We start from the raw sequence: 225,983 nt of genomic DNA on the forward strand, positions 1-225,983 counted from the left end.
GAGGAAGAACATCGGCACGAACACGATGCAGATGCACAGCAGCGACACGAAGGCCGGTACCACGATCTGGTTGGCGCCGTCCATGATGGCCGGCTCGACGTCCTTGCCGTGCTCCAGATGGTAGTTGATGTTCTCGATGGTCACCGTGGCATCGTCGACCAGGATGCCGACCGCCAGAGCGAGGCCGCCCAGCGTCATGATGTTGAGCGTCTCGCCGATCATCGACAGCATGATGATGGCGCCGAGGATCGACAGCGGGATCGACACCGCGATGATCACCGTCGAGCGCCAGGCTGCCGAGAAACAGCAGGATCATCACGGATGTCAGCAGCGCTGCGATGACGCCTTCGACGGCGACGCCCTCGATGGCGCCGCGCACGAACGCCGACTGGTCGCCGATATAGCTGATCTTGACCCCGTCCGGCAGCGCCGGGCCGTAATCGATCACCTTCTGCTTGATGCCGGCGATGATATCCAGCGTCGACACCGAGCCGGCCTTCAGCACCTGCATGATGACCGAACGGCTGCCGTCGACATGGACGATATTGGTCTGCGGCGAATTACCGTCGCGCACAGTGGCGATGTCGCGCACATAGAGCATGGCGCCGTTGACGCTGCGGATCGGCAGGTTGCCGAGTTCGTCGATCTTCACCGCGGCATTGTTGAGATTGATGGTGTATTCGAACGCACCGATCTTCTGGGTACCGACCGGCGTGATCAGGTTCTGCGCGGCCAGTGCGTTGGCAACGTCCTGGCCGGACAGGCCGCGCGCCTGCAGCGCGCCGGGGTTGAGATCGATGGTGACCTGCCGCTGCTTGCCGCCGAACGGAAACGGAATCGCCGCGCCGGGCACGGTGACGAGCTGCGTGCGCAACTGGTTGAAGGCGATGTCCTGCGGCTGCTGTTCGTTGAAGCCTTCGCCGGACAGCGCGATGTTGATGATCGGCACCGTCGACGCCGAGTAGTTCAGGATCAGCGGCGGAGTCGCGCCCGGCGGCGGCTGCCGGATCAACGTCTGGGAAATCGCCGTGACCTGGGCGTTGGCGGTGCGGATATCGACATTGGGCTGGAAGAAGATCTTGACGATGCCGAAGCCGGCATAGGAATTCGCCGAGATGTGTTCGATGTCATTGACCGTGGTGGTCAGCGCACGCTGGAACGGCGTGGTGATGCGCCCGGCCATCTGGTCCGGCGGCAGGCCGGTATAGCCCCAGATAACGCCGATGACGGGGATGCGGATCTCGGGGAAAATATCCGTCGGCGTGCGCAAAGCCGCCAGCGGGCCGACGATCAGAAGCAGCAGCGCGAGCACGACGAAAGTATAGGGTCGGCTCAACGCAATGCGCACCAAAGCAATCATCGAACAGGTATTCCTCAAATGCCGTGGGGACGATGCGCAGGACCTTCCATTCGCCGGCAAAGATTTACCTGAACCCCGCAGAATAGCCAACGTCCGCGGCATCAGACCGCTTCACTTCGAGGACATCAGTGCGATTTGGCACCCGGCCGTGGCGGCGGGGCAACCGTTTTGAGCCCGAGAGCGACGGCGTGCCGACTTCACGATGCGCAATGCCTGTTTTCTGCGCGCCGCGCCTGCCTATTGAGACACCTTCGCGCAAGACGATTGTGCGGCGGTGCCTGACGCTGACGGAACCCAGTGCGACGCGCAGCGCGTGATCGCCCCCGCGCCCGCCCGCTATTCGCCGGTCAGGCGGCGCGGACCGTGTCGAGGAACCTGCCGACCTCGTGCTTGAGCCGGTTGCTGTCGCGCGACAGCGACCGCGCCGCCGACAGCACCTGCGTCGAGGCCGCACCGGTTTCGGTAGCTCCGCGCTGCACGTCGGTGATGTTGGCCGAGACCTGCTGGGTGCCCTGCGCCGCCTGCTGGACGTTGCGGGAAATCTCCTGCGTCGCGGCGCCCTGCTCTTCCACCGCCGAGGCGATGGTCGAGGCGATTTCCGACATCTGGGCGATGGTGACGCCGATCTCCTTGATCGCGCTCACCGACTCGCCGGTCGCCGCCTGCATGCTGTCGATCTGCGCACTGATCTCTCCGGTCGCCTTGGCGGTCTGCTCGGCCAGCGCCTTCACCTCCGACGCCACCACCGCGAAGCCGCGGCCAGCCTCGCCAGCGCGCGCCGCTTCGATGGTCGCGTTCAACGCCAGCAGATTGGTCTGGCCAGCAATGTTGTTGATCAACTCGACGACGTCGCCGATGCGACTGGCCGCGGCCGCCAGCACGCCGATCCGCTCGTTGGTCTTTTCCGCCTGCATCACCGCTTCGCTGGCGATGCGCGCGGAATCCTGCACCTGGCGGCTGATCTCGTTGACCGACGACGCCATTTCCTCGGTGGCCGAGGCCACCGACTGCACATTGGTGGACGCTTCTTCCGATGCCGAAGCCACCGTGGTGGCGAGATTTTCGGAGCGCTCCGCCGTGGCGGTCAGGGTGGCGGCAGACGCCTCCAGCTCGGTGGAGGCCGACGACACGGTCTCGACGATCTCGCCGATCATGGCTTCGAAATCGCTGGTGATGCGGTCGAGCCGCTGACCGCGCTCGATCTTGGCCTGCGCATCGAGGCCGGCGGCTTCGTCAGCAGCGCGCTTGTCGATCAAGGCCTGTTTGAAGACCTGAAGGCTGTCAGCCATCATCCCCATCTCCGTCTTCATGCCCTGATGCGGCACCACGGCGGTGAGGTCGCCGGTGCCCAGCGCCGTCATCGGCGTGACGATCGAGGCAATGCCGCGTGATACGTCGCGCACGAGATAAATACCGACACCGACGCCGAATACAACGCTCACCCCGAGAATGACCGCAAGAACTCCGAACGCCGTTGCATAGTCGCTATCGGCAGCCTTGCCTGCGGCATCTGCGCCCCTGTTATTCAGATCGATATCCTTTTCCAGGGTGATATCGGCCGCTTTTCCGAGATCGTTGACCTTGCTTTCATTGAGGTCGTTCGCCTCATGGGGAATTTTGCCGACGCTGGCATGCGAAAGAGCGAGCACCTCCTGGGCGCCTGCTCCATAAGCGGTCCATTGCTCGCTCCATTTGTCATAGAGCGCCTTTTCCTCCGCAGAGGTGATCAACTTCACATAGCCGTCGCGGATCCTGGCGATCACCTGGACCACTTCGCTCAATCGTTTCTCGGAAGCAGCCTTGGCCGGCGCGGTCTCCGCCAGAATGTGCTTGCGAATAATATTCCGGTAATTGATGGTCTCGGCCCGCAATTCCGCGACGGCACGCACGCTCGGCAACCAGTTGGTCCGGATATCGGCGGCCTTGGCGTGGATCGACTGCATACTTCGGACGGCAAGCAATCCGAGCCCCGACATCGACAGCAGCAGAATGGAGATGACGATCGTCATCTTCATTCGAATTGAAAATTGAGAAAACATGTCGTTTCGAATCCTGGTGTTCCGTGGTCAGCACCATCGAAGGCGAACCGAGGCGGCTCATCGTGCGAGACAAAATCCTCGCGAGAACCCTGCCGTTCGGGCAAAGCAGGCCCCGGGCGAACACGCTAATCCGATATTCATCACGAATTGCTAAATCGCAGACCCGTAGAATTACGAGTTTCCCACCAGAAACTACCGTCGGCACAACAGTTCGCACCGCGCCGTGAAGGCGCCGGCAAGCTGATGCGTCATTTGTCGGCTCTCGCGGTATTTAGATGCATATCTGGCGGCGAAACATCAGTAGCTTCGATGGAGTGCTGCCGTGTCAGAGGAGTGGACGCAGGCGCGCGCTGGGCCGACCGTCACGCGTCAGACAGGTCGTCGCCTGTCGGGGCAAGCGACGCGAGTTCATCGCAATGTCTTCAGGCGGCGCGAACCGACGCGAGGAACTTGCCGACCTCGAGCCTGAGGCGGCTGCTTTCTGACGACAGCGACTGCGCGGCTGAATGCACCTGCGACGAGGCCGAACCGGTCTCGCTGGCGCCATGCTGCACATCGGTAATGTTGGCGGAGACCTGCTGGGTGCCCTGCGCCGCCTGCTGTACATTGCGGGCAATTTCCTGCGTCGCTGCGCCCTGCTCTTCCACCGCCGAGGCGATGGTCGAGGCGATCTCGGACATCCGCCCGATGGTGGTGCCGATCTCCTTGATCGCGTCCACGGACTCCTGCGTCGCGGCCTGGATGCCGTTGATCTGGGCGCTGATCTCACCGGTCGCCTTGGCGGTCTGCTCCGCCAGGGCCTTCACTTCCGAGGCGACGACGGCGAAGCCGCGGCCCGCATCGCCGGCGCGAGCCGCCTCGATGGTCGCGTTCAGCGCCAGCAGGTTGGTCTGGCCGGCGATTGTGTTGATTAGTTCGACGACATCGCCGATGCGGGCCGCTGCCTTGGCCAGCTCGCCGACGCGGTCGTTGGTCTTCTCCGCCTGCGCCACTGCCTCGCTGGCGATGCGCGCGGAGTCCTGGACCTGACGGCTGATCTCGTTGACGGAGGACGCCATCTCTTCGGTGGCGGAGGCAACCGACTGCACGTTGGTGGAGGCCTCTTCCGACGCCGCCGCCACCATGGTGGTCGGCTGTTGCGACCGTTCGGCCGTGGCCGTCAGCGTGCCCGCCGACGCCTCCAGTTCGGTCGAGGCATGCGAGACGGTTTCGACGATCTGGCCGATCATGGCCTCGAAATCGCGGGTGATGCTGTCGACCCGCGCGCCGCGTTCGATCTTGGCGTCGGCCTCGATGGCCGACGCTGCATCGCTGGCCCGCTTGGCGATCAGTGCCTGCTTGAACAGCTCCAGCGCATCCGCCATCCCGCCGATCTCGGTCTTTTCGCCCCGGTGCGGCACCGTTGCAGACAGATCGCCTTCGCCGAGCGCCTGCATCGGCGAGGCGATCGAGGCAATACCCGCGGAGACGTCCTTGACCAGATAGACGCCGACACCAATGCCGACCGCCGCCGAGACGCCGAGAATGATGGCCAACAACGTGAACGCCGAATTGTAGCTCTCGGTCGCCCGCTTGCCCGATGCTTCGGCGCCGTTGTTGTTCATCTCGATGATCTTCAGCAGGACGAAGTCCGCCTTGGCACCGAGCGGATTGACAGTCTTGAGATTCAACTCATGCGCTTCGAGTAACCCCTTGCCGAGGTTCTTGCGGTCCAACGCCAGCAGGCTCTGGCTGCGGGAGAGGTAGTTTTCCCACTCCGTGGACCACTCGCTGTAGACGGCGCGCTCTTCCGCACTCGAAATCAGCTTTTCAAATTCGGAACGCTGATCGAGGATCCGCTTGGCAATCTTGTCGATGCCCTTGTCGACCGCTTCCAGCTGTTCGGCATTCTGCGCCAGGATGTGCGCCCGCATCAGGTTGCGATAGTCGATCGTCGTGGCGCGCAGCGCGCCGAGCACGCGAACGCTGGGCAGCCAGTTGTCCTTCAGCTCCGCCGCATTGGCATTGATCGTCTGCATCTTGCCAACTGCCAGCAGGCCCATGCCGGTCATCGCCACCAGCAGGAATGAAATGACGATGGTGATCTTGGCGCGAATGGAGATGCGGGCAAGCATGGTCGTGTCCTTTTGGCCGTGGGTCGATGGGCACGACACCAGCATTGGATTGGGACACTCTGCGGGTATTTTGTTAAGGATAAGTAGTAAGCGCGGTAAAGAAGTTCTATCGCTCCCTGCTTTCGACCAACCGCCAGCCGACGGCCTGCCCGACGACCGGCGCGCCGACCTTGCAGCGAATCGCGGGTCTCAGGCCGCGCGTACCGAGCTCAGGAACCTGCCGACCTCAAGCTTGAGTCGGCTGCTCTCGGTGGATAGCGACTGCGCCGCCGACAGCACCTGCGACGAGGCCGAACCGGTCTCGCTGGCGCCATGCTGCACGTCGGTGATGTTGGCGGATACCTGCTGGGTGCCTTGCGCGGCCTGCTGCACGTTGCGGGAAATTTCCTGCGTTGCTGCGCCCTGCTCTTCCACGGCCGAGGCGATGGTCGAGGCGATCTCGGACATCCGGCCGATGGTGGTACCGATTTCCTGGATGGCGTTCACCGACTCCTGCGTCGCGGCCTGGATGCCGTTGATCTGGGCGCTGATCTCACCGGTCGCCTTGGCGGTCTGCTCGGCCAGCGCCTTGACCTCGGATGCCACCACCGCGAAGCCGCGGCCGGCATCGCCGGCGCGTGCCGCCTCGATGGTCGCATTCAGGGCCAGCAGGTTGGTCTGGCCGGCGATAGTGTTGATCAGTTCGACGACGTCGCCGATGCGGGCCGCGGCCTTGGCCAGCTCACCGACGCGATCGTTGGTCTTTTCCGCCTGCGCCACCGCCTCGCCGGCGATACGCGCGGAGTCCTGCACCTGGCGGCTGATCTCGTTGACCGAGGACGCCATCTCTTCGGTGGCGGAAGCGACCGACTGCACATTGGTGGAGGCTTCTTCCGATGCCGCGGCCACCATGGTGGTCAGTTGCTGCGACCGCTCGGCCGTGGCCGTCAGCGTTCCCGCCGACGCCTCCAGTTCGGTCGAGGCATGCGAGACGGTTTCGACGATCTGACCGATCATGGCCTCGAAATCGCGGGTAATGGTATTGACGCGCTCGCCGCGGCGGATCTTTTCCTCGGCATCGACCATGGCTGCGTCATCCGCGGCCTTCTTGTCGATCAGCGCCTGCTTGAACACCTGCAGCGCGTCGGCCATCGAGCCGATCTCGGTGGTCTCGCCGCGATGCGGAACCACCGCGCTGAGGTCGCCATTGCCGAGCGCCTGCATCGGCGTGACGATCGAGGCAATGCCGGAAGATACGTCGCGGACCAGGTAGATGCCGATGCCGATGCCGAGCACTGCAGCAATCGTCAGCGCGATCGCCTGCGCCATGAAAGCGAAATCGAATGTTCCGGCAGCGTATTTCCCGGCTTCCGCCGCACCCTTGTTATTGAGGTTCACCGCCGCGACCAGAAGCTCCTCGGCCTTCTGGCTGATCGGATTGACCGTCTTGGAATGCAAGGTCTGCGCCTCGGCGGCAACCTTTCCGGCGCTGGCGCGGGATAGCGCAATCACCTCCTCGGTGCCCTTCTTGTAGACGTCCCACTGACGCTTCCAGTCGTTGAACAGCGCGCGCTCTTCCGGCGTGTTGATGATCGACTCGTATTTGTCGCGGGTTTTCACGTTCAACTGGTCCCGCTCGGCCATCATGCCGGCCATCCGGTCCTTTTCGCCGGCCGCTTCATTGAGCATGTGCTCCCGGATCATGTTGCGATAAATGCCGATGCCGACTCGCAATTCGCCAAGAGTCCGCACCTTCGGCAGCCAGACATTCTCGATTTCGGCAGCGCTGGAGTTGATTGACCTCATGCTGCTGACCGCCAGCATGCCCGACACCAACATGATCATCAGCAGGAATGCGATGACCGAGGTGATCTTGGCGCGGATCGAAAGTCTGGCGAGCATGGTTACCGTGTCCTCATTGCGCTGGGGTCGTTGGGCACGACACCAGCATCAGATTTGGACACTCTGGCGGTATTTCATTAAGGAGAAGTAGCAAGCGCGGTAACCAATTTCGATGGCTCCCTGCTTCTGTCCCCGCCATGGGCGGGGACTCTCGTCGGCCGTCCGGCCCGCCGCTGCGCGCCGGCCTTGCAGCGAATCGCCGGGTCTCAGGCCGCGCGTACCGAGCTCAGGAACTTGCCGACCTCCAGCTTCAGGCGATTGCTGTCCGACGACAGCGATTGCGCCGCCGACAGCACCTGTGACGACGCCGAACCGGTCTCGCTGGCCCCGCGCTGCACGTCGGTGATGTTCGAGGACACCTGCATGGTGCCTTGCGCGGCCTGCTGCACATTGCGGGAAATCTCCTGCGTTGCCGCGCCCTGCTCCTCCACCGCCGAGGCGATGGTGGACGCGATCTCCGACATCCGCCCGATGGTATCCCCGATTTCCCTGATCGCCCCCACCGACTCCTGCGTCGCGGACTGGATGCTGGAGATCTGCGCCGAGATCTCGCCGGTGGCTTTCGCGGTCTGTTCGGCCAGCGCCTTGACTTCGGAGGCCACCACCGCGAAGCCGCGGCCGGCTTCACCAGCACGCGCTGCCTCGATGGTCGCATTCAGCGCCAGCAGGTTGGTCTGGCCGGCGATGGTATTGATGAGCTCGACCACATCGCCGATCCGCGAGGCAGCCTGTGCCAGTTCGGCAACGCGGTCATTGGTCACGCGCGCCTGATCGACGGCCTGGCTGGCGATGCTCGCCGAGTCCTGCACCTGGCGGCTGATCTCGTTGACCGAGGACGCCATCTCTTCGGTCGCCGACGCGACCGATTGCACGTTGGTCGAGGCTTCCTCCGAAGCCGCGGCAACGGCAGTTGCCAGGTCCTGCGCACGTTCCGCGGTCGCCGTGAGCGTACCTGCTGAAGCCTCAAGCTCCGTCGATGCCGACGACACGGTATCGACAATCTCGCCGATCAGGGCTTCGAAGTCGCGGGTGATCTTGTCGACGCGCTCGCCGCGCTGAATCTTCTCTTCTGCCTCGACAGCGGCCGCTTCGTCGGCGGCCCGCTTGTCGATCAGCGCCAGCTTGAACACCTGAAGCGTCTCAGCCATCTTGCCGATCTCGGTGGTCTCGCCCTGATGCGGCACGACTGCGGTCAGGTCGCCCTGGCCGAGCGCCTGCATCGGCGCGATGATCGAGGCGATGCCTCTGGAGACGTCGCGCACCAGATAGATCGCGATGCCGGCGCCGATCGCGATGGCGAGGCCGAGGACGACCGCCAGCAGCATGAAGGCGTTGTTGTAGGTTTCGGTGGCCGCCTTGCCGGCCGCGTCGGCCCCGGCGTTGTTCAGCGCCATATCCTTTTCCAGAAAGGCGTCGGCCTTCTGCCCGAACGGATGAACTTCGCCTTCATTCAGCTGGATCGCCTCGTCGGCGCTGCGGCCAGCGTCGCGCCGCGACAACGCCATGACTTTCTGGGCGGCGGGTTCATACAGATCCCACTGCCGGCTCCATGAATCGTACAATGCGCGTTCGTCCGCCGAGCTGATGTATTTCTCGTAGATCCGCCGAGTCTTGTCGTTGTCCGCGAGGATTGAGGCAACCCGCTTCTCCACCGCCGCCTTGCCATCCGCGGTCTTTGCCAACAGGTGTGCCCTGATCGCGCTGCGGTAGGAGTATACCCCGGTCTTCAACGCACTGAGCGCACGCACGCTCGGCAGCCAGTTGGTTTGGATATCAACCGCGTTGGCGTTGATCGCCTGCATCTTGGTGACCGCGAACAATCCCACCGTCGCCAGGACAATCAATAGGAACGAAACAACGACCGTAATTTTGGTGCGGATGGAGTAGCTAGTAAACATGACCAGGTTTCCGTTTTGTCTGATGCCAGGCGACATGGCGGCAGTTCAGATTGCCGGGCTATCCTCGGCGCATAAGGTTAAGGCGGCGTGCAGGGACCCAGTACCTGCGCACATGACTTCCATGCGTGCGATAGCGGCCCTGAGCACCGATGCATCGGATTAATTCAACTGATGCGTACGTCATCGGACCAACGGCGCCTTGTTTACTTCATGAGCCTGAGCGCATCCTCAACGAATCCCGGACCGGCGAAATTCCCAGACTTCAGCGGCAGCAGCTTGGCGATCAGCACCGGACCCTGCCCGATCCGCGCGCGTGCCCAGGCGAGCGCATGCTCCACTTTCGCAATCTGCAGCAACTTCGCCTGCAAACAACTGCCGGCAAGGCACGCCGCGGCGCCGCCGACCGGCTCGCCTTCGTCGGTCCCGCATGTTGCAGCCGCCACCCGGCCCGCCCCTGCGCGCCGGCCTTGCAGCGAATCGCCGGGTCTCAGGCCGCGCGAACCGCACTCAGGAACTTGCCGACCTCCAGCTTCAGGCGATTGCTGTCCGACGACAGCGATTGCGCCGCCGACAGCACCTGTGACGACGCCGAGCCGGTCTCGCTGGCCCCGCGCTGCACGTCGGTGATGTTCGAGGACACCTGCATGGCGCCTTGCGCGGCCTGCTTCACGTTGCGGGAAATCTCCTGCGTTGCCGCGCCCTGCTCCTCCACCGCCGAGGCGATGGTGGACGCGATCTCCGACATCCGCCCGATGGTATCCCCGATTTCCTTGATCGCCCCCACCGACTCGTGCGTCGCGGACTGGATGCTGGAGATCTGAGCCGAGATCTCGCCGGTCGCCTTCGCCGTCTGTTCCGCCAGGGCCTTCACTTCCGACGCCACCACCGCGAAGCCGCGGCCGGCTTCACCGGCACGCGCTGCCTCGATGGTCGCATTCAGCGCCAGCAGGTTGGTCTGGCCGGCAATGGTATTGATGAGCTCGACCACATCGCCGATCCGCGAGGCAGCCTGCGCCAGTTCGGCAACGCGGTCGTTGGTCACGCGCGCCTGATCCACGGCCTGGCTGGCGATGCTCGCCGAGTCCTGCACCTGGCGGCTGATCTCGTTGACCGAGGACGCCATCTCTTCGGTGGCCGACGCCACCGATTGCACGTTGGTCGAGGCTTCCTCCGAAGCCGCGGCAACGGCGGTTGCCAGATCCTGCGCGCGTTCCGCAGTGGCCGTGAGCGTGCCTGCTGACGCCTCGAGCTCCGTCGATGCCGACGACACGGTTTCGACGATCTCGCCGATCAGGGCTTCGAAGTCGCGGGTGATCCTGTCGACGCGCTCGCCGCGCTGAATCTTCTCTTCTGCCTCGACGGCGGCCGCTTCGTCTGCGGCCTTCTTGTCGATCAGAGCCTGCTTGAAGATCTGCAACGCATCGGCCATCGATCCGATCTCCGTCTTCATGCCCTGGTACGGCACCATCGCGGTGAGATCGCCGCTGCCGAGCGCCTGCATCGGCTTGACGATCGAGGCGATGCCCAACGACACGTCGCGCACGAGATAGACGGCAACGCCAATGCCCAGCCCCCCCGAGATCCCCAGCAACGCGGTCAGCATGAGGAACGCAGAATCATATTCCGCAGACGCCGCCGCACCGGTCTCGTCGGCTCCCTTGTTATTGAGGTCGATGTCCTTCTCGAGGGTAGTGTCGGACAGCTGCCCCAGCGGAATAACCTTGGTCTCGTTGAGATCCTGGGCATCTTGCGGGAACTTGCCGACGCTCTGATTGGACAGCGCCAAAACTTCCAGCGACGCCGTCTTGTAGACGTCCCACTGCCGAGCCCATTGGCTATAGAGGGCACGCTCCTCCGGAGACGAGATCAACTTTTCGTATTGAGCACGGAATTTGGCAAGATTCTCAAGAAACTTCGCCAGCCGCTTCTCGGCGTCCACCTTGGCCTCGACCTTCGGCGACAACAGATGCCCGCGAACAACGTTGCGGTACGAAGCGACGCTGCTACGCAGTTGTCCCAGCAAACGCACGCTCGGCAGCCAGCTAGCCTGAATTTCGACCGCGCGGGCATTGATTGCCCGCATGTTCCGGATCGCCAGAAAGCCCATTCCCGCCATGCCGATCAGCAGGAAAGAAACGACCAAACTAATCTTGGCGCGGATTGAAAGGCGAGCAAACATGAATGAGGATTCCTCGGCGCAAACCGTTGGCGTGAAAATGAGCGATACTTTGTTATAATTCTGACGCACATGTCGGCGTCTGTAGAACAGCAGGCTGAAATCACGCCGACGTTCGCAACGGTAAATCTGTCAGACGAAGCTTAAAAAGAAGAGTAGTGTAAAAAATATATGAGCACTCTGGTGGTATCCTAGCGACTATTTCGGGCAGCGACGGTAGTTTGAAACCACCTCAAGCGAGCGATTTATTATCACCTTTCAAAACAGACCACCGCCAGTTGATCAACGCGACGGCATCCGTGAAAAATCCAGGCCCCTCGAAGTTGCCCGACTCAACGCCAGCAGCTTTCTGCCACCAATCGGACATATGGCGCACAGCTCCAGAACGCCGGGCGCAATCGCGGCGCCGGCAAGGAAGCCGGGGATGGCATTCTAAAACAAACTTATGTGAGTAATTTAGTATCTCTCTGCAAACAGGCCACCGTCAGTTCATCAAGGCGACGGCATCTGTGAAAAATCTGGGCCCGCCGAAGTTGCCTGACTTCAACGCCAGAAGTTTGCTGTCGCCAGTTGGACATATAGTGCGCAACACCGGAACGCCGGGCGCGATCTCGGCGCCGACAAGGAAGCCAGGGATCTTGAGCCGGTCGACGACCGCACCCGACGTCTCGCCACCCGCGACAATCAATCGACGCACGCCGGACTGCATGAGCCCTTCAGCCAGATCGGCCATCGCCTGTTCGATCGCATGGCCGGCCGCATCGCGGCCATGCCGCGCCTGCACGGCGGTCACTTGATCCGGCGTCGAGCTCGATGCGATCAGCACCGGCCCCTGCCCGATCCGCGCGCGCGCCCACGCCAGCGCCTCTTGCGTTTCCGTTGGGCCAGCGATGATTTTTTCCGGATCGAGGCGCAGCACAGGCATCACCCGCTCCGCCGCCGCGATCTGCTGTAACGTCGCCTGCGAACAACTGCCGGCGAGACATGCCGCGGCGCCGCCGACCGGCTCGCCCTCATCGGTCCCGCATGTTGCAGCCGCCACCCGGCCCGACGCCAGCAGCGCACGCGCCAGTCCAAGCCCAAGTCCGGACGCGCCGACCGAGACACGATGGCTCAACGCCACCGTGCCGATCGTCTCGAGGTCGAGGCCGAACACCGCGTCGGCGATGGCCGCGCCAAAACCCTTGGCAGCGAGTTCGTGCAGATGTGCCTGCACCGCCTCCGGCCCGCGCGTGACGGTGGCGAGATCAAGCAGGCCGATCCGCGTCGCGCTCTGCCGCGCCAGCACGCGCACAAGGTTGGAGTCATGCATCGGATTGAGCGGATGATCCTTCAGCGGGCTTTCGTTGAGCGGCACGCTGCCGACGAAGAGGTTGCCTTGATAGACGGAGCGGCCGGTCTCCGGAAAGGCCGGTGTCACCAGCACCATGGCGTCGCCACTGTCGGCGCGCAGCGCGTCCATCACCGGACCGATATTGCCCTTGTCGGTGGAATCGAAGGTCGAGCAGATCTTGAACAGCACGTGTTCGGCGCCGCGGCTGCGAAGCCACTTCTCCGCCGCGCGCGACCACGCCACCGCTGTGTCGGCGGCGACGGAGCGGCTCTTCAGCGACACCACGACCGCATCGACCTCGGGCAGCGCCAGATCGTCAGCGGGGATGCCGATGGTCTGCACCGTGCGCAAGCCGCAGCGGGTCAGGGTGTTGGCGAGGTCGGAGGCGCCGGTATAGTCGTCGGCGATACATCCCAGCGCCAGCGTCATGTCCTCGCTCCGGCGTAGGGTTGAAACCAGCCGAGCCCGGCGACCGTGTCGCCGGCCGGGCGATACTCGCAGCCGACGAAATTGTCGTAGCCCAGCCGGTCAAGTTCATCGAACAGGAACGGATAGTTGAGTTCCTCGCCGGGCTCGTTGCGCGACGGCACGCTGGCGATCTGGATATGGCCGATCAGCGGCAGCATCTCGCGGAGCCGCATGGTGACGTCGCCGTGCAGGATCTGGCAGTGATAGATGTCGAACTGCAAACCGACATTGGGAATTCCGAGGTCGCGGATCAGGTCGCAGGCAAAGCCGAAATCGTTGAGGAAATAGCCGGGCACGTCGCGCGGGTTGATCGGCTCGATCACCACGTCGACGCCGTGATCGCCGACAAAATTCGCGGCCCATTCCACCGATTTGCGGAATGCCGCCACCGCCTTGGGGTCGCGGCGATCGGCGATGCCGGCCATCAGATGCACGCGGCGAACGCCAGTGGCCTTGATATAGGGCAGCGCGGTCTGCACGCTGTGCCGCAACGCGTCGAACTTGTCCGGCCGCGCCGCAAAGCCCTTCTCGCCGGCATTCCAGTCGCCCGGCGGCAGGTTGAACAGCACCTGCTTGAGATCGTTGCGCTGCAGCCGCTCGGCGATGGCTTCCGGCGGATGCTCGTAGGGGAACAGGAATTCGACCGCGGTGAAGCCGGCCTTGGCCGCCGCATCGAAGCGATCGAGGAATTCGTGCTCGTTGAACATCATGGTGAGATTGGCAGCGAAGCGGGGCATTGAATGTCCTCTATTGTCGATCAGGCCGGATCGCCGGGCAGCTTGGTCCCGGTCACCTTGGCATACATCCGCGCCACCGAAGCATCGTCGTCGCGGCCCATACCCGATGCCGAGGTCATGAGGAACATCTGCAGCGCCGCGGCCGACACCGGCACCGGAAATTTCGCCGTGCGCGCCATGTCCTGGATGATGCCGAGATCCTTGACGAAAATATCCACCGCGCTGCGCGGCGTGTAGTCGCCGTCCAGCACATGCGGCATGCGGTTCTCGAACATCCAGGAATTGCCGGCCGAGGCGGTGATCACCTCGTAGACCTTGCGGATGTCGAGGCCCTGCTTCGCCGCAAAGGCGATGGCCTCGGACGCTGCGGCGATATGCACGCCGGCCAGCAGCCGGTTGATCATCTTGAAGGCCGCGCCCTGGCCGGCCTCGTCGCCCAGTTCGTAGAGCTTCGCCGCCATGGCATCGAGCGCCGGCCGCGCGCGGGCAAAGGCCGCCTTGCTGCCGGAGGCCAGGATGGTCAGCTCGCCTTCCCCCGCGCGCTGCGCACCGCCGGAGATCGGCGCATCCAGATAGTGCCGGCCGCTGGGTTCGAGCGTGCTGGCCAGGCGGCGCGCCACGTCGGGATCCATGGTGGCGCTGGAGACGAACACCGCCCCCTTCGGCAGAGTTTCGGCGACGCCGTCAGCGCCGAACAGGATGGTTTCGGTCTGCGCCGCATTGACCACGACGCTGACCACGATATCGGCATTCTCCGCGGCTCCCGCCGGCGTGCCCGCGCCATGCCCGCCATCATCGACAAATCGTTGCACGGCGGCAGCCGACACGTCGCAGCCGGTGACGTGGAAGCCGGCGCGCTTCAGCGACAGCGCCATGCCGTAGCCCATGGAGCCGAGCCCGATGACGGCGACGCGTGGTTTCTCGGATGCGATAGGCATGCGGCATTTCCCCGGGTTTTCATGGCCGCCTTGGCGCGCGGCTTGGCCCTTCGGTATCACGGCTTGGCCATCCTGCCAAAGCGTGGGACAAGGCGCCACGGGGGCACGCCATGACCGACACACGACTGCGCGAAGAGATCTGCCGACTCGGCCGCTCGCTGTTCGACCGCGGGCTGACGCCGGGCTCGTCCGGCAACATCAGCGTGCGCTGCGACGACGGCGGCTGGCTGGTGACGCCGACCAACGCCTCGCTGGGCGCGCTCGATCCGGCAAAATTGTCGCGGCTGGGAGCCGAAGGCCGTCTGCTGTCGGGCGACGCGCCGACCAAGGAAGTGCCGCTGCACACCGCGCTCTACGCGACCCGCAAGGCGGCGCAGGCGGTGGTGCATCTGCATTCGACCCATTCGGTGGCGCTGTCGATGCTGCCAGAGATCGATCCGCGCGCCGCGCTGCCGCCGATGACGCCCTATTATCTGATGAAATGCGGCGCCACCGCTTTGGTGCCGTATTATCGGCCGGGCGATCCCGCCGTGGCCGACGCCATCCGGGGGCTGGCCGGGGAATACAGTTCCGTGCTGCTGGCCAATCACGGCCCGGTGGTCTCAGGCGATTCGCTGGAAGCCACGGTATTCGCCATCGAGGAACTGGAAGAGACCGCCAAGCTCTATCTGCTGCTGCGCGGCCTCAACCCGCGTTTTCTCACACCGGCGCAGGTGGCAGATCTCACGAAGACCTTCGGCCTGGCGCTGCCGACGCACGATCATCGGCACGATTAGCGCGATCGCGGGGCATACCGGCATTGCGAACAAACCGGGAATCAGCGAGCGTGATTCGTCGCCCCCTGGAATCGCCCGTGCTCGCGCCAGCCGCCTATCTCGATGCTCTCAATCCGGAACAGCGCCGCGCCGTCGAACATGGCGTGTTGTCGCACGGCGCGGCGCCAGCCGGCCCGCTGCTGGTGATTGCCGGTGCCGGCTCCGGCAAGACCAACACGCTGGCGCACCGGGTCGCGCACCTCATCGTCAATGGAACCGATCCCCGCCGCATCCTGCTGATGACGTTTTCGCGCCGCGCCGCCGCCGAAATGGCCCGCCGCGTCGAGCGCATTTCGCGACAGGTGATGGGCGACAAGGCCGGCGTGCTGACCGATGCGCTTCATTGGGCCGGCACCTTCCACGGCATCGGCGCGCGCATCCTCCGCGACTATGCCGAGCAGATCGGCCTCGATCCCGGCTTCACCATTCACGACCGCGAGGATTCCGCCGACCTGATGAATCTCGCGCGCCACGAGCTTGGCCTGTCCAAGACCGAGAGCCGCTTTCCCACCAAGGGCACGTGTCTCGCGATCTACTCGCGGTGCGTCAACGCGGAGACCGACATCGATCAGGTGCTCGGCGCGCATTTTCCATGGTGCGCCGGCTGGGCCGCCGAACTGCGAAACCTGTTCGAAAACTATGTCGAGGCCAAGCAGAAGCAGAACGTACTCGATTATGACGACCTGCTGCTGTATTGGGCGCAGACCATGGCCGAGCCGCTGCTCGCGGCCGACATCGGCGGCCGTTTCGATCACGTGCTGGTCGACGAATATCAAGACACCAACCGCCTGCAGTCGTCGATCCTGCTGGCGCTGAAGCCCGGCGGCCAAGGCCTCACCGTGGTCGGCGACGACGCCCAGTCGATCTATTCCTTCCGCGCCGCCACCGTGCGCAATATCCTGGATTTCCCGAAGCAGTTTTCGCCGCCCGCGGACATCATCACGCTGGACCGCAACTATCGCTCGACCCAGACCATCCTGGCCGCCGCCAACGGTGTGATCGAGCTGGCCAAGGAGCGCTTCACCAAGAACTTGTGGACCGACCGCGCCTCCGGCGCCAAGCCGCAGCCGGTGGCGGTGCGCGACGAGACTGACCAGGCGCGCTGCATCGTCGAGCGCATTCTCGACAACCGCGAAAGCGGCACCACGCTGAAGCAGCAGGCGGTGCTGTTCCGCACCTCGTCGCATTCCGGCGCGCTGGAATTCGAACTGACCAAGCGCAACATTCCCTTCGTGAAGTTCGGCGGCCTCAAATTTCTCGATGCCGCGCACATCAAGGATCTGCTCGCGCTGCTGCGCTTCGTCGAAAACCCGCGCGACCGCGTTGCCGGCTTTCGCCTGATGCATCTGTTGCCCGGCGTCGGCCCCGCCTCGGCGCAACGCGCGCTCGATGCCATGGCGGCCTCGCCCGATCCGGTCGGCGCGCTGATTGATGCGCCAGCCCCGCCGCGCGCCGGCGCCGACTGGCGCGGCTTCGTCGACACGCTCAGTGAGTTGCGCTCCGGCCGCGCCGGCTGGCCTGCGGAGATGGAGCGCGCGCGGCTGTGGTACGAACCGCATCTCGACCGCATCCATGAGGACGCCGCGACGCGTCGCGCCGATCTGGTGCAGCTCGAGCAGATCGCCTCCGGCTATCCGTCGCGCGAGCGCTTCCTCACCGAGCTGACGCTCGATCCGCCCGACGCCACCAGCGATCAGGCCGGCGTGCCCCTGCTCGATGAGGACTATCTGATCCTCTCCACCATTCATTCGGCCAAGGGCCAGGAGTGGAAATCGGTCTATGTGCTCAATGTGGTCGACGGCTGCATGCCGTCCGATCTGGGCACCGGCACCTCTGCCGAACTGGAGGAAGAGCGGCGTTTGCTCTACGTTGCGATGACCCGCGCCAAGGACGATCTCGCCATCATGGTGCCGCAGCGCTTCTTCACCTACGGCCAGAACCCGCAGGGCGATCGCCACGTCTACGCCGCGCGCACCCGCTTCATTCCCGACCGCCTGCTGCACCTGTTCGAACGTGTGAGCTGGCCGCTGGCCTCCACCGCGGCGGCGGCCCGCGTCGCCAGCCAGGGCGTCCGCGTCGACATCGGCGCCCGCATGCGCGGCATGTGGCGATGAACCTTCTAACCTCTCCCCGCCTGCGGGGAGAGGTTAAGAGGGCGCATCCCATTCCGGCACGCCCGCAAACCTTGCCACCAGGAAATCGATGAACAGCCGCACCTTGACCGCGAGATGCCGCGTCGGCGGATAGATCGCATACAGCGTCAGCGGTGGCGCCTTGTAGTCTGACAGGAAACTGCGCAGCCGTCCGTCGCGTAATGCGCGGCCGGCAATGAAGGTCGGCAGCAGCGCCACGCCGCGGCCCTTCACGGCGGCGTCGCACAGCACCTCGGCATTGTTGGCACACAGATTCCACGCCGGCTGGATCCAGTGATCGCCGTCCTTTCCCGTCAGCTTCCACTGATTGCCGGTGAGCAGGAAGCCGTAGGTCAGGAGCGCATGCTTACGCAGTTCGGCCGGCGTCGTCGGCTCACCATGCCCTGCCAGATAGTCCGGCGACGCACAGATCGCGCGATCGATGCCGACGATCTTTCGCGCGATCAGGCTGGAGGATTCCAGATCGGCAATGCGCAAGGTGACATCGAAGCCGCCTTGCGTTGGGTCGAGCTGGTCGTCGGACAGCACCAGATGGATCTGCAGCTCCGGATAATCAGCCATGAAGTCGGCCACTGCCGGTCCCAGCCGCAGCGTCCCGAACGACATCGGCGCATTCACGCGCAGCAGCCCGCGCGGCGTCGCCTGCGCCTGCGCCACGGCCTGATCGGCAGCGTCGAGATCGGCCAGCACCCCCAACGCACGCTCGAAATAGGCCTGGCCGTTCTCGGTCGGCGCGGCATGGCGCGTGGTGCGGTTCAGCAGCTGCACGCCGAGGCTCTGCTCGAGTTCGCCGACATATTTGGAGATCGCCGAACGCGACAGCCGCAACTGCCGCCCGGCCTCCGAGAAGCTGCCGAGTTCGACCACTTTGACGAAGGCGCGCAGGCTGGTGAGCTTGTCCATGACTGTCCTTGTCCGCTTTGGACCTTGTTCGCCGCACACACCGCTCCCCTCATGGTGAGGAGCGCGTCTTCGCGCGTCTCGAACCATGAGGGTGAGGAGCCCTCGCCCTTCGAGGCGGCGCAAGAGCGCCTCCTCAGGGTGAGGGCTTCAGCTTAATTGTCTTCGAATCATAGACAGTCATACCACGAAACACCAGATTGTCTTTGTTCCACGTCGGCCCAATTATCCCTGCAATGGGAGGCGCACCGCCTCCGCAGTCAGGAGACAGACCATGTCAGGCATCCACCACGTCACCGCGATCGCTGGCAACGCCTTGCGGAACTTCGACTTTTACACCCGGGCGCTGGGCCTGCGCTTCGTCAAGAAGACCGTCAATTTCGACGATCCCGGCACCTATCACTTCTATTACGGCGACGAGGCCGGCAACCCGGGCACCATCCTCACCTTCTTCCCGTGGGAGAATGCTGCGCCCGGCCGCGGCGGCGTCGGCCAGACCCAGCAGACCGCGTTCCGGGTACCCGCCCGCTCGCTGGGCTACTGGACCCACCGCTTCATCGAGAAGGGCATCGCCCATGAGGCGCTGGAAAAGCGCTTCGGCGAGTCCGTGCTGCCGTTCACCGATCCCGACTGCATGAGCCTGGCGCTGGTCGGCATCCCCGGCGCCGAAAACGAGGCCGGCTGGAGCAATGGCGACGTGCCGGCGGAACATGCGATCCGCGGCTTCCATGGCGTGACGCTGTTGCTGGAGAAGGCGGAGAAGACCAGTGCGATCCTCACCGACGTGTTCGGCTTTGCCGAGACCGGGCGCGAGGGCTCTATCATCCGGCTGAAGGCCGACGCAGCGCATGGCGGCATCGTCGACATCTACGAGGCCGGCGGCTTCCTGCCGGGGCGGCAGGGCGCGGGTTCGGTGCATCACATCGCCTTCCGCGCTGTGGACGACGCCGATCAGGCCGCCATGGCGAAGAAGCTCGTGCAAAAGCACGGGATGCATCCGACCGAGCAGAAGGACCGCAACTACTTCCGCTCGGTCTACTTCCGTGAGCCGGGCGGCATCCTGTTCGAGATCGCCACCGACATCCCCGGCTTTGCCGTGGATGAGCCCGTCGAATCGCTCGGCGAGCATCTGAAGCTGCCGGCGTTTCTGGAGAAGCATCGCGCCGAGATCAAAAAGGTGCTGCCGTCACTGGAAAGGGAAAGCGCATGACCGATCTTTCGCACATTCATCGCTTCGCGCCGGGCAACCGGCGCGAGGCTGCACCGCTCCTGCTGCTGCACGGCACCGGCGGCGACGAGAACGATCTGCTGCCGCTCGGCCAGGCCATCGCACCGGGCGCGGCGTTGCTCTCGGTGCGCGGCAAGGTGCTGGAGAACGGCATGCCGCGCTTCTTCCGCCGGCTCGCGGAAGGCGTGTTCGACGAGGACGATGTGCGCAAGCGCGCCAATGAACTCGCCGACTTCGTGGCCGCGGCGCGCGAGCGCTACGATCTCGCGGCACCGATCGCGCTCGGCTATTCCAACGGCGCCAACATCGCCGCGGCGATGATGCTGCTGCGTCCGGAAACGCTGGCCGGCGGCATCCTGCTGCGGGCCATGGTGCCGTTGCGCGACGTGCCGAAGGCTGAGCTGTCCGGCAAGCCGGTGCTGATCGTGTCGGGGACGTCGGACCCGATCATTCCGCCGAGCAATGCCGCGGCGCTGGCGGACATGCTGAGCAACGCCGGCGCCGATGTGCAGCAAAAGGTGTTGCCGGTAGGACATCAGTTGTCGCAGGCGGATCTGACGGTTGCGAAGGCGTGGCTGCAGGGCGTGGAACAAAGCACAACGGTTAGTGCAAACTGAGACTGTCGTCCCCGCGCATGCGGGGACCCAGTAACACCAGCGCCGGCGGCCTATCACAGCCGCCGGCGTCTACTGGACCACCCGCTTTCGCGGGTGGTGACAATTGAGAGCGCAGTGACCATCGAGGTCTTGAACTCAGGCCCGTGCCACCTTCTTGCGTTCGATCGGATCGATTGCAATCACCCGCGCGCGGCCCATGCGCAGCACTTCCATCTCCAAAGTACGGCCGATGCGGTCGCGGTCGAGGATGCGGATCAGGTCGTCGACGCCGTGGACATCGACGCCGTCGAGCCTGGTCACCACGTCGCCGGGCAACAGGCCGGCCTTCTCGGCCGGACTGCCCGGCTCGATCTGCTGCAGCAACGCGCCCATCGCGTTGTCGATGCCGGCGATGACCGCATGGCGGCGCGGGATCGGCACGGTCTGGCCGGACACGCCGATATGGGCGCGGCGGACATAGCCGTGGCGGATGATCTCCGACAGCACGAACTGCGCGGTGTTGCTGGCCACGGCAAAGCAGATGCCCTGCGCGCCCTGGATGATCGCGGTGTTGACGCCGATCACCTCGCCCTTCGAGGACACCAGCGCGCCGCCGGAATTGCCGGGATTGAGCGCGGCATCGGTCTGGATGACGTCCTCGATATTCCGCCCGCTCACCGAGCGGATCGAACGGCCGAGCGCCGACACCACGCCGGCGGTCACCGTGGATTCGAAGCCGAGCGGATTGCCGATCGCCACCACGAGCTGGCCGCGCCGCAAGGTCCTGGAATTGCCCAGCGACGCATAGTGCAGGTCGCGCGCGCCATCGGCGCGCAGCAGTGCGAGGTCAGTGTCGGGGTCGACGCCGAGGACGCGGGCCTCGGTGACGATACCCTCGGTGTCGCGCAGCCTGATCTGTTTGGCGGCGCCGACCACATGGCTGTTGGTCAGCACCAGGCCATCAGGCGAGATCACGATGCCCGAACCAAGCCCGCCGCGCTGGCGGCGGCCGGGCTCCTTGGACCCGGTTTCGACCCGCACGACGGCAGGGCCGACGCGTTCGGTGACGTCGATCACCGCATTGGAATAGGCATCGAGCAGTGCGATGTCGTTCGGCGGAACGGGATCTATCTTTTGCGACGAGGGATTCTCGTCGAACTGTTCATGAGTGAAATCCAGCATGGCGGTTGTCCTTTGCCATGTCAGATGGTGGCGGGATTTGGCGGCGCAAGTGCAGCCCGCACCTTACGCAATGCTGTCATCCTCGCGAAAGCGGGGATCCAGTACACACCGGCGCTGCGGCTCTATCACTGCCGTCGGAGCTTACTGGGTCGCCCGGTCCTTGCGCGCAACTGCGCGCGGCCGGGCGATGACAGCCGTGGTGCGCGGCGGAAACCGCGGACTACAAATTCGTGCCGCTGAACAGGTCGCGATACCAGTCGGCCACCAAGGCCGGATTGATGCGGCCGTCGACCACGAACACGCCCTGCGCGCCGGCATCGACCCAGCGCCTCACCGGTTCGAGGTCGGCCACGCTGCGCACCACAACGCCGTCGGCGCCGTAGCCGCGGGCGATGGCGGCGAAATCGGTCACGGGGAATTGCGCCATGCCGGGCGCGTAGCCTTCCGGGCCGAAGTGGTGCACCTCGGCGCTATAGGCGCTGTCGTTGTAGATAAAGATGCAGATGCGCTTTTTCAAACGCACCGCGGTCTCCAGTTCCGCAATGGACATCAGGAAGCCGCCGTCGCCGGCCGCCAGCACCGTCAGCCGCTCGGGCTGTGTCACGGCCGCGCCGATGGCGCCGGCCAGGCCGAGGCCGATCGACTGGAACGCGATCGGGATGCACCAGCCGCGATAATCGGGTACCGAGAGATAACGCGCGACCCAGCCGACGAAATGGCCACCGTCCACCACGACGGTGCGATCCCTGGGCAGGATATCGTCCAGCGCCTTGCTGAGGGTGCGCGGATCAATGAACTCGTCAGTACCGCTGTCCTCGTAAGGCATCCGGCGGTTGCTTTTTGTTTCCATGATCGCCGCGGTCTCCGGCGTGCGCCAGCCGGCGAACGGCGCGTCATTCTTCAGCGCGCCGAGCACCGCACCGGCGACCGCTGCGGCGTCGCCCTCCAGTTCGAGATCGACGGGGCGATGCACGCCGATGCGGCCCTTCTCGACATCGATCTGGACGAGCTGGGCATATTCCGAGATCAGCTTGCCCTTCTTGGTGGTCCACATGTTCAGCGACATGCCGAAGGCCAGGATCATGTCGCTCTGCGCGATCAGTTCCGCCGCGGCCGGCGACGAGAAGCCGCCGGCAATGCCCAGCGTCCATAGATGGCCGGCGAACATGCCGTGGGCCTGGATCGAGGTCGCCAGCAACGCCCCGATCCGGTCGGCCAGCTCAATCAGCAGCGGCTCGGCGTCGGCGACCACCGCGCCGTGACCGGCCAGAATCAGTGGCCGTTTGGCGTCGCGGATCGCTGCCACGAGTTCCTCGAGCCTGGCGCCGTCGAGCGGCGGCTTTGCGATCACCACGGGATGTCGCTTGCCGAGATGCGCCCCGACCTCCATCTCCTGCACATCGACCGGCAGGCTGAGCACGACGGCCGTGCGATGCTTCAGCGCTAGCGTGGCGGCGCGCCGGGCATCTTCGTAGGCGGTCAGCGGATCGGCGATCTGCAGCCAGATCGCGCCGACGGAATGCACCAGCTCGGCCTGGTTGAAGGCAAAGGCGGAGTGCTTGTCGCCAAGCACCACGTCGCCGGCCAGCACCAGCAAGGGCGTATCGCTCTTCACGGCCTCGCCGATCCCGGTGATGGCGTTGGTGAGCCCCGGCCCGGCAGTGACGCTGACCACCGTGAGGTCGCGGGTCAGGCGCGCCGCCACGTCGGCCATCGACACCGCGCCGCCTTCATGGCGCGCGGCCGTATAGGCGACGCCGCGCTCGGTCAGCGCCAGCGTGACCTTGAAATTGGCGCCGCCGACCAGGCCGAAGCAGCGCTTCGCCCCCATATCGGCGATGGCGGCAGCCACCTCGCGCCAGACGGTCGAGGCGGTGGACGACTGCGGAGAACGAAGAAGAGGAGAAGTCATGAGGTCACTGGTCCCGATCGCGATGGCTTCGCCATTCAAGGATCGGGCCAAGGTAGTTTAGGTTTAAAGGAATTGCCACCCGGAAGGCATCACGATGTCGTCGCGGGTCGAACGGGCTCTCCCAGCGTCGGCCGACCGGCCATCAAGGCGCTATTCTGTGCGCATTGCCGATTGATTCATCGCCAGCGACGCGCTCAGGCGCGGCCGGCAATGACCATGGTGTTCAGATCGTCGGGTTGCTTGGGCCCCGCCGCATCCGCCAGCGATGCGTGCAACGCCTCGATGTCCTTCGCCGGCAGCGGGCGCCAGCCGCACGGGCACCGGCCGTCCAGATGGGCACCGACGACCTCGCGATAGGTGGCGCCGAGCGCCGACGCCAGCATCCGCATCACCTCCACCGGCGGCAGCCGCGACTGCGCCAGCACGCGGCAGAACGTCGCCAGCACGGTCTGGTCGATATAGGCCCGCGCCGATTCCGCGTCGGTGACATCGACAACTTCAACCCGCTGCATCGCCATTCGCATGTCCTTTGCCGGAGTGACCGGGCCGGTCAGGCCCTGCGAATGTGTAGGACCGCCGTCGGCGGCTCTCAATACATATCGGCATGCACGCTTTAGAAATGCTCAAGCCTCATGGATTTTGAACGGCTCCAAACACCCGGCTGGCCAGCACGTCGGATGTTTCGATCGACATGATGTCGTCGACGTTCAGTGTCCGATCGAGATCGGCGACGAGGCGGCTGGCCTGGCGCAGCCGGATGCGATCCAGTGCGTTGCGGATCGAGCGCGCATTGGAAAAAAGAGGCTGCGTCTTGCGCAGTTCGATGTAGCGCTCGAATGCCGCGCGGGATTCGGGCGTGAAGGTGTAGTTCATGTCACTGAGCATCAGCTCGGAAATGGTCAGCAGTTCGGCGTCGGAATAGTCCGGAAAGTCGATATGATGGGCAATGCGCGAACGAAAGCCGGGATTGCTGGCAAAGAACTTGTCCATGCGGTCGCCATAGCCGGCGAGGATCACCACCAGGTCTTCGCGCTGCGATTCCATCACCTGCAGCAGGATCTCGATCGCTTCCTGGCCATAGTCGCGCTCGTTGTCCGGCCGGTGCAGATAATAGGCCTCGTCGATGAACAGCACGCCGCCCATCGCCTTCTTCAGGATCTCCTTGGTCTTCGGCGCGGTGTGGCCGATATATTGTCCCACCAGCTCGTCGCGCGTCACCGAGACCACCTGGCCGCGCCGGACGAAGCCGAGGCGGTGCAGGATGCTGGCGATGCGCAGCGCCACCGTGGTCTTGCCGGTGCCGGGATTGCCGGTGAACGACATGTGCAGCGTCGGCACCTCCGAGGTGAGGTTCATGCGTTTGCGGATGCGCTCGATCAGCAGCAGCGACGAAATCTCCCGGATCCGGGTCTTGACCGGCTTCAGCCCGACCAGCTCGCGATCGAGCTGGTCCAGGATTTCGCCGATCCCGACCGCGCTGAACTCGGCGCGCAGATCGATCCGCTCGGGAGCGGACTGGTCTGCCGCCTCCGCCATCGCCGGCGTGCTCATGAACCACCGTAGCGGCTGCCCTCGGGACGATCGACGGCATAGGATCTGGTGGTGTAGCGGACGTTGCGGCCGCCCACTTCCTGGCGTTCGAGGTGGAAGCCGGGCTCGATCTTCGGCCGGTTGACGATGAAGGACAGCCTCACCGATTCCCAGCCGTGGCTGCTATCCGTGGCCGACAGCCGGATGTAGCGGTCGCCATAGACTTTGCGACATTCGGTGAGTTCCATCATCACGCCGGCGGCATCGCGCAGGTCGAACATCGGCAGGCCCCACATATCCCAATAGGTGTTGCGGGGATGTGGGTCGTCGGTGAATTCAAGGTTCACCGCCCAGCCGTTATCCAGACAGTACTGCACCTGGCTGGTGATCTGCTCGTCGGTAAGGTCGGGCAGGAACGAGAAGCATCCTTGGGTGACGCGCATGATGGCCTCCTTATGCGGAAACGCTGGCGGTGGCGACGAAGTCGGGCGTGTCGGTGGATTCGTAGTTGAAGGTGACGTTCTTCCACACCTCCAGAGCCTGCTTCAGCGGCGTGCAGGTCTGCGCCGCCTTGGCGAGAATTTCGGGCCCCTCGTGCAGATAGTCGCGGCCCTCGTTGCGGGCGAGAATCATCGCTTCCAGCGCAACGCGATTGGCGGTTGCACCGGCCTGGATGCCCTGCGGATGGCCGATGGTGCCGCCGCCGAACTGCAACACCACGTCCTCGCCGAGATGATCGAGCAGCTGATGCATCTGCCCGGCATGGATGCCGCCGGACGCCACCGGCATCAGCTTGTTGAGGCTCGCCCAGTCCTGATCGAAGAACACGCCGTGCTCGAGCTGCATGCGGTTATGGTCTTCGCGGCAGATGTCGTAATAGCCACGCGTCGTCGCCGGATCTCCCTCCAGCTTGCCGACCACAGTGCCGGCATGGATGTGATCGACGCCGGCCAGCCGCATCCATTTGGCGATGACGCGGAACGAGACGCCATGACTGCGCTGCCGCGTATAGGTCGAGTGGCCTGCCCTGTGCAAATGCAGGATCATGTCGTTGCGGCGCGCCCATTTGGCCATGGACTGGATGGCGGTGTAGCCGATCACCAGATCGATCATGACGATCACCGAGCCCAGTTCCTTGGCGAGTTCGGCGCGCTCGTACATGTCCTCCATGGTTGCGGCGGTGACGTTGAGGTAGGTACCCTTGACCTCGCCGGTCGCCGCCTGCGCGCGGTTGACCGCCTCCATGCAATACAGGAAGCGGTCGCGCCAGTGCATGAACGGCTGCGAATTGATGTTCTCGTCGTCCTTGCAGAAGTCGAGGCCGCCCTTCAGCGCTTCATAGACCACGCGGCCGTAATTGCGACCGGACAGGCCGAGCTTCGGCTTCACCGTGGCGCCAAGCAGGGGGCGCCCGAACTTGTCGAGCCGCTCGCGCTCAACCACGATGCCGGTGGCCGGCCCCTGAAAGGTTTTCACATAGGCGATCGGCAGGCGCATATCCTCAAGGCGCAAGGCCTTGAGCGGCTTGAAGCCGAACACGTTGCCGATGATCGACGCCGTCAGATTAGCGATCGAGCCGGACTCGAACAGGTCGAGGTCGTAGGCGATGTAGGCAAAGTATTGTCCCGGTGAGTTCGGCACCGGATCGACGCGGTAGCATTTCGCGCGGTATTTTTCAGCGGCCGTGAGACGGTCGGTCCACACCACCGTCCAGGTCGCCGTGGAGGATTCGCCGGCCACTGCGGCACAGGCCTCGATTGGATCGACGCCGTCCTGCGGCGTGACGCGAAACAGCGCGATGATGTCGGTGTCCTTGGGCGTGTAGTCGGGCTCCCAGTAGCCCATCTTCTTGTATTCCATGACACCGGATACGTAGCGATCCTTGCCGCGGATGGTGATCGAAGCGTGCTCGTTCATGGTGGCCTCCTTGTTGTGGGACCGGGCGTCACCGGATGGAAGAATTTCTGTTCACGCGGCGGCTTGCGCGATGGCGCCGGTCTTGGGGTCGAGCGCGCCGCTGCGATAGCGCTTGGCCATTTCGGCCAGCGGGATCACCCTGATCTTCGCGGCGTGGCCGGCGGTGCCGAACTGTTCGAAACGCTCGCGGCACAGGTCGCGCATCGCGTCCATCGCCGGTTTCAGGAATTTGCGCGGATCGAACTCGCTCCTGTTCGAGGTGGCGACCTTGCGGAAGACCGCGGTCATCGCCAGGCGGCAATCGGTATCGATATTGACCTTGCGCACGCCATGCCTGATACCGCGGATGATCTCATCAACCGGAACGCCCCAGGTCTGAGGCATCTCGCCGCCGAATGCGTTGAACATGTCCTGCAGCGGCTGCGGCACCGAGGACGAGCCGTGCATCACCAGATGGGTATCGGGCAGCCGGCGGTGGATTTCCTCGACCACATTCATCGCCAGAATATCGCCGTCGGGTTTTCGCGAGAACTTGTAGGCGCCGTGCGAGGTGCCCATGGCGATCGCCAGCGCATCGACCTTGGTGGCGCGGACGAAGTCGACGGCCTGGTCGGGATCGGTCAGCAGTTGATCGTGACTGACCTTGCCCTCGACGCCATGGCCATCCTCCTGCTCACCGCCACCGTGCTCCAGCGAGCCGAGCACGCCGAGTTCGCCCTCGACCGAAGCACCGATCCAATGCGCCATCTCCACCACGCGGCGGGTGATGTCGACGTTATAGTTGAAATCCGCCGCCGTCTTGGCGTCGGCCTTCAGCGAACCGTCCATCATCACCGAGGTGAAGCCATGTTTGATGGCGGTAGCGCAGGTGGATTCCTCGTTGCCGTGGTCCTGATGCAGGCACAGCGGGATCTGCGGGTAGATCTCCTCCAGCGCATCGATCATCCGGGCCAGCATGATGTCGTTGGCGTAGGAGCGCGCACCGCGCGAGGCCTGGATGATGACCGGCGCGTCGACCGCCGCGGCGGCCTCCATGATCGCCAGCCCCTGCTCCATGTTGTTGATGTTGAAGGCTGGCACGCCATATCCGTGTTCGGCGGCGTGATCGAGCAATTGCCTCAATGTAATGCGTGCCATGGGTCCTCCGTTGCGTTCTGCGATTTCCGAAATTCACTCGGCGGCGACGAGGCGCGCGCGGGCGATACCCCGCATCGCCGCCGTTGCCACCGCCTCGGCGGTGATGCCGAAGGCGCGATAGAGTTCGTCGGCTGGCGCCGATGCGCCGAAGCCGGTCATCCCGACGAATTCGCCGGAGTCACCGAGCCAACGCGCCCAGTCGCCCTCGATCGCGGCTTCGACGCCGACGCGCGGCGCGCGGCCCAGCACCTCCGCGCGATAGTCGGCGGGCTGCAGCCGGAACAGATCGAAACAGGGCGCCGACACAACCGCGGCGCGGATGTCGTCTTCCGCCAGCAGTCTTGCCGCGGCCAGTGCGATCGACACCTCGGAGCCGGTTGCGATCAAAGTGACGTCGCGACCGCCGTCCGGCTCGACGACCACATAGGCGCCACGCGCCACCATGTTGGTGGCGTCAACGGCATCGCGGAACACCGGCAGCGCCTGCCGCGACAGGCACAGTACTGACGGCGCATGCGGCGTCCGCAACGCGCAGTCCCAAGCCTCGGCGGTCTCGACGGCATCGCCTGGGCGGAAGACCAGCAGGTTCGGAATTGCGCGCAGGCTCGCCAGATGCTCGACCGGCTGGTGGGTCGGTCCATCCTCGCCGAGGCCGATCGAATCATGGGTCATCACGTGAATGACGCGGATGCCCATCAGTGCCGCCAGCCGGATCGCGGGGCGGCTGTAGTCGGCAAAGCACAGGAAGGTGCCGCCGTAGGGAATGAAGCCGCCATGCAGCGCGACGCCGTTCATGGCCGTCGCCATGGCATGCTCGCGCACGCCGTAATGCACATAGCTGCCATCGAGGGCATCGTGCTGGACTGGCGTCTGTGCCTTGGCGCGGGTCAGGTTGGAGTGGGTGAGGTCGGCCGAGCCGCCGAGCAGGTTCGGCAACGCCGCGGCAACAACGTCGATCACCATCTGCGACGCCTGCCGTGTTGCGATCTTCGGCTGCTGCTGCGCGAATTGCGTGCGCAGGGTCATCATCGCGGCGTCATAGTCGGCGGACAGCGCGCCATTCAACGCGGCCTGCAGCCGGTTCCGCACGGCGCCATCGACACGTGCGACGCGGCCGGTCCATTCGGCATGAGCCGCCTGCCCGCGCGTGCCGATCGCGCGCCATTGCCGCGCCAACGCATCGGGAACCTGAAACGGCGCATGGGGCCAGTTCAGCGCCGCGCGCGTCGCCGCGATTTCCTCGGCACCCAGCGGCGCGCCATGCGCCTTCTCGCTGCCCTGCCGGTTCGGCGAACCGAAGCCGATCACGGTTCGGCAGGCGATCAGAGATGGCCGGTCGCTGTCGCGCGCCCCTGCGATCGCCGCGGCGACTGCCTCGGGATCATGGCCGTCGACGCGACAGGCCGACCAACCCGAGGCCGCGAAACGCGCCAGCTGGTCGTCCGAGCACGTCAGCGAGGTCGCTCCGTCGATCGAGATCTGGTTGTCGTCGAACAGCACGATCAGGCGGGCGAGGCGCAGATGCCCGGCCAGCGAAATCGCCTCTTGGCTGAGGCCTTCCATCAGGCAGCCGTCGCCGGCGATCACATAAGTGTAGTGGTCGACGAGATCGTCGCCGAAGCGGGCATTCATCAGGCGTTCGGCCAGCGCCATGCCGACCGCGGTGGCGATGCCCTGACCGAGCGGACCTGTGGTGGTCTCGACGCCGGCGGTGTGGCCGTATTCGGGATGGCCGGGCGTCTTCGAGCCGGCCTGCCGGAACGACTTGAGCTCGTCGCGCGTCATCTCCGCCGAGCCGGTCAGGTGCAACAGCGCATAGAGCAGCATCGAGCCGTGTCCGGCCGACAGCACGAAGCGATCGCGGTCGGGCCACGAGGGATCGGCGGCATCGAATTTGAGGAAGTGCGAGAACAGAACGGTGGCGACATCAGCCATGCCCATCGGCATGCCGGGGTGGCCCGACCTGGCCTTCTCCACCGCATCGATGGCGAGAAAACGGATCGCATTGGCCATGTCCGCATGCGGGACGCTCGCCTGATCGATCTGGGGAGCCGGAGTCTGGATATTCATACCGTGCGCCTCTTGCGTTCCATCAATTGGAGGATCAGCGGGGTTAGGATGAGCTGCATCGCCAGATCGAGCTTGGCGCCGTGGATCACGATCGAATTGGCGCGCGACATGAAGCTGTTGGGGATCATCGACAGCAGATAGGGAAAATCGATGCCGCGCGGATTCTTCAGCCGGATCACCACCATCGATTCGTCGGGCGTCGGGATCCAGCGCGCGATGAAGGGGTTCGAGGTGTCGACGGTCGGCACGCGCTGGAAGTTGATGTCGGTCTCGGCGAATTGCGGACAGATGTAGTTCACGTAGTCCGGCATCCGGCGCAGGATGGTGTCGGTCACCGCCTCCTGGGTGTAGCCGCGATCGCCGCGGTCGCGGTGCAGCTTCTGGATCCATTCCAGATTGATCACCGGCACGACGCCGATCTTGAGGTCGGCATGCTGGGCGATGTTGACCTTGTCGGTCACCACGGCGCCATGCAGCCCCTCGTAGAACAGCAGATCCGAGCCTTCCGGCAGCGGTCCCCAGTCGGTGAAGGTGCCGGGGGCCGCGCCATAGAGCTTCGCTTCGTCATCATCATGGACGTAATGCCGCGTGGTGCCGGTGCCGGACTCGCCATAGTCGCGGAACACCTTCTCCAGTTCCTCGAACAGGTTGGTCTCGGGGCTGAAGTGGCTGAAATGCTTGTTGCCCCGCTCGCCTTCCTCGAAAATCTTGCTGCGCATCTCGGCGCGGTTGTAGCGATGGAAGGCGTCGCCCTCGATATACGCCGCGCTGACGCGTTCGCGACGAAAGATGTTCTCGAACGTCTTCTTCACCGAGGTTGTGCCGGCGCCGGACGAGCCGGTGATCGAAATGATCGGATAGCTGCGTGACATGTGATCGTTCCCGCTCAGCGAAACAGGCCACGCCGCGCGAACAGCGGTGCGTCGCTATTGTCGAACATCGGCTCGATGCCCTCGTGGATGGCAACGACGTCGCGCACGCCGCGCGTCGAGCCCATGATCAACGGCACCCGCTGATGCGGCGACTTTGCTGCGAGTTCGAGAATCCGCCGGCGTCCTGTGGTCGCGGCACCTCCGGCCCATTCCATCACCAGTGCCATCGGATGGGCTTCGTAGAGCAGCCGCAGCCGGCCCTCGCGATAGCCCGGGCGCGCATCGGCCGGATAGAGGAACACTCCGCCGCGCGTCAGGATGCGGAGGGACTCCGCGACCAGCGAACCGATCCAGCGCATGTTGAAATCCGTGCCGCGATCGCCGGTGGTACCCGCGAGACATTCGTCGATATAGGCGCGCACCGGACCGTGCCAGTGCCGACGGTTGGAGGCATTGATGGCGAATTCCGGCGTGTCGGGCGCGATCCGCGCATCGCGCTGGATCAGGACGAATTGCTGGGTGCGGCGGTCGATAATGAAGATGTCGACGCGGCCATCGAGCGCCAGGACCAGCGTCGTCTGCGGCCCATAGACCACGAAACCGGCGGCACATTGCGCTGTGCCGGGCTCGAAGAAGGTCGAGAGCACATCGTTGCCGCGGCGGCGGATCGAGAAGATGGTGCCGACCGAAATGTTGTTGGCGAGATTGGCGGAGCCGTCGAGCGGATCGATCGCGACGCACAGCGGCGCGTCGGCATCGAGCAGTTCCGGCATCGCCAGCTCCTCGGACAATACGGCGGCGACCGGACAGGCCCGCAGCGCGCGGCGCATCATTTGGTCGGCGGCAAGATCGATGTCCTTCTGCCGATCGCCGTCCGAATTGACATCGCCATCTGCGCCGGTGATGCCGGCAAGCGGCCCGTCGGCAATCAGCGCGGCTAGGTCGACGGCGGAGCCAGCAATCGCTGCGATCACCGTCGCCACCGCGGCACCGTCCGGCATGCGCAAGACCGCATCCGCGAGATAGCAACGCAAGGTCATGCGCGAGTCCATGATCGTTCCCTGTCTGCCCTCTGCGGGGCGTCATCCCTGCGCGATCAATCGACCGTCGAGACGCACAACAGCGCAATCCGTTAAATTAGGGAAATTTCGTTATCTTTGATCTGGTCAAAGTATTTCTTATGGACTGCGAGGGTGCGCAACCGACCTGGAATGGGGCAAACACAGGGAAGCCGAAATCGCCACCGTTGCGGCTTCACCGACGTCGGCATCCACCTGCAGCGTGCCGCGAAGCGGTCACGACGGCGCGCAACGCCCTCAATGCAGGGCTCAACTCTACTACTACAGGATTGCGACTAGTGTTGCGCGCAGGCGGGTGTCACCTGGAAGGTGTCTGCGCGCCAGCTCGGCAACGGACCTGAGCGGGCAATTCTGCGTCACTCGGTCGCCCGGACTCTCTCAGACACCGGACTGGCTGCAGCGCGGCGCGGGATCGAGATGCAGTTGCTGGATGCGCTGCACCTTGTCGATCGAGCCCATGATCAGCGGCACACGCTGGTGGATTGCCGAGGGCGCGAGGTCGAGAATGCGCTCGCGGCCTGTGGTGGCGCCACCACCGGCCTGTTCCATGATGAAGGCCATGGGATGCGCCTCGTACAGCAGCCGCAACCGGCCGTCGGCGTAACCGTCGCGCGCGTCGGACGGATACAGGAACACACCGCCGCGGATCAGGATGCGATAGGCCTCCGCCACCAGCGACGCGATCCAGCGCATGTTGAAGTTCTTGCTGCGCGGCCCGTCGGTGCCGGCCAGGCATTCCTCGACGAAATCGCGCACCGGCTGTTCCCAGTGACGGTGGTTCGAGGCATTGATGGCGAATTCGGCGCGCTCGACCGGAATCTGCACGCGCCGCCGGATCAGCCTGTAGGAGCGCTTGGCGCGATCGAGCGTAAAGATATCGACGCCGTCGCCAAGCGTCAGCACCATGGATGTCTGCGGGCCATAGACCACGAAGCCGGCGGCGAGTTGGGCGCTGCCTTTTGCAGCGAACGGTGCATCGCCCGATGATGCCGGCATGATCGAAAAGATCGTGCCGACGGTCATGTTGGTCTCAATGTTCGACGAACCATCGAGCGGGTCATAGGCGATCGAAATCGGCGCCGACACGTCGCCCGGTTCCGGCGCTTCGGCCTCTTCCGAGGCCAACGCCGCGCAGGGCACCGCGGCGAGCGCACGGCGAATGATCTGGTCGGCGCGGACGTCGAGGTCCTTCTGAACGTCGCCGTCGGCGTTGATGGCGCCATGCGCCTGCCCGGTGATCCCGGCCAGCGGACCGCGGCCGATCAGTTCGGAGATCTCGATCGAGGCAGCCGCAAACGCGTCCACCGCAGCGGCCACTGCGAGACGCAGCGAATCCTGCCCGGCATAGGCGCTGGTGTGCCGAAGCAGCGTCGTCTCATCGATCATCTTGGTCTCCCGAATGCATCGTGCCTCTTTTGGCACGCAGCGGCTGCTGCATAGGCGCGGCCTGGGGCTGTCGCGCCGGTTGCCCACAGATATTGACCGCCGCGTCGAAATAAGTGAATTTGCGACTTCCGCTCATGTACAGAAGAAAACGTTATAATGACGGAGCGCTTTCGCGACATCTCGATCCGGCAGCTGCGCGCGCTGGCCGCCGTCGCCGCCAGCGGCAGCATCACCGCTGCAGCGGGCAGACTGCACCTGACGCAGCCGGCGGTGACGCTGCAGCTGCGCAACCTGCAGGCGCTGGCCGGGCTGCCGCTGATCCAGCGCAGCAGCGACGGCATGCTTCTGACCGATGCCGGCCGTGAGGTGCTGGCGCTGGCCGAGCGTATCGAGGCGGCGATGGCTGCCTGTGCCACATCGCTGGAGATGATGGCCGGCGTCACCGCCGGACGGATTTCCGTCGGCGCGGTCTCGACCGCAAAATACTTCGTTCCGTTCGCGATCTCCGGGTTCCAGAAGCTGCATCCGAAGGTCGAGATCACCCTGACCATCGGCAATCGCAAGGAGATCGGCGCGGCCTTGCGCGGCTACGATCTCGACATCGCGATCATGGGCCGCCCGCCGGTGGACATCGAGATGGACGTGCACCTGATCGGCGATCATCCCCATGTCATCATCGCGCCGACCAAGCACCGGCTGGCGCGCAAGGCGCAGCTCGCGCCGAGCGATCTCGCCAGCGAGACGTTCCTGACCCGCGAACCCGGCTCCGGCACCCGCGGCCTGATGGAACAGCTGTTCGAATCCGCCCGCATCCGTCCGCCGCTCGGCATGGAGATGAGCAGCAACGAGACCATCAAGCAGGCCGTCATCGCCGGACTCGGCATCGCCTTCATCTCGGCGCATACGGTAGCCACCGAACTCGACGAACGCCGGCTGGTGGCGCTGGACGTGACCGGCCTGCCGGTGATCCGGCAATGGTTTGTGGTCAACCGCAAGGACAAGGTGCTGCTGCCGCCGGCGCTGGCGATGCGCGACTTCCTCGGCGCCAGCGGTGCGCAATTCCTGCCGCGCACCCACAACCGGCTACGGCTGACCCGGGCGACGGTCGGCGGCGACCCACGACCCTAGAGGTCGAGGCGCCGCGAGCGGCAACCGCCGTGGCGTCCTGCGACGATATCTATATGGTGACGCGACAACCAAGTGACGGCGTGGACAATGCGACGCCCCGGGAGACGCCATGACGGGAACGACGACCGCAAGCGATATATCAAGCGTGGTGAACGCGCTCTATTTCAGCACCAAAACCCTGCATGCCGAGGCCGAACGATCTGGCATCATTCGCGAACTGTTGCGCGGACAGGCCAGCCGCTCGGACTACATCCTGCTGCAGCGCAATCTGCTGCCGGCCTACCGGGCTCTGGAAAGCGGCCTTGAACGGCACCGCGACAAGGCGGCTCTCGGCGAACTCGCGGCCTATGGACTGGACCGCGCGACCGCGCTCGAAGCCGATCTCAACGCGCTTTGCCATGGCGACTTCTCCACTGTCCCGCTGCTACCGGAAGGCAAGGCCTATGCGGAGCGCATCGCCGCCTGCGCCGAAGGCGACGGGGCTAGGCTGATCGCGCACGCCTATACGCGCTACCTCGGCGATCTCAGCGGCGGCCAGATTCTCAAGCGACTCCTTGCCGCATCGCCGGGTCTGCAGCCGCCCGAACTGTCGTTCTACGACTTCCCGGCCTATCCGGACCTCGACGGGCTGAAGAGCGACTACCGCAACGCCATCGACCGCGCTGGCAGCCTGGCTGACAGCCCGCAACGGATCGTCGACGAAGGCGCGGCTGCATTCACGCTCAACATCGAACTGTCCTGCGCGGTCAAGCTGGCGCGCCCGCCGTCAGCCCCGACGGCTTGATAGCTGCCGGGTCCGTATCAGCCAAACGGCGCGTTGAGACGAACCACGGTGAAGTTCAGGAACGCAGCGAAGGAAACCCACAGGAGATACGGCAGCAGGCAGAGGCCTGCCACCCGCGACAGGCGCCATGTCACGATCATCGGCAGCACAATGGACAGCCACAGGAATCCGACCTCCCACAAGGCCCAGTCCGGCCGCCGCAGGGCAAAGAACAGCGCGCTCCACAGCACGTTCAGACATGCGTTGAGCACGAACAGGACGATCACCTGGCGCTGCGTCGCGGCATCGGTCGCGTTGCGCCAGGCCAATGTCGCCGAGATGACCGCCAGCACGAATATCGTCGTCCACGTTGGACCGAACAGCCAGTTCGGCGGCTGCCACGATGGCTTGCGGAGATTTTGATACCAAGGGCCGACATCGGTCAGCAGGCCACCAATCGTTATAACCATGACGGCAACAACCGTGGCGACCAGCGCCGGTTTCCAGACACTGCGTCGTTCCGGGGCGGGACCGCGATCGCTCATGACCAGCTCACCAGAGGCGGCATCGAACTCAGGATGGTCTCGATATTGCCGCCGGTTTGCAGGCCGAACATGGTGCCCTTGTCATACAGCAGGTTGAATTCGACATAGAGGCCGCGGCAGGCAAGCTGCTGTTCGCGCTCGGCGTCGGTCCATGGTTCCAGCATGCGGGCGCGCACGATCCTTGGATAGACATCCAGAAAGGCGTCGCCGACATCGCGCGTGAAGGCAAAATCCTTGTCGAAATCGCCGGTGTTGAGATGATCGTAAAAGATTCCGCCGACACCCCGTGCCTGACCGCGATGCGGCAGGAAGAAGTACGTATCCGCCCACGCCTTGAACTTCTCGTAGTAAGCGGGGTCGTGGGCATCGCAGGCCCGCCGCATCGCAGCGTGGAAGGTCTGCGCGTCGAGCGCATCGTCGCGCCGCTGCTCCGGCAGCATGGGCGTGAGATCCGCGCCGCCGCCAAACCAGCTCTGTGCGGTGGAGAGGAAACGCGTGTTCATGTGCACGGTCGGCACCCGCGGGCTGCGCGGATGCATGATCAGGCTGATGCTGGTGGAGACATAGTCCAGCTGCGTACCTTCACCGGGGAGCTTCTGGGCCATCTCCGGCGACAGCCTGCCATTGGCCGACGAGGTGTGGATGCCGATCTTCTCGAACAGCCGCCCGCCGCTGAGGAAACCGCCCGTCCCGCCGCCGGTCCCGGTCGCCCGCGTCCAGGGCTTGTAGGTGAAGGTGGCAGGCGCGCCCGAAAACAGTTCCGGCGGCGCCTCGCGCTCCAGCGCTTCGACCTCGGCGCAGATCCGGTCGCGCAGGGATTCAAACCAGACTTTTGCTCGGGCGCGTCGTTGTTCGGCGACGCCGGAGTTTTCTGAATCAAGGGTCATGTCGGTCATCGCCAGTTGGTTCGGTACAGGCCGGCCGGGCTCGCCGCCACGCCATAACGCAAGGCTTTATCGGATTTTTGAGATAAAACAAAGGTTTGCCATGCCGATAGCCTTCGGATTGCCGCGCTTGCGGATCTCGCCAACGGTCCGGCAGCAGTGTATCAGAGCAACACGCGCACTTCGCGATCAACCACGGAAGCCCCGCTTGAACCAGTCCCTCACCAACAAGCCGTTTCTCGACGTCCTCGCCGGCCAGCGTCAGGCCGTGCCGCCGCTGTGGATGATGCGACAAGCCGGTCGCTATCTGCCGGAATATCGCGAGGTCCGCGCTAAGGCGGGCGGCTTCCTCGACCTGTGCTTCAATCCGGATTTCGCCGCCGAGGTCACGCTGCAGCCGATCCGGCGCTTCGGCTTCGACGCCGCGATCATCTTCTCCGACATTCTGGTCATCCCCCATGCGCTCGGTCGCGCCGTGCGCTTCGAGGTTGGCGAAGGCCCGCGGCTCGATCCACTCGACACGCCGGACAAGGTCACCACGCTGGCGCGCGAGGCCGACTTCAGCAAGTTGGAGCCGGTATTCGAGGCGCTGCGCCGGGTGCGCGTTGAACTCGATTCCAGGATTGCGCTGATCGGCTTTTGCGGCGCGCCGTGGACGGTGGCGACCTACATGGTGGCCGGTCAGGGCACGCCCGACCAGGCACCGGCGCGGATGATGGCCTATCGCCATCCCGACGCCTTTGCCGCCATCATCGACACCATCGTCGAGAACTCGATCGAATATCTGCTGCGCCAGTTGCAGGCCGGCGCCGACGTGCTGCAGATCTTCGACACTTGGGCCGGCGTGTTGCCGCCGCGCGAATTCCAGCGCTGGTCGGTGGAGCCGACCAAACGCATCGTCGATGGCGTGCGCGCCAAAGTGCCGGGCGCGAAGATCATCGGTTTTCCGCGCGGCGCCGGCGCGCAGTTGCCGAACTATGTGGCGACCACCGGCATCGACGGCGTCAGCATCGACTGGGCCGCCGAGCCGGCCTTCATCCGCGAGCGGGTGCAAAGCAAGGTTGCGGTACAGGGCAATCTCGACCCGCTGGTGCTGATCGCTGGCGGCGGCGCACTCGACCGCGCCGTTGACGACGTGCTGGCGAATTACGCGGCGGGCCGCCTGATTTTCAACCTCGGCCACGGCATCCAGCCGGAAACGCCGATCGCCCATGTCGAGCAGATGGTCAAGCGCGTGCGGGATTATCGCGGCTGAGCCAAACGGGCACGTTAGTTGCCTTCCCAATTCTCGGCAGGGACTGGATAGATGTCGAGGCCCCCCTGTTGCCGGTCGATCACGGCCGGACATGCGTACCGAGTCTTGGAGAATAGCGGCGATGTCGGACAACGTTACAAACAGCCACGCGGATGTCATCGTGTTGGGCGCCGGCATCGTCGGCGTATCTGCGGCCTATGCAGCGTTGCAGCGCGGACTGTCGGTCATGCTGATTGACCGGCGCGAGCCGGGCTCCGAGACGTCCTACGGCAATTCCGGGGTTCTCAGCAGCGGGTCGATCCTGCCCATCAACAAGCCGGCGCTCTGGAAAGCGCTGCCGAAATACCTGTTGAATCGCGACCCGGCGCTGCGCTGGGACCCGGCGTGGTCTGCGCGCAATGCGCCATGGCTCGCCCGTTTTCTCGCCAATGCAACTCCTTCGCGCACCAAACCGCGGGCGGATGCCCTGCACGGCCTGATCACGGCATCACTCAAGCTGCACAGGGAGTGGATCGTCACTGCGAATGCGGCACACCGCATCCGCGAGACCGGCTGGCTGAAGGCATGGCGAAGCGACGCCGTGGAGGCAGCAAAGGCCGAGCAGGCGTTCCTCGCCGAATACGGGATCGGCAGCGAAATTCTCGATCGCCAGGGCATTTCGGCGCTCGAGCCGAATATCCTGCCGGTCTACAAGACTGCACTTCTGCACACCGATACGGCATCCGTCGATTCACCCGCAGAACTGGTGAGGTCTTACGCGCGGATGTTTGCGGGATCGGGCGGCCAGATGCGTCAATCCGACATTCAGGCCGTCGTGCCGGACGGCGACGGCTGGCGCGTGATGCTGCCAAACGGCGCGCTCACCGCGCGTCACATCGTGGTGGCGCTGGGGCCGTGGTCCGCCGACCTGTTGCGGCCGCTCGGCTATCGGGTACCCATGGCGTTCGAGCGCGGCTACCATCAACATTTCAGGCCGAATGCCGCGCGTCCCCTGTTTCGCCCCATCCACGACCTCGAACACAGTTTCATCATGACGCCGATGGAGCAAGGCGTCCGCGTCACCACCGGCGTCGAGCTGACCGAGCGGGATGCGCCATCGTCGTTCGCTCAGCTCGATACCGTGGTGCCGCTGGCGCGCGGCGTCGCCGAATTCGGCGAGGCGGTCGACGAACCCTGGCGCGGGGCACGCCCGACTTTGCCCGACAGCCTGCCGATGATCGGAGCCGCACCACGGCATTCCGGCCTCTGGCTGTCGATCGGTCACCAGCATATCGGTCTCTCGACAGGGCCCGGCACAGGCGTCGCCATCGCGGCGATGATCGCCGGCGCGCCGCCGCCCTTCGACGTCAGCGCGTTCTCGCCCGGCCGCTACCTGTGATGCCCCAGCGACAGGCCGATGGCGGAGCTATTTTGCCGCCTGCTTGCCGTCGACGAAGCTCACCTCGACGCCCTTCTTCACCATGGCACCGAGGCGTTCGACGTCCCAGTTGGTAAGACGGACGCAGCCGTGGGAGTCGCTCTTGCTGACGCGTGAGGGATCGCCGGTGCCGTGGATGCCATAGCTCTGCTGTGACAGACCTATCCACATGCTGCCGACCGGATTGTTGGGGCCCGACCGGATGGTGAACGGCTTGGTGGACTCCACGCCTTTGAATTTGTACTTCGGATCGTAGCGATAGGTCGGATTGGCATCCACTGACACCACTTTCAACATTCCTGTCGGCGTGGGTTTTTCCTCGCTCCCGACGCTGGCCGGGTAGAATGCAAGCAACGCACCATCCTTGCCGAAAGCCTTCACCGTCTGCCTGACCTTGTCGACCTCGATGCGCGTCACTTTTTCCTTCGCTTTATCAGGCGGCAGGTTGACGATGACGATCCTGTCGCCGGCGCGGTCGAACTTCTGCTTCGGATTGAGTTCGGCCAGCAGTTCCTGGCTCATGTGGAAGCGCTCGCCGAGCGCTTCCTTCGCGCTGGTATAGCCCAGCCGCTTCAGCTCCTTCATGTCCTCCATCTTGACCGGCAACTTTTCGAGATATGGTCCGTTCACATCCCGGTCGGTGAGGACGTAGTCCGCCATAACGGGATCGGTCGCGACCTGCTGCAGGCGGGTCCAGATCTCCGGCGTCAGCACCTTGCCGGCAGTCATACCGTTGGCCTCGGTGAAGGCCTGCAGCGCCTTTTCCACATTGTCGCCGAAGCGGCCGTCGATCTCGCCCGGCGAGAAATGTGCGCGGTCGAGCAAGACCTGCACCTTGATCGCGAGCGGGCTGATCTTTTCTTCCACCGGAAACTTGCCGGCAAAGTTCGCGGCGTTGATGGTATCGGCATTCAATTCGGCCGCCACAGCCGGCAACGGTGTGAAGGCTGCCAGTCCGAGAATGATGATCCATTGTCGCATGGTGCCCTGCCGTTGCCGCGCGGCTCAAGCCGCGCAACTGACAAGCATCCCGGGGGCCCCGGGTTCCATGCGTCGTCTATCGACGTCCGCCTCTGCCGCTGCTGGCGGATCTCCGGTTGTCACCCAAGAATGTCCCGGATTAATCTCTCCCGCATTGCTGCTGTCAGGATTGGGGGCTGGGGTGATTGTTCGGCGCGCGGGCCAGCAGGCATTTCGACGGCATCGTCACGCCGGAGCGCGATCCGCGGCTGTGCTGCTCCTGTTCGGATCGTTGTCGCTGGCCGGTCCGGCACTGGGCAAGGACAGCAGCGACGACGAGGACGGCGCCGCAAAGCCACCCCGGGCAGTGCCCAATATCTATCTCGACCTCCAGACCTACTATACCACCCTGCCCTCCGGAGCGCTCGGCATCGGCTTCAGGAATTTCACGGCATTGCCGGCGCTGTCGTCACCAGCGAGCCAGACGGTCTCGGTGAACGCGCCGATCACGCTGGATCTCAACGACCGCGTCTCGGTCTATGGCGGCGTCAGCTCCAGCACCACGCGCACCGACGCGACGTCATGGACGTGGCTGACCGCGGACAGCCGGAACATCGGCTTTCAGGCCGACGTCATCCAGCAGAACGGCGGATCGATTCCGACCGTCACGCTGCAATCGACGCTGTCGCGGTCGATCGCATCCAGCGTGCTGGCGACCACCACCCTCACCAGCATCGTCGATTTCGACTATGCGCTCGACCCCGACGAGACCCGGGGACTGCTGGCCGGCGTGCGCTATGTCAGCGTCGCCGTCGACAGCGATCTTGCCCGGATCAAGCCGTCGATCATCGGCTATCTCGGCGGCTACTATCAGTGGCCGAGCAACTGGAAACTGTCCGGCCGGTTCGGCGTGCAATCCTTCGGCGGGGCGCAGATCCTGGCGCTGACGCCGTTCCAGCCGTTCACCCAGCCGATCGCCCGCTTCGATCTCGAGCGGCTGGATGACGATGACAACCGATTGTTCGGCCTCACGGCTGAAATATCCTGGGTGCCGAAGCCGGCCTACCAGCTGACGCTGCGGACGCCGCTCTATGCGGTCAAGAACTGAGCGGCGCCCGATGCGTCCTAGCTATCGATGATCGCCACCGCCCGGGTCCAGCCCGCCGATGCCTTCTCGATCTTCACCGGGAAGCACGACACGGTGAAGCCCGTGGACGGCAGCTCCTCGAGATTGTGCAGCTTCTCGATGTGGCAATAGCCGATGTGACGGCCGGCCTTGTGACCTTCCCAGATCAGGCTGGCATCGTGGGTCTCAGCGTATTTCTTGGCAGTGTGGACGAAAGGTGCGTCCCAGCTCCAGCCGTCGATACCGGTCAGGCGCACGCCGCGCTCCAGCAGATACATGGTGGCTTCGTAGCCCATGCCGCAGCCGGAGGTGACGTAGTCCTGCTGTCCGTATTTGGCGCCGGCCGAGGTATTGACCACCACGATTTCCAGCGGCTTCAGCGTGTGGCCGATGCGCTTCAGCTCGGCCTCGACATCGGCCGCATTGGCGACGTAGCCGTCGGGGAAATGCCGGAAGTCGAGCTTGACGCCAGGCTGCAGGCACCATTCCAGCGGCACTTCGTCGATAGTCCAGGAGCGTTCGCCGCGATTCATCGTCGGATGAAAATGCCAGGGCGCATCGAGATGGGTGCCGTTATGGGTCGAGAGCTTGACCATTTCCACGGCCCAGCCCTCGCCGTCCGGCAGGTCTTCCTTCTTCAGCCCGTCGAAGAACTGCAGCATGCGCGGCAGGCCCTGCTGGTGATCGATGTATTCGATCGCGGGACCATTGCCCGGCGGATCGGCGGGCACGTCGTTCTGCAAGGGCACGGAGATATCGATGAGGCGTCGGGCCATGGAGGTTCTTCCCTTTTGCTTTTCAAATTTTTGGCTTCGTGTCCCGGGCGCGGTGCAGCGCCATCGCCCAGCGATGGTGGTGCGCCGCAGACCCGGGACCCATACTTGTGTTAGCGGCTTGTGGGTCCGGATTTGCGGAGCGGCACGTCGCGCCGCACCGCGTCCGGAACACAAGACTTCGCGTTAGCTCTGCCGCACCACCTTGTTCTTCAGCACGCCGATCTTCTCGACCTCGAGTTCGATCTCGTCATTATCCTCGAGATACCAGCCGAGTTCGAGACCGCAGCCGTTGCCGACGGTGCCGGAGCCGATGAACTCGCCGGGCATCAGGGTCTCGTCCTGGCTGATATGCGCGATCAGTTCCTCGAAGGAGAACAGCATGCCATCGGTGACGCCGGTCGAGCGCACCTTGCCGTTGACGCGGCATTCCATCTTGAGCTTGTAGGGATCGCCGATCTCGTCGGGAGTGACGATCCACGGCCCCATCACGTTGCCGCCGTCGAAGCTCTTGCCCTTGGAGGGGCCGAGTCTGCCTTCCATTTCCAGGCGCTGGGCGTCGCGCGCCGAGAAATCGTTGAAGATGGTATAGCCGAAGATGTGATCCTTCGCCTTGGCCGCGCTGATGTTGGCACCCTTGTTCTTGGTGATGATGCCGAACTCCAGTTCGTAATCCATCACTTTGCTATAGCGGGGCCATTTCACGGTGGTGTTGGTGCCGCGCACCGAAAAACGGTTGGTGATGTAGTAGATCGGAATTTTCTTGTAGACGTCCGGCAATTCACCGGGCGGTTCGGCATCAATGCGCGCCAGTTCTTCCATGTCGTTGGCGGCACGGGCCGCCAGGCGACGCTGGCCCTTCGGGGCGCCCAGAATATGAATCGGGAAAGACATGCCGTCACGGCACTGCCGCGGCTCCGGTACCGGCGCGAGGATCTCGGCGCCGGCCACATCGACCGACAGCGATGCGTCGCCGGCATGTTTGTCGAATAGGTTGCGCGCCGAATCCAGTGCAGACTCACCGGCGTCGATCAGCGCCAGCATCGAGGCGAAGGCCGGATTGGCGCCGCCGTTGCGGCTGGCGGCGGCAGCCACATCGAATAGTTTCTGATCGTGCTGATGGACCACGCCGACCTTTTCCTGGCCGCCGGAACGATATGTCGCGAGTTTCAAGGACATCTCCCACTTGCTTTTGTTCTTCGATAAAATATATGATCAAAAAAAATATCGATAAACAAGGGGCGATCCAAAATATCGCCATCAGGGGAGGAAAGAGTGAAAAAGCTCACAACAGTGTTCGTCTGCGCCGCAATGTCCTTTGCCGCGCCTGCTTTTGCGCAGACCAAGCTTCAGATCGGTTGCACTGCAACAACGGACTGCGCTTCGGCGATGGTCGCGGTCGATGAGGGCATCTTCAAGAAGCACGGCCTCGACGCCGAGATGATCCTGATCGGGATCAATTCCAACATTCCCGCCGCGATCCTGTCCGGATCGATCCAGATCGGCGGCCCGACCTCCACAGTGTTCCTGCAGGCCGCCGACGGCGGGCTGGACCTCGTCGCGGTGGCCGGCGCGTCGGTGATGAACCCGATCTCCAACGCCAACATCACCGCCTTCGTGCGCAACGGCATCACCATCAAGGATCCCAAGGATTTCGTCGGCAAGAAGGTCGGCGCGCCCGGGCTTGGCGCCTTCCTGCACGTGCTGTTCGTCAAGTGGCTGGTGGAAAAGGGCGTCGATCCCAAGAGCGTCAACTTCGTCGAGGTCACGTTCCCGACCATGCCGGATATCATCAAGTCCGGCGGCGTGGATGCGGTGCTAACCGCCGAACCGTTCGTCACCCGCATGCTGAATGCCAACCTCGGCAGCGTTGGCGCGCGCTACGCGCAAGAACTCAACCGCACCGAGCCGATCATTTTCTACGCCGCATCGCGCGAATGGGCGGAGAAGAATCCCGCAACCGTCAAGAAATTCCGCGACGCGATCGCCGAAGCCGCGGTGATCGTCAATAACGACCGCGACAAGGCCTCCGCCTCGATCTCGAAGTTCACCAAGCAGGCGATCGAGCTGGTGAAGGCGTCGCCGCCCAACAAGTCGGATCCGGCGCTGAAGGCCGAGCAGCTGGCGTGGTGGATCGACATCATGGCATCGCAGAAGATGCTGCAGAGCAAGCTCGACCTCAACAAACTGATCCTGAAGTAGATATCCCCATGACCAACCAGGCGCGCGGCAACCCGGCAGAGGTGTCCACCCAGGACACGCTGAGCGAGCGTGCCGCGAGCCTGGTGGAGCACGACATCATCGCCGGGCATCTGGCGCCCGGCGCGCGGCTCGGCATCACCGATCTGGCCCAACGCTATGAGATCGGCGCAACGCCAATGCGCGAAGGCCTGTCGCGGCTGGTATCGCGCGGCCTGATCGTCGGCATCGGCCAGCGCGGTTTTCGCGTCGCCGACATCAGCCGCGACGACCTCGCCGACATCACCCGGATGCGCACCGTGGTGGAAATGGAGGCGCTGCGGCTGGCGATCCAGCTTGGCGACGACGCCTGGGAGGCAGGCATTGTCGGAGCGTTATACCAGATGCGCAAACATATCGAACGGATCGGCGATGCGTTTCGCGAGGGCGCCGCGGATTTCGACAAACTGCACAAGGGCTTTCACACCGCCCTGCTGGCTGCCTGCGGTTCGAAACGGCTGCTGACGGCGCATTCCGAACTCTACGATCAGGCCTATCGCTATCGCCGGGTGATGATGCGTGGTTTCGACAGCGGTGAGCGATTCGTCGCCGCGCACCAGTTGCTGGCCGACCGTATTCTCGCCCGCGACGTCGGCGCATCCCAGGCGACACTCGCGTCGCATCTGCATTCGACACTGGATTATGTCTATCCGCCCGGCCAGGGAGATTGATTGGTGAACATGTCCGCCCTCCGCCGCGACGTCACATCGGTGCTGCCCGAAAAGCCGCTGATCGCCTTCGAACGGGTCACGCTCGATCTCGGCGGCAAGACCATCATCGAGAATCTCTCGCTCGATGTGAAACCCGGCGAATTCCTCTGCATCATCGGCGCCTCGGGCTGCGGCAAGACTACCGCGCTGCGGCTTGCCTCCGGGCTGTATCAGCCGACGTCCGGCGACGTGAGCTTCGACGGCAAGCCGATGCGCGCGCCGCGGCGCGACGTTGCCATCGTGTTTCAGGACTATGGCAAGGCGCTGCTGCCGTGGCGCACCGCCGCCGGCAATGTCTCGCTGGCACTGGAAACCATCGGTGTGCCCGCGGCACAACGTGCGGCCCGTATCGACGAATTGCTGAACAAGGTCGGCCTGCCCAACCATGCCGCAAAATATCCGGCGGAAATGTCCGGCGGCATGCAGCAGAGGCTGCAGATCGCGCGCTGTCTGGCGCAAGAGCCCAAGGCGCTGATGATGGACGAGCCTTTTGGCGCGCTCGACGCCATGACGCGACAGGGCCTGCAGGACGAGGTCCTGGCGCTGGTCAAAGCCAGCAATGCCACTGTCATCTTCGTCACCCACGATCTGGAAGAAGCCATCTATCTCGGCGACCGCGTCATCGGCCTGCTGCCGCATCCCGGCCGCATCGGAATCGAACTGAAGATCGATCTGCCACGCCCGCGCGACCAGTTGACCACCCGGGAAGATCCTGAGTTCCTGCGGCTGCGCCGAGAATTGTTCGACTTCATCAAGGCTTCCGAAGCATGAGTCGCGAGCGCTTGAAAGCGGCGTTGCTCCCGGTGGCGCTTCTGGTCGCGCTGGAAATTGGCGCACGCATGTCACAGATCCAGAGCGACGCCCTGGCGCCGCCCAGCGCCGTGGCGATTGCACTCGTTGAAGCGTTCGGCGACGGTTCGCTGCTGGTCGCCACCCGCGACACGCTGGCCTCGGCCGTGGCCGGCCTGCTGATCGGCAGCGGCGTTGGCCTCGCCTTCGGCATCGCCCTTGGCCTGTTTCAGCCCTTCGACCGGCTGATGGAAGTGACCATCGAATCGCTGCGGCCGATCCCGTCCATCGCGCTGCTCCCTATCGCGCTGATCGCGCTCGGCTTCGGCTATCGCATGGAGATCGTGGTGGTCGCCTTCGCCTGCGTCTGGCCAATGCTGATCCTCAGCCGCGCCGCGGTGGGCAGCATCGAGCCGCGGCTGATCGAAGTGTCGCGGGTGCTACGGCTGTCGCCCGGCGACCGTATCAGCAAGATCATCATTCCCGCGGCGCTGCCGCGGATCTTCCTCGCGTTCCGACTCGCGGCGGGCATCGCGCTGATCGTGGCGGTGACGGTCGAGATCGCCATCAACCCTATCGGCCTCGGCGCTGGCATCATGATCGCCCAGCAGGCGCTGCGGCCCGACCTGATGCTGGCCTATCTGCTGTGGATCGGCCTGATCGGCTATGCGCTCAACACCGCTTTGGTGGTGGCGCAGCGCCATCTGTTCGGCCCGGCCGCGCTGGCAGGAGAGACGGCATGAACGTCGCTCTGCTGGGTTGGCGCATCGCGAGCTTCATGGTCGCTGCCGGCTTCGTCGCGCTGTGGCAGCCGGTCGCCAATCTCAAGCTGGTGTCGCCGGTGTTCCTGCCGGGGCCGGACCGCGCCTGGGCTTCGCTGGTGCGAGGCTTCACGTCAGGCGACCTGCTGGCGAAGACGCTCGGGACACTGGAGCACATGGCCTATGGCTGGCTCGCCGCCTCCATCGTCGGCGTGGCGCTCGGCGCCATGATCGGCTCATCGAAGACAATGCGCAGTTATGTGGCGCCGTCGCTGGAATTCCTGCGGCCACTGCCGGTGTCGGCGATCATCCCGGTGGCCATCGCGCTGTTCGGGCTGACCCAGGGCATGGCACTGTTCGTGATCGCGTTCGGCGCGATCTGGCCGATGCTGCTGGCCACCGTACACGGCTTTGCTGCGGTGGAGCCACGGCTCTACGAGGTGGCGCGGTCCCTGCACATGTCGCGGCTGGCGGTGATCTTCAAGATCGCTTTGCCCTCGGCAAGTCCCGACATCCTGTCCGGCATGCGGCTGAGCCTCACGGTGGCATTGATCCTTTCGGTGGTCTGCGAAATCCTCGCCGGCCTCGACGGCCTCGGCCACTGGGTGCTGCTGTCGGCACGGTCGTTTCGTTCGGCGGACCTATTCGCCGGCGTGATCCTGCTCGGCATCATCGGCTACGTCACGGCGCTCGCGATGTCGGTCGCCGAGCGACGGCTGCTGCGCTGGCGCACCAGCGGGCATTGAAGTCAGCACGCAAGCAAGTGAGCCGTCATCCTGAGGTGGGCGCCTCTTCGGTGCCCCTCGAAGGACGACGGCGGAGTGCGCGGCCATCCTTCGAGGGCTTCCTCACGGCGCAATGCGCCGCGAAGAAGCCGCCTCAGGATGACGGTGCGATTGCTTCACGCGCCTATTTTCCGGCGTTTGCCCCCGCAAACACCTTCGCAATCGCCGTCTGCGCGTCGTCCTGGATCTGGCGCAGATGTGCGGGGCTGACAAAGCTCTCGGCGTAGATCTTGTAGACGTCCTCGGTGCCCGACGGACGGGCCGCGAACCAACCGTTGGCGGTGGAGACCTTGATGCCGCCAAAGGCGACGTTGTTGCCGGGCGCGGCGGTCAGCGTCGATGTCACGGGATCGCCGGCGAGTTGGGTCATGGCGATCTGCTCGGGCGACAGTTTCTTCAGCAGGTTCTTTTGCGCAACCGTGGCCGGCGCGTCGATCCGTTCGTAATAGGGCACGCCGAATTCCTGCGTGAGCTTCTCAAAACGCTGGCTTGGATCCTGCTTTGTTACCGCTGTGATTTCCGCGGCCAGCAGGCCGAGGATCAGGCCGTCCTTGTCGGTGGTCCAGACCGAGCCGTCGCGGCGCAGGAACGAGGCACCGGCGCTCTCCTCGCCGCCGAAGCCGAACGAGCCGGAGCTTAAGCCGTCGACAAACCATTTGAAGCCGACCGGCGTCTCCACCAGCCTGCGGCCCATCTTGTTGACGACGCGGTCGATGATGGCGCTGGAGACAATGGTCTTGCCGACGGCGGCATCCTTGCTCCAGTTCGGCCGGTGCTCGAACAGATAGGAAATCGCCGCAGCCAGATAGTGGTTCGGATTCATCAGCCCACCGGTACCGGTGACAATGCCGTGGCGGTCGGCATCGGTATCGTTCGCGAAGGCGACGTCGAACTTGTCGCGCATGCCGATCAGCCGCGCCATGGCATAGGGCGACGAGCAGTCCATGCGGATCTTGCCGTCCCAATCCACCGTCATGAAACGGAATGTGGGGTCGATCACGTCGCTGACGATGGTGGCGTGGAGCTTGTAGCGCTCGATGATCGGCTGCCAGTAATGCACCCCGGCGCCGCCGAGCGGGTCGATGCCGATCCTGACGCCGGCAGCGCGGATCGCCTCCATGTCGACGACGTTGGCGAGGTCCGCGACATAAGGCGTGACGTAGTCGTAGCGCTGCACGAAGGCGGATTTCAGCGCGCGCTCATAGGGCATGCGCTTGATGCCTGCGAGGTTGTTTTCCAGGAAGCCGTTGGCCGTCTTCTCCATCGCCCCGGTGACATCGGTGTCGGCCGGGCCGCCATTCGGCGGATTGTATTTGAAGCCGCCATCTTCCGGCGGATTGTGCGACGGCGTCACCACCACGCCGTCGGCAAAGCCGCCGCTGCGGCCCTTGTTGTAGGTGAGAATGGCGTGGGAAATCACCGGCGTCGGCGTGTAGCCGTGATGTGCGTCGATCATCACGGTGACGCCGTTCGCAGCAAACACTTCCAGCGCGCTGACCAGCGCCGGTTCGGCCAGCGCATGGGTGTCGATGCCGATGAACAGCGGGCCGTCGATGCCGGCGCCGCGGCGGTAATTGCAGATCGCCTGACTGATGGCGAGGATGTGGTTTTCGTTGAACGATGTACTGAAGGCCGAACCGCGATGGCCGGAGGTGCCGAAGGCGACGCGCTGTGCGGCAACGGCCGGGTCCGGCTTACCGGAAAAGTACGCCGTCACCAGCCGCGGCACGTTAACGAGCATGGCCGGCGCGATTGTCTTGCCGGCGAGCGGACTGATCTCAGCGACCACGCGATTCTCCTTCACAGCCATGAACCCGGCCGGCGAGTAAACTCGCGCCGGCCGCAACCCTCATGGCATGTTTCGGAGCAAGAATCAGCCACTTTGCGTGGCTGCTGCAGGCCGTGGATCACAGGTTCCGGGTCTGCCTTTCGGCCCAGAACATGACGACGCCAAAGACAACGAACATCAGCGTGACGGCCGCAGCCACCAGCATGCTATCTACGGGCATAGGTTCCCTCCTTTTTTACGGAGAGATGTCTAGCTGGCAGCTTTCGCAAATCGTTTGAGATGGATCAAAACCGACCGGCGCCGGCCTACGCCGCGGCAAGCTGATCAAGCCGTTCGACGCTGAGCAACCGAACACCGTCGGGGACCACCACCAGCACCTTTTCCTTGGCCAGCTTGGTCAGGGTGCGGCTCACGGTCTCGATGGTCAGGCCGAGATAATCGGCGATATCCTGCCGGCTCATGGGCAGCGGCACGGTGACCGAGGTGGCGCCGATCCGGCCGTAGCGGGTCTGCAGGTTGAGCAGGAAGGCGGCGACCTTCTCCTCCGCGGTTCGGCGGCCGAGCAGCAGCATCTGGTCCTGTGCCAGGCTGAGCTCGTGGCCGGCGAATTCATGCAACCGCCGTAGCAGGTGCGGCTTGCCGTCCACGTAGGTGACGAAGGCCGGGCGGGCGAAACGGCAGACCTTGACCTGGGTCACGGCCTCGGCGGCCATGCCGTAGCGGTCCATCAGAGCCAGACCTAGAAAATCTCCGGGCAAAGCGAAGCCGACGATCTGGCGGCGCCCGTCGGGCAGCGACTTGTAGAGCCGGACGATACCTTCGGTGACATTGAACACGCTACCGGCCAGCGCGTCCTGGTCGAACAGCATGGTCTTGGGCGCGAAGATCTTGACGTGGCTGAGCTGGTCCAGATCGTCCAGCTCCGCCGGTTCCAGCACGCCGCAGACGCTGAAAAGGCGTACCTTGCAGTCGTCGCAACCGTTCAGGCCGCGACCGTGCCTGCAATCCGTTTTATCCATTCCGGCGCAAGGCCCGACAGTGGTCATCACGTGGGTTCGCCCTGGTTCACTCACCGCGGTAATCCGGCATACTTTGACCTAGATCAAACGCCCCCGGCGTTGACGTAGATCAATGCCGGCATAGCGGCCCCCAAGCAATTTCACGGGTTACCGGGAGCCGACAATGAACCAGCAATTCCATGCATATCCCGTCGATCGGGAGACCGCCAGGGCTGCCTATCCCCTGGTCTATCTGCATGATGCCAGTGTCTCGCTGCCGCTGTGGCTGCGTTTCGCGGGCCGAATCAGCCGGACCCCACCTGCCAAGGCAGGCCTGATCGTCATCCAGGATTGCCGCGACATCATCCACGCTCTGTTCAGCTACCGGGTCGGCGTCGACCTGCACATGCGCAAACGGCTGTCCGTCGACCATCTGATCGTGGCCCACACGCCCGGATCGCAGATCGAGGATGCCGTCGTCGCCAGCACCAGCACGCTCGCGGCAACCCTTGGCTGCGACAGCACCACCATCGAGCAGCCGTTCCACCCGCGGCGCACCGGGGTGGCGACATGTCCGACGGCCGAACGGCTCCGCTCCGGCTCCGGCGGCGCCATCATCCCACTGCGCCGCTGACCGCAGCCACCGGCGTGTCGCCGGTCAGGCGCCTTCGTCCAGCGCGACCAGTTCGCGCTTTTTGCGGAATGCCGGCAGCAGCGGGCCGACCAGCAACAGCAATGCCAGCGCCAGGCAGGCGGCGGAGATCGGACGCTCGACGAAGGTCATCAGATCGCCCTGCGACAGGATCAGCGACTTGCGCAAGTTGTTCTCCAGCAGCGGACCGAGCACGAAGGCCAGGACCAGCGGCGCCGGCTCGTAGCCGAACTTGCGCATGAAATAGCCGATCACGCCGAAGCCGACCATGACGTAGACATCGAACACGTTGTTGCTGCTGCAATACACGCCGATGATGGTGAACAGGATGATCAGCGGGAACAGCACGTTGTAGGGCAGCTTCAACAGCTGCACCCACATCCCGATCAGCGGCAGGTTGAGCACCAGCAGCATCACGTTGCCGATATACATGCTGGCAACGATGCCCCAGAATAGGCCGGGATTTTGCGAGATCAGCAGCGGGCCCGGTTGCAGGCCGTGAATGACGAACGCGCCGAGCAGCAGCGCCATCACCACATTGGGCGGGATGCCCAGCGTCATCAGCGGAATGAAGGCGCCGCCGGCCGCCGCATTGTTGGCGGCCTCGGGTCCGGCGACGCCCTCGATGGCGCCGCGGCCGAAGCGTTCCGGCGTCTTCGACAGGCGCTTCTCCAGCGCATAGGACGCGAACGATGCCACCACCGCGCCGCCGCCGGGGAGGATGCCCAGAAAGAAGCCGAGCAGCGTGCCGCGGCCGATCGGGCCGGCACTCGCCTTCCAGTCTTCCTTGTTCGGCAATAGCTGCGTGATCCTGGCGTTGATGATGTCGCGCTTGATCACCTGCTCGGTATTGAGCAGCACCTCGGCGAGGCCGAACAGGCCCATCACGACAGGCACCAGGCCAATGCCGTCGATCAGTTCGATGCGGCCGAAGGTTAGCCGCGGCTGCGCGGTGATGCCGTCGAGGCCGATCAGCCCGAGCACGATGCCGATGCAGGCCATCAACAGCGCCTTGGCCATGGAGCCCTGGGTCAGGAAGGTCAGCACGACCAGGCCGAGCACCATCAGGCTGGCATATTCGGCGGGGCCGAAGGCGATGGCGACGGAGGCGAGCTTCGGCGCCACCAGCATCAGGGCGACCAGCGAGAACGTGCCCGCGATGAACGAGCCCAGCGCGGAGATGCCAAGCGCGGGGCCGGCCCTGCCCTGCTTTGCCATCTGGTGGCCGTCGATGCAGGTCACGACGGAGGCCGCCTCGCCGGGTATGTTGACCAGGATCGAGGTGGTGGAGCCGCCATACATCGAGCCGTAATAGATGCCGGCCATCATGATGATGCCGGATTCCGGCGTGCCCGACAAAGTGATCGGCAGCAGCAGCGACATCGCCGAGATCGGGCCGATCCCCGGCAGCACGCCGACCAGCGTGCCGATGAACACGCCGATGAAGCAGTACAGGATGTTGATCGGCTGCAGCGCGACGCCGAACCCCTGCATGACATTGGTGATAACGTCCATGAACGGGTCCCGTCAGCCGATTTCAAAAATGCCCGAGGGCAGTTGGATCAGCAGCCCGCGCTTCAGCACCCACCAGACGCCGAGCGGCGCCAGCACCGCCAGCGGCACGGCAAGCGTCCAGCGCACCGGATCGATGGCCCGCAGCAACAGCAGCATCAGCGGAATGGTGGAGATCAGGAAGCCGAGTTGGTCGAGCGCGATGGAATAGGCGATCAGCGCGGCGATGATCACAACCGGCTTGCTCCAGCGGGCGTCCTCCCAGCGCGAGCCGAAGGTTGGCCCGCCCTCGGTGATCGCCGCCACGATGATCGAGGCCGCAAACAGGCACATCAGGATGCCGGTATAGAACAGCACATAGCCGGAGCCGGGATCGTTGATGGTGCCGAGCTTGAGCTTGAGGCCGGAGCGGATCACGAACACGCCGAGCGCAAGACCGATCGCACCGGTCCACAATTCGGAATTGTTGAGGCGGAAGCGCGGTCGGGTCTGGTCTGTCATGAATTTCTTTCAATTGAAGCAAGTGCCCCGGACACGCTGCAGCGCGTCGCTCTTGCGACGTGGTGCTGCGCAGATCCGGGGCCTCGGTGATGCAAGCAGGAAACCGGGATCCCGGATCTGCGGAGCGGCATTTCGGACGATGCTGCGCATCGTCGCTCGCGCCGCACCGCGTCCGGGACACGCTGCGCTAGTTCGCCTTCTTGCCCAACCCGATCCCCTCGATGACCTTGCGCTCGGACGCAGTCACCTCGACCACGAACTTCTTGTAGTCCTCGGTGTTCTTGTAGTTCGGAACCATGTCGTATTTGGCCAGCGTGGCGATCACCGCCGGGTCCTCGATCGCTTTCTTGAAGGCATCATGCAGCTTCGCGACGATCTTCGGGTCCATGCCCTTGGGACCGGCGATGCCGAACGGCGAATCATAGACCATGGGATAGCCGAGCTCCTTCAGCGTCGGCACGTCGGGAAAGTTCGGCGAGCGCTTGTCGGTCCACACCATCAGCAGACGCAGCTTGCCAGCATCGACCAGCGGCCGCCAGCCGGTGGAATCGGCCTGCAGCATGGTATGATTGCCGAGCACGGCGGCGTTGGTTTCGGCGCCGCCCTTGAACGGCACCTGGGTCAGCTTGATGCCGGCCAGCGCCGAGATCTGCTCCATGCCCACATGCAGCGAGGTGCCGGTGCCCGGCGTTGCATAGGTCACCTTGCCGGGATTGACCTTGGCGAAATCGACCACGTCCTTCCAGGTCTTGAACTGCGATTCCGAATTGGTGGTGACGCCGAACGTGTAGCCGGTGAGATGGATGATGTAGCTGAAATCCTTTTCCGGATTCCACGACACTTCCTGCATCAGGGGCAGCCGGAACACGGTGATCGGAATCTGCGAGATGGTGTAACCGTCCGGCTTCGACGCCGCCGCCATGGTCGCCGGACCGACCGTGCCGCCGCCGCCGCCCTTGTTGTCGACCGCGATCGGCTGCCCGAGATGTTTCGACGCGGCATCGGCAATCGCACGCATCGAGATGTCGGTCGAGCCGCCGGCCGGCCATGGCACGATCAAGGTGATCGGCTTGGTCGGATAGTCCTGCGCCATGGCGCTGGCGCCCATGAGCGCGGTGACAACGGCGAGTGCGCCCGCAAGGCGATTGCGCTGCAACATCATATCTCTCCCCTGCGAGCCCGGACCTGCGTTGTTAACTTGCGAGTCGCTTCCGCGACAATCAACGACTATTTTGCGGGGCATCACAATGCGCTGCAATGCACGTGCGACATTACGTCCGTTGGCGCAGCCAATGAACGGCCGAATATTCCGCCGACAAAAATATTCCGAGCGATGTCGGATCGGCGCCGGCCCGTCCGTCCTGTGATCATCGCCACCCAAGAGGACATCGCAATGCCCCAGATGATTTTCGTCAACCTTCCCGTCACCGACCTGCCCCGTGCCACCGCCTTTTACGAGTCGATCGGCGCCAGGAAGAACGACATGTTCTGCGACGACACCGCGTCCTGCATGGTGTTCTCCGACACCATTTTCGCGATGTTGCTGACGCACGAGAAATTCAAGCAGTTCACGACGAAGACAATCGTCGACGCGAAGACCTCCAGCGAGGTCCTGATCTGCCTTTCCGCAGACAGCCGCGACGCCGTTGATGCGCTGGTCGGCAAGGCGAAGAATGCCGGCGGCACGATCGATCCGAGCCCGCAGCAGGACTACGGGTTCATGTATGGCCGCAGCTTCGAGGATCCGGACGGCCACATCTGGGAGGTGGTGTGGATGGACATGGCTGCGGCAAGCGCGGCGCAACCCGCCGCTGCCAACGCCTGACAGAGAGATCGGAGAATAACGATGTCAAAGATCGCGCCCTGCCTGTGGTTCGCCCGCGAGGCCGAAGAGGCCGCAAACTTCTATGTCTCGCTGTTGCCGGATTCGCGGGTCGACCGGGTCCAGCGCAGCCCCATCGACAACCCCTCCGGCAAGGCGGGAGACGTGCTGGTGGTCGCCTTCACCCTCGCGGGGCAGAGCTTCATCGGGCTCAACGGCGGCAAGGCGGTGCCCTACACCAACGCCGTGTCGTTCACCATCAATTGCGACGATCAGACCGAGGTCGACCGTCTCTGGGACGCGCTGATCGCCGACGGTGGCAGGCCGGTGCAATGCGGCTGGCTGAACGACCGCTGGGGCGTTCCGTGGCAGATCGTGCCGAAAGGCTTCACCGAAATGCTCGCCGACAGCAACGGCGAGGGCGCCAAGCGCGCCATGGCAGCAATGATGGGCATGGTCAAGCTCGACCTGGCGGCGCTGAAAAAGGCCTATGACGGCGGCTAGACGCCCGGCTTAAGTGCCTGATCGGGCGGCAATACCGACCCGGCCGCGAAATCGGCGGCCGGGCGGCCGGAACGTCGATTTCCGGTCCGGCTTTGCTTGACATCGAGTCGTCCGACTTCTTATATGCCGCGCGTTCGCAAGGGTGGTTTGAACCCCTGCAGACACCGTGGCGAGGTAGCTCAGCTGGTTAGAGCACGGGAATCATAATCCTGGGGTCGGGGGTTCGAGTCCCTCTCTCGCTACCAAATATCTCAGCATATTCAATGATTTGCTAAAATACCTTTCAGGCTGGCACGCGTGTCGGTCGCCGCTATGCTCTAGCTTCACCTGTGGTTGCCGCGACGATTCCGCTCTGTCATTTTCGGCTGCTCAGATCCTCTATGAGCATAACAACACTGAAAAAGACCAACGAGCGCCGAGATCTAGGGCCTGTCGTCATGTAGAGGATTAGCAAACAGCAAAAAAGCATGGTTCGTGGGTAGACGCGCATTTTCTCCGTCACAACCTTGCTCAGGGACGGACGGCACTCTGTTGCGTTACTTGCAGCGCAGCGTGGACCACATAGCGCAGCGGACCCGGTGTGATCGCATCGAGAGGCCAGCAGGTCGACAGCGCCAGGTGATATCCGTCGGCTTGAGCATCGATACCGGAGCCGTCGAACGGCACCACCGACGTTCCAGTGACGCGATAGCGAAACGTGCGGCCGTCACGGCGGGTGACGTCGATGTCGTCGCCGACGATGAGGTCACCGAGAAAACGAAAATGCGTATCGCGATGCGCGGCATACACCGCGACACCGGACTCGCCGGCGTCGGGCGTGTTCTCGACATGGCCGGGGCCGAAGGCGAGCGCCTGTCCGCTGCTGCCGGCGAGCACGATGACGCTGGCGCGCAGCCGCTTCACGTCGATACGCGCCACTGGCCAAGTGTCCGCCCAGGACCACGGCTTGACGTCCTGGCCACGCGCGAGCGTCTCCGTGAACGCCCGCTCCAGCAGGGCCTGCGCGACTAGTGCCTTGGCATGGATGTAAGCCCCCTGGCCAAACAGGATGAGCCCGAGTGCGAAGGCAATCATGACGCGCGACATGGCGTGATCCTTGAGAAAGGTGCGCGCGGTCCGGAGACCGCGCGCACCGCGGAGGGAGGCGCGCGACATCAGGTGGGGGATACCTGACGTCGGTTCAGGGCCAGCAGCATCAGGCAGAAGGCGATTAACGCCGCGCCGATGATCATTTTCAGTTCGGCATCGGTCGCGGTCCTGGGCAGCGTCACAGTGCTGGGAGAAGGCGTCACGACGGGCTGCGGACGCTTGGCTTCCGCGAACTGCGTCTTGCCGCCGTCCGTTTCGACGCGGCGTTCGCTTGGGGCCCGGAGCGGCTGCGGTTTCTCGCCGAACAGTTTGGCGTAATCCCAGCCCGCCGGCAGGTTGAGCGGCAGTTGCGCCAGTTTCAGCGGCTCGCCGTCGGGACGGCTCGGCGTCTGGTCGACGGCGATCAGACTGGTCAGCCGGGTCACCAGTTGATGCTCCAGTGCGAGCTTCAGGATGACGGCGTCGGCGTCGGCGGGCTTGATCTTCTGCAGCGTGCGGGCGACTTCGGCGTCGTCGATCATGCGGCGGGCCCAGAGCTTCGACAGGCCGTTGCCTTCGGCAGCCCCGGCCAGCGGCAGCGTGACGGTCCAGGGACGGTCGCCGACGCGGCCCTTGATCTGCACCGAGCCGGCGAGCTTGTTCAGCCTGGCGGCGAGAACCAGCGGCTCGCCGCGATAGAGATCCGGAATGATGGCCGGCGTGATGTCCGCCGTGGCTTCCGAAAACGTCGCGCTGAGCCCGGTGACAACGGGATTTTCGAGCTTGCCGAACAGGTCGCGCATGCGCTCCTCGACCTCCGCCACCGACCCGATATGGGTGAAGGTGCCGCGGCCGAGCTCGGCGGCGCGCGTCATCAGATAGGTGTTGGGTGCCGAGCCGATGCCGACCATGAACACCCGGGAGCGGCCGCGCATCGCGGTGATCGTGTCAAATAGCTGCTGTTCGTTGCCAATCGCGCCGTCGGTCAGGAACACCACCTGACGCAGCATGTTCGGCGCGTCGCCGGCTTCATCGGTCAGCGCGGCGCGCATCGCCGGAACCATTTCCGTGCCGCCGGCCGCCTGCAAGCGACCGACGAAGGCGGTGGCGTCGCCGACATGCGCGCTGTCGGCCGGGACCGGGGCGGGAAACAGCACGTCCATGGTGTGGTCGAAGCGGATCACGTTGAAACGGTCGGTCGGCTGCAGGCGGCCGAGCGCGTAGATCAGGCTGGCCTTGGCCTGCGTGATCGAGGTGCCACCCATCGATCCGGAATTGTCGATCACGAAGATCACTTCGCGCGGCATCGGCTTCTGCTCGGCCTGTTCGACCGGCGGCGTGACGAACGCCAGCAGATAGTCGGCATCCGCGACATGCTCGCGAAACAGTCCAACCGATGGCGTCTTTCCGGCTGCGGGCGTCCACGTCAGTTCGAAATCGCGGTCGGCGGGCACCAGACCATCGGCCAGCGTGATCAGACGGGTGGCACCGTCAGGGCTTTCGATATTGACGCGATGATACCGGCTCTTCACCTCGCCGAGCGGGAAGCCGGCCTGCAGATGCACCGTGATGGTGGTCGGATTGACCGGCGCATTTTGCGCGGGATCCAGCACCGGCGCCGTGATGCTGTTGCGATCGGGCACCGGATCGTTGCTGCTGCTGCCCCAGCCGCCGCCGTCGGCGCGCAGGTCGACGCTTTGCACGATCGGTGCAGGGTTGTAGCGCGGACCGACGACCAGCGGGATGCGCAGTGAGAATTCGGAACCGGACTGATGCACCGGCTCCTGGTATTCGATCTGCACCAGCACGGTTTCACCGGGGCCGATATTGGCGACGGCATTGGTGAACATGTTGGGACGCTGCTGCTCGGTGAGCGCTGCTTTCCGTCCGGCCTGTTTGGCCTGTTCGTAGACGATGCGGGCCTGCTGGCGTTCCTTGATGTCGCCGATGATGACGCGGTCGCCAATCACCATATTGAGCGTATCGACGGCGCCGCCTTGCGGCAGCGGATAGAGGTAGGTCGCTTCCACCCAATCCCTGGTCGGATTGCGAAATGTCTGGGTGATGCGGGACCGGATGGTCGGACCCGAGACTGTGACGTCGACATCGAGACCGAGCCGGGCCGCCTCGATGGTGCCGTCGTCCGTCTTGATCAGCAGCGAACCGGAACGGGCGTCGTCGGGCTGCGCCATCGGCGTGGCAGGCGTCTCGGCCGACCATGCCGGTACGTGATCGAACAGCAGCAGGCCGATACCGAGTAGCACGGCGCTCGCGGTCGCCAGCACGGTCAGCAGAATGCGCTCGACAAAATCCGGGAGGCCGGTGACGCCCGGCTCCGTGGGTTCGGCATCGTGGTGGAGATCGAGGGTGGTCATGGCGTGCGCTCCCGAAGGCATTTCCGATGCCCAATCTGTGCGGGAGTCATCGTTGTCGGACGAGCGTGATGATCGGCCTAGTTCTGCCATCGGCCGCCCGAACGTGCCGCTGCCGCGGCGGATTTGTCCGGTTTTGTGCTGGATTGTGCGTCTGCTAGAGTCGGCGTCCGAGATAGGGGTGACGATGCAGATGCCGGACAAACAGCTCTCAGACGAGCAGAGCAGGGAGATTGCCGCGACCGTTCGCGAAGAACTGGCGCGGCGTCGTATCTCGCGGCAGGCACTCGCCGAACAGGCCAAGCTCAGCATCTCCACCCTCGAGAAAGCGCTCGGCGGCAGTCGCCCGTTCACCCTTGCCACCACCGTGCGGCTTGAACAGGCGCTCGGCGTCTCGCTGCGCAAGGGCGCCGATGCGCCGGTGGCCGTGCCGGGCAACGGCCATGGCGATATCGCGCCGGATCACCTCGGCGCCTATTCGCGGCGCTCGATGCTGTGGATGGAGGGCGCTTACGTCACCCTGCGTCCGTCGTTCGGCGACAAGGACGCGATCTTCGCTTATCGTACGGAGATTGCCTGGGATGCCATCAATTCTCATTTTGAATTTCGCGAAGCCGATCGCGAGGATGCTGCCTACACCCAGTATGGCGAGGTCTCGGTGCCGAACCAGTCCGGTCATATCTATCTGATCACCAACCGGCACGGTCAGGTGCGCCTGATCACCATCTCACGGCCAACCATCGCCGGCGAGATGTACGGCATCATCACCACATTGCTGGCGGGCAGAGGCTCACTGCTGACGCCGATTGCGGCGCCGATTGCCTATGTGCCGATGGCCCGGATCGCATCTCCGACCTTTGGGCGCGTGCTGGCTGGGGATGCCAATTACCAACTCTATAAATCGCATCTGCAGAAGATTACCGACGAGCCGTTCGCGGTGTTCTTGCCGGGCTGAATGCGGACGAGCTCCGCAGTCGAAAGGTGGCGTTAGTCAGCCAGACTATAATCATCGCCATTTCGCCTGCCTTGTCGGCCAGCGCGCCCCACAGCGCGCAAAATATCTCACGGCGCGCCCTATACCCCGGAACACAGGCATCATAATCTTGGTGTCGGGGCTCGAGTCCCTCTCCTCGCTACCAATCATTTCAAAGACTTGTGGTGCACTTCCGGGCCCGAGACGATCGCGCCGCCGGAGAGCCACTACTGCCTTCCCTGCTTTGCAAGACTGCATCCAAGGCTTCTTGCAGCCTATGCTGGAATTGTCGCCGATCGACGGTTTGCGCATCGCGCGACCGCTCTGATGCAGTCCAGCTTGTCCTCGGAGCGTGCACAACCGCCGCTCCGCGGAACAGGATTGGGATGCCCCGATGACGATCAGGCGGTGGCGTAGCGGCTGATCGCCAGCGCCTTGACGTCAATCTCGGGCTCCTTGCCGGCGATCTGGTCGGCGAGGACGCGCGCGGTCCCGCAGGCCATGGTCCAGCCCAGCGTGCCGTGGCCGGTATTGAGGTGGAGATTGGCCAGATGCGTTGGCCCCACGATGGGCGGGCCGTCGGGCGTCATCGGCCGCAGTCCGCTCCAGAACGTGGACTGTGAGAGATCGCCGGCCTGGGGAAACAGGTCGGTGAATGACTTGTCGAGCGGCCGCCGTCGCGCCAGCGGTTGCGTCGGATTGTAATCGCCGACCTCGGCAGTGCCACCCACACGAATGCGATCGCCCAGGCGCGTGATGGCCACCTTGTAGCTTTCGTCCATGATCGTCGATTGCGGCGCGACGGATGCATCGCCGATGGGAACGGTGATGGAGTAGCCCTTCACCGGATACACCGGCGCCTTGATGCCGAGCGGCCTGAGCAACATCGGTGAGAAGCTGCCCATGGCCATCACATAGCGATCGGCAGAGAACACGCCCTTGTCGGTGGCGACGTGCACGATGCGGTCGCCTTCGACGTTCAGCGCCGAAATGGTCGTGCCGTAGACGAAGCGAACACCGAGTCCGGCCGCGATCTTCTCCAGCCGTTGCGTGAACAGATGGCAGTCGCCGGTTTCGTCGTCGGGCAGACGCAGCCCGCCCACGAACCTGTGCTGGACCGCAGCAAGGCCGGGCTCGACGCGCACGCAGCCGGCGCGATCGAGCACCTCGTAGGGCACGTTGTACTGCTTGAGAACATCGATATCGCCGCCGGTGGCATCGAGCTGCGACTGCTTGCGGAACAGCTGAAGCGTGCCCTGGCTGCGCTCGTCATAGGCGATGCCGGTTTCGGCGCGCAGCTCCCGCAGCAGATCGCGGCTGTATTCGGCGACACCGACCATGCGCGACTTGTTGAGCGCGTAGCGTGCCGATGTGCAATTGCGGAGCATCTGCAGCATCCAGCGCCACATGGCGGGATCGGCCTGCGGCCGGACCACAAGCGGGCCGTAGCGATCGAACATCCAGCCGATAGCCTTGGCCGGCACGCTTGGACCCGCCCATGGCGACGCGTAGCCTGGCGAAACTTCTCCGGCGTTGCCGAAGCTGGTTTCCAGGCCGGGGCCGGGCTGGCGATCCAGCACTGTGACCTCGAAGCCGGCCTTTGCCAGATAATACGACGTGGTGACGCCGATCACGCCGGCGCCGAGAACCAGAACCTTCATTGCAATACGTCTCCAGATGGACCAGCCGGCCGCTTGTCTTTGTCGTCGATGTAAATTCGTTGATAACGCTGGCCGAGACCGGTCAGGATTTCGTAGCCGATCGTGCCGGCCGCCAAGGCGAGATCGTCGATCGATTGATGATGACCGATCACTTCGATCTCGGAGCCTCGCGTCAGCGCATCAGGTGGCAGGTCGCCGAGATCGACCGTCAGCGAATCCATCGACACGCGCCCGGCGACGGGAAGTCGCCGCCCCCGGAAGTACAGCGCGCCGCCACGGCCCAGCGCACGGTGCAATCCGTCGGCATAGCCGATCGCCAGCGTCGCCAGCCGCGTCGGCTGAGCAGCGCGAAAGTCCCAGCCGTAGCCCACATGGGCGTCAATGCCGACGTCACGGATCTGCACGACCCGCGCGGTCAATCCCACCACCGCTGCCATGGGATTGGACCGCATCGGCAACGGATTGATGCCGTAGAGTGCCGCACCTGGCCGGACCAGATGCTGGCGAAACGCAGGACCAAGAAAAATGCCGGACGAGTTCGCAAGCGACCGCTGCGCCTGCGGGAAATGCCGGACGATCGCTTCGAACTGCGCCAGCCGATGGGCATTCGCCGGATGCGCCGGCGTGTCCGCGCAGGCCAGATGGCTCATGACGAGCTGAACATCGATGCCCGCCGCTGCCGCGCCGCCGGCGGCGGTCCACTGTGCGACGTCGCCTGCCGACATGCCAAGCCGCGACATCCCGCTATCGACCTGGACTACGGAGCCCAATGCCCGGCCCAGCTTGCGCGCACAGGCGGACCATGCATCGACCTGCTCGCGGGAATTGAGCACCGGGACGAGGCCGACTGCGGCGCAGTCGCCCTCCCCGCCGACCGGCAGGCCGTTGAGGACATAGATCGCGGTGCGGGGCGGAAGGTACTGTCTCAGATCGAGGCCTTCATCGAGATGCGCGACGAAGAATGCTCTGCAGCCGGCCCGGTGCAGCGCCGGCGCGACGCGTCGGGCTCCAAGGCCATAGGCGTCGGCCTTGACGACGCCGGCGCAAACCACGTCGGGTCCAACCGTGTCGGCAAGCCGCCGATAATTGCTCCCGAGCGCCACCAGATCGACCGTCAGCGTGGCACTGGCGTGTTGCCCGAATTCTCTCACCGCTGCGTCAGCCAACAATCTGCCCCCTAGTCCGGAAACCGGGATCATTGTCGCATTTTGCCAGTGAGGCTTTACGCCGATTTTGGGGTTCGATAAGGTCAAATACGGCGAAATTCGGCGGAAACTGGTTCTTCATTAGTGAATTTACGAGGTATTGGCAGTGGCTGAGCAATTGGATTCGTTCGACCGCAAGATCCTGCGCGAGCTGGTCCAGGACGCCCGGATCAGCCAGCTCGTGCTGGCCGAACGTGTCGGGCTGTCGCCGACGGCCTGCACCCGGCGCGTCCATCAGATGGAGAAGCGGAACATCATCAAGGGCTATGCCGCAGACATCGACGCCGACGAACTCGGCTTCACCATGACCGTGCACGTTCACATCACGCTGGACCGGCAAAGCGAAGACGCCCTGTCCGCCTTCGAACGCGAGATCGCGAAATGTCCGGATGTCGTGTCGTGCTACCTGATGTCAGGCAATGACGACTATCTGGTCCACGTCCAGGCCCGCGACATGCAGGACTACGAGCGGATCCACAAACAGCATCTGTCGCGGATGCCCGGCGTCGCGCGGCTGCAATCCAGCTTTGCGATGCGCAGTATCGTCCGGCGCAGTATCTCACCTGCCGCGCTGAATGGCTGATCCGACGCCTTCGATCAGGCCGACACGCACTTACCAAAGTGTCTGCCGTGCCCGTTCCGGCCACGCCTTGTCGTAGTCCACGCCGCCGACGCGGTTGTCGCTCATCCCGGCAAGGATCTCGCCCGGCGTCGGCAGCGACGCCGGATCGACCCGACTGTCGGGATTCCACAGCGCGGAGCGCACGATCGCCCGCGCGCACTGGAAGTAGATCTCCTCCACCCGCATCACCACCACCGTGCGCGGCGCCTTACGGTCCACCTCGAACGACGCCAGCAGATCCGGATCCGCCGAGACGTGGGCATGGCCGTTGACGCGCAGCGTGGTGCCGGCGCCGGGAATCAGGAACAGCAGCGCCACCCGGGAATCCCTGACGATGTTGCGCAGCGAATCGACGCGATTGTTGCCGCGACGATCGGGCAGCATCAGGGTCCTGTCGTCATGCACCCGCACGAAGCCCGGCAGGTCGCCGCGCGGCGAGCAATCCAGCCCTTCCGGCCCCATGGTCGCCAGCGCGGCGAAGGGCGAGGCTTCGATCAGGCGGCGATAGGATGGCGTGACCCAGTCGGCGACCTTGGCGGTGGTGGCTTCGCCGATTTTGTCGAATGAACCGTAGATCTGCTCGAGCTGTTCGATCGTCGCGATCACCGTCATGTTGGATCTCCTGCCTCCAGACACCTGTCGCGCATCCGCGCCGAGGTCGTCATTCGCCCCTGATGATGCGGACCAGTTCGCCCGCATGGTCTTCCGCGCGGCCGACATTGTTGATGGTGAGATCGGGCACGAAGTTCCGCGTCACCTCGCGGCCAAGCCGCGCGGCCGGCGCGCCGTCGCTGCCACGGTTGCGCGCCGCCAGACGCGCCGCCAGAACATCCGCGGGCGCGGTGATCAGCACCACGACGACCTCGGCATAGGCAGCGCGCAAGGCATCGATCACCGTGCGCGAGACGTTGGCGACCACCGTGCGACCAGCCATGATGTCGTCATCGATGGCGCTGGACAGCGCGTAATGGTGACCGTGCGCCTCCCAGTGGATGGCGAACAATCCATCGGCGACTGCGCGCCGAAACGCGTCCGGCGTCGCCTGCGCATTGTCCTCGAACGCCGAGGCTTCGCGGGTCACCACACGTCGCGCGAACACGACCGTGTTGTCGGTGCGGCAGGCGGCGCGCGCGAGATCGATCAGCGTGTCCTTGCCGGCGCCGGAGGGCCCGACCACCAGTACCAGCCGGCCCGGCCCGATCTTCGCCGCGTCCGCTTCGGATATCGTGGCCGTGTCGGTCATGCGACCCGATGCCCTTCGCGCCAGACGCTGCGCACCACCGGAATGTCGCGCGCGACATGGACGCGGATCAGGTCGGCGCGCTTGCCCACGGCGATCTCGCCACGATCCGGCAGATCGACCGCCTCGGCAGGCCGCTTGGTGACGGTGCGAACCGCGGCGGCGAGATCAATGCCGGGCACGCGCACCGGCAACTGCAACGCGGCCATCAGCAGGCTGGATGGGATGTAGTCCGACGACAGGATGTCGAGCAGTCCCTCGCGTGCCAGATCCACCGCGGCGATGTTGCCGGAATGCGAGCCGTTGCGCACCACGTTCGGCGCGCCCATCAGGATGCCGATGCCGGCCTCGTGCAGGCCGCGCGCGGCCTCCAGCGTGGTCGGGAATTCTGCCACCGAGACACGGTCGCGGATCGCGTCGGCCACGTTCTCCTCGGTAGTGTCGTCATGGCTGGCCAGCGGGATGCTGTGGCTCTGCGCCAGTGCCACGATGTCGCGCAGATTGTCGGCGGCGTAGAGCCGCTGATATTCGAAGCGCTGGGCGAATAACTCGTCGAGCTCGGCGTCGGTCTTGCCTGCGCCTTTGCCGCGATAATAGGTGCGCAGCTTGGCTTCGTCGCGGAACTGGCGCTGGCCCGGCGTATGGTCCATCAGCGACATCAATCGCACGTCGGGGCGGCCGACCATCTCCTTGGCCTCATCGACCACGCTTGGCATCGGAATTTCGCAGCGCAGATGCAGGAAGTGATCTGCGCGCAGGATGCCGGCATCGCGCGCCGCAGAAATCGCATCCGCCAGCAGGCCGGCATGGCCATCGGCTTCCTCGGCTCCCTTCTCGCGCCACACCCGCAGCGAATCCAGCACGGTGGTGATGCCCGACGTCGCCAGTTGCGCATCATAGGAGACGACGGCGGCGACGGGATCCCAGAACACTTTCGGTCGCGGCACGAAATGCATTTCGAGATGGTCGGTGTGCAGTTCGATCAGGCCGGGCATGATCAGGTCGCCGCGCGCATCGTCGGCGCCAGCGGGCGCGTCGCCCTCGCCGAATTCGGCGATCTTGCCATCGGCGAAGGCAATCCAGCCCTGCTCGATGACGCGATCGGCGAGCACGATGCGGGCGTTGCCGATGACGGTCTCTGTCTGTGTCGTCTTCATGGTCTTCTTTCTCAGGCAGCGGCGAACGATGTCACATCGACCAGCCGGTCGGCAATCAATTGGCGGACGTCGTCGTCATGGACGATGGCGACCATGGCGACGCCGGCGCGTTTCTTCTCGGCGACCAGTTCGACCACGACGGCCCGGTTGGCGGCGTCCAGCGACGCCGTCGGCTCGTCGAGCAGCAGGATCGGCAGGTCGGAGATGAAGCCGCGCGCGATGTTGACGCGCTGCTGCTCGCCGCCGGAGAAGGTCGAGGGCGGCAGCTTCCACAGCCGCTCGGGAATGTTGAGCCGCCGCAGCAGCGCGCCGGCTTTGGCCTGCGCCTCGTCGCGCGCCACGCCATTGGCGAGCAGCGGCTCGGCGACCACGTCGAGCGCAGCGACGCGCGGCACCGCGCGCAGGAACTGGCTGACATAACCGATGGTGTGGCGGCGCACGCCCAGGATCTGGCGCGGCTCGGCCGTGGCGATGTCGATGGATGCGCCCTGATGCTGCACGCCGATCACGCCGCCGTCGCAGCGATAGTTGCCGAAGATCATCTTCAGGATCGACGACTTTCCGGCGCCGGACGGGCCAGACAGCACCACGCATTCGCCGGCCGAGACATGAAACGACACGCCACGCACCACCGGCAGGCGAATGCCGTCCTGCAGGTGCATCACAAAGGTCTTTTCGGCGTTGCGGATATCGATCATCGGAATCATCTGGACCTCACGCCGGCAGGATCGAGGAAACGAGCAGTTGTGTATAGGGCTGATGCGGATCGTCGAGCACTTGGTCGGTCAGACCGGTCTCGATGACCCGTCCGCCCTGCATCACCATCACCCGGTGCGACAGCAGCCGCGCTACCGCGAGATCGTGGGTCACGACGATGGCGGCGAGGCCGAGTTCGCTGACCAGGGTGCGCATCATGTCCAGCAGGCGCGCCTGCACGGAGACGTCGAGTCCCCCGGTCGGCTCGTCCATGAACACCAGCCGCGGCTCGGTCACGAGGTTGCGGGCGATCTGCAGCCGCTGCCGCATGCCGCCGGAATAGGTTTTCGGCGCGTCGTCGATGCGGTCGGTGGAAATCTCCACGCGCTCCAGCCAGGATGCGGCCGTCTGCCGGATCTTGCCGTAATGGTTGTGACCGACCGCCATCAGCCGTTCGCCGACATTGGCGCCGGCGGAGACGCCCATGCGCAGGCCCATGGCCGCATCCTGATGCACGAAACCCCAGTCGGTGCGGAACAGGAAGCGACGTTCGGCCTCGCCGAGCGCCGCGAGATCGCGCAGCACGCCGTCGCGCATGCGGTACGACACGCTGCCGGCATTGGGCGCCATCTGCGCCGACAGGAGTTGCAGCAGCGTCGACTTGCCCGAGCCGGACTCGCCGACGATCGCCAGCACTTCGCCCGGATACAGCGAAAACGACACGTCGCGGCAGGCCTGCAGCCGGCCGAAGGATTTGGACAGGCCGTCGGCGACCAGCAGCGTCTGGTCGTCGTCGCGCGGCGGCTTGGCGATCTCAAACATGGGCTTTCTCCCCGGGCAGATCCGCATTCTCGCTGCCGCGATGGCCTTCGGCTTGGCGGGTCTCGCAGAAGTCGGTGTCGGAACAGACGAACATGCGGCCGCCCTTGTCGTCGGTGACGATCTCGTCGAGATAGGAATCGTCGGCGCCGCACAATGCGCAAGGCGCGTCGTGACGATAGCGCGTGAACGGATGGTCCTCGAAATCGAGCGACACCACCGAGGTATGCGGCGGGACGGCGTAGATGCGCTTCTCGCGGCCGGCGCCAAACAATTGCAGCGCCGGGCAGTTGTCCATCTTCGGGTTGTCGAATTTCGGCGTCGGCGACGGGTCCATCACATAACGCGCATTGACCTTGACCGGATAGGCATAGGCGGTGGCGATGTGACCGAAGCGCGCGATGTCCTCGTACAGCTTGACGTGCATCAGGCCGTATTCTTCCAGCGCGTGCATGCGCCGCGTCTCGGTCTCGCGCGGCTCGAGATAGCGCAGCGGCTCCGGAATCGGCACCTGATAGACCAGCACCTGTTTCTCATGCAGCGGCGCTTCCGGAATACGGTGCCGGGTCTGGATCACCGTCGCATCGATGGTGCTGGTGGTGGTCGCGACGCCCGCGGTCTTCTCGAAGAATTTTCGGATCGAGATCGCATTGGTGGTGTCGTCGGAGCCCTGGTCGATCACCTTGAGCCGGTCGTCCGGCCCGAGGATTGCCGCGGTCACCTGCACGCCGCCGGTGCCCCAGCCATAGGGCATCGGCATTTCGCGAGACGCGAACGGCACCTGATAGCCGGGGATGGCGATCGCCTTGAGGATGGCGCGGCGGATCATCCGCTTGGTCTGCTCGTCCAGATAGGCAAAATTGTATGTCGGCGCGTTCATTCCGCGGCCTCCTTCATGGCGTCTGGCGCGGCATTGGCCTGTTCGAATTCCTTGCGCAGCTTGCGCAGCAGGCCGAGTTCGGACTGGAAGTCGACGTAGTGCGGCAGCTTGAGATGTTCGACGAAGCCGGTGGCCTGCACATTGTCGGAATGCGACATCACGAATTCCTCGTCCTGCGCCGGCGCGCCGACGTCCTCGCCGAGTTCGCGGGCGCGCAGCGCACGGTCCACCAGCGCCATCGACATGGTCTTGCGTTCGGACTGACCGAAGGCGAGGCCATAGCCGCGGGTGAAGCAAGGCGCCTGGGTATCGGAGCCCTTGAACTGGGTGACCATCTGGCATTCGGTCACGGTGATGGCACCGAGCGGCACCACGAAGCCGGCATCCTCCGCCATGAACTCGACCTCGACCTCGCCGAGCCGGATCTCGCCGACGAAGGGATGGTTGCGGCCATAGCCGCGCTGGGTGGAATAGCCCATGGCCAGCAGAAAACCCTCGTCGGCCCGCGCCAGATTCTGCAGCCGCAAATCGCGCTCGGCGGGAAACTTCAGGGCGTCTCGGGTGAGATCACCGACCGGCGCGTCCAGCTCGGCCTGCTGCGAGGCTTCGATCAATCCGTCGCGACCGAGGATGTCGGTCACCCGCGGCATGGCCACCGGCGCCTCGTCCGCGGCTGCCGGCGCTTCCGGCGCTTCCGGCGCGGCAGATGTGCCGAGCAGCGACGGATCGAGCAGGCGATGGGTGTAGTCGAAGGTCGGGCCGAGGATCTGGCCGCCGGGAATGTCCTTGAAGGTCGCCGAGACCCGCCGCCGCACCTGCATCTGCCCGGTGTCCACCGGCTCGCTGGCGCCGAAGCGCGGCAGCGTGGCGCGGAAGGCGCGCAGCAGGAAGATCGCCTCGATCATGTCGCCGCGCGCCTGCTTGATGGCCAGCGCCGCCAGCTCGCGATCATACAGCGAACCTTCGGTCATGACGCGATCGACGCCAAGGCTGAGCTGTTCGGAGATCTGGTCCAGCGACACTTCCGGCACATCACGATCGCCGCGGCGCTCATGGGCCAGCAGACGGTGTGCGTTCTCGATGGCGCGTTCGCCACCCTTGACGGCTACATACATGGTCAGCCCTCCTTCGCGACAAGGCGCGTGGTGCGCGGGATCGCGACGATGGCGTCGTCAGCCACCAGAATGAGGTCGACGCCGCGCGGAAACAGCGTGTGATTGACGGCCAGTTGCTCGAGCAAATCGGGAACGCCGATCGTCGCGCGGAGCAGCGTCGTGCCGTCGATGCCGGGACCGGACAGCTCGATGGCCGACCCATGCGTCAGGCTCTCCACCTGCACGATCAGCGTGGTCGAGCGATCGGGATATTCGCCACTGCCAAGCGCGAAGCAATCGAGCCCCTGCAACAGGGCGGGATTTCCAATCACGGCAAAATCCGCGATGCCGGAATCGGCGACCATCGGCGCGCTGCAATGAAACCTGATCCATTTGCCGGCGTCGGGGGCCGTCGCCATCGCGGCGTCGAGCCAGACCGGGGTATCCTGATCGAACAGCGTCAGCGCAATCGCCGCGGTCCCGCGCATCATCGGGCTGGGCACGCCGGAGGGTGCCGCGATGCGCTGCACGCTGCCGGGCCGCGCCATGGCGTCCATCACCGAGCGGAAGGTCGATTGCGCCGACAGAACCTTGTTGGCGAATCCCGCCGGCATTTCTGCAACCGTTGTCATGATCAGCTCTCCCCGCGTACCAGCGTGTAGAAATCGACCCGCGTCGCCGCGGTCTCGGCCGTCTTGCGACGACGCTCGGCATCGATCCGCGCGCGCAACGGCGCGAGAACCTGTGCCTCGATGGCCGCGGCATGGTCGGCCGTCTGGATCAGCGCGTCACACAGGGCAATCAGCCCTGCCTTGTCGCGATCCCGACCGAGCGTGTAGCCGATCCCGACCTCGCCGCTGGCGAGCCGCACCGCTGCGCGCGATACCGTGGCCTCGCCGAGATTGAAGGGGGCGCCGTCGCCGCCGGCACGGCCGCGCAACATCACCAGCCCGTTTTCCGGCTCGCGCAGGTTTTCATGGGCAGGGACGGCAATGCCGACCAGATGCCCGGCGATATCGTCGGCCGCGACGTGAGCGAGCACGGCCATGGCGGCCTGCCGCCGCGTCGTGAGATCGTCTGTGTCGGCGCTGGTCATGGGGTCCGATTGCCTGCGTGAAGTTGTCTATGTTAATAGACAACTTCATACGGAGATGCCATGACCTTTTCATGACATCTGCACTTTTTTCTGGCGTCGGACGCAGCGCTGCGTGTAGATCGCCAACATGAGCATGCAGGACACAGGCGTGGCGCTGTGGCGGCAGGTCGCCGACGGTATCGAGCGCGGCATCGCCGACGGCACCTACGCATCCGGCGACAAGCTGCCGGGCGAAACCGAAATCGCGGAGATTTACCGCGTCAACCGCCACACCGTGCGCCGCGCGCTGGCGACGCTGGCGGAACGCGGATTTGTGCGCGCCGAGCGCGGCAGCGGCACCTATGTGGAAGCGCCGAAGCTGACCTATCCGCTGCGTTCGCGCACGCGGTTTTCGGAGATCGTCGGCGCCGGCGGTCGCGAGCCGGACGGCCGGCTGATCGAATCCGGCACCGAACCGGCAACGCGGGACATCGCCAAACAGCTTCGCCTGAAGACCGGCGCGCCGCTGGTGCGGATCGAGGCGCTGCGGTTTGCCGACAAGACGCCGATCTGCATCGGCACCACCTGGTTTCCCGCCGACCGCTTTGCCGACGCCGCAGCGGTCTACGAGCGCCTGAACTCCACCACAAAATTACTGGCGCATTACGGCATCACGGACTACCGCCGGCTGTCGACCCGTATCACCGCGGCCATCGCCAATGCCACCGATGCGGCACGTCTCGACATCGCGCTGGGCCGCCCGGTGCTGATCGTCGACAGCACCGACGTTGGCATCGACGGCACACCGCTGAAGTTCTCACGCTCGCGCTTCGTCGCCGAGCGCGTCGAGTTCGTTGTGGAAAACGGGTAGTTCTATCTCGTGCCCCGGATGCTGCGCAACGCGTCGCACTTGCGACGTGGTGCGCTGCTGATCCGGGGCCTTGGTACACCTGAAGAAACCTGGATCCCGGATCTGCGCAGCGGCATGAAGAATGCCGCAGCGCGTCCGGGACACGCGACTGCCGTCACGCCACAGCCCGTCGCCCGATGATGGCGAAGCGCAGCCGGCTCGATATGAAGTCGATGGCAGCCACCGCCACCAGGATCATCAGGATCAGGAACGACACGTTCTGCCATTCCAGCGTGCGGATCTGCTCCGCCAGTTGCAAGCCGATGCCGCCGGCGCCGACGATGCCGATGATGGTCGCCGAGCGGGTATTGGATTCGATGAAGTACAGCACCTGGCCCGCGATCACCGGCAGCACCTGCGGCAGCAGACCGAAGCGGATCTCGTGCAGGGCATTGCCGCCGGAGGCACGGACGCCCTCGACCTGCTTTTTGTCGGCGCCCTCGATCGCCTCGGAGAACAGTTTGCCGAATGCGCCGAAGTCCGACACCGCAATCGCCAGCACCCCGGCGAACGGGCCGAGGCCCACGACATTGATCCAGACCAGCGCCCAGATCAGCGTATCGACGCCGCGGATCGTATCGAGGAAGCGACGGATCGGCGACCGGAAGATCGCCGACGGCACGATGTTGCGCGCCGCCAGCAGGCTGACCGGCAGAGCGAAGAGCGCCGCGAGGACCGTGCCGAGCAAGGCAATGGACAAGGTCTCACCCATCGCCGCCAGATAGGTCGGCAGCGACGATCCGGGATTGGGCGGGAACATCATCAGGGTGATCCAGACCAGCTGATGCAACCCCGCCAGCATTCGTGCCGGCGAGAATTCCAGCAGGTAGAGACCGACCACAAGCAGCGCCGCCGCCCCCAGCAGAAGCAGCGGCGCCGCGAGACGCGACGACAGCGGCCGGAAGAAGATCGCCGGATAGCGGGCGCGCAGGCCTGCCAGATCGGGATGGTCGTTGGGCTCGGATGACATGGTCATTTGCGCCCGTCCTGGCCGAACAATCGCTGGCGCGCCCAGCCGGTGCCGATATCGATGACGAAGACGGTGAGAATGATCAGCACCAGAATCGCGCTGACATCCGAATAGTAGAACTTGCGGATCGCGACGATGAGTTCCTGGCCGATGCCGCCGGCGCCGACAAACCCCATCACCGAGGCGCCGCGCACATTGATCTCGAAGCGCAGCAGCGAATAGCTGGCAAAGCCCGCGGTGACCTGCGGCAGCACGGCGAAGCGCATGCAGGCGACCCAGCCCCCGCCGGTCGCGCGCACGCCTTCCACCGGCTTCATGTCGATGTTCTCGACCATCTCGGAATATTGCTTGCCGAGCGCGCCGACGCAGTGGATCGCGATGGCCAGCACGCCGGCCATCGGACCGAGACCGAAGGCGATGACGAAGATCAGCGCGAACACGATATCCGGCACGGTGCGGCAGAATTCCATGAAGCGCCGCACCACGAAACGCAGCCAGACCGACGGCGAGGTATTCTCCGCCGCCACGAAGCTCAGCCCGAAACCGAGGATCGCACCGCTCAACGTCCCGACATAGCTGATCAGGATGGTTTCGCCGAGCAGCCACAGCCATTTGTTCCAGCCCCAGAACCATTCGGGGACGTCGGTCCACACCCGCGCGCCGCTTTCCAGCGTCAGAATGCGATCGAAATAGCTGACGAAGTTGCCGATATAGGTGAACAGCGTACGCAGATTGACTTCTGCACCGACGCTGGCCGCGAACAGCGCTGCTGCGAAGACGGCCGCGGCGACCGCCATACGCATCCGCTTGCGCGCCACCGCCTTGCGGTAGGCATCGTTCAAGGCAGCGAGCTGCGGGCCCGGCAGGATGGAAACGGCGGCGGACATGTCTGGCGGATCTCAGCGAATCTCAAAAAATATGGAGCCGGGTCAAAAGGACCCGGCTCCGTTCATATGCCTGACGATCAGGACGCCTTCTTCTTGCGCAGGTTGTCGACGAACTTGATCAGCTCGACCGTTGCATCCCAATCCTTGGTGGTGGCGGGATGGAAGCCCTTCTTCTGGCCATCCGAGAGCTTGTCGAAGGCGGCCTTGTCCTTGGTCGGCGCGTCCATGAAAGCCTTGGCGATCGCCGCCTTCAGGTCGTCCGGCAGGTCCGAGCTGTAGGCATAGGGACCGTTGATGATCGGCGCCGACTTGTGGATGATGCGGAAGTCTTCCTTCTTCATCGCCGAACCGTCGCTGTTCTTCAGCATGCCCTTGGTGAGCATCTGCTGCAGCGTCGAGTCGTTGTCGTTGGTCCACTGGTTGGCGGCGACATCGACGGTGCCCTGCGACAGCGCCAGCAGCGCGTTCTCGTGGCTGCCGGTGAACACCACCTTGCTGAAATAGGTGTCGGCATCGGAGATGCCCATCTTGTCGAGCTCGAAGCGCGGCACGTTGTTGCCCGAAGTCGAGTTGGGATCGACCAGGCCGAGGTTCTTGCCCTTCAGATTGTCGACGGTCTTGTAGGGGCTGCTCGCCTTGACGAAGAACACCGAGTAGTAGCCGGTCGAGCCGTCGATGTTGATGTCATTGGCGAAGGCGTCGGTCTTGACGCCGGTGAGGCGCGCACGCGCGAACGAGGCCGAACCGTAGCTCGCGAGCTGGATGTTGCCGGAGCGCTGGCCCTCGATCACCGCAGCATAATCGTTGGCGATGCGCAGATTGACCTTCACGCCCAGTTCCTTGGACAGGTAAGCGGCGAACGGCGACCAGCGCTCGGTCACGCCGGAAGCATTCTCGGCGGGAACCACTGCAAAGGTGAGTTCCGGATATTTGGTCTTCCAGTCCTGCGCCGAAGCGGCGGAGACAGTGAGGGCCAGCGCCGCGGCGCTGAGCAAAATCGTGCGACGATTGATCATCGGATCACCTGTTTTTGTCATGGTGGGAAGAGCGGCTGCGCGACTGCAGGCCGCCCACGTACGAAACGTCTTGCTCAAGCCACGGCGGCCGTGCCGAAGGCCGGAATTCTTGTGTCGGCGGGAACGTGCCCCGACGCCGTGCCCATCACCTCGTCGGCCTCGAGATCGTACAGCTCGCGCGCGACGTGCTCGGTCAGCGCCGCGGGCGCGCCGTCGAACACCACGCGGCCGGCCGACATGCCGATCAGCCGGTCGCAATAGCTGCGCGCCAGATCCAGCGAGTGCAGGTTGACGATCACGGTGATGCCGAAATGCTTGTTGATGCGCAGCAGCGCATCCATCACGATGCGGGTGTTGCGCGGATCCAATGAGGCGATCGGCTCGTCGGCGAGGATGATGTCGGGGTCCTGCACCAACGCGCGGGCGATCGCCACGCGCTGCTGCTGGCCGCCGGACAATTGATCGGCGCGCTGCGATGCCGGCTGCGCCATGTCGAACTGCTCCAGCGCCGACATCGCCAGTGCGCGATCCTTCTCGGACCAGATCTGGGTCAGCGAGCGCCATGACGGCGTCGCCGCAAGGCGGCCCATCAGCACGTTGGTCAGCACGTCGAGCCGACCGACCAGGTTGAACTGCTGGAAGATCATCGCCGAACGCGCGCGCCACTGCCGCAATTCCTTGCCGCGAAGCGCCGTGACGTTCTCGCCCTCATAGAGGATGCGGCCTTCGGTGGAATCCGCGAGCCGGTTGATCATCCGCAGCAGCGTCGACTTGCCGGCGCCGGAGCGGCCGATCACGCCGACGAAGCTCCCGGGCGGAATGGAGAACGACGCGTTGTCCACGGCTGCCTTGGTGCCGAACCGGCACGTCAACCCTTCCACCACCAGCATGCGAAACTCCAGTCATCATCGATGACACACCGCTAACGCCTGCCCTTTACAGTGATGTGACACGCGCCCGGAACTGCACAGGTCGACGCGTCGCAAACGCCGGGATATCTGTGCGGCCGTCACGCACGCGTCATGACGCCGTCACGGAAGCGATTGAAGAGGAGCGCAGGCGGAGGCGCAACGCAGCCGTGATCCACGGGACTTCTCATGGCCGGCAAGATGCTTTCAACCGAACCCTTCGTCGATCCCAGCGCCACGTTGCGCGATGTCAGCATCGGCGCCTATTGCGAGGTCGGAGCCCGCACCATCCTGCAGGAAGTCGCGCTCGGCGATTACTCCTACGTCGTGAACGATTCCCAGATCACCTACACCACGATCGGAAAGTTCTGCTCGATCGCGGCGATGACCCGGATCAATCCCGGCAATCATCCGATGCACCGCGCGACCCAGTCGCACTTCACCTATCGCTCCAGCGCCTACTTTGCCGGCGAGAGCGACGACGCCGATTTCTTCAACTGGCGACGTTCGCATCACGTGACCATCGGCCACGACGTCTGGATCGGCCACGGTGCAGTCATCCTGCCCGGCCGCAACATCGGCACCGGCGCGGTGATCGCCGCCGGCGCCATCGTCACCAAGGACGTGCCCCCCTACAGCATCGTCGGCGGCAATCCTGCCCGCACCATCCGCCCGCGCTTCGCCGACGGCATTGCCGAGCGGCTCGTCGCACTGGCGTGGTGGGACTGGGACCACGAAACGCTGCGCCAGGCCTTGCCGGACTTCCGCCACCTTGCCGTGGAGGATTTTGTCGGCAAATATGAAGCTCAATCCTCGCCCACCCTATCGCTTCCTGCAGAGCAACTGATATCCACATGATCGACATCCTCATTGAAGGCGGCCGCACGCTCGTCGACGGCGAGATCGCCGAGACCTCGCTGCAGGTCGCAGGCAGCGACATTGCGTCCGTCGACTCCCATTCCGGCCGCGCCGCGCTCACCATCGATGCCGCCGACCTGCTGGTGCTGCCGGGGATCGTCGACATTCACGGCGATGCCTTCGAGCGCCAGATGATGCCGCGCCCGGGCGTCGACTTCCCCATCGACGTGGCGCTGATCGACAGCGACCGCCAGGTGATCGCCAATGGCATCACCACCGTATTCCATGGCACGACCTGCTCGTGGGAACCGGGCCTGCGCAGCATCGACAATGCGCGCGGCCTGCTCGAGGCCATCGAGGCGCTGAGGCCGCAGCTTGCCGCCGACACGCGCTTTCACCTGCGGCAGGAGACCTACAACCTCGACGCCGAGGACGAGATCAAGGCGTGGCTCGCCGACGGCCGCATCGACCTGCTGGCGTTCAACGACCACATCACCACCGCCGTGCACAATCCGAAGAAGCCGGAAAAGCGCATCCGCATGGCGGAGCGCACCGGGCTGAGTTTCGAGGCGTTCGATCAGTTGGTGGAGCGCACCATCTCCCGTGCCGATCAGGTGCCGGGCTCGATCGCACGGCTGGCACAGGCGGCAGGCACAGCAGGCGTAGCGACCTTGTCCCACGACGATGCGACCCCGGCGATGCGCAACGAATTCCGCGACCTCGGCGTCACGATCGCCGAATTCCCGATCAACGTCGAGACCGCCAAGGCCGCCGCTGCGGCCGGCGACTTCATCGTGTCCGGCGCGCCCAACGTGGTGCGCGGCGGCAGCCATACCGGCTGGACCAAGGCATCCGACATGATCGCCCAGGGCCTGTGCTCCGTGCTGGCGTCCGACTATTATTATCCGGCGCAGTTGCTGGCGGCGTTCCGCCTGGTGGCCGACGGCATCTTGCCGCTGCCGCAGGCCTGGGCGCTTGTGTCGTCAGCGCCGGCGCAAGCGGCCGGTCTCACCGACCGCGGCACGCTCCAGGCCGGCCAGCGCGCCGACATCATCCTGGTCGACGATACCGTGGCGTTGCGGCCGCGCGTCGTCGCGGTGATCGCTGCCGGGCGGCTGGTGCATCTCACCGAGACGGATCGCGTGACGCGGTCGGCGCCCGCGCTCAGCAAGGTTGCGGCGGCGTGACGTTGCTTTAGACTGCAGCGATGACTTCATATCCCCGTTACGCGATCTATTACGCCCCGCCCACCCGCAAACCGCTTGCCCGCTTCGGCGCCGCCCTGCTCGGCTATGACGCCCTGTCGGGCAACGACGTGGCCTTTCCGAAGGATGCCGTCGCGACCGCGCCGGACTGGCACGAACTGACCCAGGATCCGCGCAAATACGGCTTCCATGCCACGCTGAAGGCCCCGTTCGCGCTGGCGCCCGGCACAACCGAAGCGGAGCTCCTGGCGGCCTGCGCCGACTTCGCGCGGCAGCCGCGCGAAATTCCCGTGATCAAGCCGGCCGTCCACGCCATCAGCGGCTTCATCGCCGTGGTCCCGGCCGAGCGTTCACCGACGCTGCAGGCGCTGGCGCAGGATTGCGTCGAGGCCTTCGACGCCTTCCGCGCGCCGCTCTCGGCCGAGGATCGTGCACGCCGGAAGCCGGAAACGCTGACGCCGCGGCAGGTCGAACAGCTCGACCGCTGGGGCTATCCCTATGTCGGCGAGGACTTCCGCTTCCACATGACGCTGACCGGCCGCATGAACGATTCGCGGCAGCGACCGATCCTGGCCATGCTGCGCGCACGCTTCGACGCCCTGGCATTGACGTCAGTGGCGATTGATCGCATCGCGCTATTCAGGCAGGAAGATGCAGCGGCGCGGTTCAGGATCATCAAGCAGGACGCGCTGACCGCGCGGTAAACGCGCGGCGCCCAAACAAACTCCACTGTCATCGCCCGGCTTGACCGGGCGACCCAGTAAACACAGCCGTTCAAGCTTGAATTACTGTCGCCTGCGTTTACTGAGTCCCCGCTTTCGCGGGGACGACAGCCTGAGCTTCGGCGCTACAGCAACTTGCCATCCGCGCCGAAGAACGGATGCGGCCCGTCGAACTCGCCGATCGGCACCTGATGCGTCACCACATGGCCGAAGCCGTCGCCGGGAAACCAGACGTGGAGATGGAACGCCGGCGGCTCCACGTTGAACGACGGCGCGCGCCGCGCGTCGATATCGAGATCCACCGCGTGATTGGGCGCCGGGCAAATGGTCGCCGGCACGCCGGCAAAAAAGTCAGCGTCGCGCGATGGACATGGCCGGCGGCGACCAGTTGCACGCGCGGATGCCTGCGGACGATCGCGGCCAGATCGGCGGCATTGAACAGGTTCTGCACGTCCATGTGTTCAATGCCGGTGCGGAACGGCGGATGATGCAGGAACAGTAGCGCCGGCTTGTCCGACGATGCGGCGAGCGTGTCGTCGAGCCATTGCAGCGTAGCGGCGTCGAGTTCGCCGTGCGGTTTGCCGTGCACGCTGGAGTCCAGCAGCACGAGGTCGAGGCCCCCGACGCTGTGCAGCTGATTGAGCGCGCCGTCGGGCGCCGCAAAATCCTGTTCGGGAAATGCCGCGCGCATCATCGCGCGGGCATCGTGATTGCCGGGAATGCCGATGAAAGGGATTTCGAGCGTCGCCAGCAATCGCCTGAGGTGGTCGTATTCCTGCGGCGTCGGCGTATCCGCGAGATCGCCAGAGATCACCACCAGATCGGGCCGCGGCTGCAAGGCGTTCAGCGCGGCCACGCATGTCTGCAGAGCTGCCGCGGTATCGACCTTGCCATAGGCCAGCTGACCGGGCGCCTTGATGTGCAGGTCGGAGATCTGCGCGATCAGGATCGGTTTCGACATCACGCGTCTCCGGGCAGCAGCCGCACCGCAGCGGGCGCGACGGACAGGCCGACGCGGTCGCCGGTCTTCACGCAAACCGTGTTTGGCGCGTCGATGGTCAGCGGCTTGTCGGCCGCACCGGTCACGACCATGCGTTGTTTGTCGCCGATGAAGCTGATGCTGTCGATGATGCCGTGTAACGATGCATTGGCGGCATCGACGATGGCGATGGTCTCCGGCCTGATCATGGCAGTTGCGACCGCAGCGGTGGTAACCGCAGCAGTTGCGACCGCGGCATCGGCCGCGGTCGCAACCTCGAGGCGTCCGCCCGGCAGCACGAGATGCCCCTCGGCCACCGGCGCCTCGATGATATTGGCGGCGCCGACGAACTCCGCCACGAACCGGCTCGTGGGCGCGAAGTAGATTTCGCGCGGCGTGCCGATCTGCGCGATCGCGCCCTTGCGCATCACCACGATGCGGTCGCCCAACTCCATGGCTTCCGCCTGATCGTGCGTCACATAGATCGCGGTGATGCCCAGCGAGCGCAGCAGGCGGTTGAGTTCGCCGCGCAGCCGGTCGCGCAGGGATGCATCGAGCGCGGTCAGGGGCTCGTCGAGCAGCAGCACGCGCGGCCGGATCGCCACCGCGCGCGCCAGCGCCACGCGCTGGCGCTGGCCGCCCGACAGCTGATCGATGCGCCGGTCCTGCAGCCCGGTGAGATTGGTCAGCGCCACCATTTCGGCGATGCGCTGGTCGCGCGCGGCCTTCGCGACACCGCGGATCTTGAGGCCGTAGCCGATATTGTCGGCGACGCTCATGTTGGGAAACAGCGCGTAGGACTGGAACACCATGCCGACATGGCGCTGCTCGATCGGCACCACGGTCATGTCCTGTGCGTCGAACAGCACGCGGCCGCCCTGGTCGGGGGTCTCCAGTCCGGCAATGATGCGCAGCATCGTGGTTTTGCCGCAGCCGGAAGGGCCGAGCAGCACCAGCGTCTCGCCGCTGACGATGTCGAGCGAAGCCGGCGCCAATGCCTGGGTGCCATCGGCAAAGGTCTTGCCGCAATTTTCGATATGCACGGCGGCGCCGTGTGCGGCTGTGGTCATCATGTTTTTTGTCCCTTGTCAGCCAGCATCTGCATCGCCACCAGCAACGGGACAATCATGACGAAGAAGATCAGCGTATAGGCGGAGGCCACTTCCAGCCGCATCGAGGCATAGGCGTCGGCGAGGCCGACCGGCAATGTCTTGGTCAGCGGCGTGTGCAGCATCCAGGTGAGGTTGAATTCGCCGAGCGACAGCGTCACCACCATCAGCGATCCCGCGATTATGCCGGGCATCGCATTGGGCACGATGACATTACAAAAGCGCCGCCACGGCGAGGCGCCCAATGAGGCCGCGCCCTCGTCCAGCGTCCTGATGTCGATGGTCGAGAACACCGCCATCACCGAGCGCACCATGAACGGCATGCAGAACACCACATGGCCGGCGAGGATGAACGCCCAGGAGCGGCGAAAGCCGCTGAAGCCACCATAGGTGAGCAGCAGCGCCAGTGCGATGGCGAGGCCGGGAATCGCCAGCGGCAGCGTGATCACTTCCTCGATGATGCGCGACAGCCGGCCGCCGCGCACATGCAGCGCATAGGCTGACGGCACGCCGACGACCAGCGTCACGATCAGCGTGGCAAAGGCAATCAGGAACGACAGGCCGATCTCGCCGGCATAGAGGTCCCAGACCTGCGCCACCCATTGCAGGGTGACGCCGGACGAAATGCCGCGAAAGTAGTTGACGGTGATGCCGGCCGAGATCGACAGCACCACGGGCACCACGAGGAACGCGGCGACGAGAAGGGTAAAGCCGAGCTGGCCGGCAAAGATCAGGCGGTCGCGCATGATGCTATCCCGCCGCCGCGACGGTGCCGCCGCTGAACGAACGCGCCAGCGCCAGGATCGCCCAGGCGATGACGCCGAGGCCGATCGACAGCGCCGCCGAGATCGAGAAGTTCGCCGCCAGCGTAAACTCGGTATAGATCAGCATCGGCAGCACATCGATGTTGGTAGCCAGCGTAAACGCCGTGCCGAAGGCGCCCATTGCTGTGGCGAAGGCAATCGCGCCGGAAGCGACGAAGGCAGGCCCGAGCGCCGGCAGCACCACGTCGCGCTGCACCGCCCACGGGCTGGCGCCGAGCGAGCGCGCCGCTTCCTCCAGCCCACGATCGAGTTTTTGCACCGCCGCCATGACAGTGAGGATGACGCGCGGGATCGAGAAGTAGAGATAGCCGAGGAACAGTCCCCAGATCGAATAGGCGAACACCCATTTCTCGCCGGTGACCGCGCTCGACACCGCGCCGATCAGTCCCTGGCGGCCGGCGAGCAGAATGATCAGGAAGCCGATCACCACGCCGGGAAACGCCAGCGGAAAGGTCAGCATGGCGATCAGCACGGCGCGGCCGGGAAAGCGATGACGCTGCAGGAACAGGCCCGCAATGGTGGCAATGGCCAGCGTCACGAAGGTGGTCGCGGCCGACAGCACCACGGTGTTGATCAGGGTGGCGCGGTAGCGCGGCTCGGTGAGGATCGCGACATAGGCCGACAGCCCGCGCGGGCCTGACGCGCCGACCACCAGCAGCTGCGCCATCGGCAGCAGGAAGAAGGCAGCCGTCACCACCACAAGCGGCAGCAGGCAGAGCCAGACGAATGATTTATGCGACATGAAACGATCGTACTCGAAAATTGCTCACCGGGATTGAAATACAATTCCGGCGCTGCGGCCATAGCGGCGCCCGCGCATCGTCCTCATCCTGAGGAGCGGTCGTCTTCGACCGCGTCTCGAAGGATGGTAACAACCCTCTCATGGTTCGAGACGCGCGCCCAGGGGCGCGCTCCTCACCATGAGGGCCCTGAGTCAGCCCCCTCACCCGACCGGCTTCGCTACGCTCCGCCGGTCGACCTCTCCCCGCCTAGCGAAGCGTAGCTTCGCACGGCGGGGAGAGGTAAAGAATGAGCGAGAGTTAGCGGACTTCGGCGAGATAGCGGTCGGTAAAACCCTTCTGCACCAGCTCCATCTTGCCCCAGTCCACGCTCTTGGCGCGGGCGTAGTCGCTGTCGGGCAGGAATTTGGCCTTCACGGCCGCAGGCAGCTCGATCTTGCGAGCCGGGCGGAGATAGGCGTTGGTCCAGATCGCCTGGCCCTTGTCGGACAACAGATAGTCCATGACCTTCTTGGCCTTGTCCTTGTCCGGCGCGTTCTTCACGAGGCCTACGACGTAGGGAAACACCACCGAGCCTTCGCAGGGAATCACGAATTCGAAATTACCCTTCTCGGAATATTTGGCGCGGTAGGCGTTGAAGTCATAGTCGAGCAGGATCGGCATTTCGCCCGAGACGACGCGAGCATAGGAGGTCTGCTTCGGCACGATCGGATCGTTCTTCTTGAGGTCCTTGAAGAACTTCAGGCCGGGCTCGAAATTGTCGGCGGTGCCGCCGAGCGCGAGGTTGATGGCGACGGCGCCGACATAGCCGACCGCGGCCGAGGACGGATCGAGATAGCCGACCATGCCCTTGTAGTCGGGCTTCAACAGATCGGCCCAGCACTTCGGCACGGGCTTGCCGCCCAGCGCATCCTTGTTGACGAACAGGCCGAGGGTGCCGGAATGGATCGTGGTCCAGTAGCCGTCGGGATCCTTCAGGCCGGCATCGACCTGGTCCCAATGGGCCGGCTTGTAGGGCTCGAGCGCGTCCTGTGCCTTGGCCTTCATGCCGAAGGTGACGCCGAAATAGCCGATGTCGCCGACCGGATTGGCCTTCTCGGCGATGATCTGCGCCAGCGCCTGGCCGGAGTTCTTGTTGTCGGTGGGAATGTCGTAGCCGAGGTCGGTCTTGACCGCCTTGAGCATGGTGCCCCAATCGGCCCATTCCGGCGGACAATTGTAGCAGATCACGTCGGCAGCGCGGGCGCCCTGCACCGGTGCAAGCACCACAAAGGCCAGCACGGCCAGGATCAAGGAACGAAGCTTCATCACGCATTCTCCGAAAGCAATGCAGCCCGGATCTCGCCCTTCAGGGCGCCGGGGCATCTGAAGGCCCCCGACTATAGGTCGCGTATGAACCATTTACGACAAATGGAACCCACGATACCGCACCGCACAGTAAATTTGCTGCGCTGCGTCGTGGAGCGCGGCAATGGATACCGATTCGAATGTCAAACAGCCAAGCTTCTGCTGTCTCGCGGCGCATGATGCGTCCGAGGTGTGAGCAGATCTCCCCTCGGGACATGAGGGGAGCGGCGCGCCGGCAGGCGCGGGGTGGTGGTTTTGGCGCGGCCCATCTTGCGATGGATCGCGGCGCCTGCGGGCGCGCCACCGCGGGGTTTATGGCGAGGGGACCGTGCTTCCGGGCTGGCACGTGAACTCCCTTTGGGAGCCACCCCGGCGGGATTTCGCCCGCCTTTCGCCATCCGCGTCCAGCCACTCAAGGCAGAGCCCCCGTAGTAGGGCCCGGACGGTGACCCCAGCCTCCCGGGATGCGCTTGCGAGGCGCATGCGCGGGACACCGCATCCTCCTCCACTCTCAAGACGCCTCATGACAGCGCCCCTCGTTGAGCAGGACGAGGAGATTATAAGTCTGCTATAGGATTTTTGTCAATATTCGCGATGAAGAAATTTGCATCGTGTTCGCGTGCCACTGCTGCCGTTTCCCGGACGCGCTGCGGCCTAGCGAAGCAAAGCTTCGCACGGATGCGCTGCATCGCATGCCGCTGCGCAGATCCGGGATCCAGGTACACCTTATTCAAGCGTGGGCCCCGGGTCTGCGACGCACCACGCCGCCCGCGATGCTGCGCATCGCCGGCGGCGCGCTGCATCGCGCCCGGGGAACGACAGCGCGCGCGTCAACGCGCGACGCGCTCAATCCTGGATTTTCGAGAAATCCGCCACCGCGCGCGTGGCGGCGCGGATCTCGTTGAGCAGCTTCAGGCGATTTTCACGCACGGCTGCGTCGTCGTCGTTGACCTTGACCTTGTCGAAGAACGCATCCACCGCCGGACGCAGCTTGGCCATCGCTGTCATCGCGCCGGCGAAATCTTCCTTGGCCACGGCGGCACTGGCTTCCGGCCCGACCTCGGCAATCGCCTTGGCCAATGCCTTCTCCTCGTCGAGCAGGTACAGCGCAGCTTCCGGCGCGCCATCATAAGCGCGCTTGTCCTTCTTCTCCTCGATGCCGAGGATGTTGGAGGCACGCTTCACACCCGCGCGCAGCGTCTTGCCATCATCGGTGTCGAGGAATTTTGCGAGAGCCTCGACGCGGCGAACGATCATCAGGAGATCGTCCTGACCGCCAAGCGCAAACACCGCATCGACTAGATCGTGACGCGCGCCCTGTTCGCGCAACTGGCCTTTGAGGCGGTCGGCGAAGAAGGAGAGAATATCGGCAGTTGCTGCTCTCGTGGATTCGTCGATTTGCTCCTTAGAAAAGGCATGCACGCGAGGTACCAACACCTCAAACCATCGCTCTAATTCCTTAACTAGCAAGGCGCGTACGGAGAGGCGCACTTCGTTATCGATAATTAATCTGATGCTTCCAAGCGCCGCGCGGCGAAGCGCGAATGGATCCTTCGATCCAGTTGGTGGTTCGAAAATGGCCCAAAATCCTGTGAGCGTCACGATCTTGTCGGCCAGCGCCACCGCAATCGACACCGGATCGCTCGGCACGCGGTCGGCCGGCCCCTGCGGCTTGTAATGATCCTCGCTCGCGGCTGCGACGGCGTCATCTTCGCCCTGGGCCTTTGCGTAGTAGCGGCCCATCAGACCCTGCAGCTCGGGGAATTCGCCGACCGCCTCGGTGAGCAGATCGGCCTTCGCCAGCTCTGCCGCACGTTTGGTCTGCACAACATCGGCGCCGACCAACGGCGCGATCTCGGCGGCCAGCCGCACGATACGCTTGATGCGCTCGGCCTGGCTGCCGAGCTTTTCGTGGAACACGATGTTCTCGAATTTCGGCAGCCGGTCTTCCAGCTTCGTTTTCAGATCGGTGTCGTAGAAGAACTTTGCGTCCGACAGCCGCGCGCGGATCACCCGCTCGTTGCCGGCGCGGATTTCGGCGCCGTCGTCGGAGGCCTCGATATTGGCGGTGAGGATGAAGCGGTTGACGAGACGGCCGGTGGCGGGATCGCGCACCACAAAGCACTTCTGGTTGGTGCGGATGGTGGCGCGGATCATCTCGTCGGGAATGGCCAGGAACGCTTCATCGAACGAACCCATCAGCACCACCGGCCATTCGACCAGGCCGGCGACTTCCTCGAGCAGGCCGGGATCTTCCACCAGCTCGAAATTCTGCGCGCCGCACAGCGTGCGCGCATCCGCCAGAATGATCTCGCGGCGGCGCTCGGGATCGAGCACCACTTTCGCGGCGTGCAGTTTGGTCACGTAGTCATCGAAGCGGCGCACCGGGAATTCGTCGGGCGCCATGAAGCGATGGCCGCGCGTGGTCTGCCCGGTGGTGACGCCGTCCAGCGTGAACGGCACCACTTCGGGCTCCTCGGTGTCGATGCCGAAGGTGGCGACGATGGAATGCAGCGGCCGCACCCATTGCAGCGCGCTCGGCCGCGCCGAACGCTCACCCCAGCGCATCGATTTCGGCCACGGAAAGGTGCGGATGATCAGCGGCAGAATTTCCGCCAGCACGTCGAGGGTCGGCTTGCCCGGCTTCTCGGTCAGAGCGATGTAGAAATCGCCCTTGGGGTCGCGCTGGATTTTTGCCTCGTCGAGCGAATTGAGCCCGGTGGCCTTCAGGAAGCCGGCGATGGCGGCCTCGGCGCCGCCGACCCGCGGCCCCTTGCGCTCCTGTTTCAGATCCGACTGACGCGCCGGAATCCCATGCACCGTCAGCGCCAGCCGCCGCGGCGTCGCAAAGGCTTTGGCGCCTTCATAGACCAGGCCTTCGGCGACCAGCCGATCGGTCACCATGCGGCGCAGATCCTCCGCCGCCTTGGCCTGCATGCGGGCGGGAATTTCTTCGGAAAACAGTTCGAGAAGGAGATCGGGCATTTTAATTGTGCTCTTTGCGAGGAAGCGTCAAAGCACGCTTCGCATGCTGGCGCGTCTCCCCTCCCCCTTGCGGGGAGGGGTCGGGGGTGGGGGTCAACGCGCTCTGTATCTCGCTTAACACACCGTCGAGATTGCCCAGCACGTCGTGATTCCAGAACCACAGCACGCGGTAGCCGCGGGATTCGATGAACCGCGTGCGCCGGGCATCGGCGTCGTGTTGCGCGCCATGCTGACCGCCGTCGAGTTCGATCACAAGCTTCGCCTTGCGACTGGCGAAGTCAACGATGAACGGGCCGATCAAGGCCTGCCTGCGAAAATGCGATCCCGTCAGGGCAATGTCATGCTTGAGCCGCGGCCACAGCGCGCGCTCGGCATCGGTCGGCTCCTTGCGCATGTTGCGCGCGAATCGTTGCTGGCGATCCTGCATCGCGAGCCATCCAACCATATCGGCCGTCGCCTGTGGACCCCCACCCCCGCCCCACTCCCGCAAGGGGGAGGGGAGCAGAAACGTCTGCGCTTCACATGTAGCAAGCGGCACTTGTATCACTGCGCCCCGCCCGCCTCTGTCGCCATCCAGGCTTCGCCGCAGGCTTTTGCCAAATCGCGGACGCGGCCGATGTAGCTTTGGCGTTCGGTGACCGAGATGACGCCGCGGGCGTCGAGCAGGTTGAAGACGTGGCTGGCCTTGATGCACTGGTCGTAGGCCGGCTGCGCCATCAGGTGCTCCTCGCGCTTGCCGTCCTTCCAGCCGGCGGCGAGATATTTCTGGCAGGCGCCTTCGGCCATCCGAAACTGCTCGAACAGCATGTCGGCGTCGGAGTGCTCGAAATTGTGCCGCGAATATTCCTTCTCGGCCTGCAGGAAGACGTCGCCATAGGTCACCTTGTCGGCGCCGTCGCGGCCATTGAAGTTGAGGTCATAGACGTTGTCGACGCCCTGCACATACATCGCCAGGCGTTCGAGGCCGTAGGTCAGTTCGCCGGCCACCGGCGAACATTCGACGCCGGCGACCTGCTGGAAATAGGTGAACTGGCTGACTTCCATGCCGTCGCACCAGCACTCCCAGCCGAGTCCCCAGGCGCCGAGCGTCGGGCTTTCCCAGTCGTCCTCGACGAAGCGCACGTCATGCATCGCGGTGTCGACGCCGATCGCCTTCAGCGACTTCAGATAGAGATCCTGCAGGTCCGGCGGCGACGGTTTGATGATCACCTGGAACTGGTAATAGTGTTGCAGCCGGTTGGGGTTCTCGCCGTAGCGGCCATCCTTGGGCCGGCGCGACGGCTGCACATAGGCGGCCTTCCACGGCTTCGGACCGAGCGCCCGCAGCGTGGTGGCGGGATGGAACGTGCCGGCGCCGACCTCCATGTCGTAGGGCTGCAGGATCACGCAGCCGTAATCCGCCCAATAGCGCTGCAGGGTCAGGATCAGGCCCTGGAACGAGCGTTCCGGGCGCATATGCGGGGGGATGGAGTCCATGGGGGCGATCTGGGATTCGTTGAGGATTTTCGGGAACGGGAGCGCGCGGGACCGTATCGGCGGGTCCCCAAGGAATCAAGGCGATGCGGCGAGGCCGTTGCCGGATGCACGCAGGACGATTGCAGCAAATCCGCTAACCCGGCGGTAACCGGTGTGGATGGAACACGGCCAGAGGTTGTGGCTTGTGCGTACCACCCCGGCTATCAAGGGGCGCTGTCGTACCTAGCGCGAACGAGACCGGGGCGCCGTCGAACGTTGTTCTCAGCAACGCGGCGGCGGGGGAACGATCCGGGCGCAGCGGGCTTATCCATGTGAAGGCGGCGCGACGACGAAAGCGCGCCGGACCAGACAACCTCCAAGTTGTTCACGACCCCCCATGTTTGCTCGCCGGTTTCGAGGATGGTGCCCCATCCTCAGACCGGCGCAAACATTTTGGGGGTGTTTTGCGTCAGCCCGGGCGGTAGGCGCCGGTGGCGGGGTCGCGGCGCAGCGTCGGAATTTCAGTGGCGGACGGCTCCGTCATCCGCGACAGCCGGGCCTGCTCCAGCTCGTGGTTGATCCGGACGGCGGTCCGATAGGCCCATCTCACAACGGCGGCCCCACCCAGGGCGCCTGCAATTGCAACCAGCGGCGGCATCGCGCGATCCTTGTCGTTCATGGTCCAGCCCCCAGGGCCGCAGTTTCGCGCAACTCGGCCGTTCCCGCAATCGGCTTCTGCGGGGCCAAATGGCGCGGGCCGGCGACCCGCTAAAAGCCGTATTTGGCCCAGATCGCCCGGGTTTCCAGCGCCGAAATCAGCTGCTCCGGCAGCCCGCCAAGGCCATCCAGCGCCAGTTCAACCCCGGCACCGGACTTGCGGCCCAGGAGCCCGGCCAGCAGTCCGGTCGGCGGCGCGATCACCGGCATGTCCACCTTGTCGCCAAAGCGCGCCCGCAATGTCGACCGGAGGTCGCCGACGGCGTCAGCCAGCCCCAGCGCGATGCCGGATTCGCCGGCCCAGTATTCGCCGGAAAACAGCACGTCGTCGGCGCCCGTCAGGCGGGCGCCGCGGCTGCCCTTCACCAGCGCGATGAAGATGGTGTGGATCTCACGCTGCAGCGCCTTGATGCGCGCGACGTCGTCGGGATTTTCCGGCAGGAACGGATCGAGCGTCGCCTTGCGCTCGCCGGCCGTGTAGAGCCGTCGTTCGATGCCGATCTTCCTGATCAACTCCTGGAAACCGAAGGTGCCGCCGACCACGCCGATGGAACCGACGATCGACGACGGATCGACAAAAATCTCGTCGGCCGCGCAGGCGATCATGTAACCGCCCGATGCCGCGACGTCTTCGACGAACGCCAGCACCGGCAGCTTCTTCTCGGCGGCCAATTGCCGGATGCGCAAAAAGATCTGCCGCGACTGCACCGGCGAGCCGCCGGGCGAATTGATCAGCAGCGCCACCGCCTTCGCGTTCTTGGTCGCGAAGGCCTTGTCCAGCAGCTTCGCGACACCCGACAGCGACAGGCCCGGCCGCAGCGGCGTCGCCGCGCCGATCACGCCGGACAGCCGCACGACCGGAACCACGGCGGTGCTGCGGCGGAACCGCGCGGGGATCATGTCCATAAGGCTTTTCATCATTGTTCCTGCTCGTTGTCGCAAAGTTTACCCATCTCGTTACGCTGGCCTTAACCGTATTTTATCACGCGGGTGTCATTGAACTGAGCAACGCTCGGTGCGTTGAAATCCCACAAGGCGAAGACGCCTCAGCGGAGGAAGACATGAAGATCTATCTGCTGATGATGCTGATGTGCTGTCTGTTCGCAGCGATCCACTTCACCTCCGCGCCGCAGAAACAATCCGAGACCTTGCCGCAATAGGTTTCCTCGCGCGTTCACAACCGCAGCGCCGCCGTTCCGTCCAGCACATTCCGAATATGGGGATCCGGCGCGCCGGATGCATCCCTGAGCGCGACCGCCGGCACGATGCTCAGCGGCGCCCGCCTGCCCTTCACGGCCGCCACGATGATGCGGATCGCGGGTTCCGCGGGAGCGCTGTGCACCGCCAGAACCTTGATGCTGCCGAAGCCGCGCTGCAGCTCCGCCAGCACCTCGGCCAGGCCGTCGGCGCGCCAGATCAATGTCAGCGCGCCGCCGGATTTCAGCACGCGCCGCGCCGCATGCACCCACGCCTGCAGCGTGGTCGCCGTCGCGACATGGGCGATCTGGCGCGCCCCATCCGGGGAGCCGCGGTGCCGGGCGGCATCGTGGAATGGCGGATTCATCAGCACCACGTCGGCGCTGTCCGGCCCAAGTCCGGCGGCGGCAAAAGCCGCGGCACCCGCGCCGATATCCAGCGTGACCACCTCGGCGCCGAGGCCATTGGCCGCGGCATTATCGCGCGCCAGCCGCACCAGCACCGGGTCGATTTCCACCAGCCGCAACGAAATACCGTCCACGCGCCGCGCCACCGCCAGCCCGGCCGCGCCGACGCCGGCGCCGAAATCCACCACCGCCTGGCCAGGCTGCGCCGCGGTGGCAGCGGCCAGCAGCATGGCGTCATGGCCGGCGCGGTGGCCGGACCGCAGCTGCCGCAGCCGCAACCTGCCGCCGAGAAAGGCGTCGTCGGTGGTCTCCGCCGGCAGATCAGTCATCAGCCCGCAACTCGTGGGCGAGCCCGGCATCGGTCAGCACCTGGCGCGCTTCGCCGAGGTCGTCCTGGTGGACCAGAATCCGCCGCGGGATCACGCCCACCGAGCCTTCGAGGATGCTCATGTTCTGGTCCAGCACCAGATGGTGGATATTGGCACCATCGAGCAGCGACCCGACCGCCGAAACCAGCACCACATCGTTGGTTCGCACCAGTTCGCGCACGGTCCTGTTCCTTTGCCGCCGTCTGAGGGGTCCGCAGGCGCCGCATGCCCTTGCCGCGCCAGCCCGCAGTTTCTATTGTGCCGTGTCGAAATCGGCCGCTGACGACACCTGTTGCCAACCCGGATTCGACCTAAATGGCATACAGCGTATCCTGCAATCTCGCATGCAGGGAATTGCTGTCGCAATCCGGAGACTTACAGCGTGGCGGTCATAGTTCCCTTCGAGAGCCATTCCACCGCATCGATCGATCAACTGGTGGCGCTGGTTGCGGCCGACATGGAGCGCGTCAACAGCACCATCCTGTCGCGCACCGGCTCTGAGGTCACCATGATCCCGGAGGTCGCCAACCACCTGATCTCGTCGGGCGGCAAGCGGTTACGGCCGATGCTGACGCTGGCGATGGCCAATCTCACGGGCTATGCCGGCGACGGCCATATCAAGCTCGCCGCCGCCGTCGAATTCATGCACACCGCCACTTTGCTGCACGACGACGTGGTCGACCAGAGCGAGCTGCGCCGCGGGAAATTGTCCGCCCGCATGCTGTGGGGCAACGAGGCCAGCGTGCTGGTCGGCGACTTCCTGCTCGGCCAGGCCTTCCGGATGATGGTCGAGGTCGGGAGCCTGCGCGCGCTCGACATCCTGTCCTCTGCCGCGGCGACCATCGCCGAGGGCGAGGTGATGCAGCTCGCCGCCGCCAAGAACACCGCGACCACCGAGGACGAATATCTCGCGGTGATCCGCGGCAAGACCGCCGAATTGTTCGCCGCGGCCTGCGAGGTCGGTCCGGTCATCGCCGGCCGCCCGAAGGCCGAGCAGACCGCCTGCCGCTCGGTCGGCATGAATCTCGGCATCGCGTTCCAGCTGGTCGACGACGTGCTGGACTACGGCGGCAAGGCCGCCAAACTCGGCAAGAATGTCGGCGACGATTTCCGCGAGGGCAAGATCACCTTGCCGGTGGTGCTGGCGTTCCGCCGCGGCAACGACGCCGAGCGCGCCTTCTGGGTCAAGGCTCTGGAGCGCGGCGAAATCGAGGACGGCGACCTCGACCACGCCATCGGCCTGATGACCAAACACCGCGCCCTCGAAGACACCATCAACCGCGCCCAGCATTACGGCGCCATGGCCGTCGACGCGCTGGCGCTGTTCCCGCCGTCGCCGATGAAGACCGCGCTGGAGCAGGTGGTGGCGTTCTGTCTGGCACGGTCGCACTGAGGCAAACAATGACGCCGTCATCCTGAGGTGCTCGCCTTTTCGGCGAGCCTCGAAGGATGCGGAAGCGGGCGCAAGAGCACGTGGCCCATCCTTCGAGGCCGTCGCAAGAGCGACGGCGCCTCAGGATGACGGCAGAAATTGCGGTGAACTCAGTTCAACGCCCCGGCATGCACCCACCACTGCGGATGCGCCTGCCCGATCGCCTGCGCGGCCTGCTGCGCGGTGGCGTCGTCGTCGAACAGGGCAAAGCAGGTGGCGCCGGAGCCGGACATGCGGGCCAGCCGGACACCGTCGAGCGCCCCGAGTGCCGACAGCACCTCGCCGATCACCGGCTCGACCTTGATCGCCGGGGCTTCGAGATCGTTGACGCCGGCGGCCAGCGCCTTGATCCAGACGTCGATGGCGGCGTCTTCGCCGGGCCATTTCGGCGCCTTCAGCACGTCGGTGATGCCGACGCGGAGCTGGCCGTTGCGCAGGCCGAGTTCCTTGAACACATCCTTGGTCGCCACGGGCACGCGCGGATTGACCATCACGCAGGGCAATCGCGGCAGGCCGAGCGGCAGCAGCGTATCGCCCACACCGGTCATCACGCAGGCGCGGGATTCCAGGCACACCGGAACGTCGGCGCCGGTCAGCCGCGCGACTTCCAGCAATCGCGCCTCGTCGGCAGCAAGGCCATTGGCCTGCGCCAGCAGCCGCAACGCCGCGGCAGCATCGGCCGAACCGCCGCCGATGCCGGCGGCCACCGGCAAATGCTTGTCGAGCGCAAACGCGCCGACCTTCAGGCCCTCGACCCGTTCGCCGAGCAGGCGTGCCGCCTTGATCACCAGATTGTCGGAGGCCTCGCCGCATTCCTGCGCGCGCGGACCGCTGGTCGAGAGCGCGAGTTCGCCGCCCACGTCCAGCACCAGGGCGTCCGCGCAATCGGCGAACGCCACGACGCTTTCCAGATCGTGATAGCCATCGACGCGGCGGCCAACCACCCGAAGGGTCAGGTTGACCTTGGCACGCGCAGTATCCCTCAGCGCCGACATCGGCGAACCAGCCTTTCGATCAACCGCCCTTGCCGTCTTCTTTTTTCTTGTCGGCAGAGGCTGCGGACGATGACGGATCGTCCGGCAGGCCGTTTTCGATCTTGGCTTCGATCTTCGGCAGTTCTTCCGCTTCCGGCTTCAGGTCCTTGGCATGCTGCCACTGGAATTTGGCTTCCAGGGTGCGGCCAACCCGCCAGTAGGCGTCGCCGAGATGGTCGTTGATGGTCGGATCTTCCGGCTTCAGGTCGATGGCCCGCTCCAGCGTCTTGGCGGCTTCCTCGAAATTGCCGATCCGGTAATAGGCCCAGCCAAGCAGAATCGACGATGTAGCCATCGTCCGGCCGCTGGTCGACGGCGCGCTTGATCATCTTCATGGCGTCGTCGAGGTTGATGCCCTGGTCGATCCAGGAATAGCCGAGATAGTTCAGCACATGCGGCTGCTCGGGCTGCAGCTCAAGCGCCTTGCGCATGTCGGTCTCGGCCTTGGCCCACTGCTTGGACCGCTCCAGGCAGATGCCGCGGAAGTAGAAATACACCCAGTTCGGCTTGTCCTGGTTGGCGGCGATCACGTCGATGCCCTGGCTGTAGGTCTCGGCGCAATCGGCGAACTTCTTCTTGCCGCGCTCGATATTGCCGAGCGCCATGATGGCTTCGAGATCCTTGGGATCCTCGGCGGTGACGCCCTTGAGGATCTTGATCGCTTCTTCCGAGCGGTCGGCGGCGTCGAGATCGGTGGCCTGCTGGATCTGCGCGTTGCGCTTCAGCGCCGAATTGGCCGGTACGCGCTCATAGACCTTGATGGCCATCGCCGGCTTCTTCACCGATTCATAGAGATCGGCAAGCGACAGCAGCGCCAGCGAATGATCGGGCTTCAGGTAAAGCGCGAGCTGCAGATAGACCAGCGCCAGATCCTCGCCACCGCGGCGGGTCAGCGACGCGCCGATGCCGTACAGCGCCTCGGCGGCGCCGGCCTGCGGGCTGTCGACCAGCGGCGGCAGCTTCTTGCCGGCCTTGGTCTCCTTGATGCCTTCCAGCACCAGCGGATGGCGGGCCAGCTTCTTGTTGAAATTCTCGTAGATCGCCTGCGCGGACGCATCGTCCTTGTTGCGCGAGGTCCAGCGCGCATAGGCGTCGACTACGCGCAGCGCGGAATCGTCGAGCTTGTAGGCGCGCTCGAAGCGGGCGCCGGCATCCTTCTGCTTGCCGGCGAGGTCGAGCAGCATGCCGGCATGCAGATCCTTGAAGATCGGATACCATTCCGGACCGGCCAGCTTGTCGATATTGGAAATTGCGGTCTTGCTGTCGCCGGCGCCATAGCTGGCCCAGCCCGACAGCAGCGTCGCCACGAGATCGGTGATCGGGCCGCGGATCGACTGGTTGATGTTGGTCTGCGCCGCGGCATATTTCTTCAGCTTAAGGTCGCGCACGCCGACCACCAGCCGCGCCACGCGGTTTTGCTTGTCGATCACCAGGATGCGGTCGGCGAGCTTGACGGCCTCGTCGATGTCGCCGTCGGCCAGCGAGGAGATGAAGGCGCGGTCGAGCAGTTCGTTGTTCTTCGGGTCGGTGCGCAGCGCCGAGCGGTAAAACGCCGCAGCCGAGCTGGCATCGCGTTCGACGCTGGCGTGGCGCGCAGCGAGGTAGCTGCCCGCCGTGGTGAGGAATTTCAGGTCGCGGCTGTTGGGAAACTGCGCCGAACTGTCGGCCGTATGGTCGGGGGTCTGGGCCAGCAACGTGCCGGGCAACGCCAGCGTTGCAACAGCCACAGCGGCGAGGGTCAGGCGACGAAATAGGTTGGACAACATCACGATGGGCCTGGCTCCAAAAGAAAACGGAGATTTACGGATAAGGCTCCGATGCGCAACCGACCCGGCAGCATCAAGCCCTCTGACAATGCCGCGTTTGGCGCTCAATCGCAAGGATCGGGCCCGAACCGCCCATGCCGATAGATGCCGCCGATGGCACTATATCCCTGAAGGCGCCCGCACTGTGGCGGTTCCGTGACGAACGCTGCGTTCCCCGGGCGCGGCGCAGCACGAAGTGCTGCTCCGCAGACCCGGGGTCCAGGATCCTTGTTTGCGAACCGGGATCCCGGATCTGCGAAGCGGCATGTCGGCGATGCAAGAGCATCGCCTGAGAATGCCGCATCGCGTCCGGGAAATGCGACGGCGCTCGTGAACGTCGCCCCTACATCGCCTCGTAATTCGGTCCGCCGCCACCTTCGGGCGGCACCCAGGTGATGTTGCCGTTGGGGTCCTTCACGTCGCAGGTTTTGCAGTGAACGCAGTTCTGCGCGTTGATCTGGAAGCGCGGACCGGTGGATTCCTCGACCCACTCATAGACCCCCGCCGGGCAATAGCGGTTCGACGGGCCGGCGAATACGTCATGCTCCGACGACTTCTGCAGCGCCATGTCGGCGACCTTGAGATGGACAGGCTGGTCCTCCTCGTGATTGGTGTTGGACAGGAACACCGAGGACAACCGGTCGAAGGTCAGCTTGCCGTCCGGCTTCGGATAGGCGATCGGCTGGTAGTTCTTCGCGGGCTTCAGCGTCTTGCGATCCGGCTTGTCGTGCTTGAGCGTGCCGAACAGCGAGAAACCGAAGGTGTTGCACCACATGTCGAAGCCGCCCAGCGCGTTGCCGACGAGGGTACCGAACTTCGACCACAGCGGCTTGGCGTTGCGCACCGGGAACAGGTCCTTGCCGATCGACGACGCCCGCCAGCCGTTCTCGTAATCCACCAACTCGTCATTGGCACGGCCGGCCTTCAGCGCAGCGTCGACGTGCTCGGCGGCCTGCATGCCGGACGCCATGGCGTTGTGCACGCCCTTGATGCGCGGCACGTTGACGAACCCCGCCGCGCAACCGATCAGCGCGCCGCCCGGGAAGGTCAAACGCGGCACCGACTGGTAGCCGCCTTCGGTGATGGCGCGCGAGCCATAGGCCAGCCGTTTCGCACCGACAAAGGTGTCGCGGATCAAGGGGTGGGTCTTGAAGCGCTGGAATTCCTCGAACGGATAGAGGTAGGGGTTTTCGTAGTTCAGATGCACCACGAAGCCGACGGCCACCAGGTTGTCGTCGTAGTGATACAGGAACGAGCCGCCGCCCACGTCGTTGTCGAGCGGCCAGCCGAACGAATGCTTGACCGTGCCCTTCTGGTGTTTCGCCGGATCGATCTGCCAGATTTCCTTGAGGCCGATGCCGAACTTGCCGGGCTCGCAGTCCTTGTCGAGGGCGAATTTGGCGATCAGCTGCTTGGTCAGGCTGCCGCGCGCGCCCTCGGCGAACAAGGTGTACTTGCCGAGCAGCTCCATGCCGCGGGTGAAGCTGTCCTTCGGCTTGCCGTCGCGGCCGATACCCATGTCGCCGGTGGCGATGCCGCGCACCGCGCCGCTCTCGTCATACAGCGTCTCCGCAGCAGCAAAGCCCGGATAGATCTCGACGCCGAGCGCTTCCGCCTTGGCGGCCAGCCAGCGCGTCACCATGCCCAACGAGGTGATGAAGCAGTGATGGTTGTTCATCAGCGGCGGCATCAGGAAGTTCGGCAGCCTGAAGCCGCCGGTCTTGGTCATGAAATAGAACTGGTCGTCCTTGACCTGGGTCTTCAGCGGACAGTCGGCATCCTGGCGCCAGTCCGGGATCAGCTTGTCCAGCGACACCGGATCGATCACCGCGCCGGAGAGGATGTGGGCGCCGACCTCGGAGCCCTTTTCCACGACCACCACGGTGAGTTCCGCGTTGAGCTGTTTCAGCCGGATCGCGGCGGCCAGGCCCGACGGGCCGGCGCCGACGATGACGACGTCGAATTCCATGGACTCCCGGGGCGGCAGTTCGTCGGTGCTCATATTGTGATCTCGATTTGGTCTTATGCCCGTTTCAGAACGCTTCTAGGGTGGTTGTTTCCGATTTTTGGCGGAAGAACAAGCACAACGACAGAAATGCGACGCCGGGCGTTCCGTTGCGGGGCGATCCGTTCTAGATTGGCGGCATGTTGTTGACGCCGCGCCATGACGCCTGACCCCGCCCCCACTGTGCACCAGTTGCTGGCCTTCTACCTCGAGGCCGGGGTGGACTGCGCGCTGATGGACGAGCCGGTGGACCGGATGTCCGACGTCGATGTGGCCGCGACCGTGCGGGCGGCGGCCCAACCGGCCCCGCAGCGCCGGACGCTGGCCTCGATGGACGCCGAGGCCAAGCCGAAGCCGCCGGCCAAGGTCGAGATCGCGCCGGAAGTCGCCATCGCCGCCGCGCGGGATGCCGCGCGTACCGCCCCGTCGCTGGAGGCGCTGCGCGGCCTCATGGACAAGTTCGAAGGCTGCGCGCTGAAATCCACCGCGACCCAGTTGGTGTTCGCCGACGGCAACCCGCAGGCCCGCATCATGTTCGTCGGCGAAGCGCCGGGCCGCGAGGAGGATATAGAGGGACTGCCGTTCGTCGGCCGCTCCGGCAAGCTGCTCGATCTGATGCTCAAGGCCATCGGCCTCGACCGCACCACCGTCTACATCGCCAACGTGATTCCGTGGCGACCGCCAGGCAACCGCACGCCGACGCCGCAGGAAACCCAGACCTGCCTGCCCTTCATCCAGCGCCACATCGAACTGGTCAATCCGGACATCCTGGTGACGCTGGGCAATCCTTCGACGCAGACCCTGCTGCAGACCAGGGACGGCATCATGAAATCGCGCGGCCGCTGGGTCGACTACGACACCGGTACGCGCACGATTCGGGCGATCGCCAGCTTCCACCCCGCCTATCTGCTGCGCTCGCCGTCCTACAAGCGCATGGCGTGGCTGGACCTGCGCGCGATCGCCAAGGCGCTGGAAGCATTGCCGGCAAGATAATACGGGCGAGACGGCGCTGGTCGCCGCGGCGCCGACCAGGAATAAAAAGAAGCCCCCTCCTTGCGGAGAGGGCTTCCGGATCATCGCCTGATGGACGACGCTTAGTCCTCGTTGCCGCCTTCCTGACGGCTGGCCTCGAACAGGAACCAGGTCCTGCGCTCGGTCTCATCGATGAAGTTTTCCAGCAGCCCGGCGGTGGCGGCGTCCTCGACGTCGTCGACGACCTTGTGCGCCTTGCGCATCGCGGCGGCCATCGCCTTGTTGTCGTTCATCAGTTCGCGCAGCATTTCACGCGGCGGAACATAGTCCTCGTTGTTGTCCTTGATGGTCTGCAGCTTGGCGATCTCGCCGATCGAGCGCACGGTCCGGCCGCCGACCTTGCGGACCCGCTCCGCCAGCGCATCGGTGGTGGCGAAAATCTGATCCGACTGCTCGTCGAGCATCAGGTGATAATCCCGGAAATGCCGGCCGCTGATGTGCCAATGGAAGTTCTTGGTCTTGAGGTAGAGCGCGAAGGCGTCGGCGAGCAGCACGTTCAACGTCTTGGAGATCTTCTCCACGGCCGCGGACGGCAGATCGGTCGGCGTATCGAGATCGGGAGCAACTTTGCTTGCAGTGGGTGTTTTACTCACGGTGGACCTTCCTTTGACATTTGGGAACGCTGATTCGACGCTCAAGCGGCGGAGCGATGCGGCAACAGAATCCGGTCATTCTCCCCAAGCCTGCCCGACTGTCTTGAACAAAGATCACGTCTTCACGATGAAACCCGACAGGTTTTACAGGAGTGAAGAGGTTTCCCCTTGACGCCAAAACGCTCTAGAGAATGCCTAACGCAGCACGATTATCCAGGTTCCATCGGCGGAACAAACAATAACCAGGCCCTAGCCCCATGGACGAATGGATCGATTATTACGATTCCACGCACACGATTTATGCCAGCAGGCTGCATCGTGACGTGCACTTCGAGGTCATTGCCCGGGAAATTATCGGCTACATCGGGGCGCCCGACGCCGTGGTGCTGGACTTTGCCTGCGGCGAGGCGCTGTCCGCCGGCCGTGTGGCCGAGGCCTGCGGCAGGCTGATTCTGTCCGAGCCCGCGCCGGGGGTTCGCGGCCGGCTGGCGGCCCGCTTTGCCAGCAATGCCAAAATCGAGGTGCGGTCGCTCGACGAATTGCCGGGCCTGGCCGAAAACTCCGTCGATCTGGCGATCATGAACTCGGTCAGCCAGTACATGAGCCCGGCCGAGCTGGACTCGGCTTTCGCGGTGATCCGCCGCCTGCTGAAGCCCGCCGGGCGGCTGGTGGTGGGCGATGTGCTGGCGCCGGAGACCGGAATGGGCCGCGACGTGATCGCCCTGCTCCGCCTCGCCTGGACCCACGGCTTCATGAAGGATGCGCTCTGGGGACTGGTGCGCACCGCGCTGTCGGACTACCGGCAGTTGCGGGCCAAGGTCGGGCTGCAGCGTTACAGCGATGCCGAGATGATCGCCCGGCTCCAGACGGCGGGCTTCGCCGCCACGCGGGTCCCCGCCAACATCGGCCATAACCCATGGCGCATGACGTTCGTCGCCCAGCACGCCCTCTGATACCTTCCCGGCGCATAGACATTCTTAAGCCTACCGGTAATTAAAAGTGGCCTGCCGGCCTATGATCGGTATGATCGTCGGCGGCCCGGTGGCGGAAGTTACGCGGGGGCAGTGCATCGCTCTTCATCCTGGTTCAAGTCCAGGCCGGGCCTCCAGCCTCCGCCGCTTCGGCTCGGCAAGCCCTATTGCCACGAAGGCCGCCCCACCTTGCTTCGACGAGCGATCCGCGCCGGTATATTCCCGGTTGACGGCGGCTTCAAAAGCCTTCCCCGCCCCGGCAATGTGGTCTAAAGACAGCCGCGCGCGCGGGTCGACTTTGACTTCGAGGTTGGCTCGGCGCCCAGGCCCAAGGGACGCGCGACACGCGCGCCCTTTTTTTGTGCCGATTTGACACCACTCGCGAGATGCAATGCCCAAACGCACAGACATATCCACCATCCTGATCATCGGCGCCGGTCCCATTGTGATCGGCCAGGCGTGCGAATTCGACTATTCGGGCACCCAGGCGGTCAAGACGCTGAAGGAAGAGGGCTACCGGATCGTCCTGGTCAATTCCAATCCGGCGACCATCATGACCGACCCGGAATTGGCCGATGCCACCTATATCGAGCCGATCACCCCGGAGATCGTCGCCAAAATCATCGAGAAGGAGCGCGGCGACCGTTCCAAGGGCTTTGCGCTGCTGCCGACCATGGGCGGCCAGACTGCGCTGAACTGCGCGCTGTCCCTGCGCAAGCAGGGCACGCTGGAAAAATTCGACGTCGAGATGATCGGCGCCACCGCCGACGCCATCGACAAGGCGGAGGATCGCCAGCGCTTTCGCGAGGCGATGACCAAGATCGGGCTGGAGACGCCGCGTTCGGTGCAGGTCAAGAACCTGCCCGACGCCTTGCGCGCCCTCGACGTGATCGACTTCCCGGCCTTGATCCGCCCCTCTTTCACCATGGGCGGCACCGGCGGCGGCATTGCCTACACCAAGGCCGAATTCATAGAGATCGTCGAGCGCGGCATCGACGCCTCGCCGACCTCCGAAGTGCTGATCGAGGAATCGGTGCTCGGCTGGAAAGAGTTCGAGATGGAGGTGGTCCGCGACAAGAAGGACAACTGCATCATCGTCTGCTCGATCGAGAACATCGATCCGATGGGCGTGCACACCGGCGACTCCATCACGGTCGCGCCGGCGCTGACGCTGACCGACAAGGAATACCAGATCATGCGCGACGCCTCATTGGCGGTGCTGCGCGAGATCGGCGTCGAGACCGGCGGCTCCAACGTGCAGTTCGGCGTCAATCCCGCCGACGGCCGCATGGTGGTGATCGAAATGAATCCCCGCGTGTCGCGCTCCTCGGCGCTGGCGTCGAAGGCCACTGGCTTCCCGATCGCCAAGGTCGCCGCCAAGCTGGCGGTCGGCTACACGCTCGACGAAATCGCCAACGACATCACCGGCGGCGCGACCCCTGCGTCGTTCGAGCCCACCATCGACTACGTCGTCACCAAGATTCCGCGCTTCGCCTTCGAGAAATTCCCCGGCGCCTCCACCACGCTCACCACCTCGATGAAATCGGTGGGCGAAGTCATGGCGATCGGTCGCACCTTCCAGGAATCGCTGCAGAAGGCGCTGCGCGGGCTCGAGACCGGCCTCACCGGCCTCGACGAGATCGAGATCGACGACCTCGGCCGCGGCGATGACAAGAACGCCGTCCGTGCCGCTTTGGGCACGCCGACGCCGGACCGCCTGCTGCAGGTCGCGCAGGCGATGCGGCTCGGCTGGAGCGACGACGACATCTTCACGTCCTGCAAGATCGATCCCTGGTTCCTGTCGGAGATGCGCGGCATCGTCGACATGGAGGCCAAAGTGAAGGCCAACGGCCTGCCGGGCAATGCGTTCGGCATGCGCTCACTGAAGGCCATGGGCTTCTCGGATGCGCGTCTCGCCGGGCTCACCGGCAAGACCGAAGTCGAGGTCAGGACTCTCAGGCGCTCGCTCGACGTCCGCCCCGTGTTCAAGCGCATCGACACTTGCGCCGCCGAATTCGCCTCGCCCACCGCATATATGTACTCGACCTACGAGTCGCCGTTTGCCGGCACCACGGCCGACGAAAGCCGGCCCTCGGGCAAGGACAAGGTGATCATCCTCGGCGGCGGTCCGAACCGCATCGGCCAGGGCATCGAGTTCGACTATTGCTGCTGCCATGCCTGCTTCGCGCTGCATGACGTCGGCTATGAGACCATCATGATCAACTGCAACCCGGAGACGGTGTCGACCGACTACGACACCGCCGACCGGCTGTACTTCGAGCCGCTCACCGGCGAGGACGTGCTGGAGATCATCGAGACCGAGCAGCAGAACGGCAGGCTGCACGGCGTCATCGTGCAGTTCGGCGGCCAGACCCCGCTGAAGCTGGCGCATACGCTGGAAGACGCCGGCGTCCCCATTCTCGGCACCTCGCCCGACGCCATCGATCTCGCCGAGGACCGCGACCGCTTCAAGCGCGTGCTCGACAAATTGAAATTGAAGCAGCCGAAGAACGGCATCGCCTACTCCGTCGAGCAGGCGCGCTTGGTGGCGTCCGACCTCGGCCTGCCGCTGGTGGTGCGCCCGTCCTACGTGCTCGGCGGCCGCGCCATGCAGATCATCCGCGAGGAGAGCCAGCTCGGCGACTACCTGCTCGGCACGCTGCCGGAGCTGGTGCCGGGCGACGTCAAGGCGCGCTATCCCAACGACAAGACCGGCCAGATCAACACCGTGCTCGGCACCAATCCGCTGCTGTTCGACCGCTATCTGTCGGACGCCATCGAGATCGACGTCGACTGCCTGTGCGACGGCAAGGACACGTTTGTCGTCGGCATCATGGAGCACATCGAGGAAGCCGGCATCCACTCCGGCGACTCCGCCTGTTCGCTGCCGCCGCATTCGCTGGATGCCGCAATGATTGCGCGCCTGGAGGCGCAGACCCGCGACATGGCGCTCGGCCTCGACGTGGTCGGCCTGATGAACGTGCAGTTCGCCATCAAGGACGGCGAGATCTACGTGCTGGAGGTCAATCCGCGGGCGTCGCGCACCGTGCCCTTCGTCGCCAAGGTGATGGGTATCCAGGTCGCCAAGATCGCCGCGCGCATCATGGCCGGCGAGAAGCTCGCCTCCTTCAATCTGCAGAAGCGCAAGCTCGACCATGTCGGCGTCAAGGAATCGGTGTTTCCCTTCGCCCGCTTCCCCGGCGTCGATACCGTGCTCGGGCCGGAGATGCGCTCCACCGGCGAGGTGATGGGCATCGACCGTTCCTTCGAGGTTGCGTTTGCCAAGAGCCAGCTCGGCGGCGGCACGCGCGTGCCGCGCAAGGGCACCGTCTTCGTCTCGGTCCGCGAGGACGACAAGACCCGCATCCTCGAGGCGGTCAGGCTGCTGTCGTCGCAGGGCTTCAAGGTGCTGGCGACGTCCGGGACCCAGCGCTTCCTGGTCGACAGCGGGGTCCCCGCCGTCAAGATCAACAAGGTGCTGGAAGGCCGGCCGCATATCGTCGATGCCATCACCAATGGCGAGATCCAGCCTGGTGTTCAATACCACCGACGGTCCGCAGGCACTGGCCGACAGCCGATCGCTGCGGCGCGCTGCCCTCTTGCATAAAGTTCCGTATTACACCACTCTTTCGGGCGCCGTTGCGGCCGCGCAGGGAATCCGGGCCTATCGGGACGGGGACCTTGAGGTCCGCACACTGCAGAGTTACTTTTCCGAAACCTGATCCCGGCCGGGCCTGACCGGACCCGATCAGCAATAAACAGGGCATGACTGGAACTCGCCAGTCATGTCATTGTTCTGTTTCGGCGCTTGTTCGCACGTGAGAGCACGGTCGGCCGCATGATCCGGACCCGCTGTCCTGATTTGTGATAAGATCCTGCTTCGATCGATGATCCGGACGACATGAGGCTGCGCGCATCGCTGCGCCGCCACCTGCCAAATTGCACTGTAATGCGTGCGCCGCATCGGCGTATGCATGACGTTAGAGGACGAAGAAAGATGGTTGAGAAGGTCCCGATGACCGCCGGCGGCTATGCCGCCCTCGAGGTTGAATTGAAGGAGCGTCAGACGGTGAACCGCCCGCGGATCATCGAGCAGATTGCCGAAGCCCGCTCCCATGGCGACCTGTCGGAAAACGCCGAATATCACGCCGCGAAGGAAGAGCAGTCGCACAACGAGGGTCGCATCAACGAACTCGAGGACAAGCTGGCGCGTGCCGAGATCATCGACATCAGCAAGCTCTCCGGCGACACCATCATGTTCGGCGCCACCGTGACTCTGATCGACGAGGACACCGAGAAGAAGGCGGTCTGGCAGATCGTCGGCGAGCCGGAAGCCGACGCCAAGAAGGGCCGCATCTCGATCACCTCGCCATTGGCGCGCGCGCTGATCGGCAAGGCCAAGGGGACCTCCGTCGAGGTCGTTGCTCCCGGCGGCGCCAAGGCCTACGAGATCACCAAGGTTGAGTGGCGCTGAGCCTTTCGCATAGCCACCAGCAACAAAGGCCGCGCCCACCGCGGCCTTTTTGCTGCGCCATGCAACCGTCCGTCCCGCCGATCAATCAAAAGCGAGGAAGACCGGAATAATTGTCACGCGGCTGTGTTTAACAGGCCTGTGCTTTTGAACGCGGTTGGCTTGAAAACTGCTTTCAATCGTGTTCGGACAACGCACTACTCGCATCACAATCGTCTACATCTCGACTGGGGGACTATTCATGAATTTCGATTCCATCGCCGCCAAGTATCAGCCGGCGGCGCTCAGCCTGTTTCGCTTCATCACCGGCCTGCTGCTGTTTCAGTACGGCGTCGCGAAGATCTTCAAGTTTCCGGCCGTGCCGTATTTCGCCAAGGTCGAACTATTTTCGCTGATCGGTGCGGCAGGCACTATAGAACTCGTTCTCGGCGCGTTGCTGATGGTCGGTCTTTTCAGCCGTCTGGTGGCCTTCATCCTCGCGGGCGAAATGGCGTTCGCGTACTTCATCGGCCACATGTTCAAGGGCGCCGAGCCGGTGTTCCTGCCGCTGCTCAACGGCGGCACCGCCGCGATTCTGTTCTGCTTCGCCTGCCTGTATCTGGCGACGTCCGGCGGCGGCCCGATCAGCCTCGACGCGATGCTGCGCAAGAAGAGCTGAGATTTCCTTCGACTTCGGGAAGCCCGCGTTGTTCTCAACGCGGGCTTTTTCGTGCATCGCAATTACTTGCCCCGGACGCGGCGCATCACGAAGTGCTGCTCCGCGTCCGGGGCAAGTGAATCAGCCCGCGACCTTGAGCTCCAGCGGCACCGCGGCGGCATATTTCGAGTTGTGCAGCACCAGCGACGTGCGCACGTTCCGCACGTGCGGCGCGGCGGTGAGCTGGCCGACGAACTCCTGGAACGTCGCCATGTCCGGCGCCACGCATTTCAGGATGAAGTCGATCTCGCCGGACAGCATCCAGCATTCCCGCACCAGCGGCTCCTTGCGGACGAAATCCTCGAACGCCTTGAGGTCGGCGTCGGCTTGGCTCGACAGGTGGACCGAGGCGAACACCGTGACGTCGAAGCCGAGCAGCCGCGGATCGAGCAGGCCACGATAGCCCTGGATGTAGCCGGCCTCTTCCAGCGTACGCACCCGGCGCAGGCAGGGCGGCGGCGAAATGCCGACCCGGCGCGCCAGTTCCACATTGGTGATGCGGCCGTCGGCCTGGATTTCACTGAGAATCTTGAGGTCGATCTCGTCGAGACTTTTCGGCACGCGGGGCAGGTCCTGGCTGGTGGCAGAGGTCGGTTCGTTCTCTTCCCCCAAGTTCATAGCCTAAGCGCCCGGTTTGGCGCAATTTTATTGCGCGTGCGGTGCAGAAATTAAGCGTCATCCGTGGAAAATCTGCGTGGACGGATTGCAATTCTTGCATAGCTCGCCAGATAACCTAGACTTAAGTCAGACTCGGATTTGCCACTTTCCGGTCGCCGCGACGCTGTCGCGTGAGCATTTCGCATCACAACTGACCAATTTCCCTTCAGAAAGGGATTCTGACCATGGCCGCCCCCATCCACGCCAAAGTTGTCATTATCGGTTCCGGTCCCGCCGGCTACACCGCAGCGATCTATGCCGCGCGGGCGATGCTGGAGCCCGTGCTGATCCAGGGCATCCAGCCGGGTGGGCAGCTCACCATCACCACCGACGTGGAAAACTATCCCGGCTTCGCCGATGTGATCCAGGGCCCGTGGCTGATGGAGCAGATGGAAAAGCAGGCGGCCCATGTGGGCACGAAAATCGTCACCGACCTCGTCACCGAGCTCGATCTGGCGCAGCGCCCGTTCCGGCTGGTCTGCGACAGCGGCGACATCTATCTGGCCGAGACCGTGATCCTGGCCACCGGCGCGCAGGCGCGCTGGCTCGGCATCCCCTCGGAGGAGCAGTTTCAGGGCGGCGGCGTCTCCGCCTGCGCCACCTGCGATGGCTTCTTCTATCGCGGCAAGGACGTCGTGGTGGTCGGCGGCGGCAACACCGCGGTCGAGGAAGCGCTGTTCCTGACCAACTTCGCCGCCTCGGTCACCATCGTCCACCGCCGCGATCATTTCCGCGCCGAACGCATCCTGCAGGAGCGACTGTTCAAGCATCCCAAGATCAAGGTGATCTGGGATTCGGCGATCGACGAGATCTGCGGCACCGCGGGTCCCGCCAAGGTCACCCATGTGCGGCTGAAGAACGTCAAGACCGGTGCGACGACGGACGTTCCCGCCGACGGCGTGTTCATCGCCATCGGCCACGCCCCGGCCACCGACCTGGTCAAGGGCCAGATCAAATTGCGGCCGTCGGGCTATGTCGAGGTTGCGCCGAATTCGACCGCGACGTCGGTGCCCGGCGTATTCGCCGCCGGCGACGTGGCCGATGAAACCTGGCGCCAGGCGGTCACCGCTGCTGGCATGGGCTGCATGGCCGCGCTCGAAGTCGAACGTTATCTGGCTGCACACGCCCACGACCGCGCAGCGGCGGAGTAATCATGGCACGAACTCGCGACGGATTCACGGATATGGACTGGGATAAGCTGAAGGTGTTTCACGCGGCGGCGGAGGCGGGAAGCTTCACCCATGCCGGCGAACAACTCGGGCTGTCGCAGTCGGCGGTGTCGCGCCAGGTCAGCGCGCTAGAGCAGGAACTGTCGGTCTCACTGTTTCATCGCCATGCCCGCGGCCTGATCCTCACCGAACAGGGCGACCTGTTGTTCCGCACCGCCCATGACGTGTTCATGCAGTTGCAGGCGGCACGCGCCAAGCTCACCGACAGCCGCGAACGGCCGAGCGGCGATCTCAAGGTCACCACCACCCCCGGCGTCGGCATCAACTGGCTGATTCCGCGACTCGGCGAATTCACCGCGCTGTATCCTGAAATCAGGATCTCACTGATCGTCACCGACGAGGAACTCGACCTGTCGATGCGCGAGGCCGACGTGGCCATCCGCACCCGCAAGCCGACCCAGCCCGACCTGATCCAGCGCAAGCTGTTCGCGATGGGCTTCCACGCCTATTGCTCGCCCGAATACGTCAAGCATTTCGGCACGCCGCGCACGCTGGAAGAACTCGATGGCCATCGGATCATCATGCTGAGCGACAGCCAGGTCGCCGTGCACCTGCAGAACCGCGCCTGGCTGATCGAGGCCGGGCGCAATGGATCCGGTCCGCGTGAGCCCTATTTCAAGGTCAACAACGTCCTTGGCCTGGTGCGCGCCTGCCAGCAGGGCCTCGGCATCGCCGCCCTGCCCGACTATCTGGTCGAGGAGAACAACCGACTGGTGCAGCTGTTCAGCGAGTCCGACTCGATTCAGCTCGATACCTACTTCGTCTATCCCGAAGAATTGAAGACCGTGGCACGTGTCCAGGTGTTTCGCGACTTCATCGTCAGCAAGGCGCAGCGCTGGCCTTCGTGAGTTCCAGTCCATCCCCGGACTCGCATGACTGACATGCGAGGTGAGGCGTTGCTCACCAGCGCCGGCAGGGGACATAATCCTTGCACGCTGAGAGCCCGTTCTGCGCTTTGTCCCCCTCCTCCAGCGGAGCGGGTTCTCAGTTATCCCTCTTGGAAGGTGATTGTGTCGGCCTCACGTGGCCAATACCTCAAGCCGGGCTCATTTGAGTCCGGCTTTTTTTTGCGTGGATGGCATGGTTGCCGCACGTGGCCGTCGAGGCTCACCGCGAGAGGCTCGGCATCAGCGATGCCGGCGCCGGACAACGCCACGCGCAAACACCGCCCGATCGCCCACAGCAAAAAACGCGCGAACCTCGCGCGCCTCAGTCGTCGGAGTCAGACGGAGATTATGCCGCCTGCTTGTGCATGGTGCCGGTGGCCGATGCGCTGCCGCGGATCGCCTTGATCGAGCGTTCGATGGCAGCCCATAGCTTGCTGATTTCGCCGGCCGCGCGACCCTCGGCGGCGTATTCGCGTGCACCTTCACCGTTGCCCAGCGCCATCAGCAGATCGGCGCGGTTGGTGATCTGGCCCGCCCAGACCGGCGCCTTGAACTTGGCGAGGGCTTCGCGCGCGATGGTCACGATGCGGCTCTCCACGTCGTCCCGGCGCGCCGGTGCACCGTTGATCACGACGGCATAGGGCTTGCGGGCGGAGCGGCAGCTTTGAATGGTGTCCTGCACGGCATTGACGTCGAACACGCCGGGACGCGCCGGAATGATCACCATGGTGGCGTTCTTGATGGCATCGTCCACGACCGCCGAGGTGTTGGGCGGGGTATCGATGAACACCCACTCGACTCCATCGCGCTTGGCGGCGGCGACGATCTCGCTGACGGTGCGATTGGCAACCTTCAGCGGCGGCTCGTTGGTGCCCCGCAGCTTGTGCCAAAGCGTGAGTGATCCCTGCGGATCGGCATCGATCAGCAGGCACGGCTTGGAAGACTTGTGAACCTGTGCAGCAAGATGAGCGGCAAGGGTGCTTTTTCCCGAGCCACCTTTACGCGATGCAAAAACAATAACGTTCATATGTCCGGCCTCCTGATTGACCCCAGAAGGCGAAAATGAATCAGCGCGCTGATTCGTTAAAGGAAAATTTATCGCCTGCTTCACTTTAGCGGTCGGGTTTATCCGCCATGCTGTCTTTTGAGGCACACAATGCGGTGCAGCAGGCTAAAAATGAGTCAGTCGTGCGACTGAACCGTGACTGCGACAACTATCAAACTGCTATTTGTGTTGTTTCGCGCGCTGACGCTCGACCCACTTGCGCTCCAGCCATCCCAGCGACTTCGCCGTCGGCTTCTCGAGGATGGGAACGTCCTGGGCGATCAACGCCACACCAAGCGGCAGCATCCACAGGCCGAGCACGGGAAGAAAGCTGAGGGTCCCGCCCACCACCAATAGTCCGGCGAGCGGAATTCTCAGCAGGCGGGACGAGGGCCTGCGCAGCCAGTTGATGAACTGCGCCGGTTTCGGCGGCAACCGGTCGGCAAACCGCGTGAAATGTCGGTCGATCTCGGCTTTGTAGTCAGCGCTCAAGATGATTCTCCTCACCGCCGGACATGTGGCCTGACGGCATCGTTACCAACGCGTCAGCTTGTCGCGGCGCGACTTTCCGGCCGGTTGACTGACAGCGCGGCAGTTCGGCCAAGCTGCCGACCGGCACAGCGAACGGCCGATGCGCCGTCCTGCAACGATCGCTTCAATTCTTGCGGCGCGGAGCCTTCGCCTTGCGCGGCTTGATGCTGAGCGGCTTGCGGGCGGTGACCGGCGTCAGCGCGGGCGACGGTTCGGACTCGCGAAAGAAGGCCCGGCAGCCGGGGCTGAGCTGCGCCCGCTGACGGATCATGCAGGCGGTGATCCGATCGACGTCGGGAATATCCGAACTGCACAGCCGCATCGCGTCACCGGTGCACAGCTGCTCCTGCTCCGGCGAGTAGGCCTGGGCGGCGCCCGCCAGCAGCAACAGCATGATCGCCGCGCCCAGCGTTGTGTCGCGGCGCAGTCTCCCGCAGCGTCCCATCAAATCCTCCCTCGACGTGATTGACGACGGCAAAATGTCCGTGAAGCGCGCCGCCTTTGCAAGCCCTGCGCGGGGCTGAGAAAGCGGACGGGGTGACACGGTGTGTCAGGCGGGTGATGTTGCCCTGCAGGCCGCATACATCCAGCCATCACGGCGACATGCACCATGAGGCGACGCTCGGTCCGGATCTGAAAGCTGGACGGGGAGCATGGTACAGTTGGCTGGCCTCGAACCAGCGACCTCCTGCTCCACAAACAGGCGCTCTAACCAACTGAGCTACAACTGCATCCCTGATCGGCCCCTGCGAGGGGGTCGCGAACAGGCGGGAAACTAGATGCAACGCATCTCTTTGGCAAGGCCGCGAGGAGGCTGAAATCGCCTTGTTGCGGCGAATTCAGCCGATGTGCGCGGCGAAATCGGCAGTTCTTGCGCGGGCTCGCCCGATCCCGGCAAAACAAAGCCCGGGCCGCCGGCCCGGGCTTCGCAATCGTCGCTCGCCTGCTCGCTTAGGCGGCGGGCTTGAACAGCTTTGCCGCGCCGGTCTTGATCGGCTCGGCGGTCTCGGAGGCGATCTTCTGGCCTATCTCGGCCAGTTCCTTGGTCTGGCCGGTCAGGGTCTCGACCTGGCTCTTGGCGAAGGCGCTGAACAGCTCCATCGCCGCCGCCGGTGACTTCACGCCGATCAGCGACTGCATGAAGTCAAAGCCGGCATTGGTGTTGGTCTTGGCGATGTCCAGCAGCTTGGCGGAATAGTCGGTCGCGCCCTTGGTCGCGGTCGAGAACACTGCCTCGATGGTGCCGTTGTGGGTTTCGGCGGCGTCCTTGAACTTGGCGTAGCTCTCGCGGGCCTGCGACACGCCCTTTTCGGCGAAGGCGCGAACCTGCTCGGGCATCTGGAACGGAATGACGGAGGAGGAGAACGGATCGTTGGATTCAGCCATGACGTGCATCCTTCGTGTTGAGGGGACCGTGCCACGCTCCCGGACGGCGTGTCCCCGCCGACCGGGTGGCAAATTACGCAATCGGTAGAGAGATTGAGCAATATCCTGTCGGACTTGTGCAGCGCAACAGAATATTGCAACGCAAAAACGTATAGCAGCCCTTACCCAGATGCACGTTCCCGGCAATGGAACCGGATTCGTGCAACCCAGGGTAAGGTATCCCGTTCTTGACGGTTCTGGTTCTCGTCAGTTTTTCGGCTTGGCCGCTTCCATGGCGGTCTGGGTCATGATCTGGCCCATCTCGCTGGCCTGCTCTGCCAGTGCCTTCATTTGCGCCTGCACGTATTCGCTGTGAAGCCGCATGACGTCGCCGAGATCCTTGGCGTGCAGCGGCTGCTGGGCGTAATCCAGCGACGCCTGCACGTTCTTTTCAGCGAAGCCGATGGCCCGGGCGCTGATGTCCTTGGCGCCGGCGCGCACTGTGGCGCCCTTGTCCTCAATGCTGCTGGCAGTCTGCTGGGCGCTGGCCAGAAAGTGTTCGAAGGTCTTGCGCGCCTGCTCGAAGCTCGCTTCCGCCATCGACTTCATGTCCTTGGGAATTTCAAAACGTTCGTCGCTCATGTCCCACTCCTGTGTTGCAGGGCCATCCACAGCCCTGGCTCCCCGTTCGCCCACTGAAGTTAACCACCGCAGACGTCGCCGCTGTGACGCGGTCATCCGTCGCCGGCCGGCTTGCATCGTGAACCTTTGTTCCGGTTTTGCAACTGGTGCAACGCAGGGCTGTGTCGGGAGTTTCGGCCATGCGGCAATTAAGCCTGTTGGCGTTTTGGCCTGTACGGGGCGGCCAGCAGCGTGGACCTGACGGTCGCGGCAGGCGATAGTAACGAAGCGTTAAGCCTGACATCCTTTGGCCGTGCATATCTGGTCCCTGATTATCGGACGCCGACAAGAATCAGTCATGAAATACCTATGAGCAATGCGGAATTCCAGTTGCGGGGCGTCGGCGATGCCAGGCTGGCGGTGCATGCGACCAGCCATCAGCCGGTCTGGCTGTGGTCGGTCGACGGCACCCGCATCCTGTGGGCCAATCCGGTCGGCGCACGGCTGTTCGGCGCGCGCAACGGCGCGGCGCTGGCGGCCCGGGCCTTCGGCCCCGCCGATCCGCATCGCCGCCAACTGGCGCAGCTCGCACCGCGGCTGTCCGCGACCGGCGCGGTGCGGCTGGAACGGCTGCGCGGCTTCGGTGCGGCGCCCGGCGGGCTGATGACCTGCGCCTGTTCACGGCTCGAATTTGCCGACGGCAGCGCCGGCATCCTGGTGGTCGCCGCCGCCTTCACCGGCCGCGGCATGCCGCTGGTGGAGCGACTGCAGAACCTCGTTGAAGGCATCGACACGCCGATCGCCAGCTTTGCCCGCGACGGCCTGTTCATCGGCGCCAACGATGCCGCCCGCGCTTTGCTCGGCTTTCGCAACCTGTCCGAAGCCGGCCTCGAGACCGCGCGCAGCGACGCGCTGAAGGATGGCCGCGTCGAAACGCCGATCGGCTTCGGCCACGTGGTGCTGCAGCGCGTCGGCAGCGGCGCCGATGTCGGCCTGGTCGCGCTGATCGCACCCGCGCCGGCGTCTCCGGCGGAGCCAATGCCCGCGCCAGCCGTCGCCGAAATCGAACCTGCAGGGCTCGCCAGCGAACCAACCGACATGCCCACGCCCCACGAAACTCCGGCTGCGACCGAAGTGTCCGAACCAGCGGGCGCCGTCGCTGCAGCGGCGGAGGAAGAGTCCGATCGCGTTGCCGAAGAACTGCTGGAAGCCAGCATCGCCGACACCATCGCCCATGCCGCCATCGACACCTCGTCGGCACCACCCGATGAAGTGCCGGCGCATGCGCCTTCGCCTGTTATCGAAGCTGTGGCCGACCAGCCCGCGCCGGCACAAGCCGCGCCGCTGGAGGCCGCACCAATTGAAACGCCGGTCGCGGAAGAAGCCCCGGCGCAGCCGACACCTGCCATGGAAACTGCACTGGAAACGCCGCCGGAGCCGCCGGTGCGTCGCCAGCCGCTGCGCTTCACCTGGCAGATGGATGCCGACGGCCGCTTCGCGCTCGGCTCCGATGAATTCACGCGACTGCTCGGCTCCCGCACTAGCGCGAGCTTCGGCCGCCACTGGCGCGAGATCGCCGAGGATTACGGCCTCGATCCCGATGGCCGCGTGCTCAGTGCGGTGGCCACGCACAATACCTGGAGCGGTATCACGCTGCTGTTTCCGGCCGACGGCGGCGCGCGGTTGCCGGTCGAGCTGTCGGGCCTGCCGGTCTACGATCGCGCGCGCAATTTTGCCGGCTACCGCGGCTTCGGCGTGTGCCGCGATCTCGACGCACTGGCCCGGCTTGCAGAGTTGCGGCGCCACGAATTCGTCGGCGAGCCACCGCCGCAATCGCTGTCGGCGGACATCGTCCAGGCCGGCCCGGCCGCGGACCACCCCGACCAGCCGAACGACTCCGGCGCCCCGCCATCAGATATCGAAGCGGCCGCCCGCGAACCCCAGAATCAAACCGAACCGGACACCACCGTGGAACCTCCCAAGAATGTCGTGCCTTTCCGGGCGAGCGACCTGAAATCGCCGGCACTCACGCCCGTCGAAAACAGCGCCTTCAACGAGTTGGCGCGGCAGTTGTCGGCGCGGCTCGAAGCCGAGACCGGGCTGACCGGCGAACCGCAGCCGAGCCCGCTTGAGGCCGAGGAAATGCTCGCGCAGATCGAGGCGTCGGACGCGCCGGCCTCGGCCAGCGACGCGCCGGACTGGCTGGCGGAGCCGGCGCCGCCGGCGCGCGGCGAGGTGATGCGCGACAAGATCCTGCTCGATCTGATGCCGGTTGGCGTGCTGATCTACCGGCTCGACCGGCTGCTTTATGCCAACCCGGCATTCCTGGCCCGCACCGGCTATCCGACGCTGCACGCGCTGGAAGACGCCGGCGGCCTCGACGTCCTCTATGTGGAGCCGAGTGTCTCCGGCGGCAGCACCGCCGATGGCGGCAAGGCCGTCACGATCTCCGGTACCGATGCCGGCCAGGCGTCCCCGCTGCAGCCGACCGACGCCAAGCTGTTCCCCATCACCTGGGACGCCGACCCGGCGCTGGCGCTGATCTTCGAACAGGCCGGCAGCGAACCGCGACCCGAGCCCGCGACACCGGCCGTGCCTGAAGGCGATGGCGCCGCCGACGCCGAAGAGCTCGGCGCCATCCTCGACACCACAGCCGAAGGCATCGTGATGTTCGATGCCGAGGGCAACATCAATTCGTGCAACCGCAGCGCCGAGGCGCTGTTCGGCTATGACGGCGCCGCGCTGACGCAACGCAATCTGGTCGACCTGTTCGCGCCGGAGAGCCAGCGCGTGGTCGGCGACTATCTCGACAGCATCAAGAGCGCGAGCGTCGCCGCCATGCTCGACCACGGCCGCGAGGCGCTGGGCCAGGTGCGCGAAGGCGGTCTCGTTCCGCTGTCGGTGATGATGGGCCGGACCCGCGAAGACGGCCCCAACTTCTTTGCCGTATTCCGCGACCTCACCCAGATCAAGAAGACCGAGACCGAGTTGCTCAATGCGCGCCGCCAGGCCGACCGTGCCGCCACCGCCAAGGCCGACGTGCTGGCACGTATCAGCCATGAGGTTCGCACCCCGCTCAACGCCATCATCGGCTTCGCCGAGGTGATGACCGAGCAGCGCTTCGGCCCGCTCGGCAACGAGCGCTACGTCGAATACATGAAGGACATCCGTGTCTCCGGCGAGCGCGTGATTGCCATCATCAACGACCTGCTCGACCTCAGCCGCATCGAGACCGGCAATCTCGATCTCGCCTTTACCAACCAGAACCTCAACGAGATGGTCGAGCAATGCGTCGCCGTGATGCAGCCGCAGGCCAACCGCGGCCGCATCATCATCCGCACCTCGCTGGCCCATACGCTGCCGCGCGTGGTGGCCGATGCCCGTGCGCTGCGCCAGATCGCGCTCAACCTGATCGGCAATTCGATCCATCTGGCCAATGCCGGCGGCCAGGTCATCGTCTCCACCGCGCTGAGCGATTTCGGCGATGTGGTGCTGCGGGTCCGCGACACCGGCCAGGGTCTCAATGACAATGAACTGGCCGCTGCCATGGAACCGTTCAACAGCCACGCCCCGGCCGATCACACTTCGGAAAGCGCCGGCGTCAGCCTGTCGCTGACCAAGGCGCTGGTCGAAGCCAACCGCGCCCGCTTCCAGATCAAGACCGCGCCGAGCTCCGGCACGCTGATCGAGGTGGTGTTCTCGCACGCTCCGGCGAAGGCCTAGACCAACAACAGTCGAGGCCGGTCGGGAAAGCGCCGGCAGGAGATGACCTCGGCTTGATGATGACCCGCTAGCGGTCGGAATGCGGCAACATTCGTAACAGCGTGCGGTCGTGAAAGACCCGATGATGGATCAGGGCCGCGGTGGCGTGAAGGGCCGCCAGAAGCATAAGCCCGTGGGCCATGATTTCATGTACTTCCTTAACATTGTGAGCGAAGGCCCGGTCACGGATCCATGGCGACGGGATTTCCGCCAGCCCGAATAGCGGTAGTGCATCACCGCGCGCGAATTGCAGGACAATCCCCGCGACCGGGACCGCAAGCAGCAACGCATACAATGCAAGATGGACGAGCCCGGTTGCGCGATCCTGCCACACGCCGAGCGAAACAGCCTCGGCAGGCGGCGGTGGATCAATCAAACGCCACGCGACACGCACCAGCAGCAGGATGATGACCGCGAGCCCTGCGGTGTCATGAAAAAATGCCCCCGCAGAGCGCAGCGCGCCTTTGGGCAATTCATCGCCGAGAATCCCGAGAAGCCACGCGACGACGACCAGGACCACCGTCAACCAGTGCACGGCCTGCGGGATTGCGCCGTAATTCTCTGCGGAGTTGCTGAGCTGCATCGCATATCCCTCCCGCGACAAATGACAAACCTACGGTGCGAGCGATGACACGCATTGATGTGGGTCAAGCGCCCCCCCAGCAGAAGCCCTAGGCTCGCCAGAAATGACGCGCCTCGCGCGCTACCGTCGGCCACGATGCTGGAATCGAGCTGCCTTGCATTTCCCTCCCGGAGTTAGGTGTTCATGAAGGCCACTGATTCCTCTCGCCCGCAGTTGATGATCCGCCGCGTCAATCTTGATACGGGCCGGGAAAACGTGGTTGTCATTTCGCGCCGCTCAAAGGCGCTGCGTCCGGAAATCTTTCGCGGCTTCAGCCGCGTCGAACTGCGCTGCAATTCAAAAGTCCTGCTGGCGACGCTTCTGATCACCGACGACGATGGGCTGGTGGACCCCGACGACATCGGCCTGTCCGAACCCGCCTTCCGGCGCTTCGCCGAACCGGCCGGCACGCTGGTGATGGTCACGCCTGCGGCGGCGCCTGACAGTCTCGATGCCGTCCGTGGCAAGATTCAGGGGCGGACGCTGAACGCGGCTCAAATCGACGCCATCATCGACGACCTCACACATTATCGCTATTCGGACATGGAAATCGCCGCGTTCCTGATCAGCTCGGCCAGCTTCATGACCAGCGATGAATTGCTCGCGCTCGTCCGGGCGATGGCGGGAGCCGGAACGCAGCTCAAATGGAGCAGCCCGATTGTCGTCGACAAGCATTGCATTGGCGGCATTCCAGGCAATCGCACCTCGATGATCGTGGTGCCGATCGTCGCCGCGCACGGCCTCACCATTCCCAAGACATCATCGCGCGCCATTACCTCGCCGGCTGGCACGGCCGACACGATGGAAGTGCTGGCGCGGGTCGATCTGGGCGTCGGGGAGATGAAAGAAGTCGTTGCGGCATGCAACGGCTGTCTGGTGTGGGGCGGCCATGTCAACCTGTCGCCGGCCGATGACATCCTGATTTCAGTCGAACGTCCGCTCAGCCTCGACACCCGCGAGCAGATGGTCGCCTCGATCATGTCGAAAAAGCTCGCGGCCGGGTCGACCCATCTGCTGATCGACCTGCCGGTCGGCCCGACGGCCAAGGTTACAAATGCACTGGAAGCGATGCGGCTGCGCAAGCTGTTCGAATTCGTCGGCGATCATTTCGGCATCTCGGTCGAGGTGATCACCACCGACGGCCGCCAACCGATCGGCAGCGGCATCGGCCCGGTGCTCGAGGCCCAGGATGTCATGGCGGTTCTCGCCAACGATCCCATGGCCCCCGCCGACCTGCGCGAAAAATCGCTGCGGCTGGCTGCGCATTTGCTCGAATACGATCCGCAACTGCGCGGCGGCAGCGGCTATGCGCGCGCCCGCGAACTGCTCGACAGCGGCGCGGCGCTCAAGAAAATGCAAAAGGTGATCGACGCGCAGGGGCCGTCATCCTGCCGCACGACTCTCGGGACGTCGACGTTCGACGTGACCGCCTCGGCGGACGGAACGGTCGTGGGCATCGACTGCCTGCAATTGAACCGCCTGGCCCGCACGGCGGGCGCGCCGATCGACAAGGGGGCCGGCATCAAGTTGTTCAAGAAGATCGGCGACCGCGTCGATCAGGGAGAACCGCTCTACCGGGTCTACACGTTCGACCGCTCGGAGCACGATCTGGCGGCGGCAGCAGCGAAGGCCAATACCGGCTACGCGATCGATGGCCAGTATTCACCCATCGAGCGGACAGCATCGTGAACGAGATCTCCATCCAGGCGCTGCCGGCTTCAGCCAGCGATGCCGCGCGGCTCGCGCTGCGGCTTGACGTACCAGTGCATGGTATCGCCCTGCACACGTTCCCTGACGGGGAAATGCGGGTGACGGTTGGTCCGGCAACGCCAACGACTGTCATTTATGCTTCGCTCGACCAGCCCAACGACAAGCTCATCGCGCTGCTGTTCGCCGCGGAAGCGCTGCGGCGCGACGGTTGCAAGCGCCTCATCCTGCTGGCGCCATATCTCTGCTACATGCGCCAGGATACGGCCTTTCACGACGGCGAGGCGATCAGCCAGAAGGCGATCGGCCGACTGCTTGCCGGAATCGTCGATCGCGTGATCACGGTCGACGCGCATCTGCATCGCACCCCGGACATCAGAACCGTGTTTCCCGGCATCGCCGCGGAAAACCTCTCGGCCATGCCTGCAATCGCCGATGCGCTGCGCAAGACCCACCTCGATCCCGCAACGGTCTTGATCGGACCCGATGCCGAATCCCGGCAATGGGTGAGCGATCTGGCGGGCCGGCTTGGCCTCACATACACCGTTGCGCAAAAAATCCGCCATGGCGATCGATCCGTGGAGATCGGATTTTCCGATCCGCGACTGATCGCAGGTCGCCCGGCCCTGCTGGTCGATGACATCGTCTCCTCGGGCGGCACGCTGATCGCCTGCGCGAGGGCGCTGACAGCGGCGGGCGCCACACAGATCGATGCCGTCGTCACGCACGCGCTGTTCCCGGCCGACACGATCGCCCAATTCACTGACGCGGGCATCCGTTCGATCCGCTCGACCCACAGCGTGCCGCATCCAACCAATGCGATCGTGCTCGACGAATTGTTCGTCGCGGCCTTGCGTGACGAAACCAAAGGCCAGATCCGTCCGGAGATTCAGACATGAGCGTGACCATCCAATTCTGCGGGGCTGCCCGCACCGTGACTGGCTCCTGCTATCTGTTCCGGACGCAAACCGGACGCTTCCTGGTCGATTGCGGATTGTTCCAGGGGCAGAAAACCCTCAAGGAACTGAACTACGGCGCCTTTCCATTTGCTCCCGCCGACATCGACACCGTGCTGCTGACGCACGCACATATCGATCACAGCGGACTACTGCCGAAACTGGTCAGCGAAGGATTTGGCGGACCGATTCTGGCGACGCGCGGCACGATCGATCTCTGCTCGTACATGCTGCCCGATGCCGGAAGCATTCAGGAATCGGAGGTCGCGGCGCTCAACAGGCGCAATATTGCGCGCGGGCGGCCCGAGGTCAGTCCGATCTACACCCAGGCCGATGCCATCGCATCGCTGGACGCGTTCAGGCCCGTCGAATACGAGACCTGGGCCGACGTCATCCCGGGCGTTCGCGCGCGTTACTGGAACGCCGGTCACTTGCTTGGTTCGGCCTCGATCGAAATTGAATTCGCCGGCGAAGGCGCAGGCGGCAAACCCTTGCGGCTGCTGGCCTCGGGCGATATCGGCCCCGATGCGAAGCTGCTGCAACCAGATCCACAAGCGCCGGCCGGATTCGACTACGTGATGTCGGAATCCACCTATGGCAACCGTGCACGTGCGCCAATCACGCCGCAGCAGCGTCGCCAGCGCCTTGCCGCCGAAGTCCGCGACGCCGCTGCGGCCAGGGGCGCGCTGGTGATTCCCGCCTTCGCGGTCGAACGCACCCAGGAACTGATCGTCGATCTGGTCGATCTGATGGACCATGGCGAGGTACCGACGGCACCGATCTTTCTCGATTCGCCGCTGGCGATCCGTGCCACGGAAGTGTTCCGCAACCACGCTGCCAGCCTGGATCAAGGTGTCGACGTCAATCGACTGCTCAGTTCTCCCCATCTCCGCTTCACCGAGACCGTCGACGAAAGCAAGTCGATCGCCAGGCTCAACGGCTTTCACGTGATCATTGCAGCCAGTGGCATGTGCGACGCCGGCCGCATCCGTCATCATCTCAAACGCTGGCTGTGCAAGAGCAACGGCACGGTGCTGCTGGTCGGTTTCCAGGCCCAGGGCACGCTCGGACGTTTCATTGCCGACGGCGCCAAGGCGGTCCGTATTCAGGGCGAAGAGATCCGTGTCGCTGCCCGCATCCGCCAGATCGATGATTATTCCGGCCACGCCGACAATGCCGAATTGTCGCGCTGGATCGCCGCCCGGCGCCCGATCCAGCGCGGGATATTTTTGGTTCACGGCGAAGAGCCTGCGATCGCCGGCCTGTCCGAGTTGATCTCCGGCCGGATCGTTCCGGGGGCAAAAATCTTCCAGCCGGTTCTCGATGACATCTACGAGCTTTCGACGTCGGCTCCGACGCTGCTCGACGGCACACACCGCCGCCGGCTCGCCCCCGAAGCGGTGGTCGCACTCGACTGGCACAACGACATGTCGAAGCTCATTCTCGACATCAACGATCAGATGCGCGCCGCGGCCGACGACCGCGCCCGCGGCGTCATCATCCGCCGGCTCAGGCGCGCGCTGGAGGCGGACCACTAAGCGACATGGAATACGGCACGTTCCGGCTATCGACTGCCGATCGAGGCGGACGAGCTTGCTGCCTGGAATCGCTCTAAATGGCGACTCCTGCGACATTGTGTCGGGGACAGCGCTGCGCCTGCTGCGCTACTGACACGGCATTGCTGCTCATCCACCGGGGCCTTGTTCATGATCAAACGTCGCATGCTCGCCATCACGTCCGCTGCTGTCGCGTTCGCCGCGCTCGGCGCCTCCGCACTGCAGGCCGCCGAAGAGGTCAACGTCTACACCTATCGCGAGACCAAGCTGGTGCAGCCGCTGTTCGACGCCTTCAGCAAGGACACCGGCGTCAAGGTCAACGTGATTTCGGCCAGCTCCGGACTCGAGCAGCGCATCAAGGCCGAGGGCGCCAGCAGCCCGGCCGACGTCCTGCTGACGGTGGATATCGGCCGCATCGACGACGCCGTGCAGGCCGGCATCACCCAGCCGATCAAGTCCGACGTCATCGACAAGATCGTGCCGGCGCAGTACCGCGATCCGGCCGGGCACTGGGCCGGCATCTCGATGCGCGCCCGCGTGGTCTATGCGTCGAAGGACCGCGTCAAGCAGGACGCCATCACCTATGAGGAGCTTGCCGATCCCAAGTGGAAGGGCAAGATCTGCATCCGCTCCGGCCAGCACATCTACAACAACGGCCTGTTCGCCGCCTATGTCGCCAAGCACGGCGAGGCGAAGGCCGAGGAATGGCTGCGCGGCCTCAAGGCCAACCTCGCGCAGAAGCCGTCGGGCGGCGACCGCGAGGCGGCGCGCGACGTGGCCGCCGGCAAGTGCGACATCGGCATCGGCAACACCTACTACTGGGCACTGATGATGAATGCCGATCCCGAGAAGAAGCCCTGGGCCCAAGCCACACGCGTGATCCTGCCGACCTTCGCCGGCGGCGGCACCCATGTGAACCTGTCCGCGGTGCTGCTGGCCAAGAACGCGCCGAACAGGGCCAATGCGATCAAGCTGATCGAATGGCTGGTTGGCGAAACGGCACAGCAGATGTATGCCGACGCCAACTACGAATATCCGGTGCGCGCCGGCGTCAAGGTCAACCCGACCATCGCCGGCTACGGCAAGCTCACGCCGGATACCATGCCGATCGCCAGCATCGCCACCAACCGCAAGGCCGCGGCAATGCTGGTGGACAAAGTCGGGTTCGATAATTGAGGACTACAGGTAGCGCGCTCTTCCTCATCCCTCCCCCCGGCGAAGCGCAGCTTCGCGGGAGGGAGGGATTTCATTTTCGCCGTCGTGAATCACTCCCCCATCTCTCGCCTCGCCACCATTATCGCCGCGCTCACCGCGCTGGCCGTCGCCGCGCCTGTACTATCCATCGCGCTGCTTGCGCTGACGCCCGATCCGGATCTGTGGTCGCATCTGATCGCCTATGTGCTGCCGCAGGCGCTGCGCGACACCGCGCTGCTGCTGTTCGGCGTCGGCAGTCTGACGCTCGTCATCGGCGCCGGCGCGGCGTGGCTGATTTCCACTTATGACTTTCGCGGCCGCACGCTGCTGATCTGGCTGATGCCGCTGCCGCTGGCGATTCCCACCTACATCGCGGCCTACGTCTATGTCGATCTGTTCGAGCCGCTCGGCCTGATGCATCGTGCGCTGGCGACCGTGATGCCCCTGCGCGACGCCGTCGCTTTGCTGCCGAACCTGCGCTCGCTGCCCGGCGCCGTCTTCGTCATCGGCCTCGTGCTGTATCCCTATGTGTATCTCTCGGCGCGGGCGATGTTCCAGGCGCAGAGCGCGGATTTCGCCGAAGCCGCCAAAGTCCTCGGCGCCGGACGGTGGACGATCTTCTGGCGGGTCGTGCTGCCGATCGCGCGGCCGGCACTGGCGGTCGGCGTCGCGCTGGTATCGCTGGAGACGCTGAACGATATCGGCGCCAGCGAATATCTCGGCGTTCGCACGCTGACCGTTTCGATCTTCACCACTTGGCTGAACCGCGGCAGCCTGAGCGGCGCCGCACAATTGTCCTTGGTCATGCTGGCCGCGGTGGCGGTGCTGATCGCGGTGGAGCGTCGCGGGCGCCGCGACGTCAACATCGAATTCTCCGCCGAGAGCCCGCGCCTGTCGCCGCGCCGGCGGCTCTCCGGCGCGCCGGCCGCGCTTGCCTTCGCTGCCTGCGTCACGCCGGCGCTGCTCGGCTTCGTGGTGCCGATGCTGTACCTGATCCGCGAGGCGATCCAGCGCGGGTTGTTCGCGCGCTTCGATCCGACGCTGTGGCGCGATGCCTGGCATTCGGTGGCGCTGGCCTCGAGCGCGACGGTGATTGCCGTGCTGCTCGGGCTGACGGTCGTGCTCGCGCAACGCTGGCGCCCGACATGGCCGAGCAATCTCAGCCTCGCCGCGGCACAGGCCGGCTACGCATTGCCCGGCCTGGTGCTGGCGCTGGGCCTGCTGACGCCGGTGCTGGCCATCGATGGCGCACTCAACGCGATGGCGGCGTCGGTCGGCATGACGCCGCCGGGGCTGGTGATGGTCGGCTCCGGCGCCGCCGTGGTGATCGCCTATGTGATCCGCTTCCTCGCGGTGCCCACGGGCTTCGTCAAGGCCGGTGCCGCGCGCATTCCCCTCGACTATGACGACAGCGCGCAGGCCGCCGGCGCACCGCTGCTCACCGCGCTCAGGCGCATCCAGTTGCCGCTGCTGCGGCCGGCGCTGGTCGGGTCGGTGATCGTGGTGTTCGTCGACGGCCTCAAGGAATTGCCGGCGACGTTGCTGCTGCGTCCGCTCAACGTCGACACGCTGGCGACCTCGATCTATCAGCATGCCAGCCGCGGCAGTTTCGAGGACGGTGCGCTGGCCGCATTGCTGATCGTGGCGGCGAGCGTCGGCCCGGTGCTGTGGCTGACGCGCTTCGCCGACCTGCCGGAGGGGCCCGCGTAGGTCACCTGTCCCGGACGCGCTGCGGCATTCTCATGCCGCTGCGCAGAGCCGGGACCGTCGCGAACGCCGGCGCCCGGCAAGGCCCCGGATCTGCGAAGCAATACTTCGTATTGCATCGCGTCCGGGGCAAGTGACCTACCCCGCCACGCTGTCCTGCTTGCGCTGGGTCGAAAAAATATCCCACGCCGCGATGAACATCGCGGCGATCACCGGGCCGATGACAAAACCGTTGAGCCCGAACACCTCGATGCCGCCCAGCGTCGAGATCAGCACCACATAGTCCGGCAGCTTGGTGTCCTTGCCGACCAGCATCGGGCGCATGATGTTGTCGACCAGGCCGATGACGAAGAAGCCGTAGGCGATCAGGATCGCGCCCTGGATGTATGAACCGGTGGCGAGCAGATACAGCGCCACCGGCATCCAGACCAGCCCGGCGCCGACCGCGGGCAGCAGCGACAGGAACGCCATCAGCACGGCCCACAGCAGCGCCGCATTGATGCCGAGGATCCAGAAGATCAGGCCGCCGAGCGCGCCCTGCGCCAGCGCCACCAGCAGGCTGCCCTTGACCGTGGCGCGGATCACCACGGTGAATTTTTCCAGGAGTTCGTCGCGCAGGCCGGCGCGCAGCGGGATCGCATCCTTGACGCGGAGCGCCAGCGCGTCGCCGTCGCGGAACAGGAAGAACAGCAGATAGAGCATGATCACCAGGCTGACCATGAACGCAAACGTGCTCTGGCCGATGTCCAGCGCCTGCGCCGCGATGGTCTGGCCGCCCTTGACCAGACCCGCCGTGAGTTTTTCCTGCATGTCGCCGAGGCTGGCGACGCCGAAGCGGTCGAGCAGCCCGGTGGCCCAGCCTGGCAGCGCATCGAGCATCTGCTGCAGCAGCTTTCCGAAGTTGAGTTCGCCGGACTGCATCCTGCCGACCACCGTGGCGGCCTGCTGGGTCAACGACGCCGCGATCAGCGTCAGCGGCAGGATCACGATCATGACGATCAGCAGGATCATCACCAATGCTGCGAGGTTCGAACGCTGCGGCATCTTGCGCAGCAACTGGCGATGCAGCGGCGCGAACATCAGGGCGATGACGACGCCCCACAGGATGGCGCCGTAGAACGAGGTGAGAATCAAGGCAAACGCGACCGAGACCACCACGATCAGGATCAGGAAGGCCTTGTCTTCGAGATGATCGCGCATGGGGGCTCGTTCTGTGAGAGCGCGTGCCCCGGATGCTGCGCAACGCGTCACACTTGCGACGTGGTGCGCTGCTGATCCGGAGGCCCGGTATTGTGCGGAAAAACCGGGATCCCCGATCTGCGGAGCGGCATAAGAATGCCGCACCGCGTCCGGGAAACGGGACTTGCCGCTTACGTATTGGTCAGCGCGACGCGGAATTCGGCTTCGGTCTTGGCCTTCACCTCATCGAGCGTGACGCCGTCGGCGAGCTCGATCAGCGCCATGCCTTCCTTGCCGTGCTTGTCGATGGTGAACACCGCAAGATCGGTGACCACCATGTCGACCACCCGCTCGCCGGTCAGCGGCAGGTTGCAGCTCTTCAGCAGCTTGGCACCGTCCTTGGCGGAATGCTCCATCACCACCACGACGCGTTTGACGCCGGCGACCAGGTCCATGGCGCCGCCCATGCCCTTGACCATCTTTCCGGGGATCATCCAGTTGGCGAGGTCGCCGTTCTGCGCCACCTGCATGGCGCCGAGGATCGACAGGTCGATATGGCCGCCGCGCACCATGGCGAATGAATCCGACGACGAGAAATAGCTGGTCTCGGGCAGTTCGGTGACGGTCTGCTTGCCGGCATTGATCAGGTCGGGATCCTCTTCCCCTTCATAGGGGAACGGGCCCATGCCGAGCATGCCGTTCTCGCTCTGCAGGAGCACGTCGACACCTTCCGGAATGTAGTTCGACACCAGGGTCGGGATACCGATACCGAGGTTGACGTAGAAGCCGTCCTTCAGTTCCTTGGCTGCGCGGGCAGCCATTTGGTCGCGGGTCCAGGCCATCAGACTTCCTCTCCGGTTGCGGCGGGTGCGGGGCGCTTGCGCGTGGTGCGCTGTTCGATCCGCTTCTGCGCGGTGCCGACCTCGACGATGCGCTTCACGAAAATACCCGGCGTGTGGATGTGATCGGGATTGATCTGACCGGCGGGAACGAGATGCTCGACCTCGGCGACGGTGATCCTGGCCGCAGTGGCCATCATCGGGTTAAAGTTGCGCGCGGTCTTGCGGTAGACGAGGTTGCCGGCGGTATCGCCCATCCAGGCATGCACAATGGCCAGGTCGGCAAACAGGCCGCGCTCCAGCATGTACTTTTCGCCGTTGAATTCCATGGTCTCCTTGCCTTCCGAGATCAGCGTGCCGACGCCGGTCTTGGTGTAGAAGCCGGGAATACCGGCGCCGCCGGCGCGGATGCGCTCGGCCAGCGTGCCCTGCGGGGAGAATTCGAGTTCCAGTTCGCCGGCCAGGAATTGCGCGGCGAACAGCTTGTTCTCGCCGACATAGGACGAGATCATCTTCTTGATCTGGCGGGTTTCCAGCAGACGGCTGAGGCCGATGCCGTCGACGCCGGCATTGTTGGAGACCACGGTGAGGTCCTTGACGCCGGATTCGCGCAGCGCGTCGGACAGCGCCTCGGCGATGCCGCACAGGCCGAAGCCGCCGGACATGACCATCATGCCGTCCTTGAGAATGCCGTCGAGGGCCGATTTGGCGTCGGGATAGACCTTGTTCATGGGAGATTCGACCTGATGGAGGAAAGCGCTGAATGGCACGCGGCCGGTCTTATTGCGTGGATTATTAGGCGAATTCTTTGCAGGGCGTCAAATGGGAGGGGTGCTTTCTTCCCCTCTCCCCCAAGCAAAGCGAAGCTTTGCGCAGGTGGGAGAGGGTGGACGCGCGCCAGCGCGGCCGGGAGAGGGGCGCCGCGCGGAAGGCCCTCTCCCGCCTTCGCTTCGCCATAGCCGACGCTACGCATCGGCGTCCTTCTTAAGAACGGCGGCCAAAGGCCGCCTAGGCCCCCTCGCCCACTGCGCGCCGATTCGCAGCGCTGGGGGAGAGGGGAAGAAGAAGCCCTCCTGCGACCCCATAGCCCCCTCTGCGGCCTTGAAAGCGTCAAGAAAAACGATCAAATTGCGCGCTTGCGAACAAGGGGCGCGCGATCAGACGCCCGCTGCGCCAAACGTAACCCAACCCGGATAGATCATTGACGATAGCCCAAGGAATGAAACGCCTGGGGATGCCGGTTGCGGCCCTCATTGGCGTCGCGCTGATCGGGCTGTTCGCCATGTCCTGGCTGCTCAACCGCGATGCTCTGCGCCACGCCGTGGAAGCCCAGATCCGCGCGGTCACCGGGCTCGACCTGGTGGTCAACGGCAGCGTCGACGTCTCGGTGTTCCCCGGCAGCTACATCTCGTTCCATGACGTCGGCCTGAAGGGCGGCGGCGAGATCGACCCGGCGTTGTCGGTGGACGTGCTGACCGCCAATCTGCGGCTGCTGCCGCTGCTGACCCAGCGCTTCGAGATCGCCGACATGATCATGCTGCGGCCACGCATCCACGTGGTCCGCGACGGCGCCGGCGGCAGCAACTGGACGCCGTTCATCGAAAACATCGCCCGGACCATGAAGCCCGGCGCCGACAATCCGCTGTCGTTCTCCGAGATCCGCATCCAGGACGGCACGCTGAGCTACCAGGACCCGCACAACACCGAAAAGCTCGACGACATCGACCTGTCGCTGGCCTGGCCGTCGATCTCGCGCTCGTTTGCCGCCACCGGCCAGTTCGACTGGCGCGGCGAGCGCGTCGACGGCAGCTTCAGCGTCAGCGACTTCGTCGCCGCTTTGTCCGGCGACCGCTCCGGCCTGAAGGCGCGGCTGGTCAGCGCGCCGATCAAGCTGGGCTTCGACGGTACCGTCGCCAACCGCGCCAGCCTGATGATGGAAGGCACCCTCACCGCCGACAGCCTGTCGCTGCGTAATGCGCTGCGCTGGGCCGGCCAGGCGCCGCCCGGCGCCGGCGGCTTCGGCCGCTTCGCGCTGAAGGCCCGCGCCAGCCTGGTCGGGCCGTCGCTGGCGCTGACCAACGTCAATGTCGAGCTCGACGGCAATGTCGCCGAGGGCGTGATGACCTACAGCAACAACGGCCGCCAGACCCTGCAGGCGACGCTGGCCGCCGGTGCGCTCGACTTCACCCCCTACATTTCCACCGTAAGGCTGCTGGCCTCCGGCGCGCGCGACTGGAACCGGCAGCTGTTCGATCTCAACGCGCTGTCCACCACCGACCTCGACATGCGGCTGTCGGCGGCCAAGGTCACCGTCGGCTCCTCGGTGCTCGGCCGCACCGCGCTGGGTGCCAACCTGCGCGGCGGCACGCTGGCGCTGTCGGTGGGCGAGGCGCAGATGTATGGCGGCATCGTCCGCGGCTCGTTCGGCGTGGCGCATTCCGACGCCGTGGCGGACGTGAAGGCCCAGTTCCAGTTCACCGACGTCGACCTGCAGGCCACGGCCTCCGACCTGTTCGGCATCAGCAAGCTGACCGGCCGCGGCAATCTCACCATGGCGCTGGAAGCCTCGGGCTCGAGCCCGTTCGGCCTCGTCCAGTCGCTCGACGGCACCGCCACCCTGACCGGCCATGACGGCGCCATCAGCGGCTTCAATGTCGAACAGCTGCTGAAGCGTCTGGAGCGCCGGCCGCTGTCCGGCGGCGGCAATTTCCGCTCCGGCAACACGCCGTTCACGACCCTCAACATGTCCGTCAAGTTCAACGACGGCACCGCCACCGCGCAGGACATCCGCATCGAAGGCCCGACCGCACGGTTGAGCCTGACCGGCACCGCCTCGGTCCCCTCCAGGGAATACGACCTCAAAGGCGTCGCCAGCCTGACCTCAACGAGCGCGACAGGCGGCTTCGACCTGCCCTTCGTGATCCAGGGCCCATGGGACGATCCGCTGATCTTCCCCGATCCGGAAAGCCTGATCCGCCGCTCGCCCGGCGCCGCACCGCTGCTCGACGCAGTAAAGGATCGCAAGACCCGTGATGCGGTGCGCTCGGTGCTGGAGCGGTTTACCGGCGGCGCGAAGCAGGCGCCGGCGGCGGCGACGGATGTGCCGACGGAGACTGCGCCGGCGGCAGCAGTCCCCGCGGATGCGGCACCGAAGTCGAATTGAGTCGATTCGCAATCGCCCGGCTACAAATTGAGGCGCTTGGGCGCGATGAAAGTTGGATATCGCACAGGCCGCTTTGAAGATCCCGCCCGCCCGAACTGGGACGGCAATGGCCCGCGCCCGCTGGCCTGGACTGCGTGGTATCCGGCCTCCGATGATGCCATCACGCATGAACGGCTGCTCGGTCCGCGGTCCGCTCCGACCTATAGCATCGGTCCGATGGCCGCGAATGCGGCGTTGCGCGCCACGCCGCAGCGCCTCCCGCTCGTCCTGCTATCACACGGCACCGGCGGCAGCGCGCTCGGTCTCGGCTGGCTCGGGCGGCGGCTGGCGCAATACGGTTTCATGGCCATCGGCGTCGCTCACCACGGCAATACGCTGAACGAGCCCTACCGTGCCGAGGGATTTCTGTGCTGGTGGGAACGCCCCCGCGATCTCTCAGTGCTGCTCGACCGGATGGTGTCGCACAGCGAGTTCGCCGATCGCATCGATGTGAACCGCGTCTTTGCTGCCGGTTATTCGCTAGGCGGCTGCGCCGTCGCTTCGTTGCTCGGCGCGATCACCGAAACCTCGCGCTTCCAGCGTTCCGCGGCCAATCCCAACCCCGCTCGGGGCGTGCCGGAATTTCCCGACCTCGCCGATCACCTCCCCGGCCTGCTTGAGAGTAGCGCGGTCTTTCGCGAATCCTGGGCGCGCATGTCGAACGACTACCGCGATCCGCGCCTGAAGGCGGCGCTGCTGCTGGCGCCAGGACGCGGATTGCTAGGGTTCAACGCGGCGAGCCTTACAGTCATCGATACCCCCGCACGCATCATCGTCGGCGGTGCCGACCCCGCACTGCCTGCCGCCCGGTGGCTGCATCCGCGGCTGCGCGCCAGCGTACTCGACGTGCTGCCGGCAGATGTCGGGCACTACATCTTCCTGCCCGAGGCCACCGATGCCGGCCGCCGCGATTCTCCGCCGAACTGCGTCGATGCGCCCGGTGTCGACCGCGCGGCGATCCATCAGCACGCAGCGGACGCAGCAGTGGCATTGTTTGAAGCGATGCCGACCGTCGCTCCGGACAAGTGAGGCAGCTGCCGGCCAAAAGCGGAGCGATCGCGGTCTCGACCGGATACTAGAGCGGCGCCGCGCTCTCACCCCTCGCACTCGACAGCTTCGACGCCAGCGAAGCCGCGACGATCAGCACCGCGATGAAGCCGACGATCAGCGTGCAGATCGCATTGATCTCCGGCTTCACGCCGAGCCGCACCTCCGAATAGATCCGGATCGGCAGCGTCGACGAGCCCGGCCCGGTGGTGAAGCTGGCGATGACGAGATCGTCGAGTGACAGCGTGAAGGCCAGCAGCCAGCCCGCGGCGATGGCCGGCGCGATCAGCGGCAACGTCACCGCAATGAACGCCCGCACCGGATCGCGGCCGAGATCCATCGCCGCTTCCTCATAGCTGCGGTCGAGACCGGCGAGCCGGGACTGCACGACGACCACGACGAAGCACATGGTCAGCGTGGTATGCGCAATGGTCACGGTCCAGAAGCCGCGGCCGGCATCGATGGCGACGAACAGCAGCAGCAGCGACAGGCCGGTGATCACTTCCGGCATCACCAATGGTGCGTAGAGCATCCCGGACATCAGCGTGCGGCCGCGAAACCCCGCGCCGCGCGATAGCGCGATGGCCGCCAGCGTGCCGAGCAGCGTCGCCACCGTCGCCGACACCGCGCCGACGCGCAGACTCATCCAGGCCGCATCGAGCATCGCCTGATCGTGGAAGAACTCGGTGTACCAGCGCGTCGACCAGCCGCCCCACACCGTCACCAGCCTGGAAGCGTTGAAGGAATAGATCACCAGGATGACGATGGGCAGATAGAGAAAGGCGAGGCCGAGCGCCAGCGAGACGGCGTTGAAGCGGGACAGGCCGAGGGTGCGCGCGGTCATGAGCGGCCCCACCTTCTCCCCTCCCCCGCGCGCAGCGAAGCTGCGCGTGGCGGGGAGGGGTCGGGGGTGGGGGGCGCAACATGGAAAGCTGTACGTGTGGCGCCCCCCACCCCGGCCCTCCCCACCCTTCGCTGCGCTCGGGGGGAGGGAGCGCACGGCGCGCATGGCAACGGCAAACCTCACCATCACTTTGCCTCCAGCACACCGCGCTGCAACCGGTCGTAGACCAGCAGTGGCAGCAGCAGCAGCGCCAGCAGCACGATGGCCGTCGCCGAAGCCACCGGCCAGTCGCGGTTGGTGAAGAATTCCAGCCACAGCGTCTGGCCGATCATCAGCGACTCCGAGCCGGCCAGCAGGTCCGGGATCACGAATTCGCCGACGATGGGAATGAAGCACAGCAGCACGCCGGCGAACACGCCGCGCAGCGACAGCGGAAATGTCACCAGCCAGAACGCATCGGTGCGCGAGGCCCCGAGGTCGGAGGCAGCCTCCAGCAGCGCGTCGTCGAGCTTCGACAGCGTCGCATAGAGCGGCAGGATCATGAAAGGCAGGTAGGAATAGACCATGCCGAGGATCATCGCGCGGTCGGTGGACAGCCACACCACCGGCGCGGCGACGATGTGCAGCGCCAGCAGCACCTGGTTGAGCAGGCCGTCGTGCTGCAGGATATTGATCCAGGCATAGATGCGGATCAGGAAGGAGGTCCAGAACGGCACGATCACCAGCAGCATCGCCACGCTCTGCCAGCGCTGCGGCAGCCGCGCCATGGCATAGGCGACGGGATAGCCAATGCACAGCAGGATGGCAGTGGAGACCAGCGCAACCATCACGCTGCGCAGATATGACGCGAGATAGAGACTGTCCGACAGCAAGAGGCGAAAGTTGTCCAGCGACAGCATGGCGAACGCCGCCTTCAGCCCGGCGGGATCGGTGAGATCGAACTGCGGCAGATAGGGCGGCTGCGTCACCGCGGTCTGCGACAGGCTGATCTTCAGCACGAAGCCGAACGGCAGCAGGAAGAACAGCACCATCCAGCCATAGGGCGCGATCGAGGCCCAACGCGCCGGACGCGTGAACAGGTCGCGCGCGCTCATGGCTCCAGCACCACGCAATCGTCGGGCGTGAACCACGCCACCACGCGTTCGCCGACCGGATAGGCATCGACGTCGAGCCGTGTGGTGTTGGCCAGAGCCGCGCGCAACGTCGCACCGCGATCGAGCTTGATCTGGTACACCGAGACGCCGCCGAGATAGCTGATATCGCTGACCACTCCGTCGAGCCGGTTCATCGCGACGCTGTGACCGGCATCCGATGCCGGGCCGCGCCGCGACAGCCGGATCTTTTCCGGCCGGATGGCGACGCAGGCCGCCTTGCCCGCCAAAGGCTGGCGCGGCTCTGCTGCGGAAATGCCGCCGGCGTCCGGCGTGGTGACGGTGACGCGATGTTCGTCATGCCAGGTCACCTCGCCCTCGAACAAATTGATGTCGCCGACGAAGCCGGCGACCCAGCGCGACGCCGGCGCCTCGTAAAGCTGTCGCGGCGTCGCCACCTGTTCGAGCCGCCCGTTCTTCATCACGCCGATGCGGTCGGCCATGGTCATGGCCTCCTCCTGATCATGGGTGACGATGACGAAGGTGGTGCCGAGCCGGCGCTGCAGCGCCATGAGCTGGCGCTGGGTGCTTTCGCGCAGTTTCTTGTCGAGCGCTGCCAAGGGCTCGTCGAGCAGCAGCAGTTGCGGCCGCCGCGCCAGCGCCCGGGCCAGCGCCACCCGCTGCTTCTGCCCGCCGGACAATTGATCGGGCTTGCGCTTCTCCAGCCCGCCAAGCTCCACCAGCGCCACCATTTCGGCGACGCGGACGTCGATCTCGGCGCGCGACAGGCCGGCGCGCTTGAGGCCGAAGCCGATATTGTCGCGCACGTTGAGGTGCGGAAATAGCGCGTAGTTCTGGAACATCATGTTGACCGGCCGCTGATGCGGCAAGACCGGCGCCATATCGGCGCCGTCGAGCAGGATGCTGCCGGCATCCGGCGTCTCGAACCCGGCCAGCATGCGCAGCAGCGTGGTCTTGCCACAGCCCGACGGCCCCAGCAGCGCGAAGAACTCGCCGGCTTTGATGTCGAGCGACAGGCCGTCGACGGCGGTGAAGCCGCCGAATGTCTTGGTCACCGCGTCGATGCGCAGCAGCGGGGTCGGAAATGCGATGGCCGGCGCCAGGGTTGCGGCGATGTCGTCGCTGATGAGTTCTGTCGATGTCATGGCCGCACGCTAGCGGCGGAACCGCGCGGGCTCAACCGTGCTCGCAATGGCACTCGGAAGCCTTCCCCGCGTTTTCGCCTGGGACGGAGCGGAGCCTTCGCTCAGCCCGCCTTGCGCTCGACGTCGCGGACCGCCGGCGTGCGGCCGATCAGGCCGGCATACTGGCCGATCGGCGCCGGGCGGCCGATGAAATAGCCCTGCACACCGTCGCAGCCTTCCTTGGCCAGGAAAGACGGCTGTTCCTGGGTCTCGACGCCTTCGGCGACGATGGAGACATCGAGGCCGTGGCCGAGCCCGATCACCGCACGCACGATCGCGGCCGACTGCGGGTTGTGGCCGAGATTGGTGACGAAGGCGCGGTCGATCTTGATCTTGTCGAACGGGAAGGCCTGCAGATAGGTCAGCGAGGAGTAGCCCGAGCCGAAATCGTCCATCGAGATCCGCACGCCCAGCGCCTTGAGGCGGCGCAACAAAGCAAGGCCACGCTCGAAATCCTCGATCAGCACGCCCTCGGTAATTTCCAGCTCGAGCCGCCCGGGCTGCAGCCCGGTGTCGAACAGGATCGAATGGACCAGGCCGACAAGGTCGCCGTGCATGAACTGCGCCGGCGACAGGTTCACGGCGATCTGCAGCGGCACCGGCCACGACGCCGCCTCGACGCAAGCCTGGCGCAGGATCCACTCCCCCATCTCGACGATCAGGCCACTCTCCTCCGCCAGCGGAATGAACTCGCCGGGCGGCACGAAGCCGCGGCTCGGATGGATCCAGCGCGCCAGCGCTTCGAAGCCGGTGATGTCGTCATCGACAACGGTCTGGCCGGCCCGGGCCTGCGGCTGGTAGTGCAGCGACAATTCGCCGTTGTGGATTGCCGCCGAGAGATCCTGGTGCAGCAACCGGCGGTCGCGCAGTTGCTGGTCCATCTCCGGTTCGAAGATGCTGATCGAGCCGCGGGACGTCGCCTTGGCGCGGAACAAAGCGGCGCCGGCATTGGCCAGCAGCGCCGCGGCATCAGTGCCGTCGCGGGGGAACAGCGAGATGCCGATGGTGACGCCGGCGCGCACCGACTTGCCGTCGATGGAAAACTGGTGACCGAGCAGTTCGGCAATGCGCTCGGCGATGGCGCGGCCACCCTGCGGCTGCTTGCCGTCGATGATCAGTCCGAATTCGTCGCCGCCGAGCCGTGCCACAACGCCGCCACCCGCCGCACCCTGGATCCGCTGCCCGACCTCGATCAGCACCTTGTCGCCGATCGCATAGCCGAACACGTCGTTGATCTCCTTGAGGCCGTCGACATCGATCGACAGCACCGCAAATTCCTCGGCGACGTTGCCGCAGGCCTCGATCATCTGCGCCAGCGCCTGCATGAAGGCCGGGCGGTTCGGCAGGTCGGTGAGGCCATCGTGATAGGCCATGTGGGCCATGCGCGCTTCGGTCTGGCGCCGGTCGGTCACGTCCTCATAGGTCTTGATGAGATATTGCGGCGCGCCACCATCGCCGAGCACCGTGACCCGGCGGGTCAGGAACAGCCGCAACCCGGCTTCGGTGCTGATCGGATGCTCTTCGGAAATCATGCCGCGCTTGTGGATCGCGGCCTGATCACGGCTGACGATCAGCTTGGCTTCCCTGGCGTTGAAGATATCCTCGGTGGTCAACCCGGTAATGTCCTCGCGCCGACGATTGATGACCGCCTCGGAGCCGCGGTTGGCGAGCAGGTAGCGGCCGTCCTCTACGTTCTGGACGATCAACGCCACCGGAATGTTGTCGACGACCATCTCGAGGAATTTCTTGGTGCTTTCGAGCTCTTGCGCCAGCTTGCGCTGCTCGGTGCATTCCTCATGGATGCCGATGAAGCCGCCGTTTGGCAGCGGGTTGACCTTGACGACCACCGACCGCGCGTCGGGCAAGGTCGCAACAAAACTCCCCTTCGGCATCGGGTGCGCGAAAAATTCCACGGATTCCGCATCCAGCGTGCCGCGGGCGCTGCGCAACTCGCGCAGCCCTGTGGAGGTGATGCCTTTGAATATCTCCGAGCGTTTCAGGCCGTAGATGTCGAGATAGCGTTCGTTGCAGAACAGCAGGCGCCGGTCGGCATCGAGGATCACCACACCCTGACCGAGATGGTTGAACGCCGAACTGACAAAGGTGTCGCGCCGCAATTGCTGCCGCTGCACGCGGCGAAACGCCGACACCACCCAGACCACCACCGCGGCCAGGAAGGACAGCACGACAAAACCGCCGAGCAGGATCTCCCAGATCAGATTCGGATCGAGCGAGCCGATGTAGTCAGGCGGGGCGAACCGGGTCGCCGCGAAGGCCGCGTTGCCAGTCAGCGCAAGGCCAGTCAGACACGCCACGACGACCGCCGGAGTCAGCGCCTTCCCGCCAGTCAGCCGAGTCTTGAGACAAGTCTTGAGCCAGGTCCTAAGCAAAGTCTTGCCAGCCATTCCACACCCGCGTATGCGCAGCCGCAGTTTCCGGCGAGATGTGTTGGAATCCGGTAAACGGATACGTTTACAACCGTCGAATGTGGCGGTTCCGACGGTATTCGACTGGCATGCCTAACGATTCGCTAAGCTGCGGAAGCTGAATGGGATCAAGCGCATGCGACTACGTTTGATAGTTCGCAAGCGGACACAGGACTGCGATGGACAGGGTTGAGTGTATCGTGATCGGCGCCGGTGTGGTCGGCCTTGCGATCGCCCGAAAGCTGGCGCAAGCGGGCCGCGAGGTCATCGTGCTGGAGGCGGCCGACGCCATCGGCACCGTGACCTCGTCGCGCAACAGCGAGGTCATTCACGCCGGAATCTACTATCCGGCCGGCAGCCGAATGGCCCGGCTGTGTGTCCAGGGCAGGCGCGCTCTGTACGCCTATTGCCGCGACCATGGCATTCCGCACCGCAACTCCGGCAAGCTGATCGTGGCCACCTCCGCCGCCGAGGTCGACCGGCTCGGCGCGATCCGGTCCCATGCCGAGACCAATGGCGTCGATGACCTCACTCTGCTGAGCGGGGCGGACGCGCGCGCCCTGGAGCCGGCGTTGCGCTGCGAGGCGGCGCTGCTGTCGCCATCCACCGGCATCATCGACAGCCATGCCTACATGCTGGCGCTGCGCGGCGACGCCGAGGCCGCCGGTGCGGCCTTTGCGTTCCTCGCGCCACTGGACAGCGGCATGGTCACGGCCGACGGCTTTGTGCTGGAGGTCGGCGGCGACGCACCGATGCAGCTTGGCTGCGACCTGCTGATCAATTCCGCCGGCCTGTCCGCGCCGGCCATCGCACGCCGTCTCACCGGCATGCCGCTCGACAAGGTGCCGACCGCCTATCTGGCGAAGGGCAACTATTTCGGCTGCAGTGCCAAGGCGCCGTTCTCGCGGCTGATCTATCCGGTGCCGGAGCCCGGCGGGCTCGGCGTTCACCTCACGCTCGACCTTGCGGGACAGGCCCGCTTCGGTCCCGACGTGGAGTGGGTCGATCGCATCGACTACGTGGTCGACCCGGCCCGCGCCGAGCGCTTCTATCCGGCGATCCGGCGCTACTGGCCGGCGCTGCCCGATGGTGCATTGATGCCGAGCTATTCGGGGATGCGGCCGAAGATCGTGCCGCCGGCCGTGGCGGTGCAGGATTTCATGATCCAGGGACCGAAGGCCCACGGCGTCAGCGGATTGATCAACCTGTTCGGCATCGAATCGCCGGGGCTCACCGCATCGCTGGCCATCGCCGACGATGTCGCACAGATGGCGAGCGAATGAGGCGCCGCCATGAGTAAAAAAATTGGTCACGAGGAGCGGGCCTTTAAGGCGAGCCTCGATGGAGGACCGAACGCCTGCAGCAATACCCCGAGGCTCGCTCGTCAGCGGACCAGGCTGTGCCGTAGCAGGCGGCACCTCGGATATCGGCAGCGCGCGGTGGAAACGGTGACGACGACTAATGCAGCGTATCGCTGACGCCGCCCTTGAGCCGTTGAATTTCGTCGCGAACCATCAGCTTTCGACGCTTCAATTCCACAATACGCAGATCGTCTGTGGACAGATGCACGAGCGCGTCGTGCAATTCGTTTTCCAGAACCTTGTGCTTCCGTTCCAGTTCAACGAGATGCGCCTGTAAAGCCATTCGAAATCTCCTCGGTAGGATTGAACCTCAGATTCGGTTGGACCGTGTGAAGTTTACATGACCGTGGAGATCTGTCGATGGGTCTTGAAAATTGCAGAATCATATTTGCATATCATGTGCAACGAATCGTGACCGGAGCGGATCGAACAAGCCGGAACCGAATGGCTTGCGCGGTGCGCGCTCACCGGCGATAGTCGCTCAATCGACCCCTGCAGCCTGTCGCGACAGTCCCGCGATCTCAGTTAGCGCCTAATCCTATGAATGACGACAATAACGATCGCGAACTCGCGGCCGAACTGGCCCGGTTGCAGCAGGAACACCGCGATCTCGACGCCGCCATCGATGCCCTGCATCACTCGCCGGCGCCGGATCTGTTGCGGCTGCAGCGCCTTAAGAAACGCAAGCTGCAGTTGCGCGACCGCATCTCCTTCATCGAAGACCAGATCACGCCCGATATCATTGCGTAGCACGAGCGCTAACATCGTCAGCGTTGCCGCGATCGTTAGAGATCGCTGCGATCGTAGGCGATCGCAGCAAATCTGCAGCAAGCGCAGGACGAGTGAACGTCGTTACCATGCCATCCTGCAAGCCGCGATCAACGCAACCACGTCACGCCGCTTGCCCTTCACTCCACGCGTGCGGTGAAGATGAAGTCGCAGCCCACACAGACGCAGGTATGCGTTCGTAGTCCGGCGACGGGCCCGGTGAAACCCGCGCGAGTTTCAGGACGGCCTGGCATTGCGGGCGATGCGCGCACTGCGTCGCAATTCAATGCGGTCGGTCCGGATGATCAGGACAGACCGCGTTGCCCTGCTTGACGAAAGAACAAAATAAGAACACTATCGACCATATCGCTCTCCGGGGTCGCCCATGGCTGATGTCACCTATTACGTTGCGCTGCCGTTTCTGCAGGATGATGCGGGATCGCCGGTCGGCGGCGCCGCTGAGGAATGCCAAAGCCCGTCCGGCGCAATCCGCCGCGCCGAACAGTTGTCACGCGCACCGGGCAGCATCGGCGCAGTGGCATTCAGCCGCACCGGCGATCCGATGATGGGCGAGTTCAGCGACGCCCAACTGCTGAAAAAGTTCGGCGACGTGCCGGACGACCTCAGTTCCCTTTAGCTAACGCGCGTCGGCCGCGCTCATGCTGCGCGAAAGCGCCATGAGCGCGGCCCATGCGCGCTACCAGAAGCCGGGACCGAATCCGAAACCGAAACTAATGCCTGGACGATAGTAGCTGGGACCGTAGTAGCTGGGTTTGTAGAAGCCCGGCCCGTAATAATAAGGTCGCGGCCGATAGTAACCGTAATAGGGCCGGTAGTAGCCGTAGGGTCGATAGTAGCCAACGTAAGGCCGGTAGACACGATAGCGGCGGACGTGGCGATGGCGGCGGCGCGCGCTGATATCGGTGACCTTTACGGCGTGGCTGTTGCCGACGCCATCGGCGATCTCCAACGGTGCGGAAGCCGCCGGCCTGTTACCACAGCCGGCGAACAACAGCGCCGCCGCGACGGCGGCTACGAGACTGAATCTCGCCCGAAATCCTGTCATGGCAACTCCTTTCAAAGAGTACGGTCTGTTGTTACCGCCGCCCGCCGGCGCAAATCATTGCGCTCGATCAACTCGACCGGCCGGACATGAATGCGGCGGGCGCCTTCCAATCATTCATAAAATCGATAGATTATACATTTACAATCTGTTGGATTGATCGATTGAAGACGTAGAAACTGGGTTGGACAATTGATGGAGCCGCCCCGTGACAACGATCCCCGACATCGACGCGCAAACGCCGCTGGCCCTTGCCGCTCCCCGCGCCAGCTTTCCTGCCGCCAGCATCATCCCCGGCCTCGCACTTGCGACGGGATGTGCCGGGTCGGCCTACGCGCTGCGACACTTGCCGGGTCTGGCGAGCTTCAGTCCGATGATCCTGGCCATCGTGGTCGGCATGGCGTTTCACAACCTGGTCGGCACCCCCGCCCGGGCAAAGGCCGGCGTGACGTTCGCCATGCGCCGGCTGCTGCGCGTTGCCATCATCCTGCTCGGCCTGCAGCTCACGGCGTTCCAGGTGATCGAGGTCGGCGGTCGCGGCGTCGGCATCATCGCTGCCACCCTGGTGGCGACCTTCGCCGCCACGGTGTGGATGGGGCGTCTGCTCGGCGTCGAGCGCCGGCTCGCGCAGTTGATCGCCGCGGGCACCTCGATCTGCGGCGCCTCGGCAGTGATTGCGACCAACACCGTGGTGCGGGCGCCGGACGAGGATGTCGCTTATGCAGTGGCCTGCGTCACCGTGTTCGGCTCGGTGGCCATGCTGCTCTATCCGTTGCTGCCCGGCCTGCTGCAGCTCGATCCGCATGCCTTCGGCCTGTGGAGCGGCGCCTCGATCCACGAGATCGCCCAGGTGGTCGCCGCGGCATTCCAGGACGGCCAGAGCGCCGGCGAGATCCGCGACCGTCGCCAAGCTGACGCGCGTGATGCTGCTGGCGCCCATGGTGATTGCGCTCGGCGCCATGGCCGCCCGCGCCGCCCGGCGTTCCGACGCCGGCCCGCACGGATCGACCGCGCGACCGCCGATGCCGTGGTTCGTGCTTGGCTTTGTTGCCATGGTCGGCATCAACAGCGTCATCAGCATTCCCACAGAAGCCAGGCTGTGGATCGTGGCGCTGACCACCTTCCTGCTGTCGGTGGCGCTGGCGGCGATGGGACTGGAGACCGATATCAACAAGCTCGCCGCCCGCGGTTTCCGGCCGGCGCTGCTCGGCGCCCTCGCCTTCCTGTTCATCGCCGGCTTCAGTTTGGCGCTGATCAAGCTGATCGGATAGTGCAATGACGCTGGAACAGCTTCGCATCTTCATCGCGGTCGCCGACAGGCAGCACGTGACCCAGGCCGCCAGCGAGCTGAACCTGACCCAGTCGTCGACCAGCGCCGCCATCGCCGCGCTGGAAGCGCGCTACGGCATCAAGCTGTTCGACCGCATCGGCCGCGGCATCGTCCTGACCCAGACCGGCCGCGACTTTCTGGTAGAGGCCCGCGCCGTGATCGGCCGCGCCAAAGACGCCGTGCAGGTGCTGAACGACCTCGCCGGATTGAAGCGCGGCTCGCTGGCAGTGGCCGCCAGCCAGACGGTGGCGAACTACTGGCTGCCGCCGCGGCTGCAGGCCTTTCGGCAGGCCCATCCCGGCATCGACATTCACGTCAGCATCGCCAACACCGAACAGGTGGCGCAGGCGGTGCACGATGGCGCCGCCGACCTCGGCTTTGTCGAGGGCACGGTGGCCGATCCGCTGCTCGCCGCACGCCGGATCGACGGCGACGAACTGGTGGTGGTTGTCGGCATGGGCCATCCATGGACGACACAGAAACGCGTCACCGCAAAGCAACTCGTCACCACCGGCTGGGTACTACGCGAACCCGGCTCCGGCACGCGCGCGATGTTCGAGGCGGCGTTGAAGCGGCTTGGCGTCAAGCCATCGCGGCTGCGCGTCGTGCTGGAGCTGCCCTCCAACGAAGCGGTGCGTGCCGCGGTCGAATCCGGCGACTGCGCCACCGCGATTTCCGACCTGGTGGTGGCCCGCTCGCTGGAAGCCGGCGCGTTGCATCGCGTAACGTTCGACCTGCCGCGCCGCGCCTTCTACCTGCTGCGCCACAAGCAGCGCCATCCGAGCAAGGCGGAGACGGCGCTGCTGGAAGCGTTCGGATTGTGAGCGAACAATGCGCACCGCGCTCGCGCGCTGCTTCACAGCCGGAAACAATCCGCCCAAGCCACATTATGCCGGCGTGTTCGGCGCCTCGTTGCGGTCGGCATGACCGATATATTTGAGCACGAAGCGGCGCACCGGCGGCACGAAGCCAAACAACCCGCCGAGCGTGGTGAACAGAGCGACGAAGGCGGCGGCAACGCCGTTGACCTCGGCGAGATAAAGCTTGATCCGCTGCACCACGCCCACCTCAATCACGATCGGCTCGCGCAAGGTCGTGACCTGGACGCGATGCTTGTCCGGCCCGGCAAGGATCGTGGCAGCGACTTCGATGACCATGGTTTTCTGACCGCCGCTTTGCGGCGTCAGCGTCCACTCCCATTGCACGGCTTCGGCCATGGTCGCCGTGCGCGCCTGCGGTCCGGACGGCTCAACCTTGACATCATCGCCGCCCAACGTGGCTTCAAGCGACTGGGCAAACCTGCCTTCGCGTTCGGTGACCTCACCGGCCGTCGCAGAAAAAAGCGCGCGGGCGTCCTGACCGGGTGCGGTTTGCAGCGCGAGCAGTACCCGGAAGGATTCGCCGACGTAGGCGGTCTTCGGTTTGTTGAAGAGGTATTTGCCGTGCGCGAGATTTTCGACGATGCCGCTGACATCGATGCAAGGCCCGGCACTGACCACGCCGAGATGCCGCATCTTCTCCCGGCACGCCGCCTCGTCCGCGGCGGCACTTGCCGCTGCCGGAGCGGCGGGTGGCGCCGACGCAGCAGTTGCTGGCGGCGGAGGTGAAGGCGGCGCCGCTGGCGCAATCGGTGCGCCCGGCTTGTCATCGAACGGCAGGAGCTTCCCCAGGGTGCCCGCCACGCTGCCGATCTGACCACCGAAATGCCCGCCCATAATGGTCGCGTAACGCGTATCGGCGCCGTCGATGGTCGCCAGCTTTTTCCGCCAGTGGGTCGCCGCAGCTTTCGATGGCGCCTCGATTCCGGATTGGGCCGAAACCGGTCGAACTTCAAAGGTGGTCGGGGTGGGCGCGGTACCAACAAGCACCTTGCTCTCGCGCTGTCGGTCGGGCGTGAGAACGACAAACCCCAAGGCAATGCCGACGACCGCGGTGAAAATGCCGACCCAGGTCCAGACTTGCCGATGAAATGCGATCCGCATGATCCGCTCGCAGGCGGCATCATCGATTGCCGCCGTCAGGTCATCAAAAAATTCGCCAACATCAACTGGAGCAATGGCTCATTGAACGTCAGGCGCGACGACAACTCAACCCACAATTGAGTGAAATCGCTCGGCATTTTCAGCGCTTTTGTTCACAGGCCTTGCCAACGCTCAGCGCTTACTCCGGCCCGCGCCGTTCCTTCTTCCGCGCATACATCGCGCGATCGGCCTGTGCGAGCGCCACGGTGGCATCGACGCCGGGGCCGAGCAGCGCCACGCCGGCGGAGGCTCCGGCAGAGACCCGGCTTTCGCGAAACACGAAGGTGAGCTGGTCGATGGCCGCTTCCAGTGCCGCCGCCTTGATCTGCGCATCGGCTTCGCCGAGATTCCACAGCAACAGCACGAACTCGTCGCCGCCGAGCCGGCCGATCACGTCGGAGGCGCGGACATGGCGTCTGAGTACGCCGACCACCGCCTTCAGCACCGCGTCGCCGGCGGCATGACCGAAGGCGTCGTTGATCGGCTTCAGCCGGTCGACATCGAGCACGATCAGCGCACCGGAGGCGCGGTAGCGCGCGATGTAGGCGATGGCGCGGTTGAGCTCGCGCTCGAAGCCGCGGCGGTTGAGGATATCGAGCAGGAAATCGGTCTCGGCGGAGGCACGCAGTTCCGCGATCCGCGCCTCGGCCTCGGCCAGGCGGTGCTCCAGCCGGCGAGATCGTCAGCGCCGCGGCAGACAGATGCACGCCGCGCAAAGCGGGCCGGCCTGCGATCGCGGAACCGGCGGGGGCGCGCTCTTTCGGCTGCAGGAACAGAGGCTTGCCGCTCCCCATGGGGCGCTTTCCGGACTTCCGCCCGGGCGGCACGCGCTTCTTTTTCATCGGATTTTCTTCGGGAATGTGTTCGGGATTTGCTAAACGCTTGCCGGTCTTTACCAAGACAGGATAGTCCATTCGACACGCCTTGCCATGCCCAAGGGCGATCTGTATTTCACTCTATCCTTCTGGATTCTCGAAAGAAATATCGGAATGACCGTGCCCGTTGCCATCATCATGGGAAGCCAGTCGGACTGGGAGACCATGCGCCACGCCGCAGCCACCCTGACCGCGCTCGACATCGCCAGCGAGGCTCGCATCGTCTCCGCGCATCGTACCCCGGACCGGCTGTATGCATTTGCCAAGGGCGCCAAGGCCGAAGGATTCCAGATCGTCATTGCCGGCGCCGGCGGCGCCGCGCACCTGCCGGGCATGGCAGCATCCCTGACCGAGCTGCCGGTGTTCGGTGTACCGATCCAATCGAAAGCCCTGTCGGGTGTCGATTCGCTGTACTCGATCGTGCAGATGCCCGCCGGCATTCCGGTCGGCACGCTGGCGATCGGCAAGGCCGGTGCGGTCAATGCCGCGTTGCTGGCGGCCGCCGTGCTGGCGCTGCATGACCCCGCGCTGGCGACCCGGCTGGCCGCCTGGCGCAAGGCGCAGACCGCGGCGATTGCCGAGCGACCGGAGGAGACGGCGTGAATTCGATCCCGCAGCCGATCCTCAAGCCCGGCGACACCATCGGTATTCTCGGCGGCGGCCAGCTCGGCCGCATGCTGGCGATGGCCGCGGCACGGCTCGGGCTGCGCTGCCAGGTCTTTTCGTCGGACCCGGATTCGCCGGCCTTCGACGTGGTGCAGAACGCTACCTGCGCGGAATATGCCGACGTCGAAGCGCTCGAACTGTTCGCCAACGACTGCGACGTCATCACCTACGAATTCGAGAACATCCCGGCCGGCACCGCGATGGTGCTGGCGGCGCGCAAGCCAGTGCTGCCGAATCTCAGCATCCTGCAGACCACCCAGGACCGCCTCGCCGAGAAGGATTTTGTTACCAAACTGGGCATCGGCACCGCGGCCTATGCCGACGTCGGCTCGGCCGCGGAGCTGCGCACCGCCATGACGAAGATCGGCCTGCCCGCGGTGATCAAGACGCGCCGCTTCGGCTATGACGGCAAGGGCCAAGCCATCGTCCGCGAGGGCGACGATCCTCAGCAGGTCTGGGACGATCTCAGCACCCGCTCGGCGATTCTCGAGGCCTTCGTGCCGTTCGAACGCGAGATTTCGGTGATTGCCGCGCGCGGCGCCGACGGTCACGTCGAGTGCTTCGACGTCACCGAGAACCAGCATCGCGACCACATCCTGAAATTCTCGACTGCCCCTGCCGACGTCTCCGAAGCGGTGGCCGCGCAGGCCCGTGCCATTGCCGAAAAGATCGCCAGCGCGCTGGACTATGTCGGCGTGTTTGCGGTGGAGCTGTTCGTGGTGCCCGGCGAGAATGGGCCAACACTGCTGGTCAACGAGACCGCACCAAGGGTGCATAATTCCGGACACTGGACCCTGGACGGCGCCTCGGTATCGCAATTCGAGCAGCACATCCGCGCCATCGCCGGCTGGCCGCTGGGCAAGCCGCTGCGCCATGGCCAGGTCACCATGACCAACCTGATCGGCGACGACGTCCTCGACTACGCAAAGTGGCTGACAGTCCCCGGCGCCACGGTGCATCTGTACGGCAAGGGCGCCCCGCGGCCCGGTCGCAAGATGGGCCACGTCACCGAAGTGACGCCGCCGGCCGCAAAATAGGCCGGCCAGCGTTGCGGCAGCCTGCCTGAAGTTTGCCGCAACGCCGCCGCAACATATTCACCGCTCAGCGGACCATGGTCCCGGCGCGTGTCAGGCCGACACCTTGCCTTCGACGACGCCTTCCGGAGTGTCGCTGAGCCAGCGATAGATCACCCCGCCCAGCACGCCGCCGATCAGCGGCGCCACCCAGAACAGCCACAGTTGCTGGATCGCCCAGCCGCCGACAAACAGTGCCGGCCCGGTGCTGCGCGCGGGATTCACCGAAGTGTTGGTCACAGGAATACTGACCAGATGAATCATCACCAACGCCAGACCGATGGCCAGCGGCGCGAAGCCTGCAGGGGCTTTGCCGTGGGTCGCGCCCATGATGACGAACAGGAACATCATCGTCATCACCACTTCCATCAGGAAGCACGCCATCAGGCTGTATTTGCCGGGCGAATGGACATCATAGCCGTTCGACGCAAAGCCCTTCGCGACATCGAAGCCCGCCGCACCGCTGGCAATCACATACAGTACAGCGGCGCCCGCCACCGCGCCGACGATTTGCGCGACGATATAGGGCAGGATCTGACCAGCAGGAAATCGTCCGCCCGCCGCAAGGCCAACCGTGACAGCAGGATTGAGATGGCATCCGGAGACGTGACCGATCGCGTAGGCCATGGTGACGACGCTGAGTCCAAACGCCAGCGAGACGCCGACGAGGCCGATGCCGACCTGCGGGAACGCCGCGGCGATCACGGCGCTGCCGCACCCCGCGAAAGTCAGCCAAAAGGTGCCGATCGCTTCGGCTGCATATTTTCTTGTATTCATGATGGGATTCCCCCGGAAGATGGCTTTGAAGATCAGAATCGTCCGGGAACTATGCCGCCGCGCCCGAGCCGCTGTCGAGACCGGGGGCGCCGTGCAATTTGCCGAAAAGACCGCAAAAATCCGCACTTTTCGACCATCGGAGGCTCAAAACGACCGCGCTGCGAGGTGGACATTCCGGATTCGATCTGGTACATCCGCGCCCTTGAGGTTGAGGGCTTGGCCTTTCGTCGGCCCTTCGCTTTACCCGAATTCCAATCCGATCAATTGAAGAGGATGCCGCGTGCAGGTTCTCGTTCGCGATAATAACGTCGATCAAGCTCTCAAGGCGCTGAAGAAGAAGATGCAGCGCGAGGGTATTTTCCGCGAGATGAAGCTCCGCGGTCATTACGAAAAGCCGTCTGAAAAGAAGGCTCGCGAGAAGGCGGAAGCCGTGCGCCGTGCACGCAAGCTGGCCCGCAAGAAGCTGCAGCGCGAAGGCCTGCTGCCGATGAAGCCGAAGCCGGTGTTCGGCGCAGGTCCCGGTGGTGATCGTGGCGGCCGCAGCGGTCCGGGTGCCGGTGCCAGCGCGGGTCCGCGCGGTCCGCGCTGATCTTGCGAAGCGACTGATTTGAATAGCGCGGGCCCAGAGCCCGCGTTATTTTTGACCGGTGCTTTTCGCCGCGCGGCGGGTTACCTATAGCTCCCACCAGCCCTGCGAGATTTGCGACCATGGTAGCTCCGGTTCGCGACCAGGCCCTCCGCACCTGCGCACGCGGCCTCGCGTTGGTCGTGCTGCTCGCCACCGGCCTTTGCAGCGCCGGGTGCTCGTTCGACCTGTCGTCGCTGACACCGGGCTCGAGCAAGAACGCGGCGCCCCAGGCCTCTCCCCTGCCCGCTGGATCGACGTCGGAAGCCAACGACACCAATCCCGCCGACGCACTGCTGCATCTCGCCCGCGCACAGGCACTCGCGCAATCGGGCAAATCCGCAGAGGCACGGGCTGAGTTCAGCACTGCGCTCAATCTCGATCCGCACAACGCGCAGGCGTTCTATCAGCGCGGAATCATGTACCAGTCCGAGAAGCAGTACGAATTCGCCATTGCCGATTTCACCTCGGCCAACGGCCTGACGCCGCTACAGGCCGACCCGCTGCTGAGCCGCGCGCAGTGCTATCTCGCCCTCGGCAAGAACCAGGAAGCCGCTGCCGACCTCGATGAGGCCGTTCAGGCGGCGCCGCAAAACGGACAGATCTGGCTCGCCCGCGGCACGGCCTATGAGCGAGATCGGCGACCGCGCGAAGGCGGCAGAGTCCTACAGCCGCGCGGTGACGCTGCGACCAAAGGACGACGCCGCCCGCAACGGTCTCGCTCGCATGGGCGGCCGGGCCGGCTGACGCAGAGCAATCGCCCGCTTGCTAATTAGCGCTCGAATTCCTTGGGGATAACCGACTGGAACACCGACTTGGCGGCCGACAGGACGTCTTCGGCAACGCTGGTTCGGTCGCGCCGGGTCGAGCCGGTGGCATCGGCCTGCAGGTCGAGAGGCGGCGGCGACGGAATTTCGCCGGGAGGCCGCGGACGGCGCGGATCGGCGCTGCGCTCCGGCGCGTAAGGCGGCCGTGACGGCACCGAACCGAAGGTTTCAACGCTCGGCGTCGAGACCATGATGGGCGGCGGCAACTGCGGCATCGCGGGCACAGGCTCGCTGCGCACGGCTTCCTGAACACGCGGCACCTCGGGAGCCCGTGCGGCTTCCTGGGGGGCCGGCTGGGCCTCCTTGGCGCCACGCAGCCGCTCAATGGCGGCGCGGGCCAGATCATTGGCATCGCGGCGTTCATCCGCGGTCGGCGCGCTCTCGGCCGGCGCAGCACTCGACGGCGCAACGCTCACCGTGGCGACCGGTGGCGCGACCACGGCGGCTGCCGGCGCCGCCTTGGCGACGGCCTTGTCACGGGCCGCGGGCTGGTGACGGCGCGACTCGGCCGGCGCGCCGGGGCTATCCGGCTTCTCGGACTTGTCGAGGGCAGCTTTCTCGACGACTGGCTTATCGCCACCTTTTTCGCCACTCTTGGCCCTGGATACGGCGGGAGCCGGCACATTGGCCAGATCGGAAGAGGTCTCGCTGGGCTTGGCGCTGGCAGCCTTGTTCGCTGCGGCGGGATCCGGCGTCGAGGCGACCGCAGCCGCCGGCTTGCCGGCATCCGGCTTCGGGATGATGTAGTGGTTAACGATATATGCGCCGACGATGGTCGCCACCACCGACGGCAGAATATCGAGCACGAATTTGGAAACGTATTTCAGCATGATCAGCCTCTCCCCACGCTGACATGCGGGAACTTTGAGGCTGATTGAGGGATCAATCGCGACAGATCGGTGGCAGTGCCGAAACGAGTAAGAAGATTTATGACGCATCGGCGGGCGCAGGCCACAGCTTCCGGTTCCGCTGGAATCCGGAAGCCCGCTTGCATGACCGCGGTCGGCAGCGCCTAGACCTTCTTCACCTCGACCTCGAGAAACACGATTTCCTTGTCGGTCTCGTTGAGCACGTCGTGCTCGACGCCGGCTTTGCGGAAATAGGATTTGCCGGTGGTGATCGGCGCCTGCGAGCGGGTGCCGTCCGGCGCCACGATGGTCATCACGCTCGTGGTGATCGGCACGATCACATAATCCATCCCGTGGGTGTGGTGACCGGTCGCCGCCCCCGGCGCCAGACGCCATTCGGTGACGCGAACTTCGGGCGTGTCCTGCTGGACGTCGGATTGGGCAGCGAGCATCATTCAGGTCCTTCGATCGGTTAAGGCACAAATACCACGAGCAGGAATACCGCAAACACCAGCAGATGCACCATGCCGAACAGGATATTCGTCACGCCCGTGGCGAAGGTCAGCATGCTGATCGCGAAGGTCATCACCATCAGCACCATTTCGCGCGGCGCGAGGCCCAGCACCAGCGGCTTGTCCAGCAGGTAGGCGACCAGCGCCACCGCCGGAACGGTGAGGCTGATAGTGGCCAGCGCCGAGCCCAGCGACAGGTTGATGCTCTTCTGCAACTTGTTGTGGCGTGCCGCGGAGATCGCAGCGACGCTTTCCGGCAGCAGCACCAGCAGCGCCACGACAATGCCGGAGAATGCCGGCGGCGCGCCGATCGCGGCAGCGCCGGCATCGACGACCACCGAGAATGACTTCGCCAGCAGCACGACGGCGACCAGGGAGATCACCAGGAGGATGGCACTGATCGAGAGCACCCGGTTCGATGCGTCGCTCTCATCCTCGTCGTCGTCGCCGCTGGTGATGAAGTAATCCCGATGCAGTATCGTCTGGGTGTATAGAAACAGGCCATACAGGATCAGCGTGATGACGCTGACGAAGGCGAGCTGCAGGGCCGAATAGAGCGGGCCTGGCGTGGTCAGCGTGTAGTTCGGCAGGATCAGCGAGATGGTCGCGAGGACGATCAGCACGATCAAATAGACTTTGGCGCCGCTGACCTGGAATTCCTGCTCCTGGAAACGCAGACCGCCGGCCAGGATGCAAAGCCCCACCAAGCCGTTGCAGACGATCATCACGACGGCGAACACCGTGTCGCGCGCCAGTGTCGGAACGGCCTTGTCGCCCAGCATGATGGTTGCAATGACGGCGACCTCGATGATGATCACCGACAATGTCAGCAGCAGCGTGCCGTAGGGTTCGCCGATCTTGTGGGCAATCACCTCGGCGTGGTGAACCGCGGCGAATACGGTGCCGAACAGGATCACCAGCAGCGCCGCAGCGAACAGCATCCCCGAGGCCGAAGGCGTGAACGTCAGTCGCATGCCGGCCGATGCCGCCACGAAGACCACAGCCAAGGCAGGAAAGATCCAGGACGACCTGGGAATGGTGTTCAATGACATCTGGCGGGTCCGGGAACGAGAGAAGCGGAAAGCAGGGAGAGAGAGGCAACACGGAACCAACGCGAGACCGCGCCATCGGTTGCCACATGAGATGAACAGATCAGCCGGCTCGCCAAACGGCGTTCGATGTTTATAACTGGCTATCGCCTTAAGGTGAGCCTGCAAAATATCGGGAGAAGAAACGAAATGTTTTCACATATTATGATCGGCACCAATGACCTCGACGCGGGAAAGTCGTTCTACGACAAGCTGCTCGGCACGCTCGGCGTTCCGCAGGGTGCGGTCGACCGCCACAGGGTGTTTTACCGCACCAAGACCGGCACTTTTTCCGTGTCCAAACCGATCGACGGCAAACCTGCCACACCGGCCAATGGCGGCACGGTCGGCTTTGCCGCGGCATCGACTGCCGAAGTTGACGCCTGGCACGCCACCGGCGTCGCCCATGGCGGAACGACCTGCGAAGATCCGCCGGGCGTGCGCGACATGGGCGGCGTGAAGCTCTACCTCGCTTATCTCCGCGACCTCGACGGCAACAAGCTGTGCGCCTTGTACCGCATGCCGAAAGACCCGGCCGCGTAAGCTGGCGCCAACAGCAAAACGCCCGGCCTTGCGGCCGGGCGTTTTCATGCGGTGAGCCAATCGCTCTACATCGCCTTGACGATATTCTCGGTCATCTTCTTGGCGTCGCCGAGCAGCATCATGGTATTGTCGCGGTAGAATAGCGGGTTGTCGATGCCGGCATAGCCGGACGCCAGCGAGCGCTTGATGAACATCACGGTGCCGGCCTTCCAGACCTGCAGCACCGGCATGCCGTAGATCGGCGATGTCTTGTCGTCCTCGGCGGCCGGGTTGGTGACGTCGTTGGCGCCGATCACGAAGGCCACGTCCGCTTGGGCGAATTCCGAGTTGATGTCCTCAAGTTCGAACACCTCGTCATAGGGCACGTTCGCTTCCGCCAGCAGCACGTTCATGTGCCCGGGCATGCGGCCAGCCACCGGATGGATGGCGTACTTCACTTCGACGCCCTCGGCCTTGAGCTTGTCGGCCATCTCGCGCAATGCGTGCTGCGCCTGCGCCACCGCCATGCCGTAGCCGGGCACGATGATGACCTTCTGCGCGTTCTTCATGATGAAGGCCGCATCGTCCGCCGAGCCGAGCTTGACCGGGCGCACTTCGCCGCCGGCGCCGGCGCCTGCCGCGGCGGAATCGCCGCCGAAGCCGCCGAGGATCACCGAGATAAAGGACCGGTTCATGGCGTGGCACATGATGTAGGACAGGATCGCGCCGGAGGAGCCGACCAGCGCGCCGGTGATGATCAGCGCCGAGTTGCCAAGCGTGAAGCCGATACCCGCCGCGGCCCAGCCGGAATACGAGTTCAGCATCGAGATCACGACCGGCATGTCGGCGCCGCCGATCGGGATGATCAGCAGCGCGCCGAGCGCCAGCGCCAGGATCACGATCAGCCAGAAGTCGACCACGCTGCCGGTCTTGACCAGGCCGACGATGAACACCACCAGCAGGATCGCCAGCACGATATTGATGATGTGGCGGAACGGCAGGATGATCGGCGAGCCGCTCATGCGGCCGGACAGTTTCGCAAAGGCGATCACCGAGCCGGTGAAGGTCAGCGCGCCGATGGCGACGCCGAGCGACATTTCGACCAGGCTGGCGCCATGGATGTTACCGGGGGTGCCGATGTCGAACGCTTCGGGCGCGTAGAACGCGCCGGCGGCGACTAGCACCGCGGCCATGCCGACCAGCGAGTGGAAGGCCGCGACCAGTTCGGGCATCGAGGTCATAGGCACGCGCTTGGCGATCACGGCACCGATGCCGCCGCCGATGGCGACGCCGAGGATCACCAGCACCCAGCCGATGCCGTCCGCGGGCGGATGGGCAGCAAGCGTGGTGGCCACCGCGATGGCCATGCCGGCCATGCCGAGGAAATTGCCCTGCCGGCTGGAGGCGGGGCTGGAAAGCCCGCGCAGCGACAGGATGAACAGGACGCCTGCGACGAGATACAGGACTGCAGCGAGATTGGCGTTCATCGGGCTGCCCTTACTTCTTTTTCTTCTGGTACATCGCCAGCATGCGCTGGGTCACCAGAAAGCCGCCGAAAATATTCACGGATGCGAAGATCAATGCGACAAAACCGAAGCCGCGTGCCCAGATGCCGCCGCTGCCGACCATGGTGACGCCGACGGCCAGCAATGCGCCGACCACGATGACCGAGGAAATGGCGTTGGTCACCGACATCAGCGGCGTATGCAGCGCGGGGGTCACCGACCACACCACGAAATAGCCGACAAACACCGCGAGAACGAAGATCGAGAGCCGGAACACGAAGGGGTCGACGGCCTGTGCGATATGATCCATGGCGGGTCTCCCTTACGCGGTTTTCGGCTGGAAATTCGGATGGATGACGGCGCCGTCCTTGGTCAGGGCCGTCGCCTTGACCAGATCGTCGTCCCAGTTCACCGCCAGCGCCTTGGTCGACTTGTCGATCAGGGTCTCGATGAAAGCGAACAGGTTGCGCGCGTAGAGACTGGAGGCAGAAGCGGGAACGCGGCCGGCGAGGTTGGTGTAGCCGACCAGTTTGACGCCGTTGAGGTCGACCACCTCGTTGGGCTTGACGCCTTCGATGTTGCCGCCGCGTTCGACCGCGAGATCGACCAGCACCGAGCCCGGCTTCATCGATGCGACCATGTCGGCAGTGACCAGGCGCGGCGCGGGCCGGCCCGGGATCAGCGCGGTGGTGATGATGATGTCCTGCTTCTTGATGTGCTCGGCGGTGAGCGCGGCCTGCTTGGCCTGGTATTCCTTGGACATTTCTTTGGCGTAGCCGCCGGCGGTCTGGGCGTTCTTGAATTCCTCGTCCTCGACCGCGAGGAATTTGGCGCCGAGCGACTCGACCTGCTCTTTCGTCGCGGGCCGCACGTCGGTGGCGGTGACCACGGCACCGAGCCGGCGTGCGGTGGCGATCGCCTGCAGGCCGGCGACGCCGACGCCCATCACGAACACCTTTGCGGCAGGAATGGTGCCGGCGGCCGTCATCATCATCGGGAAAGCCCGGCCGAAGGCCTCGGCGGCCTCGATCACGGCACGGTAGCCGGCCAGGTTGGCCTGCGACGACAGCACGTCCATCACCTGGGCACGGGTGATGCGCGGCATCAGCTCCATCGCAAAGGCGGAGACGCCCGCTTCAGCCATCGCCTTCAGCGCGGCGTCGTTGCCATAGGGATCCATGATGGCGATGACCAGCGCGCCGCGCTTGTAATTCGCCAGCTCGGACGCCTCGGGCCGCTTCACCTTGATGACGATGTCGGCGTCCTTCACCGCATCGGCGCTGACGGTAGCGCCCATGGCCGTAAAATCCGAATCCGGCATGCCGGATTTGGTGCCGGCGCCCGGCTCGATGGCGATCTCGACGCCCAGCGCCTTGAACTTCTTCACCGTATCGGGCGAGATCGCCACGCGCGGCTCGGAGGGATCGATTTCCTTGGCGACGGCAATCTTCATAGGGCCTCCGGCGGCGCACGGCGCGCGCGTGAGCAAATCGGGGCGACAATGCCGCTTTCGCGGCGCAGCCGCGATGGATCAGGTCAGAAAGATCGCCATCAGGGCGACGATGGCGACGACGCCTGCCGTGCCGTACTTCACCAGCATGATGAACCCTTCATAGGTCTGCTCATGGGCGGGATAATCGTTGCCGTCGGCGGTGGTGTAGGCAACTTCGTTATGGTCTGACATCGGGCGTCTCCAGCCTTGGTGCGCATGTTGCCTTGGAATTAGCGCAATCGGGAGGGGAGAGCAACGGCGGTGGCACCAGCCGGCATGTCGCGTCGTTTCGCAAGCAATGCCGTTTGCCGGAATTCAGACTGGCGCAGCCGGCCAGTTGTCCCGAATCCAGCGCGCGAGGCTTTCCTCGCTGACCTCTCCGGCGGCGAGGGAGAGGATGATGGAAGTTGCGTGAGCAGGATCGGGAGCGAATTGAACTCCGTTCTTGATGAGGAATACCCTCATGCTCAAGAATGCGATGCGTTTGTTGCCATCGACGAAAGCATGATTCTTCGCCAATCCGTAGGCATAGGCAGCGGCTAGCTCGGCCAACTCGGCTTGCTCGTAGCGCCATTTGTTGACCGGGCGCTCAAGCGCGGAGCGCAGCATGCCTTCGTCTCGCAATCCCGTCGCACCGCCAAAACGACGGAGTTGCCGGCTATGGATCGCGACAGCCTGCTCATACGTGATCCATCGGGGCTCGAGCAGCTCGCTCATGCCTCATCCCTGTCATTTTGCAAGTGCCGCTAACGTGTCGCGATACTTGTCCATGGTCTGGTCGGCAATTTCCATCGTTTCTTCAAAGTCCGGGTCGTAAGGCATCAACTGCAACCCGCCGCCCGCCAACTCCGTCACATGCAGTTCCTGTCCCCGTTTGAGGTCAAGCCGCTGCATCAATTCCTTCGGCAACAGAAGGCCGTCCGAATTGCCGATCTTTTTGATTTCGAGCTTCATCTTCAGTTCCTTCTCATGGATCACAGTTGCTCGCGTCTCGTTCGACCTCCTTACAAAACAAGGCCGCGGGATGTTGTACAAACGTACAACACCCTGCGGCCTTGTTCAACATATGTTGTACGGCGAAGTTACCCCATCGCCTCCAGCTCATCGATCATGCCGGAGATCACCGACAGCCCACCGTCCCAGAATTTGGGATCCTTGGCATCCAGCCCGAACGGCATCAGCAGTTCGGAATAATGCTTGGTGCCGCCAGCCGCGAGCATGGCGAGGTAGCGTTCGGCGAAGCCATCCTGGGCATTTTCGTAGACGGCGTAGAGCGAGTTCACCAGGCAGTCGCCGAATGCGTAGGCGTAGACGTAGAACGGCGAATGGATGAAGTGCGGGATGTACATCCAGAAGTTCTCGTAGCCCGGTCTGATGTCGATCGCCGGCCCGAGGCTTTCGCGCTGCACGTTCAGCCAGATCTCGCCGATCCGTTCGGCGGTCAGTTCGCCGTTGCGGCGTTCGGTGTGGATCGCGCGCTCGAAGGAATAGAACGCGATCTGCCGCACCACCGTGTTGATCATGTCCTCGACCTTGCCGGCCAGCAGCGCCTGACGCTGCTTGGCATTCTTGGTCTGCGACAGCAGCCGCTTGAAGGTCAGCATCTCCCCGAACACGGAGGCGGTCTCGGCCAGCGTCAGCGGCGTCGGCGCCATCAGCGCGCCGTTCTTCGCCGCCAGCACCTGGTGCACGCCGTGGCCGAGTTCATGGGCCAAAGTCATGACGTCACGCGGCTTGCCCTGGTAGTTCATCAGCACATAGGGATGCGCCGACGGCGTGGTCGGATGCGAGAACGCGCCGGGCGCCTTGCCGGGCCGCACGGCAGCGTCGATCCAGCGATCGGTGAAGAAGCGCTTGGCAATATCGGACATTTCCGGCGAGAACGCGGTGTAGGCCGTCAGCACCATGCTCCGGGCTTCGTCCCACGGAATGCTGCCGGTGGCTGCAAACGGCAGCGGTGCATTGCGATCCCAGTGTGCCAGCTTCTTCTTGCCGAACCAGCGCGCCTTGAGGGCGTAATAGCGATGCGACAGCCGTGGATAGGCCGCACGCACCGAAGTTACCAGCGCGTCGACAACTTCGCGCTCGACCCGGTTGTTGAGGTGGCGGGAGTCCGCGACATCGGCAAAACCGCGCCAGCGGTCGGAAATTTCCTTGTCCTTGGCCAGCGTGTTGGTGATCAGCGCGAAGGTCCGCTCATTGGCCTTGAAGGTCTTGGCCAGCGCCTGTCCGGCCGCCTTGCGCCTGGCGGGCAGACGATCCTGCAGCATGGTCAGCGTCGGCTCGATCGCCAGCTCCTTGCCACCGACCTTGAATCGCAGGCCGGAGATGGTCTGGTCGAACAGCCGGTTAAAGGCGCCGTAGCCGGTCTGGGATTTTTCATGAAACGGCTGCTCGACGCGGTCCTCGAGTTGGTACGGCTTGTCTTTGCGGCTGTCCTCGATCCACGGCCGGTAGTGGCCCAGCTCCGGGGTCTGCATGGCCTGTTCGATCACCGCATCGTCGATGCGGTTGAGCTCCAGCCCGAAGAACAGCAGATGCACCGACGCGGCGGTGATGCGCTCGGACACGTCGCCGTAGAATTTCGAGATCGCGGGGTCGACGCTGTCGCCGGCGTGGATCAGGCCGGCATATGAACCGAGCCGTCCGGCGAGATCGTCGATGGCCTCGTAGCGTTTCACGGCAGCCGCCAGCGAGGCGCCACCGCCCGGCTTGGCAGTTTCGGTCGCCAGCTTGCCCTTGTAGTCCGCCTCGAAGGCGGCGCAGTCGGCGTCAATCCGGTCGAGGTCGCGGGCCACTTCCGGCGCATCGATTGCCGAGTACAGGTCGGCCAGATTCCATTCCGGCAGTTTGGCCGCCTTGGATTTGGCCGCCGGTGAGCGAGTTGCCTTGGCGGCCGGCGCCGCCTTGCGGGAGAGCGATTTACGGGCAGCCTTGGCGGTGCGGTAGGACGTCGCAGATCTCGTCATGGGCACTTTCATTGGCGCAGCAATTAGGCAAAGGCGACAAGCTGCGGTGTGAGATGGACCAGCAGCTCTTCGCTTTCGGTGAGCAAGGGTTCGATCTTGTCATGAATCACATGGCGAATCGTACACCACAAGACAACCACCCGTGCGACAAGCCACCAATTCGTGCGGCGAAGGGCGCCCCTCGCCTGCTGCGCAACAAGGGCCAGGTTTTCGTGATCGAACAGCAGCCGGCCGGCGCCATCCTCCAGAATGTAACGGCCGTCGATGCGCGAGACGCACAGTTCGCAGGCCTGCTCCGGGCGCGGTCCAAGCAGATACGGCTGCGCATCGCCGCATTCGGTGGTGCCTGTTTCCCAGTCGCCATCGGGAAGATTGAGCGCGGCCACAACGATGTTCAGTTCAGCCTCGCTCCAGGCGCCGGAGGCTGGTCTTTGCGCGAATGCGATCACATTCATGGCTTCACCCCGAACAGCAGCCGGTGCAGTTCCGGCTCGTAGTAGAACAGCAGGTGCCTTGCGAAAACGGAGGGATCGAGGCCCAACTGGGTGGCCCACGCTTCCATGGCCTCGGTGGGCACCCGGCTGAACCCGTTCTCTACCTGGGAGATGAAGGTGTAATATTTGAGACCGAGCCGCCCGGCGAGATCGACCTGGGAAAGCCCGGCTTCGGCGCGCCGCTGCTTCAGCCAATCGCCAGCCTGCTTTCGTGCCAGCCTGGCCTCGGGCACAGGCTTGCCCTGCCGTCCTTCGGCAGGCTTGACTTGATCTCGATCAAGTTTCATGATTACGAAACTATCCAATTTGAATTGATCGACGTGACGACTTTTTCGTAGCATGGCTGGCCGGCTGGGTGAACATCACGGGCCGCGACGAGATGCAGCATGGCATTCACCGACCGAAACCCTATTGATAGCCGCTATGCGCCCGGCCTCGGCCGGACCAGGGAACTGTTCGCGACCGTTCTGCTTGTCATGTTGGTGATAGCGCTCGCATTGCGAGCGATTATCTCCCTCGACGCACTGGCACCGGCGGTGGCGACCTTGGCGTTCGCGATGGCTGCAACAACTGCCGGCATCGCAATGCTGTGTCATCGCGACGGCCTGCGACTGACTTGGTTCGACATTGCCGGCGTGCTGACATTTGTCGGTATCGGCATCACTATCCTCATCGAGCCAGACCAGATGGTCCGGCTCGTTTCGCAACCGGAGCGACCGGACTAGAAACGACACCCGCGGGCGATCCTCGCGGACTTTATTGTAATCACGTCCAGGCCCGGGCCCCTCTGGCAGTTCATGTGAACTGTGATGTCGGACTGGACGTTCAACGGAGCGGCCCATGACCGAACTTTTCACCCCCGAAGCCCTGTCTGCATTTTTCCAGGTCGTGATGATCGACCTGGTGCTGGCCGGCGACAACGCCATCGTCATCGGCCTTGCCGCTGCCGGACTGCCCAAAGAGCAGCGCGGAAGGGCGATCCTGATCGGCATCATCGCCGCCACGCTCCTGCGCATCGGCTTCGCCAGCGTCACCGTGCAACTGCTGCAGATCATCGGCCTGCTGCTCGCCGGCGGCGTGCTGCTGCTGTGGGTCTGCTGGAAGATGTGGCGCGAACTGCGCGCCGGCCATGAGCACGACCTCGACGCGCTGGAAAACCAGCTCAATGCCGACGGCACGCCGGCCGGCCCGCGCAAGACGCTCGGACAGGCAATCTGGCAGATCACGCTGGCGGACGTCTCCATGTCGCTCGACAACGTGCTGGCAGTCGCCGGTGCGGCGCGCGATCATCCCACCATCCTGATCTTCGGCCTTGCGCTGTCGATCGCCTTGATGGGTCTTGCCGCCAGCTTCATCGCCAAGCTGCTGCAGAACCACCGCTGGATCGCCTATGTCGGCCTCGCCATCATCCTGTATGTGGCCGGCGACATGATCTATCGCGGCGCGCTCGAGGTTTGGCCTCACGCCCAGACGCTGACATCCAGATAGCGGTGGAAACACACCACGCCGTTAGGAAAGCATTAACGGTTTCCTCGCCATGGTGGCCCAAATCGGGACAAGTTGCCCCTGTTGGAGTGCCCTATGGCCGAACGCATTCTCGTGGCCGACGACGACGCCATTCAGCGCCGTCTGGTGGAAAACATGGTCCTTCGCTGCGGCTATGAGGCCATCATTGTCGACAGCGGGGATGCCGCGCTCGCCCGGCTGACCGATCCGGACGCGCCGCCGGTCGATGCCGTCGTGCTTGACCTGGTGATGCCCGGCCTCGACGGCATGGGCGTGCTCGGCAAGATCCGCGAGGCCGGCCTCGGCGTTCCCGTGATCGTGCAGACCGCCCATGGCGGCATCGACAATGTGGTGTCGGCGATGCGCGCCGGCGCACACGACTTCGTGGTCAAGCCGGTCGGACTCGAGCGGCTGCAGGTGTCCCTGCGCAACGCACTCAATGCCAGCGCGCTGAAGGGCGAACTGCAGCGCATCAAGCACAGCCGCGAAGGACGGCTGACCTTTGCAGACATCATCACCCGCAGCGCGGCGATGGACAACGTCGTGCGCACCGCGCGCAAGGCGGCGACATCCACCATTCCAGTGCTGATCGAGGGTGAATCCGGCGTCGGCAAGGAGTTGATCGCGCGCGCCATCCATGGCTCCGGCGAGCGCGCCAGCAAGCCGTTCGTCGCCGTCAATTGCGGCGCGATTCCCGACAATCTCGTGGAGTCGATCCTGTTCGGGCACGAGAAGGGCTCCTTCACCGGTGCCACCGAGCGGCATCTAGGCAAGTTCGTCGAAGCCTCTGGCGGCACGCTGTTTCTCGACGAGGTCAGCGAGTTGCCGCTGGCAGCGCAAGTCAAGCTGCTGCGCGCGCTGCAGGAGGGATCCGTCGAAGCCGTCGGTGGTCGCAAGCCGACCAAGGTCGATGTCCGCATCGTTTCGGCCACCAATCGCAAGCTGCTCGAGCGCGTCAAGGCCGGGCAATTCCGTGAAGACCTGTTCTACCGGCTCCATGTCCTGCCGCTGACGCTGCCGCCGCTGCGGGACCGGCGCGAGGATATTCCGCATCTGCTGCGGCATTTCCTGGCGCGGTTCTGCGCCGAGGAGAACCGGCCGATCACCGGGATCTCCGGCGAGGCAATGGCCAGGCTGGCGCAGCTCGACTGGCCGGGCAACATCCGCCAGCTCGAAAACGTCGTCTACCGTGCAGTGGTGATGAGCGAGGGCGACCAGCTCGGGCTGGCAGATTTCCCGCAGGCGGCGGCACTGACGCCGACCATGGCTGAACACGCAGCAGAACCGCTGATGATCGAGCCGGGATTCCACGCGACGGCGCCGGCAATGGTATCGGGCGCCGACATCCCCATCGCGCCATTCGCCGGCGCGGCCAGCCTCGCATTGATGACGCCCGCCGGCGAAGTCCGCGCGCTGGAAGATATGGAAGCGGAGATCATCCGCTTTGCCATTGCGCACTACCGCGGTCAGATGTCGGAGGTGGCGCGCCGGCTGAAAATCGGCCGCTCGACACTTTACCGCAAGCTCGATGAAGCTGCGGACAAGGACAAAGACGCACTGACTACCGGCTCCGAAACGACCAGCTGAACACGCACGCGCAATACCGGCGCGATCGATATCAGAGGGAACTTCGAACCGTGGCGGCGCGGTGACACACCACTCAAAAAGCGCGTCAGAACCGCGCTTTACATTGCAAAAGCGCCACGTTGCGGTCAGTTTGTCGTGAGATACCCCGGGATGCGCTGGCGCTTGTTTCGGGCGTGTGTATCGTCCGCGTAGGAATCGTGGCGTGCCGGCCTACTAATGCAGGCGCTTCAGCAGCTGCCGTGACGTGAAACAGGACCTGTTCCTTGGCGGGACAGCTTCATCCAAGGGGTGCGAGAATGCGTGACTATTCGAATGGCCGCTCGGGATTTGACCGCGTGCTGATGGCCGTGGCCGCTACATTCCTGACGGTCACTACCTCGGCGGCTTTCGCGCAGGCAGAACCTGCCCGCAGCAGCGCTGCCGATCTGGCCATCGATGCGGCCGTGCCACGCCCCGAGCCGGCCAACGTCCCACCGCCCACCGCCGGCGACTTCAAGTCCGACGTCACGGCCTCGACGCCCGACGCGGCGAAGACCACCGTCACGGCCACCGAAGCAAAACCTGCCGCCGCGACTCCTGAATCGGTCACGCCGGCTGCATCGACTGCGACCGCTGCACCGACTGCCGTCGAACCCGCGAAGGAGCAGGCCAAGGAAACGTCGACGGAAGCCGCCAAGCCGGCGAGCACCGTGGCATCCGCGGATCAGCCGGTGGTCGACAAACTGCGCGAGATGCTGGGCGCGAAGACGTCGCGCCTGTTCGATCGCAAGGGCGAGCGCGCGGCCGTTGAGAAGTTCTACACCACCCGCAACTTCGCACCGCTGTGGACGCAGGCCGGTACCGTGACCGCCATCGCCAAGAGCGTCGTCGCGCGACTGAAGGACGCCGGGTCCGACGGCCTCAACGCCGCCGACTATCCGATTCCGGATTTCGCCGCCGCGACTTCGCCCGACGCACTGGCCGAAGCCGAACTGAAACTGACCGCCAGCGTGCTGGACTATGCCCGCCAGGCCCAGAGCGGTCGCATGCACTGGTCTCAGGTCTCCGGCGACATCCAGTATCCCGAGCACCCGATCGATCCGACCGAAGTGCTGGTGAATGTCTCGACAGCGAAGAACCCCTCGGCGGCGCTCGACGGCTACAACCCGCCGCACAAGGCCTATCAGGAATTGAAGAAGAAGCTCGCCGAACTGCGCGGCGAGACCGGCACGCTGCAGCAGCCGATCGGCGAAGGCCCCGCGCTGAAGTTCGTCAAGCCGACGAAGAAGCAGGCAGCGGCCGTGATGGAGGACCCGCGCGTGCCGCTGCTGCGCGCCCGGCTCAACGTCGATAATCCTGACGACACGAAATACGATGCCGCCGTTGCGGACGCCGTGCGCAAATTCCAGGCCAGCAACGAGCTGAAAGCGAGCGGCGTGCTCGACGAGGCCACCGTGCGCGCCATGAACGCGCCCAAGCGCGATCGCCAGATCGACACCGTCATCGTCAACATGGAGCGTTGGCGCTGGCTGCCGCGTCAGCTCGGTGCGGCTGCTATCGGCAACGCCTATGTCATTCTCAACATTCCCGACTATTCGCTGAAGGTCATGCACAACGGCGCACAGGCCTGGACCACGCGCGTCGTGGTCGGCAAGCCCGGCAATCATGCCACGCCGCTGCTGACGGAAACGATGAAGTACATCACCGTCAATCCGACCTGGAACGTGCCGCCATCGATCATCTACAATGAGTATTTGCCAGCCTTGCAGCAGGATCCGACGGTCCTGCAACGCATGGGCCTCAAGCTCACGCGCAACTCCGACGGCAGCATCCACATTGCGCAGCCGCCCGGCGAAGCCAATGCGCTGGGCCGCATCCGCTTCAACTTCCCGAACAAGTTCCTGGTCTATCAGCACGATACGCCGGACAAAAACCTGTTCGCCCGCGACGAACGCGCCTTCAGCCACGGCTGCATGCGCGTGCAGAACCCGGACCAGTACGCGGCGACCCTGCTCAACATCATCATGCCGGGCGAGCGCTACACGCCGGAGAAGATCCGCGGCATGTACGGCAAGAGCGAGATCGACCTGAAATTCCCGACACCGATCCCGGTCAACATCACCTACCAGACCGCCTTCGTCGATGACGCCGGCAAGCTGCAGTTGCGCAAGGACGTCTACGGGCGCGACGCGCAGATGCTGGCGATCCTGCGCAACGCCAAGGGCAAGGATCTGGAGAGCGTCGTCGCTCATGCCCAGCCGAGCTATGCCCGTCCGAAGGCCGACATTCCGCAGGGCGTCGCGTTCAATGACTCCTTCGGCGGTGGCAACAGCAGCAACAGCGGCCCGTCGTTCTTCGAACGGCTGTTCGGCGGACCGACCCCCGCGCCAGTGCCCACCGGAAACCAGCGCCAGCGCCGAATCATCCGCTAGGCAGGCGACATAATAGCCAACAAAATCAAGGGCCTCGCTGATGCGGGGCCCTTTTTATAGGGTGGACCGCCCTGCCCGCATTAACCATCCTCCATCCGCAAAGCGGCAATGGGCTATTTTTCGCCATACTCAGGGGGTTAGGTTGATCTCCGACTTGGGGGATGGGGCCTTGGATCTCGTTTGACCCTCCCGTTTTAAGACTGCGTTCACTCTCTTTCGCCACATGGGGTAGCGGAAGAAGTATCGATCGAACTGGGTGGGCTCATACGTGCTGGTTGGTTTCGCACGCAATCTCAAATCGCTGTCTGCGCGCGCCGGCTTTCACGCCTGCCTGTCGTCGCTGCTGCTGATCGCAGCCGCAGGCACGGTTCACGATGCGACCGCGCTGGGCGACAGCCGCACCCTGTCCTTCCACCACACCCATTCCGGCGAAGACCTGACCGTCACCTTCAAGCGCAACGGTCGCTACGACGAAGATGCGCTGAAACAGATCAACCATTTCCTCCGCGACTGGCGCAGCCAGGACTCCACCACCATGGATCGTCGCCTGTTCGACATCCTCTGGGAAGTCTACCGCGACGTCGACGGCAAGCAGCCCATCCAGATCATCTCCGCCTACCGCTCCCCTGCCACCAACGCCATGCTGCGCCGCCGGTCGTCCGGCGTGGCGCGCGCCAGCCAGCACATGCTGGGCCACGCCATGGACTTCTTCATCCCGGCGGTGCCGCTCGAACAGATCCGTTTCGCCGGACTGCGCCTGCAACGCGGCGGCGTCGGCTTCTACCCGACATCGGGCTCGCCGTTCGTCCATCTCGACACCGGCAGCATCCGCCACTGGCCGCGCATGACCCACGATCAGCTGGCACGGGTATTCCCGGATGGCCGCACCGTACATGTGCCGTCCGATGGCAATCCCCTGCCGGGCTACCAGCTGGCCATGGCCGACATCGAGAAGCGCGGCGACGGCGACAGCGCCGCCCTCGCCAAGAGCAAGCCCGGCCTGTTCACCTCGCTGTTTCGCGGCAAGTCGAATGACGACGACGAAGAAGGCGCGGCCCCCGCCGCTCCCGCCAAGCCCTCGACCATTGGCCTGATGGCCGCCGCGATGCCCGCGAAATCTGCCGAACCGGTTCCGATGCCCCGCGCCAAGCCGGCCCGGGCTGCCAGCTTCCAGGTCGCCTCGGCTGACATCGTACCGCCCGCGCCGCGGATGGCGTCGGATGGCAATCCGGCGCCTCGCCCGCCTGCCGGTCTAGCCGGGGACACCGCGACAAAGCCGCAGACGCCCGCCGACATTATCAATGCCCGCGGCTTCTGGGACCAGATGCCGGCCGCGCCGAAGCAGGCAAGCCCGGCCCAGGTGGCTGCCATCAGCGCCCGCCAGGCCCTGGCCAATGCCGCCGAGCCGCAATCGGCCGCCGCCTCCGCCTTCCAGCAGGCGCTGGCCTATGCGCCGCCGTCGGCACCGCTTGACCGCAGCCAGATCGTGGCCGCCAGCGCGCCGATTCCGCGCAGCGCACGCCCGGCCTCGCCGGCCCGCAATCCGATGGCGGTCACCAGCATCACCACCGTGCTGGCCAAGGGCAGCCATGGCCAGATCAGCGCGATCTCCACCTCCGCACGGCTCTCCGCCGCACCGGGCCGCGACGAGAGTGTCTGGACGCGCATGATGATCCTGGCACCGAGCGCGATCACGTCGATGTCCACGACGGTGATGGGCGACGGCGATCTCACCGTCTTGCGTGCACATTTCGTCAAACCGCAGGCTGCGGTGACCATGAGCTTCGCTGACGATCCGCAGCTCGGCCTCGTCTGCGACCGGTTCACCGGTACGGCCATCACCACGCTGGCAACCACGCCGTTCACCCGGACCGCCGAACTGCGCTGAGGCGCAGCGACAATAACTTCAATAAATCGACTGGCTTTCCCCTCTCTCCCGGGTGCAGCGCAGCCGCGTCTGGGGGTAGATGGTGGATCGAACACGCGTAGCGGGTTCGAGACGGGAGGGGGCGTCTTCTGAAGTGCGCGCGGCTACTCCCCCTCTCCCGCCCTCACTTCGCGTAGCCGATGCTTCGCATCGGCGTCCGTCCAATAACGGCGGCAGAATGCCGCCTATGCACCCTCTCCCACCTTCGCGCAGCTACGCTGCGCGCGGGGGAGAGGGGAAGAAAGACAGCGACGCCATCGCCTCAGAGCATCCCCAAGGCCTGCATGTAGGTATCCAGGATGGTTTCCTGCTCGGCGCGCTCGTTGGCATCCTGCTTGCGCATGCGGATGATGGTGCGCAGCGCCTTGACGTCGTAGCCGTTGCCCTTGGCTTCGCCGTAGACATCCTTGATGTCGTCAGAAATGGTCTTCTTTTCTTCTTCCAGCCGCTCGATGCGCTCGACGATGGCCTTGAGCTGGTCCTTGGCGAAAGAATGCGTCGCCTGATCGTCCAGAACGGACGTGGCCGTGTTTGCCATCGGATACTCCTAGTGGGATTGGTTTGGTGGACAGGGGAGCGACGTTATGCGCGCCCGTAAGTTAAAAAGACACTCAAGAGTGGGACGGCCGGCGTCAAGACAGCATCGCGGTCATCCACAGTGCCCCCACAACTTTCATTTTCCGCACGGAACAGCAGCGCGAAAAGCGCGTCAATGCCCGGAATGGCTCTTCTTGAATGCGGCGGCCTGCTCAGGGGTTGCCGGCGCCTGGTGGAGCGTTTTCCAGGCCTCGTAGGGCATGCCGTAGACCGCCTCGCGGCTGTCGTCCTTGCTCATCGGGACCCCCTTGGCGTCGGCCTCCTCCTTCAGCCAGTTCGACAGACAATTGCGGCAGAAGCCCGCCAGATTCATCAGGTCGATGTTCTGGACATCTGTCCGTTCGCGCAAATGTGCGACCAGGCGCCGGAAGGCCGCGGCTTCCAGCTCGGTCCGGGTTTTTTCGTCAAGCGCCGCGCTGTCGGACGCCGTTTTGTCAACCGTCATGGCTGGTCTCGCTATTCTCGTTGGTGGTTTGCCCGGTTTTACATAAAGTGGTGCTCTGTCACAGATTTTGCCACTTCGCCGGCCAAACAAGCTTCTGCATCGCAGGTTCCGCGACCGTGGACAGATCCGACGGCTCGCGCGAAATCGTCAATGAATTGATATAGCCTCTCTCGATGACCTCTGCAGATTCCTATTGCCGCTCCCGACTTCCTCGCGCCGCCGCGCTCTGGCCGGTGCTGGCGCTTGCCCTGATGTGGCTGTCGACCAGTCCGGCGGCGGCCGATTTCCGCCTGTGCAACAATACGTCGAGCCGGGTCGGCATCGCGCTGGGCTACAAGGACGCCGACGGCTGGACCACCGAAGGCTGGTGGAACGTGTCGTCGCGGGCCTGCGAAACCCTGCTGCGCGGCACCCTTGTGGCCCGCTTCTATTACATCTACGCGCTCGACTACGACCGCGGCGGCGAATGGTCCGGCCAGGCCTTCATGTGCTCGCGCGACAAGGAATTCACCATCAAGGGCACCGAGAATTGTCTGGCGCGCGGCTTCGATCGCACCGGGTTCTTCGAGGTCGACACGGGCGAACAGCGCGCATGGACCGTCCAGCTGACCGAATCCAACGAACAAAATCCGCCAAAGCTGCCCGGCGTTCCGGGGCCAGCGGGCCCGCCCGGACAGGGCGGCCTGCCGGGAATGCCGAACGCACCGGGCAATCCGCTTCCCGGCACGCTGCCGCCCAGCGTCACGCCGGGATCCAAGCCATGAGGCGCATGCGACGCATCAAGATTGTCGCAACGCTGGGTCCGGTGTCATCGGACAGCACGATGATCCGCAAGCTGTTCGAAGCGGGCGCGGACGTGTTTCGCATCAATATGAGCCACACCTCGCACGACAAGATGCGCGAGCTGGTGAAGACCATCCGCAATGTCGAGAGCAGCTATGGCCGCCCGATCGGCATCCTCGTCGATCTGCAAGGGCCGAAGCTGCGGCTCGGCTCGTTCGCCGATGGCGCCATCCAGCTCAGGAACGGCGAGACCTTCACGCTGGATTCCGACAAGACCCCCGGCGACAACACCCGGGTGCGGCTGCCGCATCCGGAGATTCTCGCGGCGCTGCGCCCCGGCCACGCGCTGCTGCTCGACGACGGCAAGGTCCGCCTGATTGCCGAGGAGTGCTCGCCGGACCGCGCCGTGACCCGTGTGGTGATCGGCGGCCGGATGTCGGACCGCAAGGGCGTCAGCCTGCCCGATACCGACCTGCCTATCTCGGTGATGACACCGAAGGATCGCGCCGACCTCGAAGCCGCGCTGGAGACCGGGATCGACTGGGTGGCGCTGTCCTTCGTGCAGCGCGCCGACGACGTCATCGAGGCCAAGAAGCTGATCTCGTGGCCGCGCCGCGGTGATGTCGAAGATCGAGAAGCCTCAGGCCATCGACCGACTGGCTGAAATCCTCGACGTGTCCGACGCGCTGATGGTGGCGCGCGGCGATCTCGGCGTCGAACTGCCGCTGGAACGCGTGCCGAGCCTGCAGAAGCAGATGACGCGCATGGCGCGCCGCGCCGGCAAGCCGGTGGTGGTGGCCACGCAGATGCTGGAATCGATGATCCAGAGCCCGGTGCCGACGCGCGCCGAAGTCTCGGACGTCGCCACGGCCGTCTATGAAGGCGCCGACGCCATCATGCTGTCGGCGGAATCGGCGGCCGGTAGATTTCCGGTCGAGGCTGTCGCCACCATGAACCGCATCGGCGAGGAGGTCGAACGCGACCCGATCTATCGCAGCGTGCTCACCGCGCAGCGGCCGGAGCCGGAAGCCACCGCGGGCGACGCCATCGCCGGCGCCGCGCGGCAGATTGCGGAGACGCTCGACCTGTCCGCGATCATCTGCTGGACCAGTTCAGGATCCACCGCGATCCGCGTTGCACGCGAGCGGCCGAAACCGCCGGTGGTGGCGATCACGCCGAACGCCGCCACCGGCCGCAGGCTGGCGGTGGTGTGGGGCGTGCATTGCGTGGTGGCCGAAGACGCGCACGATCAGGACGACATGGTCGATCGCGCCGGCAGCATCGCGTTTCGCGATGGCTTCGCCAAGGCCGGCCAGCGCGTCATCATCGTCGCCGGCGTGCCGCTCGGCACTCCCGGCGCCACCAACATGGTGCGCATAGCCTATGTCGGCCCGAAGGCTGACGCGGAGATGTAGGTAGCGGCGCGGGACTGACCTTACCCCGTATCAACAAACTCCACTGTCATCGCCCGGCCTGGTGCGCACTTGCGCGCCGGGACCGGGCGATCCAGTATTCCGCGATGCCCGTGATAAAACCGGGACGATGGTGTTTACTGGGTCGCCCGCTTTCGCGGGCGACGACAGCCGAGCAGAGGTTGGGCGGCTTAGCCCAGCAGCGTCGCGTCCAGCGTGATCTCGGCCTTCAGCAGCTTCGAGACCGGGCAGCCGGCCTTGGCCTTTGCCGCCAACTCGTCGAATTTTGCCTTGTCGGCGCCGGGGATCTTCGCCGACAGCGTCAGGTGCACCTTGGTGATGGCAAACCCGTCGCCTTCTTTCTCAAGAGTGACGTCGGCCTTGGTTTCCATCTGCTCGGCGGTGAGCTTGGCCTCGCCGAGAATGAGCGACAGCGCCATGGTGAAACAGGCGGCGTGGGCCGCACCGATCAGTTCTTCGGGGTTGGAGCCGGGCTTGCCCTCGAAGCGGCTGGCGAAGCCGTAGGGATAATCCGTCAGCGCGCCGCTCTTGGTCGAGATGGCGCCCTTGCCGTCCTTGATGCCGCCCTGCCATTTGGCTGAACCGAAAGTCGTGGTCATGCAATACTCCATGGGATGGGTGTGGATGGACGCGACCTCAACGCCTGAGGCGGCGGATAGTGCCAAAGGAATGCTACCGCAGCACTGCCGTCGGTCGTGTGTCAGCGGCGGCAATCATGCCTTCGATCTCGCTGACAACGAGATCGGGCGCAGCATTCTGCACGATGTGACCGACATCAGGTAATATGATCAGCCGGGCATGTGGCACGGTCGCGGCGAAGCGGCGGGAATGGATCTGCGGTGACACCGTGGTGTCGGCATCGCCTGATATCACCACGGTGGGCACCTTGATCTCGCCATAGCGCGGCGCCTGTTCGGTGACCGCGGCTTTCAACGTCACCAGATCCCACGCATTGGCCAGGAAGGTTCGCGGCCGCAGCACCAGCGGCGTCGCAGTCTGCTGCACATATCCCTCGGGCATGACCTGCGGCCGGAATACACTGCGGGCACCGGGCTCCATCAGGAAATAGCCGAGCGGCAAAGTGATGGTGTAGGCCAGCAGCGGGCCGATCAGCGGCGTGGTGACGACGTCGTTGTAAGTGCCGACCCCGCCCGGCCAAGGATAGGTGACGCCGGCCAGCATCACCAGCCCGGCGACGCGCTGCGGATAGTCCAGTGCCATCAACGCCCCGAGCGCGCCGGCCAGCGAATGCACCACAAGGACGGCGGACTCTATACCGAGTTGTCCCAGTGCCTCGTCGATCATGCGCGCCTGAATCGCCGGCGACGAATTTTTCAGATCGTCTCGGCTGCTCCAGCCGAGTCCGGGCCGGTCGATCAGGATCACGCGGTGATTTCTGGCCAGCATGTCGCCGAGCGGAAAGCGCATGGTCTCGAGGCTGGAGGTGGCGCCGTGGATCAGCACGATCGGCGGACCGGCGGCATCGCGCGGGCCGATATCCTCCACGTGAATCCGCCCGCCGGCGACATCGACGAAGCGGCTGTGAGCTGGATATTTCCGCTCCAGCACGGCGACGCCGGCCTGGGTGATCAACGCCAGCGCGGCAAGCGTGGCGATCAGGCAGATCGCTATCATCGATATGATCCGGGGATGGTTGCGCACGCTTCAGCTACGCAGCGACGGCAGATCGGTTTCGCGGCGGTCCGGATCACGCGGCTAGGCCGAGGCGCCCGATTCCAGGCAGCTTGAGCGCCGGACGTCGGATATCGACGCCGAACACCGCGCCGAGAAAATTGACCTCGATGCCTTCGATCCAGCCGACGGTCACGCCGAGATAGCCGCCGAGGGTGGCGCGCAGGCCGGTGCCGGACGGAGTCCGGCCAAAGGCATCGCCGCTCCAGGGATAGTCCTTGCCGATGGCGGTCGGCGGCAATGCGATCTTCAGTTCCGGGACCGACGCCAGCACGGCGGCAACGAAGGTGTTGGAATTCGGCCCCGGCCACGCCCGGTAGTCGCCATAGGCGCGCAGCTTGTAGCTTTCGATGGCCGAGCGGATTTTCGGGATCATGGCTTCGGCGGCTTGGCCATCCGCAGCGGCGAGCGCCTCCGGCATGTCGCCGAACCAGCGGCCATCGGCCGCGAAGCCGTTGACGCGGATCGGCTCGCCCCACGCGGTGTAGTCATAGCGGGTGTAGCGCGGCGCATTGCGCTCCTTGACCACTACCCAGGTGTGAACCGCAAAGATGCCGCGCCAACGCACGGTGCGCGCAGCGAAGACGCGCACCAGGGCTTCAGGATGCGCGGCCGGTTGGGGCAGCAGCCCGGCGCTTGAGCGGTCGGCGCTCTGCCAATCAACCGAACGATCGCCAAACCAGTATTTCAACGCCGAGGCGCCGATGGGGACCACCAGCAGAAGCAACAGGACGATCACGATTTTTCTCACCGCTGGCAGCCCAAATGAAGCAACCCGCCCCATATGGGGATCGCGCCCGATTTCACCACCGCGCCGCGGCCGATGGTCGCCATGCAGCCGGCCGAAGCTATCCACGCTATCCACAGGGTCGCCGGGCGCCTTGCCGTAATATCTTCCCAATAAAATCGGAAAATGATCCTGACAAAAATCGGAGAATGTTCGATGGCCCGCGCGCCCAGTGACGTCGCGATCGATGAAATTATCGCCGCCTGCAACGGCGATATCCACGGTGCGTTGAAAGCGCTTCTGCTGGTCAACGAGCAGCTGGAAGCCGAATTGCAGCAGCTTTATGCGGCTGCGATTCCCTGCAATATCAAACGCGGCAGCGGCAAGGCGCTGCATTAGCGGTTCGCCGACCGATCAGGCGGCTTGTCCGGGTCCTTGTGCTCGACCTTCGGACACGCGCCGGGCGTTGAACATGCCGGTGAAGATCAGCCCTCAGGCGGTTGCCCGGCGCCGCGAGGTGGGAGCTTCGGCGGTGTCGTCGGTCTCGGGCGCGGGAAGCTGCATCAGAATGGTCTGCCCGGCACTGGCAATCTCGATGCCGTTTTCCTGGAAGCGGCGCTTCATGCGGCGGTTGAACTCGCGCTGCACCGGCCAACGTCCGGAATCGGTGCAGCGGATCTGCCCGACGATGGAGGCCATCGATCCGTCCACCTTGTCGACGCCCCACAATTCCAGATCGCTGCGGATGGCCTGACGGAACTCCGGCTCGCCGCGCATCTCGGCGACAATCTCCTTGAGGACCTGCCCGGCGCGGTCGGTGTCTTCCTTGTAGGCGACATTGACGCTGACAGCAGCGTTGCCGGCACCACGACTGGCGTTGGTGATGGTCGTCACCGCGCTGAACGGCACGATGTGCACCGCACCGTCGCCGGCGCGCAGCCGGATGGTACGGATCGAGACGTTCTCGACGACGCCGGACAGGCCCGACACAGTGACATTGTCGCCGACCTGCACGGTGTTCTCGAGCAGCAGGAACAGGCCGGTGATGACGTCCTGGACCAGCTTCTGCGAACCGAAGCCGATGGCGATACCGACGATGCCGGCGCCGGCCAAGAGCGGCGCCACGTTGACGCCGATCTCGCTCAGCGCCGTCAGCCCGACCACGGCGACGATCACACACAGCAACGTCGTGCGCAGCATGGGCTGGAACGTGCGCAGCCGCGCCGCGCGCGCGAAATGCGAATTGCGCGTCAGCAACGCCAGTTGCCGATCCATCAGCGCATTGCTGCCCTCCCACACCGCGACGGCAGCCAGCGCGGCAACACCGATGGTCACCACAGCCGACACCACGCGCCCACCGACCTGACCGCCATAGAACCAGACGATGGCATCGATGCCCCACACCTCGAGCAGTGCGACAAGGCCGATCGTGCCGACGAGGCCGGACACGACCTGGCGCAGCAACGGCAGATAGCGATTGGCGCGCGCCTCCAGGCCGGGGAAACGCTGCAGGATTTCGGGCTGGATACGAAAGCCGCGATCGATCAGGCCCAGCAGAACGACAAGAGTCAGTCTGGCCGCCGCGACGACCATCACCGTCCCGACGAAGTACTGCAGCAGCAGCGCGTAGCCGTTCTTGATATGCAGCGCCCAGACAGCCCACAATGCGAGCACCAAAGCGATCGCCAGCACGTGCCAGATCCCGGCGAAGCGATTGCGCAGCATCGCCATGACGCCAATGCGTCCCTCCGGCGCACGGATCGCTCCCGCCACCTGCCTGTGACACTGCAGGATGACCACGACCACGAGCAGATGCACGGCCAGCATCACCAGCCGCACCAGCGCATCGTAGCCCCCGCGATACAATCCGAGCAGCAATGCGATATTGGCCAGTGCAATTCCGGAGACGCAGACGGTCGCGATGCGCCGGGTCCAGATCTCGATATAGGCCGCGGTCTCTTCGCGCAGCGTAATCAGGCCGAGCGGACCGAACAGCGACCGCACGACGCAAACGATGGCGCGGCAGATCAGATAGGCATTGACGATGGCGAGGATCGCCAGACGCGCGATGCCGGCGTCGCCGATCCCGGTGCCGAGCAGCATGACGACGACGCCCGCAAATACCACGACCGGCAGCAGTTCGAGCGCCAGCCGGCCGAGGACGAACGGCAGCCGCACCAGCGATTGCCACGCACGGGTCAGGCTGCGATGGCGCCGCTGCAGATCCGGCACCTCGCTGATATCCGCCGTCGAGGATGGTGGATCGATCCGCTCCAGAACCTGGACCGGTGCGCGCGCCGCATAGGGAATCCGGGCCTCAAGCAGTTGCTGTGGTCTTCGCAGCAGCCGGCACACCAGGGATTCGGCCGCGAATGCGCTGCTGAAAACCAGCGCCAGCTTCCACGCAATATCGAACAGGAGTTGATAGGTCTCGGGGTCCTGCGCCGTTCTCTGTAGCCAATACCAAAGCGCCGGGAAGCGCACCACCGAACGTGCCGCAGCATCGATCTCACGCCCGAGATCGCTGACCTGTTCGGAAACCGCGAGCAGCAATTGCGCGACCAGGCTGTCCGGCGCCAGCGGCGCGGCAGGCTTCGCCGCCGCCGGTGTCGCCGGGGTCGCCTTGGCAATGGCCCTCAGCGTGTCGATCATCTGGGCGCGCTTGCCGTCGTCCTGCAAGGTCTCCAGCGCACGGCTGGCCTGCTCCGGCGTCAGGGAATCGGCGCTGGGGGCGGGCGCCGGCGCGGCGGTCTGCGCGGCCGCAGGAGCGGCCATCAGCACACATAGCAAAGCGAGAAGCGGCAGGGATTTGGGCGCCACGAGGTTCCCTTCCAAGGGGTATGGGATGGCCCTAGTGGCCGTTTTGATGTGTCGGAAGTTTGGTTCCAAGGCGACGATGTCTTGGCAATTCGCCGCGGACACCCCGGGGATCAATTGCAGGGGTGATATGCCATTGAAATCGTTAAATTTCAGATGTCGCGGCCTTCGACCTTCTCGGTCAGGGTCTTGACCAGTTCCGGCACCTTTTCGAGGTGCGGGTTGATCGCCAGTGCCTTGCGGAATGCGTCGAGGGCGCGCTTCTCGTCGCCCAGTTCCTGCATGATCATGCCAAGACCGGCCAGCGCGCCGAAATGCCGGGGCTCGCGCACCAGCACCTGCTCAATGTCATGCAGCGAGTGAGTGTAATCGTTCTGCAGGTAATAGAGCGTGGCCCGTCGGTTCCAGCCCTCGATGTAATCCGGGCGCAGCTTGACGACCGCGTCGAGCAGTTTCAGCGCCACATCCACCTGCTTGGCATCCATGGCTGCCTTGGCGCGCATCATCAGCAGGGCCGTGGTGTCGCTGCTGGTCTGGGTCCACAGCGCCCAGATCCGTGCCTCGACATGCTTGGCGCTGTCTTCGTCGGGCGCGACCTTGAGCGCCCCGAACAGAAAATCCAGGCCGCGGGTGCGGTCGGCACCGACCTTTGGTAATTTGGCGGGAGGTTCCGGGAGCTTCTTCTGCTCCGTGGGTGGCGTGACCCGCGGATCCCGACCCTGTGCGCAAGCCGGCGCGGCAGCAAATGCCGCGAGCACGACAATTCCAAAACCTGCCGCTGGGAATCTGAACGTCATCCGGAAAGTGTAGACGCGAAAAATTGCGCTGCAAAGCAGCAGTACCGTCACACAGCCGTGATGAAGCAGGTTTTCAAGCCGCCCGGAGGCAGCCGATCATACCGGACGCGGTCGCAATCAGCCCTGACGGGCCTTGAAACGACGCTGAACCTTGTTGATCACGTAGACGCGGCCCTTGCGGCGGACGAGAACGTTGTCGCGATGGCGAGCACGCAGCGACTTCAGCGAGTTACGGACCTTCATGGGACAATCCTGATCTTTTGAAAGGCCGTGTTGGACAGGCCGAAAGTGGCAAAATGGGCTTTGGTCCCGCTGGCAGCTTGGCCGCCCGAGACAGGCGGTTTCTAAGCCATTGCGCGCCGGACTGTCAATCCGCCCGGGACCCGTCGCGCAACATTGTCCGGTCATTCCTGCGGTATGCGGCCACCCCAGGCACCATTTTCCATTTCCCGGGCGAGAAATCCACAAAAAGGCGAGTGCGGCGCCGCTCCGCCTCCCGACTCGACGCTCGACCGTGACCTCACCTGCGCCGACGCACAGGGCTACGCCGTGACCGACAGCGAACCGGATTCGGCGCTTCGCGCAGGACATCCGCACACAAATCTCGCCGGCCGGTCGGGTCCCCCTAACCTTTCAATGCCCGGAGCTTTTTGTTAATGCAGCGCAACCCCGCGCCAGGCGCCATGTGAGGAATATCGGGCATGCGGCTGCTCAATACGGACGATCTCGTCGCCATCGATATCCATACCCACGCCGAGGAGCCCTGCGGCTGCCATGGCGACGATGGCTACGACGATTTCCAGGCGCAGATGGCCGAATATTTCAAATCGCCGCACAAGCACCCGCCGACCATTCCCGAGACGGCAGCCTATTACCGCGCGAAAAACATTGCCGCGGTGATCTTCCCGGTCGACGCCGAGCGCGAGACCGGCTTCCGCCGCTACAACAACGACGAAATGATCGAACTGACGCGCCAGAACGCCGACGTGCTGATCCCGTTCGCCTCGATCGATCCGCACAAGGGCAAGCTCGGCGTCCGCGAGGCGCGCCGCCTGATTGCCGATTACGGTATCAAGGGCTTCAAATTCCACCCGACCATGCAGGGCTTCTATCCCAACGACCGCATGGCCTATCCGCTGTACGAGGCGATCCAGGAAGCCGGCGCCATCGCGCTGTTTCACACCGGCCAGACCGGCGTCGGCTCCGGCATGCCCGGCGGCATGGGGATGCGGCTGAAATATTCGAACCCGATGTATATCGACGACGTCGCGGTGGATTTCCCCGACATGAAGATCATTCTCGCGCATCCCTCCTTCCCCTGGCAGGAAGAGGCGCTGTCGGTGGCGACCCACAAGCCGAACGTCTACATCGACCTGTCCGGCTGGTCGCCGAAATACTTCCCGCCGATCCTAGTGCGCTACATCAACTCGATCCTGCAGGACAAGATGCTGTTCGGTTCGGACTGGCCGGTGATCATGCCGGACCGCTGGATGGCCGACTTCGCCAAGCTCGAGATCCGCGACGAGATCCGGCCCAAGGTGCTGAAGAACAACGCGCGCAAACTGCTCGGCATATGACGAAAGACGACATGGTCACGACGACGCAGGGAATCCAGGAAAAGCTGCTGGTCGCCAGGCATTGCGCCGCGGTGGCCACGGCCTTCATGCTGCCGTTCACGACCAGCGGGCAAGCCATAGCGGTCTCGATTCTCGCGGTGCTCGCTTTGCTGACGCTGGATCGCGATCGTCTGATGGAGACACTGCGGGCGCCGGCGGCGTGGATACCGCTGCTGCTGTTCGCGTTTCTGCTCGTTGGCGTCTCGTGGTCGATGCAGCCGATCGGCCCCGCCCTGAAATGGGTCGGGCCCTACGCCAAGCTGCTGCTGATTCCGCTGATGATGGCGACGTGCATCACGCCGAAACAGGCGATCCAGATCGGCTACGGCTTCCTGACATCCTGCATCGTCATTCTGGCGATCTCCTATGTGACGATGCTGTGGCCGACCGGCCCCGGGTTATGGTTCAAGACGCCCGGCATCCCCTTCAAGGACAATGCAGTCCAGAGCGAGTGCTTTTCCCTGTGCGCCTTTGGCCTTGCATTCGCCGCGGTCAAAGGCTGGCAACGCGGAGAAAGCCGCCGCGCGATCCTGATGATCGCGCTTGCCTTGCTGTTTTTCGCGAACGTGTTTCTGATCTACATCTCGAAGACGGGCATGCTCGTCGCCGGCGTGCTGCTGGCATTGTTTCTCGTCCAGTTGAATGGCTGGCGCCGCGCGTTGCTTGTCGGGGCGAGCGCCGTTGTCATTGCGGCGCTCTCGTTGTGGATGTCCCCGGGCGCGCAACGGCGGATCGCCGAAATCGCGACGGATATCCAGCAGGCGAGCGCCGGCGCCCAGGAAACCGTATCCACGGCGTCCCGGATCGACTTCTGGAACAAGGCCGCGATCTTCGTGAAGGAAGCGCCGTTGCTCGGCCACGGCACCGGCAGCATCAGGCCGCTGTATCAATCGATGGAAGCCTCGCGTCCGTCTCCCTATGGCGAAGCGGTCGCGGATCCTCACAATCAGTTTCTTCACGTAACCCTGCAGATCGGTTTGCTCGGCGGCCTTGTCCTGCTGGCCATGTGGGCCGTCCACGCGAAGATGTTCCTCGGGCGCGACATGGCCAGCGTCCTCGGTCTGGCGGTGGTGGTTCAGAATTTCCTCGGCTCGCTGTTCAACAGCCACATCTCCCAGGTCACGCAGGGCATGCTGTACTGCCTGGCAGTCGGCATTCTGGGATCGGTGGTGCGCAGCGCAGCAACGCAGACAGCGCGCCAGCCAGATGCGACCGAAGCTGCGATGGAACGACTGCCGACGGCCACTGCGGACTCCCGGTGAAGAACAAACGAGCCTGGATCCCCGCATGAGCCTTGAGTCCGTCCGCGCATTTTTCGCGAGCCACGCTCCTGACATCGCCGTCCTCGTCTCCGAGCGGAGTTCGGCCACCGTGGCGCTGGCCGCCGAGGCGTTCGGCGTCGAACCGGCGCGGATCGCCAAGACATTGTCGCTGCGGGTCGGCGACCGCGTGGTGCTGGTGGTCACCAAGGGCACGGCGCGCCTCGACAACAAAAAGGCCAGGGCCGCGCTCGGCGCCAAGCCGCGCATGCTCGAGGCCGACGAGGTGGTGGCCCTGACCGGGCATCCGGTGGGTGGCGTCTGCCCGTTCGGGCTGGCGACGCCGTTGCCGGTCTATTGCGACGTCTCGCTGAAGGCCTTCGACGAGGTGCTGCCGGCGGCGGGCTCGGCCAACAGCGCGGTACGGATCCCGCCGTCGCGGATGGCCGAACTGGTCGGCGCCGCGTGGGTCGACGTCTGCCAGGACCCCGTCACGCGGAATGACGACCTACCGGCGGCGCCGTAGGCGGGGAATGTTTCCACCGCCTGCGGGCGCGAAAAGAAAACAATAGCAGCGCGCTTTGGCGCGAAACGGTGCGCCTGTTGCTATTTTCCCGGCGGTCTCGACAGCGGCTCCCGCACGCATGATTTTGACGGCAATGGACGTGCGTCGTCCCGCAGCCAGAAGTGGATTGCGCAGCCGGAATGATCGTCATGAGACCCCGAAGCCCTGCCCCCCGTTCCCAATTGACCCGTACATGGCGGTTTCTGAGCGCCATCGTCGCGATCGCCGCAGCCAGCCTGCCCGGCGCCGGCGCTTAACGCGCCCCATCCCGGCCTACCCGATATCGACAGCGCCCAACATCTGGTCGCGCTTTTCTCCTGCGCAGCGTTATACTTATATTGACCGGCGCACATTATCGTCTCGCCGGGTGGCGCGCTGCCGTGGATCGGGGGACTTCAACATGCGGCTTCTGCCGATCGATGCCGAGAAGACTTGGGCGTCGCTGAAGTCGCAGTGGAGGCGGGCCGCCGAGGGCCTCGAAGAGGATTTTTCGAGCTTTTCCCAAGGCCCCTTCGCAGCGCTCGATCCGCTGATGGCCCAGGGCGCCCACAAGGCAGGGCTTTACGGTCTCTATGACGGGTCGGTGCCGCACGCATTCTGCCAGGTCAACAAACTGCTGATGCACAAATTCGAAGGTCCGGTGCTGCGGGCGCGCTTCATGACTGTATCGCCGACCTACGATTTCGGCGAAGCCGACCTCGCAGGCTATGGCCAACTGCTGGTCGAACTATTCTCCGGGATCGTCTGGCTGTCCCGGAATACCATGTCGGCCCACCACGTCCTGTTTCACCTGCGCAGCCCCGCCGATGCGCATTTCCTCGCGCCGCTGCAAGCGGCCGTGGCCGCCTCGCCGTTCGAGCGGTTTGCCATCAAGGGCGCCTGGGTCGAATGCGACCTGCGAGGCGCTGCCGCCGCCGCGACCACCTGAACGCCCGGAGCAGGCGCCCCGTTTGGCGGCCATCCGCAACCTTGCACCTCGCCGGGGGCGATGCTAGCAAAGTTGTACGATGACAGTACAAGACCGACCCAGCCCGGCGCGCCGCCGCGACCGCAAGCCGGCCCGCCCCGATCTGCTGCGTCCCTTGACCCCGGTGCGGCGCCGCACTGAGGAAGTGGTCGAGCGCATCGCGGCCCAAATCGCCGAAGGCCAGCTTCCAGCCGGCGCGCGGCTGCCGACCGAACAGGCGATGATGGCGGCCATGGGCGTCAGCCGCACTGTGGTGCGCGAGGCGATTTCGGCGTTGCGCGCCCGCGGCCTGGTGATGACACGGCAGGGTGCAGGCGCCTTCGTCGGCGCCGACCCGACGCAGCAGCCTTATGCGATCGACCCCGACGGCTTGGGCTCGCTGAACAGCGTCATCGAAATTCTAGAACTGCGCACCGCTATCGAGATGGAGGCCGCGGCCATCGCCAGCGAGCGCGCCACCGCTCCACAGCTCAAGGCCATCGCCAAAGCCTCCGCCACCTTCACCCGCGCCATCGAGAATGGCGATCGCGCGGTGAAGGAGGACTTCGACTTCCATTTCGCCATCGCCATCGCCACGCAGAATTCGCGCTTCGTCGGCTTTCTGGAATTTCTCGGCGGCCTGATTATCCCGCGCCAGAGCATCCGCACCTTCGACGGCAAGGCGGAATTGCAAAAGCGCTACCTGGAAAGCGTCCAGAAGGAACACCAGGCGATCTTCGACGCGATCAGCGCCCATTCCCCGCGCAAGGCCCGCGATGCCATGCGACGTCATCTGGTGAACGGCAAGGAACGTTACCGGCAACTGGCGGTCGAAGTTTAGCGCCAGCCGATCAACGGTCGTCCCGGGCAAGTGAGCTACCGGGACGACAGCTTTTCACCTGAACCCGAACGCATGCGGGAGCGCCATCGAGAACCACGGCACGTAGGTCACCAACATCAAGACCGCGAACATCACGTAGTAGAACGGCCAGATTCCGCGCATCACCTCGTCCACCGAGACTTTTCCGATCGCGCACCCCACGAACAGCGTGGTGCCGACCGGCGGGGTGAGGAGGCCGATGCCGAGGTTCAGCAGCATGACGATGCCGAAATGCACGGGGTCGATGCCGAAATTCTTCACGACCGGCAGCAGGATCGGCGTGCAGATCAGCAGCAGCGGCGCCAGATCGAGCGCGGTGCCGAGCACCAGCAGCATGATGTTGAGCCACATCAGCAGCACGTATTTGTTGCCGGAGATCGCCACGAAGAATTCCGTCATATGGGCCGGCATCTGCATCACCGCCGCGACATAGCCGAAACAGGATGCGGTCGCCACCAGCGTCAGCACCATCGCTACCGTCTGCAGGGTGCGATAGGTCAGCATCGGCAATTCCGACCACTTGTAGTCACGGTAGATGAACATGGTCACGAAGAAGGCCCAGACGCAGGCCACCGCGCCCGCCTCGATCGGCGTGAACACGCCGGTGAGAATACCGCCGAGCACGATGACCAGCGTGACGATGCCCCAGGTAGCGTCGCCGAGCATTTTCATCGCCTGCCGGATCGGGACCGGCTCACCCTTGGGATGGCCGTCGCGATAGGCGAAATACAGGCACAGCAGCATGATCGAGAAGCCGAGCAGCAGGCCCGGCACGATGCCGGCCAAAAAAGACTGGTGATCGAGACCACGCCACCGGTCGCCAGCGAATAGATCACCGCGTTGTGGCTCGGTGGCACCAGGATCGCCTGCACCGACGCGCTGATGGTGACGTTGGTGGCGAACACGCGCGGATAACCCTGCGCCGCCATCTGCGGGATCATCACCGAGCCGATCGCCGACGTATCGGCGACCGACGATCCGGAAATGCCTGACATAATCGTGGTGGCGAGAATGTTGACCTGCGACAGGCCGCCGCGAATGCGCGTAAAGCCGACCACGACGGCGGCGAAATCGACCAGCCGCTTCGCCATGCCGCCTTCCGCCATGATGGCGCCGGCCAGCACGAAGAACGGCACCGTCAGCATCGAGACCTTGCCGACACCGCTGGAGAGCTGTTGCATGACGGCCGCGACCGGAAGATCGATCCATAGCGCGCCGACCAGCGCGGCCAGAGCGAGCGCGAACGCGATCGGCATGCCGACGGCGAAGAACAGACACATGCTGAGAAGCAGAACCGCGATGTCCATGTCAGTCTTTTCTATCTGGTAGGAAGATCAATCGAGCGCGATATGGGCGTCACTGCCGTCCTGCGGCGGCGGCCCGATGATCAGTCGCTCGAGCACGAACAGGAACATCATGGCGCCGCTGAGCGGGATCGGCAGATAGGTGATGCCGACCGACAGGAAGGGAAACTCGTCGACCGAATTGCCCCACGTCGCGTTGACCAGCTTCATGCCCCAAATCACCATGAACAGCGCAATGACGCCCATCAGCAATTCGCTGATGAAGGCCGCGTGAACGCGAAAGCGCGGCGACAGCAGGTTGGTGCCGACCGTCATGTTCATATGAATGCGCTGCCGGTAGCAATTCGCGGCACCGATGAAGGTGACGGCGATGGTCAGCAGCACGGCCAGCGGCTCGGGCCAGGAGGCCGCGCTGTTGAGGATGTAGCGGGTGTAGACCGCCCACGGGATGATGGCCGAAATCGCCACCAGCGCCACGCAGGAAAACACCGCCCCGGTCCAGTACACCGCATTCATCGCACGCCGGAAGGCGCGAGCCGCGCCGTGGCTTGCCGATTCATCATGCAGGTGCGAGATGACCGGGGATTTTGACAGAACGTCGGACATGACACCTCAAGCAAGGCACAAAGTCGTGGACCTCCATATGAAAAGCTGCCCCTCATATGGCTCGATACGGGCGACCAAAATCTCCACTGTCATCGCCCGGCTTGACCGGGCGATCCAGTAGACGCAAACGTCTGTGTCTACTGGGTCACCCGGTCAAGCCGGGTGACGACAAATGGGTGTGTGGCACTGCCGGAGCGTTATCCCACCGCGGCGATGCGCTTGGTCATCTCGGCATACTTGGCGCCGTACTTGTCCCAGACCGGCTTGACCGCTTCCTGGAACGGTTTCTTGTCGATCTGCATGACGATCTGGGTGCCGACTTCCTTCATCTTGTCGAGCGCGGTCTTCTCGGCCTCGTACCACAGCACGCGCTGTTCGGCCTGCGCCTCGCGCCCCGCCTTCTTGACCAGTGCCTGGTCATCCTTGGACAGCTTGTCCCAGGACGCTTTCGAGAACACCAGCAGCTCCGGAATGATCAGATGCTCGGTCATCGAGAAGTATTTCGCGACCTGGTAATGGTTTTGCGCCACGAAGGACGGAAGGTTGTTCTCGGCGCCATCGACCACGCCGGTCTGCATCGCGCTATAGACCTGATCGAAGCCCATCGCGATGCCGTTGCCGCCCAGCGCGTTCATGGTGTCGATGAACAGCGGGTTGCCGATCATCCGGATCTTGAGACCCTTGAGGTCGGCAATGCCGTTGATCGGCCGCTTGCTGTTGTAGATGTTGCGGGAGCCGGCATTCATCCAGGCCAGCGCGACCAGACCGGTCTTCTCGTTGGCGGTGATCTTGTTGAGCAGCTCGTTGCCGATATCGCCGTCGAGCACCGCTTCCATATGCTTGGCGTCGCGGAATACGAACGGCATGTTGAAGACGTTGACGTCATCGACGACCGGACCCACCGCGCCGACCGAGATGCGGGCGATCTGCAGCGCGCCGACCTGGGCCTGCTCGATCATTTCCTTCTCGCCGCCGAGTTGCATGGAAGGAAACATCTGCACCGAGAGCCGGCCAGAGGTCGCCGCCTCCAGCTTCTTGCCCATGCGGACCACGGATTCCACCGTGGGATAGCCGAGCGGATGAACGTCGGCGGCCTTGATGACCATCTTGGTCTGGGCGAGTGCGGGCGTAAAGCGACCGAGGCCGGCGGTGGCTCCGACGGCGAGCGTGGCCAGGCCGGCCTTGACGACATCTCTGCGTTTCATTGACGAAATCCTCCCTGTGAATTTCTGCTCCGGCACATTGCGGCCGGTTATGGTTCGCCCCTTTGGGGTCGATCTTGTTGTCAGTGTAGGAGCGCTGAACGGGTCCGTCCATGCGATAGAGCGGGCGGGCGTGGAATGAACTCCTGTCGAGCTTTGCACGTCGACTGCTGATCGGAGATCGCGGCGACGTGAAAGTTGTACGATGACCCGACATCTAGCATCAAGGTCGCAGGCCGGCAAGCGGCTGCGCCGCGATGCGCGCAGAACTAAAGTTCAACACGTCGTAACGAGCGCCGACGGTGCAACGCGGCGGAGATGAGGGCGAGCGGGCGGGCGCTTACTTCAGGGCTTCCGCGAGGCCGCGGCTGCTCTCCGCCGGCGCGGCGGCAGCCGGGGTCGACACCGCGTCCCACCATTGCTCCAGCGCAGCGCGCTCGCAAGGAACCACCACGCTGAGGGTGCCGGCGAACTCGTCCCAGGCGGACGTCCTGTTGCTGGCGACGGCGATGACAACCGGGACATCGGCGCTCAGGGCGCGTTCGATCAGGTAGGACAGACCCTTGCCTTCGCGCTCCTGCCGGCCGAACCGGTTGATGATCACGAGATCGGCGCCGGCATCCATGGCATCGGCCACCTGAACCCCGGCGTCGAGCAGCTGGCCTACGTCGAGCATGCAGCCGCTAGCGGCGGGGCCGAGATCCTGGAACAGGCGCACCTGCTGGCCGCTGTGCACCAGCGTGGCCGAGAGTTGCGGCGCAGCGCCGGACTGATCGCCGGTCTGCACCAGCCCGACGGCGCGAAAGCCGCGCCGGCCGAGGTCGGCGGCGAAATCGCGCAGTAACGCGTCGGGATTTTGGTCCCGCTCGTAGACCAGGGCGGCGAGTTTGGCAGGCGGTTCACGCATCGGGTGCCTTCAACATTCGGATCGCCCGACCCTACACCCGATGGTCGGCACTGGCGACACTCCGGCGACGCAACTCGCACCCGCCGTCCCGGCACAGGCCCCGGCCCATCCAGTGCGGCGCCGTCGCCTGCAGCCGCTTCCGGGCGGTTCCCGCCATCCCGGTCACGACAACGCCGCTTCGGCCGACACGCCGTCGCCGTCCACGCCGAAGCGTAATGATCGTGCCGCCAGCAGATCCAGGAAACTACGGGCCCGCAGGGACATCCACTTGGTTTGCGGATAGACGGCGTGCAGGGGCATGGTCGGCAAGGTATAGTCCGGCAACAGCAGCGCCATGTCGCCGCGCCGGATCGCCCCCGTTGCGCTCCAGGCGGGGAGCACGGCGACGCCGAGATGCCGCAGAACTGCCTGCTTCATGGCGTCGACATCGTCCACGACGATCGCACCGGACACATCAACGACATGACGTCCGAGTTCGGATTCGAAGCTCCACCGGGAGAATGGCCAGAGCCGCGACGAGGCGATGCAATCCATCGCTTTCAGGTCATCGGGAACGACGGGGCGCGGTCGCCGTCCAAGATAGGTCGGTGTCGCCACCAGGAAGTGCTGCACTGTCCCGACCCGGCGCGCCATCAGCGAACTCGATTCGAGCGGGCCGATCCGCAGGGCCAGTTCAAGGCCTTCCTCGATGAGGTCGAGGGGATGCTCGCTGAAGCGGATATCGACGCGGACGTCCGGATGGGTGCGCAGAAATTTGTCGACAATCGGCATGATGAAATGCCGGCCGAACGAAGACGGGACGCCAAGCCGAAGCGTGCCGGACGGCCTTGCAGGGGCTTCCTTGATACTCGCACGCGCCAGTTCGAAGGACGCCAGAACCTGCCGGGCCAGGTCGTAGATCCGATGCGCCTCGCTGGTCGGCGTGAGCTTTCGGGTGTTGCGCAGGAAAAGCTGGGAGCCGAATTCTTTCTCAAGCAGCAAGATCCGTTTGCTCACCGCAGGCTGTCCCAGGCCCAATTCCCTGGCCGCGCCGGAGAAGCTACCGGCTTCCATGGTCTGCACGAACACCCTGAGGCAATCGAGGCGATCCATCAGCTATTCTCGTCTGGGATAAATCATATCCTGTTCATTCCGTGGACGCGCGTCAAGCGCTGACCTAGCCTCACGCCAATCACAAAGCGACAGCGGGGGAGAGCCATGAGACGGGAAATTGGCATCGTCGGTGCCGGCGTGGGCGGGCTGCATCTTGCCCTTTATCTGCAGAAGCATGGCGTCGATGCCACCCTTATCACCGACCGCGAGCCGCAGGCCTATCGCAGCGCACAACTCATCAACACCGTCGCGCATCACCACGTCACGATCGACAGGGAGGACTATCTCGGAATCGGCCACTGGTCGAAGCCGGAGCTGTCCTACACGTATCACAACCACGACTTCAATTTTCCTGAGCCACTGCGTTTCCGCGGCGACTTCAGCAAGCCAAGCCGCGCCGTCGACTACCGGATCTATCTGCCGACACTGATGGACGATTTCATGCGGCGCGGCGGCAAGATCGAATACCGCCGCATCGAGGAAGACGATATCGGCCCGCTTGTGAAACGCTTTGAGCTCTTGGTGGTGGCCACGGGCAAGGGGGCCATCGGCCAGTTGTTCTCCTGGCGCCCTGAACATACGCCCTATTCGCAACCGCAGCGCCGCCTCTGTGTCGGCCTGTACAAGGGCGTGCGGCATCCATCGCCGATGAATGTGACGCTGTCGGTGTCGCCGGGCCATGGCGAGATGATCGTCATTCCCACCGTCACCTTCGACGGTGCCGCCACCGCACTGCTGATGGAAAATGTGCCGAACGCCGGCATGGAGGAGTTGGCCACGCTCAGCTACGCGCAGGACCGCAGGCACTTTCTTGAGGTTCTGTTGGCCAAGCTCGAACAGCATCACCCCAGCACCTATGACCGGATCGACACCGGCCGGTTCGATCTGGCGCAGGAGCAGGACCTGCTACAGGGCGGCGTCGTGCCGACCGTGCGCAACACCACGGTCGAGTTTCCCGACGGCAAGTGCGCCATTGCGCTTGGGGATGTGCATTCGGTGGTCGATCCCATGATGGGCCAGGGGGCCAACATGGCGTCCTATGCCGCCTTCGTCCTCGGCGAGGAAATCGTCAGGAGCGATGCACTGGATGCCCGCTTCTGCGAAAAAGTCGACTTGCGCCGTCAGGACAGGGTTCTGGCGGCATCGCGCTGGACCAACATGATGCTGGCGCCGCCGTCGCCCGCGTTGGGGTTGCTCCTCCGCACCATGGCGCACAACAAGGCGCTCGCTGACGAATTCACCGAGAATTTCAATTATCCGGAGCGCCAGTGGGACCGCATCTCGACCCCGCACCGGATCGAGGCATGGATCGAACGCATGTCGATGCCGGCGGACGCCAGAACGGCGGCCGCGTAGATCACAGGCCGATGCGCGTCATGATGACGTCGGAGCCTCCCTGCAATGCAGCGTCTTTGAAGCTGGAGCATCAGCGCATGCCGCGGGTTGAACCGGCAACCTTCCGATTGGCCGCGTCGCGTTTTGCCACAGGGGTGGCGGTGATCACGGCGTTCAATGAGGCACAGCAGTTGTGCGGCATGACCGCCAACAGCTTTGTGACCGTCAGCCTGTCACCGCCAACCGTTCTGTTTCTCAGCGCTCCCGGCCGCACCCATGCAGCCATCTCGGCAAGCGGTCGCAACGCCGTGAATGTCCTTCCTGACGGCGCCGCAGCTTTGTCGTCGCATTTCGCAGGACACCCCGACCCGCATCTGCGCCCGGCGTTCGACCTGAAGGAAGGCCTGCCGCGCCTGCCGCAATGTCTGGCCTTTTTTGCCTGCCGCGTGGTTCGCGAGATCGGCATCAACGACCACACCATGTTCATTGGCGAGGTTTTTGCCTGCGATCATCGCGACAGTGCGCCGCTGCTGTTCTTCGGCAGCCGCTATCATCATGGCATCGGCATGCCGGGAATCCCATCAGGATGAGAAACGGGGCGGCGGTCGAGAACGCCGCCCCGTTCGCATCAGCCATGCAGTTTCTTGGCGGTCTCGGCGATCACCTTGCCCTGGTAGCGGGCGCCGGCCAGCTCGTTTTCGCTGGGCTGCCGGCTGCCATCGCCGCCAGCAATGGTGGTGGCGCCATAGGGCGAGCCGCCGGTGACTTCGTCGAGCTTCATCTGGCCCTGGAAACCGTAGTTCAGGCCGACCACCGTCATGCCGAAATGCAGCAGGTTGGTGATGATGGAGAACAAGGTGGTTTCCTGGCCGCCGTGCTGCGTCGCGGTAGAGGTGAACGCGCCGCCGACCTTGCCGTGCAGCGCGCCCTTAGCCCACAGCCCGCCGGCCTGATCGAGGAAGTTGGACATCTGCGAAGCCATGCGGCCGAAGCGGGTCCCGGTGCCGACGATGATGGCGTCGTAACTTATGAGGTCGTCGATGGTGGCGATCGGCGCCGCCTGGTCGACCTTGTAATAGGACGCCTTTGCGACATCGGCCGGCACCAGCTCGGGCACGCGCTTGATGTCAACGGTGGCGCCGGCCTCGCGCGCGCCCTCGGCGACGGCGTTCGCCATGGTCTCGATGTGGCCGTAAGCGGAGTAATAGAGAACGAGTACTTTTGCCATTTTGGTCTCCTGTTGGTGTGGGTTGGTTGAGTGTGTCGGTCGTCGCTACGCCGCGTCGACCATCACGAGTTCGGAATCTTCGAGCGCGGTGATCTTCACCACGGCCTCGTCGTGGATCGCGACACCGTCGCGGGCATTGACGCGCAGGCCGTTGATCTCGATGGCCCCCACCGCCGGCACCAGGTAGCCGTTGCGGGTCTTTCCGAGTTGATACTCGGCGCTCTCGCCGGCCTTCAGCGTGGTCGCCAGCACCCGCGCATCGGCGCGGATCGGAAGCGCATCGGTATCGTCCTTGAAGCCGCTGGCGATGGTGACGAAACTGCCCGAGCGATCCGACTTCGGAAACGGCTTGGCACCCCAGCACGGCTGGCCGCCCTCTTCAGTGGGCTCGATCCAGATCTGGAAGATCCGCGTCGTGCCGGGCTCGAGATTGTACTCGGAATGGCGCACGCCGGTGCCGGCACTCATCACCTGAACATCGCCGGCCTCGGTGCGGCCCTTGTTGCCCAGACTGTCCTGATGGGTGATTGCGCCCTCGCGGACGTAAGTGATGATTTCCATGTTGGCGTGCGGATGCGCCGGGAAGCCGGTGTTCGGCGCGATCTCGTCGTCATTCCAGACCCGCAGGGCACCATGCCCCATATTGTCGGGGTCGTAGTGACTGCCGAACGAGAAATGGTGTTTGGCCTTGAGCCAACCGTGGTCGGCGCCGCCGAGCTTGTTGAAAGGTCGAAGTTCGATCATGACGAAATCTCCGTGGGTGACATGTTGGATGTATGGATAAGCCGGCCCCGATGGCGCATAAATAGAAATGATTGAAACTCATTGTTTCAAAAATCGTCATTAAGGGAAGTTCTATGTCCAAGCTCCCCGATTTCGAAGGATTGGCGATATTCGCCAAGGTGGTGGAGCTGCGCTCGTTCGCGGCTGCGGCCGCCGAACTGACGCTGTCCAAGGCCACCGTTTCCAAGGCCGTGACCCGGCTCGAGGAACGGCTCGGCGCCCGGCTTTTCAACCGCACCTCGCGGCGGCTGGCGCTGACCGACGCCGGTCGGTCATTGGCCGACCGGGCAACGCAGCCGCTGGCGGACGGCGAGGCAGCGGAGAACGAGGCGCTGGCGCAATCGGCGGCGCCGCGCGGGCTGGTACGGCTGGCCGTGCCTATGACCTACGGCACCAATGTGGTGGCGCCGCTGCTGCCGGAGTTTCTCGCGGCCTATCCGGACGTCGCCATCGACCTCAACCTCAGCGACGCCACCATCGACCTGATCGGCGAAGGCTATGACGCCGCAATCCGCATCGCCTCTTTGCCGGACTCCTCGCTGATCGCCCGGCGGCTGTGCGCGATGCCGCGCTACCTCGTGGCGTCCAGCGCCTATCTTGAACGCTGGGGACGCCCGACCCATCCGATGCATCTCGCGCGTCATCGCTGCCTGGCTTACGCCTACCAGTTGACGCCCGGACTCTGGCAGTTCAGCAACGCCGCCGGCGAACAGGCCAGCGTGCGGCCGGCCGGGCCGCTGCGCGTCAACAACGGCGAGGCGCTGCTGCCGATGCTGCTCGCCGGACTGGGCATCGCCGACCTGCCGGACTTCATCGTCGGCAAGGCGCTGGCAGCGAACCAGCTCGAAGCGGTGATGACCGACTGGTGGCAGGCACCGAGCGGCGTCTATCTGGTGACGCCGCCCGGCGGCCCGCGCCCTGCCCGCGTCACCGCGCTGATCGAGTTCCTGGCGACTAAACTGTCGAAAAAGCCGTAGCACCTCCCACCCTCGTCTCTCGGGAGAGCAAGAGCACCATTGCGATCGCGCGCTTTCCCGCGACCCTCCTCCCATAAAAATAAAATCATAGGGGAGGCCTTCGTCGATGAATCGTCGCGAGATCCTGCAAGCCGCTGTCGCCACGCCGCTGATTGCCGCATGGGGCGAGGCAGCCCGCGCCCAGGCGGCTTGGCCATCCAGAAACATCACCATCATCGTGCCGTTTCCCGCCGGCGGACAGGCGGACCTCGCCGCACGCCCGGTGGCGCTGGCTCTGGAACGCATCCTCGGCAAGCCGGTGCTGGTGGACAACCGTGCCGGCGGCGGCGGCGGTTCGGTCGGCAACGCCGCGGCCGCGCGCGCCGAGCCGGACGGCTACACGCTGCTGATGACGCTGTCCTCGCTGGCGGTGCTGCCGGAGGCCGACCGGCTGTTCGATCGCCCGGTGTCGTATGAAGTTTCGCAATTCGCACCGGTGGCCCGCGTACTCGCCGATCCCACCCTGCTCGCGGTGCCGGCCTCGGCTCCGTGGAAGACGCTGCAGGATCTCGTCGACGATGCGAAGCGGCGGCCGGGTGAAATTCCCTACGGCTCCTCCGGCCCCTACGGCACGCTGCATGTGGCGATGGAAATGTTCGCCTCCAGCGCCGGCATCAAGCTGCTGCACGTGCCGTTCCGCGGCGCAGGCCCTGCCCTGACGGCGCTGCTGAGCGGCACCGTGCAGGCGGTCGCCTCCGCGCCCGGCACGCTGAAGCAGCAGGTCGATGACGGCAAGATGCGCGTGCTGGCCAACTGGGGCGCCGAGCGCGTCGCCAGTTTTCCCGACCTGCCGACGTTCCGGGAGCTCGGCTACAAGGATGTCGAATTCTACATCTGGGCCGGCCTGTTCGCACAGACGGCGTTGCCGGCGCCGATCATGACGCGGCTGCGCGAGGCGATGGCGCAGGCTGTCAAGTCGCCCGAAGTAACGAAGACCTTCGAGGCCGCCGGCAGTCCTGTTGCCTATCTCGACGCACCGGAGTTCACAAAATTCGTCGCGGCCGACAGCGCGCGCCTGATCGCGGCGGTGAAGAAGATCGGCAAGGTGGAGTAGCTCCCGCCGTCATGCCGGGAGGGGTGCGGCGACGCTGGCGTGGCTTCGCCGAGACACGAGAGCCCCATACAGCGGAAAAATTTCGCGTCGCCGTCGACGACGATGCATTCGTTGTTCGCGTCTGCATAACTTCAGTCAGCCATTTCATTGACTGAACGGTGCGCGCGCGTAGCCTTGATGCACGTCATCGCATCAGAGAAATCATCATGAAGAGCTTCAATTCGTCCGCGCTGCTGGCCGCCACGATCAGCATCGCGATGGCAACCTCCGCGCTGGCCGCCGATCCCGTCACCCTGCGCGTCGGCGACCAGAAGGGCGGCAATCGATCGCTGCTGGAAGTTTCCGGTCTAGCAAAGGACATCCCCTATAAGATCCAGTGGTCGGAGTTTCCCGCTGCGGCGCCGATCCTCGAAGCGCTCAATGCCGGCGTGCTCGATGTCGGCTATACCGGCGATCTCTCCTTCCTCACGGTGTACGCCGCGGGTGCGCCGATCAAGGTCATCGGCGGCACTCGCGCCAATGCCGATACGCAAGCCATTCTGGTGCGCAACGATTCCTCTATCCGGACCGCCGCAGACCTCAAGGGCAAGCGCCTCGCCGGCACGCGTGGGGGCTGGGGCCAGTTCCTGATCGATGCGACGCTGGAGAAGGCTGGCTACAAGACATCGGACGCGACCTTCGCGCCACTCGGTCCGGTCGATGCGAAGATAGCGCTGGTGGCCGGCTCGATCGACGGCTGGGCCGTGTGGGAGCCCTACGTGTCCTATGCGGTGCTCAAGGACAATGCGCGGGTGGTCGCCGACGGCACCGGCCTCACTCCGACGCTCACCTTCGTCGTCGCCTCGGACCAGGCCATTGCCACCAAACGCGAAGCGGTCGCTGACCTGTTGCAACGGCTCGACAAGGCGCGCTTGTGGTCGCGCAGCCATCTGGATGAATATGCGAAAAGCACGGCCGAACTGACCAAGCTGCCGGAAGACGTGCTGGCGCGAGCCTACAAGGCGCAGGACACACGGCCGATCGCCATCGATGACGCGGTCGTCAAGGAATTCCAGGAAGCGGCGGATCGCGCGACTCGCTACGGAATTCTCGCGAAGCAGGTCGACGTCAGCAAGTCCGTAGATCGCAGCTTCACGCAAGCCGCGCCGGCATCGAACTAGTCGAACAGCTTCGCTACGCTGATGCCGTCCTTCGGCAGGATCTCCACCGTGGCGGAACGCCCGGCGACCAGTACGGCGCCGGGCGGAATGGCATCGAGCGCAATGCGCACCGGCACGCGTTGCGCGAGACGGACCCAGCTGAACGTCGGCGTCACATTGGCGAGCAGGTTGCTGCCCTCCGCACGCTCCCGATCCTCGATGCCGGCGGCAATGCTCTCGACCCGGCCGGTAAGCCTGGCGGAGTCGCCCATCAAGTGAACAGTGACGGCATCGCCGACGTGAATGCGCGGCAGTTTTGTTTCCTCGAAGTAGCCATCGACATGCAGGGTGTCGCTATCGACCAGCGCCATCACGCCCTTGCCCGCGGCAACATAGGCACCGGGCCGTAGATCCATATTTGAAATCGTGCCGTTGACGGGAGCATGCACCTCCGTGCGATCCAGATTGAGCTGGGCCACCGCCTGGTCGGCGAGACTCTGGTCGTAGGATGCCTTGGCCTGCAGCTGGGTCGCCAGCACCTGCTCCTGCTTCTGTTGCGACACCGCGGTGGTGGTCAACTCCTGGTAACGCTTCAGGTCGGCGTCGGCCTGGTCGAGCATGGCGTGGCGGCCAGCAACTGCCGCCTGCGCCTGCTGCAATGCCAGTGCGAAGCGCACGCGGTCGATGCGGAAGATGACATCCCCGCGCTTCACCTTCTGATTGTCCTTGACCAGCACTTCGGAGACCGGACCGGACACGTCCGGCGCCACTGTGACCACGTCGGCGCGCACCCGGCCGTCGCGGGTCCATGGCGCGTCCATGTAGTAGACCCACAAATAGCGACCGACCGCGAGCGCTGCGACGACCATCAGAAAGGTCACGGCGAACCGGCGAATGAAGGAAATGGACGTCTTCATGACAGCAATCCGGACGAGAGGTAAACCACGCCGCCGAGCAGGCAGACGTAAAAAGCGAGATCGAACAGCGCGCGATGCCAGACAAATCGATACAGGCCGCTGCGTTCCAGCAGGGGACGCAACAATGCGCCAATGACGTAGGTGACGGCGAGCCAGACCAGCAGAGCCGGCACGAGGAGGCCGCACAGGTCGAATTCATATCTCATGCAGCGGCGCTCCCAGGCAGAACGCCCCGCACTTCCGGCTGATAGGCCGGCGCCTGCGGGAACAGGCCACGGCGAATACCGACCAGTCCGATCAGCGCGTCGCGCACCGCGTCGCCGGTTTCGGTCATCGCCCCGGCCAGCGCATGGTCGATCCGGACCAGCAGCTCATCCGGCATGGCGCCGCCATCGAACCTGCGGAAATCGACGGCGAGTTCGTCCAGCATGGCATCCATCGCAACTAGCGTTCGGGGCGACAGGCCGTGGCGGGCGCGGCGCAGGTCGACGATATTGAGGCCGACGCGCAACTCCCGAAGGTTGTCGACATTGCGCAGAGTGCTGTCCGGGATCGCAGCCAGCCGCGGCGCCAGCAGGCCGATGCGATTGAGCATCAACCCTGCAAAGGCGGCGCGATCGTGGTTGCCGCGACGCTCGGCAGCCTGCGCCAGCGCGATCCAGCCGCTGCGCATCAGTCGCCGCACGCTCCACTGCGCGCCGACGGAGCGCGCCAGCAGGATGGTGATCGTGGAGATTTCCGTGCCGACGAAGAAGGCGATGCTGGAATTCGCGAAGCTGGAAAAATCAGCGCTGTAGGCGGCCTGGATCGCCATCAGGCTGGCGGTGTTGGCAGCGAGGATCATGCCGATAAAGAAGGTGGATGGACGCCCGATCAGATAGCCGTAGACCAGGAATGGCGGCGCCAGCACCACGATCAGCATTTCGATGTTGGAAATGCCCGGCAGGATCGCGAACAGGTAGGCCGCGACGACGACCATGGAAACAAGCGTCCATTTGGCAAAGTTTCGCAAGCCGACCGAGGGATCATCCATCTGCGCGAAAAACGAACACCCGACCGCGGCCATCATCGGCGCCGAGGCGCCGTCGACCCAGCCCGTGGCGATCCAGAACGCGCAGCACAACAGAATGGCCAGGATGGCGCCTGCCGCGGACCACAGCGCCATGCCGTGATCGACATGGCTGACCGGCGCAGCGCCTGCCTCCGGCTGGAATCCGAGCCTGGCGCCCGATGGGCGCGCTCCTGTGGCAATGCATTGGTTAAGAATCCGGCAGTCCGCAGAAATGTCGACCAGTTCGCGCAACCGCATCAGCAGGCTCGCGATCATGATCTGGTCCCACGACGAACTGGAATCGAGTTTCGGCTGCTGCGCGGCGATCATGGTGCGCAGCCGATCGGCGGGCGCGCGATCGGTATCGTCGTCGGCCAGCCAGCGGCCGAGATCGTCGATCAAGCTCATCAGCCGCGGCTGCGACGTGCGTGCGTCGTCGCCAAGCGCGTCGATGCGATCGCCAATCGACGACAACAGCGGCAGCAGCATCAGCATGCGCAAGCGTAGTGCGCGCAGCCAGCGCGGCATGTCGCGGGTGACGTTGCGGTCATAGGCCAGGTGATAGGCCAACGTGTCGATTTCGACGACATCGGCGGCAAGCCGCAACCGATGGTCCCGCGTCGCTCTGTCCGTGCCATGGCCGGACAGCACGCTCTGGCTCAGATGCCGCGCGCCAGCCAACCAGGCATCAACCCGGCTCGCCACCGCGGGCCCGACGCTACGCGGCACCACGATGGTAGATACGATGCTGGCACAGAGAATGCCGAGGATAATCTCCTCGCTGCGCGCCAATGCCACGTCGAAAATGCCCGCAGGATCGGACACAGATGGAAAGCCGATCAGCGCTACAGTATAGCCCGCCAGCATGAACATGTAGCCGCGCGGCGAGCGGTCGAGCAGGGATATGTAAAGGCAGAACCCGACCCACAACGCGAGGACCAAGCTTAGCAGTTCCGGCGCGTTGACGAAGTTCGGCACCAGCGCCACGCTGGCGGCGGCGCCGATCAGAGTACCAGCGACGCGGAAGAACGCCTTAGAGCGGGTGGCGCCGGCCAAGGGTTGCGAGGCGATGTAAACCGTCGCCAGCGCCCAGTAAGGCCGCGGCAGGTCCATCGCGAGTGCGATCAGCAGCGCCATCATCGCTGCGACGAACGTCTTGATGGAGAAGATAATGTCGGCGTGGCGGACCAGAAACCGGGAACGAACCGCACTCATCGCGGCACGTCCGCTTCCTCGGCGGCCTTGAGCGCATCGAGCGCCGACATTTCGATCCTGCGCAGCGTCTCGAAGGTGGTGGCTAGGTCGTCGGCAGAGACATCCTTCAGCAGATCGGCACGGAGGCGGGTCAGCACTCGGATGATTTCCGCGGTCTTGGCTTCGCCGAGCGCCGTGATGTGCAGCATCTTGGCGCGACGGTCGGTGGGATCCTCGCGGCGTTCCACCAGACCTTCAGCAGCCAGCAGATCGATCAGCCGAACCAGCGAGGGTCCCTCGATGCCCATCTCATCGGCCAGCACGCCCTGCCGCACGCATTTACCGCCACGCGACAGGATCAGCAGCGGGTGGGACGTCGCCTCGGACAGGCCGTGGGCCGCCAGGGATTGGTCGACCTTGCGGCGCCAGACCCGCGCCAGACGCGCGACCAGAAGCCCCAATTCGGCCTGAGCGGTGGAAATCGATGTGACCATGCCAATCTAATAGGGCGCTAATCATTAGGATGCTATCTAATTTTCCGGATCCGCATTCACAGCTTGGTGAGTTGCAAAGAGGTCGCCGACCACCTGTGCGACGCCGGTCGGCAAGTTAAGCTCAACGGCTGTGCCTATCGCGCGCGGCGATGGCCTTGTCTGCACCGGGCGGCGCACCGTCGATGCAGTCTCCAGCGACGACGCCCAATCGATGGCCTGAGCGCGCGGTTGCGTTGCATCAGCGGCTGCCGCACAGTCGCCGCCTCTCGACATGCAGGCCCCTTCATGATCATCGACCCCATCGCTTTGTCGCGCGAGCTGATCGCGCTCAACACCATCAATCCGCCCGGCCAGGAGATGGTCTGCATCCAGCATCTGGAAGCGGTGCTGCACGCCGCCGGCTTCGCCACCGAGGTCCACGCGTTCGGCACCGACCGCGCCAACCTGATCGCGCGGATCGGCGGCAGCACTGGCAAGCCGCCGCTGTGCTTCACCGGCCATGTCGACACCGTGCCGCTCGGCAACGCCGCCTGGAGCGTCGACCCCTTCGCCGGTGCCATCCTGGAGGGCAGACTTTACGGACGCGGCTCTTCCGACATGAAGTGCGGCGTCGCCGCCTTTGTCGCGGCCGTCTGCGGCATCGCCGACCAGTTGATCCATTCGGCCACCGGCGTGGTGCTGGTGATCACCGCCGGCGAAGAGATCGGCTGCGAGGGCGCGTTCCTGCTGGCGGAGGCCGGCGTGCTCGGCCGCGCCGGCGCCATCGTGGTGGCGGAGCCTACCTCCAACGTTGCCGTGGTCGGCCACAAGGGCGCGCTGTGGCTGCGCGCCGTGATGACCGGCGTCACCGCGCACGGCTCGATGCCGCATCTCGGCGTCAACGCCGCCTACAAGGCCGCGCGCGCCCTGATCGCGCTGGAGAACTTCCAGTTCAACATCGCCGCGCATCCGCATCTGGGATCGCCGACCCTCAATGTGGGCACCGTGCAGGCCGGGCTGAATGTCAATTCCGTCCCCGACCGCGCCGAAATCGGCATCGACATCCGCAGCATTCCCGGCCTCGACCATGCCCGCATCCGCGAACACCTCGCCGCCGAGCTTGGGGCCGACGTCACGCTGGAGCCGATCGTCGATGTCGGCTCGGTGTGGACCGACCCGTCGGATCCGTGGATCCGGCAGGTCTGCGACGTGGTGCAGGCGATCACCGGGGAAACACCTGACGCCGCGCCACGAACCGCACCCTATTTCACCGACGCCTCGGTGCTGACGCCGGCCTTCGGCAACCCACCAACGATCATTCTCGGCCCCGGCGAGGCCGCCAAGGCGCATCAGACCGACGAATATTGCGAAGTCGACCGTATCCGCGTCGCCACCGCGATCTACGCCGCGCTGGCGGCCAAATGGGCGGGGATCGCAACCTGACTGAATATCGGGGATGCAGGCGGTCCGCATTGCACCCACGCACGGCCCGCGGGCAACGCCTGCGCCTCACCCCACCCCACCGCCGCTATTAAACCGTCGCCGGCGCCTGCTTCAGCGTCAAGCTACCTTTCAAGCCGAGCAGCGGAAGCTCGATATAGCGATACGACAGGTGCGCCACCACGAACGTCAGAACAGCCGCCACAGCCAGCCGCCACAACGACGTGCCGACACCCTCCGTTTGATACGGCGCGATGTTCAGCAGGAACAAGATCAGCAGGTGATAGAGGTAGAGGCCATAGGAGATTTTGCCGATATATCGAATGGGTTTCAGGATCAGCACATCCTTGACGAAGGCGACGGCTTTTCCATCCGAGAAAATCAATGTCGCAACCGTCCCGCACGAGACCATCGCGTAGCCGAACAGCGCGAAGCTCCAGTAAAAGCCGCCCGGTGCGATCAAATGGACGCCGCGAGCAACATTGTCGAGCAACAGGACGACGGTGCCGGCGACGAGGACCGAAACGGAGCGCCATGTTTCCGACGAGCCCCGCGCGGATTCCACCACGGCCAGATACGCGCCAAGTGACAGCGAGATCATGCGCGTCGCGGTCGACATATAGATGATATTCGCCGCAAGACTGCCTTCGAAGCTCGCCGAGATCACCAGGGCAATCGCTATGCTCGCGGCAGGAACCACCACTGCCGTCGTGACGCCTCTCAGCCTGCCAGGCAGCACGGCCAACAATGGCGGCCAGAGAAGATAGAACTGCTCCTCAACCGAAAGCGACCACGTGTGCTCGAGCGCGATGGGCTCCACATGAAACGGCTTGTACCAATTGAAAGTGTAACTCAGGAGACTCAACAAAAGGTCTCTGTTCCAGACGAAGCAGACTGCAAAAACAGCAACGCACAAATAGTAGATCGGAAAAATGCGCAGAACGCGCTTGACGAAGAAATTCCGGTAGCAGATCGCGCCCGTCCGCTCCAGCTCGCTCAGAAGAATTCTGGTAATCAGGAATCCGCTCAACACAAAGAACAGGTCAACGCCGAAATATCCGACGCGAAGCGCCTGCCCGGCCTTCCAGATCGACATGGAGATGGCCGAGTCCGAGACGTAAGGAAAGTGCGACCAGACGACGAGCAGCACCGCAATTGCGCGGACGCCGTCGAGCGCCGGAAGGTAGGGAATTTTCCTTAAGTTCTGGGACACATGAGATTCTCAGATTGCCGTCACAGGGGGCGCTGAAGCCGACGGATGATCCTGGCGAGACGACGCCGGCGGCAGATACGCAGGATCTCGTTCCGGCTGTACCCAAAGCGATCCGCCCATATTCCGACGATCGCGGTATGCGGAAGCCCACGCACCCAGGCGAGCCGGAATATAGGCAACAGCGGCCGCGGCCTCCGCGAGGCGGCGGAATTTGCCGCGCGGGAGACTGCGGATGCGAGCCGGGATGCCATCCGGCTTCAGCTGGGTCCGCCTGATATGGCTATACGATATGTCGTGCTCGAGAAACTCGACCCAGTCGATGGGCTCGATTTCGCTGGCGACGACGCGCATGCCGTGGCGCGCGCTGAGTTCGGAAAATGCCTGGGGCGTCCATCGTCCGACATGATTGGGCGGCATGTCCAGAACCGAGTCGTTGGCCTCCTGGTACTCGATCCGCCGCGGGTTGGGGACCGCGATGAAAACCGATCCGCCGGATTTCAGGAGATAGCGAAGACGATCGAACAGATCGTCCAGACCGCTCATGTGCTCCACGACCTGGAACAGGAAGATGAAATCGAATGCGGATTGATAGGCATCGAACTGCTTGTCGCGAATATCGCTGGCAATGGTGCGATAGCCACGGCTTTCGAGATTGCGGATCGATTTGGTGTTGTACTCGACCGCGGTGATGTTCCTGGCTTCGATCGACTCCGCCCCCAGCATGTCCAGGAAAAATCCGTCGCCGGCGCCGACTTCAAGGACGCTCGCATTGTTGCGGCGCGACCGTCGCAACGCTTCGATGGTGCGGGTGAATTCCCATTTCGCCTGCGGATAGGACACATCGGAATTCGCAAGGTTGTAGAAATCGGCATCGCCGGCCACGAACGGATGGGAGAAGCCGAATCCGCAGTTCCTGCACTTCAGGATCTCGCATCGGTCCGCGCCCCAAAGGAACCGGATATGCGCCTCAAGCCGCTGGTTGCGATCGCGGTCGGCAGTCGGAAGAACGATGGATTGAGCGGCCTGCGAAGCCGATACCGAGAACTGCGATTGAAGGTCGGCTTTGGCGCATGCGGGACAAACGGCATCTGCATTCATGTCGCAACCATCCATCTTCGGAAATCATGATGGCGGCCGCAGCAATCCGACGTCGTGGCGCCACGGCTGTTTCTTAGCGCAACACATGCAAATGGCGGAACTGCAAAATCCACACTTAGTTAACTTTGAGATGGCGCCAACCAGGTTCCAGGCGGTGGGCTGTTAAGAACCTCTTGAAGGTTTTCTTGCCTGCCCGCGCAGAGAATGCTCAATCGGACATGAGGGCAATGCAATCGAGGTTGTTCCCGCGCGGGGAATGTTAACCGGCGAACGATAGCCCCTGCGGTACCACCACCAGCAGCCTTTGACGCCCATTGGAGATCGCGCGCTACAATGCCCCACTCGCCTGATCTGATGCTAAAGGCGTCGCGCTGGGCCGTGCTCAGCGTGGCAGCGCAGCTTGTGAAGGCGGTTCTTCTGTTCGGCTCTCAGGTCGTGCTGGCCCGCTTGTTGAGCCCGGTCGATTTCGGCATCGTGGCGATGTGCGTGCCGGTCTTCAGCTTTCTTTCCATCTTCAACGATCTGGGCCTGTCGCAGGCGACCGTCCAGAGGCCCGGCCTGACCCGGAACGAAAGCAACCTGATCTTCTGGATGAATGCCGGGCTGGGCCTCACGGTGGCGATGGCGATCGCGGCCGTGGCTCCGGCGGCCGCCTCCTTCTATGGAGACAGCCGCGTCGCATCCGTGCTGGTCGCGCTGTCGTTCGTAATCCTGGTCAACAGTCTTTCCTCACAGCAGATCGCGCTGCTGGTGCGGGGCATACGACCGGTGCCGCTGCTGCTCATCGAGATCCTTCCGGTGATCGGCAACGTCATTGCATCCATCGCTACGGCGCTTCACGGGTTCGGCTACTGGTCGATCGTCATCGGGCAGGCCACGCATGCGTTCATGGCCGGCTCGATTGCCTGGATCGCCTCCGATTTCCGTCCTTCCTGGCCGCGCGACCTCCGAAAATCCATACCCATCCTGCGCTTCGGCGCGCACCTGACCGGGCTGTCGATCGGATCGTTCTTCGCGGCCAATCTGAGCCCGGTCCTGGTGGGCCGGCTATTTGGCGTGATTCAGGTCGGGTTGTTCGATCGGGCGTTCAAGCTGGTCTCCATGTCCTACATGCAGATTCTGGCACCGATCTCGCGGATCGCGGAGACCGTGCTCGCCCGGCTGCTCGACGACGATGAGCAGTATCGCAAGGCGTTCATGCAGATCGCGGAAGCCACGCTGCTGGTGACGTTGCCCGGCCTGCTATGCATCGCGATCCAGTCCGATGCGGCGGTCAGCCTGCTTTACGGCCCGAAATGGATCGACTGCTCGCCGATCGTATCGTTCTTCGCATTTGGCAGCCTGATGACTCCGCTGGGCACCGTTGCGACCTGGCTCATGATCACCCAGGGGCGCACGGCTCGGCTGCTGAAATACGGGCTGATCGGCAACGTGATGTCCGTGCTGTCGCTGCTGGTGGGAATTTCCTGGGGCGCCGTCGGCGTTGCGCTGTCCTTCGCCGTGTTCTCCATTCCGATCCATGGCCTGACCATCTGGGCCGCGACGCGGGATGGTCCGGTGTCGCTGGCCAGATTCACGGGCATGTTGCTTCCGATCGTCGGCGCCATCGTCGCCGCCGCGGTCGCCGTGTTTTCGCTCTCCGTCATGGCGAACCGCTACGGCCTGCCAGATGCCGTGGAGTTCTGCGGCGGCATTGCGATCGCCTATCTGACGGTCGGCGTGGCGCTCGGCTGCTCGGCTGCGGGCCGCCGCGTGCTGCGGGATGCGGCGAGGATTCGCGAGATTTTCCCACGGCGCCGGGGGCTGGCAAGCCAATAGCCGCGGACGGCGACTGACGCCGTCGCCTGACCGATGTGGTCAAGTCTCGGCCGGGCAATGGGCGGTGAATGGAAATAAACGACGGAACAGCGACTTAGGATGGTGGGCGCGACAGGGATCGAACCTGTGACCCCCTCGATGTCAACGAGGTGCTCTCCCGCTGAGCTACGCGCCCTTGAACCGGTCGTATCGGGTTCGGATCGTATAGCGACTCGGATGCCGACAGGCAAGCAGGCCTGACGGCAGATCCTCGCCTCTTTTCAAGAAATTGCCGAGGCCTCAGGCCGCCAGCATCTTGTTCACTTCGCTCACCAATTCGCGCAGATGAACCGGCTTGGCCAATACCTTGGCATTTTTCGGCGCTTCCAGAATCCGAATTCAGTGCAACGGCGGCGAAGCCGGTGATGAACATGATCTTGATATCGGGGTCGAGTTCGCTGGCGCGGCGTGCCAGCTCGATTCCGTCCATCTCCGGCATCACAATATCCGTTAGAAGCATTTCAAACGGCTCCTCGCGCAGCCTCTGATAGGCTGAAAGCCCGTTGTCATGGGACGAGACCTGGAAACCGGCGTTTTCCAGCGCCTTTACCAGGAAACGGCGCATGTCGTTGTCATCTTCGGCAAGGAGGATCTTATGCATGGCTGTTAAACGTCGAACCCAGGTAAGAGGATCACTCCGCCCACTAAGCCCCCGTCTGGTAAATTTCGGGTGAAGGCGAGGCGAGCATGCGGACGAAGCTCACTATCATTCGGCCGGAATACGACGCGAATCAACAAAACCGGAGATTTCGGATCGCCTGGCCGCGACGATGCTTTTCAATTGCCAGATCGACCGGGGTTGCCGACAATGATCCCCGTAAAATACCGGGTTTGGCAAAATCCTCGCATCGACAGAGAAGTCCAAGGGACGGCGCCTGCATATGACCCAGTTTGATGGTGAGTTGTCCCCTCCCTTCGAGATCGTGGAGCCCGCCACCTGGCGCGCGCCGATCATCTTCAATTCCCCGCACTCCGGCTCGGTCTACCCGCACGAGTTTCTGACCGCGTCGCGCATCGACGTGGTGGCGCTGCGCCGCTCCGAAGATTCGTTCATGGACGAATTGATTGCCGGACTCAGCGATCGCGGTTTTCCGGTGGTTCGGGTGCATTTCCCGCGCTCCTATGTCGACGTCAACCGCGAGCCCTACGAACTCGATCCGCGGATGTTCACGGGAAGGCTGCCGAGCTTCGCCAATACCCGCTCGATGCGGGTGGCGGGCGGCCTCGGGACCATTCCGCGGGTGGTCGGCGACGGCCAGGAGATTTATCGCGAGCGCATCAACGTCGACGACGCCCTCAGCCGCATCGAGACGCTGTACAAGCCCTACCACCGAGCGTTGCGCCGGCTGATCAACAAGGCGCACCAGACCTTTGGCGCAGCCATCGTGGTGGATTGTCATTCGATGCCGTCGATCGGCATTTCCCGCGACGAGCCGCGACGGCCCGATGTGGTGATCGGCGACCGCTACGGCACCAGTTGCGCCAGCGTTCTCGTCGACGTGGTCGGCGACACCTTCAGCGGCCTCGGCTACGCGCTGGGCCGCAACAAGCCCTATGCCGGAGGCTTCATCACCGAGCATTACGGCAATCCCGCCAGTGGGTTGCACGCGATCCAGATCGAGCTCAACCGGGCCATCTACATGGATGAACGCCGCCGCGAGCGCACCGAACGATTCGCCGAGATCGCCGGACACTTTACGGTTCTCGCCGAGGCGCTTGCCGGTATCCCGCTGAGCGAGCTCGGCCCGTTCCAGGCTGCGGCCGAATAGGCATCGGCGGCGTTTCGCGCCGGTGCCTGGGTGCGGCAATGTGCCGGCATAATTTTACACAACCCGTTTACTCAACCTTAGGTTCCCCCATCCAGATTTGTGCCTGCGGTACATACCCACCGCGCAATGCACAGGAGGTAGCATGAGACGGAAACTGAAGGCTTTTTGGTCCGACGAATCGGGCGCAACGGCAATCGAATACGGACTGATCGCCGCCGGAATTTCATTGGCCATCATCGCGGTCGTGAATGGCCTCGGCACCAATATCAACACCAAGTTCAGCGATATCAACGGGTCGCTGAAGTAAGGCGGCCGGACTCTCGGCCAGTCGATGCAGGTTCTCAGCCAGCACGGCGACCTCCCGAGGCCCTCCCATTCGTCAGTGTCACCCGAGGCTGTCGGGGTGAGAAGACGAAGCTAGACGAGGCCCGGGCGCCGTCCATCGATCACTCGACACGACGGCTCCATGTGCTCAAAGAAAAAAGGGCCGCTTGCGTTGGCAAGCGGCCCAAGTCTAGGGAGGAAACGCCCAAGGAGGGCAGCGATAACGCGAGGCGTTACCGCACCGCAACAATATGCGGCCGCGGCGCACAAAGAGCAAGAGTTTTTGCTGGGTTTTGCATGCGCTTTTTGCATGGGTGGCCCCAAGAAAATGGCTACAATTCACAAAACTCCTAATATATATCAATAGGTTATATAAACGTCAGCCCTTTTGACCAATCGTTGTAATGAATTAATATTCACTTCAATCCCGATTTCGTGATCGGCATCGGCCACCCCACTTATCGAAATCTCAATGCGATTCAGCACTCCGCTGACAGGATAATCCTTCACGAATCGGCGATGGAGAGATGCAGTCAAAGAGATCGCCCTGTATAGGAGGCGACGAGCTCATGCCCGAGCGCCGCAAAGGATGCCCCCGTGACGGTTATCGACTTCACAGCCTTCATCGGCCGCCTCGCGACCGCTTCCGGCGAAACCATCCTGCCGTTCTTCCGCACCTCGCTCAGCATCGATAACAAGGGCAGCAGCCTGGACTTCGACCCGGTGACCGAGGCCGATCGCGCGGCGGAAGCCGTGATGCGCCGGCTGATCAAGCAGAACTTTCCTCAACACGGAATTGTCGGCGAGGAATTTGGCAGTGAGCGCGAAGACGCCGAATATGTCTGGGTGCTCGATCCGATCGACGGCACCAAATCGTTCATCTCCGGATTTCCGATCTGGGGCACGCTGATCGCGCTGCTGCACCGGGGCACGCCGGTATTCGGAATGATGCACCAGCCCTATATCGGCGAGCGCTTCAGCGGCGACAGCGGTTCGGCGCGCTACCAGGGGCCGACCGGCAATCGCAAGCTGGCGGTGCGGCGCTGCGCCTCGCTGCAGGAGGCCGCCTCGTTCACCACCAGCCCACTGCTGATGAACACCGCCGACCGCGAGGCCTTTCACCGCGTGGAGAGCGAGGTCAGGCTGACGCGCTACGGCGGCGACTGCTACTCCTACTGCATGCTGGCCGCCGGCCATCTCGACATCGTCATCGAGACCGAATTGAAGCCCTACGATATCGCCGCGCTGATCCCGATCGTGACCGGCGCTGGCGGCGTCATCACCAACTGGGAGGGCCAGCCGGCCCAGAGCGGCGGTCGCATTGTCGCTGCCGGCGACCCGCGCGTGCACGAAGCGGCGCTGAAGCTGCTCAACCGCTAACCTCGCGCACCGGCGGTTGCGAACGCCTTCCTCCAAGCTCTCGCAGTCGACGTTCTAGGTTTAAAATCTCTGGCGGCAGAACTGCGCAACGCCCCCCCCGTGGGCCGACCGTCTCCCGCCTTCCGATTGAGAGAGAGAGAGAGAGACGGCAAGGGGCGAGCCCGTGCTCTCGCGATCGGGCTGAATGCCATTGCCCGCAGCCCGGCCGTCGCATCACCCTGCAGCAGGCCGGGTAGCCGCCGACGGCCGACAAAATTCGACGCTGCCTTTCGTTCGCGAAAGCGTGCGACAATCAACGCCCCGCATCGACAAACGATGCAAATGCAGCAATTCCCGCAAAAAATGCTGTTTTCGTCCGGTCGCGGACAAAAAATAATTCGCATGGCCGGACGTTTTTCAGTCCGAGTCGCTGCCGCTCAACCATTTGCAGGCTTTCCCCACCGGTCAGCTACGAAACCGCTAAGCCCGGTTCCGGACCGACAAAGCACTCTTGCAATTCCTATATCACTAGGTTCTCGCGGAAGGCCCTCTCGGAGCGCTGTTTTCATCCCCTGCGGCAACGCGGCCCGACCGATCGGGCGGATAGTCGCTTTGCCTAACAACGATCCTATGCAAAACAAACTTCTTGCCGCTTTGCCGCGTGAGCATTTCAACTTACTCGCGCCGCACCTCACGACAGTCTCCTATCCGCAGAACCAGATCCTGCTCGAAGCCGGCGAGGAGGCTGATCAGGTATATTTCCCTCACAGCGGGATGCTCTCGCTTTTGGCCGTGATGCGCGACGGCAAAGCCATCGAGACGGCGACCGTCGGCCGCGAAGGCGTGGTCGGCGCCATGGCCGGGCTCGGCCTGTATCGCTCGATGGTTCGCTGCGTCGTGCAATTAACGGTCACAGCAACCAGAATTTCATCGGCCCAATTCCGCAAGGCGGTGTCCGGCTCGGAGCCGCTACGCAACATGTGCATCCAGTACAATGAGGTGTTGTTGACGCAGGCGCGGGTTACCGCCGCGTGCAATGCGCTGCATCCGGTCGAGGAACGCTTCGCCCGCTGGCTGCTGCAGTCCGCCGATCGTGCGGAGAACGGCACAGTCAGCCTGACCCAGGAACTGATGGCCGAAATGCTCGGCGTGCGCCGCACCTCGGTCACCGAAGTCGCCGGCAAGCTGCAGGCCGCCGGCATGATCACCTACTCCCGCGGCGTGATCAAGATCGTCGACCGGACCGCGCTGGAGCGCGTGTCGTGCGAGTGCTACCAGACGCTGCAGGAACATGCCGCCCGAACGCCATAAGGCACCCGGCAGTGATTGACGCGCGGCGCCGATCGTTCAATGTCACGTCATGCCGGATTCGCTGATCGTTCTCATCGCCGCCGTCTTTGCGCTTGCCGGCTTCGTCAAGGGTGTCATAGGCCTCGGCCTGCCCACCGTGTCGATGGGCCTGCTCGCCGTCGCCATGACGCCGGTGCAAGCGCTGACGATCGTCATCCTGCCGGCCATCGTCACCAATATCTGGCAGACCTTCGTCGGCCCCTATCTGCGCGACATCATCCGCCGGCTATGGCCGCTGATGGTCGGCACGGCATTTGGTATCTGGAGCTGTGGCGGCCTGATGACCGGCCCCTATGCGCGGTATGGCGCGATCGTTCTCGGCTTCCTGCTGGTGATCTATGCGCTGATCAGCCTGGTGAAATTCAGCTTCAGCGTCGAACCGGCCAATGAACGCTGGATTGGCGGCATCGTCGGGCTCCTCACCGGCGTGGTGGCAGCGGCCACCGGCGTCCAGGTGATCCCGTCCATGCCCTTCATGCAGTCGATCGGCATGGAGAAGGACGAACTGGTGCAGGCGCTCGGGGTCTTCTTCACCGTCGCCACCCTGTCGCAGGCGTTCAACCTGACCAGTGCCGGCTTGCTCAACGCCTCCACCGCCCTGCCCGGCATCGTCGCCATGGTCGCAGCCTTCAGCGGCATGTTCATCGGCCAGGCGGTGCGGACCCGGCTGCAGCCCGAGGCCTTCCGCCGCTGGTTCCTGATCGCCATGCTGCTGCTCGGTCTTTATCTCGCTGGCAGCGCGACCTGGTCGGTCCTCGCCGGTTAACGCGCCTCGAGCATCGCCACGCGAACTCCGAGAGCCACGAACACGCCACCGAGCACGCGGTTGATCCACCTGAGCGCGCCGTCGGAGCGACGGAGCCGTCCGGCGGCCCGGGCGGCAAAGGCCGCCATGCCGAGATTCCACAGCGTGCCGTTGAAGATAAAGACCAGGCCGAGCGCGACGAAGGCCAATCCCTTGCCGGGCGACGCCGCATCGACGAATTGCGGCAGGAAAGCCAGGAAGAACAGCGCCACCTTGGGATTGAGCGCATTGGTCAGCGCGCCCTGCCAGAACACCTGGTGCAGCGACAGCGTCGGCAGGTCGGGCGCCTCGGCCGGCGCAGGCGACCGCGTCAGCAGCATGCGGACGCCGATATACAGCAGATAGGCCGCGCCGATCAGCTTGACCGCCGTAAAGGCCGCGGACGACGCCGCCAGCAGCGCCGACAGACCGACCGCCGCGGCGAACACATGCACCAAGCAGCCGGCGCTGATGCCGAGCGCCGCGACGGCGCCGCCGCGCCACCCCATCTGCACGCCGCGACCGACAATGTAGAGCGTGTCAGGGCCCGGCGTAACGTTGAGCAGCAGCCCCGCCACGATGAACAGCCAGAAGTCATGAATGCCGAGCATGGCGTCGGTCTCTCTACTTGAACAACGGCGTGCCCGGCACGAACGCGTCGAATGCCGCCCAGAACTGGCCGCGATAGCGGTCCTGCTCCTGCAGGATCTCGTGGCGGGCGCCGGCGATGACCAGATGCGAGCCGGCGCGCAGATGATAGGCGAATTCCTCGATGGCCGGCGTCGACACGATCTGGTCCTGGCCCGCCGCCAGCATCAGGATCGGCTGGCGGATCTGCGTGGGATAGCTGGCCTCGCGAAACGCCCGCATGGTCCGGAACGCCGCATCGGCCCAGGCCACCGTCGGCGAGCCCAGGCCCAGCATCGGATCCTCTTCGAGGATCGCGGCGTTGCGGGCGTAGCGCACCGGATCGCTGGTCAGCTTGTTGCCTGCGAATGGCGTCGCACCGGTCAGCGCGTCGTTGCCGCCGGGCACATAGTTGCCGCCCTGCCCGGTCCATCGCATCGCGCGGATCAGCGTGCGGGCCGCCAGCGAGGTGCTGTGGCCGGGCAGGTCGATCATCGGCGCCGACAGCACCATGCGGTCGAACCAGCGCTTGCCTGAATGAGCGATGCGCAGCATCACCGCGCCACCCATGGAATGCGCCAGCGCGAAATGCGGCGGCGGACAATCCGGCAGCACGATCTGCTGCACGAAGGTCTCCACATCGATCTCGAAATCGGCGAAATCGCGGACGTAGCCCTTGCGGGAGTCGCGCAGCCGCCGCGACGAATGGCCCTGGCCGCGCCAGTCTATCATCGCCACCGCGAAGCCGCGGTCGCGCAGGTCGCGCACTGTCTCGAAATATTTCTCGATCGACTCGCCGCGACCCGTGAACACGCACACCGTGCCCCTGCGGCCCGCCGGCGGCGCCCAGCGCGCGAACCGTAGTTCAGCGCCGTCGGGGGTCTTGATGGTGCCTGAGACGACATCGTCCGGGACGGGGTTGGCAGGGATCGAGACGAGCGTCATGACCGGGACCGGTTAGGTGAAAATCGCTGGATTTCAAGAGATGAAAGGCCGGAAACAGGAATCTTTGGCGACCTCTTGCAGGCCGCGCCGGTCCTCCCATATCACCTTCGTGCAGGCCTCTCTAGGCTGCACGAAACAATGCCCGGCCCGATGGCGGGCGGGTTACTGCAACAGTCGCTCAATGGAGGACTCATTATGCGTACCTACGATCTGACCCCGTTTTATCGTTCCACCGTCGGCTTCGACCGCTTCTTCTCGTTGCTCGACCAGGCCAATAGCGATGGGTCGCCCGGCTATCCCCCCTACAATATCGAGCGCACCGGCGAGAACGACTACCGCATCAGCGTCGCGGTATCCGGCTTTGCGCCGAACGAGCTCTCCATCGTCGCCAAGGAGAATACGCTGACGATCAAGGGCGAGAAAGCCGCGAACCAGAATGCACCGGCGACGTCCGAAGTGCTGTACCGCGGTATTGCGGCGCGCACCTTCGAGCGCGCGTTCCAGCTGGCCGACTTCGTCCAGGTGAAGAACGCCTCGCTTGAGAATGGCCTGCTCCACGTCGACCTCGTCCGCGAGATTCCGGAGGCCAAGAAGCCGCGCAACATCCCCATCACCACCAGCACGGCAGTCGCCGCGCCGCAGGTGGTCGACGGCAGCGCCGAGAAGGCGGCCGCCTGAACGCGGATAGTTCGACAGAGCCCAATTGAATATGAAGCGCCCCGGGAAACCGGGGCGCTTTTTCATGGGTGGCGCACGCCGCTGACATCACCCACGGCACTTCTCCCGCGAGGGAGAGAAACTGGCGCCATCTGCCGGTCAGATCAATCCAGCCCCTGCACCGGCGGCATTGCCTCGGTCGGCGCGATGGCAGGCGCGGCGGGCTTGGCTTCGGCCGGCGCATCGACAGCGTGTGCGGCATCGAGCGGGATCACCCGCACCTTGTCCGGATCCGGTTTCGGCGCGACCACCGCCTGCTGGACCGTCGGCACGGCAGGCTTGACCTCGGGGGCCACAGCCACGGCGGGCACCTTCGCCACAGGCTTGGCGGGCGTTGCCATGGCGCGCGGTGGCGGCGCCTTGGGCAACGGCACCGAGGGGGTGCGGCTGGCGAGCCGCGGCACCGCCGCGGGGCGCGGGGGCCGGCGATAATCTGGCGCCGGCGGCAGCGCGCCGACCGGCCCGTAGGTGGTGACGGTCTCCTCGCCCATCCGGTCACCCAAGCGATCGGCCGGCATGAAACGGACGAGCCGACCGTTGCGGGCGTCGATCACCAGTCGACCATCCTCACCGTCGCGATTGATCGCTGAGATCGTGTAGACCACCCCGCGCTGCTGCGGTGCGCCAAGCGGCGCAAAACCATTCTCACGGGCGATGGCGTAGATCTCCCGCGGCGGCAGCACCGGCGGGCCGTAGCGTGGCACCGCCATCTCCGGCGGAATCGCCGCATAGGGCCCATCAACGTCGGAGATCACCACAGTTGGCGCGGCGCCGATCCGATAGGGAACCAGGACCTGCGCGTTTGCCGCCGCAGCGGTAACCATCACGCCCGCCGACACAACCCATCCCAGATACAGCTTCATCGCAAATGCTCCTTTGTCGCCCCCGCGCCTGAGTGCGGCCAGTCTTCCGACCCAACGCTCCCCGGCGGTCCGCTCGCCCTGCGAGGCCTGGCTGACCGGCACGCAACCTCTCCGCTGAATCCGGCAACGCTTGGGCCGGATCGCGGCACCGCCGCATCAAATCCGCGGCCTGCGGGTGCATTTTGCGGGCGCCGGTTGCGATGCGACAGAGGACTCGCGCGCGCTTGTGTGATAGAAAAAAATTTGGCAAGGTCCGGGTTAGGACAGCAAAGCTGTCTCAATTTGGGGACGCGAACCCGGCACAGGGTTTGCAGCCAAACAGGCGCCTAGACGCCTGAATTGCGAGGTAGGGGTGGCCGCCGGGGACGATGGGCACCACCGCCTGAATTCTTAAACAGCGGCTCGCGGTGAGCGAGCGGTGGCCCGGTGGGTGCCGCGAACAGCCAAGGTGCGCGACGACGGCAGAACCCCTGACGGGGTTGAGAGGATGAAGATGAGCGGGTCTAACCACGAGCGCGAGACGATTGTAACCGATGCGCTGTCGGCGGACCTGGCGTTGAAACCCGCCGAATTCGCGCGCGAGCTGCATACCTGGCGCCCGCCAGCCGAGGGCATGTACGATCCGGCCGGGGAAAAGGACGCCTGCGGCGTCGGCTTCATCGCCAACATCAAGGGCAAGAAGTCCCATCAGATCGTCGCCGACGCGATCAACATTCTCTGCAACCTCGAGCATCGCGGCGCCACCGGCGCCGATCCGCGGTTCGGCGATGGCGCCGGCATTCTGGTGCAGATCCCGCACGCCTTCTTCGCGCGCAAGACCGCGGAACTCGGCTTCACATTGCCGGCGCCCGGCGAATACGCCGTGGGCGCGCTGTTCATGCCGCGCGAGACCAACTGGCGGGCGGTGATCAAGAGCATCATCGCCGACCAGATCAAGGCCGAAGGCCTGACCCTGCTGGGCTGGCGCCCGGTGCCGACCGACAACTCGTCGCTGGGCGAAAGCGTTAAGCCGACCGAACCCGCCAACATGCAGGTGTTCATCGGCCGCGGCACCGCGCCGATCGCCGACGAGAATGAATTCGAACGCCGCCTCTACATCCTCCGCAAGTCGATCTCGCAGGCGATCTATCAGCGCCGCGAGCGCGGCCTGGCCGGCTATTATCCGTGTTCCCTGTCGTGCCGCACCGTGATCTACAAGGGCATGTTCCTCGCCGACCAGCTCGGCAGCTACTATGCCGACCTCCACGAAGCGGATTTCGAGAGCGCGTTGGCGCTGGTGCATCAGCGTTTCTCCACCAACACCTTCCCGACCTGGTCGCTGGCGCATCCCTATCGCATGGTCGCGCATAACGGCGAGATCAACACGCTGCGCGGCAACGTCAACTGGATGGCGGCGCGGCAGGCCTCGATCCACTCCAAGCTGTACGGCAAGGACATCAGCCGTCTGTGGCCGATATCCTATGAGGGACAGTCCGACACCGCCTGCTTCGACAACGGTCTCGAATTCCTGGTGCAGGGCGGCTACTCGCTGCCGCACGCCGTGATGATGATGATTCCGGAAGCCTGGGCCGGCAATCCCCTGATGGATGAGCAGCGCCGCGCCTTCTACGAATACCACGCCGCGATCATGGAGCCGTGGGACGGCCCTGCCGCGCTGGCCTTCACCGACGGCCGCCAGATCGGCGCCACGCTCGACCGTAACGGCCTGCGCCCGGCGCGCTATCTCGTCACCAAGGACGACCGCATCGTGATGGCGTCCGAAATGGGCGTACTGAAGATTCCGGAAGAGGACATCGTCACCAAGTGGCGGCTGCAGCCCGGCAAGATGTTGCTGGTCGACCTCGAACAGGGCCGCCTGATTCCGGATGACGAGATCAAGGCGTCGCTGGCCTCGATGCATCCCTACGCGTCTTGGCTGAAGGCCACGCAGATCGTGCTCGAGGAACTGCCCGACGCGCCGGCCAAGGGCCAGCGCTCAAACCTGCCGCTGCTCGATCGCCAGCAGGCCTTCGGCTACACCCAGGAAGACGTCAGCATCCTGATGACGCCGATGGCCTCCATCGGCGAGGAAGCCTCCGGCTCCATGGGCAACGACACGCCGATCTCGGCGCTGTCGGACAAGCCGAAGCAGCTGTTCACCTACTTCAAGCAGAACTTCGCCCAGGTCACCAACCCTCCGATCGATCCGATCCGCGAGGAGCTGGTGATGAGCCTGGTCTCGATCATCGGGCCGCGGCCGAACCTGTTCGATCTCAAGGGCGGCACGGCCGGCACCAAGCGCCTCGAAGTGCGCCAGCCGATCCTCACCGACAGTGATCTCGAGAAGATCCGCTCCATCACCGACGTGGCGGATTCACATTTCGTCTCGCGCACCCTCGACACCACCTTCCATGCCGGCCTCGGCGCGTCGGGACTCGAGCAAGTGCTGGATGAACTCTGCGCCCGCGCCGAGGCCACCGTCCGCGAGGGCGTCAACATCATCATCCTCAGCGACCGCATGGCCGGCTCGGACCGTATTCCGATCCCGTCGCTGCTGGCCTGCGCCGCCGTGCATCACCATCTGATCCGCGTCGGGCTGCGCACCTCGGTGGGCCTCGTGGTGGAATCCGGCGAGCCGCGCGAAGTGCATCACTTCGCCTGCCTCGCCGGCTATGGCGCCGAGGCGATCAACCCCTATCTGGCGTTCGAATCCATCATCGCCATGAAGGACAAGCTGCCCACGGCGCTCGACGACTACGAGATCGTCAAGCGCTACATCAAGTCGATCGGCAAGGGCCTGCTCAAGGTGATGTCGAAGATGGGCATCTCCACCTACCAGTCCTATTGCGGCGCGCAGATCTTCGACGCCGTCGGCCTGAAGGCGGAGTTCATCGCCAAGTACTTTGCCGGCACCCACACCCGCATCGAAGGCGTCGGCCTCGCCGAGATCGCCGAGGAGACGGTGCGCCGCCACACCGAAGCGTTCGGCGATATCCAGATCTACAAGACCGCGCTCGATGTCGGCGGCGAATACGCCTATCGCAGCCGCGGCGAGGACCACGCCTGGAATGCGGAGTCGGTGTCGACGCTGCAGCATGCCGTGCGCGGCAATTCGCTGGAGCGCTACAGGGCGTTCGCCAAGATCCTCAACGAGCAGTCGGAGCGGCTGCTGACGTTGCGCGGCCTGTTCAAGATCAAGACCGCCGAGGACGAGAAGCGCAAGCCGGTGCCGCTCGACCAGGTCGAGCCCGCCGCCGAGATCGTCAAGCGTTTCGCCACCGGCGCGATGTCCTACGGCTCGATCTCGCGCGAGGCGCACACCACGCTGGCCATCGCCATGAACCGGATCGGCGGCAAGTCGAACACCGGCGAGGGTGGCGAGGAATCCGACCGCTACAAGCCGATGCCCAACGGCGACTCCATGCGTTCGGCCATCAAGCAGGTCGCCTCCGGCCGGTTCGGCGTCACCACGGAATATCTCGTCAATTCCGACATGATGCAGATCAAGATGGCGCAAGGTGCCAAGCCCGGCGAAGGCGGCCAGTTGCCCGGCCACAAGGTCGACGCGACCATCGCGGCGGTCCGCCACTCCACGCCCGGTGTCGGCCTGATCTCGCCGCCGCCGCATCACGACATCTATTCGATCGAAGACATCGCGCAGCCGATCTATGACCTGAAGAACGTCAATCCGACGGGCCAGGTCTCGGTCAAGCTGGTGTCGGAAATCGGCGTCGGCACGGTGGCTGCGGGCGTTGCCAAGGCGCGCGCCGACCACGTCACCATCGCCGGCTTCGAAGGCGGCACCGGCGCAAGCCCGCTGACCTCGATCAAGCACGCAGGTTCTCCGTGGGAAATCGGCCTCGCCGAGACCCACCAGACGCTGGTGCGCGAGCGGCTGCGCAGCCGCATCGTCGTGCAGGTCGATGGCGGCTTCCGCACCGGGCGTGACGTCGTGATCGGCGCCCTGCTCGGCGCCGACGAATTCGGCTTCGCCACCGCACCCTTGATTGCGGCCGGCTGCATCATGATGCGCAAGTGCCATCTCAACACCTGCCCGGTCGGCGTCGCCACCCAGGACCCGGTGCTGCGCAAGCGCTTCACCGGCCAGCCCGAGCATGTCATCAACTACTTCTTCTTCGTCGCCGAGGAAGTCCGCGAGATCATGGCCCAGCTCGGCTATCGCAACTTCAACGAGATGGTCGGCCAGACCCAGATGATCGACCAGTCGAAGCTGGTGTCGCACTGGAAGGCCAAGGGTCTCGACTTCTCGAAGCTGTTCCATCGCCAGCCGGAACTGCCGGGCCAGAAGATCTATCATTCGGAAATCCAGGATCATCACCTGGAAGGCGTGCTCGATCGTACCCTGATTGCGCAGGCCGGGCCCGCAATCGACCGCGGCGCGCCGGTGAAGATCGAGAGCGAGATCAACAACACCAACCGTTCGGCCGGCGCCATGCTGTCCGGCACGGTGGCCAAGATCTACGGCCATGCCGGCCTGCCCGACGATACCATCCACGTCGCCTTCAAGGGCACCGCGGGCCAGGCGTTCGGCGCCTGGCTGTGCAAGGGCATCACCTTCGATCTCGAAGGCGAAGGCAACGACTATGTCGGCAAGGGTCTGTCCGGCGGTCACATCATCGTGCGCCCGCCAGCGCATTCCGGTATCGTGCCTGAGGAGTCCATCATCGTCGGCAATACCGTGATGTACGGCGCGATCGAGGGCGAATGCTACTTCCGCGGCGTCGCCGGCGAACGCTTCGCCGTGCGCAACTCCGGTGCGGTGGCGGTTGTCGAGGGCGCCGGCGACCATTGCTGCGAATACATGACCGGCGGCATCGTCGTGGTGCTCGGCAAGACCGGACGCAACTTCGCGGCCGGCATGTCCGGCGGCATCGCCTATGTGCTCGACGAGGACGGCGAATTCCCCAAGCTGTGCAACATGGCCATGGTCGAACTGGAGCCGGTGCTGTCGGAAGAGATGATCGCCGAGAACACCTATCACCAGTCCGGCGATCTCGAGGCCCACGGCCGGGTTGACGTGTTCGCCGACCTGCTCGACTCCGACATCGAGCGGCTGCACGTGCTGATCTCGCGCCACGCCAAGCTCGCGGGTTCGGTCAAGGCGGCGACCATCCTCAAGGACTGGAAGACCTGGCTGCCGAAATTCCGCAAGGTGATGCCGGTGGAATACCGCCGCGCGCTGAAGGAACTGAAGGCGAAGAACGCCGACGCCGAACCGAAGCTCGCGATCGGGGCGTAACACAGAGCCCGTCGCCCTTCGAGGCCGTCGCGCAGCGACGGCCTCGAAGGGCGACGGATGGTTGAACACGGATGGTTGAACACGGAAGTTGAACACTCATCCTTCGAGGCTCGCCCAAATGGGCTCGCTCCTCAGGATGACGATGGGACAAGTTGCAGGGGCGTTGGGTTACATGGGCAAGATCACAGGTTTTCTGGAAATCGAACGTCACGACCGCAAGTATGCGCCGGTCGCCGAACGCCTCAAGGGTTACAGCGAGTTCGTCATTCCGCTGAACGAGAAGGACGTCCGCGACCAGGCGGCGCGCTGCATGAATTGCGGCATTCCCTATTGCCACGGCACCGGCTCGGTTCAGCCCGGCACGCCAGGCTGCCCGGTCAACAACCAGATCCCGGACTGGAACGACCTCGTCTACAACGGCAACTGGGAAGAGGCCTCCCGCAACTTGCACTCCACCAACAATTTCCCGGAGATCACCGGGCGCATCTGCCCGGCGCCGTGCGAGGCGTCGTGCACGCTGAACATCGACGACAACCCGGTGACCATCAAGACCATCGAATGCGCTATCGTCGACAAGGCATGGGATAACGGCTGGCTGAAGCCGGAGATTGCCGCCGTGAAGACCGGCAAGTCCGTTGCGGTGGTCGGCGCCGGCCCGGCCGGCATGGCCTGTGCCCAGCAGCCGGCGCGCGCCGGCCATGACGTCCATGTCTACGAGAAGTTCGCCAAGGCCGGCGGCCTGATGCGCTACGGCATTCCCGACTTCAAGATGGAAAAGCACGTCATCGACCGCCGTGTCGAACAGATGCAGGCCGAAGGCGTCACCTTCCATTACGGCCGCGCTGTCGGCGGCACCTCGCCCAACGCGATCGACCCGCAGGAATTGCTGGCGAAGCATGACGCCGTTGCGCTGACCGGCGGCGCCGAGGCCGCGCGCGACCTGCCGATCCCCGGCCGCGACCTCAAGGGCATCCACTTTGCGATGGATTTCCTGCCGCAGCAGAACCGCCGCGTCTCCAGCGAGCCGCTCGGCGCCGTCTCCGACATTCTCGCCGGCGGCAAGCATGTCGTCGTCATCGGCGGCGGCGACACCGGCTCCGACTGTATCGGCACCTCGTTCCGCCAGGGCGCGCTATCGGTGACCCAGCTCGAGATCATGCCGGCGCCGCCGGAACACGAGAACAAGGGCCTGTCGTGGCCCTATTGGCCGCTCAAGATGCGGACCTCGTCGAGCCAGGCCGAAGGCGCGAAGCGCGAATTCGCCGTGCTGACCCAGACCTTCTCGGGCTCCGACGGCAAGGTCGAACAGCTTAACTGCGTACAGGTCGACGACAAGTTCAAGCCGATCCCGGGCACCGAATTCGTGCTCAAGGCCGATCTCGTTCTGCTGGCCATGGGCTTCGTCCATCCGGTGCATGAGGGCCTGCTGAAGACCCTTGGCGTCGACCTCGATCCGCGCGGCAATGTCCGCGCCGCCACCACCGACTTCGCGACTTCGCTGCCGAAGGTGTTCTCCGCCGGCGACATGCGCCGCGGTCAGTCGCTGGTGGTGTGGGCGATCCGCGAAGGCCGCCTGTGCGCACGCGCCATCGACCAGCAGCTGATGGGCAGCACGACACTGCCGAAGTAACGACGGTTTTCACCTCTCTGCTTCGCGAGGCATTGCTTCGCGAAGCGGAGCGGGGAACTCACGACCTGCGCCTGATGTGATAGTTGCAGCGCATGTGGATAAATCGGGACTCACTCCGATGACCACACAAAAGCGGGATTGCTGCGCGACCTCAAGGTCGTGACATCTCCCTCTCTCGATCCCCCGGTTCTCATGCTCCATGTTCCCTCTGCGCCGCGGGCCTGTTCCGCCGGCGAACGTCGTCATGTCCCGACCGCGACCAAAGGCCGATTGATCGTCGCCGCCCGCACGCTACGTTTGCGGGCGATGGCTGGTGGATATCGCGACATGACGAGACGCGGGGCGTGGCTGGTGCTGCTCGGCCTGTGCGGCACGCCCGCGGAGGCGATGCCGTCTCACGTCGCTGTCAGCGCGGGTTCGTTCTTCGCCGCGGCGACACGCTGCGAGATGCAGGACTTCATCAGCCAGGGCCAGACCAAGAGTTTACGCGCGGCACTGAACCGCTATCTTTCGGCTGCCGACCAGAAGAATATCGAGGCCGGCTACGCGCGTGGCCTGCAGGACTCCACGGTCTACGTGGTCGAACTCAAACGCTGGGCGCCGTTCACCCCCGATAGCGCCGGCTGCTACCGCGTCCAGGGCGTGCTGGACGATTACAGGGGCCAGCTCGACGCAGAGTGAGGCGCGCGAGCGCGCTGCCTCGCTAACCGCTGCGGAACGCCGGGAACCTGTGCGGGTCTGGTGACTTGTAAGAGCGAGAATTTCCTCATGGAGCAGCGAACATGGACAAGGATCGGATTTCAGGCATGGCCAAGGATGCGGCCGGCAAGGTTGAAGGCGTCGTGGGCGGCATCACCGGCGATGCACGCACGGAAGCTTCCGGGCGTGCCCGCGAAGCAGCGGGCACCGTGCAGAACCTGTACGGCCAGGCCAAGGATGCCGCGCGCGATGCATCCGATGCAGCCGTGAACTTTGCCAAGGACGCCATCGACAACAGCGGCGACACCTATCGCGAGGGTTCTGAAGCTGTTGCCAAGACGGTGCGCGACAATCCGCTCGGCGCGCTGCTGATCGCGGGCGGCATCGGCTTCGCGCTGGCCATGCTGATGTCGCGGCCGCCGCGCCGTCCGCCGAGCCGCTGGGGCTACTGACCCTCACCATATTGCATGAGCGACGCGCCTCCGGAGCCATCCGGAGGCGCTTTCGTTTGGCCGGCGCCGATCATGCGCTATCGCGCGAAGAAACTGGGTGCTGCGGCCGAAGGCCCGACATTGGCCGGCGGTCGCGGACCGCTTCGCGCCCGCTGCTGGGGTGGCGGCGGCGGCTGCCGCTCAGGCGTATTGAAGCCGAAGAAATTGCCGATTGAAGGCTCAGCTTCCACCACCGGCTTGGGCTTTTTCGGCTTCGGCGGCGCAGCCGGCGCCATCACCGGGGTGATGACGTCGGCACCTGCAGCGGCCGGCGATACTGACGCCACCGGCGTCTCGGTCGAGGCGGGCTGACGCCCGACCTCACGGCGCGGCCACGCGAAATCATCGGCGCGGCCCGCGGGCGCGGCCAGCGCCTCGCCCTTCACCAGGGTTCGCGCCGCCAGCGCATCGACTGCAGCCGGACGTGAGCCTGGGCCGCCGAGCAGTTGATCGGTACCAACCGAGGAGGCCACCAGGGGCACGATCGGCCCGGCCATCGGCCGCGGCGGCGGTGCCCCCGGAACGACGTTGGCGTCGGGGGTCGCCGGTTCCGACGGCAGAGCGATGGGCGCCGAGCGTCCGGCCATCAGCCGGGTGATCTCGCGCTCGACGTAATGCGCCAGCTTGCGCGCACCAGCCTTGGTGAAGAACACGCCGTCGTAGGAACGCAACCGGCGGTTCTGGCCCTCGAAATCGGGGCCCTGCTGCAGAAAGCGGCCGGCCTCGTCGACGAACCCGTCCCAGACGTCCACATAGGTAATGCCGGCCTTGCCGGCCGCGTCGCGGTACAGCGAATTCAGGAACAGCGTGTCGGAGGTCGCCTTGGTGCCGCGCACCGCCGGGAGCCCGACCCACAGCACCGGCACGCCCTTCGTCTTGAGCACGCCGATCATCTCCTCGATCCTCCTAGAATAGAGCTCGATCCAGCGATCGTCGCGGAACTCGGCAACGCCGCCCGGAGATCGCGCGCTCTTTTCCGGCGCGATCAGCGACGGCGGCTCGGCGATGTCCTGATCGTCGTCGGCGTCAGCCGGCTTGGCAGCGTCGGCGCCCCCGTCCGGCTTCGCCTTGTCGTCTTTCTTGACGCCCTTTTTATCCGTCGCCTTGTCCGGCTCGCGGATCGGAATGCGATCGTTGAGACCGAGCATTACGACAATGGCGTCCGGCTTTTCGCTGGCGAGAATGCCCTTGGCCGCCGCTGCCCAGTCGGCCGGATCGCCCTTGGGCTGATAACGCAGCAGCCCGGAGACGGTCTTATGCTTGCGGATCACGCCCATGTCGGGCTGCTCCGAATAGGCGTCCTCAAGGCCATAGGCCAGCCAGTCGGCCATGGCATCGCCGAGCACCAGCACGTTGCGTTCCGCCGTGACGTCGCGCTTTTCCGGCGCCGGCGCCCGCGAATAATCCTCACGCGGTTGCGCGCGCTGCCGCGGGGCCTGCTGCTGGAACGGCGCGAAGAACGGGCTGTCATTGCCGCCGAACCAGCCAAAGCCACCACCGCCACCCCCATTGGGAACAGCGCGCTGCGGACGCGGCGGCGGCTGCGGTGGCCCGCCGAAATTGAAGAATTGCGCCGAAGCAGGTGCGATGACGCCGAACAACATGCCCAAGGCAACGGTCGCAGCGATCAGCGGGCCGCGCTCGGTGAACAGTCCAAGGAAGGATTTCGACTTGTCTGCCATGCGCCTCGATCGCCATCGGTCTTCAGGTTTGCCCGGACTTATACCCGAATTCGGGCCGCAAGCGGGCAGTTTTCCGTCCCTTGACCGGAGGTCCGCGGACCCGGTCAAGGGACGGAGTTAACGGCTGCGATAGCGCGGGATCGACCGGCAGCGCCCATCGATCCGGTCAGGTTCAATCAGATTCATCCGATCCCGACCTTTTCCGGCACCCCCGCCTCCGCCTTCGAACGCAGGATGTACTGGTCGATGGCGGCGGCCAGGCCTTGCTCGATCGCCGTCATCGGCAACCGGACCTCCGGACTGTCGATCAGGCCGCAGCGCCATAGCCAGTACTTCAGGGGTGCCGGGGACGGTTCGGCGAACAGCAGGGCCGCAATTCCCGACAAAGCGCGCCATTGCATGTTGGCTCGCAGCGCGTCGCCGGACCGGATGGTGGGCCGCAGTGCCGCGAACTCCGGGGTGCGGAGGTGCGCCGATGCCAGAATACCACCGTCGCAGCCGCGGATCAGCGCGCCGTAGAACAGTGCATCCTCACCGGTCAGCACGGCGAAGCCACTCGGCCGCCGACGCAGCAGGTCGACCGACTGCAGCGTGTCGGCCGCGCAATCCTTGATCCCCACGATGTTACTGCGTTCGGCCAACCGCAGGATGGTCGCATTGTCGAGGTTGACGCCGGTCCGGTACGGAATGTTGTAGAGCATGATCGGCCGCGCGGTGCTGTCGGCCAGCGCCTCGAAATGCTGCAGCAATCCGCGCTGCGACGGCCGCGAGTAATACGGGCTGGCGATCAGATAGCCGTCGACCGGCCAGCTCGCGGTCCGCGCCAGCCCGGCGGCAAGGCGGCTGGTGTCGCTGCCTGACAGGCCGAGATAGAGCGGGCGCCTCACGCCGCGCTGCTGCAATGCCTGCGCCGTGGTGGTCGCCAGTTGCCGGAGTTCATCCTCGTCGAGAGTCATCCCCTCGCCGGTGGTGGCACCGAGAATGAATCCGTCAACCGGCTGATCGGCATAGTGGTCGAGCAGCCGGCGCAGCGACGTGAGGTCGACGGCGCCGTCACGAAACGGCGTGATGAGGGGCAACCATAAACCGCTGGGCGGTTCGGACGCGGTGGGCATGAGCGTGTCTCCTGTCTGGGCCGGCGACGGAGACGCATAAAAAAGCCCCGACAAACCGGCGGGGCCATGGTGAATATGCTGAGCGTGTCGATCTATCGCGCGCGCAAATCCCCGTCCCCAATGGAGGCACGGCGTTTTGCGTTATGACGGGCGGCGCGAGTGATCATCCGGTCAAAATGCGCCCCGCGTACTACACATGTCAAGGGCGCGCGACGCTCCGCGCCTGCAATTTCGTGTCCGCAACGGCTTGGCGCGATTGACCCAGCGCAAGGCGTATGCCCGGTGCCGACTGCATGGATGGATCTGGCAGCGCGAGAAACAACATGAACCCGGTCATCGAAACACGCCAGGGCAAGCTGCGTGGTTGCTCCAGCAACGGCGTGACATCGTTCAAGGGCGTACGCTACGCGGCGCCGCCGTTCGGTGCGCACCGCCTGCAACCGCCGCAGCCCGTGCAGCCCTGGGACGGAGTGCGTGACGCACAGGCATTCGGACCGAAGCCTCCGCAGGTCGACTATCCGCCTGGTATCTCCGAATTCTTGCTGGAACTGGTCGGGCCTGGCGAGGATTGCCTCACGCTCAACATCTGGACGCCCGATACAGGCACCGCCGGCCTGCCGGTGATGGTGTGGATCCCCGGCGGCATGTTCGAATTCCATGCCACCGGCGCCACGCCTTTCTATGACGGCAGCCGCTTCGCCCGCGACGGTGCGGTCTGTGTGACCATCAACTATCGCGTCGGCGCCGACGGCTTTCTGTACTTCGCCGACGGCGTCGCCAATCCCGGCCTGCTCGACCAGATCGCCGCACTCAGGTGGGTGCAGGATAATATCGCGGCCTTTGGCGGCGATCGCGACCGCGTCGCTGTTTTCGGGGAGTCGGCGGGCGGCATGAGCGTCGCCACCCTGCTCACCATGCCGCGCACCAAGGGCCTGTTCCATCGTGCCATCGTGCAGAGCGGCAACACCCCGATCGTCAATTCGGCGGCAACCGCGCGACGGATCGGCCAGCGACTCGCCGACATTCTCGGCGTTCCGGCGACGCGGGCCGCGATCGCCGCAATGTCCACCACGCAGATCCTGCAGGCGCAGGCGAAGCTGCGCGCGGAGCTCATTGCCGATCCCGACCCGACACTATGGGGCGAGGTGGCGCTCAGCTATCTGCCCTGGGCGCCGGTGGTCGACGGCAAGACCATCCCGCAACCTCCCATCGACGCCATCGCTGCGGGCGCCGCGGCTGACATCGATCTGCTGGTCGGATCGAACGAGGAGGAAACGCGGCTGTTCTTCGTGTCCGACGGCTCCATCGACCGCATCCCCAACGCGGCCGTGGTGGCGCTGGCGGCAGCCTACGAGCTGTCAGGCGAGGGGTTGAGCGGCTACCGCGCGGCCTATCCCGACGCGACGGCTGGCGAGCTGCTGTCGGCGATCCAGACAGATTGGTACTGGCGACTCCCGGCGGTGCGACTCGCCGACGCGCATGCATCGCGCACGAGGGCGTCGACCTACATGTACGAATTTGCCTGGCGCTCGCCACTGTTCGACGGGCGCCTGGGCGCCGCCCATTCGATGGAGATTCCGTTCGTGTTCGACACTCTCGGCCTGGGAACGCAGGGGCTGCTCGGTGATGCCCCGCCACAGGCACTGGCGACGGCCATGCACGCAGCCTGGATTGCCTTTGCCCGCACCGGCGATTGCGGCTGGGCCAAATACGATTCCCTGCGCAGGTCGACCATGCACTTCGACGCGACGCTGGCGGTTATCGACGATCCCATGGCTGCCAGGCGCACGCTGTGGAAGAACGCATGTTAGCGCCCGCGCAATCTGTCCAGCACCTCCGACGACGCAAAGCCGTCGGCCGGCGCGCCGATCGAGGCCTGGAAGCTGCGCAGCGCCTCGCGGGTCTGGCCACCGAACTGGCCGTCCGGAGTGCCCTTGTAGAAGCCGCGCTGCACCAGCAATTGCTGCAGTTCGAGCCGCTCCGCGCGCGACAGTACGCGTTCCTGACGCGGCCAGGGCTGCACGAAAGGCGGGCCGCCGCGCAGCCGGTCGGCGAAATGGCCGATCGCCAGCGCATAGGCCTCGGCCGGATTGTACTTCATGATGACGCGAAAATTCTGCTGCATCAGAAAGCCCGGGCCGCCGGCGCCGGCCGGCGCCAGCAGATAGGCCTTCTCGGCCGCGCGCGGAAACGGCTGGCCGTTGGCGCGCTTCAGCCCGAGATTCTCCCATTGCGAGAGCGTCATCGCCTTGGCCTTGTCGGCCAGCATGAAGTTGAAGCCCTGGGGGAGCGCCACTTCGTAGCCCCAGCTCTGGCCGCTCTGCCAGCCGTCTTTCTTCAGATTATTGGCGGTGGAGAAGATCAGGTCGGTGGGGTTGTCGACCACGTCGCGGCGGCCGTCGCCGTCGCCGTCCACGGCGAAGCGCTTGAACGCGGTAGGCATGAACTGGGTCGGCCCGAACGCGCCGGCCCACGAGCCGCGCATCTGCTCCGGGCGCAGGTCGCCGCGGTGCAGGATCTCCAACGCCACCAGGAATTCATCCTTGAAATAGGCCTGGCGGCGGCCGACGCAGGCCAGCGTCGCGGTGGAGCGCAGCACGTTGCGGTCGCCCATCTGCGTCGAGTAGTTGGATTCGATGCCCCAGATCGAGGCGATGATGTAGCGGTCGACGCCATAGGCCTTCTCGGCGGCATCGAAGATCGACTTGTACTGCGCCAGCACCTCGCGGCCGCGGGCCATGCGGGTGTCGTTGACGAGGATGTCGAGGTAATCCCAGATCGCCTTGGTGAATTCCGGCTGCGAATCCATCAGGTCCATGATCCGCAGGTCCGGGGTCAGGCCCGCGGTGAAGCGCTGGAAGCTGTCCTGCGAAATGCCGCGCCGTGCGGCATCAGGCCACAGCCCGGCGACGCAGTTATCGAAATTGTCGGCGGCCTGGCGAATCGCGACAGCGGTCATCAGCGGATGGCCGGAAGCGCCGTCCTCGCCGCTCCATGGTTGCACGCCGCCGCTTCCGGGCGCTGGCGGCAGCGCTGCCTGCGGCGGCGGCGAACCTCCGAAAATGTTGTCGAACAGGCTGAACGGACTCCCCTGCGATTGCGCCGATGCAGCCGAAGGCTGCACCGCCGACACCAGCAGTGCAGCCAGCGCCACCGCGGCGAACATCCGGATCGGCGGCTTCAGGGTCGACACGCGCAGCATTCTCATCGCAAACATCCAGATCGTCATGGCTCGCCACAAGAGGCCCCGTCGGGGTTTCCATCGGCTTAATATAGGCGCGATTTCACGGCCCGCGCCAAAAGGATGACCCGAAAGACCATGACCACGCCGCACATCCGCCGTTGTTCCCGGTTGCAAAGGGAACCGCATCGGGCAATCTACGTTTGCATGCGCGTCTGGTTTCCCTCCTAGTCCATTGCAAAGTCTCCGAATGAAAATCCGCAAAGCTGTATTCCCCGTCGCAGGCCTCGGAACACGCGTGCTTCCTGCCACCAAGGCGATGCCCAAGGAAATGCTGACCATCGTCGACCGGCCGCTGATTCAGTATGTGGTCGACGAGGCCCGCGAGGCCGGCATCGAACATTTCATCTTCGTTACCGGGCGCAACAAAGGCGTCATCGAGGATCATTTCGACAAGATGTTCGAGCTCGACGAAAGCCTGAAGAGCCGCAACAAGACCAAGGAGATCGCCGAGCTGGCGCGCTTCCAGCCGGAAGCCGGCGAGATGAGCTTCACCCGCCAGCAGGCACCGCTCGGGCTGGGCCATGCGGTATGGTGCGCGCGCGAGATCGTCGGCAACGAACCCTTTGCCGTGGTGCTGCCGGACGAGCTGGTGCTCAACAGCCCGGGCTGCCTCAAGCAGATGATCGACATCGCCAACGGCCTCGGTGAAAAATCAAACCTGGTCGCGGTCGAGGAAGTGCCGGCGGAACTTACGCATCAATACGGCATCTGCGGCGTCGGTGCGCGCCATCCCACCAACGCGTCGGCCTTCACCATCGACGGCATGGTGGAGAAGCCGCCGCAAGGCACCTCGCCGTCCAACCTGTCGATCACCGGGCGCTACATCCTGCAGCCTGAGATCTTCAAGATCCTGGAAACCCAGGAACGCGGCGCCGGCGGCGAAATCCAGCTTACCGACGCCATGATCGGACTGGCGAAGTCGCAAAAATTCTACGGCGTGGAATTCGAGGGCGAGCGGCACGACTGCGGCTCGAAGTCAGGCTTCCTGCGTGCCAACATCGCCTATGCGATGCAGCGCGACGACCTGCGCGACGGCCTGCGCACCGAGATGAAGCGGTATTTGGAGGAGTCCCGGTAACGCGAGCCGGCTTCACCGGGCGAAGTACATCCGGAAAGTGACGATGGATCAGGCCGCCATCATCAGATGCTGCGGCGTGGCGATCATCGACTGGTTGCGGCCCGCGTCCTTCGCGGCGTAGAGCGCCTTGTCGGCGGCTTCCACCAGATCGCTGTGGTCCATTGTGACGATCGGCGTCATGCTGGCGACGCCGATGCTGACGGTGAGCGCCTCGGGGGCCGCCGGTACGGCGGACACACGCAACCGGATGCGCTCGGCGACGACCAACGCCTCCGTGGCTGAAATCCCCGGCAGCAGCACCGCGAATTCCTCGCCGCCATAGCGCGCTGCGCAATCGCCGGCGCGCGTCGCCGACTGCTGGATGCAATCGGCGATCACCTTCAGCGCATGGTCGCCGGCCTGATGCCCGAACGTGTCATTGAACTGCTTGAAATGATCGGCGTCGATCAGCAGCAGCGCCAGCGTGCCCGATTGCCGGATCGCGCGGCGCCATTCGGTCTCGATCTCGGTGTCGAACTTGCGGCGATTACGCAGGCCAGTGAGCGCATCGGTGGTGGCGAGTTCTTCCAGCCTGCCCTCGGCGCGGGCGCGTCGGTTGATTTCACGGGCGAGGAACAGGCTGACGGCGCCGACAAAGCAGATCAGGCCGAGCATGATCGCGCCGATCCGGATCGCCTGCTTTTGCCACGTCCCGTAGATGTTGCTTGTCGCTTTGCCGACCACCACCACCAGATGCCTGCCGCTATTGCGCCAGATGTAGAGTCGAGGGACGCCGTCGTTCGATCCAGCGCTCCAGACCGCGCCGCTCCGCTCAATGAGCAACCGCCGCATGAGCAATCTGTCGCGAAAGCCGTAGCCGACAAGATCGAGATCGAACGGCGTGCGCATCAGCACCATGCCGTCCCTGCGAACCACGGAAATGGTGTCCTCGGGATTAAGTCGCAATCGATCGAACAATTCGTGGAAATAGGTAAAGCGGATGGCACCCACCACCACGCCGGCGAAGCTGCCCTCCGCATCGCTAATGCGACGACTGACCACAATGGAATAGGCGCCGCGATACAGCATCGGCCGGCTGAGGAACAGGCCTACTTCGCCATCGCTGCGGTGGACCTTGAAGAACTGCTCATCGGCCCGGTTTTCCCGGAGCGGATCGAGATTGGCGGCGTCGAGAATGAGATCGCCCTTGGCGTCGAACACCTGGATCGCACCGAAATGGCTGGCGCTGGCGGCCTGATCGAACAACACAAGCTGACGAAGCGGCTTACTCAGCGTGCTGACTTCCGGCATCTGCATACCGGCAATCACCGCGCGCAGCGAGCGATCGTACAGTTCGATGGTGCGGCTGATATCCGCATCGATGGTAGTGGCGAGATTCTCGCTGGTCTGGCGCGCCAATTCTTCCTCGGCACGGCGCATGTCGAGCAGGACCGTGCCGCACACCGCGGAAAATCCGAGAATCGTCACCAGCGACGACAGAATCAGCAACTTTGCCGAAATCGGCCAGCGCCGCGCCATTTCACCGCGTTTTCTCCTGAACATCACCATCGATCTCCGGAGAGCATTGAATGCATGCAAATAATTGCCGACGGCTTAAACTGGTGAGGCGACCCCGCACGGCGTTAACAGTCGGTTGCCGGGGATGATGCAATCGGCAGCTTTATTGGCCGCAAGCCGCAGTCAGGACCGTCGGCCATGCATCAAGGCCATGGATCGGCGCAGCACACCCGGCTATGAGAGACCTTCCGCCCGCGCTTTCGCCCCTGAGGATTCGACGTGCCCGATTACGATCTGCTGCGCGACTATCTGCTGAAACAGACCGTGCCTGAATTTATCCTGAGCCTCGAGCAGATCGAGGAGATCATCAACGACGCGCTGCCGCGCGCGTCGCACCGCGCATCATGGTGGGAAACCGCCCGCGGCCCGCTGGAGAAGATGCCGCAGCGCGAGGCCTGCATCGCGGGCGGCTACAACGCGGTGCGGCTGCCCGACAACAAGGGCGTGCGATTCACCCGGCCCAACGTCCGCATCCGTCGGAAATAGCGCCAAGCTTACTTCCCCGTCCCAACTCTGCAACTGCAGCGCAACACGTCGCAGTTGCGACACGCTGCGTCCGGGATAAGGCTGCTAGCGCTGCAACCGCACGCCTAGCATCACCACGGTCGCATTGGTGCTGGCACCGGCGAGGTTCGACTCCAGCCGGTCGTGGCGCACCTGCGCCTTGATCTGCAGTTCTCGGTTGAGCTTGAACACCAGGTCGCCGGAGATCCCGTAGATCTGGTCGAACCGCGTGCTCTCCTGATAGTCCTGCGTGCCATAGGTGAACCTGCCCACCGCGGTGAGCCATCGGCGGAAATCGTGATCGACTTCGAACGTGTAGGTACGCGTCAGCACGCCCGGCACGCCGGCCAGCGTGGTTTCGTCGATCGAACTGACGGAAATGAACTTTGCCGTGGTCAGCGGCGTTGCCGTCCATACCAGCGAGGCTGTGGTCAGCAACCCCTTCAGGTCCTGCAACCCCGGGTCGGCATAGCGGCGCGCGGCATAGCCGATCGAGACCTCGCCGGTCAGCAGCCGGGTGAATTCAAAGGTGGTGCCGGCCTTAACGTAGCCGCCGTTGGAATCGCGCTGATAGAGGGATCGATCAACCGGGGTGTCGTGGACACGGGTATCGCCCTGGATCTCGCCGAAAGGCCGCAGGCCAGGCAGAACTTCGTAGCTGACGCGTCCGACACCGCCGTACTGATTGTAGTTGCGGTCGTTATTGGTGGTGCTGACGCCGTTGGTGAGCTGCGAGTCCTGATAGGCGATGCGGTCGACCGTGCCGTCGAGCTTGACCTGCAGACGGTTGAAATCCTGTTCGAAACCGACCGTGCTGCCGGTCGCGGTAAACAAAGGAAACTTCGCCAGTCCGGCCTGAATGTTCGGACTACCGGGGTTGTCGGCGCCGACGCGCAGCCGAAACTCGCCGTTGAAGCGATTGTCGCGGGTGACGTCGAGCCGTCCGTTGACCTTGCCTGTGAAATCGATGCGGGCGACGTCGACCGGCGCCGAGGAGATCTGGCCAGCCGGCGCCGGAAAGGTCTTCTCGTAGCCGGTGTAGGAGCCCCTGAGATCGACGATCACCGAATGACGCGACCAGTCGGACGCCGCCAGCAGCTCCGGCGCGATGCGGTAGAAGCTCGAACTGCGCGGCGCCACAAAGCGCGCGGGATTGCTGTCATAGCCGCCACCGAGTTCGACCGCGGACTTGACCAGGAAACTGCCCACATAGACGCCGGTTGCGCCGAACGGATCGTCGTCTGGCCGCAGCCGCCGGCGCGCTGGTTGCCCGACAGCGCTGCCGGCCACCGATGCCGACACCGGCGGCTTGTTCGCCGTCGATGACGGCGGAATCGACAGCGGCGGGTTGGTCAGGGTCGGACGCAGGGCTGGCGGCGGACTGCCGGGACCAGGCGATGGCTTCGGCCTGACCTGTCCGGGATAGAATTTCGGCCGCTTGCGCGTGCGGTTCAGCGAATCGTAGCCGGAGTCCGAGGCACCCGCGGCAGCGCCGCTGCCATAGGTCGGCAGTTGCCCGATTCGCGACGGAGCGCTAATCGCCGACGTGGAGTCGCTATCGCCCGGTCGGGCATCGCCAGTGCGGCGCAGCGGCATGTCCTGCGGCGCGATGAAGCCGCCCGGCGTCGGACGCAACAGGTCGCTGGTCAAGGCCTGTGCGGCAGCCGGTGCCGGCGCCAGCGCCGGAGCGCCGAGGCCGACCAGCCACAGACCAGCCGACAGCGCACGCAGAGCAACTGCGCGCTGGCGGCGGCCCGTGGCTGGACCTGTCCTCACGATCCTGAATACTCCAACATAATCAGATACTTAAAAATTTCCGGTTCCCTACAAGCCGCGACGCGGCGCGGAACCTGTCGTTAACGGAGTTAAAACAACTATGGTTAATGAGGCGTTGAGATCGCAGGGGGGCGTTTCGCTTCACAGCCGCAGCCGTGCTAGGAAGAGCGCCGGACCAATCAATAATTCCGGTCCACGGGATGAATGCATGGCACGCTCAAAATCCGCAGCCACGGATTCGCAAGCTCAGGCGGCGATGACCGATCAGGCGACTGCTGCAATTTCCTCGGCGCTGCGCACCCTGGACGCCGAGGCCAGCGGCGTCACCGCGCTGGCTGCGGCACTGCAGTCAGATCTTGGCCCGGCCTTCGCTGCGGCCTGCGACCGGATCCGCAACGCCCGCGGCCGGCTGATCATCACCGGCCTCGGCAAGTCCGGCCATATCGGCCGCAAGATCGCCGCGACCTTCGCCTCCACCGGCACGCCCGCCTTCTTCGTCCACGCCGCCGAGGCCAGCCATGGCGATCTCGGCATGATCACCGCCGACGACGTCATCCTGGCGCTGTCGTGGTCCGGTGAGCAGGCGGAGATGAAGAACCTAATCACCTATGCCAAGCGCTTCCGCATCCCGTTGATCGCCATGACCGCCAACAGCGAGTCGACGCTGGCGCAGGCAGCCGATGTTTCGCTGGCTCTGCCCAAGGCG

At 64.6% G+C, this 225,983-nt stretch carries 202 protein-coding genes, 3 tRNA genes and 8 pseudogenes (2 of these 213 cut by a window edge); 85 read left to right on the forward strand and 128 right to left on the reverse strand.

Annotated features, from left to right (window positions below; all coding sequences use genetic code 11):
• The 10 genes and pseudogenes from ACUXVA_RS00345 to ltnD form a co-directional block, all read right to left on the reverse strand.
• Positions 1–1,360 (reverse strand): annotated as a pseudogene (locus tag ACUXVA_RS00345) (efflux RND transporter permease subunit); it reaches 1,824 nt to the left of the window's first position.
• 347 nt (positions 1,361–1,707) lie between these two features.
• On the reverse strand, positions 1,708–3,399 hold the full coding sequence (locus ACUXVA_RS00350) for a methyl-accepting chemotaxis protein (RefSeq protein WP_445490280.1): 1,692 nt from the start codon (positions 3,397–3,399) through the stop codon (positions 1,708–1,710).
• Positions 3,400–3,821: 422 nt separating this feature from the next.
• The gene (locus ACUXVA_RS00355; protein WP_445490282.1) at positions 3,822–5,513 is read right to left on the reverse strand and encodes a methyl-accepting chemotaxis protein; all 1,692 of its coding nucleotides are present in this window, start codon (positions 5,511–5,513) and stop codon (positions 3,822–3,824) included.
• Between the two features lie 189 nt (positions 5,514–5,702).
• Positions 5,703–7,394 (reverse strand): methyl-accepting chemotaxis protein, encoded by a 1,692-nt coding sequence (locus ACUXVA_RS00360; RefSeq protein WP_445490284.1) that lies wholly within the window; start codon positions 7,392–7,394, stop codon positions 5,703–5,705.
• Between the two features lie 206 nt (positions 7,395–7,600).
• Positions 7,601–9,292: a methyl-accepting chemotaxis protein gene (locus ACUXVA_RS00365; RefSeq protein WP_265082085.1), complete on the reverse strand. Its 1,692-nt coding sequence runs from the start codon at positions 9,290–9,292 to the stop codon at positions 7,601–7,603.
• A 203-nt stretch (positions 9,293–9,495) separates the two neighbouring features.
• Positions 9,496–9,648 (reverse strand): hypothetical protein, encoded by a 153-nt coding sequence (locus ACUXVA_RS00370; protein WP_445490287.1) that lies wholly within the window; start codon positions 9,646–9,648, stop codon positions 9,496–9,498.
• A 131-nt stretch (positions 9,649–9,779) separates the two neighbouring features.
• Positions 9,780–11,471, reverse strand: a complete 1,692-nt coding sequence (locus ACUXVA_RS00375; protein WP_445490289.1) for a methyl-accepting chemotaxis protein — start codon at positions 11,469–11,471, stop codon at positions 9,780–9,782.
• A 481-nt stretch (positions 11,472–11,952) separates the two neighbouring features.
• Complete coding sequence (otnK, locus tag ACUXVA_RS00380; RefSeq protein WP_445490291.1) at positions 11,953–13,230, reverse strand: 3-oxo-tetronate kinase; 1,278 nt, start codon at positions 13,228–13,230, stop codon at positions 11,953–11,955.
• On the reverse strand, positions 13,227–14,006 hold the full coding sequence (otnI, locus tag ACUXVA_RS00385) for a 2-oxo-tetronate isomerase (RefSeq protein WP_265082083.1): 780 nt from the start codon (positions 14,004–14,006) through the stop codon (positions 13,227–13,229). The genes otnK and otnI overlap by 4 nt, the downstream gene beginning before the upstream one ends.
• 20 nt (positions 14,007–14,026) lie before the next feature.
• Positions 14,027–14,944: an L-threonate dehydrogenase gene (gene ltnD, locus ACUXVA_RS00390; RefSeq protein ID WP_445490293.1), complete on the reverse strand. Its 918-nt coding sequence runs from the start codon at positions 14,942–14,944 to the stop codon at positions 14,027–14,029.
• 110 nt (positions 14,945–15,054) lie between these two features.
• Here ltnD and otnC point away from each other — a divergent pair, with 110 nt between their 5' ends.
• Both otnC and ACUXVA_RS00400 read left to right on the forward strand, forming a co-directional pair.
• On the forward strand, positions 15,055–15,720 hold the full coding sequence (otnC, locus tag ACUXVA_RS00395) for a 3-oxo-tetronate 4-phosphate decarboxylase (RefSeq protein WP_265082082.1): 666 nt from the start codon (positions 15,055–15,057) through the stop codon (positions 15,718–15,720).
• Between the two features lie 77 nt (positions 15,721–15,797).
• Positions 15,798–17,873, forward strand: coding sequence for an ATP-dependent helicase (locus tag ACUXVA_RS00400; RefSeq protein ID WP_445490296.1), 2,076 nt, complete (start codon positions 15,798–15,800; stop codon positions 17,871–17,873).
• A 33-nt stretch (positions 17,874–17,906) separates the two neighbouring features.
• Here ACUXVA_RS00400 and ACUXVA_RS00405 read toward each other — a convergent pair whose 3' ends face one another.
• Complete coding sequence (locus tag ACUXVA_RS00405) at positions 17,907–18,815, reverse strand: LysR substrate-binding domain-containing protein (protein ID WP_445490298.1); 909 nt, start codon at positions 18,813–18,815, stop codon at positions 17,907–17,909.
• Positions 18,816–19,086: 271 nt separating this feature from the next.
• On the opposite strand from ACUXVA_RS00405, the gene ACUXVA_RS00410 reads away from it, so the two are divergent.
• Both ACUXVA_RS00410 and ACUXVA_RS00415 read left to right on the forward strand, forming a co-directional pair.
• Entirely contained in the window at positions 19,087–20,022 is a 936-nt protein-coding gene (locus ACUXVA_RS00410; protein ID WP_445490300.1) for a ring-cleaving dioxygenase, read from the forward strand.
• On the forward strand, positions 20,019–20,657 hold the full coding sequence (locus tag ACUXVA_RS00415) for an alpha/beta hydrolase (protein ID WP_265082078.1): 639 nt from the start codon (positions 20,019–20,021) through the stop codon (positions 20,655–20,657). The genes ACUXVA_RS00410 and ACUXVA_RS00415 overlap by 4 nt, the downstream gene beginning before the upstream one ends.
• 135 nt (positions 20,658–20,792) lie before the next feature.
• On the opposite strand, the gene ACUXVA_RS00420 is transcribed toward ACUXVA_RS00415, so the two are convergent.
• From ACUXVA_RS00420 to ACUXVA_RS00470, 11 genes are all read right to left on the reverse strand, one after another.
• The gene (locus ACUXVA_RS00420) at positions 20,793–21,818 is read right to left on the reverse strand and encodes a S1C family serine protease (protein ID WP_265082077.1); all 1,026 of its coding nucleotides are present in this window, start codon (positions 21,816–21,818) and stop codon (positions 20,793–20,795) included.
• A gap of 220 nt (positions 21,819–22,038) precedes the next feature.
• Positions 22,039–23,730 (reverse strand): thiamine pyrophosphate-binding protein, encoded by a 1,692-nt coding sequence (locus ACUXVA_RS00425; RefSeq protein ID WP_445490302.1) that lies wholly within the window; start codon positions 23,728–23,730, stop codon positions 22,039–22,041.
• A 194-nt stretch (positions 23,731–23,924) separates the two neighbouring features.
• Entirely contained in the window at positions 23,925–24,248 is a 324-nt protein-coding gene (locus tag ACUXVA_RS00430) for a hypothetical protein (protein ID WP_445490304.1), read from the reverse strand.
• A gap of 112 nt (positions 24,249–24,360) precedes the next feature.
• Complete coding sequence (gene cbbX, locus ACUXVA_RS00435) at positions 24,361–25,281, reverse strand: CbbX protein (RefSeq protein WP_445490306.1); 921 nt, start codon at positions 25,279–25,281, stop codon at positions 24,361–24,363.
• Positions 25,278–25,703: a ribulose bisphosphate carboxylase small subunit gene (locus ACUXVA_RS00440; protein WP_265082074.1), complete on the reverse strand. Its 426-nt coding sequence runs from the start codon at positions 25,701–25,703 to the stop codon at positions 25,278–25,280. Before ACUXVA_RS00440 ends, cbbX begins: the two co-directional genes overlap by 4 nt.
• Positions 25,704–25,713: 10 nt before the next feature.
• Positions 25,714–27,177, reverse strand: coding sequence for a form I ribulose bisphosphate carboxylase large subunit (locus ACUXVA_RS00445; protein ID WP_445490308.1), 1,464 nt, complete (start codon positions 27,175–27,177; stop codon positions 25,714–25,716).
• 51 nt (positions 27,178–27,228) lie between these two features.
• Positions 27,229–28,314, reverse strand: a complete 1,086-nt coding sequence (gene fba, locus ACUXVA_RS00450) for a class II fructose-bisphosphate aldolase (RefSeq protein WP_445490310.1) — start codon at positions 28,312–28,314, stop codon at positions 27,229–27,231.
• A 33-nt stretch (positions 28,315–28,347) separates the two neighbouring features.
• Positions 28,348–30,384: a transketolase gene (gene tkt, locus ACUXVA_RS00455; protein ID WP_265082072.1), complete on the reverse strand. Its 2,037-nt coding sequence runs from the start codon at positions 30,382–30,384 to the stop codon at positions 28,348–28,350.
• The gene (locus tag ACUXVA_RS00460) at positions 30,381–31,256 is read right to left on the reverse strand and encodes a phosphoribulokinase (protein ID WP_265082071.1); all 876 of its coding nucleotides are present in this window, start codon (positions 31,254–31,256) and stop codon (positions 30,381–30,383) included. Before ACUXVA_RS00460 ends, tkt begins: the two co-directional genes overlap by 4 nt.
• A 14-nt stretch (positions 31,257–31,270) precedes the next feature.
• Positions 31,271–32,308 carry a class 1 fructose-bisphosphatase gene (locus tag ACUXVA_RS00465; RefSeq protein ID WP_413776448.1) on the reverse strand — a complete coding sequence of 346 codons (1,038 nt, stop codon included), beginning with the start codon at positions 32,306–32,308 and terminating at the stop codon, positions 31,271–31,273.
• A gap of 405 nt (positions 32,309–32,713) precedes the next feature.
• Positions 32,714–33,721, reverse strand: coding sequence for a class 1 fructose-bisphosphatase (locus tag ACUXVA_RS00470; RefSeq protein ID WP_445490313.1), 1,008 nt, complete (start codon positions 33,719–33,721; stop codon positions 32,714–32,716).
• A gap of 156 nt (positions 33,722–33,877) precedes the next feature.
• On the opposite strand from ACUXVA_RS00470, the gene ACUXVA_RS00475 reads away from it, so the two are divergent.
• Complete coding sequence (locus tag ACUXVA_RS00475; RefSeq protein ID WP_265082069.1) at positions 33,878–34,849, forward strand: LysR family transcriptional regulator; 972 nt, start codon at positions 33,878–33,880, stop codon at positions 34,847–34,849.
• A gap of 109 nt (positions 34,850–34,958) precedes the next feature.
• Complete coding sequence (locus ACUXVA_RS00480) at positions 34,959–35,633, forward strand: biliverdin-producing heme oxygenase (protein WP_265082068.1); 675 nt, start codon at positions 34,959–34,961, stop codon at positions 35,631–35,633.
• A 17-nt stretch (positions 35,634–35,650) separates the two neighbouring features.
• Here the strand turns inward: ACUXVA_RS00480 and ACUXVA_RS00485 are convergent, their stop codons facing one another.
• Positions 35,651–36,157, reverse strand: coding sequence for a TspO/MBR family protein (locus ACUXVA_RS00485; RefSeq protein ID WP_265082067.1), 507 nt, complete (start codon positions 36,155–36,157; stop codon positions 35,651–35,653).
• The gene (gene hemF, locus ACUXVA_RS00490; protein ID WP_265082066.1) at positions 36,154–37,044 is read right to left on the reverse strand and encodes an oxygen-dependent coproporphyrinogen oxidase; all 891 of its coding nucleotides are present in this window, start codon (positions 37,042–37,044) and stop codon (positions 36,154–36,156) included. The genes ACUXVA_RS00485 and hemF overlap by 4 nt, the downstream gene beginning before the upstream one ends.
• A 205-nt stretch (positions 37,045–37,249) precedes the next feature.
• Between hemF and hemE the strand changes: the two genes are divergently transcribed.
• Together hemE and ACUXVA_RS00500 are read left to right on the forward strand one after the other, a co-directional pair.
• A complete protein-coding gene (gene hemE, locus ACUXVA_RS00495; RefSeq protein ID WP_265082065.1) occupies positions 37,250–38,296 on the forward strand; it encodes a uroporphyrinogen decarboxylase in 1,047 nt (348 codons plus the stop codon).
• Positions 38,297–38,417: 121 nt separating this feature from the next.
• On the forward strand, positions 38,418–39,674 hold the full coding sequence (locus ACUXVA_RS00500) for an NAD(P)/FAD-dependent oxidoreductase (RefSeq protein WP_265082064.1): 1,257 nt from the start codon (positions 38,418–38,420) through the stop codon (positions 39,672–39,674).
• Between the two features lie 27 nt (positions 39,675–39,701).
• Here the strand turns inward: ACUXVA_RS00500 and ACUXVA_RS00505 are convergent, their stop codons facing one another.
• Positions 39,702–40,694 carry a L,D-transpeptidase family protein gene (locus ACUXVA_RS00505; protein WP_445490317.1) on the reverse strand — a complete coding sequence of 331 codons (993 nt, stop codon included), beginning with the start codon at positions 40,692–40,694 and terminating at the stop codon, positions 39,702–39,704.
• 250 nt (positions 40,695–40,944) lie between these two features.
• Between ACUXVA_RS00505 and ACUXVA_RS00510 the strand changes: the two genes are divergently transcribed.
• A complete protein-coding gene (locus ACUXVA_RS00510) occupies positions 40,945–41,781 on the forward strand; it encodes a hypothetical protein (RefSeq protein ID WP_445490319.1) in 837 nt (278 codons plus the stop codon).
• 17 nt (positions 41,782–41,798) lie between these two features.
• On the opposite strand, the gene ACUXVA_RS00515 is transcribed toward ACUXVA_RS00510, so the two are convergent.
• Positions 41,799–42,575, reverse strand: a complete 777-nt coding sequence (locus ACUXVA_RS00515) for a cyclase family protein (RefSeq protein ID WP_265082061.1) — start codon at positions 42,573–42,575, stop codon at positions 41,799–41,801.
• Between the two features lie 183 nt (positions 42,576–42,758).
• On the reverse strand, positions 42,759–43,745 hold the full coding sequence (locus ACUXVA_RS00520) for a fumarylacetoacetate hydrolase family protein (RefSeq protein ID WP_265082060.1): 987 nt from the start codon (positions 43,743–43,745) through the stop codon (positions 42,759–42,761).
• A gap of 138 nt (positions 43,746–43,883) precedes the next feature.
• Here ACUXVA_RS00520 and ACUXVA_RS00525 point away from each other — a divergent pair, with 138 nt between their 5' ends.
• The 5 genes from ACUXVA_RS00525 to ACUXVA_RS00545 are packed head-to-tail and all read left to right on the forward strand — an operon-like array spanning position 43,884 to position 47,816.
• Positions 43,884–44,774, forward strand: a complete 891-nt coding sequence (locus ACUXVA_RS00525; protein WP_320109741.1) for an ABC transporter substrate-binding protein — start codon at positions 43,884–43,886, stop codon at positions 44,772–44,774.
• Positions 44,775–44,782: 8 nt separating this feature from the next.
• Complete coding sequence (locus ACUXVA_RS00530) at positions 44,783–45,481, forward strand: GntR family transcriptional regulator (protein WP_265082058.1); 699 nt, start codon at positions 44,783–44,785, stop codon at positions 45,479–45,481.
• 9 nt (positions 45,482–45,490) lie between these two features.
• Positions 45,491–46,291, forward strand: coding sequence for an ABC transporter ATP-binding protein (locus ACUXVA_RS00535; protein ID WP_265083581.1), 801 nt, complete (start codon positions 45,491–45,493; stop codon positions 46,289–46,291).
• On the forward strand, positions 46,288–47,052 hold the full coding sequence (locus ACUXVA_RS00540; protein ID WP_265082057.1) for an ABC transporter permease: 765 nt from the start codon (positions 46,288–46,290) through the stop codon (positions 47,050–47,052). Before ACUXVA_RS00535 ends, ACUXVA_RS00540 begins: the two co-directional genes overlap by 4 nt.
• Positions 47,049–47,816, forward strand: coding sequence for an ABC transporter permease (locus tag ACUXVA_RS00545; RefSeq protein ID WP_445490322.1), 768 nt, complete (start codon positions 47,049–47,051; stop codon positions 47,814–47,816). The genes ACUXVA_RS00540 and ACUXVA_RS00545 overlap by 4 nt, the downstream gene beginning before the upstream one ends.
• Positions 47,817–47,979: 163 nt before the next feature.
• Here ACUXVA_RS00545 and pgm read toward each other — a convergent pair whose 3' ends face one another.
• Entirely contained in the window at positions 47,980–49,665 is a 1,686-nt protein-coding gene (pgm, locus tag ACUXVA_RS00550) for a phosphoglucomutase (alpha-D-glucose-1,6-bisphosphate-dependent) (protein WP_265082055.1), read from the reverse strand.
• 284 nt (positions 49,666–49,949) lie between these two features.
• Positions 49,950–50,663 carry a Crp/Fnr family transcriptional regulator gene (locus ACUXVA_RS00555; RefSeq protein WP_445490325.1) on the reverse strand — a complete coding sequence of 238 codons (714 nt, stop codon included), beginning with the start codon at positions 50,661–50,663 and terminating at the stop codon, positions 49,950–49,952.
• Positions 50,664–50,826: 163 nt separating this feature from the next.
• Here ACUXVA_RS00555 and ACUXVA_RS00560 point away from each other — a divergent pair, with 163 nt between their 5' ends.
• Positions 50,827–51,276, forward strand: a complete 450-nt coding sequence (locus ACUXVA_RS00560) for a hypothetical protein (RefSeq protein WP_265082053.1) — start codon at positions 50,827–50,829, stop codon at positions 51,274–51,276.
• A gap of 24 nt (positions 51,277–51,300) precedes the next feature.
• Here the strand turns inward: ACUXVA_RS00560 and ACUXVA_RS00565 are convergent, their stop codons facing one another.
• The 3 genes from ACUXVA_RS00565 to ACUXVA_RS00575 form a co-directional block, all read right to left on the reverse strand.
• Positions 51,301–52,809 (reverse strand): tripartite tricarboxylate transporter permease, encoded by a 1,509-nt coding sequence (locus ACUXVA_RS00565; protein WP_265082052.1) that lies wholly within the window; start codon positions 52,807–52,809, stop codon positions 51,301–51,303.
• Positions 52,810–52,821: 12 nt separating this feature from the next.
• Positions 52,822–53,307 carry a tripartite tricarboxylate transporter TctB family protein gene (locus ACUXVA_RS00570; protein WP_265082051.1) on the reverse strand — a complete coding sequence of 162 codons (486 nt, stop codon included), beginning with the start codon at positions 53,305–53,307 and terminating at the stop codon, positions 52,822–52,824.
• A 187-nt stretch (positions 53,308–53,494) separates the two neighbouring features.
• Positions 53,495–54,415, reverse strand: coding sequence for a tripartite tricarboxylate transporter substrate binding protein (locus ACUXVA_RS00575; protein WP_413776495.1), 921 nt, complete (start codon positions 54,413–54,415; stop codon positions 53,495–53,497).
• A 285-nt stretch (positions 54,416–54,700) separates the two neighbouring features.
• On the opposite strand from ACUXVA_RS00575, the gene ACUXVA_RS00580 reads away from it, so the two are divergent.
• From ACUXVA_RS00580 to ACUXVA_RS00590, 3 genes are all read left to right on the forward strand, one after another.
• Positions 54,701–55,132: a VOC family protein gene (locus tag ACUXVA_RS00580; RefSeq protein ID WP_265082050.1), complete on the forward strand. Its 432-nt coding sequence runs from the start codon at positions 54,701–54,703 to the stop codon at positions 55,130–55,132.
• A 21-nt stretch (positions 55,133–55,153) separates the two neighbouring features.
• Positions 55,154–55,633: a VOC family protein gene (locus tag ACUXVA_RS00585; RefSeq protein ID WP_265082049.1), complete on the forward strand. Its 480-nt coding sequence runs from the start codon at positions 55,154–55,156 to the stop codon at positions 55,631–55,633.
• Positions 55,634–55,801: 168 nt separating this feature from the next.
• Positions 55,802–55,878, forward strand: a tRNA-Met gene (locus ACUXVA_RS00590).
• A 265-nt stretch (positions 55,879–56,143) separates the two neighbouring features.
• Here the strand turns inward: ACUXVA_RS00590 and ACUXVA_RS00595 are convergent.
• The gene (locus ACUXVA_RS00595) at positions 56,144–56,719 is read right to left on the reverse strand and encodes a class GN sortase (protein WP_445490328.1); all 576 of its coding nucleotides are present in this window, start codon (positions 56,717–56,719) and stop codon (positions 56,144–56,146) included.
• Between the two features lie 68 nt (positions 56,720–56,787).
• A complete protein-coding gene (locus ACUXVA_RS00600; RefSeq protein WP_445490330.1) occupies positions 56,788–59,076 on the reverse strand; it encodes a marine proteobacterial sortase target protein in 2,289 nt (762 codons plus the stop codon).
• Positions 59,077–59,260: 184 nt separating this feature from the next.
• Between ACUXVA_RS00600 and ACUXVA_RS00605 the strand changes: the two genes are divergently transcribed.
• Positions 59,261–60,028 (forward strand): helix-turn-helix domain-containing protein, encoded by a 768-nt coding sequence (locus ACUXVA_RS00605; protein WP_445490332.1) that lies wholly within the window; start codon positions 59,261–59,263, stop codon positions 60,026–60,028.
• A gap of 419 nt (positions 60,029–60,447) precedes the next feature.
• Here the strand turns inward: ACUXVA_RS00605 and ACUXVA_RS00610 are convergent, their stop codons facing one another.
• Both ACUXVA_RS00610 and alr read right to left on the reverse strand, forming a co-directional pair.
• Positions 60,448–61,707, reverse strand: a complete 1,260-nt coding sequence (locus ACUXVA_RS00610; RefSeq protein WP_445490333.1) for a D-amino acid dehydrogenase — start codon at positions 61,705–61,707, stop codon at positions 60,448–60,450.
• On the reverse strand, positions 61,704–62,873 hold the full coding sequence (gene alr, locus ACUXVA_RS00615; protein WP_445490335.1) for an alanine racemase: 1,170 nt from the start codon (positions 62,871–62,873) through the stop codon (positions 61,704–61,706). Before alr ends, ACUXVA_RS00610 begins: the two co-directional genes overlap by 4 nt.
• A gap of 145 nt (positions 62,874–63,018) precedes the next feature.
• Between alr and ACUXVA_RS00620 the strand changes: the two genes are divergently transcribed.
• Positions 63,019–63,495, forward strand: coding sequence for an Lrp/AsnC family transcriptional regulator (locus ACUXVA_RS00620; RefSeq protein WP_445490337.1), 477 nt, complete (start codon positions 63,019–63,021; stop codon positions 63,493–63,495).
• 30 nt (positions 63,496–63,525) lie between these two features.
• Here the strand turns inward: ACUXVA_RS00620 and ACUXVA_RS00625 are convergent, their stop codons facing one another.
• Genes ACUXVA_RS00625 through phnG form a run of 9 tightly spaced genes read right to left on the reverse strand, consistent with a single transcriptional unit; the run spans position 63,526 to position 70,516 of the window.
• Positions 63,526–64,146: a pyridoxamine 5'-phosphate oxidase family protein gene (locus tag ACUXVA_RS00625; protein WP_445490339.1), complete on the reverse strand. Its 621-nt coding sequence runs from the start codon at positions 64,144–64,146 to the stop codon at positions 63,526–63,528.
• Between the two features lie 49 nt (positions 64,147–64,195).
• Entirely contained in the window at positions 64,196–64,777 is a 582-nt protein-coding gene (phnN, locus tag ACUXVA_RS00630; RefSeq protein ID WP_445490341.1) for a phosphonate metabolism protein/1,5-bisphosphokinase (PRPP-forming) PhnN, read from the reverse strand.
• Positions 64,774–65,931 (reverse strand): alpha-D-ribose 1-methylphosphonate 5-triphosphate diphosphatase, encoded by a 1,158-nt coding sequence (locus ACUXVA_RS00635; protein ID WP_445490343.1) that lies wholly within the window; start codon positions 65,929–65,931, stop codon positions 64,774–64,776. The genes phnN and ACUXVA_RS00635 overlap by 4 nt, the downstream gene beginning before the upstream one ends.
• An 11-nt stretch (positions 65,932–65,942) precedes the next feature.
• Positions 65,943–66,638: a phosphonate C-P lyase system protein PhnL gene (gene phnL / locus ACUXVA_RS00640; protein WP_445490345.1), complete on the reverse strand. Its 696-nt coding sequence runs from the start codon at positions 66,636–66,638 to the stop codon at positions 65,943–65,945.
• Positions 66,639–66,645: 7 nt separating this feature from the next.
• Entirely contained in the window at positions 66,646–67,449 is an 804-nt protein-coding gene (gene phnK, locus ACUXVA_RS00645) for a phosphonate C-P lyase system protein PhnK (protein ID WP_445490347.1), read from the reverse strand.
• Positions 67,442–68,326 (reverse strand): alpha-D-ribose 1-methylphosphonate 5-phosphate C-P-lyase PhnJ, encoded by an 885-nt coding sequence (locus ACUXVA_RS00650; protein ID WP_445490349.1) that lies wholly within the window; start codon positions 68,324–68,326, stop codon positions 67,442–67,444. The genes phnK and ACUXVA_RS00650 overlap by 8 nt, the downstream gene beginning before the upstream one ends.
• Positions 68,323–69,441, reverse strand: coding sequence for a carbon-phosphorus lyase complex subunit PhnI (locus tag ACUXVA_RS00655; protein ID WP_445490351.1), 1,119 nt, complete (start codon positions 69,439–69,441; stop codon positions 68,323–68,325). Before ACUXVA_RS00655 ends, ACUXVA_RS00650 begins: the two co-directional genes overlap by 4 nt.
• A 2-nt stretch (positions 69,442–69,443) precedes the next feature.
• Positions 69,444–70,052, reverse strand: coding sequence for a phosphonate C-P lyase system protein PhnH (gene phnH, locus ACUXVA_RS00660; RefSeq protein ID WP_445490353.1), 609 nt, complete (start codon positions 70,050–70,052; stop codon positions 69,444–69,446).
• 2 nt (positions 70,053–70,054) lie between these two features.
• Complete coding sequence (gene phnG, locus ACUXVA_RS00665; RefSeq protein WP_445490355.1) at positions 70,055–70,516, reverse strand: phosphonate C-P lyase system protein PhnG; 462 nt, start codon at positions 70,514–70,516, stop codon at positions 70,055–70,057.
• Between the two features lie 127 nt (positions 70,517–70,643).
• Between phnG and phnF the strand changes: the two genes are divergently transcribed.
• Positions 70,644–71,366: a phosphonate metabolism transcriptional regulator PhnF gene (phnF, locus tag ACUXVA_RS00670; RefSeq protein WP_445490357.1), complete on the forward strand. Its 723-nt coding sequence runs from the start codon at positions 70,644–70,646 to the stop codon at positions 71,364–71,366.
• Between the two features lie 154 nt (positions 71,367–71,520).
• On the opposite strand, the gene phnE (ACUXVA_RS00675) is transcribed toward phnF, so the two are convergent.
• From phnE (ACUXVA_RS00675) to phnC, 4 genes are all read right to left on the reverse strand, one after another.
• The gene (phnE, locus tag ACUXVA_RS00675; protein ID WP_445493378.1) at positions 71,521–72,375 is read right to left on the reverse strand and encodes a phosphonate ABC transporter, permease protein PhnE; all 855 of its coding nucleotides are present in this window, start codon (positions 72,373–72,375) and stop codon (positions 71,521–71,523) included.
• A 2-nt stretch (positions 72,376–72,377) separates the two neighbouring features.
• Positions 72,378–73,262, reverse strand: a complete 885-nt coding sequence (phnE, locus tag ACUXVA_RS00680) for a phosphonate ABC transporter, permease protein PhnE (protein ID WP_445490359.1) — start codon at positions 73,260–73,262, stop codon at positions 72,378–72,380.
• Positions 73,263–73,339: 77 nt separating this feature from the next.
• Positions 73,340–74,278, reverse strand: a complete 939-nt coding sequence (gene phnD, locus ACUXVA_RS00685) for a phosphonate ABC transporter substrate-binding protein (protein ID WP_445490361.1) — start codon at positions 74,276–74,278, stop codon at positions 73,340–73,342.
• Positions 74,279–74,352: 74 nt separating this feature from the next.
• Entirely contained in the window at positions 74,353–75,168 is an 816-nt protein-coding gene (gene phnC / locus ACUXVA_RS00690; protein WP_445490363.1) for a phosphonate ABC transporter ATP-binding protein, read from the reverse strand.
• Positions 75,169–75,375: 207 nt separating this feature from the next.
• Between phnC and ACUXVA_RS00695 the strand changes: the two genes are divergently transcribed.
• The 3 genes from ACUXVA_RS00695 to ACUXVA_RS00705 are packed head-to-tail and all read left to right on the forward strand — an operon-like array spanning position 75,376 to position 77,953.
• Positions 75,376–76,044 (forward strand): transferase hexapeptide repeat family protein, encoded by a 669-nt coding sequence (locus tag ACUXVA_RS00695; RefSeq protein WP_445490365.1) that lies wholly within the window; start codon positions 75,376–75,378, stop codon positions 76,042–76,044.
• Complete coding sequence (locus ACUXVA_RS00700) at positions 76,041–77,231, forward strand: alpha-D-ribose 1-methylphosphonate 5-triphosphate diphosphatase (RefSeq protein WP_445490367.1); 1,191 nt, start codon at positions 76,041–76,043, stop codon at positions 77,229–77,231. The genes ACUXVA_RS00695 and ACUXVA_RS00700 overlap by 4 nt, the downstream gene beginning before the upstream one ends.
• A 20-nt stretch (positions 77,232–77,251) precedes the next feature.
• Positions 77,252–77,953 carry a DUF1045 domain-containing protein gene (locus tag ACUXVA_RS00705; RefSeq protein WP_445490369.1) on the forward strand — a complete coding sequence of 234 codons (702 nt, stop codon included), beginning with the start codon at positions 77,252–77,254 and terminating at the stop codon, positions 77,951–77,953.
• A gap of 143 nt (positions 77,954–78,096) precedes the next feature.
• Here ACUXVA_RS00705 and ACUXVA_RS00710 read toward each other — a convergent pair.
• The 12 genes and pseudogenes from ACUXVA_RS00710 to ACUXVA_RS00765 form a co-directional block, all read right to left on the reverse strand.
• A pseudogene (locus tag ACUXVA_RS00710) lies at positions 78,097–78,935 on the reverse strand (phosphodiesterase).
• Positions 78,932–80,023, reverse strand: a complete 1,092-nt coding sequence (locus ACUXVA_RS00715; RefSeq protein ID WP_445490371.1) for an ABC transporter ATP-binding protein — start codon at positions 80,021–80,023, stop codon at positions 78,932–78,934. Before ACUXVA_RS00715 ends, ACUXVA_RS00710 begins: the two are co-directional and overlap by 4 nt.
• Entirely contained in the window at positions 80,020–80,805 is a 786-nt protein-coding gene (locus ACUXVA_RS00720; RefSeq protein ID WP_445490373.1) for an ABC transporter permease, read from the reverse strand. Before ACUXVA_RS00720 ends, ACUXVA_RS00715 begins: the two co-directional genes overlap by 4 nt.
• 4 nt (positions 80,806–80,809) lie before the next feature.
• A complete protein-coding gene (locus ACUXVA_RS00725) occupies positions 80,810–81,625 on the reverse strand; it encodes an ABC transporter permease (protein WP_445490375.1) in 816 nt (271 codons plus the stop codon).
• 298 nt (positions 81,626–81,923) lie between these two features.
• Positions 81,924–82,931 carry an ABC transporter substrate-binding protein gene (locus ACUXVA_RS00730; RefSeq protein WP_445490377.1) on the reverse strand — a complete coding sequence of 336 codons (1,008 nt, stop codon included), beginning with the start codon at positions 82,929–82,931 and terminating at the stop codon, positions 81,924–81,926.
• Positions 82,932–83,816: 885 nt separating this feature from the next.
• Positions 83,817–85,955 carry a glycine--tRNA ligase subunit beta gene (gene glyS, locus ACUXVA_RS00735; protein WP_445490379.1) on the reverse strand — a complete coding sequence of 713 codons (2,139 nt, stop codon included), beginning with the start codon at positions 85,953–85,955 and terminating at the stop codon, positions 83,817–83,819.
• Between the two features lies 1 nt (position 85,956).
• The gene (locus tag ACUXVA_RS00740; protein ID WP_445490381.1) at positions 85,957–86,382 is read right to left on the reverse strand and encodes an endonuclease domain-containing protein; all 426 of its coding nucleotides are present in this window, start codon (positions 86,380–86,382) and stop codon (positions 85,957–85,959) included.
• 116 nt (positions 86,383–86,498) lie between these two features.
• Positions 86,499–87,431: a glycine--tRNA ligase subunit alpha gene (locus tag ACUXVA_RS00745; protein ID WP_445490383.1), complete on the reverse strand. Its 933-nt coding sequence runs from the start codon at positions 87,429–87,431 to the stop codon at positions 86,499–86,501.
• Positions 87,432–87,879: 448 nt separating this feature from the next.
• Complete coding sequence (locus tag ACUXVA_RS00750; protein WP_265083569.1) at positions 87,880–88,068, reverse strand: hypothetical protein; 189 nt, start codon at positions 88,066–88,068, stop codon at positions 87,880–87,882.
• A gap of 110 nt (positions 88,069–88,178) precedes the next feature.
• A complete protein-coding gene (locus ACUXVA_RS00755; protein WP_445490385.1) occupies positions 88,179–89,048 on the reverse strand; it encodes a S49 family peptidase in 870 nt (289 codons plus the stop codon).
• A 253-nt stretch (positions 89,049–89,301) separates the two neighbouring features.
• On the reverse strand, positions 89,302–90,060 hold the full coding sequence (locus tag ACUXVA_RS00760) for a tRNA1(Val) (adenine(37)-N6)-methyltransferase (RefSeq protein WP_445490387.1): 759 nt from the start codon (positions 90,058–90,060) through the stop codon (positions 89,302–89,304).
• Complete coding sequence (locus tag ACUXVA_RS00765) at positions 90,053–90,280, reverse strand: putative signal transducing protein (RefSeq protein WP_265081986.1); 228 nt, start codon at positions 90,278–90,280, stop codon at positions 90,053–90,055. Before ACUXVA_RS00765 ends, ACUXVA_RS00760 begins: the two co-directional genes overlap by 8 nt.
• Positions 90,281–90,481: 201 nt before the next feature.
• Here ACUXVA_RS00765 and ACUXVA_RS00770 point away from each other — a divergent pair, with 201 nt between their 5' ends.
• Positions 90,482–91,492, forward strand: a complete 1,011-nt coding sequence (locus ACUXVA_RS00770; protein WP_445490390.1) for a polyprenyl synthetase family protein — start codon at positions 90,482–90,484, stop codon at positions 91,490–91,492.
• A gap of 149 nt (positions 91,493–91,641) precedes the next feature.
• Here ACUXVA_RS00770 and ACUXVA_RS00775 read toward each other — a convergent pair whose 3' ends face one another.
• The 3 genes and pseudogenes from ACUXVA_RS00775 to ACUXVA_RS00785 all read right to left on the reverse strand — a co-directional run bounded on the left by ACUXVA_RS00775 (position 91,642) and on the right by ACUXVA_RS00785 (position 96,372).
• The gene (locus ACUXVA_RS00775; protein ID WP_445490392.1) at positions 91,642–92,526 is read right to left on the reverse strand and encodes a 4-(cytidine 5'-diphospho)-2-C-methyl-D-erythritol kinase; all 885 of its coding nucleotides are present in this window, start codon (positions 92,524–92,526) and stop codon (positions 91,642–91,644) included.
• A 19-nt stretch (positions 92,527–92,545) separates the two neighbouring features.
• Positions 92,546–94,331, reverse strand: a pseudogene (locus ACUXVA_RS00780) (tetratricopeptide repeat protein).
• 382 nt (positions 94,332–94,713) lie between these two features.
• Positions 94,714–96,372, reverse strand: coding sequence for an electron transfer flavoprotein-ubiquinone oxidoreductase (locus ACUXVA_RS00785; RefSeq protein WP_265081984.1), 1,659 nt, complete (start codon positions 96,370–96,372; stop codon positions 94,714–94,716).
• Positions 96,373–96,534: 162 nt separating this feature from the next.
• Between ACUXVA_RS00785 and ACUXVA_RS00790 the strand changes: the two genes are divergently transcribed.
• Positions 96,535–97,368 carry a uracil-DNA glycosylase gene (locus tag ACUXVA_RS00790; protein ID WP_265081983.1) on the forward strand — a complete coding sequence of 278 codons (834 nt, stop codon included), beginning with the start codon at positions 96,535–96,537 and terminating at the stop codon, positions 97,366–97,368.
• 101 nt (positions 97,369–97,469) lie between these two features.
• Here the strand turns inward: ACUXVA_RS00790 and ACUXVA_RS00795 are convergent, their stop codons facing one another.
• A complete protein-coding gene (locus ACUXVA_RS00795; RefSeq protein ID WP_265081982.1) occupies positions 97,470–98,000 on the reverse strand; it encodes a Dps family protein in 531 nt (176 codons plus the stop codon).
• Positions 98,001–98,257: 257 nt separating this feature from the next.
• On the opposite strand from ACUXVA_RS00795, the gene ACUXVA_RS00800 reads away from it, so the two are divergent.
• The 4 genes and pseudogenes from ACUXVA_RS00800 (at position 98,258) to ACUXVA_RS00815 (ending at position 104,100) form a co-directional block, all read left to right on the forward strand.
• Positions 98,258–98,953 carry a class I SAM-dependent methyltransferase gene (locus ACUXVA_RS00800; RefSeq protein WP_265081981.1) on the forward strand — a complete coding sequence of 232 codons (696 nt, stop codon included), beginning with the start codon at positions 98,258–98,260 and terminating at the stop codon, positions 98,951–98,953.
• A 409-nt stretch (positions 98,954–99,362) separates the two neighbouring features.
• Positions 99,363–102,693: pseudogene (gene carB / locus ACUXVA_RS00805) on the forward strand (carbamoyl-phosphate synthase large subunit).
• Positions 102,694–102,968: 275 nt separating this feature from the next.
• On the forward strand, positions 102,969–103,445 hold the full coding sequence (gene greA, locus ACUXVA_RS00810) for a transcription elongation factor GreA (protein ID WP_265081979.1): 477 nt from the start codon (positions 102,969–102,971) through the stop codon (positions 103,443–103,445).
• A 238-nt stretch (positions 103,446–103,683) separates the two neighbouring features.
• Positions 103,684–104,100 carry a DoxX family protein gene (locus tag ACUXVA_RS00815; protein WP_265081978.1) on the forward strand — a complete coding sequence of 139 codons (417 nt, stop codon included), beginning with the start codon at positions 103,684–103,686 and terminating at the stop codon, positions 104,098–104,100.
• Between the two features lie 120 nt (positions 104,101–104,220).
• On the opposite strand, the gene ACUXVA_RS00820 is transcribed toward ACUXVA_RS00815, so the two are convergent.
• Positions 104,221–104,700 carry an Lrp/AsnC family transcriptional regulator gene (locus ACUXVA_RS00820; protein WP_265083567.1) on the reverse strand — a complete coding sequence of 160 codons (480 nt, stop codon included), beginning with the start codon at positions 104,698–104,700 and terminating at the stop codon, positions 104,221–104,223.
• Between the two features lie 281 nt (positions 104,701–104,981).
• Here ACUXVA_RS00820 and trxB point away from each other — a divergent pair, with 281 nt between their 5' ends.
• Together trxB and ACUXVA_RS00830 are read left to right on the forward strand one after the other, a co-directional pair.
• The gene (gene trxB, locus ACUXVA_RS00825; RefSeq protein ID WP_265081977.1) at positions 104,982–105,947 is read left to right on the forward strand and encodes a thioredoxin-disulfide reductase; all 966 of its coding nucleotides are present in this window, start codon (positions 104,982–104,984) and stop codon (positions 105,945–105,947) included.
• 2 nt (positions 105,948–105,949) lie between these two features.
• Complete coding sequence (locus ACUXVA_RS00830) at positions 105,950–106,873, forward strand: LysR family transcriptional regulator (RefSeq protein ID WP_265081976.1); 924 nt, start codon at positions 105,950–105,952, stop codon at positions 106,871–106,873.
• Between the two features lie 385 nt (positions 106,874–107,258).
• Here ACUXVA_RS00830 and ACUXVA_RS00835 read toward each other — a convergent pair whose 3' ends face one another.
• The 6 genes from ACUXVA_RS00835 to ACUXVA_RS00860 form a co-directional block, all read right to left on the reverse strand.
• A complete protein-coding gene (locus tag ACUXVA_RS00835) occupies positions 107,259–107,939 on the reverse strand; it encodes a ParA family protein (RefSeq protein WP_265081975.1) in 681 nt (226 codons plus the stop codon).
• A 198-nt stretch (positions 107,940–108,137) separates the two neighbouring features.
• Positions 108,138–108,449 carry a hypothetical protein gene (locus ACUXVA_RS00840; protein ID WP_265081974.1) on the reverse strand — a complete coding sequence of 104 codons (312 nt, stop codon included), beginning with the start codon at positions 108,447–108,449 and terminating at the stop codon, positions 108,138–108,140.
• Positions 108,450–108,612: 163 nt separating this feature from the next.
• A complete protein-coding gene (locus tag ACUXVA_RS00845; RefSeq protein ID WP_265081973.1) occupies positions 108,613–108,933 on the reverse strand; it encodes a hypothetical protein in 321 nt (106 codons plus the stop codon).
• 209 nt (positions 108,934–109,142) lie between these two features.
• Positions 109,143–109,219, reverse strand: a tRNA-His gene (locus ACUXVA_RS00850).
• Positions 109,220–109,439: 220 nt separating this feature from the next.
• Positions 109,440–109,874 carry a phasin gene (locus ACUXVA_RS00855; RefSeq protein WP_445490398.1) on the reverse strand — a complete coding sequence of 145 codons (435 nt, stop codon included), beginning with the start codon at positions 109,872–109,874 and terminating at the stop codon, positions 109,440–109,442.
• 246 nt (positions 109,875–110,120) lie between these two features.
• Positions 110,121–110,495 (reverse strand): phasin family protein, encoded by a 375-nt coding sequence (locus tag ACUXVA_RS00860; RefSeq protein ID WP_445490400.1) that lies wholly within the window; start codon positions 110,493–110,495, stop codon positions 110,121–110,123.
• Positions 110,496–110,843: 348 nt separating this feature from the next.
• Here ACUXVA_RS00860 and ACUXVA_RS00865 point away from each other — a divergent pair, with 348 nt between their 5' ends.
• The gene (locus ACUXVA_RS00865; RefSeq protein WP_445490402.1) at positions 110,844–114,197 is read left to right on the forward strand and encodes a PAS domain-containing protein; all 3,354 of its coding nucleotides are present in this window, start codon (positions 110,844–110,846) and stop codon (positions 114,195–114,197) included.
• A 67-nt stretch (positions 114,198–114,264) separates the two neighbouring features.
• Here the strand turns inward: ACUXVA_RS00865 and ACUXVA_RS00870 are convergent, their stop codons facing one another.
• Positions 114,265–114,819 carry a cytochrome b gene (locus tag ACUXVA_RS00870; RefSeq protein ID WP_265081969.1) on the reverse strand — a complete coding sequence of 185 codons (555 nt, stop codon included), beginning with the start codon at positions 114,817–114,819 and terminating at the stop codon, positions 114,265–114,267.
• A 183-nt stretch (positions 114,820–115,002) separates the two neighbouring features.
• Here ACUXVA_RS00870 and ACUXVA_RS00875 point away from each other — a divergent pair, with 183 nt between their 5' ends.
• The 5 genes from ACUXVA_RS00875 (at position 115,003) to ACUXVA_RS00895 (ending at position 121,981) form a co-directional block, all read left to right on the forward strand.
• Positions 115,003–116,547, forward strand: a complete 1,545-nt coding sequence (locus ACUXVA_RS00875; RefSeq protein ID WP_265081968.1) for a thymidine phosphorylase family protein — start codon at positions 115,003–115,005, stop codon at positions 116,545–116,547.
• On the forward strand, positions 116,544–117,464 hold the full coding sequence (locus ACUXVA_RS00880) for a ribose-phosphate pyrophosphokinase (protein ID WP_445490405.1): 921 nt from the start codon (positions 116,544–116,546) through the stop codon (positions 117,462–117,464). Before ACUXVA_RS00875 ends, ACUXVA_RS00880 begins: the two co-directional genes overlap by 4 nt.
• Positions 117,461–119,059 carry an MBL fold metallo-hydrolase RNA specificity domain-containing protein gene (locus tag ACUXVA_RS00885; protein WP_445490407.1) on the forward strand — a complete coding sequence of 533 codons (1,599 nt, stop codon included), beginning with the start codon at positions 117,461–117,463 and terminating at the stop codon, positions 119,057–119,059. The genes ACUXVA_RS00880 and ACUXVA_RS00885 overlap by 4 nt, the downstream gene beginning before the upstream one ends.
• 168 nt (positions 119,060–119,227) lie before the next feature.
• Positions 119,228–120,253: a Fe(3+) ABC transporter substrate-binding protein gene (locus ACUXVA_RS00890; RefSeq protein WP_265081965.1), complete on the forward strand. Its 1,026-nt coding sequence runs from the start codon at positions 119,228–119,230 to the stop codon at positions 120,251–120,253.
• Between the two features lie 84 nt (positions 120,254–120,337).
• Entirely contained in the window at positions 120,338–121,981 is a 1,644-nt protein-coding gene (locus ACUXVA_RS00895) for an ABC transporter permease (RefSeq protein ID WP_265081964.1), read from the forward strand.
• 135 nt (positions 121,982–122,116) lie between these two features.
• Here the strand turns inward: ACUXVA_RS00895 and ACUXVA_RS00900 are convergent, their stop codons facing one another.
• From ACUXVA_RS00900 to ACUXVA_RS00910, 3 genes are all read right to left on the reverse strand, one after another.
• Entirely contained in the window at positions 122,117–123,178 is a 1,062-nt protein-coding gene (locus ACUXVA_RS00900; protein WP_445490409.1) for an AI-2E family transporter, read from the reverse strand.
• 170 nt (positions 123,179–123,348) lie between these two features.
• A complete protein-coding gene (locus tag ACUXVA_RS00905) occupies positions 123,349–123,999 on the reverse strand; it encodes a 3-oxoacid CoA-transferase subunit B (protein ID WP_445490411.1) in 651 nt (216 codons plus the stop codon).
• Positions 123,999–124,727, reverse strand: coding sequence for a CoA transferase subunit A (locus tag ACUXVA_RS00910; protein WP_265081961.1), 729 nt, complete (start codon positions 124,725–124,727; stop codon positions 123,999–124,001). The genes ACUXVA_RS00905 and ACUXVA_RS00910 overlap by 1 nt, the downstream gene beginning before the upstream one ends.
• A gap of 488 nt (positions 124,728–125,215) precedes the next feature.
• On the opposite strand from ACUXVA_RS00910, the gene ACUXVA_RS00915 reads away from it, so the two are divergent.
• The gene (locus ACUXVA_RS00915) at positions 125,216–127,159 is read left to right on the forward strand and encodes an AsmA family protein (protein WP_445490414.1); all 1,944 of its coding nucleotides are present in this window, start codon (positions 125,216–125,218) and stop codon (positions 127,157–127,159) included.
• Between the two features lie 45 nt (positions 127,160–127,204).
• Positions 127,205–128,227: an alpha/beta hydrolase family protein gene (locus ACUXVA_RS00920; RefSeq protein ID WP_265081959.1), complete on the forward strand. Its 1,023-nt coding sequence runs from the start codon at positions 127,205–127,207 to the stop codon at positions 128,225–128,227.
• A 46-nt stretch (positions 128,228–128,273) separates the two neighbouring features.
• On the opposite strand, the gene ACUXVA_RS00925 is transcribed toward ACUXVA_RS00920, so the two are convergent.
• The 4 genes from ACUXVA_RS00925 to ACUXVA_RS00940 form a co-directional block, all read right to left on the reverse strand.
• Positions 128,274–129,089, reverse strand: coding sequence for an ABC transporter permease (locus ACUXVA_RS00925; RefSeq protein ID WP_265081958.1), 816 nt, complete (start codon positions 129,087–129,089; stop codon positions 128,274–128,276).
• Between the two features lie 185 nt (positions 129,090–129,274).
• The gene (locus ACUXVA_RS00930) at positions 129,275–130,183 is read right to left on the reverse strand and encodes an ABC transporter permease (RefSeq protein ID WP_445490417.1); all 909 of its coding nucleotides are present in this window, start codon (positions 130,181–130,183) and stop codon (positions 129,275–129,277) included.
• A complete protein-coding gene (locus ACUXVA_RS00935) occupies positions 130,180–131,346 on the reverse strand; it encodes an ABC transporter ATP-binding protein (protein WP_445490419.1) in 1,167 nt (388 codons plus the stop codon). The genes ACUXVA_RS00930 and ACUXVA_RS00935 overlap by 4 nt, the downstream gene beginning before the upstream one ends.
• Positions 131,347–131,447: 101 nt before the next feature.
• The gene (locus tag ACUXVA_RS00940; protein WP_445490421.1) at positions 131,448–133,790 is read right to left on the reverse strand and encodes an EAL domain-containing protein; all 2,343 of its coding nucleotides are present in this window, start codon (positions 133,788–133,790) and stop codon (positions 131,448–131,450) included.
• Between the two features lie 200 nt (positions 133,791–133,990).
• Between ACUXVA_RS00940 and ACUXVA_RS00945 the strand changes: the two genes are divergently transcribed.
• A complete protein-coding gene (locus ACUXVA_RS00945) occupies positions 133,991–135,094 on the forward strand; it encodes an NAD(P)/FAD-dependent oxidoreductase (protein ID WP_445490423.1) in 1,104 nt (367 codons plus the stop codon).
• Between the two features lie 175 nt (positions 135,095–135,269).
• Here ACUXVA_RS00945 and ACUXVA_RS00950 read toward each other — a convergent pair whose 3' ends face one another.
• Entirely contained in the window at positions 135,270–135,455 is a 186-nt protein-coding gene (locus ACUXVA_RS00950; RefSeq protein ID WP_265081953.1) for a YdcH family protein, read from the reverse strand.
• 257 nt (positions 135,456–135,712) lie between these two features.
• Between ACUXVA_RS00950 and ACUXVA_RS00955 the strand changes: the two genes are divergently transcribed.
• Complete coding sequence (locus ACUXVA_RS00955; protein WP_265081952.1) at positions 135,713–135,922, forward strand: YdcH family protein; 210 nt, start codon at positions 135,713–135,715, stop codon at positions 135,920–135,922.
• 403 nt (positions 135,923–136,325) lie between these two features.
• Positions 136,326–136,577: a hypothetical protein gene (locus ACUXVA_RS00960; RefSeq protein WP_265081951.1), complete on the forward strand. Its 252-nt coding sequence runs from the start codon at positions 136,326–136,328 to the stop codon at positions 136,575–136,577.
• Between the two features lie 60 nt (positions 136,578–136,637).
• Here ACUXVA_RS00960 and ACUXVA_RS00965 read toward each other — a convergent pair whose 3' ends face one another.
• Positions 136,638–137,006, reverse strand: a complete 369-nt coding sequence (locus ACUXVA_RS00965) for a hypothetical protein (RefSeq protein WP_445490425.1) — start codon at positions 137,004–137,006, stop codon at positions 136,638–136,640.
• A 241-nt stretch (positions 137,007–137,247) separates the two neighbouring features.
• Between ACUXVA_RS00965 and ACUXVA_RS00970 the strand changes: the two are divergent.
• Both ACUXVA_RS00970 and ACUXVA_RS00975 read left to right on the forward strand, forming a co-directional pair.
• Positions 137,248–138,274, forward strand: a pseudogene (locus tag ACUXVA_RS00970) (YeiH family protein).
• Positions 138,275–138,278: 4 nt separating this feature from the next.
• A complete protein-coding gene (locus ACUXVA_RS00975) occupies positions 138,279–139,157 on the forward strand; it encodes a LysR substrate-binding domain-containing protein (protein WP_445490427.1) in 879 nt (292 codons plus the stop codon).
• Between the two features lie 63 nt (positions 139,158–139,220).
• Here the strand turns inward: ACUXVA_RS00975 and ACUXVA_RS00980 are convergent, their stop codons facing one another.
• Positions 139,221–140,048, reverse strand: a complete 828-nt coding sequence (locus tag ACUXVA_RS00980; protein WP_445490429.1) for a hypothetical protein — start codon at positions 140,046–140,048, stop codon at positions 139,221–139,223.
• On the opposite strand from ACUXVA_RS00980, the gene ACUXVA_RS00985 reads away from it, so the two are divergent.
• Positions 140,037–140,435 (forward strand): hypothetical protein, encoded by a 399-nt coding sequence (locus ACUXVA_RS00985; RefSeq protein ID WP_445490431.1) that lies wholly within the window; start codon positions 140,037–140,039, stop codon positions 140,433–140,435. The genes ACUXVA_RS00980 and ACUXVA_RS00985 overlap by 12 nt on opposite strands.
• A gap of 58 nt (positions 140,436–140,493) precedes the next feature.
• On the opposite strand, the gene ACUXVA_RS00990 is transcribed toward ACUXVA_RS00985, so the two are convergent.
• On the reverse strand, positions 140,494–141,024 hold the full coding sequence (locus tag ACUXVA_RS00990; RefSeq protein ID WP_445493379.1) for a GGDEF domain-containing protein: 531 nt from the start codon (positions 141,022–141,024) through the stop codon (positions 140,494–140,496).
• A gap of 319 nt (positions 141,025–141,343) precedes the next feature.
• Here ACUXVA_RS00990 and purE point away from each other — a divergent pair, with 319 nt between their 5' ends.
• Complete coding sequence (gene purE, locus ACUXVA_RS00995; RefSeq protein ID WP_265081945.1) at positions 141,344–141,832, forward strand: 5-(carboxyamino)imidazole ribonucleotide mutase; 489 nt, start codon at positions 141,344–141,346, stop codon at positions 141,830–141,832.
• Positions 141,829–142,932 carry a 5-(carboxyamino)imidazole ribonucleotide synthase gene (locus ACUXVA_RS01000; protein WP_445490434.1) on the forward strand — a complete coding sequence of 368 codons (1,104 nt, stop codon included), beginning with the start codon at positions 141,829–141,831 and terminating at the stop codon, positions 142,930–142,932. Before purE ends, ACUXVA_RS01000 begins: the two co-directional genes overlap by 4 nt.
• Before the next feature lie 90 nt (positions 142,933–143,022).
• Here ACUXVA_RS01000 and aqpZ read toward each other — a convergent pair whose 3' ends face one another.
• Positions 143,023–143,745, reverse strand: a complete 723-nt coding sequence (aqpZ, locus tag ACUXVA_RS01005) for an aquaporin Z (protein WP_265081944.1) — start codon at positions 143,743–143,745, stop codon at positions 143,023–143,025.
• A 280-nt stretch (positions 143,746–144,025) separates the two neighbouring features.
• On the opposite strand from aqpZ, the gene rpsU reads away from it, so the two are divergent.
• Both rpsU and ACUXVA_RS01015 read left to right on the forward strand, forming a co-directional pair.
• Entirely contained in the window at positions 144,026–144,334 is a 309-nt protein-coding gene (gene rpsU / locus ACUXVA_RS01010; RefSeq protein ID WP_265081943.1) for a 30S ribosomal protein S21, read from the forward strand.
• A gap of 119 nt (positions 144,335–144,453) precedes the next feature.
• Positions 144,454–145,146: a tetratricopeptide repeat protein gene (locus tag ACUXVA_RS01015; protein WP_445490436.1), complete on the forward strand. Its 693-nt coding sequence runs from the start codon at positions 144,454–144,456 to the stop codon at positions 145,144–145,146.
• Here ACUXVA_RS01015 and ACUXVA_RS01020 read toward each other — a convergent pair.
• The 3 genes from ACUXVA_RS01020 to ACUXVA_RS01030 all read right to left on the reverse strand — a co-directional run bounded on the left by ACUXVA_RS01020 (position 145,143) and on the right by ACUXVA_RS01030 (position 147,609).
• Positions 145,143–146,027: a hypothetical protein gene (locus ACUXVA_RS01020; protein ID WP_445490438.1), complete on the reverse strand. Its 885-nt coding sequence runs from the start codon at positions 146,025–146,027 to the stop codon at positions 145,143–145,145. The two genes, ACUXVA_RS01015 and ACUXVA_RS01020, sit on opposite strands and share 4 nt — an antisense overlap.
• 182 nt (positions 146,028–146,209) lie before the next feature.
• The gene (locus ACUXVA_RS01025) at positions 146,210–146,497 is read right to left on the reverse strand and encodes a cupin domain-containing protein (RefSeq protein ID WP_265083564.1); all 288 of its coding nucleotides are present in this window, start codon (positions 146,495–146,497) and stop codon (positions 146,210–146,212) included.
• 20 nt (positions 146,498–146,517) lie between these two features.
• Positions 146,518–147,609, reverse strand: a complete 1,092-nt coding sequence (locus ACUXVA_RS01030; protein WP_445490440.1) for a calcium:proton antiporter — start codon at positions 147,607–147,609, stop codon at positions 146,518–146,520.
• A 186-nt stretch (positions 147,610–147,795) separates the two neighbouring features.
• Here ACUXVA_RS01030 and ACUXVA_RS01035 point away from each other — a divergent pair, with 186 nt between their 5' ends.
• Positions 147,796–148,188 carry a VOC family protein gene (locus tag ACUXVA_RS01035; protein WP_265081940.1) on the forward strand — a complete coding sequence of 131 codons (393 nt, stop codon included), beginning with the start codon at positions 147,796–147,798 and terminating at the stop codon, positions 148,186–148,188.
• 65 nt (positions 148,189–148,253) lie between these two features.
• Here the strand turns inward: ACUXVA_RS01035 and ACUXVA_RS01040 are convergent, their stop codons facing one another.
• The 9 genes from ACUXVA_RS01040 to ACUXVA_RS01080 all read right to left on the reverse strand — a co-directional run bounded on the left by ACUXVA_RS01040 (position 148,254) and on the right by ACUXVA_RS01080 (position 154,914).
• On the reverse strand, positions 148,254–149,654 hold the full coding sequence (locus ACUXVA_RS01040) for an NAD(P)(+) transhydrogenase (Re/Si-specific) subunit beta (protein WP_265081939.1): 1,401 nt from the start codon (positions 149,652–149,654) through the stop codon (positions 148,254–148,256).
• 10 nt (positions 149,655–149,664) lie between these two features.
• Positions 149,665–149,982, reverse strand: coding sequence for a proton-translocating transhydrogenase family protein (locus ACUXVA_RS01045; protein WP_265081938.1), 318 nt, complete (start codon positions 149,980–149,982; stop codon positions 149,665–149,667).
• Between the two features lie 12 nt (positions 149,983–149,994).
• A complete protein-coding gene (locus tag ACUXVA_RS01050; protein ID WP_265081937.1) occupies positions 149,995–151,125 on the reverse strand; it encodes a Re/Si-specific NAD(P)(+) transhydrogenase subunit alpha in 1,131 nt (376 codons plus the stop codon).
• A 78-nt stretch (positions 151,126–151,203) separates the two neighbouring features.
• Positions 151,204–151,356, reverse strand: a complete 153-nt coding sequence (locus tag ACUXVA_RS01055; RefSeq protein WP_265081936.1) for an aa3-type cytochrome c oxidase subunit IV — start codon at positions 151,354–151,356, stop codon at positions 151,204–151,206.
• 123 nt (positions 151,357–151,479) lie between these two features.
• Complete coding sequence (locus tag ACUXVA_RS01060; protein ID WP_265081935.1) at positions 151,480–151,881, reverse strand: type II toxin-antitoxin system death-on-curing family toxin; 402 nt, start codon at positions 151,879–151,881, stop codon at positions 151,480–151,482.
• Positions 151,882–151,893: 12 nt separating this feature from the next.
• Positions 151,894–152,118, reverse strand: a complete 225-nt coding sequence (locus ACUXVA_RS01065; RefSeq protein WP_265081934.1) for an AbrB/MazE/SpoVT family DNA-binding domain-containing protein — start codon at positions 152,116–152,118, stop codon at positions 151,894–151,896.
• Positions 152,119–152,246: 128 nt separating this feature from the next.
• Complete coding sequence (locus ACUXVA_RS01070; RefSeq protein WP_445490445.1) at positions 152,247–154,133, reverse strand: M3 family oligoendopeptidase; 1,887 nt, start codon at positions 154,131–154,133, stop codon at positions 152,247–152,249.
• 23 nt (positions 154,134–154,156) lie between these two features.
• Positions 154,157–154,582, reverse strand: a complete 426-nt coding sequence (locus ACUXVA_RS01075) for a hypothetical protein (RefSeq protein WP_445490447.1) — start codon at positions 154,580–154,582, stop codon at positions 154,157–154,159.
• A gap of 2 nt (positions 154,583–154,584) precedes the next feature.
• Positions 154,585–154,914, reverse strand: coding sequence for a helix-turn-helix domain-containing protein (locus ACUXVA_RS01080; protein ID WP_265081931.1), 330 nt, complete (start codon positions 154,912–154,914; stop codon positions 154,585–154,587).
• 99 nt (positions 154,915–155,013) lie between these two features.
• On the opposite strand from ACUXVA_RS01080, the gene ACUXVA_RS01085 reads away from it, so the two are divergent.
• The 5 genes from ACUXVA_RS01085 (at position 155,014) to ACUXVA_RS01105 (ending at position 162,019) form a co-directional block, all read left to right on the forward strand.
• Positions 155,014–155,352, forward strand: a complete 339-nt coding sequence (locus tag ACUXVA_RS01085) for a hypothetical protein (RefSeq protein WP_265081930.1) — start codon at positions 155,014–155,016, stop codon at positions 155,350–155,352.
• Between the two features lie 115 nt (positions 155,353–155,467).
• Positions 155,468–156,115, forward strand: a complete 648-nt coding sequence (locus tag ACUXVA_RS01090; RefSeq protein WP_265081929.1) for a TerC family protein — start codon at positions 155,468–155,470, stop codon at positions 156,113–156,115.
• Positions 156,116–156,208: 93 nt separating this feature from the next.
• Complete coding sequence (locus ACUXVA_RS01095) at positions 156,209–157,720, forward strand: sigma-54-dependent transcriptional regulator (protein WP_265081928.1); 1,512 nt, start codon at positions 156,209–156,211, stop codon at positions 157,718–157,720.
• A gap of 296 nt (positions 157,721–158,016) precedes the next feature.
• Positions 158,017–160,131 (forward strand): L,D-transpeptidase family protein, encoded by a 2,115-nt coding sequence (locus tag ACUXVA_RS01100; protein WP_265081927.1) that lies wholly within the window; start codon positions 158,017–158,019, stop codon positions 160,129–160,131.
• A 268-nt stretch (positions 160,132–160,399) separates the two neighbouring features.
• Positions 160,400–162,019: a DUF882 domain-containing protein gene (locus ACUXVA_RS01105; RefSeq protein WP_445490451.1), complete on the forward strand. Its 1,620-nt coding sequence runs from the start codon at positions 160,400–160,402 to the stop codon at positions 162,017–162,019.
• Positions 162,020–162,320: 301 nt separating this feature from the next.
• On the opposite strand, the gene ACUXVA_RS01110 is transcribed toward ACUXVA_RS01105, so the two are convergent.
• Together ACUXVA_RS01110 and ACUXVA_RS01115 are read right to left on the reverse strand one after the other, a co-directional pair.
• Complete coding sequence (locus ACUXVA_RS01110) at positions 162,321–162,596, reverse strand: DUF2312 domain-containing protein (protein WP_265081926.1); 276 nt, start codon at positions 162,594–162,596, stop codon at positions 162,321–162,323.
• Positions 162,597–162,767: 171 nt separating this feature from the next.
• The gene (locus ACUXVA_RS01115) at positions 162,768–163,100 is read right to left on the reverse strand and encodes a DUF1244 domain-containing protein (RefSeq protein ID WP_265081925.1); all 333 of its coding nucleotides are present in this window, start codon (positions 163,098–163,100) and stop codon (positions 162,768–162,770) included.
• A gap of 173 nt (positions 163,101–163,273) precedes the next feature.
• Between ACUXVA_RS01115 and ACUXVA_RS01120 the strand changes: the two genes are divergently transcribed.
• Together ACUXVA_RS01120 and pyk are read left to right on the forward strand one after the other, a co-directional pair.
• Entirely contained in the window at positions 163,274–163,864 is a 591-nt protein-coding gene (locus ACUXVA_RS01120; RefSeq protein ID WP_265081924.1) for a DUF1036 domain-containing protein, read from the forward strand.
• Positions 163,861–165,298, forward strand: a pseudogene (pyk, locus tag ACUXVA_RS01125) (pyruvate kinase). The gene ACUXVA_RS01120 and the pseudogene pyk overlap by 4 nt, the downstream one beginning before the upstream one ends.
• Positions 165,299–165,486: 188 nt before the next feature.
• Here pyk and ACUXVA_RS01130 read toward each other — a convergent pair.
• The 3 genes from ACUXVA_RS01130 to ACUXVA_RS01140 form a co-directional block, all read right to left on the reverse strand.
• The gene (locus ACUXVA_RS01130) at positions 165,487–165,915 is read right to left on the reverse strand and encodes an OsmC family protein (protein WP_265081922.1); all 429 of its coding nucleotides are present in this window, start codon (positions 165,913–165,915) and stop codon (positions 165,487–165,489) included.
• Positions 165,916–165,988: 73 nt separating this feature from the next.
• Positions 165,989–166,951 carry an alpha/beta fold hydrolase gene (locus tag ACUXVA_RS01135; RefSeq protein WP_265081921.1) on the reverse strand — a complete coding sequence of 321 codons (963 nt, stop codon included), beginning with the start codon at positions 166,949–166,951 and terminating at the stop codon, positions 165,989–165,991.
• Positions 166,952–167,024: 73 nt separating this feature from the next.
• Positions 167,025–167,792 (reverse strand): DUF3750 domain-containing protein, encoded by a 768-nt coding sequence (locus ACUXVA_RS01140; RefSeq protein ID WP_265083562.1) that lies wholly within the window; start codon positions 167,790–167,792, stop codon positions 167,025–167,027.
• Positions 167,793–167,951: 159 nt separating this feature from the next.
• Here ACUXVA_RS01140 and ACUXVA_RS01145 point away from each other — a divergent pair, with 159 nt between their 5' ends.
• Positions 167,952–168,134, forward strand: coding sequence for a hypothetical protein (locus ACUXVA_RS01145; protein ID WP_265081920.1), 183 nt, complete (start codon positions 167,952–167,954; stop codon positions 168,132–168,134).
• Between the two features lie 93 nt (positions 168,135–168,227).
• On the opposite strand, the gene ACUXVA_RS01150 is transcribed toward ACUXVA_RS01145, so the two are convergent.
• The 3 genes from ACUXVA_RS01150 to ykgO all read right to left on the reverse strand — a co-directional run bounded on the left by ACUXVA_RS01150 (position 168,228) and on the right by ykgO (position 171,592).
• Positions 168,228–170,510 (reverse strand): mechanosensitive ion channel family protein, encoded by a 2,283-nt coding sequence (locus ACUXVA_RS01150; protein WP_445493380.1) that lies wholly within the window; start codon positions 170,508–170,510, stop codon positions 168,228–168,230.
• Between the two features lie 194 nt (positions 170,511–170,704).
• Entirely contained in the window at positions 170,705–171,349 is a 645-nt protein-coding gene (locus ACUXVA_RS01155) for a tetratricopeptide repeat protein (protein WP_265081919.1), read from the reverse strand.
• Between the two features lie 117 nt (positions 171,350–171,466).
• Positions 171,467–171,592 (reverse strand): type B 50S ribosomal protein L36, encoded by a 126-nt coding sequence (gene ykgO / locus ACUXVA_RS01160; RefSeq protein WP_143575353.1) that lies wholly within the window; start codon positions 171,590–171,592, stop codon positions 171,467–171,469.
• Positions 171,593–172,050: 458 nt separating this feature from the next.
• Here ykgO and ACUXVA_RS01165 point away from each other — a divergent pair, with 458 nt between their 5' ends.
• From ACUXVA_RS01165 to ACUXVA_RS01185, 5 genes are all read left to right on the forward strand, one after another.
• Positions 172,051–172,926, forward strand: a complete 876-nt coding sequence (locus tag ACUXVA_RS01165; RefSeq protein WP_445490456.1) for an amidohydrolase family protein — start codon at positions 172,051–172,053, stop codon at positions 172,924–172,926.
• Positions 172,927–172,937: 11 nt separating this feature from the next.
• Positions 172,938–174,227, forward strand: coding sequence for an O-antigen ligase family protein (locus tag ACUXVA_RS01170; RefSeq protein WP_265081917.1), 1,290 nt, complete (start codon positions 172,938–172,940; stop codon positions 174,225–174,227).
• Positions 174,228–174,252: 25 nt separating this feature from the next.
• On the forward strand, positions 174,253–174,750 hold the full coding sequence (locus ACUXVA_RS01175; protein WP_445490459.1) for a YbaK/EbsC family protein: 498 nt from the start codon (positions 174,253–174,255) through the stop codon (positions 174,748–174,750).
• 439 nt (positions 174,751–175,189) lie between these two features.
• Positions 175,190–175,717, forward strand: coding sequence for a hypothetical protein (locus ACUXVA_RS01180; protein ID WP_265081915.1), 528 nt, complete (start codon positions 175,190–175,192; stop codon positions 175,715–175,717).
• Between the two features lie 79 nt (positions 175,718–175,796).
• Positions 175,797–176,576 carry a FadR/GntR family transcriptional regulator gene (locus ACUXVA_RS01185; protein WP_265081914.1) on the forward strand — a complete coding sequence of 260 codons (780 nt, stop codon included), beginning with the start codon at positions 175,797–175,799 and terminating at the stop codon, positions 176,574–176,576.
• A 54-nt stretch (positions 176,577–176,630) separates the two neighbouring features.
• Here the strand turns inward: ACUXVA_RS01185 and ACUXVA_RS01190 are convergent.
• The 5 genes and pseudogenes from ACUXVA_RS01190 to ACUXVA_RS01210 all read right to left on the reverse strand — a co-directional run bounded on the left by ACUXVA_RS01190 (position 176,631) and on the right by ACUXVA_RS01210 (position 181,726).
• Positions 176,631–177,922, reverse strand: a pseudogene (locus ACUXVA_RS01190) (TRAP transporter large permease).
• 27 nt (positions 177,923–177,949) lie between these two features.
• Positions 177,950–178,525 (reverse strand): TRAP transporter small permease, encoded by a 576-nt coding sequence (locus ACUXVA_RS01195; protein ID WP_265081913.1) that lies wholly within the window; start codon positions 178,523–178,525, stop codon positions 177,950–177,952.
• 197 nt (positions 178,526–178,722) lie between these two features.
• Positions 178,723–179,730 (reverse strand): TRAP transporter substrate-binding protein, encoded by a 1,008-nt coding sequence (locus tag ACUXVA_RS01200; RefSeq protein ID WP_265081912.1) that lies wholly within the window; start codon positions 179,728–179,730, stop codon positions 178,723–178,725.
• A gap of 337 nt (positions 179,731–180,067) precedes the next feature.
• Positions 180,068–180,634: a DUF2478 domain-containing protein gene (locus ACUXVA_RS01205; protein ID WP_265081911.1), complete on the reverse strand. Its 567-nt coding sequence runs from the start codon at positions 180,632–180,634 to the stop codon at positions 180,068–180,070.
• 162 nt (positions 180,635–180,796) lie between these two features.
• The gene (locus ACUXVA_RS01210; protein ID WP_265081910.1) at positions 180,797–181,726 is read right to left on the reverse strand and encodes a LysR family transcriptional regulator; all 930 of its coding nucleotides are present in this window, start codon (positions 181,724–181,726) and stop codon (positions 180,797–180,799) included.
• A 105-nt stretch (positions 181,727–181,831) separates the two neighbouring features.
• Here ACUXVA_RS01210 and styA point away from each other — a divergent pair, with 105 nt between their 5' ends.
• Complete coding sequence (gene styA, locus ACUXVA_RS01215; protein ID WP_265081909.1) at positions 181,832–183,082, forward strand: styrene monooxygenase subunit StyA; 1,251 nt, start codon at positions 181,832–181,834, stop codon at positions 183,080–183,082.
• Positions 183,083–183,159: 77 nt separating this feature from the next.
• Positions 183,160–183,651, forward strand: coding sequence for a flavin reductase family protein (locus tag ACUXVA_RS01220; protein ID WP_445490464.1), 492 nt, complete (start codon positions 183,160–183,162; stop codon positions 183,649–183,651).
• Positions 183,652–183,689: 38 nt separating this feature from the next.
• On the opposite strand, the gene wrbA is transcribed toward ACUXVA_RS01220, so the two are convergent.
• Positions 183,690–184,289, reverse strand: coding sequence for an NAD(P)H:quinone oxidoreductase (gene wrbA / locus ACUXVA_RS01225; protein WP_265081907.1), 600 nt, complete (start codon positions 184,287–184,289; stop codon positions 183,690–183,692).
• Between the two features lie 45 nt (positions 184,290–184,334).
• Complete coding sequence (locus ACUXVA_RS01230; protein ID WP_445490466.1) at positions 184,335–185,033, reverse strand: pirin family protein; 699 nt, start codon at positions 185,031–185,033, stop codon at positions 184,335–184,337.
• A gap of 113 nt (positions 185,034–185,146) precedes the next feature.
• Between ACUXVA_RS01230 and ACUXVA_RS01235 the strand changes: the two genes are divergently transcribed.
• The 3 genes from ACUXVA_RS01235 (at position 185,147) to ACUXVA_RS01245 (ending at position 188,302) form a co-directional block, all read left to right on the forward strand.
• Positions 185,147–186,049, forward strand: coding sequence for a LysR substrate-binding domain-containing protein (locus tag ACUXVA_RS01235; RefSeq protein ID WP_445490468.1), 903 nt, complete (start codon positions 185,147–185,149; stop codon positions 186,047–186,049).
• A 106-nt stretch (positions 186,050–186,155) separates the two neighbouring features.
• Positions 186,156–187,142, forward strand: a complete 987-nt coding sequence (locus ACUXVA_RS01240) for a tripartite tricarboxylate transporter substrate binding protein (protein ID WP_445490470.1) — start codon at positions 186,156–186,158, stop codon at positions 187,140–187,142.
• Between the two features lie 206 nt (positions 187,143–187,348).
• Complete coding sequence (locus ACUXVA_RS01245; protein ID WP_265081903.1) at positions 187,349–188,302, forward strand: ABC transporter substrate-binding protein; 954 nt, start codon at positions 187,349–187,351, stop codon at positions 188,300–188,302.
• Here ACUXVA_RS01245 and ACUXVA_RS01250 read toward each other — a convergent pair.
• The 4 genes from ACUXVA_RS01250 to ACUXVA_RS01265 are packed head-to-tail and all read right to left on the reverse strand — an operon-like array spanning position 188,299 to position 191,937.
• The gene (locus ACUXVA_RS01250) at positions 188,299–189,198 is read right to left on the reverse strand and encodes an efflux RND transporter periplasmic adaptor subunit (RefSeq protein WP_265081902.1); all 900 of its coding nucleotides are present in this window, start codon (positions 189,196–189,198) and stop codon (positions 188,299–188,301) included. The genes ACUXVA_RS01245 and ACUXVA_RS01250 overlap by 4 nt on opposite strands.
• The gene (locus tag ACUXVA_RS01255; RefSeq protein ID WP_265081901.1) at positions 189,195–189,404 is read right to left on the reverse strand and encodes a DUF1656 domain-containing protein; all 210 of its coding nucleotides are present in this window, start codon (positions 189,402–189,404) and stop codon (positions 189,195–189,197) included. The genes ACUXVA_RS01250 and ACUXVA_RS01255 overlap by 4 nt, the downstream gene beginning before the upstream one ends.
• A complete protein-coding gene (locus tag ACUXVA_RS01260) occupies positions 189,401–191,464 on the reverse strand; it encodes an FUSC family protein (protein ID WP_265081900.1) in 2,064 nt (687 codons plus the stop codon). The genes ACUXVA_RS01255 and ACUXVA_RS01260 overlap by 4 nt, the downstream gene beginning before the upstream one ends.
• On the reverse strand, positions 191,461–191,937 hold the full coding sequence (locus ACUXVA_RS01265) for a MarR family winged helix-turn-helix transcriptional regulator (protein ID WP_265081899.1): 477 nt from the start codon (positions 191,935–191,937) through the stop codon (positions 191,461–191,463). Before ACUXVA_RS01265 ends, ACUXVA_RS01260 begins: the two co-directional genes overlap by 4 nt.
• Before the next feature lie 285 nt (positions 191,938–192,222).
• On the opposite strand from ACUXVA_RS01265, the gene ACUXVA_RS01270 reads away from it, so the two are divergent.
• The gene (locus ACUXVA_RS01270) at positions 192,223–193,359 is read left to right on the forward strand and encodes a M20 family metallopeptidase (RefSeq protein WP_265081898.1); all 1,137 of its coding nucleotides are present in this window, start codon (positions 192,223–192,225) and stop codon (positions 193,357–193,359) included.
• An 88-nt stretch (positions 193,360–193,447) separates the two neighbouring features.
• Here the strand turns inward: ACUXVA_RS01270 and ACUXVA_RS01275 are convergent, their stop codons facing one another.
• Both ACUXVA_RS01275 and ACUXVA_RS01280 read right to left on the reverse strand, forming a co-directional pair.
• The gene (locus ACUXVA_RS01275; protein ID WP_265081897.1) at positions 193,448–194,569 is read right to left on the reverse strand and encodes an acyltransferase family protein; all 1,122 of its coding nucleotides are present in this window, start codon (positions 194,567–194,569) and stop codon (positions 193,448–193,450) included.
• Between the two features lie 9 nt (positions 194,570–194,578).
• On the reverse strand, positions 194,579–195,451 hold the full coding sequence (locus ACUXVA_RS01280; RefSeq protein ID WP_445490475.1) for a class I SAM-dependent methyltransferase: 873 nt from the start codon (positions 195,449–195,451) through the stop codon (positions 194,579–194,581).
• A 549-nt stretch (positions 195,452–196,000) separates the two neighbouring features.
• Between ACUXVA_RS01280 and ACUXVA_RS01285 the strand changes: the two genes are divergently transcribed.
• A complete protein-coding gene (locus tag ACUXVA_RS01285; RefSeq protein WP_445490477.1) occupies positions 196,001–197,485 on the forward strand; it encodes a lipopolysaccharide biosynthesis protein in 1,485 nt (494 codons plus the stop codon).
• Positions 197,486–197,585: 100 nt separating this feature from the next.
• On the opposite strand, the gene ACUXVA_RS01290 is transcribed toward ACUXVA_RS01285, so the two are convergent.
• Both ACUXVA_RS01290 and cpdR read right to left on the reverse strand, forming a co-directional pair.
• Positions 197,586–197,660, reverse strand: a tRNA-Val gene (locus tag ACUXVA_RS01290).
• Between the two features lie 104 nt (positions 197,661–197,764).
• Positions 197,765–198,125: pseudogene (gene cpdR / locus ACUXVA_RS01295) on the reverse strand (cell cycle two-component system response regulator CpdR).
• A gap of 280 nt (positions 198,126–198,405) precedes the next feature.
• Between cpdR and ACUXVA_RS01300 the strand changes: the two are divergent.
• From ACUXVA_RS01300 to ACUXVA_RS01320, 5 genes are all read left to right on the forward strand, one after another.
• On the forward strand, positions 198,406–199,293 hold the full coding sequence (locus ACUXVA_RS01300; protein WP_265081894.1) for an N-formylglutamate amidohydrolase: 888 nt from the start codon (positions 198,406–198,408) through the stop codon (positions 199,291–199,293).
• Between the two features lie 142 nt (positions 199,294–199,435).
• Entirely contained in the window at positions 199,436–199,600 is a 165-nt protein-coding gene (locus ACUXVA_RS01305) for a Flp family type IVb pilin (RefSeq protein ID WP_265081893.1), read from the forward strand.
• Between the two features lie 614 nt (positions 199,601–200,214).
• Positions 200,215–200,997 (forward strand): histidinol-phosphatase, encoded by a 783-nt coding sequence (hisN, locus tag ACUXVA_RS01310; RefSeq protein WP_265081892.1) that lies wholly within the window; start codon positions 200,215–200,217, stop codon positions 200,995–200,997.
• 315 nt (positions 200,998–201,312) lie between these two features.
• The gene (locus ACUXVA_RS01315) at positions 201,313–202,287 is read left to right on the forward strand and encodes a Crp/Fnr family transcriptional regulator (protein WP_445490480.1); all 975 of its coding nucleotides are present in this window, start codon (positions 201,313–201,315) and stop codon (positions 202,285–202,287) included.
• Between the two features lie 49 nt (positions 202,288–202,336).
• Positions 202,337–203,092: a sulfite exporter TauE/SafE family protein gene (locus tag ACUXVA_RS01320; RefSeq protein ID WP_265081890.1), complete on the forward strand. Its 756-nt coding sequence runs from the start codon at positions 202,337–202,339 to the stop codon at positions 203,090–203,092.
• Here the strand turns inward: ACUXVA_RS01320 and ACUXVA_RS01325 are convergent.
• Both ACUXVA_RS01325 and ACUXVA_RS01330 read right to left on the reverse strand, forming a co-directional pair.
• Entirely contained in the window at positions 203,089–203,721 is a 633-nt protein-coding gene (locus tag ACUXVA_RS01325) for a LysE family translocator (protein ID WP_265081889.1), read from the reverse strand. The genes ACUXVA_RS01320 and ACUXVA_RS01325 overlap by 4 nt on opposite strands.
• Before the next feature lie 13 nt (positions 203,722–203,734).
• Positions 203,735–204,682 carry an alpha/beta fold hydrolase gene (locus ACUXVA_RS01330; protein ID WP_265081888.1) on the reverse strand — a complete coding sequence of 316 codons (948 nt, stop codon included), beginning with the start codon at positions 204,680–204,682 and terminating at the stop codon, positions 203,735–203,737.
• A gap of 195 nt (positions 204,683–204,877) precedes the next feature.
• Between ACUXVA_RS01330 and ACUXVA_RS01335 the strand changes: the two genes are divergently transcribed.
• Complete coding sequence (locus tag ACUXVA_RS01335; protein ID WP_445490484.1) at positions 204,878–205,360, forward strand: Hsp20 family protein; 483 nt, start codon at positions 204,878–204,880, stop codon at positions 205,358–205,360.
• Positions 205,361–205,503: 143 nt separating this feature from the next.
• Here ACUXVA_RS01335 and ACUXVA_RS01340 read toward each other — a convergent pair whose 3' ends face one another.
• A complete protein-coding gene (locus ACUXVA_RS01340; RefSeq protein ID WP_445490486.1) occupies positions 205,504–206,262 on the reverse strand; it encodes a hypothetical protein in 759 nt (252 codons plus the stop codon).
• Between the two features lie 493 nt (positions 206,263–206,755).
• On the opposite strand from ACUXVA_RS01340, the gene gltB reads away from it, so the two are divergent.
• From gltB to ACUXVA_RS01360, 4 genes are all read left to right on the forward strand, one after another.
• Positions 206,756–211,501 carry a glutamate synthase large subunit gene (gltB, locus tag ACUXVA_RS01345; protein WP_445490488.1) on the forward strand — a complete coding sequence of 1,582 codons (4,746 nt, stop codon included), beginning with the start codon at positions 206,756–206,758 and terminating at the stop codon, positions 211,499–211,501.
• 172 nt (positions 211,502–211,673) lie between these two features.
• Positions 211,674–213,131 (forward strand): glutamate synthase subunit beta, encoded by a 1,458-nt coding sequence (locus ACUXVA_RS01350; RefSeq protein ID WP_445490490.1) that lies wholly within the window; start codon positions 211,674–211,676, stop codon positions 213,129–213,131.
• 327 nt (positions 213,132–213,458) lie between these two features.
• Positions 213,459–213,812: a hypothetical protein gene (locus ACUXVA_RS01355; protein WP_445490492.1), complete on the forward strand. Its 354-nt coding sequence runs from the start codon at positions 213,459–213,461 to the stop codon at positions 213,810–213,812.
• A 101-nt stretch (positions 213,813–213,913) separates the two neighbouring features.
• Entirely contained in the window at positions 213,914–214,282 is a 369-nt protein-coding gene (locus tag ACUXVA_RS01360; RefSeq protein ID WP_265081885.1) for a CsbD family protein, read from the forward strand.
• A gap of 77 nt (positions 214,283–214,359) precedes the next feature.
• Here the strand turns inward: ACUXVA_RS01360 and ACUXVA_RS01365 are convergent, their stop codons facing one another.
• Together ACUXVA_RS01365 and ACUXVA_RS01370 are read right to left on the reverse strand one after the other, a co-directional pair.
• Positions 214,360–216,003: an SGNH/GDSL hydrolase family protein gene (locus tag ACUXVA_RS01365; RefSeq protein WP_265081884.1), complete on the reverse strand. Its 1,644-nt coding sequence runs from the start codon at positions 216,001–216,003 to the stop codon at positions 214,360–214,362.
• A 182-nt stretch (positions 216,004–216,185) separates the two neighbouring features.
• Positions 216,186–217,118 (reverse strand): 4-hydroxy-tetrahydrodipicolinate synthase family protein, encoded by a 933-nt coding sequence (locus ACUXVA_RS01370; protein WP_265081883.1) that lies wholly within the window; start codon positions 217,116–217,118, stop codon positions 216,186–216,188.
• A 323-nt stretch (positions 217,119–217,441) separates the two neighbouring features.
• Here ACUXVA_RS01370 and ACUXVA_RS01375 point away from each other — a divergent pair, with 323 nt between their 5' ends.
• Entirely contained in the window at positions 217,442–218,929 is a 1,488-nt protein-coding gene (locus ACUXVA_RS01375) for a carboxylesterase/lipase family protein (protein WP_265081882.1), read from the forward strand.
• Here the strand turns inward: ACUXVA_RS01375 and ACUXVA_RS01380 are convergent.
• Positions 218,926–220,284 carry a lytic murein transglycosylase gene (locus ACUXVA_RS01380; protein ID WP_445493381.1) on the reverse strand — a complete coding sequence of 453 codons (1,359 nt, stop codon included), beginning with the start codon at positions 220,282–220,284 and terminating at the stop codon, positions 218,926–218,928. The genes ACUXVA_RS01375 and ACUXVA_RS01380 overlap by 4 nt on opposite strands.
• A 265-nt stretch (positions 220,285–220,549) precedes the next feature.
• Between ACUXVA_RS01380 and galU the strand changes: the two genes are divergently transcribed.
• Positions 220,550–221,440 carry a UTP--glucose-1-phosphate uridylyltransferase GalU gene (gene galU / locus ACUXVA_RS01385; protein WP_265081881.1) on the forward strand — a complete coding sequence of 297 codons (891 nt, stop codon included), beginning with the start codon at positions 220,550–220,552 and terminating at the stop codon, positions 221,438–221,440.
• 48 nt (positions 221,441–221,488) lie between these two features.
• Here galU and ACUXVA_RS01390 read toward each other — a convergent pair whose 3' ends face one another.
• Positions 221,489–222,982, reverse strand: a complete 1,494-nt coding sequence (locus ACUXVA_RS01390) for a sensor domain-containing diguanylate cyclase (RefSeq protein WP_265081880.1) — start codon at positions 222,980–222,982, stop codon at positions 221,489–221,491.
• Positions 222,983–223,216: 234 nt separating this feature from the next.
• On the opposite strand from ACUXVA_RS01390, the gene ACUXVA_RS01395 reads away from it, so the two are divergent.
• Entirely contained in the window at positions 223,217–223,483 is a 267-nt protein-coding gene (locus tag ACUXVA_RS01395) for a hypothetical protein (protein ID WP_265081879.1), read from the forward strand.
• 84 nt (positions 223,484–223,567) lie between these two features.
• Here the strand turns inward: ACUXVA_RS01395 and ACUXVA_RS01400 are convergent, their stop codons facing one another.
• Positions 223,568–225,277 (reverse strand): outer membrane beta-barrel protein, encoded by a 1,710-nt coding sequence (locus ACUXVA_RS01400; protein WP_265081878.1) that lies wholly within the window; start codon positions 225,275–225,277, stop codon positions 223,568–223,570.
• A 208-nt stretch (positions 225,278–225,485) separates the two neighbouring features.
• Here ACUXVA_RS01400 and ACUXVA_RS01405 point away from each other — a divergent pair, with 208 nt between their 5' ends.
• Positions 225,486–225,983 carry the start of a KpsF/GutQ family sugar-phosphate isomerase gene (locus tag ACUXVA_RS01405; protein ID WP_413776445.1) on the forward strand. Its footprint extends 528 nt past the window's final position, so 498 of the gene's 1,026 nt are visible here — the first part of the coding sequence; its start codon is at positions 225,486–225,488; the stop codon falls past the right edge of the window.

It is taken from the genome of Rhodopseudomonas sp. RCAM05734 (assembly GCF_052658035.1).

What these genes read in the sequence shown, in the direction of transcription:
- ACUXVA_RS00350 (WP_445490280.1), bottom strand. Translation starts at nt 3,399, where the DNA reads ATGTTTTCTCAATTTTCAATTCGAATGAAGATGACGATCGTCATCTCC.
- ACUXVA_RS00355 (WP_445490282.1), bottom strand. Translation starts at nt 5,513, where the DNA reads ATGCTTGCCCGCATCTCCATTCGCGCCAAGATCACCATCGTCATTTCA.
- ACUXVA_RS00360 (WP_445490284.1), bottom strand. Translation starts at nt 7,394, where the DNA reads ATGCTCGCCAGACTTTCGATCCGCGCCAAGATCACCTCGGTCATCGCA.
- ACUXVA_RS00365 (WP_265082085.1), bottom strand. Translation starts at nt 9,292, where the DNA reads ATGTTTACTAGCTACTCCATCCGCACCAAAATTACGGTCGTTGTTTCG.
- ACUXVA_RS00375 (WP_445490289.1), bottom strand. Translation starts at nt 11,471, where the DNA reads ATGTTTGCTCGCCTTTCAATCCGCGCCAAGATTAGTTTGGTCGTTTCT.
- otnK (WP_445490291.1), bottom strand. Translation starts at nt 13,230, where the DNA reads ATGACGCTGGCGCTGGGATGTATCGCCGACGACTATACCGGCGCCTCC.
- otnI (WP_265082083.1), bottom strand. Translation starts at nt 14,006, where the DNA reads ATGCCCCGCTTCGCTGCCAATCTCACCATGATGTTCAACGAGCACGAA.
- ltnD (WP_445490293.1), bottom strand. Translation starts at nt 14,944, where the DNA reads ATGCCTATCGCATCCGAGAAACCACGCGTCGCCGTCATCGGGCTCGGC.
- otnC (WP_265082082.1), top strand. Translation starts at nt 15,055, where the DNA reads ATGACCGACACACGACTGCGCGAAGAGATCTGCCGACTCGGCCGCTCG.
- ACUXVA_RS00405 (WP_445490298.1), bottom strand. Translation starts at nt 18,815, where the DNA reads ATGGACAAGCTCACCAGCCTGCGCGCCTTCGTCAAAGTGGTCGAACTC.
- ACUXVA_RS00410 (WP_445490300.1), top strand. Translation starts at nt 19,087, where the DNA reads ATGTCAGGCATCCACCACGTCACCGCGATCGCTGGCAACGCCTTGCGG.
- ACUXVA_RS00415 (WP_265082078.1), top strand. Translation starts at nt 20,019, where the DNA reads ATGACCGATCTTTCGCACATTCATCGCTTCGCGCCGGGCAACCGGCGC.
- ACUXVA_RS00420 (WP_265082077.1), bottom strand. Translation starts at nt 21,818, where the DNA reads ATGCTGGATTTCACTCATGAACAGTTCGACGAGAATCCCTCGTCGCAA.
- ACUXVA_RS00425 (WP_445490302.1), bottom strand. Translation starts at nt 23,730, where the DNA reads ATGACTTCTCCTCTTCTTCGTTCTCCGCAGTCGTCCACCGCCTCGACC.
- ACUXVA_RS00430 (WP_445490304.1), bottom strand. Translation starts at nt 24,248, where the DNA reads ATGGCGATGCAGCGGGTTGAAGTTGTCGATGTCACCGACGCGGAATCG.
- cbbX (WP_445490306.1), bottom strand. Translation starts at nt 25,281, where the DNA reads ATGAGCACGCCGGCGATGGCGGAGGCGGCAGACCAGTCCGCTCCCGAG.
- ACUXVA_RS00440 (WP_265082074.1), bottom strand. Translation starts at nt 25,703, where the DNA reads ATGCGCGTCACCCAAGGATGCTTCTCGTTCCTGCCCGACCTTACCGAC.
- ACUXVA_RS00445 (WP_445490308.1), bottom strand. Translation starts at nt 27,177, where the DNA reads ATGAACGAGCACGCTTCGATCACCATCCGCGGCAAGGATCGCTACGTA.
- fba (WP_445490310.1), bottom strand. Translation starts at nt 28,314, where the DNA reads ATGGCACGCATTACATTGAGGCAATTGCTCGATCACGCCGCCGAACAC.
- tkt (WP_265082072.1), bottom strand. Translation starts at nt 30,384, where the DNA reads ATGAATATCCAGACTCCGGCTCCCCAGATCGATCAGGCGAGCGTCCCG.
- ACUXVA_RS00460 (WP_265082071.1), bottom strand. Translation starts at nt 31,256, where the DNA reads ATGTCACGCAGCTATCCGATCATTTCGATCACCGGCTCGTCCGGCGCC.
- ACUXVA_RS00465 (WP_413776448.1), bottom strand. Translation starts at nt 32,308, where the DNA reads ATGGACTCGCGCATGACCTTGCGTTGCTATCTCGCGGATGCGGTCTTG.
- ACUXVA_RS00470 (WP_445490313.1), bottom strand. Translation starts at nt 33,721, where the DNA reads ATGATCGATGAGACGACGCTGCTTCGGCACACCAGCGCCTATGCCGGG.
- ACUXVA_RS00475 (WP_265082069.1), top strand. Translation starts at nt 33,878, where the DNA reads ATGACGGAGCGCTTTCGCGACATCTCGATCCGGCAGCTGCGCGCGCTG.
- ACUXVA_RS00480 (WP_265082068.1), top strand. Translation starts at nt 34,959, where the DNA reads ATGACGGGAACGACGACCGCAAGCGATATATCAAGCGTGGTGAACGCG.
- ACUXVA_RS00485 (WP_265082067.1), bottom strand. Translation starts at nt 36,157, where the DNA reads ATGAGCGATCGCGGTCCCGCCCCGGAACGACGCAGTGTCTGGAAACCG.
- hemF (WP_265082066.1), bottom strand. Translation starts at nt 37,044, where the DNA reads ATGACCCTTGATTCAGAAAACTCCGGCGTCGCCGAACAACGACGCGCC.
- ACUXVA_RS00500 (WP_265082064.1), top strand. Translation starts at nt 38,418, where the DNA reads ATGTCGGACAACGTTACAAACAGCCACGCGGATGTCATCGTGTTGGGC.
- ACUXVA_RS00505 (WP_445490317.1), bottom strand. Translation starts at nt 40,694, where the DNA reads ATGCGACAATGGATCATCATTCTCGGACTGGCAGCCTTCACACCGTTG.
- ACUXVA_RS00515 (WP_265082061.1), bottom strand. Translation starts at nt 42,575, where the DNA reads ATGGCCCGACGCCTCATCGATATCTCCGTGCCCTTGCAGAACGACGTG.
- ACUXVA_RS00525 (WP_320109741.1), top strand. Translation starts at nt 43,884, where the DNA reads ATGTCCTTTGCCGCGCCTGCTTTTGCGCAGACCAAGCTTCAGATCGGT.
- ACUXVA_RS00530 (WP_265082058.1), top strand. Translation starts at nt 44,783, where the DNA reads ATGACCAACCAGGCGCGCGGCAACCCGGCAGAGGTGTCCACCCAGGAC.
- ACUXVA_RS00535 (WP_265083581.1), top strand. Translation starts at nt 45,491, where the DNA reads ATGTCCGCCCTCCGCCGCGACGTCACATCGGTGCTGCCCGAAAAGCCG.
- ACUXVA_RS00540 (WP_265082057.1), top strand. Translation starts at nt 46,288, where the DNA reads ATGAGTCGCGAGCGCTTGAAAGCGGCGTTGCTCCCGGTGGCGCTTCTG.
- ACUXVA_RS00545 (WP_445490322.1), top strand. Translation starts at nt 47,049, where the DNA reads ATGAACGTCGCTCTGCTGGGTTGGCGCATCGCGAGCTTCATGGTCGCT.
- pgm (WP_265082055.1), bottom strand. Translation starts at nt 49,665, where the DNA reads ATGGCTGTGAAGGAGAATCGCGTGGTCGCTGAGATCAGTCCGCTCGCC.
- ACUXVA_RS00555 (WP_445490325.1), bottom strand. Translation starts at nt 50,663, where the DNA reads ATGGATAAAACGGATTGCAGGCACGGTCGCGGCCTGAACGGTTGCGAC.
- ACUXVA_RS00560 (WP_265082053.1), top strand. Translation starts at nt 50,827, where the DNA reads ATGAACCAGCAATTCCATGCATATCCCGTCGATCGGGAGACCGCCAGG.
- ACUXVA_RS00565 (WP_265082052.1), bottom strand. Translation starts at nt 52,809, where the DNA reads ATGGACGTTATCACCAATGTCATGCAGGGGTTCGGCGTCGCGCTGCAG.
- ACUXVA_RS00570 (WP_265082051.1), bottom strand. Translation starts at nt 53,307, where the DNA reads ATGACAGACCAGACCCGACCGCGCTTCCGCCTCAACAATTCCGAATTG.
- ACUXVA_RS00575 (WP_413776495.1), bottom strand. Translation starts at nt 54,415, where the DNA reads ATGGGCGCCAGCGCCATGGCGCAGGACTATCCGACCAAGCCGATCACC.
- ACUXVA_RS00580 (WP_265082050.1), top strand. Translation starts at nt 54,701, where the DNA reads ATGCCCCAGATGATTTTCGTCAACCTTCCCGTCACCGACCTGCCCCGT.
- ACUXVA_RS00585 (WP_265082049.1), top strand. Translation starts at nt 55,154, where the DNA reads ATGTCAAAGATCGCGCCCTGCCTGTGGTTCGCCCGCGAGGCCGAAGAG.
- ACUXVA_RS00595 (WP_445490328.1), bottom strand. Translation starts at nt 56,719, where the DNA reads ATGTCGCGCGTCATGATTGCCTTCGCACTCGGGCTCATCCTGTTTGGC.
- ACUXVA_RS00600 (WP_445490330.1), bottom strand. Translation starts at nt 59,076, where the DNA reads ATGACCACCCTCGATCTCCACCACGATGCCGAACCCACGGAGCCGGGC.
- ACUXVA_RS00605 (WP_445490332.1), top strand. Translation starts at nt 59,261, where the DNA reads ATGCAGATGCCGGACAAACAGCTCTCAGACGAGCAGAGCAGGGAGATT.
- ACUXVA_RS00610 (WP_445490333.1), bottom strand. Translation starts at nt 61,707, where the DNA reads ATGAAGGTTCTGGTTCTCGGCGCCGGCGTGATCGGCGTCACCACGTCG.
- ACUXVA_RS00625 (WP_445490339.1), bottom strand. Translation starts at nt 64,146, where the DNA reads ATGACGGTGATCGCGACGATCGAACAGCTCGAGCAGATCTACGGTTCA.
- phnN (WP_445490341.1), bottom strand. Translation starts at nt 64,777, where the DNA reads ATGACCGACACGGCCACGATATCCGAAGCGGACGCGGCGAAGATCGGG.
- ACUXVA_RS00635 (WP_445490343.1), bottom strand. Translation starts at nt 65,931, where the DNA reads ATGAAGACGACACAGACAGAGACCGTCATCGGCAACGCCCGCATCGTG.
- phnL (WP_445490345.1), bottom strand. Translation starts at nt 66,638, where the DNA reads ATGATTCCGATGATCGATATCCGCAACGCCGAAAAGACCTTTGTGATG.
- phnK (WP_445490347.1), bottom strand. Translation starts at nt 67,449, where the DNA reads ATGTTTGAGATCGCCAAGCCGCCGCGCGACGACGACCAGACGCTGCTG.
- ACUXVA_RS00650 (WP_445490349.1), bottom strand. Translation starts at nt 68,326, where the DNA reads ATGAACGCGCCGACATACAATTTTGCCTATCTGGACGAGCAGACCAAG.
- ACUXVA_RS00655 (WP_445490351.1), bottom strand. Translation starts at nt 69,441, where the DNA reads ATGTATGTAGCCGTCAAGGGTGGCGAACGCGCCATCGAGAACGCACAC.
- phnH (WP_445490353.1), bottom strand. Translation starts at nt 70,052, where the DNA reads ATGACAACGGTTGCAGAAATGCCGGCGGGATTCGCCAACAAGGTTCTG.
- phnG (WP_445490355.1), bottom strand. Translation starts at nt 70,516, where the DNA reads ATGACCAGCGCCGACACAGACGATCTCACGACGCGGCGGCAGGCCGCC.
- phnF (WP_445490357.1), top strand. Translation starts at nt 70,644, where the DNA reads ATGAGCATGCAGGACACAGGCGTGGCGCTGTGGCGGCAGGTCGCCGAC.
- phnE (WP_445493378.1), bottom strand. Translation starts at nt 72,375, where the DNA reads ATGTCATCCGAGCCCAACGACCATCCCGATCTGGCAGGCCTGCGCGCC.
- phnE (WP_445490359.1), bottom strand. Translation starts at nt 73,262, where the DNA reads ATGTCCGCCGCCGTTTCCATCCTGCCGGGCCCGCAGCTCGCTGCCTTG.
- phnD (WP_445490361.1), bottom strand. Translation starts at nt 74,278, where the DNA reads ATGATCAATCGTCGCACGATTTTGCTCAGCGCCGCGGCGCTGGCCCTC.
- phnC (WP_445490363.1), bottom strand. Translation starts at nt 75,168, where the DNA reads ATGCTGGTGGTGGAAGGGTTGACGTGCCGGTTCGGCACCAAGGCAGCC.
- ACUXVA_RS00695 (WP_445490365.1), top strand. Translation starts at nt 75,376, where the DNA reads ATGGCCGGCAAGATGCTTTCAACCGAACCCTTCGTCGATCCCAGCGCC.
- ACUXVA_RS00700 (WP_445490367.1), top strand. Translation starts at nt 76,041, where the DNA reads ATGATCGACATCCTCATTGAAGGCGGCCGCACGCTCGTCGACGGCGAG.
- ACUXVA_RS00705 (WP_445490369.1), top strand. Translation starts at nt 77,252, where the DNA reads ATGACTTCATATCCCCGTTACGCGATCTATTACGCCCCGCCCACCCGC.
- ACUXVA_RS00715 (WP_445490371.1), bottom strand. Translation starts at nt 80,023, where the DNA reads ATGATGACCACAGCCGCACACGGCGCCGCCGTGCATATCGAAAATTGC.
- ACUXVA_RS00720 (WP_445490373.1), bottom strand. Translation starts at nt 80,805, where the DNA reads ATGCGCGACCGCCTGATCTTTGCCGGCCAGCTCGGCTTTACCCTTCTC.
- ACUXVA_RS00725 (WP_445490375.1), bottom strand. Translation starts at nt 81,625, where the DNA reads ATGTCGCATAAATCATTCGTCTGGCTCTGCCTGCTGCCGCTTGTGGTG.
- ACUXVA_RS00730 (WP_445490377.1), bottom strand. Translation starts at nt 82,931, where the DNA reads ATGAAGCTTCGTTCCTTGATCCTGGCCGTGCTGGCCTTTGTGGTGCTT.
- glyS (WP_445490379.1), bottom strand. Translation starts at nt 85,955, where the DNA reads ATGCCCGATCTCCTTCTCGAACTGTTTTCCGAAGAAATTCCCGCCCGC.
- ACUXVA_RS00740 (WP_445490381.1), bottom strand. Translation starts at nt 86,382, where the DNA reads ATGCAGGATCGCCAGCAACGATTCGCGCGCAACATGCGCAAGGAGCCG.
- ACUXVA_RS00745 (WP_445490383.1), bottom strand. Translation starts at nt 87,431, where the DNA reads ATGGACTCCATCCCCCCGCATATGCGCCCGGAACGCTCGTTCCAGGGC.
- ACUXVA_RS00750 (WP_265083569.1), bottom strand. Translation starts at nt 88,068, where the DNA reads ATGCCGCCGCTGGTTGCAATTGCAGGCGCCCTGGGTGGGGCCGCCGTT.
- ACUXVA_RS00755 (WP_445490385.1), bottom strand. Translation starts at nt 89,048, where the DNA reads ATGATGAAAAGCCTTATGGACATGATCCCCGCGCGGTTCCGCCGCAGC.
- ACUXVA_RS00760 (WP_445490387.1), bottom strand. Translation starts at nt 90,060, where the DNA reads ATGACTGATCTGCCGGCGGAGACCACCGACGACGCCTTTCTCGGCGGC.
- ACUXVA_RS00775 (WP_445490392.1), bottom strand. Translation starts at nt 92,526, where the DNA reads ATGTCGGCGCTGAGGGATACTGCGCGTGCCAAGGTCAACCTGACCCTT.
- ACUXVA_RS00785 (WP_265081984.1), bottom strand. Translation starts at nt 96,372, where the DNA reads ATGAGCACCGACGAACTGCCGCCCCGGGAGTCCATGGAATTCGACGTC.
- ACUXVA_RS00790 (WP_265081983.1), top strand. Translation starts at nt 96,535, where the DNA reads ATGACGCCTGACCCCGCCCCCACTGTGCACCAGTTGCTGGCCTTCTAC.
- ACUXVA_RS00800 (WP_265081981.1), top strand. Translation starts at nt 98,258, where the DNA reads ATGGACGAATGGATCGATTATTACGATTCCACGCACACGATTTATGCC.
- greA (WP_265081979.1), top strand. Translation starts at nt 102,969, where the DNA reads ATGGTTGAGAAGGTCCCGATGACCGCCGGCGGCTATGCCGCCCTCGAG.
- ACUXVA_RS00815 (WP_265081978.1), top strand. Translation starts at nt 103,684, where the DNA reads ATGAATTTCGATTCCATCGCCGCCAAGTATCAGCCGGCGGCGCTCAGC.
- trxB (WP_265081977.1), top strand. Translation starts at nt 104,982, where the DNA reads ATGGCCGCCCCCATCCACGCCAAAGTTGTCATTATCGGTTCCGGTCCC.
- ACUXVA_RS00830 (WP_265081976.1), top strand. Translation starts at nt 105,950, where the DNA reads ATGGCACGAACTCGCGACGGATTCACGGATATGGACTGGGATAAGCTG.
- ACUXVA_RS00835 (WP_265081975.1), bottom strand. Translation starts at nt 107,939, where the DNA reads ATGAACGTTATTGTTTTTGCATCGCGTAAAGGTGGCTCGGGAAAAAGC.
- ACUXVA_RS00845 (WP_265081973.1), bottom strand. Translation starts at nt 108,933, where the DNA reads ATGGGACGCTGCGGGAGACTGCGCCGCGACACAACGCTGGGCGCGGCG.
- ACUXVA_RS00855 (WP_445490398.1), bottom strand. Translation starts at nt 109,874, where the DNA reads ATGGCTGAATCCAACGATCCGTTCTCCTCCTCCGTCATTCCGTTCCAG.
- ACUXVA_RS00860 (WP_445490400.1), bottom strand. Translation starts at nt 110,495, where the DNA reads ATGAGCGACGAACGTTTTGAAATTCCCAAGGACATGAAGTCGATGGCG.
- ACUXVA_RS00865 (WP_445490402.1), top strand. Translation starts at nt 110,844, where the DNA reads ATGAGCAATGCGGAATTCCAGTTGCGGGGCGTCGGCGATGCCAGGCTG.
- ACUXVA_RS00870 (WP_265081969.1), bottom strand. Translation starts at nt 114,819, where the DNA reads ATGCAGCTCAGCAACTCCGCAGAGAATTACGGCGCAATCCCGCAGGCC.
- ACUXVA_RS00875 (WP_265081968.1), top strand. Translation starts at nt 115,003, where the DNA reads ATGAAGGCCACTGATTCCTCTCGCCCGCAGTTGATGATCCGCCGCGTC.
- ACUXVA_RS00885 (WP_445490407.1), top strand. Translation starts at nt 117,461, where the DNA reads ATGAGCGTGACCATCCAATTCTGCGGGGCTGCCCGCACCGTGACTGGC.
- ACUXVA_RS00890 (WP_265081965.1), top strand. Translation starts at nt 119,228, where the DNA reads ATGATCAAACGTCGCATGCTCGCCATCACGTCCGCTGCTGTCGCGTTC.
- ACUXVA_RS00900 (WP_445490409.1), bottom strand. Translation starts at nt 123,178, where the DNA reads ATGCGCGATCATCTCGAAGACAAGGCCTTCCTGATCCTGATCGTGGTG.
- ACUXVA_RS00905 (WP_445490411.1), bottom strand. Translation starts at nt 123,999, where the DNA reads ATGGCCTGGACCCGCGACCAAATGGCTGCCCGCGCAGCCAAGGAACTG.
- ACUXVA_RS00910 (WP_265081961.1), bottom strand. Translation starts at nt 124,727, where the DNA reads ATGAACAAGGTCTATCCCGACGCCAAATCGGCCCTCGACGGCATTCTC.
- ACUXVA_RS00915 (WP_445490414.1), top strand. Translation starts at nt 125,216, where the DNA reads ATGAAACGCCTGGGGATGCCGGTTGCGGCCCTCATTGGCGTCGCGCTG.
- ACUXVA_RS00920 (WP_265081959.1), top strand. Translation starts at nt 127,205, where the DNA reads ATGAAAGTTGGATATCGCACAGGCCGCTTTGAAGATCCCGCCCGCCCG.
- ACUXVA_RS00925 (WP_265081958.1), bottom strand. Translation starts at nt 129,089, where the DNA reads ATGACCGCGCGCACCCTCGGCCTGTCCCGCTTCAACGCCGTCTCGCTG.
- ACUXVA_RS00930 (WP_445490417.1), bottom strand. Translation starts at nt 130,183, where the DNA reads ATGAGCGCGCGCGACCTGTTCACGCGTCCGGCGCGTTGGGCCTCGATC.
- ACUXVA_RS00935 (WP_445490419.1), bottom strand. Translation starts at nt 131,346, where the DNA reads ATGACATCGACAGAACTCATCAGCGACGACATCGCCGCAACCCTGGCG.
- ACUXVA_RS00940 (WP_445490421.1), bottom strand. Translation starts at nt 133,790, where the DNA reads ATGGCTGGCAAGACTTTGCTTAGGACCTGGCTCAAGACTTGTCTCAAG.
- ACUXVA_RS00945 (WP_445490423.1), top strand. Translation starts at nt 133,991, where the DNA reads ATGGACAGGGTTGAGTGTATCGTGATCGGCGCCGGTGTGGTCGGCCTT.
- ACUXVA_RS00950 (WP_265081953.1), bottom strand. Translation starts at nt 135,455, where the DNA reads ATGGCTTTACAGGCGCATCTCGTTGAACTGGAACGGAAGCACAAGGTT.
- ACUXVA_RS00955 (WP_265081952.1), top strand. Translation starts at nt 135,713, where the DNA reads ATGAATGACGACAATAACGATCGCGAACTCGCGGCCGAACTGGCCCGG.
- ACUXVA_RS00960 (WP_265081951.1), top strand. Translation starts at nt 136,326, where the DNA reads ATGGCTGATGTCACCTATTACGTTGCGCTGCCGTTTCTGCAGGATGAT.
- ACUXVA_RS00965 (WP_445490425.1), bottom strand. Translation starts at nt 137,006, where the DNA reads ATGACAGGATTTCGGGCGAGATTCAGTCTCGTAGCCGCCGTCGCGGCG.
- ACUXVA_RS00975 (WP_445490427.1), top strand. Translation starts at nt 138,279, where the DNA reads ATGACGCTGGAACAGCTTCGCATCTTCATCGCGGTCGCCGACAGGCAG.
- ACUXVA_RS00985 (WP_445490431.1), top strand. Translation starts at nt 140,037, where the DNA reads ATGCCCGCCCATAATGGTCGCGTAACGCGTATCGGCGCCGTCGATGGT.
- ACUXVA_RS00980 (WP_445490429.1), bottom strand. Translation starts at nt 140,048, where the DNA reads ATGGGCGGGCATTTCGGTGGTCAGATCGGCAGCGTGGCGGGCACCCTG.
- purE (WP_265081945.1), top strand. Translation starts at nt 141,344, where the DNA reads ATGACCGTGCCCGTTGCCATCATCATGGGAAGCCAGTCGGACTGGGAG.
- aqpZ (WP_265081944.1), bottom strand. Translation starts at nt 143,745, where the DNA reads ATGAATACAAGAAAATATGCAGCCGAAGCGATCGGCACCTTTTGGCTG.
- ACUXVA_RS01015 (WP_445490436.1), top strand. Translation starts at nt 144,454, where the DNA reads ATGGTAGCTCCGGTTCGCGACCAGGCCCTCCGCACCTGCGCACGCGGC.
- ACUXVA_RS01020 (WP_445490438.1), bottom strand. Translation starts at nt 146,027, where the DNA reads ATGCTGAAATACGTTTCCAAATTCGTGCTCGATATTCTGCCGTCGGTG.
- ACUXVA_RS01025 (WP_265083564.1), bottom strand. Translation starts at nt 146,497, where the DNA reads ATGCTCGCTGCCCAATCCGACGTCCAGCAGGACACGCCCGAAGTTCGC.
- ACUXVA_RS01030 (WP_445490440.1), bottom strand. Translation starts at nt 147,609, where the DNA reads ATGTCATTGAACACCATTCCCAGGTCGTCCTGGATCTTTCCTGCCTTG.
- ACUXVA_RS01035 (WP_265081940.1), top strand. Translation starts at nt 147,796, where the DNA reads ATGTTTTCACATATTATGATCGGCACCAATGACCTCGACGCGGGAAAG.
- ACUXVA_RS01040 (WP_265081939.1), bottom strand. Translation starts at nt 149,654, where the DNA reads ATGAACGCCAATCTCGCTGCAGTCCTGTATCTCGTCGCAGGCGTCCTG.
- ACUXVA_RS01045 (WP_265081938.1), bottom strand. Translation starts at nt 149,982, where the DNA reads ATGGATCATATCGCACAGGCCGTCGACCCCTTCGTGTTCCGGCTCTCG.
- ACUXVA_RS01050 (WP_265081937.1), bottom strand. Translation starts at nt 151,125, where the DNA reads ATGAAGATTGCCGTCGCCAAGGAAATCGATCCCTCCGAGCCGCGCGTG.
- ACUXVA_RS01055 (WP_265081936.1), bottom strand. Translation starts at nt 151,356, where the DNA reads ATGTCAGACCATAACGAAGTTGCCTACACCACCGCCGACGGCAACGAT.
- ACUXVA_RS01060 (WP_265081935.1), bottom strand. Translation starts at nt 151,881, where the DNA reads ATGAGCGAGCTGCTCGAGCCCCGATGGATCACGTATGAGCAGGCTGTC.
- ACUXVA_RS01065 (WP_265081934.1), bottom strand. Translation starts at nt 152,118, where the DNA reads ATGAAGCTCGAAATCAAAAAGATCGGCAATTCGGACGGCCTTCTGTTG.
- ACUXVA_RS01070 (WP_445490445.1), bottom strand. Translation starts at nt 154,133, where the DNA reads ATGACGAGATCTGCGACGTCCTACCGCACCGCCAAGGCTGCCCGTAAA.
- ACUXVA_RS01080 (WP_265081931.1), bottom strand. Translation starts at nt 154,914, where the DNA reads ATGAAACTTGATCGAGATCAAGTCAAGCCTGCCGAAGGACGGCAGGGC.
- ACUXVA_RS01085 (WP_265081930.1), top strand. Translation starts at nt 155,014, where the DNA reads ATGGCATTCACCGACCGAAACCCTATTGATAGCCGCTATGCGCCCGGC.
- ACUXVA_RS01090 (WP_265081929.1), top strand. Translation starts at nt 155,468, where the DNA reads ATGACCGAACTTTTCACCCCCGAAGCCCTGTCTGCATTTTTCCAGGTC.
- ACUXVA_RS01095 (WP_265081928.1), top strand. Translation starts at nt 156,209, where the DNA reads ATGGCCGAACGCATTCTCGTGGCCGACGACGACGCCATTCAGCGCCGT.
- ACUXVA_RS01100 (WP_265081927.1), top strand. Translation starts at nt 158,017, where the DNA reads ATGCGTGACTATTCGAATGGCCGCTCGGGATTTGACCGCGTGCTGATG.
- ACUXVA_RS01110 (WP_265081926.1), bottom strand. Translation starts at nt 162,596, where the DNA reads ATGGCAAACACGGCCACGTCCGTTCTGGACGATCAGGCGACGCATTCT.
- ACUXVA_RS01115 (WP_265081925.1), bottom strand. Translation starts at nt 163,100, where the DNA reads ATGACGGTTGACAAAACGGCGTCCGACAGCGCGGCGCTTGACGAAAAA.
- ACUXVA_RS01120 (WP_265081924.1), top strand. Translation starts at nt 163,274, where the DNA reads ATGACCTCTGCAGATTCCTATTGCCGCTCCCGACTTCCTCGCGCCGCC.
- ACUXVA_RS01130 (WP_265081922.1), bottom strand. Translation starts at nt 165,915, where the DNA reads ATGACCACGACTTTCGGTTCAGCCAAATGGCAGGGCGGCATCAAGGAC.
- ACUXVA_RS01135 (WP_265081921.1), bottom strand. Translation starts at nt 166,951, where the DNA reads ATGATAGCGATCTGCCTGATCGCCACGCTTGCCGCGCTGGCGTTGATC.
- ACUXVA_RS01140 (WP_265083562.1), bottom strand. Translation starts at nt 167,792, where the DNA reads ATGGGGCGGGTTGCTTCATTTGGGCTGCCAGCGGTGAGAAAAATCGTG.
- ACUXVA_RS01145 (WP_265081920.1), top strand. Translation starts at nt 167,952, where the DNA reads ATGGCCCGCGCGCCCAGTGACGTCGCGATCGATGAAATTATCGCCGCC.
- ACUXVA_RS01150 (WP_445493380.1), bottom strand. Translation starts at nt 170,510, where the DNA reads ATGGCCGCTCCTGCGGCCGCGCAGACCGCCGCGCCGGCGCCCGCCCCC.
- ACUXVA_RS01155 (WP_265081919.1), bottom strand. Translation starts at nt 171,349, where the DNA reads ATGACGTTCAGATTCCCAGCGGCAGGTTTTGGAATTGTCGTGCTCGCG.
- ykgO (WP_143575353.1), bottom strand. Translation starts at nt 171,592, where the DNA reads ATGAAGGTCCGTAACTCGCTGAAGTCGCTGCGTGCTCGCCATCGCGAC.
- ACUXVA_RS01165 (WP_445490456.1), top strand. Translation starts at nt 172,051, where the DNA reads ATGCGGCTGCTCAATACGGACGATCTCGTCGCCATCGATATCCATACC.
- ACUXVA_RS01170 (WP_265081917.1), top strand. Translation starts at nt 172,938, where the DNA reads ATGGTCACGACGACGCAGGGAATCCAGGAAAAGCTGCTGGTCGCCAGG.
- ACUXVA_RS01175 (WP_445490459.1), top strand. Translation starts at nt 174,253, where the DNA reads ATGAGCCTTGAGTCCGTCCGCGCATTTTTCGCGAGCCACGCTCCTGAC.
- ACUXVA_RS01180 (WP_265081915.1), top strand. Translation starts at nt 175,190, where the DNA reads ATGCGGCTTCTGCCGATCGATGCCGAGAAGACTTGGGCGTCGCTGAAG.
- ACUXVA_RS01185 (WP_265081914.1), top strand. Translation starts at nt 175,797, where the DNA reads ATGACAGTACAAGACCGACCCAGCCCGGCGCGCCGCCGCGACCGCAAG.
- ACUXVA_RS01195 (WP_265081913.1), bottom strand. Translation starts at nt 178,525, where the DNA reads ATGTCCGACGTTCTGTCAAAATCCCCGGTCATCTCGCACCTGCATGAT.
- ACUXVA_RS01200 (WP_265081912.1), bottom strand. Translation starts at nt 179,730, where the DNA reads ATGAAACGCAGAGATGTCGTCAAGGCCGGCCTGGCCACGCTCGCCGTC.
- ACUXVA_RS01205 (WP_265081911.1), bottom strand. Translation starts at nt 180,634, where the DNA reads ATGCGTGAACCGCCTGCCAAACTCGCCGCCCTGGTCTACGAGCGGGAC.
- ACUXVA_RS01210 (WP_265081910.1), bottom strand. Translation starts at nt 181,726, where the DNA reads ATGGATCGCCTCGATTGCCTCAGGGTGTTCGTGCAGACCATGGAAGCC.
- styA (WP_265081909.1), top strand. Translation starts at nt 181,832, where the DNA reads ATGAGACGGGAAATTGGCATCGTCGGTGCCGGCGTGGGCGGGCTGCAT.
- ACUXVA_RS01220 (WP_445490464.1), top strand. Translation starts at nt 183,160, where the DNA reads ATGCCGCGGGTTGAACCGGCAACCTTCCGATTGGCCGCGTCGCGTTTT.
- wrbA (WP_265081907.1), bottom strand. Translation starts at nt 184,289, where the DNA reads ATGGCAAAAGTACTCGTTCTCTATTACTCCGCTTACGGCCACATCGAG.
- ACUXVA_RS01230 (WP_445490466.1), bottom strand. Translation starts at nt 185,033, where the DNA reads ATGATCGAACTTCGACCTTTCAACAAGCTCGGCGGCGCCGACCACGGT.
- ACUXVA_RS01235 (WP_445490468.1), top strand. Translation starts at nt 185,147, where the DNA reads ATGTCCAAGCTCCCCGATTTCGAAGGATTGGCGATATTCGCCAAGGTG.
- ACUXVA_RS01240 (WP_445490470.1), top strand. Translation starts at nt 186,156, where the DNA reads ATGAATCGTCGCGAGATCCTGCAAGCCGCTGTCGCCACGCCGCTGATT.
- ACUXVA_RS01245 (WP_265081903.1), top strand. Translation starts at nt 187,349, where the DNA reads ATGAAGAGCTTCAATTCGTCCGCGCTGCTGGCCGCCACGATCAGCATC.
- ACUXVA_RS01250 (WP_265081902.1), bottom strand. Translation starts at nt 189,198, where the DNA reads ATGAAGACGTCCATTTCCTTCATTCGCCGGTTCGCCGTGACCTTTCTG.
- ACUXVA_RS01255 (WP_265081901.1), bottom strand. Translation starts at nt 189,404, where the DNA reads ATGAGATATGAATTCGACCTGTGCGGCCTCCTCGTGCCGGCTCTGCTG.
- ACUXVA_RS01260 (WP_265081900.1), bottom strand. Translation starts at nt 191,464, where the DNA reads ATGAGTGCGGTTCGTTCCCGGTTTCTGGTCCGCCACGCCGACATTATC.
- ACUXVA_RS01265 (WP_265081899.1), bottom strand. Translation starts at nt 191,937, where the DNA reads ATGGTCACATCGATTTCCACCGCTCAGGCCGAATTGGGGCTTCTGGTC.
- ACUXVA_RS01270 (WP_265081898.1), top strand. Translation starts at nt 192,223, where the DNA reads ATGATCATCGACCCCATCGCTTTGTCGCGCGAGCTGATCGCGCTCAAC.
- ACUXVA_RS01285 (WP_445490477.1), top strand. Translation starts at nt 196,001, where the DNA reads ATGCCCCACTCGCCTGATCTGATGCTAAAGGCGTCGCGCTGGGCCGTG.
- ACUXVA_RS01300 (WP_265081894.1), top strand. Translation starts at nt 198,406, where the DNA reads ATGACCCAGTTTGATGGTGAGTTGTCCCCTCCCTTCGAGATCGTGGAG.
- ACUXVA_RS01305 (WP_265081893.1), top strand. Translation starts at nt 199,436, where the DNA reads ATGAGACGGAAACTGAAGGCTTTTTGGTCCGACGAATCGGGCGCAACG.
- ACUXVA_RS01315 (WP_445490480.1), top strand. Translation starts at nt 201,313, where the DNA reads ATGCAAATGCAGCAATTCCCGCAAAAAATGCTGTTTTCGTCCGGTCGC.
- ACUXVA_RS01320 (WP_265081890.1), top strand. Translation starts at nt 202,337, where the DNA reads ATGCCGGATTCGCTGATCGTTCTCATCGCCGCCGTCTTTGCGCTTGCC.
- ACUXVA_RS01325 (WP_265081889.1), bottom strand. Translation starts at nt 203,721, where the DNA reads ATGCTCGGCATTCATGACTTCTGGCTGTTCATCGTGGCGGGGCTGCTG.
- ACUXVA_RS01330 (WP_265081888.1), bottom strand. Translation starts at nt 204,682, where the DNA reads ATGACGCTCGTCTCGATCCCTGCCAACCCCGTCCCGGACGATGTCGTC.
- ACUXVA_RS01335 (WP_445490484.1), top strand. Translation starts at nt 204,878, where the DNA reads ATGCGTACCTACGATCTGACCCCGTTTTATCGTTCCACCGTCGGCTTC.
- ACUXVA_RS01340 (WP_445490486.1), bottom strand. Translation starts at nt 206,262, where the DNA reads ATGAAGCTGTATCTGGGATGGGTTGTGTCGGCGGGCGTGATGGTTACC.
- gltB (WP_445490488.1), top strand. Translation starts at nt 206,756, where the DNA reads ATGAGCGGGTCTAACCACGAGCGCGAGACGATTGTAACCGATGCGCTG.
- ACUXVA_RS01350 (WP_445490490.1), top strand. Translation starts at nt 211,674, where the DNA reads ATGGGCAAGATCACAGGTTTTCTGGAAATCGAACGTCACGACCGCAAG.
- ACUXVA_RS01355 (WP_445490492.1), top strand. Translation starts at nt 213,459, where the DNA reads ATGACGAGACGCGGGGCGTGGCTGGTGCTGCTCGGCCTGTGCGGCACG.
- ACUXVA_RS01360 (WP_265081885.1), top strand. Translation starts at nt 213,914, where the DNA reads ATGGACAAGGATCGGATTTCAGGCATGGCCAAGGATGCGGCCGGCAAG.
- ACUXVA_RS01365 (WP_265081884.1), bottom strand. Translation starts at nt 216,003, where the DNA reads ATGGCAGACAAGTCGAAATCCTTCCTTGGACTGTTCACCGAGCGCGGC.
- ACUXVA_RS01370 (WP_265081883.1), bottom strand. Translation starts at nt 217,118, where the DNA reads ATGCCCACCGCGTCCGAACCGCCCAGCGGTTTATGGTTGCCCCTCATC.
- ACUXVA_RS01375 (WP_265081882.1), top strand. Translation starts at nt 217,442, where the DNA reads ATGAACCCGGTCATCGAAACACGCCAGGGCAAGCTGCGTGGTTGCTCC.
- ACUXVA_RS01380 (WP_445493381.1), bottom strand. Translation starts at nt 220,284, where the DNA reads ATGTTCGCCGCGGTGGCGCTGGCTGCACTGCTGGTGTCGGCGGTGCAG.
- galU (WP_265081881.1), top strand. Translation starts at nt 220,550, where the DNA reads ATGAAAATCCGCAAAGCTGTATTCCCCGTCGCAGGCCTCGGAACACGC.
- ACUXVA_RS01390 (WP_265081880.1), bottom strand. Translation starts at nt 222,982, where the DNA reads ATGTTCAGGAGAAAACGCGGTGAAATGGCGCGGCGCTGGCCGATTTCG.